Source organism: Tateyamaria omphalii (genome assembly GCF_001969365.1).
Taxonomy (GTDB): Bacteria; Pseudomonadota; Alphaproteobacteria; order Rhodobacterales; family Rhodobacteraceae; genus Tateyamaria; species Tateyamaria omphalii_A.
This window is the reverse complement of the sequence record NZ_CP019312.1, coordinates 336656-565527: the sequence shown is the minus strand read 5'-3', so window position 1 is coordinate 565527 and position 228872 is coordinate 336656. Positions and strand designations below refer to the sequence as shown.

The following is a 228872-nucleotide window of genomic DNA, read 5'->3' as shown; positions in this document are numbered from 1 at the left end:
GACCTCGCACAGCACCATCGCAGCCGTCGAAGATGCTATCACAACCCTGTTCAGCCAAGCGAAACGACCCGATGCCCTGATCGCGCCCAGCATCGGCGGGTGCGTGACCATGGTTTCAGCGCTTGAGCAGATGGGCCTCGTTTTGGAACAGGACTTCGACATCGCGGCCAAGGAAGCGGTCAGCTTCCTGCGCCGCTTTCGCCCCGGCATTCTGGTGCTGGAAGAAAACGTGGACATCGCCGGCGATTTTCTGGCCCGCGCGCTCATGCACCGGATCAGCCACCCCGATGAGCCACCTATGCAAAAGCTGGTCCACCCGGACGCAAACGCCTGGAAGATCGACCGCTAGTGGTCAGTTCCGGATGCGCCCAAAGGTGGACAGGCGATTGATCTCGTCCAGCCGCTCCAGGTTCACGACTGTTGACAGCATCAGACGGTCCTGGCTCCAGTCTCCCGGGCGCTGAATGGCCACTGCCGTCAACATGATAGCTGCAGCCAGCGGCATCAACGTCGCCAGATACAGCAACCGGGGCCGACGAAGGTGCCGCATGTCCAGCAGGGACAGGATACGCCGTTCAAGAAAACTCATGCGCCCATCGCGCAGCGCAGACCGGTCGGCCGTGACAAGCGTAACTTTCGGCACGGCAACAACAAACATACGATCCCGGCGCAGCGTTTGCTGGCACACCGCCAGCAGCGTATCGCAATAGGCGCGCACGTCGATCCGTCCGCGGGTCAGCACCTCGGCGTCACAAGACAACTCGCGCAGGTTTTCAACTTGCCGCTTCCAGGCGTGAAAGGCCGGGTTGAGGAAAAAGAAAGGCTTGAGCGCCTCCAGCACGATCTCCCACTCGATATCGCCCTGCCGCAAATGCTGGAACTCGTGGGCGAGCGACACGCTCAACTCTCGCGGCTGCCCCAACATGTGGGACGGAACGACGACATAATAAAACCACACGCCGCGCGTGGAAAAGGGCACCAGCGTCTTGTCCGACAGACGCAAGCGGACGCGCCCGAATTGTCGCCACGCATAGCTGGCCGATACGATCCGAAACAGGCAGAAGGTCGAAAACACCAAGCGCCCGGCACCGACGGCAAGCCCCACAAGAAACGCCGCGATCACCAGCCAGGCCACCCACCCGGCCGCGTTGACCACGTCATTCAGGAACGTGTCGCGCAGGTTGACCAGCCGTTCAAACTCGGTCGCCTGCATGCTGAAACCGCCATTCAGGTAGTAGGCCACGACCATATCCGACAGGTTCACGTTGACCGCCTGCGCGTACCCGTTCGATTGGAGTGTGGTAAACCCAAGGATCACGAAGGGCGACAACACGATCACAACGAACACACTGTTCAAAAGCTGCAATTGCGTCGAAAAACTGTGGCTCAGTCCAAAACGATGAAACAAAAACCGCGCAGCCGACCAAAGGCCATAAGCTACGACAAGAAGAATATTGGCATTAATGAATGCGTCGAGCAGCGCGTCACCCGGAATCATTTTTCAACCTCCGATCCACAAGTGCCCGGATTTGCCCCAATGCTTCCTCTGTCAGCGCATCGTCATTGACCAGCCGCGCCACCAGGGACGCAGGCGTGTCGTCAAACAGCTTCATCGACAGATCCTTGAGCGAGCGGGTCTGGTACGCATCCTTGCCCAGCGTCGGCTTGAAGACATGGCGCTTGCCATCCTTGCGGCTGGTCACAAACTCCTTTTGCTCCAGAATACGCAGGATGGTCGCAGCCGAGGTGTAGGCAAGGTTCCGGTCGTCCGGCAGCTTGTCCAGAACGTCACGTACGGTGCCTTCGCCCAGGTCCCAAAGTTCTGTCATGAACTCCAGTTCAACCTCGGTCAGCAGCTCACTTTTCTTCTTTTGTCTCATGCCGTCCTATCCAAGACGTATCGCTCACTCATTACGCCCGAGCGAGTAAATACGAAGTCTTTCGTTTTACAAAACGCTTTCTCACACCTTCCAGAAGCAGAAGACACCCCAGGCGATGGCCAGTCCCAGCGGGATCCACAGCGGCTGCCCCATCAACCCCAGCCACGCCAGAAAGATGTAAGCCGAGCCCAAAAGCGAGATGAACAGCCGGTCGCCCAGCGTCGTCGTCAACCCTAGGACACCGCGCCGCTCGACCCCGTCACGATACTTGAAGCCTTCGAGCAGCCCAATGACCGCAATGGCGCCAAAGATACCGCAGAACAGCACAAAGGTCGCGGGTGTCCACGCCATCCAAAAACTGGGCCACAGCGGATCGGTCCAGGAAAACCCCGTCTCCTCTTGCTGGTTGGCGACATTGCCCCAGCCTTGCGCCCACGCAGTTGTCGGAAACGCGGCGGCCAAAAACAAAAGTCGTTTCATCACACCCTCCCCAGGGCAAAGCCCTTGGCGATGTAGTTGCGCACAAAATAGATCACGATGGCCCCCGGGATGATCGTCAGCGTCCCCGCCGCCGCAAGCAGCCCCAATTCATAGCCCGCAGACGACGCCGTCTTGGTCATCTCGGCCGCGATGGGTTTGGCCTGCACCGCCGTCAGTGTCTTCGCCAAAAGCAACTCCACCCAAGAGAACATGAAGCAGAAGAACGCGGCCACCCCGACCCCCGCCTTGATTGTCGGCAGGAAAATCACAATGAAAAACCGGGGGAAGGAATAGCCATCAACATAGGCCGTCTCGTCCAACTCCTTTGGCACGCCGCCCATGAACCCTTCGAGAATCCACACGGCCAGCGGAATGTTGAACAGGCAATGCGCCAGCGCCACGGCGATATGCGTATCGAACAGACCCACGGACGAATACAGCTGGAAGAATGGCAAGGCGAAAACCGCCGCCGGGGCCATCCGGTTCGTCAGCAGCCAGAAGAACAGCTGCTTGTCGCCCAGAAACCGGTAGCGCGAGAACGCATAGGCGGCAGGCAGGGCCACAGCGACTGAAATCACAGTGTTCAGCGACACATAGATGATCGAGTTGATGTATCCCCAATACCAACTTGGATCGGTGAAGATCACCTTGTAGTTGTCCAGCGTAAAGGTCTGGGGGAAAAGGGAAAACCCCGACAGAATCTCGTTCGTCGTCTTGAACGACATCGCCACCAGCCAATAGATCGGCAGCATCAGGAACGCGATGTAAAGGATCGGGATGAGCGAACGTTTTCTCATTTCGCGTCATCCTTCGTCATCAGGGTATAGAACAACCACGACACCAGCAGCGTGATCGCGAAATAGATCAGGCTCATCGCCGCCGCAGGGCCCAGATCAAACTGCCCAAGCGCAATTTTCACAAGGTCGATAGACAGCAGCGTCGTCGAATTTCCCGGCCCGCCACCCGTCAAAACAAACGGCTCCGTATAGATGTTGAAGCTGTCCATGAACCGCAGCAGGATCGCAATGGTCAGCACCGTCTTCATCTTCGGTAGCTGGATGTAGCGGAACACTTTCCAGGGCGAAGCTCCATCAATCTTGGCAGCCTGGTAATACGCATCCGGGATCGACACGAGGCCTGCATAGCTCAGCAGCACAACCAGCGACGTCCAGTGCCACACGTCCATGACAATGATCGTGATCCACGCCGCCAGCGGGTCTTGCGTCATGTCATAGTTGACGCCCAGCACATCATTCAGGAAATACCCCATCAGGCCGATCTTCGGCAGGGTAAAGATGTTCCACATCGCGCCCACCACGTTCCACGGGATCAGCATGGGCAATGCCATCAACACCAGACACACCGGCACCCACATCCCCTTCTTCGGCATGGACAACGCAATAATGATGCCCAGCGGAATCTCGATGATCAGGATCAGGAAGGTGAACAGGAACTGACGCCCCAAGGCCGCCTGAAACCGGTCCGACCGCAGGATCTGTTCAAACCAGTCCAGACCCTGCCAGAAGAACACGTTGTTCCCGAACGTCTCCTGTACCGAATAATTGACCACCGTCATGATCGGCACCAGCGCGTTGAACGCGACCAACAACAAGACCGGCAGGACAAAGAACCACGCCTTTTGATTTTCGGTCTTCATTGCGCCACCTCTGTAGAAAGCCAGCCATCGCGGTACAGCCGCGTATGGGACGGGCGGAATGCCAGATGCACTTCCGCTCCTTGTTCAGGCAACGCGCCCTCCACAATGGCTTTGACGGGCGTGTCACCCACCATCGCCTCGACCACCGCATGACGGCCCACATCCGACACGTTACGCACGCGCGCGGGCAGACCCGCATCGGCAAGCGACACAAATTCGGGCCGGACGCCGATCTGCGTCGTGCCACCCTGCCCCGTCACTGCCCCCTCAAGCGCTACCTGACGCCCTTGAAACCGCACGCCACCATCTGTCACCTCAGCGGGCAAGACATTCATGCCAGGCGACCCGATAAAGTGGCCCACAAACGTATGCTGCGGGCGCTCGAACAGCTCAACCGGCGTGCCGATCTGCACCACCTCGCCGTCCTGCATCACCACGACCTGATCGGCAAAGGTCAACGCCTCGGTCTGGTCGTGGGTGACATAGATCATTGTCGCCCGCACCCGCTGGTGCAGTTCCTTCAGCTTCGACCGCAGCTTCCATTTCAGATGCGGGTCAATCACGGTCAGCGGCTCGTCAAACATCACGACATTCACGTCGTCCCGGACAAGGCCACGGCCCATCGAAATCTTCTGCTTGTTGTCGGGCAACAGGTGTGACGCGCGGATGTCCAGCATCTCCTCGACCTCCAGCATCTGCGCAATCTCGGCGACACGGGCTGCGATCCGCGCCTCGTCCACTCCGCGATTGCGCAATGGAAAGGCAAGGTTATCACGCACCGTCATCGTGTCGTAGATCACCGGAAACTGGAACACCTGCGCGATATTGCGTTGGTCTGGAGGCAGGTCCGTCACGTCGCGATCGTCAAACAGGATGCGCCCCTCGGACGGGACCAGCAGGCCCGAGATGATGTTCAAAAGCGTGGACTTGCCACAGCCTGACGGCCCCAGCAGCGCATAGGCCCCACCGTCCTGCCAGTCGAGGTCGATTTCCTTCAGCGCATAGTCCTGCGGCCCGCTTGGGTTGGGCATATAGGAATGGCGCAGATTCGAAAGGGTGATCTTGGCCATCACATCGCTCCGGTGCGGTGCGCATGAATGCGCACCCTACGTGTGAATGCCCTGCCCCGCGTCTGACCATCCGCAGGACATGTCGGGTGTGCCTTCATGGCGCACCGATGCTGGCGAAACCGCTTCATGCGACCAACCGCCCGTCTTCAGAGAAGTAGAAGGCATGACTGGCGTCCATGTAAAATTCGTGCTGTTCGCCCACCTCATAGGGGTGCACGCCATGGGCCAAAGATACCCAGCCGTCGCCCCCCAATTGGAAATGCGCACTGGATTCAGAGCCGGACAATTCTGTTACCAAAACCTTACCGGATAATTTAACATAATCTATCCCCGCGGGGACAGGTGTCACGTGGTGCGGTCGGATCGCCAATGTGTATGGCCCATCTGCCAGCTGCGCCGCCGCACCTGACAGCGCCCAACTTGCGCCGGTGTCCATGCGCGCGCGGTCCCCTGCCTTCACGACCTGCGCGGCATTGATCGGCGGGTCCGAGAAGACGCGCGCTGCGGTCAGGTTTTCCGGCTTGCGGTAAATCTCGGCCGTGGGTCCGAATTGCGTGACAACACCGTCGTTCATCAGCGCCGTCTTGCCGCCCAGCAGCAGGGCTTCCTCGGGCTCGGACGTGGCGTAGACGACCACCGCCCCTCGTCCCGCGAAAAGCTCAGGCAATTGTTCCCGCAACTCCTCGCGCAGCTTGTAGTCGAGGTTCGCCAGCGGTTCGTCCAGAAAGACCGCCCGGCTTTCCTTTGCAATCGCGCGGGCCAGCGCGCACCGCTGCTGCTGCCCGCCTGACAATTCCTGCGGGCGGCGGTTCAGCATGGGCCGCAGCTGCAGAATGTCAGCAGCCTCTTCCACCCGCCCCTGAATCTCGGACTTCGCCATGCCTGCAACCCGCAAGGGGGAGGCGATGTTGTCGTAGACCGTCATCTGCGGATAATTCACAAAGAACTGGTGGACGAGACTGATGTTCCGCTTCTGTGTCGACAGGCGCGACACGTTCTGCCCGTCCATCCACACCTCGCCCGAGGCGAGCGGATCGAGCCCCGCCATCAGCTTGATCAGGGATGTCTTGCCAGCGCCCGTCTGACCCAAAAGCACATTGAAGTGCCCTGTTTCCAGCACCAGCGAGGTCGGCTTGATATGGGTGATCCCGCGGATCGTTTTGACCGCCGATTTCAGCTCGATTGTCATTTGTCCTGTCCCGTAGGCCGGGCTTTAGCCCGGCGCACCCCGTAGAAAGCCGGGCTGAAGTCCGGCCTACTGGCGTGGCCCCCGCACAAGACGGGGACCACAGTTCGCTTACTGCTGCCAGCGCGCGACCAGCTCGTCATAGTTGACGGTCTCGCCCTGCGGCTTCTCGTTCTCCAGCTTGGGCTTGGCGCCGCCATTGGCGAACCACCACTCGGCATCTCGCTCTTCGTTCAGGCGTGGGCCACAGCCGCCATAGACACCAGCCGCTTCGTCCGCCTGCTGCATCCGGGCCATGGTGATGTCCATCTCTTCGGCCAGACGGTTCATCGCTTCTTGCGGAGTGAACGCGCCCGAGTTCACGTCACCGATCTGCTGCCACCAGATCTGGGCCAGCTTCGGATAGTCAGGCACGTTGATGCCTGTCGGCGACCATGCCACGCGGTCGGGCGAGCGGTAGAACTCAACCAGACCACCCAGTTTGGGCGCGCGTTCGGTGAACGATTCATGGTTGACCGAGCTGTCGCGGATGAAGGTCAGACCCACATGGGACTTCTTCACGTCGACCGTCTTGGACGTCACGAACTGGGCATAAAGCCAGGCGGCCTGTGCACGCTCGGACGGGGTCGATTTCAGGAAGGTCCACGACCCAACGTCCTGGTAGCCAACCTTCTGCCCTTCGGTCCAGTATGGTCCATGCGGGCTGGGCGCCATCCGCCACAGCGGCATGCCATCCTCGTCCACAGTGTTGTTGCCCTCGGACTTCGGCTTGACCATGTCGGCGGTAAAGGCGGTGTACCAGAAGATCTGCTGGGCCACGTTGCCTTGGGCCAATGCGGGCAGCGACTGGTAAAAGTCGTAGGATGCCGCTCCGGGCGGGGCATAGGCGCGCAGCCATTCGTCCCACTTGCGGATCGCATAGACCGCCGCCGGACCGTTCGCCGCTCCACCACGGGTGACGCTTGCACCGTTGGGGTTGCACGAACCGGCTTCCATACGGATGCCCCACTCGTCGATCGGCACGCCGTTGGGCTCACCCACCGACCCTGCGCCGGCCATCGAAAGCCAGGCATCTGTCATGCGCCAGCCCAAGTCGGGCGCGCGCTTGCCGTAGTCCATATGACCGTAGATCGCGACGCCGTCGATCTCCTTGACGTCTTCGCTAAAGAACTCAGCAATGTCCTCGTAGGCAGACCAGTTGACCGGGACGCCAAGCTCGTAGCCATACTTGGCTTGGAACGCGGCCTTGTTATCTTCGTCGTCGAACCAGTCCTTGCGGAACCAGTAGAGGTTCGCGAACTGCTGGTCAGGCAGCTGGTAGAGGTTGCCGTCGGGACCAGTAGTGAACTGGATGCCCATGAAGTCCTCAAGATCGAGCGTCGGCGATGTGGTCGCCGCCCAGTCACCCGCCATCTGTTCGGTCAGGTTGTAGGCCAGTTGCAGGCGTGAATGTGTGCCGATCAGGTCAGAATCGTTGACGTAGCCGTCATAGAGATTCCGCTGCGTCTGCATCTGCGTTTGCACGGCTTGCACCACTTCGCCCTCGCCAAGGATCTGGTGGTTCACCTTGATGCCGGTGATTTCCTCGAACGCCTTGGTCAGCACCTCGGATTCGTAGCCGTGGGTCGGAATGCCCTCGGACAGCACGTTGATTTCCATGCCAGAGAATGGCTCTGCCGCCTGGATGAACCACTCCATTTCCGACATCTGCTCGTCTTTCGAGAGCGTAGATGGCTGGAATTCCTGATCAATCCATTTCTGGGCCGCCGCCGTGTCGGCAAAAGCAGTCCCATGCCCCGCAATGACTGCAACTACAGCCGTCGCGGAGAGAAGATACTTGCGCATCTTTAATCCTCCCAGATTTCTATGTGAGCCGGTTTTTGCCGACTGTGCCAACGATAGGCGCAAAGTAAAATTTCTGTCAAACTAAAAAGTTAGTAGAAATTTTCCTTTTAACTACAGAACCATACACCTCGAAGCCCCATCCAAAGCCCTTTGAAAGATGCCACGACACCGACAATAGAGCGAGGTCTGGCGGCGTTCGAAAATGATCAGGATCACGCGCCATTTCACAACACGATACCAAATTTCCGGGGCCATCGAGATGTACCAACCTGAACGGACACATCGCGATGTGCAGGTTTTTCGGAATTTTGCAGGCAACCTTTAATTGAATATTAAACGCAAATGCCGTCTTGATACGGGCACTTTTCCAGATGGTTGCAGGAACCACATTAAATGAGACCTCTTCACCTATCGCTGGCGCTTTGGACCTGCGTGGCGACAGCTCTGTACGCCGACGACAGCACACCGACCATTCGCGTGGTCGCTGACGAGTGGCCGCCCTTTTCCGGTGCTGAACTGCCCGAAAAAGGGTTGTCGTTGCATGTCATCTCGGCCGTCTTTGAACATGCTGGCTACGCCGTCGACAGCGATGTCCTGCCTTGGGCGCGCATTATGGACGGTGTGCGGCGCAACGAATACGATGTGGTGGGCAGTCTGTTCTTCGATCCGGACCTGACCGAATTTCTTGAGTATTCGCAGCCATTCTATTCAACGGACATACAACTGGTCCAACGCCGTGGAGAGGGCCACAGGTTTACCAATGTTGGAGCTCTGGCGCCGCACACCATCGCCGTTGGCGACGGTTTTCTGTACGAAGACGAGTTCGACGGCGCGGACCACTTGAACAAGGTCACTGTGACGACAACGCTGCAAGCACTGCAGATGGTCGCCTTTGGCCGCATTGAATTGACGCTGGATAGCGTAGATGTGGTAAATTACGCCATGAACACGCTTGACCCGCCTCTGGCTGATCAACTCGAATTCGTGCCGGGGATCATGACATCGCAAGAGGTGCACATGGCCATGCGAAAGGACTTTCCGAACCGTGACCAAATCCTGTCAGATTTCAACGCGTCCTTGCAGGCGATGCAAAGCGACGGAACGCTTGCCGACATCCTGGCGGTGCATGTTGACCGGTGACAGATGACTTTTGTTCGGACAGCGCTGAAAGACAGGCTGGGTCTGCGCCTTGTGGTCGTGACCCTGCTGGTCAGTACTGTCTTTTCGGCCTTTGCCGCCGGGCTGCAGTTGTATCTCAGCTACCAGCGCCAGGTGGGCGCCGCCTTTCAGATTGTCGACCGTGTCAGTGCGACGTCTGTCGATCCCTTGCAGAATGCTCTTTGGCAATTCGATTTCGACCAGGTAGATATTATCCTGCGTGGCATCCACTCTGATCCGGCCGTTGCCCATGTTGAATTGCAATCCACGACCGGGCACATGTTCGAGTATGGCGATCCTGACTATGTAGAACGGCGCAACGAATTCGATCTGGTCCGTGAGTTGAATGGGCTGAACGAGCCCATTGGTACGCTGACGATTTACCTTTCACTGGACAGTATCTGGGCGGATTTGTGGGCGCAGTTCTTTGCCCTTGTGGCAACCAACTTGATCAAGGCGTATCTGGTCGCCTTTGCCCTATTGCTTTTGTACTACTGGATGGTGACCCGGCATCTGAGGGATGTCGTTCGACAGGTCGACGCGTCAAAATCGCTGTCGGCGCCCCTCAATCTCAGGCTTGATCGCGAACCGCGACAACACACCGATGCCATCGACAGGATCGTCCTGGCGCTGAACGACATGAGCAAGCGTTTGACGCAACAGATCGGCACGCTCGAGAACGAGGTCGCTCAGCGCAAAAGGGCCGAACGCGATGCCGTCAAGGCATCTTTTGCACGCAAACGGTTTCTCGCCAATATGAGCCATGAGGTGCGCACGCCGCTCAACGCAATGATGGGTCTGTTTCAATTGATCGAAATGTCGGATGTGCCGGACCGGCAGAAACAACAGGCTGCAACGGGGCTGGAAGCAGCACAGGTGCTGCTGGCGCAATTGACCAATGTGTTGGAGGTGTCCCGCCTGGAGGCGAATGCCGTCACGTTGCACCCGAAGGAGACAAACCTTGCCGCCATTGCCCAACAGTGGTGCGACACCGCAAACGGATCCGTCAAACGCTATGGCAAGGAGATCGAGGTGTCGGTCAAGGTCGCCGATGATCTGCCAGAAACAGTGGACATGGATGACAAACGGGTCAGCCAGATCGTGCACAACCTGTGCGACAACGCGGCCAAGTTCACGACAAGCGGCGCGCTGCTGATCGACCTGCGTTTGACCCACGATGACGAGGGGGCCGCCGGGATGATCGACATTTCAGTGTCTGACACCGGCCCAGGATTGTCGCCCGAAGATGCCGGCAATGTCTTTGAACGCTTCCTGCAGGTCGATGACAGTCTGACACGCCGCTACAGTGGCACGGGGTTGGGGCTGTCCATCAGCACGGACCTTGCGAAACTGATGGGTGGACACCTTGAGGTTGAAAGCCCGTCGCGTTACTTCGGATACACGACCACGTTCACCCTAAGCATCCCGACGCAGGATATCGAGGAAGCAGCGGCATGACTGCCAGATCAAAAAAGATCCTCTTGGCCGAAGATGACAGCTTTACCCAGTACATGATGGGTGAGATTTTCCAGACGCTTGGCTACGATTTCGAAATCGCCAAGGATGGGCAAGAATGCCAGGACAAGGTGCGGGCCGACCCCGATGCCTATGGCGTTATCCTCATGGACATCCATATGCCCAAGGTATCCGGCGTCGATGCCACCCGCGAGATCCGCAACGCGCTCTCCGACCCGCCGAAGAACATCCCGATCATCGCGGTGACTGCTGACAGCGATTATCACGATGATCGGACCATTACATCGTCCGGCATGAATGGCTATCTGCGCAAACCCATTGTTGCCTCAGAAATCAACGCGATCATCGACCGGTATTGCAAAGCGGACTAGGCCCTGTCAGACGGAAACCGCAGCCAAGAGCTTAGCGCGTTCTACGCCCGACTTTGGCCCTTCCAATTTGACAGCTCCGCGTTCCAGCACCGTGAACCTGTCGCCAAGGTCAAAAGCGAAGTCGAAATACTGCTCGACCAGAACAATCGCCATCTCCCCCCTTTCGCGCAGGGTCGAGATGACGTTGCCGATCTGTTTGATGATGTTGGGTTGGATGCCCTCGGTCGGCTCATCTAGCAACAAAAGCTTGGGGTTGGTCACAAGCGCCCGCGCGATGGCAAGCTGCTGTTGCTGCCCGCCCGAGAGGTCGCCACCGCGGCGGTGGAGGAATTCCTTGAGGATGGGAAACAGCTCGAAAATCTCGGCTGGCACGCGCCGCGCGGCGCGCGGCAGGCAGGCAAATCCGGTTTCCAGATTTTCCTGAACGGTCAGAAAGGGGAAAATCTCGCGCCCCTGTGGGACATATGCGACGCCCCGTTGCGCCAGGGCATGCGCGCTGAGCTTGCCAATCTCTTGCCCGCTCAGCCGGTAGTGCCCGCCGCTGCGCAGATGCGTGCCCGACACCGCCTTGAGCAGACTGGTCTTGCCCACGCCATTGGTGCCCATGACACAGGTCACTTCGCCCGTCCGCGCGACCAGATCAACGCCGCGCAGAATTTCACTGCCGCCGTAGTGCAGCGTCAGACCTTCGATTTCCAGCAAGTTACCGGCCAAGATACACCTCGATCACCGCTTCATCCGACGTGACATGGTCGATGGACCCTTCGGCCAGAACCGACCCTTCGTGCAGGACCGTGACCTTGCAATTCAGGCGGCGCACGAACTCCATGTCGTGTTCCACGACAACAACGGCCCGTGTCTTGGCCGCTTCGACCAGAATGTCGGTCGTGTGTTCGCGCTCGGCCGGGGTCATGCCCGCCGCGGGTTCATCCACGAGCAGCAGTTTGGGTTCCTGTGCCAGCAGCATGCCAATCTCAAGCCATTGCTTTTGGCCATGGCTCAACTCGCCCGATTTGCGATCCAAGGCGGCGGACAACCCGATCTCGTCTGCCAATTCGGCCACGCGGGTATGATCGGCGCGTGAGGCACGGAACCCCAGCACAGCGAGCGGCGAGCGCTTTTTCTTGAGCGCAAGCATCAGGTTTTCGGCAACGGTCTGATCCTCAAACACGGTGGGCCGCTGAAACTTGCGCCCCACCCCGGCCTGCGCGATCTGGCTTTCAGACATGGACAAGAGCGATTGCGACTTGTCGCCCCACAACACGCGGCCTTCGTCGGGGCGCGTCTTGCCCGTCACGATGTCCATGAAGGTCGTCTTGCCAGCGCCGTTGGGTCCGATCACGGCGCGCATCTCGGCCTCGCCGATCTGGAACGTCAGATTGTTGATCGCCTTGAACCCGTCAAAAGACACCGACACGCCCGACACTTCTAGAAGCGAACTCATTTCTCGGCCTCCTTCTCGCGCAGCGCACCGACATCGGGGCCGAGGTCCGCACCGTGCCGGTCCGGTGACCGACGTGCGGCAATCAGGTCAAAGAGACCGCCAAGCCCCTTGGGCGCAAACAGGGTCACCACGACAAAGGACAGGCCCAGCAGCACGGTCCACCAGTTGACCCACTGGATCGTGTAGAAGCCCAGGTTGATGTCGGGCGCCTGACCTCCGGTGAAATAGGTGGACAAGAGTGACACGAAAGCAGCGCCGATCACCGCGCCATAAAGCCGACCGCGGCCCCCGATGGCGACCCAGACGGCAAGGTAGATGGAGGCGATGGGTGCAATCTCTGCCGGGTTGATGATGCCCGCTTGGGGATAGTACAGCGCGCCCGCGATGGCGGCGATCACGGCGGTGAGCGTGAAGACAAAAAGCTTGTAGGCCTCGACCGGGTAGCCCAAAAATCGCACCCGGCTTTCGTCATCGCGGATGGCACGAATGACAGAGCCGAACTTGCCCGACACGACCCACGTGCACAGCACGTAGCCAAGGCCCAGCGCCAGAGCCGACGCCCAGAAAAACCAGATCGACACGGTGGATTGGGGCACGTCGCCCAGCCCCGGCAAGTTTTGCAACCCCGACAGACCGTTGTTGCCGCGCAGGCCGCTGTCGTTCTGAAAGAGATATAGCGCGAGGGCCAATGTCATGGCTTGGGTCAGGATCGACAGGTAAACGCCCGTCACGCGGCTGCGAAAGGCCAGCCAGCCAAAGACCAAGGCCAGCAGGCCCGGCACAAGAACGACGGCGGCGAGTTGCAGCGGCAGCGAGTGTGCGACGGCCCAGATGGGCGGGAACTCGGACGCGCCTACGACGCCGAAAATCTGCGCCGCGATCCCGTCCGATATCTCTTGCACGGTTGGGGGCAAGGGCGCGGCGGAAAGGCTTTGGACCACGATGATTTCCGTGCGCGCATACATGAGCCACATGCCGATGGCATAGCCGCCGATGCCAAAGAACGCCATGTGCCCCAAGCTGAGGATGCCGCAATAGCCCCACACCAGGTCCATGGCGAGCGCCACGAGGCACAGGCACAGCGTCTTGCCCAGCGTTTTGACGAAGCTGGTGGAGATCACACCGATCCCGAACCCTTCGGACAGGATGGTGATGCCAAGGGTGAACAGTGCCAGGCAGCCCAGAAAGACCAAAACGACTGGATAGCGCCGAACGATGGGCTGGCGCGCGGGGGCGAGGGTTGCGTCGGACATTTTATGCCTCCGCCGCGCGGCCCTTGAGGGCGATAATGCCCTTGGGCCGGAACTGGATGAACAGGATGATGAACAGGATCATATAGGTTTGCGCGGCCAGCGTATTTGACGGGTTCAACCACTCGATCCCCTTTTGCAGCGAACCGACCATCGTGGCCCCGAGGAGCGTGCCCCAGATGTTGCCGACCCCGCCGACCACCACGGTCATAAAGGATTGCACGATATAGTCGCTGCCCATCTCGGACGTGACCTTGGCATAAAGCCCGATCGCGACACCCGCGATCCCTGCGATGCCGGAGCCGAATCCGAAGGTCAGCATGTTGATGCGATCGGGGTTGATCCCCATCGACGCGGCCATGCGCGGGTTTTGCGTGACCGCGCGCACCTCGAGCCCGAGCCGGGTGCGGTTCATCACGATCAGGAACAGGGCGAGGAACAGCAGCGCCAGGACGAAGATGGCGATACGGATATAGCTGATCGACACGATGTCGTTGATGACCCAGGAACCGTCCAGCCAACCCGGCGCAGTGAGCGGGCGGGCTTGGGTGCCAAAGATGTTCTTGGCCAGTTGTTGCAGAGCGATTGAGATGCCGAAGGTGGCAAGCAGTGTTTCCAGCGGACGGTGGTAGAGCCAGCGGATCACCAGACGCTCCATCGCGACGCCGGCGCCGAAAGTGACCATGAACGCGAGCGGGATCGCCAGAAGGATGCTGAGCGTGTAGTCGGGTACGAACAGCTGCACGACATAGCCCGTGTAGGCGCCCATCATGATAAACTCGCCATGGGCCATGTTGATGACGCCCATGACACCGAAGGTGATGGCAAGTCCGATGGCGGCGAGGAAGTAGATCGACGCGAGCGACAGCGCATCAAGGCCCAGGTCGATGGTCTGGTTGACCGCCACCTTGTTCTCGATCCCAGTCAGAACAGCCTGCGCGGCCAGTGCAATCGCGGGCGACGCAGCGCTGTAGCGTTCAAAGAAGACGTGGGCCGACAGCGCCTCATCCACTTCGGAGTCGGTGGCGGCAGGCTCGACCGTGCCCTGCTGGACCAAAGCGGCGTAGGCGAGGTCGCGTCCCGCTTCGGTGTCGAGGAAGGCGACCTGGATACCACCGACGGTGCCCCCGTCGATATGTGCAATCAGCGCCGCTTTCTGTGCATCGCGAGAGATGCGTTCGACAGCCAGTTCATTGGACACCAGCAAGGCGTAGGCCGCGTCCACACTTAGCGCGTCGCTTCCGGGGTCGACCTGGCGCACGACATCGGCGTCTTCGGGAAGCGTCGTGCCCACATCCAGCTGCGTGACGACCAGCGGATTAAGCGCTGCCCGCACGTCCACGCCCAGATCGCCCTCAAAGCTTTCGATGGCCGCGATCCGCTCTGCCTCGCCTTCAGCAAACCGGATGGTCAGGATACGCTCCAACCGGTCCATGCGTTGGGCGATGTTCGGGTTGGTCTCGGCCTCGACCACCGCGCGCAGGGCGCCAAGGTGGCTTTCGTCGGCATCGCGTTCGATTGCGTTCAGCGCCGCGATCCGCGCAGCAGGGTCCGGGTCGGTCAATTGAAAGCGGACCAGCGCCGCACCGATCAGACCGCGGATGCCACTATTGGGCTTGAGTTGTTTGTAGTCCCTGTCCTCGAATTCGCCCAGCACGGTGCCAGTGGCGAAATCGAACGTGCGGATCGTACGGCGGTCGATTTCCTCGGCATATACAAAGACACCGGTTTCCTCGTTGAGCCACATTTCCTTGTCGCGCCAGCGCTCCAGCACGGTTTGCGCCTCGTCCAGACCGCTCGCGGCGAGCGCGTCGATGGCCGGGCCAATGGTGCGGCGCGAGCTTTTGGCGATCACCTCGCCATGCTCTTGCAACAAGCGTTGGATCGGGGCCGTGACATCCTGGGCAGACAGTGGCAGTGCGGCCCACGTCACCAGAAGGGACAAAGCCGCAACAAAAAAGCGACGGAAAACCGACATTGGCATCCAATCCTAATAGATGATCGGGGGCGGCAATCCGCCCCCGAAGGGTCTCAGGTCAGTAGTTCGACTTGATCTGTACGCAGCTGGACGTCTCGGTGTTGTACATGCCGCAGCCCAGTTCTTTCCAATCTGATACCAGAACGGCCGATTCAGGCAGGAAGTCTGTCCAGGCATCGCCCGGCACTTCCTCGGTCTCGCTGATGATGTCGAACTGACCGTCTTCCTGGATCTCGCCGATCAGGACCGGCTTGGCCAGGTGGTGGTTCGGCAGCATGACGGCGGTGCCGCCCGTCAGGTTCGGGAACTCCTGGCCGTACATGGCGGTGCGGACCGCATCAACATCGGTGGTGCCCGCTTGGGTCGCGGCGTTCACCCACATGTTAAAGCCGATGTAATGCGCCTCCATCGGGTCGTTGGTCACGCGCTCTTCGCCCATGCGGGCCTTCCACGCCTCAACCCATTCCTCGTTGGCTTCGGTGTCGGCGGACTGGAAGTAATTCCACGCGGCCAGGTGGCCGACCAGGTTCGATGTGTCGAGGCCCGAAAGCTCTTCCTCACCGACCGAGAACGCAACGACCGGGATATCATCTGCAGAGATGCCAGCGGCAGCCAGTTCTTTGTAGAAACCAACATTGGCGTCGCCGTTGATGGTCGAGATGACGCCGACCTTCTTGCCGTCAGCACCCAGTGCCACGACGTCCGCCACGATCTTGGACCAGTCCGAATGACCGAAAGGCGTGTAGTTGACGAAGATGTCTTCGGCAGGAATACCCTTCTGCTGCAGGTAGGATTCCAGGATGTTGTTCGTGGTGCGCGGATAGACGTAGTCGGTGCCCAAAAGCGCGAATTTCTCGACTTCCAGTTCTTCGAGGAAGTAGTCGGTCGCCGGGATCGCCTGCTGGTTGGGCGCGGCACCGGTGTAGAACACGTTTTTCGAGCTTTCTTCGCCCTCGTACTGAACGGGGTAGAACAGCAGCCCGTTCAACTCTTCGATCACGGGCAGGACGGATTTGCGGCTGACGGACGTCCAGTTGCCAAAGATCACATCGACTTCGTGCACGGTCAGCAGTTCGCGCGCCTTTTCGGCAAAGAGCGGCCAGTCGGAGGCCGGGTCGACCACCACCGCCTCAAGCTGGCAGCCCAGAACACCACCGGCGGCATTTTGCTGCTCGATCAGCATTTCCATCGTGTCCTTGAGCGTGGTTTCCGAAATCGCCATTGTCCCCGAAAGCGAATGCAGAACACCGACCTTGATTGGGCAGTCTTGAGCTGCGGCAGGCAGAGCGGCCATCATGGCCAAAGCCGCGGTTGTTGTGAGTAGTGTCTTAGACATCGCGTGTCCCCTTGCGTGTCGCGCAGGGCGTTGCATTCGGAATTCCGAACATCCATATGCCCCCCTACGCATCTGATGCGGAGTGCGGTGGTGTTTTTTGGTTTCCTACGCCAACACCATCGCACGAACTTGGGCCGTCTAGCCCGCCGCAAGTGGTATCGTTCTCGTCCGTACTCTCACGCGTTACCGCACAATTAATGAGCCAAATCGGTCCACCTTGCGCTGTTTTTATGCGCAAAACTCGAATTCGCACAAATTTTCAGCGCAAATAACGTCAAGAACTGAATTGTGTTCGCTCGGGTCCCATTCAAGCCGACAGTTGGTGCGGCCCAAATGTCTATGACCATAGGGGTTTTAGGCACAGACCCACGGTATCATGCCGCAGCAGCGGAGCCATCTTGTGTCACGCCCAACCGCAGCGGCGCGCCCAGTTTCAACTGCGCCTCTCTGTCAGACGTCACGATAAGAACCGCCGCACCTATGCTTTCGAAATGGGCCAGCGCGTCGGCAAGCGCTGCACCCTCCAATCCGATCTCATCGGCGTCAATCAACGCAAGGTCGGGGCGGGCAATCAACCCACGTGCCAGAAACAGGCGCCCGCGTTCGGTCGCGGTCAGGTTGCGCCGCCCTTCGGCCACCTTGCCGTCCAAACCGCCAAGCCGCGCGGCAGTGACGCACAGGCCCGCGCGGCGGATCACATCGTGCAGGGCATCATCTTTGGGGTTGCGGCCTGTGCCAAGGGTCAGTTCACGGCGCAACGATCCTTTCAGTGTCGGCGCGTGCGCTCCAAGATACAGGATGCGACCACCACGCAGCGCTTCGGGCGCGCTGCCCAGCACAGTCAGGGTCCCGTCGCTTGGCGGCGCTTCGAACCCGGCCAGGGTCATAAGCAACCGGCTCTTGCCGCTGCTGGCCGGGCCGCACAGGCGCCGTATCGCGCCGCGCGGCAGGTGTAGATCAACGGGCGCTGTACCGGGCCATTGCAGGCCTTCCAAGTCGATGGCCGGCGCCTTCGGGTCCGCCTTTTTCTTTTTGACGGTGGGCATCCGGGGGGCCGACAGGGCCGCATCCAGTTTCGCACGGGCGACGCCAAAAGCCTTTTGCCTGTCGCGCGCATCCGCGAGATGGCGGAGCGGCCAGACAACAAGGGCAAGTGACGTAAGCGCAGCAACAGCGTCGGCGACGCCAAGGCCCAGGTCCAGACAGACCCACAGGCACAGGGCACCTGCGATACCGGCGGCAGCGTCAGGCATGGCGCGCACCGTCTCCGCCAGCCAGGCACGCCACACCGCGGCGCGCGCGATCTTGCCCGACTTGGCGTCAAGCGCGCGCAGCTCGGTCTTGACCCGGCCAGAGCGGCGCAGGGCAATGCCTTGCGGCAGACGTTCGGCCATATCCGCTGCCATTCGGGCCCGTTTGGACCGAAGGGTTGCATGGGCGTCCGCCAAGGGACGGCCCAGCCAGAAGATGGCCACCATGACGATCCCAATGGGAACAGCAGCGACAAGCGCGAGGCGCGGCTCAAGCCAGTAGAGGATGAGAAAGGCCGCGGGAATCGTCGCCCCGGCCGAGATGAAACGCACAAGACCCCGCGCAACCCAGCCTTTGAAGGCCGTCAGGTCGCCAACATAGCGCAGGGCTGTCGCGCCAGCACGGCGGCGCGCCATGGCACTGGCGGGCACCTTGGTCATGTGAAGAAACAGGGTGCGGCGGATCGCAGCCGCATAGCTTTGGCCGGTGCGCTCACCAATCGCCCCTTCGGCCGAGCGCAGCGCGAAAATCGCAAAGCCCGCCAGGACCATCGCCACAAGGGCCTGCATGGGAACAACACCGCTGCCATCCCGCAACGCGCCAATCACGTCGCGGGTCGCAAAGGCGGTCACAACCATGGTGACCGCCTGTCCGATCGCCAGGCAGACCAAGGCGCACAGCCCCATCCACCGGCGATCGGCTGTTATGGCCGGTCTGCGGCTCATGCCACATGCTCCGGGCGGGCATCCGACAGCAAATTGTGCAGCGAACCGGCGGTTGCCGGGTCCGACAGGTCCTCACGCGACAGAACCGGCAGGCCAAGCGTTTCCGCTTCGCGCGCTGCAAGCGGTGCCTGGGTCATCAGGCCGGTCTGTGCAATCGGCGTGATGCCGTGTTCCGCGAGCCAGGCCAGCGCGCCGCGCGATGCCAGCGCGCCAGGTGCGGCCAACACAAAGGCATCGAACAGGGCGCAGTAGTTCGCGCGGCTCAGCAGCTCAGCCGTCTCAACCTGGCTGACCCCGTCGGCAAGCTCGACAACCGCGACGTCGCAATCCGATGCGGCAGACAGAAGGGTGCGGGTCAGCGCTTCGATCTTGTCCACCGGCTGCCGGAAGGTCGAGGCGAAGCCTGCATCCGTGAAGTCGAGCGTGCGCGCGGCACCTGCCGCTTCGTATTGGTGCACATCGCCAAAGGATCCCGTGCCCGTGGCCTTGATCGCTGCCACCTTGTCACCGTGGCGCGTGAATCCGTTGACCAACCCGGCAGCAGCTGCGGTTTTGCCTGCGTTCATGCCGGTGCCGAGCACACCGATCACCCGTGCAGGCGCTGGCCCGTGGTTTGACGCAAGGGCGAATTGATCAAGGTTCAGAACTTTGCCGTCGGCATCCGCAAGACGTCCGATCACGGACAGGCTTGTCGGGCACTTTACTCGGCCATTGCGCGACAGCATCGTACCGATAACGCCGCCACCAGCCAGCAGGTCTGCGCCGTCGGTTGAGATTTCTGCAATGCCTTCGAACTGATCCTCGGCAAAGCGGTCGCCGCAGGCCAGCACGATGCGGTCCTTGGGATAAAGCGCCGAATAGCGCCCGTCGCTCAGCTGCAGTCGCTTGTGGCTGCCAATCTCCTGAACTTCGGCCAGCACAAGATCGCCGGACCGCGCAGCACTCAGGTCTCCATCCAGTTTCTGCACAGCCCCACGGCGCACGCGGCGTGTGACAAAGCTCCATTTGGCACCCGCGATCTGCGGGCCCGCGTCGGTATTCATATCAAGAAGATGCATCATGCCACCTTTTCAAGTTGGTCCTGCCCGCGAAAGGGCAGGGTTTGGGTTTGGGAAGTGAAGTCAGGGACAAAGGCGCGATCCAGCCGCGCATTCGCAACACAGTCGGAAAAGCTGTGAACGCAATTTGGCATCAGCTCGAAGGACACGCGCGGTTGTACGCCGACCCGTCGTGCTGCACGGATGACCGCGGCACTCCAGCGCCGCGCACGGGCCACCCGGTGCGGGCCTTGCGCCGCATTGACCTCAGGGTCCTGGCGCAGGTTGCGGTCCAGTTGAACATCCAGGGCACCGACCGAGACACGGATGTCGCGATCAAGGAAGCGTTTGAGGTTGGCCCGCAAACGAAACTCCCGCCCGTTAAAGCCCCCACCGATCGCCAGCGGAAATGAAGCGCGCGCATCGGGAAAGGTCCACCAGCCCGGCGCCACGAGGCACAGCCCCGCGACATGGTTAGGGTGCAGCCATGCAAAGCGGTGCGCGAATTGTGCCCCGCCGGAAAAGCCCGACAGATCCGGCCGTCCGTGTCCGATGACACCGTCGTCCCGCAGCACGCGCAGCAGAGACAGCAGCGCCCAGTCCGACCGTTGCTTGCAGGCCGCGCGCTGATAACGGCGCCAGGACGTCCGGTCGAAGATCGGCAGGATAATGGTACGACCGGTCACGTCGGCCCGCGGCGCGAGCAGATTGGCCATCACCTCCGTCTCGCGGTTCAGGCCGTGGACGGCAACGACTGGGGGCTGACCGCTGCTGCCCGCGTCGGGGTGAATCACCCAGGCGCTTGGAACAGCGCCCGGAATACCGTGGCGAAAGTGAATACGTGACATCGTTCAGGCCGCCTTTTCAAGCTTGGCACGCGCGCTTTCGGTCGCGGCAGCGGCCTTGGCGCGCATGTCTGCGGGCAGCAGATCAAAGATGATGTGGACGCGATCCTCGTCACCATCGTTGAACGCTTCGTGCATCTGGTCGTTGTCAAACCACCACAGCTCACCCTCTTTCATCCGGATCTCTTCATCACCGGCCTTCAGCCAGGACCCGGAGGACGATTTCAGAACAAAGTGATAGCGACCGCGGAACCGGTAATATTCGCCCCGGTCGATATGCGGATAGACGCGGCGACCCGCAGGCAGGCAAACGATCTTGGCTCGGCTCATGTCCGCGTCGAGTTCGTTGGCCACATCCTCGATAAAGGCGCGAGCGACGGGAAACCTGATGGAGCCCGTGGTCCAGCGGCTTTCGTGCACATCCCGACGATTGCGGCCAAGCAGCATCGACTTGCGCAAACCCCGCAGAGGAATGGCCAGCGCCTCGCGTTGCACGGCGATCTTGTCCTGGCGGCCCGTTGCCTGCGCCCATGCGTCATCAACGCTGGCGATTTCGTTGAGGAACGGCGTGACGTCGACGTCGCTCCGAATCCTTTTGAAATACTTCATGTCTTTCTCCTTGCTGCTGTGCACGAACCCCTGCGGCGCGTGCTGTGAAAATGAGGGGGGCACCGGGTGTGCGCCGGATTGTTCCAAAACGTGGAACAGGCGCTGGCATTTCGAACCGCACAGGGCGGCGTGCGGGCAACGGGGGACGGGATGAAGGGTGTTGCACATCACGCGACCGCCTTCTGCTGATCGTGGCGTGCAATGATGCACCCGGTCAAAAACGCCCGAGGTCCGCAGGCCCAGACCTCGGTGTGCTGCGCGCCAAAGGCCAAAAACAGGTTCGTGAGTGATGGCGTCGCAGCGTGAGCAATGGTGTTCAGGTTCAGTGGCATGAGCGATCAACCTTTCTATTTCACGGCGACGTGATGCGCCGTTGGTTGATCAACAGATTGTGCACCGGTCATACCGGGTCGATAGATTACCGGTTTACGAACTGGTCAAACCGGCGCCTATACCTTTAGTTTACGGCGTTGGGACAAGAGCCATTATTCTTCAAACAACTGCAAACAAAAGGATTTTTACCTAAATCACCTGTACAGGCCGATGGTTGAGAGCAAGAAGAAACCTGCCTGCCTTCGGCAGCCAAATGCCTTTGGAAACCGACCGTACATCAGGGGTTTATGCGGGGTTTACGCAGACACAGTTTTCAGCGGTTCCGGGTACTTGAGAAATGTCAATTCGAGGCCGCGGAAGGGCTGCAAACAGTGGCCGTGACCAGCACATCGGCGCTGTCGAAGCACTAGTCGAACTACGTGAATGATGTCCCAGGGCGGGCGCGTACCGCAGACTTTCTGACGACAGATCGCCCATAGGTAGTTCCGCCCCATTTCGCCGCAGCGCTCTCATCACGCATAAATGTCTGATTTATAAACTTTTCATTGGCGACCTGTGCGCCGACATGCATCACCCATCCCTTGAAACGCTGCAAACCTGTCCGAAGAGGTGGGACCACTTCAGCCGAGCGTACAGAACGAGCAGAAGACACCACCGGGAAGCTGGATGGGGCCAAAGACCGATACGCGTTTTTGAAACGGGAACGAAGTGAGGCCCTGTAGCGCAAGATATAAAGTGGCGCATGACAAATGCGCCGCGATCCTCAGTTAACAGCGATAAGCTTGGCAATAGATGGAGCGGAAATCAGGCTTCCTCTGCAATCACAATCCAAACATTGCAAAGCGTTACAGAGCGGACACAGACATGCCAACTTTGCCGCTACATCCAAATCGGCGGCTCACCCAGTCTTTTCGTTGGGTCATACAAGTGTCGCAACGAGCCTAGGAATTCCTTGAGAACAGGTTTGGAGTCCATCAAAGTTAGGTATCGTCCCGTCTCATGGAGGCAAACATCATTGAAGTGAGCGTGTACTTAGGAGAAACGCAGCGTTCATGGCGCCGATGTCTGCACGTTACAAAGAGCAAGTGCGCATATGTCCTTACGACAAACTTTTGAACCTGCCGTCAAGCCGGATCGGCGCCGCACCGGTTAGGTGGCCCTCAGCGGCAGGTAGATGTCGGCACTTGTGAAGCCCAGGGTTAGTTCAGCAAGAAACATCCGGGTGATCGAGATGGCAACAGAGCAAAGGTCGACGTGGCTTGCTTGTACCCTCCACGCCAGCCATTCGGTGACACATCCCACAACCTGTTGCGACTTCGCGGCCCGCGCCGCGTGAGCGCCGTCTTCGATCTTGGTGGTCAGGGAGATACCGGCGGGCCAGCATGACGATCTTGTTGTAGAGAGAAAGATGCAATCGACGCGGGTGCATTGTGGGTCAATGTCTGCACGCTCCCGGGTCCTGCCGTCGTCCGCACCGAAACGCGCGCCCGATGCCCATTGAGCTTCGGACGCGCGGTGAGCGTTGAGGGTTTGGGACGCCTAGAACAGGAAGTCGTCCGTGGTCAGGGAGATGCCCGCGCCGTCGAGGCGGATGTTGCCATCGGACTGGCCATCGCCATCAAGGTCGATATTCAGCACGGTGCCTGTGTTCCCGATCACCTGCTGGATCTCACCTGCAGTGCCGGAGAAGTTGCCGTTGCCGATAAAGACCAGGTCGTCGGACAAACCGGACAGGTCCAGCACGTCCTCGCCGCTGTCGAAATCCGTCACCCTGGCCACGCGGGCGCCGTCGTCGAAGAGGTTCGCATCGTCAAAGACGAAGGTGTCGGACCCGCTGCCGCCGCGCAAGAAGTCAACACCCTCGGACGCGATCAGCCGGTCGTCGCCGCTGCCGCCGCGCACGACGTCACGGCCAGCGCCACCATTCAGCACATCGTCTCCGGCGCCGCCAAGCAGGTTGTCGTCGCCCGCGCCACCGTCAAGAGTGTCGGCACCGTCACGGCCAGACAGGACATCGTTGCCCTCGCCACCCAGGAACGTGTCGTCGCCGCTGCCACCGGTGATGGTGTCATCACCCTCGCGGCCCTCGACCTCAATGTTGAGCGCGGCTGTCGCGCCATTGATGACGTCGTTGCCGGTGCCGCCGTTGATGTCGAGCTGTTCAACATCCAGGTCCAGGGTGAAGTTGCCCAGGTTGGTACGCTCGAACGCGGTCCGGTCGCCATCTGCAGAGATCGTGACCAGGTTGGCGGCATCTTCGGCCAGGTGGACCATTTGCGTGTCGTAGCCGTCGCCACCATCCACAGTGTCCGATCCATCGCCATTGCGCCAGACCGCGCGGTCATTGCCTGCACCGAGGTCGATGACGTCTTCACCGGTGTTGCCCGCAACGATGTCGTTGCCCTCATCACCGATAATTGTATCGTCGCCCTCGCCGCCGGTAATCGTATCGCGACCTTCTCCGCCTTCCAAGAAGTCGTCGCCGTCACGGCCATTCAGCCGGTCATTGCCGTCGCGGCCGCGCAGGCGGTTGTCCTGCTGATCGCCGGAGATCTCGTCGTTCAAGTTGGAGCCGGACACGTTCTCAATGTTGAGAAGCACGTCGCCTTGAGCGTCGCCACCCGACTGGGTGCCCTCACGCATGTCGATCTCCACCCCTTCGTCGGACCCTATATAGTCGGCCGTGTCGATGCCTGCGCCACCGTCAACCGTGTCAGCACCTGTACCGCTGCGGAAGATCGTATTCTGGCTGTCACCGATGAAGAGATCGTTGAAATCTGACCCTTCGATGACTTCGATGTCGAAGAAGCTGTCACCATCGGCAGCGCCAACGCCCGAGTTCGGTGCCTTCATGTTCAATGTGATGGCGGACGTCTCGTTGCGATAGGAAACGACATCAAACCCGTTGCCCCCGATGTGAATATCCAGACCGGCTCCGCCGAAGAAAAAATCGTTGCCATTGCCGCCGATCTGGATGTCATTGCCCGTGCCGCCAAGGAAGAGGTCGTTGCCGTCGCCACCGTCCAGCACATCGTTGCCAGCATCACCGATCAGGCGGTCATCGCCTTCACCACCACTGATCTCGTCCTGGTCGTTGCCGCCGATTAGGCTGTCGTTGCCGTTGCCGCCGCGGATCGTGTCGTCACCGCTGCCACCGGTGATGGAGTCATTGCCGTCCTCACCAAAGAACTGGTTGGCGCGGCCGTCGCCGTCCAGCGTGTCGCCAAAGGCCGAACCGATGATACCGTCGATCCCGCTGATCTGGTCACCCTCTGCGTGGCCCCCCGAAGCGGTTCTGGCCGCAATGTTCACCGCAACGGCTGCGTCGGATGCGGAGTAGTCGGCGACATCTTCGCCACTACCGCCGTTCAGAATGTCGGCGCCTTCACCGCCGATAAGCAGATCATCATTGTCTCCGCCGAATAGGCTATCATCGCCTTCGCCACCGTTCAGTGTGTCCTTGCCATTGTCGCCTTCAAGGCGGTCATCGCCTTCCAAACCGGACAAGTCGTCATTGCCGCTGCCGCCGTCAAGGCTGTCATTGCCGGTCGAGCCGATCATGACATCACGGTCGCTTTCGCCGATGACACGGATGATGTCATTGTCGGTGAACCCGATAAACTCGATTTGCGAAAGGTCCACATCGGCGCCATCCATGACGATGGCAATGTCGACCGCCGTGTCGCCGCTGCCATTGTTGATGCGGATGCGTTCGATATCATCAAGCTGCGACGAGTTGATGTTGAAGCCCTTGCGGCCGCTGGTGCTGTCGTTGATCAGGATGTCTTCGAAGCCCGAGATCGTGTCGTTGCGGAATTCTTGGAACTCGCGCAATTCGAGCGTGTCGAAACCGTCGCCACCGTCAAGCCCGACGTTGTTACGGTCTTCTTCGAGGCGCAGACGGTCGTTGAAGGCCGACCCGATGAAGCCGTCGATGCCGGAAAAGGTGTCGCCCTCGGCGTCGCCGCCGACACCGATGCCCCGGTTCAGGCTAACGATCACGCGCTCGGCGGAGTCGGCGTAGCTGACGGTGTCACGATTGTCGCCGCCGTTCAGTTCATCCGCGCCCGCGCCGCCAATCAGAATGTCATCGCCGTTGCCGCCAAAGATCGTGTCATCGCCGTCGCCACCATCGACCGTGTCGTTGCCGCTTCGGGCCTCGATCCGGTCGTTCTGTGTCGATCCGACGATAAAATCAGCGTCGTTCTCACCTTGGACCCGAATGGTGTCGTTGCGGTCAAAACCGGTGAAGTTGATGCCAGACAGGTCAGCGTTGACGCCGTTTTCCATGTCGAAAAAGAGGTCAACATCGCCCGAGAAGCTGCGGACATTGATCTCTTCCAGGTCAGCAAGCTGATCGGACTTGATATCGAAGCCGACGCGCCCAGAGGTGGAATCGGCAATAACGATACGCTCGAAGTTCAAAAGCGTGTCGTTGCGGAGATCCTGAAACTCGTTGAGAAACAGGGAGTCGAAACCGTCGCCACCGTCGAAGAACAAGTTGCTGCGGTTGGCGTTCACATCGAGCCGGTCGTTGAAATCGGACCCGATAAAGCCGTCGATGTTATCCAGCCTGTCACCCTCTGCATGCCCGCCGGTGCCGACACCAAAGTTAAGACCGATGCGCACACCCTCGTCAGAATTCGCGTAGCTGACAATGTCGTCTCCGCCGCGGCCATCGATGAAGTCCGCGCCCGCTCCGCCGTCGATTGTGTCTTGGCCGTCACCGCCATTGATGCTGTCGTCGCCGTCGCCACCGAACAGCAGATCATTGCCGCCGTCGCCAAAGATCGTGTCGTTGCCACCAAATCCGTTGACCGTGTCATTGCCTCCGTTTGCATCAATGTTGTCCGCGTCATTCGTCCCGTTCAAAATTTCCGAAGTATTGTCACCGTTAATATTGGCCATCTGTCTTGTCCCTATGTTGGTGCCCAAATGGGCGTTGGATATGGATGGGTCGGTGGACCTCCGCATTCGGTTCAAACTTTTTTGACCTTGGGGAAACTGGCCGCTCCCTGCCGGGTCGCGGCGGCATCGGCAAAAGCCATTGAATCGGGCATACGGCCATGTAAGGTCGCCGGTGATGACCGAACAGAACATCCGTCCCCGAAGCGAATCTAAGGATGCGACCCTTCTGGCTCGTATTGGGCAGGGCGACATGGCAGCCATGAAAATACTGTACGAAGCCCATGCCGACGCGGTGGCCCGCTTTGTTCGTCCACGCGTCAGGGACGCTGCCGAGGCCGACGACATTGTCCATGACACGATGCTGAGCGTATGGCGTGGTGCAGCGGGCTTTCAGGGTCGTTCAAGCGTGCGGTCCTGGATCCTGACCCTGGCGCGCAACAAGACCGTTGATCACATTCGCAAGCAAGCTCGCGTCACTCTGGTCGAGGCTGACGAGACGCGGCCAGATGATGCACCGGACCCGGAGGCTGTGATCGGCGCCTCACAGGATTCGGCGCGGCTGCGGGCTTGTCTCGACAAGTTGCCAGAGCGTCAGCGGGCCGCGATACATCTGGCGTTCTACGAAGAGATGACCTGCGCTGAGGTGGCCGTGGTGGAAAATGTCCCAGAAGGCACGATAAAAAGCCGCATTCATCACGCCAAGCAGAGCTTGATGCGGTGCCTGTCACGCGGCAAGCTGAAATGATTTTGAACCGTTCCGCTTCTCGCTCGTCCAATATGTACGGCATAACCTGGCAAAGAGGTTGACATGGACCGACCAGACGGATTGAGCGAAGACACATTGCTGGCGCACCTGCGCGGTGAAACCGACCCCGAGACGGCAGCCCGGATCGAGGCGCAGGCCGAGGCAGACCCCGCCCTGCGGGCGGAACTGGCGTTGATGGCTGGGCTGCGGGGCGCATTGGCGCAGGGTGAGGGCGCTGCGCAAGGAGGTTGGGACAGGCTCGCCGCCGAAATCGACCGAACCAAGCCTGCCAACTTGCCACACCGGCCCGTGTGGCGCATCGCGGCCCTTTTTCTAGGAGCGGTGGTGTTGGTTCAGGGGGCCTTTCTGGTCGTCGGTGACGGTTCTGGGGATGGCCCGCTGTATCGTACGGTCACCGAAGCGCCGGCGGAGGCGACCCTCGCCGTGGCGTTCGAGGCGGAGACCACCGCGGCTGAGATCGAGGCCTTGCTGCGCGAGACCGGCGCAAGCATCATGGATGGGCCGTCGGCGCTTGGTCTTTACCGGTTGGTCTTCGTCGATGCCGCGGCGCGCGAGGCGGCGCAGACGGCGCTGGAAACCTCACCGCTGGTCGAAATCGTTGCCGAGGAGTGATATGATCCGTTTGACCGTGTTCTTGTGTCTTTTCGTGGCCGCCTGCGGACCTGTAGGGCCACCCCGCGGCGCCGGGCCGGGTGGCTTGCCCTTTGCCGTGACTGACGAACGGCAGTTGGTCGTGCTGACGGCCGAGGCGCCCGAGGTGCTGATCACCGAAGCCGAGGCGCGCGGCTACGTCCTGCTTGCCCAGCACCCGTTGCCCCGTCTTGACGACACGATGGTCGTGTTTCGCATTCCCATCGACACCACCATCCCCGAGGCCATCGACGAGATCGAGGCCGCCGTCCCCGGCGTGACGGCAGGAGCCAACCACCTCTACCGTTTGCAGAGCCAGGGACAGGCGCGCCTTGACTATGCCGCATCCATGATTGGCTGGCCCGATGGGGGCTGCGTTTCCCGCGCTCGTGTGGGCATGATCGACGGCGGGGTGGCTCCGGGCCATCCCGGTCTCACCTCCGGTCAGATCGTTCAGGACGTGTTTGGCGACGGATCCAACGCAGCAGCCATGGATCACGGGAGTCGGATTGCCGCGCTGCTCATAGGGCCGGGACGGTTGCGCGGCGCGCCGCTCTACAGCGCAAACGTCGTCGCTGAGGGCGACGCGGCGGGTGTCGTTCCGATCCTGCGCGCCCTAGACTGGCTGGCGGCGAACGAGGTGCGCGTTGTCAACATCAGCATGGCCGGGCCACGCAACAAGCTGATGAACCGGGCCCTGTCGCGGGCGGTGGCAGACGGTATGGTTCTGGTGGCCGCCGTCGGCAATGATGGCCCGAGCGCGCCACCCCAGTTTCCCGCCGCCTTTCCCTTCGTGTTGGGCGTGACGGCAGTCGGCAGCGACGGCGCGGTGTTCCGCAACGCAGGACGTGGGCCCCATGTGGACGTGGCCGCGCCGGGCGTCGATGTTATCGTGCGCGACGGTGCGCGCCTGCGGATCGCCAGCGGCACCTCAATGGCCGTGCCTTTCGTGACCGCGTCCATCGCGGCGGACGCAAATCTGGTGCGCCGACCGGTCGAGGCGATCCGTAGGCATTTCACTGCCACATCGACAGATTTGGGGCCCGCCGGGCGCGACACAGTTTTCGGAGCAGGGCTTTTGCAGTTTGCGGGATGCTGAGATCTGTCAAGCGGTCCTGATCAACCCCAGCTTAGTGGTCCAATTTGATTGTTAGTGCATGGCCGGCCTGGGGTCCATCTGGACGATGGTTTCCGGGGCCGGAGGGCAATAGCCCAGAGCCCTATGTGGGCGTTTGGTGTTGTAATGTTTCCTCCATTGTTCGATCAGGATTTGAGCCTCACGCAGGCTGTAGAAGATTTCGCCCTTCAAGAACTCGTCCCGGAACCGTGCGTTGAAGCTTTCGCAGTATCCGTTCTCCCAGGGTGATCCGGGTTCGATGTATGCCGTCTTTGCCCCAACAGCCTTAATCCAATCTTCACGGCCTGAGCAACGAACTCTGGGCCGTTATCCGAACGAATGAACGCAGGGATGCCACGCAGGATAAATAGGTCGCTCAGCACGTCGATTACATTGGCTGGGTTTAGCTTGCGATCCACGCGTATTGCCGGGCCAGCTCGATCATATCCGCTACAAGCTCTTCTTCATCAGTACGTCCAAAGGGGACTTTGCGTTGCGTGGATCGATGCTGCCTCAGAACACGGCAAGCGCGGCGCTCCGAGACATTCAGGTCTATCCGCCTGCACTCCAGCGATAATAAGTTTGCTCAGTCACACCGATCTGTCGGATCGCATCCAGACGCGGCATGCCTTGCCCTGTCAGGACCTCAACCTGCCGTAACTTCGTGGCAATCTCTTCGGGCTTCGGTCGCTTGTTGGCCATGGCTTTCCTCCGTTTTTCTAAACATAGCGGAGGACCACTTCAGTAGGAGAAGACCGCGTTTTTAACGCGATATGCAGGATTGGCCTGTTCTTTGCCGTAATCGCGCCACGTGTCTGCCCGCAAATAGTCTGCCTCTGGCAAAGCCATCCGGGAAATATGATCAAGAATATCGCGATCACAGATGCGGCGCTGATTTGCGCCAAGTATGTGCTGTTCGAGTAGCTGGCGAGGAAGGTCGATATCATGTCGGCTCTTGAGGCGGAGAAGAGCAACACCCAAAACGGCTCGTTCCAGTAAGCATGGCGGATAACGCAAACATCGACCTGATTATCAAACTAGCCAGTAGGATCAGAATGAGCATGATCTCCCTTAAAGGGCTTGCCCCATTAATCTCGCGGCTTTTGAAAGCTCTATCGGAATATCCCGCACAAAAAATAAAAAGTGCATCCAGACGACGATCGTTAGACTAATGAGCATCACAATACACACCAGCTCGAAACTCATGTCGAGCAGTCCCGGATTGATGCCGATCAGAAGGATCGGCATTGAAAGTGCGATGGATGGCATCATCGTCTTGGGCGCCATGCCAAGAGCAATTACTCTCGCCCGTCTGAGTGGCATGCAGGCCAAGGATCAAGCGGCTGGGATCGCGACAAGCAAGGTAGCGGTGGTGAACCTACGCGAAGTGAGGGTCGAGTTGAGCAAGTATCGTCCGGTGTCTGTCCCGTCCCAAAGGGTTCGGAAAGCACCCATAGCCCACTCGAAATTCACAAGAACCGGCGGAGACCTCAGCACGTCTGAATGTGATCTGAAGGTTGTCAGTGTAATCCAGAGGACTGGAAAGGAGATGATCCCTCCAACAATCTAGCGGACAACCGCGAACAGCAGCTTGTGCGACTTCGGGACTGCTCTCGCCACAGTTTTAGTCCTCCGCGAGACCGGGGGACACAGAAGGTTTCCAATCTGTGGAAGTAACGCCCCGGACGCGCATGTTCGTCCGCGCATCCGAGGCCCTTTGCTCGTTTTCTACGATATGACGCTATCGTCGGGGCTTGTGTCGATGCCAATGATGAGCGGATCGTGGTCAGAGGAGGCGAAACGACTTGGCTCATAGAAGTTGGGGTTGTTGAAGGCCGCGTTGTAGCTCAACAAGTCCGGCTCATCCGCGTTGATATGCCATTCTTCCGCACCTGTAATCATGTCAGCCATGCCACCCGATGCAATCGCATGATCAAGTGCACCTCGCTGACCGTCGAAGACAAAGCTGTAGGCTTCATCCTGGCCAATGAACTGATCTATCAGATCTACAAGACCGGGGTCATCCGTCAGCGATTGCACCGGGTCTTCCTTCGCATAGGCGTTCAGATCCCCCATGATGATGAAGTTGTCGACGCCTGTGCCCATGTAGTCGTTTTCGATCCAGCTCTGGACTTCACCCGCGGCGTCCGCACGGACCTGGTTCCAGAACGCCTGGCCATCGCCCTGGTCATAGTTCGGGTCATTGACCAATGCGTCGATATCGGCCTGGGTGATGTCTGTACCGCCGTTGTCGAGATAGTCCTGAGCGGCCTCCACCAGATCATCCAGACCGCTTGGACCTTTGGACTTGAAGTGGTTCGAGACGATGGTGAACGTCTCGCCCGTTTCGTTGTCCTCAAAGGTGGCGGCCACCGCTGGGCGGTTCCGCTGGAAGTCGCCGACCTGATCTTCCTCGGGAACCACCGCGTTCAGCACATCGGCCAGCGCAAAGGTGGTCGCCGCGGACGCCTCATCGAAAACGAGGAATTCGGCATGGGTGACCGTCACCGCGTTGGCGTCGTAGATGATGCCGGTGGTGATTGCATCGGTGCCAATAAAGCCCGCATCTGCCGTTGGATCGACAAAAGCGTAGTTCGCGCCAGAGCCGGACATCGCCGCATCCTCATTCAGGGCGTCCACCAGCGCGTCGATGGCCGAACCCTCGGCAAATCCACCGTTCTCGATTTCTTGCAGCGCAAAAATCTCGGCGCCTGTTCCGGTTATCGCGTCGACCAACTTATCGGTTTGCCGCTCCAGATCGGCGTCGGAGGATGCGCCACGCGGGTTAAGCTCACCGGGACCGGAGGTGCCCTCGCCACGTAGCGTCGTGAAATAATTCAAGACGTTGATCGACGCGACCTGAATATTGCCACCTACATCTGGTGCGTCTTCTTCGCGCGCTTCCGAATTCGTCGTCTCATCAATGTTCAACTGACCATCGACCAGCATCCGATATTCGCCGAAGCCAAACGTCATGACGCCACTGGTGGGACCGTCAATCTCTGCCCCCAAACGCAGTGTCGGGCCATCGGCTGTGAACGTGTCGCCCGCGTCCAGATACCCGTTGCCATTGTCGCCTTCCGTGGTGTTCGGGATATAGACGAATTCGTCCGGATTTTGCGCCGACACGCCATCGTCGATGATGAGACGGTTGTTCAGGTTGGCTTCGATCAGTGCTTGCACCTCATCCTGTTCGGTTTGCGCATCGAAGAGCTGTGTGGGCTGGGTCTGAATACCGGCCGAGACGGTGATCTCGCCGAAGCGGTCGAGGTTGAAGTTTTCGATGACCGTGATGTTTTCGCCGTCCACGCCGCTGTCGAGGGTAAAGCGCATCCCCTCAATCGCTTCAAAGTTCTGCTCAGCACCACTGAGCAGCACAGCCGCTGCCATGGGCAGCGGGTTACCCGAGGAGACAACCCGGACAAAATCCTGACTGAGCTGGGTTTGACCGAAGACTTCATCGACCACGCCACGGGTGACGACCAGATCACCGACAGCTGGCTGATCCACGCCGCCGGTAAAGACAAAGATGCCTTCGGAGGTCAGCGCATTGCCGTCACTGTCGCTGTCTTGCTCTTGCAGGAAGTACCCATCCGACGTCACGTAAGTCACGATGGCTTCGACGGTGACGACCTGGTCGACGAGGGCGCTGGCATCGCCCTCGCCCTGCACATCGGAGATCAGTGTGATGTCATCATCGTCCAGAATCTCGACCGAGGCGCTGTCTGTGGTGATTTCTCCACCAACCGGGTTCGACAGGGTGACTGTAAAGGTCTCATCATCTTCGATCACCTCGTCACCGGTGACCGTAAAGGTCACCGTGGCGCAGGTTTGGCCCGCCGCGAACGTGACCGTACCAGCTGGCAATGTACCGCCGAAATCGTCCGCATCCACATCACCACCGATGGTGAAGTCCACGCTGCCTGCCTCCGACACGTCGCCATCGCGGGTAATGAGGAAGCTGTATTCGGTGCCCCCCTCGTCGCCTTCGAGCGCGTCACCGCTGCTCGTTGAGATGGAATAGGTTGGCGGTTCCGGCTCGCTCGTGCCACCAGTCCCTTCGATGACCAGGTTCTGAAAGGCAAATGCCTCTGACCCGCCATCGGTTTCCGCGGTAAAGGTAAGGTTCAGGATTGAACCTTCACCCTCAATCGCGCCGCTCAGCGTCTGCAAGACGTTCGACAGGACTTCACCCGAGCCGGCAACCGTCAGCGGGTCATTGAGCGTGAACACATCTCCATCCGCGAGCGTATAGTCGAGTGAGGCCGCCTCGTCCGCGACGAAGTCGAACAACGTCATCTCGGTGCCGCCGTCGATATTGTAGGTGAAGGTGAAGCTGTCCGAGCCTTCGAAGTCGCCCATCGCACCTGCGTCAAGCGACAGGACCAGATCGCTGAACCCCGAGATGTCAAAGGCCCAGGTCGCCGAAACTGGGCCAGTGGTGTCGCTGTTTACCGAATCTGTTACGCCAAAGAAGGACGTTGTGTTGGTTGCCGCGTCGATGATGCCCAGAGTATCGTTTGCAAAACCCGCATTGCTGTCATCGACAAGGCTGAACGGGATCGACGCGCTGGTGCCAACCTGAAAGATGCCAAAGCCGTCCCCTGGGCTGGAGAAGGCAGGGGCGTTGTTGGTGAAGCTGATAAGGTTCCGATCAGCATCGCCCGTCAACGCCGATGCCACGACCTGCGGCCCCGAGGGTGCGGCCGCTTCGATCACAAGGTTCTGCATGGCAAATGCCTCGGACCCGCCATCGGTGCTGGCGGTGAGAGTCACGTTCAGGACCGAACCGGTGCCTTCAAGGCTGGCGCTCAGCGTTTGCAGGATGTTCGACAGAACCTCGCCGGACCCGGCGACTGTGAGCGGGTCGTCCAGTGTTTCGACGTCGCCATTGGCGAGGGTATAGTCCAGCGAGGCGTCCTCGTCCGCGACAAAGTCAAACAGGACGATCTCTGCGCCGCCATCAATGTTGTAAGTCAGCGTGAAGCTGTCAGAGCTTTCAAAATCTCCCATCGCACCCACGTCGACAGACAGGCTCAGCTCAGTCTGGCCCGCGATGTCGAAGGACCATTGCGCCTCATAGGCTTCGTCGGTGGGATTGTCGCTGTTGATCGTGTCGGTGACACCAAAGAACACATCCGTGTTCGAATTGCTGTCAATGATGCCCAGGCTGTCGCCTGGGAACACGGCCGCGCTGTCATCAATCAGGCTGAATGGAACAGACCCCGCGCCAACTTGAAAAAAGCCAAACCCGTCACCCGCGCTTGAGAAGGCGGGGGCCGTGCTCACAAAGCCCAGAAGGCCAAGCGAGGCGCTGCCGACCATATCAAAGGCAATCGGGCCGGAGCCGCCGTTTCCAGGTGTGCGCTGCACCTGCACCTGGATTTCCTGGCTGGTTGTATTCGTGCCATCAGAAACCAGAAGTTCGAGATCGTAGATACCGTCGCCCCCTTGATCGAGGGGGTTGTCTGCGGTGGGCGTGGTGATGAAGCTGATGGCGCCAGTTTCTGCATCAATTGTGAACAGCTCCGCATCGACCCCGGCCAGAGCGAAGCTGAGCATGTCGCCTTCGACATCAGAGGCCGCAATGACCGCTTGGAATGTGCCGTTGCCCTCGATCAGGCAGATTTGATCCACGGCCAGCAGGGTTGGGGCGTCATTCTCCCCCTCGATCGTCACAGTGACGGTAGCAGTCACTGTGCTGCCTTGGTTGTCAGTGACCGTGTATGTGAAGGTGTCGGTTGCAGTTTCGCCTGAACCCAGCATATCGAACAGATCGCCAGGGGTGTAAACGACCTGCCCGTCTACCAGTTCAACAGTTGCACCTGACGCACTGGTGCCCGACACGCCGGTGATTTCCAGTGTATCGCCGTCAAACTCCTGATCATTCTCCAAAAGCGCGCCGACACCAATCGTCAGGGTCGTATTTTCGCCAGTGGCAAATGCGTCATCGCCCGCCAGGACAGCATTGTTTCTGCCATCCAGAAACAGGGTGTAGTCGTCCTCTTCGAAGTACAGAGCTTCGACGCTATACAGCTTGTCGCGGCCCGCATCGTCGACGGCATTGATGGACTTTACAATCGTGGGCCCGGACTGACCAAAGGTTGAAATGCTGTAATCGTTGATCGAGCCAGAATATGCGGCCGTGTCAAAACCGAAGCCGCCAAAGATGCGATCATTGCCCGCGCCCCCGTGGATCGTGTCATTGCCGAATCCTGCAAAGACCAAGTCATTTCCACCGCCCGCTTTGATCCTATCATCGCCAAAAAAACCAAAGATGAAGTCTCTTTTGTTCGTTCCATTCAAGGTGTCCGACCCAAACGAACCAAAGATGAAATTCGATGAAAAGTAGCCCATTGCATATTCCTTAAACTGCCAAACACGGCGTGCTATCGCACCTCTCTATGACACACGTTTGACGATAGTTTTGATAGCTCGGTGAAAGTGGCGACCCCGAACGTCAGGCAAGCCCGCGACGAGAGACACCAAAAAAGGCATTTCCGCCCATGGTTCTTCTCGCCGCGGGTATCAAGCGGACTGTTCTGCCGCGCAGCCAATGGCCATCCATCTGCGACGAGGCTACGAAATCAGCTCACGCCGATGCGACGCAGCCTTCGAAGTCGGAAAGGCGCTCAGAAGGCCACATGTCCGCAGGATAGCAAATGTCGACATGGCGCTAGAAGATGAAAGCATCTGCCGACAGGGTGTCGATATCCATATCTTCAAGACGGATGCGATCAGCGCCGCTGTCAGAGGTGATAATGGCGTTGTTGTTTGAATGAACGATTGACAGATCATCGAAGCCCGATGCCTGACCGTGGCCGCTCAGGTCGATCAGATCACCTTCGGCCGTATCGAAGTCGGTCACGCTGTCGCGCCCGTCGCCGTCGTTGAACACGAATGTGTCTGCGCCACCTCCGCCATCCAGGATATCGTTGCCCTGGCGCGCTCGGAACAGGTTGTCCTGCTCATCCCCTTCGAGCAGTCGTTGAACGACGACCCGAACAATCCCTCGATCGAGATGAACGTGTCGCCCTGTGCATCGCCGCCGATCCCAGTGCCCGCGACCAGATCAACGTCAACGCCCGCTGCCGAAGCAACGAAGGATGCGGTGTCTGTAGATATGTACGGTCACGAAGATCGGGCCTTGCGATAACGCGATATCATTGTTCAATTTTGGGTCAGGCCAGGCACCGGCGACGGTCGTCGCGCTTGGATCTTTGACCTTTGGCATGTCTCGCCTCGTGACCTAGATCCTGCCGATGCTGCGCCGCCTGCGAGGTTCGCAACGAACCCACACCGGAAATCTCTGAATCTTGCCTAGAGAGCGCGCAGCACAGACATCTCTGCCGATGTGCAGCTTGGCGTGCTGCTGCGCGATCGACAAACCGGCCATTGGTGCGCTGCGGAGCGACGCTTGCTGCGGCAATCAACTAGTCTCGAACACTGCTGACCTCAATCAAAACAACGAAAACAGCCTCTTTTAGTTTTCTTGCCTTTGGTTCAGGCATCAAAAGCAGACATTAGCCCATATAGACTTGCTGTCACTGCAAACCCCAGGCCGATTGCACCCGGCGTACTGCCAAAGCCAAGCCACCCAATTGTTGATCCCGCCAACAGCCCAATGAAACCACCAATGCTCGGCTTCATGACTGTTTCCTATCTCCTCGATATTGCCGCTTTAGTTCAACGGGTGAACTTATTATTGCCGGTTCTGATCGGGTGGACCGATCAGAACCTGTGTCGTTTAGCTGATGCTCTTTATGCACGCTGCACAAAAAACGAGACAACGTGAACGGGTTACTCAAAACCTGCGGCTGTCGTAGCAAGGGTCTGATTTCTGGCATCAACCCGAGCCTGAACTGCAGCGCACGCCTCGATATTCCCTTCCAAACAGGCGGCATCCAGCTGTCGGCTAGCTGAGATTTCCGCAGGAGAGTCGCAGGCGCTCAGTCCAAGCACTGCAAGAAGTGCGTATCTTTTCATTGATGTTCTTTCTTATGTTTTGGTTTCGTGCCGGGTGTCGAATGAGCACGGGTTAGTGGACAAGGCTTTCAGCCCCGCGAGGAATCCGCGAAGCCATGACCTTCTGGTTTCAGGTGTTCGTGAGTGGTGATTGGTTCGTCCTGGTCAGTCTTGATTGATCAGGTTTCGCCTGGCTGTCCTGTAATGTCGTCCACCCCATCACGCTTAGACATACTTTTTCGAAAACTCGTAGGTGTTTGTCCGGCATGCCGTTTGAAAGCATTGTAAAACGAGGAGCGGGCGTTGAAGCCGACGTCGTACGTTATGTTCAAGACAGATTTGTCTGTCGTCGCCAGCAAGCTTTTGGCCTCGGCGATTCTGTAGCTGTTTACAAAATCGAAGAAACTCTCACCTATCACCTCATTCAGTGTCTGAGAGATGTAGTTTGATGACGCGCCTATGTGACTGGCCAGAGCCCACAGCGACAGGTTGGCATCTCGATGCAAGTGGTCCACTTCCATAGCGCTGCGAAGTTTGCGGCACAAACGCTCAGAAGCTTCAGGGCTCAAAGCCGATTTCTCGTACTTTCCCGATGGCTGCGCGTTGGTCGCCGAGGCATCATCTTCAGTGGCGGGTGACAATGGGGGACGCTGGCGTATCCCCCAGAGCGTCAATGCGCTGACAAGTAAGAAACCGACGCAGCTTGCCAAAATGACAACTGACGGTGGGGCTTCTTCGAAGCCTACGGCACCCAACAATAGCAGTGTCATGGCAAGCCAAAATGAAGAGCCCAAGCCGCCGATGACGTATATCCAGCGCAACTCGAATTGTTCGGTGCTGGAGTAGTAGTCACGCAGCTTGAGACGGAATCTGGAAAGGCGGCGCAGAATGAGGACCAGGTAGAATGCGATCTGGGGAAAAACCGCAAGTTGGAGTAACCCCATAAATACCATAAGCGTCACATACCCTGCTGATGTCGGCTGTGAATCGTTCGAAAACAGCGCCTCGCGAATGGCTGGCGGCGATGCCAAGACCATGATCACGACGACGACGCTCGCAGCAGGCAGGGCAAAATGTCGGGCAAGGCGCGTGGGCAGCTCCTGTTCTGATGATGTTAAGATCTGCACATAGAGCCAAAAAAGAGGTGCAAGAAAAAACGAGCTGGGCCATGTGATCAAGTCCGCTGTCGATGCATAGACACTTGGCAAGGATACAAATACCTGGGTGAAGGCATCTGGGAGGTTGTTCACTGCGATGGCTGCGAGGAAAATCGCGAAACTCCGGCTGACGCGTGAGTGTCGTGTTTGCATCAGGCAGAAAGCAGCACCAAAAAAGGCGATTGCGACCGAGCCAAGGCTCGTCATCTCGACCAGAATGTCGTCCATAAACCCAACTTCCTCGCGTATGCCAGACTGCAATTCATAAAGGACGCAGCCCTTGTGCGTAGCGTTCTATAGCACCATTTCGGTTGGTAACTGCCGCGCGGACCCGGCCAGTTGCAAGTTCGGCTGCCATAATGGCATCGAACCCATAATTTCGCCCCTCGTGCCAAATGACGCGTCCCGGTTCAACAAACAGGCCCAATCCGGATTGCTGGCTCACCGGTGTGATCATTCGTGAGACCAACTCGAACGGCAAAATAGCGCGACGTTTGTAGTGCAAGGAATCGAGTATCGTTTGAAGAATTTTTGCGAGGTCCGAAGCCGTAGCCCATAGTCCGGCAGCTGCACTTTCCGGGTGCCTTCTGAACCCACCTTCCACGGGTTCGCCGCTCTCCAAGACGCCATGGGCGAAGGCCGCTTGCGGCGTAATCGCGAAGGTTGCCGAAGACGCGCCAATGGGCTGAAGAACCGCTCTTGATGTATAGGTTGACAAAGCCTCATTGGTGACCTCTTCGATCAGCGCCTGTAACACCATCGTTCCTCCACCGCTATATCGGAACTGACCGAACAGCCGCGGACCGGCCCGCACCGCACCGGAATTTGCAGGCGTGCGCCCGTCGAGGATTTCAAATAGGTCGGGCAGGTCTTCGGATGGGCCGTATCCACCAAATCCATGGGTTGAAGTGCCTGAAGTGTGAGACATAAGTTCCGCAACCGTCGCTGTATCGCCTCGTAGACCAGGCAATTGCCAGCGCCTCAGGTATTGGTTCACTGGTGCGTCGAGCGCCAAGTGACCATCACGGACCAAGGTCAGAACGGCAAGTGATGTCACGGTCTTTGAACATGACGCCACTTGAAAAAGCGTGTCGTCATCGACCGCGAGGCCATCCTGCGCCATACCTCCATGTTGCACGGTCAGAAGGCCGTCGTTTATCGCGGCAATTTGATAGCCAACTTCGGTTTCGTTAGCGTGTTGCTGTCCAAAAGAAAGGCGCGCCAGCGGCATAGAAGCTGCTGCGAGACCCAGCATGTAAAATGTTCGTCGGTTCATCGGTTTGATCTTCCTGCCCCCGGCTCTGGCCAGAATTTCTGGCTGTTCATGGCGGAGATGGGTCAAGCCGGAACCGAAGTCGCCTGTGCCTATAGGTTTGGACGGAAGGACGACGTTTCAAATCCGCCTTTCCCGCCACGGTCAGCGGCGCGGGAAAGATAAGAAATCTGCGGAGTGCACTGATGATCAGCCTGCACAGAACAGTCGCTATAGTTGCTTGTCCCCATGTCGGCCTCCTCGCCGCAAGTTAGGGGGCAAAGCGTCTACAAATCTAGGGGCACCTCAAAGAAAGGCTCAAGACGCGCCATCTGCGCGTCGCTCGACCGAAAAAGATCAGACATGTTCACCGCTCGATTTTCGAACCGTGAACCACGCCGTTAAGTGAAAATCAACGGGTCCTGACCCTAGGCCCAAGTTGTATCCGCTTGGAGAACTTCCCGATTTTCTCGAGACGTGCAACATGTTGAGGTGAGTACAGAACCAGCTCCTTCACCTGCTTCTTCGATAGTATCCGCATCACAAACTCTCCATAATTGAACACCATTGCGATGCCCTAGGGTTACGACAACCTCGGCACCACAAGAGTGTGTAAGGTCGGCAGGTGTGCCTAGGCTGAACATGGCAACACCCTGTTTCGCTGATTTTTTGGCGAACCAGAAGGTGGACCAAACTCTCAAAGTCCTGAGTTTGCCAACAAAAATGAATGTTTATGATGTGAAATGGTGCCCCCACACGGACTCGAACCGCGGACCTACTGATTACAAATCAGTTGCTCTACCAGCTGAGCTATAGGGGCCTTGGGCGCACCGTCTACTCCTTGCGCTTCGTGGTGGCAAGATCGTTTTTCCATCCGGGTCAGAGGTTTTATCTCGGTCCGCTTTCCGTGTATCTACCGCGTGTCGTTCACAGTTCCCGGCAGGTCGATCCGCATGCAAATTGTCCTTCACGCAGGTGCCCACTTCACGGAAGAGGAGCGCCTTGTCCGCTGCCTGCTGCGCAACAAGGAGGATTTCTCGAAGCGCGGGGTCGCCGTTCCGGGACCGGGAAAATACCGCACCCTCCTGAAACAGACCATGGCCGCCCTACAGGATGCACCGCCTGCGCCGGATGCACGGGATGTCCTGCTGGACCTCATTCTGGATGAGGAAACCGCAGAACGCATGATCCTGAGCCATATGTTCCTGTTCGGCGCACCGCGGGCCTGCGTGCGCAACGGCTTCATTTACGAAGCGGCAGCCGAACGCATCGCGCAATTGTCAGCCCTTTTCGTAAATGATCAGGTCGAGGTGTTTCTGGCCTTGCGCAACCCGGCAACCTTTCTGCCCGCGCTCTTTGACCAGGCGCCGCAGGACGACATGGACGCCTTCCTGCGCGGGGCCGATCCATATGCCGTCCGCTGGTCCGACACGATCAACGCCATCCGCTCGGCGGCACCCGACGTCACGATCACCACATGGTGTTTCGAAGACATGCCCATGTTGTGGGCACAGATCGTGCGCGAATTGGCAGGGTTGGAACCCGGCGAAAAGATCATTGGCGGCTTCGATCTTCTGTCCGAGATCATGTCCAAGGAAGGCATGCAGCGCTTCCGCGCATACCTCAAATCCCACCCGACGATGACAGAGGCGCAAAAGCGGCGGGTGATCGTCGCTTTCCTCGACAAGTTCGCAATCGAGGAAGAGATTGAGGAAGAATTGAACGCCCCCGGCTGGACGGATGAGGTCATCGAAACGATGACCAACCTGTATGAAGAGGACATGGCACGCGTGGCCGCCATTCCTGGCGTGACCTTCATCGCGCCCTAGCCCGTCGGCAGATCCTCAAACACCGGGATGCCATCCGGCACATGACGGAACGGTTGTGCCTGCGCATGGCAGATGGCCACGCGCGGTTTGAAATGGCTTGCGTCATCGAAGGTTGTCGATTTCCGATCGGACATCGAGATCCCGAAATTAGTTTCGTCGGAGCGGCTTTCGCAAATCGTGGAAAATGGACTGGCCTGCAAGCGGGCCTTTCGCGACGGGTCATCGCGGACGCGTCACGCCTATGTTCTTACACAAAACGGGCGCGATCTGGCGCCGGTGATCCTGGCGCCCAAGCAGTGGGTCGACAAACACATGAAGGATGGCCCATCCGCGCGCGCACTGACGGACACGCAGTCCGGCGTGCCGATCGAGATCGGGATCGCTCGTGCGCAAGATGCGCTGCCCCTGTCCCGGCTGACCTACAAGGTCAAAGGCCGCTGAATGCGGGGCTGCGCCATGGGCGCTCAGCTCATGCCAAGCGCTTCCTTATACAGCTCCAGCACCGCCTCCTCTTCGGCGATGTCGTCGCTGTCGCGCTTGCGCAGGGCGATCACCTTGCGCATCACCCGAGTGTCATAGCCGCGCGCCTTCGCTTCAGCCATCACTTCCTTTTGTTGCTCCGCGATGTCCTTCTTTTCGGCCTCGAGCCGTTCGAAACGTTCGATGAACTGACGCAATTCATCTGCCGTGACACGGTAGCTTTCTGCGTTGGTGGCGGTGTCGGTCATGGCGCGCTCCTTGGCTTGAGTGAGCCTGCTGGATAGCGATGCAGGCACAGTGTCGCAAGGGGCTTGATCCCTTGTCATCCGAACGGCGCTCGGATAGCCCCGGGGCATGGAGCAGGATAGCAGTTTTACCGTGTTCGACGGCATCATCTGGGGCGGGGCCGCCCTGTCAGTTGTGGGCCTGATCGGCCTTGTTTGGTGCATTCTGAAGGTATGGCGCGCGCGCGCCGCCGGGTTGGAAGACGCGGAAATGCGCGCCGTCGTGGCGCGTGTGCTGCCGTTGAACCTCGGCGCGCTCTTCGTATCGGTTCTGGGCCTTATGCTCGTGATCGTGGGTATCTTTCTGGGATAGAGGACGGACACGTGCCAATCGACTGGATTTGGGGCCTCGCTGGCGGGCTTTTGATCGGCACGGCCGGGGCTGTTCTCCTGCTGGGCACCGGACGGATCATGGGGGCCAGCGGCATGGTGGGCGGCCTCGTCGACGGCTCCGGCACGGACAAGGCAACCACGGCGGCCTTCCTTGTCGGTCTCATCGGCACGCCCGCAGTGATGAGCCTTGCCGGATGGCAGGTCAGCACACAGGCCACCACCTTCCCATGGCTTCTGGTCCTCGGGGGCCTCTGCGTTGGCATCGGGACCCGGTTTGCCAATGGCTGCACGTCGGGGCACGGGGTGTGCGGCATGTCGCGCCTGTCGATGCGCGGCTTTGTGGCGACCGCCGCCTACATGGGTGCCGGTGTGCTGACGGTCACTGCGCTGCGCCTTGGGCTGGGCCTGTGATGCGGGCGGCCATCGCACTGGTCAGTGGGGCGCTCTTCGGTGCTGGTTTGCACATCTCGGGCATGACAGACACGACCAAAGTGCGCGGGTTCCTCGACATCGGCGGCGCGTGGGATCCGACACTCGCCTTTGTAATGGGCGGCGCCATGCTCCCTATGATCATCGCCTGGCGGCTCACCGCTGAGCGGACGCCCGTCGCGGGCAGGGCTTTTCCCGCACCACCACGGTCAGAGATCACGCGCCCGCTTGTGCTGGGCTCTGTGCTCTTCGGCATCGGCTGGGGGCTTGTGGGGCTTTGCCCCGGCCCCGCACTCGCGTCCATCAGCTATGGCGGCTGGCAAGGCGCGCTATTTCTCGCCGCGATGCTGACCGGCATGTGGGCCGTGCCGCCCCTGCGCCGTCTGCTGGACAGTCGCCAGCGCGCGTCCTAAACCAAGCACATGGACATCAGACAGATCACGCCCGCCTATTTCGTGGCCCCGCAACTCGATCCCGCGGACATGCCGGATATCGCAGCCGCCGGGATCAAGACGGTGATCTGCAACCGCCCCGACGCCGAAGTGCACCCGGCCTTTCAGGCCGACGCACTCGAGGCGGCGGCGCTGGCCGCCGGGCTCACCTTTCACCGGCTGCCCCTGACACACCAAACCATGACGCCGGACAACGTGGCCCAACACATGGCCTATGCCGAGGAAACCGAGACACCCGCGCTGGCCTATTGCGCCTCGGGAACCAGGTCGACGGTGGTGTGGTGCTTGGGTCAAGCGGGGCGTATGCCCTGCGACGACATCCTGCGGGCGGCGCGCGCGGGCGGCTACGACCTTGATGCACTGCGCCCCACGATCGAAGCGATGGCCGCACACAAGACCGGCTAGCCGCCGGTCGCAGCCAGATCCGGCAAGTCGGCCAGATCAGGCAAGTCGGCCAGATCAGGCAAATCAGCAAGGTCAGGCAGCGCGTCAAGCTCCGGCAACTCCGTCAGCGCAGGCAGGTTTTCCGCAGGATCAGACGCCAACGCCGCCGCATTGTCCGCCACCGGTTGTGACGGATCACCAGTCTTCACTGCATCGGGCACGGCCAGTGCGTCTTCCACAACCGCCTCTGACATCTCGGCCCGGGCTTCTCCAGTGCGCCGCGCAGGCCCCTCAATCTCTTCAACGCGCGGCATGTCCACCAACGGCTCATCCGATGCGCGTCGCAGGGGTTGCGACGCGTGGCTGGGCTTGCGCTGCGGTTTGACGGCGCGCACACCGTTCACATGCCCCACAACGCCCCGCCCGACAATGCGGCCCGTATTGGTCAGGATCTGCACGTTTGGAAAGGCGCCCGGGGGCAGTGGCAACTCGTCACCGGGCGTTAGGCTTTGCAGCGTGCCAAGCGGTAGATGCAGACTGCACAATACCATCTTCAAATCCGCGTTGAGCGCCATGACGGTGTCGGTCATTGTCGGCTGGTCCAGCGCCTCCGCATCCTCCTCATCGGGATGCGCCTGCTCAAGCGGATCTGGCAAGGGTAGCACGAACAGAATGTCGCCCTGCCGGGCACCGCGTGCCACATCCACCGTCAGGCGGATCACCATGTAGTCCTGCGCATCAAGCGCCATGGCCAGCGTTCGGGTATCGTCCGCCTTAGCCCCAAAGCGGAACCCATCGACCAGGGACATATCCTCCGGGTCGTCCAGAACCGGCAAAAGACGGTCAAACACCATGTCGATCAGCGGCGCGCAGATCGCAGCGTCGGTTCGGGTCATGGCCCGTGCGCTGCCGGTATCGGGCTGCACGCTGCCCATCGTCTGTTGCTGGATCAGCCCGCCCACCAGCGCGGGATCAAAGGCCGCCGCCCCCACGTGACCATCCGGGCCATCCAGCAGCATCAGCAGCGCATCATCCTTGAACTGAGCCTCGATCCCATCGCCCGATGTCTTGTCCACAACGGCACCGATCACCGCCATCGGCAGGTCCATCAGCGCATCCGCAACCTTGGCCAGGGTCAGACGCATGGCTTTGGCCAACGTCATGGCCCGCGCCTGACGCACATCGCGCCCCGCCGCAGCGATACGTCCCAGAACACTTGTTTTTGCGGTCTCGCCCATAGCCTCCGCCGTTTCTACGGCCTGCACATGCCGCTCCGGTCTAAGGACGATAGGTTACCAACCGCTTTATGCGGCCCAAGGTTTTGGCCTATTGCGCGGCCAAGGCAACGCGACCCGGCAAATGCACGATAAATGCATTGCCGTCCGCGCGCGGCTCATATGTGATGTCGCCGCCCAGCCGGGTCATGATCTCGCGGCAGATGGCCAGGCCCAGACCCGCGCCGGACCCATCTTTGTCATTGATTCGCGAAAACTTTTCGAAAATCAACGCCCGCGCTTCGGATGGGATCGGCACACCGTTGTCGTGGAACACGACCTGCAGACCGTCGCCTTGCTGCAGGATTTCGACGGTCAATTCGGGCGCGGCGGCGGCACAATACTTCTGCGCATTGGTGATCAGGTTGATAAACACCTGGCGCAGCCGGTCCAGATCGGTGCTCAGCGGAATGTCCAGACTGGATTGCACGTGATGGATGCGCAGCCGTGTGGTATGGGCGCTGCCCGCCGACAAAACCGCCTGCGCAATCACATCATTCAGGTTCCCGTTCTCCAGGTTCAGGCTCACCTGACCGTTTTCCAGCACGCTCAGGTCCAACAAATCGTCCAGCAGGCGGGTCAGGCGGATCGTCTCGCCATGAATGATCGACGCGTATTTCGTCTTTTCTGCCTGATCCAGCGTGTCTGTGTCACGCAGGATTTCGGAAAAGCTGCGGATCGAGGTCATGGGCGTGCGCAGCTCGTGGCTGATCTGCCCAAGAAACGCATCCTTTTGCACCGACAAGGCCGTCAGCTTCTGATTGGCCTCGCGCAACTGGCGGGCCGTGCGGCTCAATTCGGCCGACTTGGCCTCAAGCCGGTTCGAGTATTCCAGGATCTGCGCGGATTCGTCGGCCACCGCCATCAGGTCCTCGACCGACACCGACGTACCGCCCACAAGCTGGCTGATCATCGCATGGGCCGTGGCCGATCCGACGGAGCCCGACAACTCGCGCTCAAGCGTTTGCAGAAAACCCTGCGTCGGCTCCGGCAAATGCCCGGTCAGACCCTGCCGCTGCGCCTCGGCCCGAAACAGCGACAGCGCGTCCGCCGGGCCCAGGATGCGCTGCGCCATGATCATCAGGTCTTCGGATGTGGCCAGTGCCGCATCCCAGCCGCGCGCCTGTGTCGAATGATCAAAGATGTTGACGAACTGCGCGCCCTGCAGCCGCTCCAGCGGGGTTGGAAAGGTGGCCAGGGATACAGCCACGAAAACCGCCATGTTCAGGGACAGCGACCAAACCATCGCATGCACGGTCGGATCAATCCCCTCGATCCCGAACAGCGCTTGGGGCCGCAACCAGCGCAGTCCGCCGATCCCCTGTTCGAAGACGGCCGCACTCAGAACCGCATCGGGCCCGAAGCTCGGCAAGAGCGAGCAGAACACCCACACCGCAAACCCGACAAGCAAACCCGACAAAGCGCCCCACCGCGTCGCACCGCGCCAAAAAATACCCCCAGCATCGCGGGTAGAAACTGCGCCACCCCGACGAAAGAGATCAGCCCGATGGCGGCAAGCGCCGCGCCGCCACCCGACAGACGGTAATATATGTATCCAAAAAAGATGATCATCAGAATCGACGCCCGGCGCGCCAGGATCACGACATTGCGCACATCCCCCGACACCTGCGCCCCGGTGCCCTGTGTGCTCAACCAGACAGGCATCACCACGTGGTTCGACACCATGGTGGACAGGGCCAGCGTCGCCACGATCACCATCGACGTGGCCGACGAAAAGCCGCCAAGGAAAGACAGCGTCGCCAACCCGCCCTGCCCCTCGGCCAGCGGGACCGTCAGCACAAACAGGTCCGGGTTCGATCCCGCAGGCAGGATGTCGAGGCCGACAACGGCAATCGGCACCACGAACAGGCTCATCAGCATCAGGTACAGCGGAAACGCCCAACTCGCGATCTGCAGGTGCCGCTCATCCTCGTTCTCGACCACCATGACCTGGAACATCCGCGGCAGGGCCAGGAACGCGGCGGCGGACAGCACGGTCAGCGCGGCCCATCGGCTGCGATCCATGCTCCACTCGCCGATGGCCGAATTGTCGATCTGCTCCATCATCGGGCCGATGCCTCCTGCCACGCCCCAGACGACAAAGACGCCAACGGCCAACAGAGCGACCAGCTTCACGACCGCCTCCACCGCGATGGCAATGACGACACCGTCATGGCGCTCATTTGCGTTCAGGTTGCGCGTGCCGAACAGCACGGTGAACAGCACAAGGCCCACGGCCACCCAGAACGCGGCCGCCGCCTGGCTCAGACTGTCGGGCTGCCCCGGCTCGGAAAAGATCGACAGGGACAGGGTGACCGACTGCAATTGCAGCGCGATGTAAGGGGTCACACCGATGACGGCCATCACCGTCACCACAATGGCCAAGAGGTTCGACTTGCCATACCGGGCCGAGATCAGGTCCGCGACCGACGTGGCCCTCTGCGCCCGCCCGATGCGCACCAGCTTGCGCAACACCCACCACCAGCCGATCATCACAAGGCTCGGCCCCAGATAGATGGTCACGAACTCCATCCCCGACCGGGCGGCATAACCCACCGCGCCATAGAACGTCCAGGCCGTGCAGTAGATAGACAGCGACAAGGTATAGACCATGGGCGAGCGCAACCAGCTGCCCTTGCCACGCATCGACGCGCGTTCAGCAAAGAACGCGATGGCGAACAGAAAGGCGACATAGGCCAGGCTGACGCCCAACAGCTGGTTGACCGAAATCATGGGTCGGGCTCCGCGCGGCCCCGCTCCCCGATGACCCACCACAGCGCGGCGGCGGCCAGGATCAACAGGACCCAAACGACAAAGACGTAAGTAATGGCACTCGACATGGCGACAGGCGCCGGATCAGCGGGGTGCCCGCCGCCACTGGGCCAGAACACCGGCAACATCCACAAAAGCACCCCAACGACGGGCAACAGACGCAGCGCATCCTTCAGCCGACGACGGCGATAGCTGCGCTTTTCCAGAAACAGGGTCGCATTGGTGGACTGGTCGCTCATTGCGCCAGTTGAACAAGGTCACGCACAGCCGTCATGACCTCGGTGTTGGAAAACGGCTTGGTCATGAACCGGCTGACCCCGGCTTTTTCGGCCAGTTCCCGGTCGCGGCCCTGACCACGAGCAGTGAGCATCAGAATGGGCAACCGGGCGAACTCGGGATCGGCGCGCAGCTCGGTCAGAATGTCGATGCCGTTCTTGCCGGGCAACATGTAATCCAGCACGACCAGGTCAGGCTTCATGGCACGAACCTTGTCCACGGCAGTGGCCCCGTCGGAATGGGTATCGACATCCCACCCTTCCCGGCTCAGCAAAAACTGCATGGCTTCGATGATATTGATCTCGTCTTCGACGAGCAGCACATGCTTGCCCATGTCTGCGTCTCCTCCCCACATTGCACAGGCCGGTGGATGTATCTCCGCCTGAACCGCGCGCGCCAACTATGTGCGCAAATGGCGAACCTGTCAAAAACCACTGAACCCTTCGCTCAGGATCGACGGCTCGCGGCGGCCAGGGCAGCCAGAGCGCGGGCAGATATGACAGGCCGGGCCGACCTGCTCCGGGGGCAGATCGGGCACGCCCGGCCCCTCGGGCGCGGGCAGGATCAGCATCGTCGCCTCCAACAGCGGCGGCGCATTCAGCAAGACAGGGCCAACCGGCTCGGCGGCAGCATAGCAATCGAACACGGCGGCATCGCGGGTGGGCATCTGCACGCGCGCGCGCATGATCTGCCCCGGCTGGCCCATCACCTGGAACAGCGGCCAAAGGGGGCACGCCGCACCGTGCCGTGGTATGGCAAACCCCTCGGTATCCTTGCGAAACAGCAGGCTACCCGCCCGGTCCGCCACGACCAGCCCGGCATCCAGATCTGGCACAGCCGCCAACCGGCGCATGATATGGGGCACCGACACCGCGAAATGCGCGGCTAGGGCAATCACATCCGGGCCCAGCGATGACAGCGCCGCCTTCAGATCCGCCAGACCAACCTGCGCGCTGTCCTGTACCATGCGGTCCAGGATCGTCCGCGCCAGATGGCGCGACTGCGCCGATGCAAGCTCGGGGGCAGCGCTTACAATACGCTCCCTATCCTCGGCGCCATCCTCGACCGCCTCAAGCGCCTGCGCATGGGCGCCCAGAAACGCCGCAACCTCCTCCTGCGGCGAACCGGACGGGGCCGCCTCTCCGGTTTCGGCATCAAGGAAACCCACAAGCGCCTTGGAACTGTGGGCCAGACGGCGGCTGTCGGCATCAATATTGGCATGAAACCGATCGCGCCATTCTTGCGTGATGGTCTTGTCCTCGGCCAGAATGGAAGCGGTTGATCGGATCGAGGCGGCAGTGGACAACACCTCGTGGACCGATGCGGCCAACTCGGGGTCATGGGCCAACCGGTCGCTCAGGGTCTCTACCGTGCGCTGCAAATCGGCAATCTTGCGATGCGCCGCGGCCAGCGCCTCGGCCCAGCCGGGAAAGCGGCCCGCAAATTCCTCGGCCCGCGCGCTTTCCTCTTCGGGCAGACGGGCGCGTTGGGCGGCCTCCTGCAGGGACGCGATCAGCGCGGCCTCCGCGCCCTCACTCAAAACCGTCGGCTCAACATCAAGAACGGCGGCAATATCCAACAGCAGCTTGCCGCCGATTCTGCGCCGATTATGCTCGATCAGGTTCAGGTAGGACGCCGAAATACCGATCTGCCTGGCCAGGTCGGACTGCTTGAGGCCCCCCATCGCCCGCCGTTCGCGAATTCGCGTGCCTGTCAATGCGTCGCGCGCCATGCACCATTCCCCTGCGTTTGTCAGTCATTTCAACGCGTTTCTGCGCTGCGACATAAGGAAGTTTACAAAGTATACCGTGGTGTTGTGCAATTGTTTACAAAATAATTCTGCAAAACAAAGGGTTTATTGCGCAATTTTCCAACCATACGCGATAGTGGCTTTGCACAATGTGCGCGCGCGGTCCGGTTGAGGAGCAGGTCCGCGCATTTCAACAAATGGGAGGATATTCATGTCCAAAATGAATCTGACGCGTCGTGGCGTGCTCAAGACCGGCGCCGTCGCAGGCGCAGGCTTTGCCGCACCAACGATTTTCACGGCGCAGTCTGCTGCCGCATTCACGAACGAGCCGACAGGCTCATCCGTGACGCTGGGCTTCAACGTGCCGCAAACCGGCCCCTACGCCGACGAAGGCGCGGACGAGCTGCGCGCCTATGAACTCGCGGTCGAGCACCTGAACGGTGGCGGCGACGGCGGCCTGATGAACACCTTCTCGTCCAAGGCCCTGCAAGGCAACGGCATCCTCGGCAAGAAAGTCGAATATGTCACGGGCGACACGCAAACCAAATCTGACGCAGCCCGCGCATCGGCCCGGTCGATGATCGAAAAAGACGGCGCTGTCATGATCACCGGTGGTTCGTCCTCCGGCGTGGCCGTGGCCGTGCAAGCACTCTGCCAAGAGGCTGGCGTGATCTTCATGGCCGGTCTGACCCACTCGAACGACACCACCGGCAAGGACAAGAAAGCAAATGGCTTCCGCCACTTCTTCAACTCCTACATGTCCGGCGCGGCGCTGGCGCCGATCCTGGCCAACAACTACGGCACGGACCGCAAGGCCTATCACCTGACCGCAGACTACAACTGGGGCTACACGACCGAAGAAGCCGTGCGCACCTCGACCGAAGCCATGGGTTGGGAAACCGTCGCCGCCGTGAAAACGCCGCTGACACAGACCGACTTCTCCTCCTACATCGCGCCGGTTCTGCAATCGGGTGCCGACGTGCTGGTTCTGAACCACTACGGCGGAAACATGGTGAACTCGCTGACCAACGCGGTTCAGTTCGGCCTGCGTGACAAGCTGGTGAACGACAAGAACTTCGAAATCGTTGTTCCGCTCTACTCCCGCCTGATGGCGAAGGGTGCGGGTGCCAACGTGAAGGGCATCTTCGGCTCCACCAACTGGCACTGGTCGCTGCAGGACGAAGGCTCCAAGGCGTTCGTAAAATCCTTCGGCACGAAGTACGGCTTCCCGCCGTCCCAGGCCGCGCACACCTGCTACGTCCAGGCCCTGCTCTATGCAGACGCCGTGGAACGGGCCGGTTCGTTCAACCCATGTGCGGTTGGCGAAGCGCTCAAGGACTTCGAATTCGACGGCATGGGCAACGGTCCCACGCTCTATCGTGGCGAAGACCACCAGTGCTTCAAAGACGTGCTCGTGGTGAAAGGGAAAGAGAACCCGACATCCGAGTTCGACCTTCTCGAGATTGTGGAAGTGACACCTGTCAGCCAGGTCACATACGACGCGTCGATCTTTGGCGGCGAGCTGGGCACCTGCAACCCGGGCGCGTAAGCCATTGAAACTATTGGGTGGGCCTGCGCGGCCCACCCCTCCCTGGCACCAGATCCCAGGCATCCGGCACATTTAACATAATACGTCCCATCATGGGACAAATGCCCCCAACCCAGAGGTTCGGCCGATGGAAGCGATCATCCTTCAAATTCTAAACGGGCTCGACAAGGGCTCGGCCTACGCGCTGATTGCGCTGGGTCTCACGCTGATTTTCGGCACCCTGGGCGTGGTCAATTTTGCCCACGGCGCCCTCTTCATGATCGGGGCCTTCTGCGCCGTGACCCTGAGCCGGATCATCTCGGCCAGCCACACCATCATCGACGATACCCAAACCGATTTCCTGGGCAACCCCCTCAAGGTCGAGGTGCCCTATGTGATGGATTGGTTCGGGGAGGCGACCGGTGCCGCCATCATCGACTGGGCCGTGCCCCTCTCGATCCTCTTTGCCATTCCGGTGATGATCGCCATCGGCGTCATCATGGAGCGGGGACTGATCAAGCACTTCTACAAGCGCCCCCACGCCGACCAGATCCTCGTGACCTTTGGCCTCGCCATCGTGCTGCAAGAGATCATCAAATACTATTACGGCGCCAACCCGATCCCGACTCCGGCCCCATCGGCTTTTGTGGGCTCGTTCGATTTCGGCACCATGCTCGGCTTCGAAGCCAACCAGATCATCTACCCCTACTGGCGCATCATCTACTTCGCCTTTGCCGCCGTCATCATCGGCGCCGTCTTTGCCTTCCTCCAGTTCACCACCTTCGGGATGGTCGTGCGGGCGGGCATGGCCGACCGCGAGACGGTGCAGCTTCTGGGCATCAACATCGACCGCCGCTTTACCCTGATGTTCGGGATCGCCGCCGCCGTCGCGGGCCTGGCAGGCGTGATGTACACGCCGATCAACTCGCCAAATTATCACATGGGCATGGACTTTCTGGTCCTGTCGTTCGTAGTGGTCGTGGTCGGCGGTATGGGCTCGCTGCCCGGCGCTGTCGCTGCGGGCTTCCTGCTTGGCATCCTCGAGAGCTTCGCTTCGATGCGCGAGGTCCTGGCCGTGCTGCCGGGCCTCAACCAGATCATCATCTACCTGGTCGCAATCATCATTCTGTTGACCCGTCCTCGGGGCCTTATGGGCCGCAAGGGCGTGATGGAGGAATAAGACATGTTCGGACTGGACAAAAAAGACACCCGCCTCCTGATCCTCGTGGCCGTCCTCGTGGCGCTGGCCCCCTTCCTGCTGAACCCCTTCCCTGAAGGGTCGGCCATGGCGCAGTTCAACGCGGGCTATCCCGACCTGATGCAGCGCTTTGTGATCTTTGGGATCTTCGCCATCGGGTTCAACATCCTGTTTGGCCTCACCGGCTACCTGTCCTTCGGCCACGCCGCTTTCCTTGGCGTCGGTTCTTACGCGGCGATCTGGATGATGAAGCTGCTGACCATGAACGTGATCCCGGCCATTTTCGTATCGGTGATCGTGGCGGGCATCTTCAGCCTTGCCGTGGGTTGGATCAGCCTGCGCCGGTCGGGCATCTACTTTTCGATCCTGACGTTGGCCTTTGCGCAGATGTCATACTCGCTCGCCTATTCCGTGCTGACGCCGATCACCGGCGGCGAAACGGGCCTGCAGCCGAAGATCACGGATGCACGCATCCTCGACGGCGCACTGGCCGAAGGCGCGACACCCAAGGCCAACCTGTTCGGGTTGGAGATGGGATCGAGCCTGGAATGGAGTGTGGGCGGCTGGCTGTTTACCTTCAACGCGGGCTACTACGTGGCCGCCATTGTGATGCTGCTGGCCTTCTACATGTCGATCCGCATCTTCCGGTCGCCCTTTGGCATGATGCTGCGGGCGGTGAAGTCGAACCAGCAGCGGTTGAACTACACGGGCCTGAACGCCAAGCCCTACACGCTGGCCGCGTTCGTTGTCTCGGGCATGTATGCTGGCCTCGCCGGTGGTCTGATGGTTGCCATGGACACGCAGGTTGGGGCGGAACGGATGTTCTGGACTGCGAGCGGAGAGGTCGTGCTGATGTCTATCCTGGGTGGTGTCGGCACGCTGATCGGCCCAGTGCTGGGCGCGGGTGCGATCAAGTACATGGAAAACATCCTGTCCAAGATCAACAAGGAGATCCTGCACCAGTGGTTCGCCTTCATGCCTGACGGAATCGAGGACATCCTCGTCAGCCTTGTCTACCCCTTCATCGGCAAGGGCTGGCACCTGACGCTGGGCATCATCTTCATGCTGGTCGTGATCTTTCTGCCCGGTGGGCTGGTTGAAGGGGGCCAACGCGTGGCCCGGCTGTTCAAGCGCAAGAAGCCGACCACCAACACGCCTGACGGCAAAACCACGCCTGCGGAATAAGGAGAGAATCCAATGGGTATTCTTGAAGTTAAAAACGTAGGCAAGCGGTTTGGCGGTCTGCAGGCGCTCGGGGACGTGAACCTGAGCGTGGCTGAAAACACGGTACATGCCATCATCGGGCCGAACGGCGCGGGCAAGTCCACGCTTCTGAACTGTCTGGTGGGCAAACTGATCCCCGACACCGGGTCGGTCATGTTCGACGGACAATCCGTTTTGGGCCGAAAGCCATTTGAAATCAATCAGATGGGCATTTCACGGGTGTTCCAGACCCCCGAGATCTTTGGCGAGTTGAGCGTCATGGAAAACATGATGATCCCCTGCTTTGCCAAGCGCGACGGGGCGTTCACGCCCAACGCATTCCGCGACATGTTCAAGGATCGCGAGATTGTCGAGCGGGCCGAGCAGATGCTGGAAGAGATGAACATGGCCGATGCGCGCGATGACAACGCGGCGACCATGTCGCGCGGCAACAAGCGGCGGCTGGAGATCGGCATGTGTCTGGCGCAGGAGCCGCGACTGCTGCTGCTGGACGAACCGACGGCGGGCATGGCGCGGGCCGACACGAACAACACCATCGACCTGCTCAAGCAGATCAAGGATGAGCGGGACATCACCATTTCGATCATCGAGCATGATATGCACGTGGTGTTCTCCCTCGCCGAGCGGATCACCGTTCTGGCGCAGGGCACACCACTGGTCGAAGACACGCCAGACAACATCAAGGGCCACCCCAAGGTGCGCGAAGCGTATCTGGGCGAAACCCAAGATGCTGCATAAGGAGCTGAACAGATGAACGTCAAACCTGACTTTTCCAAAGGCGTGAACCACGCCGCAACGGCCCCGGCTTTCCTCAGCGTCTGGGACATGCACGCGTATTACGGCGAAAGCTATATCGTGCAGGGCATCAGTTTTAACGTGCATGAGGGCGAGATCCTGGCGCTGCTGGGCCGGAACGGTGCGGGCAAGACATCGACCCTGCGGTCCATCGCGCGCATCGGCGATCCGCAGGTGACCCATGGCGAGATCTGGCTGGACCACAAGCCGCTGCACAAGATGGCAAGCCATGAAGCCAGCCAGGCGGGTCTGGGTCTGGTGCCTGAAGATCGCCGGATTATCCCCGGTCTGACGGTGGAAGAAAACCTGAAGCTGGCGCAGATCGCGCCGCCGATCGGCTGGTCGATCGAGCGTCTGTACGATCTGTTCCCGCGTCTGGGCGAGCGGCGCACCCAAGAGGGCACGACCCTGTCGGGTGGCGAACAGCAGATGCTGGCCATCGCGCGGGCGCTGGCCCGTGACATCAAAGTGCTGTTGCTGGACGAACCCTATGAGGGCCTGGCGCCCGTGATCGTGGACGAGATCGAGAAGACCCTGACCGTGATCAAGGAGCAGGGAATCACCACCGTAATCGTGGAACAGAATGCTGTTCGGGCGCTACAGCTTGCTGATCGCGCCGTTATTTTGGACACGGGTGGAATTGTTTTTGACGGAACTGCTGCGGAAGTTCTGGAGAATGAAGAATTGCGATCTGAATATCTGGCAATTTAGATCTCAATTACCAATCTGCGGTTGAAAAAAGGGGTCGTGCGCCCCTTTTTTTCATTAATTTACTGCCATTTGCGACATTGTATCAATTTCAGAAACCTACGGTCGCGTCTGTAGAAACTGTGGCGAAAGTGAGGCATAAAACCGGCCGTAACCTGGGGGTTTTGATATGACTACTGACGCACGCGGTCTCTTTGACCGCGCATCTTTTCTGTACAATAACGTGTTGCTGCCAGCGGGCTTTGTGTTTGATTTCGATCCAATTGTCGAAATTGAACAGACCGATACACAGGCGCGCAATTTCCTGTTCCTCGAAGACAATGAGGCCCTGTTTCTGAATGACGGTTTCGTTCGCGATTTCGTTCAGGGCGATGGGTCTTCGGATGTTGTGATCAGCAACACCGGTGTCATTGGCAGCAGCGGGCGTGCCGACACATCCATTTCGCTGACCGGAACGGGACAGCGGGCCATTCTGAACGAGGGGGACATTATCGGGGACGTCCAACTCGGTCTTGGTGACGATTTCGTTTACACGGCTGGGCTGATTGACGGGAATGTCAGCACGAGCGGCGGTGACGACATTGTTCTTGTCCTCAGCTTTGATCTGGGGCCGGACAGCTTTGCTGGTGAGATTACGGGGCGCTTGGATACAGGCTCTGGTGATGATGTCGTGATCAATGCCGGGACGATTGGCGACGTGAACCTGGGCAGCGGAAACGACCTGTATCTTGCTTTGGCCGGTGATGGCGAGTTGGGGCCCGTTGGCCGTGTTCTGGGTGGCGAAGGCAGCGACACGATGCGCGGCGGCGCGGCTGACGAGCGGTTCTATGGCGGTCAGGGACGGGACCTGCTGGAAGGCAATGACGGCGACGATCGGCTGGCCGGGAATGGCAGCAAGGATACGCTGCGCGGCGGCGAGGGCGATGACATGCTGATCGGCGGGCGCGGCAGCGACTTTCTGGCTGGCGGTCAGGACGATGACGAACTGATCGGCAACAGCGGGCGCGACCGGCTTTTGGGGGGGCGCGGTGACGACACCCTGGAAGGCGGATCCGGTGCGGACACGTTCTTTTTCAGTCGCGGTAGCGGCGAGGACGTGATCGTTGATTTTACGGACGATGACTTGATCAGGCTGCCGCAGGAAACACGCGCCGTCGTTGACGCCGGCATGACCGGGCCGGTGGTCGGGTTCGACGACATCGAGATGTTCATCACCTATTCAGGCGGCAATGCGGTGATTGATCTGGACGGCCTCTATGCGTCAGTCGATCTTGCCTATCTGAGCAACGGCCAGATCAACACGATCACGCTGCTGAACATCGTCGAAAACGGCCTGACGGCGGACGATTTCGTTCTTTGATCGACCCCACGCATGTGTTGATGGGCGTGCGCGCTTCGGCGACGCGCCCATCACCCCCTGTCCCTACGTCAGCAACTGCGCTTCCCACCGCGAAAAAGCCCGGCTATAAGCGGCGCTGAGCATGCACCTTGCCCGGTTCGGGGGGTGCCGTCGCCCACCGGTTGAGGACAAAAATGACAAAAAGCAATCATGACGCGGACGTGGCCTTTATCCAGGCCTTGGCCGAACTGCTTCGGGAAAACGATCTGACCGAGCTGCAGGTCAAACGCGAATATGGTGAAGATGACAGCCTGAATGTGCGCGTGTCGCGCCAGATAGCGCAACAGGTTGTGACCCAGGCGACTGCACCGCAGGCCGCTGCCAGCCCGGCCCAGATCGCGGCGCCCGCGGCAGAGCCGGCGGCAGACGCCCCTACCGACCCCGCAAACGACCCTGGCGCCGTCACGTCGCCCATGGTCGGCACCGTCTACATGCAGGCCGAACCAGGCGCACCGTCCTTTATCAAAGTCGGTCAGGACGTCAGCGAAGGCGACACACTGCTGATCGTCGAGGCCATGAAAACCATGAACCACATCCCTGCCCCGCGTGCAGGCACGGTCAAGCGCATCCTGGTCGATGATGGTGCCGCCGTGGAGTTTGGCGCCCCGCTCGTGATCCTCGAATAAGGATCCGGGCCCATGTTCAACAAAATCCTGATTGCCAACCGCGGAGAGATTGCCCTGCGCGTCATCCGCGCGGCCCGCGAGATGGGCATCGCCACAGTTGCCGTGCACTCGACCGCTGATGCGGACGCGATGCACGTGCGTATGGCGGACGAGAGCGTGTGTATCGGCCCGCCCGCGTCGCCCCAATCGTATCTGAGCTTTCCCGCCATTATCTCGGCCTGTGAGATCACGGGGGCCGAGGCGATCCACCCGGGCTATGGGTTCTTGTCCGAGAACGCGCAATTTGTGCAGATCGTTGAAGATCACGGGCTGACGTTCATCGGACCCACGGCAGAGCACATCCGCGTCATGGGCGACAAGATCACAGCCAAAGACACGATGAAGGCGCTTGGTGTGCCTTGTGTGCCCGGCTCGGACGGCGGCGTGGCGACCCTCGAAGAGGCCAAGGCACTCGGGCAAGAAATGGGCTATCCCGTGATCATCAAGGCCACCGCAGGCGGCGGCGGGCGCGGCATGAAAGTGGCGCAGACCGCTGCCGACATGGAAAGCGCGTTCATGACGGCGCGGGCCGAGGGCATGGCCGCATTTGGCAATGACGAGGTCTATATCGAGAAATACCTGACCACGCCGCGCCATATCGAGATCCAGGTGTTTGGCGATGGCAAGGGCCGTGCCGTGCATTTGGGCGAACGCGACTGTTCGCTGCAGCGCCGCCACCAGAAAGTGTTCGAAGAAGCGCCGGGCCCGGCCATCAGCGCCGAAGAGCGGACCGAGATCGGGCGCGTCTGCGCCGACGCGGTCGCCAAGATCAACTATATCGGCGCAGGCACCATTGAGTTCCTCTACGAAAATGGCGAGTTCTACTTCATCGAGATGAACACCCGCCTGCAGGTCGAACACCCGGTGACCGAGGCCATCTTTGGCGTCGATCTGGTGCGCGAGCAGATCCGTGTGGCATCGGGCCTGGATATGTCGTTCAGCCAGGATGATCTGGAGATCAATGGCCACTCGATCGAAGTGCGCCTGAACGCAGAGAAGCTGCCCAATTTCTCACCGTCGCCGGGGCGGATCACGCAGTATCATGCGCCGGGCGGTCTGGGCGTGCGGATGGATTCTGCGCTTTATGACGGTTACCGGATCCCGCCCTATTACGACAGCCTGATCGGCAAACTGATCGTGCATGGCCGCGACCGGGCCGAGGCGCTGGCGCGTTTGAACCGTGCCCTGGGCGAGTTGATCATCGACGGCGTCGACACGACCGTGCCGCTGTTTCACGCCCTTCTGGCCGAAAAAGACATCCACACCGGGGAATACAACATCCACTGGTTGGAAAAGTGGCTTGAAGCGCAGGCAGAGTAAGCAAAGCGTGAACTCAAGATCAGGGATCGCCACGGCGGTCCCTTTTTTGTGGGGCACGGGCGCGGTAGTCTAGGCACATCACCGCGGGATCCGCATATGAAGGACGATATCAGACTGACCCCTGACCTGCTGCTGCAGGGATATGCCGCGGGCATCTTTCCGATGGCCGAGTCGCGCGACGATCCAGAGGTGTTCTGGGTCGATCCACGGATGCGGGGGGTATTGCCGTTGGACGGTTTTCACATCTCGCGCTCGCTTGCGCGGGCCATGCGGCGCACCGATTGGGTTTTGCGCGTGGATGCGGATTTTGCCGCTGTGGTCGACGGCTGTGCGGACCGCGTGGACACGTGGATCAATCCCGAAATTCGTCGGCTTTATCTTGACCTGCATGACCGGGGTCAGGCGCGTTCGATCGAAGTTTGGGATGGGCGCGCGCTGGTCGGCGGCGTTTATGGTGTTGTTTTGAAAGGTGCATTTTTCGGCGAAAGCATGTTCTCGCGCCGGACAAACGCGTCAAAGATGGCGTTGGCAGCGGCGGTGGACCATTTGCGGCGCACCGGCTTTACCCTGTTTGATACGCAGTTTCTGACACCGCACCTGGCCACGTTGGGGGCGCAAGAGATCACGCGCGCGACCTATCACGCGCGTCTGGGCCACGCGCTTGGCGTTCATTCAGCGGATTTTACCGCGCTGGCCATCGGTAGTTTTCAGGACGTCGTGCAGCGCATGACCCACACATCGTAGCGGGCGTGTTCCATCGCATTCAGCGCGGGCGCCGAGGCGATCATCCAACCGGAGAACACAACCCCCTCGCGCCCCACTTCGGAGATTTGCAGCCCGGCATACGCGTTGCCCGATGGGTTGCCCGACGGATAGCGGCATTCGGTCAGCGTGATGTTGAGCCGTTCGAACCGCACGGTCCGGCCCGCCAGCATTTCGATATCGACGACCTGCCCGCTGAACTTGTCGAGACCCCGCAACACTGCGCCAGAGGCGCTTTCGGTGGCGTCCTGGGCTGTGGCACCGGTGGCAACACACACCGCCAGCGCCGCAATGCGCGCGGCGCAGCGGATCATTCGCCGTCTCCTCCGGACACGAATTTCAGCAGAAGCGAGATGAGGCTAACCGATCCCTGGGTGTCGGTGATCTCGTCCCCTTCCTCGAAATAGAACGGCGACCCGCCCGGCACGATTTCGACGAAATTGCCGCCAAGCAGCCCTTCGGAGCTGATGATGATGGCGCTGTCATCGGGGATTTGCGTATCGGAGCGGACCGACACGACGGTGTCGGCGCGGTAGGTTTCGGGGTTCAGGGTCACGTCGGTGACCGTTCCGACCTTGACGCCTGCCAGGCGGACATCGGTGCCCACATTCACCCCTTCGAGGCTGCGGAAGCTGGCCGTGAGCGGGTATGCAGCGCCCCCGCTGCTGCCAAGGCCCGCCACCTGCGCGCCGTAGACGGCAAAGCCGATGGCAGCCGCCAGCACGACGCCGCCCACCAGAACTTCGGTCGTGTGTCCGGCCATGTTATTCCGGTGTCCAGGCTTCGTAGTCGGAGCGTTCGGCGGGTGCCGAGCGCCGGATGGACCCCGCAGGCGCATAGGCCATGGCGGTGCCGGTCAGGTTCGGCTGGTGCGGTTTTTCCCAGTCCTTGCGCTTGAGCGGCTTGTCGGTGGGCGGCTCGTCCCAGGTGCGATGCAGCCAGCCGTGCCATTCGGGATCGACGCGGCTTGCCTCCGCCTCACCGTTGTAGATGACCCAGCGCTTGGCGTCGTCCTGCGTCTTGTAAAAGACGTTGCCTTGGCTGTCTTCGCCCACTTTCACACCCTTGCGGGCGGTGAAGAGTTGCGTGTTCAGGGTTTGGCCGTTCCACCAGGTGACGGCCCGCAGCAGCGTGTTCAGAATGCCCATGTGTCGCCTCCAGCGCTTTGGATCGTCTATGCCGCATCAGGCCCGCGCCGTCCAGAGGACACGGACGCACAGGCCGGGTTCCGGCGTGAAGTGGATCATGCGCCTGTATACGCCGTCACCTCGATTTCTATCCGGTCCTCCGGCGTGATGAGCCCGCATTCGATCATTGTTGCGGCGGGCGGGTTTTCCCCAAACGCCTCGCGCAGCATGGGCCAGCACGGGGGGAATTCATTTCGGTCCGGCAGCATGTAGGTGACGCGCACCACATGGCTGAAATCGGCGCCGCAGTCGGCCAGTGCCTTGCCGATGATGTCGAGGGCGGAGCGGCATTGCTCGACCGCCGTGGTGCCGTGGCCGACGGTTCCGGCGACGTGGATCCAGCCGCCAGCGGTCACGGCGCGGCAATAGCCGACCTTGGGTTCGAATTCTCCGCCGGAATGGATGCGCTTTATGGTCATGTTCTGTCCCCCATATGCGAGATGGTGGCGCACGCATAAGTGCGCCTTACGATTCACATCTGTGATCAAAGAAAAAGGCGGGTGAAACACCCGCCTTGTTGTTCGTTGCCGCCTGGGATCAGCCTGCAGAGGCGGGCTCTTTCTCCGCTTCGGCATGGATCATCAGCGGGGCCGCGTCGGATGTCACGGCCTCTTCGTTTACAACGACCTCTGTCACCGACTCGAGGCCCGGCAGCTCGAACATGGTATCGAGCAGGATATCCTCGAGGATCGAGCGCAAGCCGCGTGCGCCGGTCTTGCGTTCGATGGCGCGTTTGGCGATGGCGCTCAGCGCGTCCTCGGTGAAAGTGAGTGTGGTGTCCTCAAGCTCGAACAGGCGCTGGTACTGTTTGACCAACGCATTCTTGGGCTGGGTCAGGATGGTAACAAGCGCGTCTTCGTCCAGATCCTCGAGCGTGGCGAGTACGGGCAGACGACCGACAAATTCCGGGATCAGGCCGAATTTCAGCAGGTCCTCTGGTTCGAGATCGGTGAAGATTTCGCCCACACCGCGTTCATCGTTGTCGCGCACATCAGCGCCAAAGCCCATGGCCGAGCCCTTGCCCCGCTGCGCGATGATCTTGTCGAGGCCAGCAAAAGCGCCGCCGCAGATGAACAGGATGTTCGTGGTATCCACTTGCAGGAATTCCTGCTGCGGATGCTTGCGCCCACCTTGCGGCGGGACGGAGGCCACGGTGCCTTCCATCAGCTTGAGCAGCGCCTGTTGCACGCCTTCGCCCGACACGTCGCGGGTGATCGAAGGGTTTTCGGACTTGCGCGTGATCTTGTCGACCTCATCGATATAGACGATGCCGCGCTGCGCGCGTTCGACGTTGTATTCAGAGGATTGGAGCAGCTTGAGGATGATGTTTTCAACATCTTCGCCCACATAGCCAGCCTCGGTCAGCGTCGTCGCATCCGCCATCGTAAACGGCACATCGAGAATGCGCGCCAGCGTTTGGGCCAGAAGCGTTTTACCGCAACCGGTTGGGCCGATCAGCAGGATATTGGATTTCGCCAATTCGATATCCCCACCCTTTTGGGCGTGGTTGAGACGCTTGTAGTGGTTGTGCACGGCCACGGAAAGCACGCGCTTGGCCATGGCCTGGCCGATCACGTAGTCGTCAAGCACCTCGCAAATGTCCTTGGGCGTGGGCACACCGTCGGTGGACTTCAGGCCTGACGCCTTGGTCTCTTCGCGGATGATGTCCATGCACAACTCAACGCATTCATCGCAGATGAAAACGGTCGGGCCCGCAATAAGCTTGCGGACCTCGTGCTGGCTCTTGCCGCAGAAACTGCAGTAGAGCGTGTTCTTGCTGTCGCCGCCCGAATTCGTGGCCATGTCGCGTCCTTCCCGGCAGATGCCGCCATTCCAGGTGCCGGAGATATCCGGCGCGCCCCGCGTTGGCGGTTAGCTTAGGCCAGCCCCGCGAGGTCCACAATCGTCTTTTTGCCTGACCTCACGGTCAGATCACACTGCCCGTGAGGTATGCAGCAAATGCCTTATTTTTCGTCGTCGTCCGACTTTGATCGCTGGTCGACGATGTCGTCAAGATGGCCCCATGCCTTGGCCTCTTCCGGTGTCATCCATGTGTCGCGGTCGAGTGCCTGTTGCACCGTGTCGTAGTCCTGGCCCGCGTGCTTGACATAAAGTTGGTAAATACGCTCACGCGTTTGTTCGATGTGACGGGCCGAAATCAGGATATCGGAGGCCATCCCCTGTGAACCGCCCGAAGGCTGGTGCACCATGATCTCGGAGTTCGGCAGCGCAAAGCGCATGCCCGGTTCACCCCCGATCGCGATGACTGACCCCATGGACGCAGCCATGCCGCAGATCAGTGTCGACACCTTGGGCTTGATGTACTGCATCGTATCGTAGATTGAAAAACCTGCCGTCACTTCGCCGCCGGGCGAATTGATGTACATGCTGATTTCCTTGGACGGGTTTTCCGCCTCAAGATGCAGCAGCTGCGCCACGACAAGGTGGCTCATCCCCGAATGGATCGGGCCGTTGATGAATACGATCCGTTCCTTCAACAGGCGCGAAAAGATGTCATAGGCCCGTTCGCCGCGGCTGGTCTGTTCGACCACCATAGGGACCAGGTTGTTGGTGATGTGTGCATATTGATCAATGGGATCGCGCATAAGTCCTGCCTCGTCAGACGTCTGCGAGACCATACCCGCAGATGTGTTACCCGAGTCTTAGTATTGGCCACCGGGGGCTGCAAGGGCATGCGGACGCTTGAAGATGGCGCACGCCCGTCTAGCTGTGCCTGCATGACCGAAGCCTTGGCCCGATTTCCCCCGACCCGCACCGCTGCCCTTGAGCGGTTGAACCGATTTGTTCCCCATGCCGGGCGCGACTATGCCACGCGGCGCAATTATGATCTGGGGCGCGACGGCCACGACGGAGTGTCCACCCTGTCCCCATACATCCGCGCCCGGTTGTTGACTGAGGCGGATGTGTTGGAGGCGACACTGGCGCGGCACAGCGCCAGTGCGGCGGAGAAGTTCATTCAGGAGGTGTACTGGCGGACCTATTGGAAGGGCTGGCTGGAGATGCGACCGGCGGTTTGGGGGCAATACAAGACCGCGCTTAAGGGCGCGTTGGACAACATACAGACGCAATCGGGCCTGCGCGACCGGTGGGAACAGGCCTGCAAGGGCGAGACGGATATCGAATGTTTCAATGCCTGGGCGCGGGAGTTGGTCGATACGGGATACATGCACAACCACGCTCGGATGTGGTTCGCGTCGATCTGGATCTTTACCCTGCGCCTACCTTGGGAGTTGGGGGCTGAATTCTTCCTCCGTCATCTGCTTGATGGCGATCCGGCGTCGAACACGTTGAGTTGGCGTTGGGTGGCGGGCATCCAGACGCCGGGCAAGACGTATTTGGCGCGCACCTCGAACATTTCGAAATACACCGAGGGGCGGTTTGCCCCGAAGTGGCAGTTGGCGGGCGAGGCGCCCGCGCTGTCCGGTCCATCAAAGCCGGCCACCATGCCGCTGCCCGACGCGGATCTGCCCATCCCGAGCGCACGCACGGGTTTGATCCTGCATGATGACGACCTGAGCCCCGGTTTCATTCTGGATGCCGGGATCGCGCCGTTGGCGACTGCCGTCATAACGACACGGTCGGGGGTGTCCCCGCTGAGCGTGGCGCCGCATGTTGCAGCGTTTGCCGACGCAGCCGCGCAGGATACGGTTGATCGCTTTGATGCGCGGTTGGGTGCGGTTTCCGTGGTTGCGCCAACGTCCGACGCACTGGCGGCTTGGGCAAGCGCTGCGGGCGTTGATCAGCTGATCACGCCCTATGCACCTGTGGGGCCTGCGGCCGATGTGCTGGCCCGCTTTGGCAATCTGGATGATACACCGCCGCTGCGGCGGATCCGCCGCCCCTATGACAGTGCGGCGTGGCCCCATGCCACGCATGGTTTTTTTCGTTTCAAGGACAAGATCCCGAAACTGCTGGGCGAATTACGCGGATTGCGCGCAGCAGAGTAGAGCAGGTGATTTCAGACGCCGAGGTAGGTGTTCGCGACCTCTCCGGCGACGCCGGACATCGGGCCCGTCCATACGGATCGCCCACGTTCGAGGATTGTGGCGCAGTCGGCAATGCGGCCCAACTCGGCCAGCGACTTGTCCACCACGATCAGCGCCAGTCCGGTCTCACGGCGTACGGCATCCAGTGCGTCCCAGATTTCCTGTCGCACCACAGGCGCCAGCCCTTCGGTCGCCTCATCCAGAAGCATCAGGCGGGGGTTGGTCATCAGGGCCCGCCCGATGGCCAGCATCTGTTGCTCACCCCCCGACAAGTGACGCGCCACTTGGCCCTCGCGCTCTGCAAGTCGCGGAAACAGCCGGGTGACCTTGGCAAAGTCCCACGGGCCCGGTCGTGCGGCCGCGATCAGGTTCTCGCGTACCGTCAGCGGGGCAAAGACGCGCCGTCCTTCGGGAACCAGACCCAGACCCGCCCGCGCCGCGGCATGGGGCGACAGCTGCGCCAGATCACGCCCGGCGAAGTGCACTGTTCCCCTCGAATGCTTCATCAAGCGGCAGATGACGCGGATGGTCGTCGATTTGCCCATCCCGTTGCGCCCCATCAGGGCCAGCACCTCGCCCTCTTCCACGCTCAGATCGACGCCAAAAAGCGCTTGCGCTGCACCGTAGGAGGCCTCAACCCGTTCAAGGTGCAAGAGCGTCACAGCGGCACCTCGTCCCCGAGATAGGCAGTGCGCACGTCGGGGTTGCTGCGGATCTCGTCCGGCGTTCCGGTTGCGATGACCTTGCCCGCGACAAGGACGGAGATACGGTCGGCCAGGGTGAACACCGCATCCATGTCGTGTTCAACCAGCAGGATCGGTGCCTCGCGGCGCAGGTCGTTCAGGAAGGACGTCATGCGCGCCGTCCCCTCGGCACCAAGCCCCGCCATCGGCTCATCCATCAGGAACAGCTTGGGGTTCAGCGTGAGCGCCACGGCCACTTCGAGCAGGCGGCGCTGGCCATGACTGAGCGTGCCGACGCGCGCGTGCGCGACGTCTTGCAAGCCGACGCGTTCGATCGCTGCCTTCGCTTCGGCGCACAGGTGCGTGTCCTGCATCACCGGTTTTAAAAAGCGCCAGACGCTGCGCGTGGCCCCGACTGCGCCGAGCATTGCGTTCTGCAAAACCGTGTTTTCCATAGCCAGCGCGCTGATCTGGAAGGTGCGCCCAAGCCCGCACTTGGCCCGGTCCGCGGTGCCCAGGTCCGTCACGTCCCGACCGTTCACCATCACGCGCCCGGCATCCGGGGCCAGACCGCCCGCAATCTGTTGGATCAATGTGGACTTGCCAGCCCCGTTTGGACCGATCAGCGCGTGGATTTCGCCCGGCAGCAGGGTGAGGGACACATCGTCGGTCGCGCGCAGTGCGCCGAATGACTTGGACAGCCCGCGGATATCGAGGAGCGGCTCAGTCATGGGCGGCGCCCTCTTTCGACAGCGCACCGATCACGCCGCCGCGTGCAAACAGAACAACCAGCAGCAGGACGGCCCCAAGATAGATCAACCAGAAATCGCTGACCCCGCTCAGCATATGCTCCAAAAGAACAAACAGGCAGGCCCCCACGACGGGGCCATAAAGCCGCCCGATACCGCCCAGCACGATGAAGACGATGAACTCGCCCGACATCTGCCAGCTGAACATGGTGGGAGATATGAAGCGGTTGAGGTCGGCAAAAAGCGCGCCCGCGAGCCCGGTGACGGCACCGGAGATGACAAACGCCACCAACCGCAGGCGAAACGGGCTGAGCCCGACGGTTTCGACCCGGACCGCGTTTTGGCGCGCGGCCCCGATGGCGAGACCGAAAGGGGATGTCTCGATCCGTCCCATCAGCCACAAGACCGCCGCCAGAACCGCAAAGACCAGCCCGAAGAACTGAATGGGGTCGAGCGTGTTGACGCCGGGAAAGCTATTGCGGACATAAATGCTCAGCCCGTCCTCGCCCCCATAGGCGGGCCAGGAAATTGTGAAGTAGTAGAACATCTGCCCAAAGGCGAGCGTGATCATGATGAAGTAGACACCCGCCGTCCGCAGGGCAAGCAGGCCAATCACCAAAGCCGCCAGGGCACTAACCAGAATCGCGACCAGCCAGATGATCGGCATCGACTTGGTTCCGTCGAACATGACAAAGCCCAGATCGAGCGGCGTGAAACTTTGCGCGTGGCTGGCCAGAATGCCCATGGCATAGCCGCCCAGCCCGAAGAACACGGCGTGACCCAGGCTGACCAGCCCGCCCAAGCCAAGGGCGAGGTTCAGCCCAACCGCGGCAAGGGCGAGAATGGCGGCGCGCGTGGCCAGCGTGATGGTGAACGGCTCATCCACGACCACGGCGACCACAGCAACCAGTGGCAGTGCGAGAAACGCGATTATGTTGAGCATGCGTTCGGGCAGCATCATGCGGTTCCGTAAAGGCCGGTGGGCCGAAAGATCAGCACGACGGCCATCAGCACATAGATCAGCATCGACGCAATCGCCGAGCCGATGCTTGTCGCCGAAGATGCGTCCATGATCCCCCCCAGTGCCAGAGGCAGAAGAACGCCCCCGAGCGTATCGGTGAGCCCAACCAACAACGCCCCCACAAGTGCCCCTTTTATCGACCCGATCCCGCCGATCACGATGACGACAAAGGCGAGGATCAGGACCGGTTCCCCCATGCCCACCTGCACCGACTGGATGGCGCCAACGAGCGCACCCGCCAGACCGGCAAGCGCAGCGCCGAGCGCGAAGACCAGCGTGTAGAGCGCCGAGATGTTGACGCCGAGGGCTGCAATCATCTCTCGATCCGCTTCGCCCGCGCGGATCTGGATGCCGATGCGGGTGCGGCCAATCAGCAGGAAAAGGCCCGCCGCAACGGCAAGGCCCACGAGGATGATAACGAGGCGATACGCCGGATAGGCAATGCCGCCGGGCAATGTCACCGGCCCGGCAAGGACCGACGGCACGTCAAGATAAAGAGGAAACGATCCGAAGAGCCACCGCGTCCCCTCGGACAGGATGAGGATCAGCGCAAAGGTGGCAAGCACCTGGTCGAGGTGATCACGGTCATAGAGCCTGCGGATCACGGCCAGTTCAATGACGACACCCGCTGCGGCTGCTGCCACAAGGCTTGCAAACAGGGCCAGCAGGAACGAGCCAGTGGCGGCGGCGACCGCTGCAGCCGCAAACGCGCCGATCATGTAGAGCGAGCCGTGCGCGAGATTGATCAGGCCCATCACGCCGAAGATCAGCGTCAGGCCAGCCGCCATCAGGAACAGCATGATCCCCGATTGCAGACCGTTCAGCACCTGTTCGATCAACAGAAGCGTCGTCATTTGCCCCGCCCTGCACGACGACATCCGCCGCGCAGGCTCCCTTTGATTTGAAAAGGCCCCGGCAGAGCACCGGGGCCAAAGTGCTTAGAGGTTGCAGTCTGCGCCGTAAGGATCGCTGTGATCGGTTGCAGCGGTGCCCACAATCCGGTTGGTGACCAGGTCACCCTCCTTGATCACCTCGCGCAAATAGATGTCCTGCACCGGGTGATGGTTGGCGGCGAACGAAAACTTGCCGCGCACCGACTGGAAGTCCGCCTCTTTCAAAGCTGCGCGGAACGCATCGGCGTCATCGACATCGGCCTTGGCCGCAGCGGAGGCCAGCAAAAGCCCCGTGTCGTAGCCTTGCGCCGCGTAGATCGACGGCAGGCGCCCGAACTCTTCCTGAAAGGCTGCGACGAATTCCGCGTTGCCCGGAACATCCAGGTCCTTGGACCAGTGTGCCGTGTTCTTGGCCCCGACAGCGGCATCGCCAATGGCACCCAGGATACCCTGATCAAAGCTGAAGGCAGGGCCGGATACGGGCTTGTCCACACCCGAGCCCGCATATTGTTTCATAAACGAAATGCCCATGCCGCCCGGCAGGAAGAAATAGATTTGATCGGCATCGCTCGCCCGCATTTGCGCAATTTCAGCGGCATAGTCGGTCTGGCCCAGCTTGGTATAGACCTCTGCCGCAATCTCGCCCTGATAGGTGCGCTTGAAACCCGCCATGATGTCCTGACCCGCCGGGTAGTTCGGCGCCATCAGGAACACCTTGCCCGCCTCGCCGCTGAGTGCTGTGCCCGCCGCTTCGGAAAACGCATCGTTCTGCCAGCTGACGTTGAAGTAGTTCTGGTGGCACCCCTTGCCCGCCAGGGCCGATGGCCCGGCATTGGGCGACAGGTAAAACTTGCCCTGCGCTGTTGCCGCAGGCACGACCGCCATGGCGAGGTTCGACCAGATGATGCCCGTCATCACGTCGACCTTCTCGGACTGGATCATCTTGTCGGCCAATTGCACGGCGATGTCGGGCTTGCGCTGATCATCCTCGATCACGACCTCGATATCGTCGTTGCCCTTCACGGCCAGCAGGAACCCATCACGCACGTCGATGCCAAGGCCCGCACCACCGCCGGACAGCGTTGTGATCATGCCGACCTTTACGCCGTCCGCTTGCGCACCCGCACCGAAAGCCACGACGCAGGTCGCAGCCAGAAGCTGTTTGAATGTCATAGAAGTCTCTCCCTTGTTCACCGGGCTCTTGCGGCCCATCTTTCACGCCTATCAGGCGCCCAAACGCCCCTCATCTGTCAAGCCTTAGGTCACACGCTGGCGGGTCATGAACGCCGGATCGTCCCACAAACGGTCACCCATGACCGTTTCGATATGATCCACGGCGGCCAGGACATCACGTTCGTCCAGATACAGCGGCGTGAAGCCGAACCGCATGATGTCGGGCGCGCGGAAATCGCCGATCACACCGCGGGCGATCAGGGCCTGCATGGCGGCATAGCCATGCGCAAACCGAAAGGACACCTGGCTGCCGCGCTCGGCGCTGTTGCGCGGGCTTGCGAGGGTCAAGTCAGGCACGCGCGCTTCGACTTCGCGAATGAAGGTGTCCTGCAAGGCAACTGAAGCGGCGCGTATGTCTGACATGTCCACAGTCTCCCAGACCTCCAGCGCTGCTTCCAGGGCAGTCAGCTGGATCACAGGGGGCGTGCCAACGCGCATCCGCTCGATGCCCGGCGCCGGGCGGTAATCAAGGTCAAAGGCGAAGGGCGCATCGTGGCCCAGCCACCCCGCCAACGCAGGTTCAACATGGTCCGCAAGATCTTGGCGCACATAGATAAAAGCAGGCGCGCCCGGACCGCCATTGAGGTACTTGTACGTGCACCCGACGGCAAACTCGCAGCCGCACCCCGCCACATCGACCGGCACGGCCCCCGCCGAATGGGCCAGATCCCAGATCATCACGGCCCCGGCACTGTGGGCCAGTTCGGTCAGCGTCTTCATGTCGTGCATCCGCCCGGTACGGTAGTCGACCTGCGTCAGCATGACGGCGGCCACGCTGTCGTCGATGGCGTCGGCAACCGCTTCGGGCGCGACCACCCTCAGGTCGTAGCCGTTGCCAAGCATCTGGATCAGCCCCTGGGCCATGTAAAGGTCGGTCGGAAAGTTACCGGAATCGCTCAGGATCACCTTGCGGTCGGGCCGCATCTTCAGCGCCGCAGCCAGCGCCTGATACACCTTGATCGACAGCGTGTCGCCCATGACGGTCGTGCCGGGCGGCGCCCCGATCAAACGGCCCACCGCATTGCCCACGCGGCTGGGTTGTGCCATCCAGCCCGCACTGTTCCAACCCTTGATCAGCTGCGCGCCCCACTCGTCCTGCATCATATCGGCGACGCGGTCCTTGGCGGTTTTCGGCAATGGACCCAAGGAATTGCCGTCCAGGTAAATGATACCCTCCGGCAGATCGAAAAACTCTTTTCTCAGAACCATCTACAGGGCCCCTCTCACGTTCCAAAGCTCAGGAAACAGAACAACATCCAGCATCTTGCGCAGGTAACTGACCCCTGCCGTCCCGCCCGTGCCGCGCTTGAACCCGATGATCCGTTCAACCGTCGTGACGTGGTTGAAGCGCCAGCGGCGAAAGTAGTCTTCCAGATCTACCAGCTTTTCAGCAAGTTCATAGAGTTCCCAATGTTTTGCCGGGTCTTCATAAACCTTTTGCCACAGCGCCTGTACCTCGTCCCGGTGGATCCACGTGCCGGTATGACGGCCCGGCTCTACCGTTTCAGTGCCAAACGCTGCATCCAGCCGTATCAGCGCGACCTGATACAAACTGGGCCGGTCCAACTCATTCGACAGGGTCTGGAAGGCTTCGGGTTTGTGTTCGTGCACCTTGGACACAGCCAGCTGCCGGTTGCCTAGGATATACTCAATCTGCCGGTACTGATGCGACTGAAAGCCGGATGAATTGCCAAGGCTGGGCCGAAAGGTCGTGTATTCGCTTGGCGTCATGGTGCGCAGCACGTCCCATGCGCCGTTCAACTGTTCAAAGATACGGGCCACGCGGGTCAGCATCTTGAAGGCCGGGGCAAGGTCACCGGCACCAATCGCATCACGTGCAGAATTCAGTTCATGTATGGCCAGCCGCATCCACAGCTCGGACGTCTGGTGCTGGATAATGAACAGCATTTCGTCATGCGCGTCCGACAGGGGATGTTGGGCGGCAAGGAGCGCATCAAGCCCCAGATAGTCGCCGTAAGACATGTCACGGGCAAAATCGAGTTTTGCACCGTGGTGCTCGGCGTCCTTGTCATCGTGGGTGTGCATCATCAGCCTCCGCCCGACGATAATGTCCGGCTGCGGCGCGAAGTCCACATCAAGCGTCAGAATTTTTTACGGAGGGCCTGTTGGTTACGCGCCACTTGGCAGTCCCAAGCGGCTCGTCACTCGGCCGCCAGCATTTTAAGCAGCACGTCGGCGTGGCCATCTCGTAACTCATCCACGGGAAAGTGGTCATCCAGATCGTCAAAGGTCGCGAACATCTCTCGGGACAGCGACAGGGTGACCATGGGTCCAAAGGCGATGTGAAAGAACTGGTTCTTGTCAAAATCCCGAAACGCACCGCTGCTCTGCCCTTCTTCTACGATACGCCACAGGGTCGCGCGCTGCGGCTCGATGTATTCGGCGTGAAAGGACCGCGCGACATTCGGAAAGGCGCGCGACACTTCGGCGATCAGGGGTGACATACGCCCGACGGGCGCTGTGATCATGGTTGTATACAGGGCACCAACCCCTGCACGCAGCTTCTCCTCTGCAGAGAGCGCTGCATCGTCGGCAATTTTGGCCAAGGCGTCCAAAGCCGCTGTGTATCCGTAGGTGACGCAGGCGATAAACAGGTCTTCCTTGCCATCAAAGTGGTGGTACAGGCTCGCCTTCGTCATGTTGCATGATTTGGCGATGGCACTCATCGACGTGCCCGAAAATCCCTGCTGAAGGAACATGTCCGTCGTCGTTGCGATGATACGGGTGCGCGTGTCGATCTGAGTTTTTTCGGTTGTGTTCATTGACGCCGCTGCCCTGCCCCCTAAATGCCTACCGAACGGTCGGTTACTTCCCGCCCCGCCACCGCTTACTTAGGAGTGTAATGTGATGCTGCAAGTCCGAACTAGCCTGAAAATCATGGCAATTGCACTTGCCGCCCCGACGGCGCTGGCAGCAGAGCCGGTCGGTGACGCAGCACCCATCTTCGTACAGACCACGATGGTGCCTGCGGCAACTCAAACCGTGTCGCGGACCTTCTTCGGTCAGGTTGCGGCGCTGGACACGGTCGACATCTCCTTCGAAGTGGGCGGGTATTTGCAGACATTGAACGCACGCGAGGGCGCAACGGTTCCGCGCGGCGCTGTCCTGGCAGAACTCGACAATGCACCCTTTGAACGGGCGGTCGAGCGCGCCGAGTTGAACCTGCAACAGGCCGAGCGCGACCTTGAACGCGCGAAAACGCTTGCAGCACGCAATGTCGCCTCTGCCGTTCGGGCCGAAAATGCCGAGACGGCGCGCGATCTGGCCGACGTTGCCTTGCGCGAAGCGCGCGACGCGCTGTCCGATGCGCGGATCACGGCACCCTTTGACGCGCTGATTGCGGACCGGCTTGGCACCCCCTTCACCACCATTGAACCCGGCAGCCCAATTCTACGACTGCACAACATGGCGGAACTCCGGGTGGAATTTGACATCCCGGAACGCCTGTTCGGCACCATCAAAGACCCCACTCACGTGACCTTCACCGGCCAGATCAATGGTCCAAACGACCCCATTCCGCTCATTTTCCGCGAATTTCGGGCAGAAACCGGACGCATCGGGCAGAGCTACACGGTGTCACTGGCGGCTGATCTGCCGCAAGGAGAAATTCTGCTGCCCGGGCGGGCGATCACGGTCAGGGCTGAGGTTGAGCGCGATCTTGGAGGCATCGTCCTGCCCGCCACCGCCATCGCAACACAACCGGAGGGCGGGCATGTCGTCGTCGCCCTCGACCAAAACGAAACGGGCCTCACGGCACGCCATGTCGACGTGACAGTATCCTCACGCAACGGCACCCAATTCACCGTGGACGGTGTGCAAGCCGGAACCGAAATCGTCGAGGTCGCCGCGCATATGATCGAGGACGGGCAACCGGTGAAACGGTTCCAAGGCCTCACCGTGGAGGGGTCCTAAACCATGCAGATCGCCCGCCTTGCCATACAGAAGCCGCTCTATACCTGGCTGCTGATCCTGTTCTGCCTCTTCGGTGGGGCCGCCGGCTACATCAGCGTGGGCAAGCTTGAGGACCCGGTGTTCACGCTCAAATCCGCGCTGGTCATCACCGCCTACCCCGGCGCCACGGCGGCCGAGGTTGCCATCGAGGTGTCCGAGGTTCTGGAGGCGGAAGTCCAGCAAATGGACGAGGTGGACTTCATCACCTCCAACAACACGCCCGGCCTGTCAGTGATCGAGGTCACGATCATGGACACCTATGACGGAACGGAACTGCCGCAGGTCTGGGACGACATGCGCGACAGGATCGCAGACGCAACGGGCGATCTGCCCGCAGGCGCCTTGCCGCCCGTCGTCAATGACAGCTTCGGCGATGTCTATGGGCTGCTCTACGCCGTCAGCGCGCCCGGCTACGACGATGCAACGGTCTGGGACATCGCAACCTTTCTGCGGCGCGAACTTCTGACGGTGGACGGTGTGGCAAATGCCGAGGTTTTGGGCTTGCCGGAAGAGGCGATCTTTGTCGAACCATCAAGCGACATCTTGACCGCACTGGGCGTGCCGCCCGATGTGGTCATTGGCGCAGTATCATCCGCAGACACCGTCGTCGCAACCGGCACCGCCGACAACGGGCGCAGCGACGTGCGGATCAACGCGCCGCAACCCGATGATAGCGTGAGCGAGATCAGCGCGCTCACCTTCGGCTTTCAAGGCGAAGTGTTGAACCTCACAGACGTGGCAGATGTCTACCGGGGGCGCGTTGACACGCCGCGGCAGATCATCCGGCACAACGGGGTTGAGGCATTTACCATCGGCATCGCCGGGCTGACATCGGAAAACATCGTCAATGTCGGCGCAAGGATCGAACAGCGCGTGGCAGAGATCATGCCGCTTCTGCCTGCGGGCGTGACGCTTGAACCGATCTACGAACAACACCGCGTCGTGGATACGGCAAACCAGGATTTCCTGCTTAACCTCGCCATGTCGGTGGGCACGGTCATCGGCGTTCTGGCGCTGTTCATGGGGTGGCGCGCGGCCATCGTGGTGGGCGGCTCCCTCCTGCTCACCGTCAGCTTCACCTTCTTTTTCATGTACCTCTTCGACATCAAGGTCGAGCGGATCAGCCTGGGCGCACTGATCATCGCCATGGGGATGCTGGTCGACAACGCCATCGTCGTCGCCGAAGGGATGCAGGTGCAGATGCGCCGCGGGCGCAAGGCGGTCGAGGCGGCGGCCGAGGTTGCGCGCCGCACCCAAGTGCCTCTGCTGGGCGCCACGGTCATCGGCATCATGGCCTTTGCCGGGATCGGGCTTAGCCCCGACAGTTCTGGCGAATTCCTTTTTTCGCTCTTTGCAGTAATCGGGATTTCGCTGCTCCTGTCATGGGTGCTCGCCGTTACGGTCACGCCGCTGCTTGGCAGCTATTTCTTTCGCACCGACGCCGGTGGCGGGTCCAAGGATCCCTATGACACGATGTTCTTTCGGGGCTACGGCGCGGTCGTGCGCGGCGCGCTGCGTCTGCGTTGGCTGGTGATCATCGGCCTTGTCGGTGCGACGGTCGCGGGCGTTGCCTCCATGGGGATGGTGAAACAGCAGTTCTTCCCCCCAGCGACAACCCCGCTCGTCTATCTGAACTACAAAGGGGCCGAGGGCACCTCGATTGCCGCAGCAAGCGATGATCTGCGCGTTCTCGAAAATTGGCTGCTCGATCATCCGTCGGTCGAGGCGGTCACAACCACCATCGGCGGCAGCATGACCCGTTTCCTGCTGACCTACACGCCCGAAGATCCCGCGCCCTCCTACGGTCAGTTGGTCATCCGCGTGACGGATCACGCGCAGATCCCCGGATTGCGCAATGAGCTGACGGATTTCGCGTCACAGGCCGTGCCGTGGGCCGAAACGAGGGTGCAGCAAATCATCTACGGCCCGCCCGTGGGCGCCGATGTCGAAGTGCGCTTGTCTGGCCCGGATCCACAAGTCTTGCGCGATCTGGCCGAGGAAGCGCGACAGGTCTTCGCACGCGAAACCGACCTTTTGGTGACGGAACGCACCGATTGGCGCGAGCCGCAGTTAACGACGCAGCCCATCTTTGCCACCGACCGCGCGCAAGCTCTGGGCATCAGTCGTCAGGACGTGTCACAGGCCATTGCGCTCGCGACGGACGGTCTGCGGGTCGGCACATTCCGCGAATTCGACCGGCAGGTGCCGGTTCTGATCCGAACGCCGCGCGCGGAACAAGGCACGCCCGACTATATGCTGGATCAGCCCATCTATGCACCGTCCGCCGGGACGTTCACGCAGCTAGACCAAGTCATTGACGGGTTCGAGGTGGTGACCCGCGACACCCTGATCCAGCGCCGCGACCGCAGCCCCACCGTAAGCGTGCAGGCGTTCACTGTGCCGGATGTCTTGCCGCCACAGGCTTTTGCCGAGGTTCGGTCGGCCATCGAAGCGATGCCGCTGCCCCCGGCTACCGCATGGAATGGGGTGGCGAGTTCGAAAGTGCCAGCACAGCCCAGCAAAGCCTTGGGCGGCAGATGCCGCTGGCCTTCGGGACAATGCTGCTGATCACGATCCTGCTCTTTGGCAAACTGCGTCAAACGGCTGTGATCTGGACCGTGGTGCCCATGGCCGTCACCGGTGTCGGCTTCGGGCTGTTGTTCACGAACCTGCCTTTCAGCTTCACGGCCCTTCTTGGCCTGCTCAGCCTTTCGGGCATGTTGATCAAAAACGCCATTGTTCTGGTTGAAGAGATCGACGCCCAAAAAGAAGAGGAAGGGCTGGACCAGTCCGAGGCCATCGTGACCGCCTCGGTCAGCCGCTTGCGCCCCGTCGTTCTTGCCGCCGCAACGACCATCCTCGGAATGGTGCCGCTCTTGGGCGACGCATTCTTTGCCTCCATGGCCGTGTCGATCATGGCCGGGCTCGGCTTTGCCTCTATCCTGACGCTGATCGGCGTTCCGGCCCTTTATCACACCTATCTGCGCAAAGAGCGGCGACAGGAGCGTCAAAACTCCGACACCAAGCGGAGTACCGATGCAGAAGTCAGGACACTGGATGCCACCTCGGACAACAAACAAAAGCCACCCGAGAAAATCGCCGCTGAATAATCGGACGGTGTCCGCGCCTGTTTGATGCAACACGTGTCCGGCAGCAGTGCGGACCACAGCCCTTAAGAAAACGTGAGGAAGCGTCCCGAGGTGCCGCCCTGGTAGGCGTCCAGCATGCACATGCCGATCCCCTCAGCACTCTGGAACAAGCCGGGCACAAATGGAAAACTGTGCACGCACTCGAAACACCGCAGACGCGGCACCCCGTGCACCACCACCTCCGCCAACAAAGACGTCGCAACATCCCTGCAACCGTCATTTAACGGTTGTGAGGCCCGACGCTAGTAATTCGCTTGAATCCGAACGATCTGGTAAGTGTGGTATCCTGAGGCTCTGTGAGCTTGGGGAGGACAATGTGCACGACAGTGACCACTTGGTGGAAATTGACCGTGTTTTGAACGGTGTGGACACGGGGCGCGACAGTCTTGTGACTGCCAGCTGGCAACGCTGTATCGAATCGTACGGTATGGATCCGTCCCGGCGGGAGCCCGCACATATCCTCTCACAAAACGAATTTCGTGAACATCGCGAACAGGCGGAACGGCTCATCGCCACCGCACGCTCAGGCCTGCAGTCCCTGTTCGATCAGGTGGCTGGCCAGAACTATGTGCTGTTGCTCGCTGACGACAAAGGCGTCTGTGTCGACTTTTTCGGTGACCGAAGTTTCGAAGACGATCTGCGCGCGGCTGGTTTATATACCGGATACAAATGGACCGAAGAACTGGCGGGCACCAACGGGGTTGGATCCTGTCTGGTGACACAACAGCCCGTCACTATACACCAAGGCGACCATTTTTCGCTGGCCCACACGCCGTTATCCTGCACGGCAGCCCCTATTTTCGATACAAAAGGGACACTGGCTGCAGTTCTTGACGTTTCGCTGTTGCGGGGTCCTTCGCCGAAGTCCTCGCAAAATCTGGCCATGACGCTGGTTACCAATTCGACCCGTCGCGTCGAACTGGCCAATCTCATGGCTGCGACACGGCGTGATTGGGTCCTGCGATTCTCGGTCAGCCCGGAATTTCTCGAAGTGGACCCCGAAGCGGCCGTCGCACTGGACGGATCGGGGCGAATTGTCGGCATGACGTCCGGCGCGCAACGATTGCTGAGTCCCGAGGGCGGAGGCAAGCTGATTGGCTCCCGCCTCGAGGACTGGCTGGAGATGTCAGTCGACGACCTGCCTGACTTCATGCGCGGGCGCCCTTCGGAACAACGCATTTTGCGAATGACCGATGGTCGCGCGCTCTATGGTCATGCCATCGCTCCCCAGACACCCGGGATGGTATCCATGCTCAGGCGCCGAAAAGCGGAACTGCCTGGTGCACTGGGCAGTTTTGCCGGTCCTGACGCGTCATTGCACACATTGCTTGCCAAGTCCGCCCAACTGGCCTCAACCAATGTGCCGTTGTTGATTTCCGGCGAGACCGGAACCGGCAAGGAGAAGCTCGCCCGGGCGATCTACCTCGCCGACCCGCGGGCGGGCGGGTTTCAATCTGTCCGCTGTGGTGGCTTGGTTGATTGCGAACCCTTCCTTGATGCGGATGCCAGGACGCTGTTTCTGCGCGGTATAGAGGATCTTACTCCACAGTCCCAAACTGGCCTACTGTCCGTTCTCGAAAAAAGACCCGAACTGCGTGTTATCGCGTCCTGCAGATGCGCGCCGTCAGCCCTCGCAGATGTGTTGCGCACAGATCTTTTGCATCGCTTGGTCGGGGCGACGTTGGCATTGCCGCCAATCCGAAACAGGGCTGATCTTGACTGGCTGATCGACCGGGTCCTGCGGCGCTGTTCCAGTGACGATATCCTGCTGTCGCCCCTCGCCCGCGCGGAGCTTAAGTCGAGACCTTGGGCCGGCAACATAAGAGAGCTTGAGCATGTCCTGGAAAGTGCCGTGGCGCTCTGCGAAGGCACCTGCCTGGATATTGCCGACATACCACCGCCGGCCTTGTTGCTGCCTTCGGAGCAACAAGCCGCCGGTACTGCGGAACTTGAGGCCTTGCTGACAGCCTGTGACTGGAACATGTCCGAAGTGGCGCGGCGACTTGGGCTAAACCGTTCCACGATCCTGCGCAGAATGCGCAAGGCTGGGCTGGCAGCCCCTTATTAAGTCTTGCAACCAACCTGTTGCGTCGCTGTTGCACGCGCAACAGGGCAGGCTTCGATTTGGCCTTTCCTTCTGATGCGCTGCATTTTTGCTTTGCCCGGGAAACGCGACGACTGCCAAGCTCATCTGCGGAGCACGATATTTACAAAAAGGGAGGAGCATATGCTCGATACAACTCATGCGGACCAAACCCAAGCGTTTCTAGACCGTTTCGGTGAGGCTTTGGTCGATGGTGACATTGCCGCGGCATGCGACATGTTCACTGATGATTGCTATTGGCGTGATCTGGTCACGTTTACCTGGAACATCAAAACCGTCGAAGGTCGGGACCAGGTGGAGGACATGCTGAAACATCAGCTTGTCACGACCAAACCGTCCGGCTGGAAAATCGCAGAGGGCGAGATGCCGACCGAGGAAGGTGGCGTCACAACCGCCTGGATCGAGTTTGAGACAAGCGTTGCGCGCGGGTATGGCCTGGTGCGCCTGAAGGAAGGCAAGATTTGGACCCTGCTCACCACAATGGTCGAGCTGAAGGGCCATGAGGAACCTGCTGGCGACAACCGCGCGCTTGGCGCCAAGCATGGCGCCGGCAAGAACCGCGAGACCTGGGCTGAGGAGCGGGCGCGAGAAGAAGCAGAGCTTGGCTACAAGACGCAACCTTATTGCCTGATCATCGGCGGCGGTCAGGGTGGTATCGCGATGGGAGCAAGGCTGCGCCAGCTTGGGGTGCCCACCATCATCGTGGAGAAGAACGACAAGCCCGGCGATAGCTGGCGCAACCGCTACAAGTCGCTGTGCCTGCATGATCCGGTCTGGTACGACCATCTGCCCTATATCAAGTTCCCCGAGAACTGGCCGGTCTTTGCGCCCAAGGACAAGATCGGCGATTGGCTGGAAATGTACACCAAGGTGATTGAGCTGAACTATTGGAGCCGAACCACCGCCAAATCCGCCAGCTTTGACAATGCCAGCGGGACATGGACCGTTGTGGTAGACCGCGATGGGGCAGAAGTCACACTCAAGCCCACACAGCTGATCATGGCGACGGGCATGTCCGGCAAAAAGCGCGTACCCGACTTCCCGGGCATGGACATGTTCAAGGGCGTGCAACAGCACTCGTCGGAACACGATGGCCCGGATCAGTGGACCGGCAAGAAGGTGGTGGTCGTGGGCTCCAACAACTCGGCCCATGACATTTGTGCCGCTCTTTGGGAACATGATGCGACTGTTACTATGGTGCAGCGCTCCTCAACTCATATTGTACGCTCCGAGACGTTGATGGATGTGGGGCTGGGAGCTTTGTATTCCGAAGACGCCGTGCGCAACGGTGTGACCACCGAAAAGGCCGACCTGATCTTCGCCTCACTGCCCTACGCGATCCTGCACGAGTTCCAGATTCCCGCTTATGCGGAGATGAAGGAACGCGACAAGGATTTCTACGACGGGCTCGAGAAAGCCGGGTTCTGGCTCGATTGGGGCGATGATGAAAGCGGCCTGTTCCTGAAGTATCTCCGTCGCGGCTCGGGCTATTACATCGATGTCGGTGCCAGCCAGTTGATCATCGACGGTGAAATCAAGCTCACGCGCGGTCAGGTGGAGCGGCTGGACGAGACCGGTGTGATCCTTGATGACGGTACGCATCTGGCGGCCGATCTTGTGGTGTATGCCACCGGCTACAACTCGATGAACGGCTGGGTTGCCGATCTGATGGGCCAGGAGATGGCCGATCGCCTCGGCAAATGCTGGGGCCTGGGGTCGGACACCACAAAGGATCCGGGCCCCTGGGAAGGCGAGCAACGCAACATGTGGAAGCCGACGCAGGTGCAAAACCTGTGGATGCACGGCGGCAACCTGCATCAGTCGCGGCATTACTCCCAGTTTCTGGCGCTGCAAATCAAGGCCGCGATGGAGGGAATCGACAGACCAGTTTATGGCTTGCAAGAGGTGCACCACTTTAGTTGAGGGACGCGTTGACCCATTGAAAACAGGCCGTGCCCCAAAATGGAGGGCGCGGCACAATTGGCATTTGGGTCAGTTATGTCTGTCGTCAGGGTTTCTGGGACCAATGGCGGCCTGAACTGAGAGAGGGTCTGGCTCATCTTGCTGGTTTGATTATGCGGCGTGGTGGCGGTGATCCAAGCGGCGCTTTGAGTGTTGTCCGTTTGATCCTGTCGCGTTTCTGTAGAATGGCTTTGTCGCGTCCGAAGTAGACTCCAGCGGCTGTGACGTTGCTGAGGCTCTCGCGGAAGCGCTGATGGATGCTGCGATGCTTCCAAGGTCAGCCGGGGCTCAATTGACTCCACGGACGACAAAGTTGTAATTTTAATGCGCAGATCTGAGTGATGTGGCAACTATAGTTCCTTCGCGCTTCAAATAGACGCCTGCTGAAGTCGCATGTTTTCATCCTGCGAGGCGGAACCGATTTCGGCGAGGCTCGCCATGACTGGGACGACGCGAAAAGACGCGCAGCTAATTGAACCTGATGAATTGCCCACTTGGGTGCCGGGAAAAGTTCTATGCGAAAGCAAGGGGCTCGGCTGGAAGGATGTGTCGCAACGGACCTATCGCTACAATGGGCAGGACGTACACATTCCGCCGATGAACACATTCATGATCGTGCAGTACCGCAAGGGCGACACGCCGATGGATCGGCAGTTTGACGGGCGTTGGACGCGTACTCAGTGCGGGCCGGGGCAATTTTCGCTGTTGTCGCATGCAATGGAGTCGCACTGGAATTGGACTGAAGGGCTGGTGGTGTCGCATCTCTATCTGACCGACGCGTTGATGACCCGCGTAGCGCGCGATATTCGGGCAAGAGATGTCAAACGGGTCAGGCTGCATGATGTACTGCAAGGCCGCGATCCAGTGGTCAGTCATATCGCTGACCAACTTACCATAGAGGCCGCCAAAGAAGGTCCCGGAGGGCGGCTGTACGCAGAGGCCCTGTCGGTGCAACTTGCAGTGCACCTCCTGCGCAACTACGCGTCGGTCGACAGCCACCCTCTTGCATCGGGACGGTCGGGGCTGTCGCAAAGACAGCTTGCCATGTTGGAAGAGTATATAGACGCGCATATGCATGAAACGCTCACTCTGAGCGAACTTGCGGGCGTTCTGCACCTGGGCGTGTGGACTTTTAATCGCCAGCTTCGCAAAAGCGTGGGTCTGCCCGGCTACGCCTTCGTACAGCACAAGCGGATAGTGCGCGCCTGCGCCATGCTACGCGATCCGGGACGCGCGATGAAAGACATCGCCGCTGCGTGCGGCTTTTCAGATCAATCGCATATGAGCCGCAGCTTCCGCAAAGCCATGGGCGTAACACCCGGCCAGTTCCGCTTAGGGCACTGACGGGCATCGCACCACCTCTGCCCGTATCGTTCAAAACTTACCTCGCGATCTTACAAGACTGCCCCTGCCGCCTAAAGCCAAACTTGGTGCGCGGTGGATTCGGACTTGGAATTCGAAACCGGAGGAGGTCGCCGGAGAAACCGGCTGCTGCCGCAGTGGAGGACAATATGCTAGACGCACAAAAAGAGACCGTTTCGACGGCTCGCAACCCCGTGCCTGCGCAATTGGATGCGCTGGTGATCGGGGCCGGGGTCGCCGGACTCTATCAATTGCACCAGCTCCGTCAGATGGGTCTCAAGGCGCATGCCTGCGACACCGCCACAGACGTAGGCGGGACCTGGTACTGGAACCGCTATCCCGGTGCCAAATTCGACAGCGAAGCCTACATCTACCAGTACTTGTTCGATGAGAAACTCTACAAGGGTTGGACCTGGAGCGAACGTTTCCCCGGACAGCCAGAGATCGAACGCTGGCTGCATTACGTCACCGATGCGCTCGATCTGCGGGGTGACATGTCGTTCTCGACCACGATCACCAAGGCTAAATTCAACGAAGAGACGGGACGCTGGCGGGTCGAGACGGATCAGGGCGATATCATCGACACCCAGTTCCTCATTGGTTGCACCGGAATGCTCTCGGCCCCGCTGGAGGACCGGTTTCCGGGCCAGTCCAGCTTCAAGGGACAGATCGTCCACACCGGGCGCTACCCCAAAAGCGGGCTTGATATCGAGGGCAAGCGCGTTGGCGTGATCGGTGTGGGTGCCACCGGAATTCAGGTCATACAGACCATCGCATCACAGGTTGGCCAACTGACCGTCTTTGCCCGCACACCCCAATACGTGCTGCCGATGAAAAATCCGAAATACGGGCCGGACGAAGAAGCCTGGTACAAGAGCCGCTTTGACGAGTTCAAATCGAACCTACCGCATTCATTCACCGGCTTTGAGTATGATTTCGAAAACACCTGGGCTGATCTAACACCGGAGAAACGACTTGAGGTGCTAGAGGACACTTACGCGGACGGCTCGCTGAAGCTGTGGCTCGCCTCTTTCGCCGAAATGTTCTTTGAGGAAGAGGTCAGCGCCGAGATATCGGAATTTGTTCGCCAAAAGATGATCGCGCGGCTCAAGGACCCCAAGCTGATCGACACGCTTGTGCCCAAACCGGGCGACTATGGGTTCGGCACCCATCGCGTGCCTTTGGAGACCAACTATCTCGAAACATTCCATCGCGACAATGTCGAGGCCGTCAATGTCCGCGACAATCCAATTGCCGAAATCGTGCCCAAAGGCGTAAAGCTGGAGGGCGGAACGGTTTATGAGCTTGACGTGATCATCATGGCGGTCGGCTTTGATGCGGGCTCGGGCGCGCTGGCGCGTATCGACATCAATGGTCGCGATGGCCTCAACCTGGCGGAAGAATGGCACAAGGACATGCGCACCACGCTGGGGCTGCAGAAATTCGGCTTCCCGAACCTGTTCATGACCGGTGCACCCCTCGCACCGGCGGCGGCCCTGTGCAACATGACCACCTGCCTGCAACAGCAGACCGAGTGGATCACGCGTTGCATCGATGATCTGCGCAAGAGTGGCAACGACGTGATTGAGCCCACTGAGGAGGGTGAAGCAGCCTGGGTCGCGCATCACGACGAAACCGCCGACGCGAACCTCATCTCAAAGACCAGATCGTGGTATACTGGCTCCAATGTCGAGGGCAAACCGCGCAGAGTGCTGTCTTACACCGGCGGTGTCGGAGCCTATCGCGACAAGTGCGATGAAGAGGCCAAAGGCGGCTATCCGCTCTTTGCGATGAGCAAGGCCAAAGCGCCCCAAGACGCCTGATCTCCAAACAAACAACGCCCTGCGCCAGCTTAAAGCGCTGGCAGCAGGGCAAACATCAATCAATGGGAGGACATTGTTATGAGTCATGAATTCAACGCGGACGCCATCCTAAATGGCGTCGTAAACTCCAGCCCGGGCGTCCCCGGTGTCGTCGCAATGATCACGGATCGCGACAAGAACATCTATGAGGGCGCGGCCGGGGTGCGCCGGACGGATGGCGACACGCCTATATCAACCGACGACGCCTTCGCGATATTCTCAACCACCAAGGCGATCACCGGTACAGCAGTTCTGCAATTGGTCGAAGAGGGCAAATTGGACCTGAACGCGCCTGCGAAAAACTATGCGCCAGACATCGGCAAATTGCAGGTGATCGACGGGTTTGACGCCAATGGGGAGCCGCAGCTGCGCGCGCCTAAGCGGGACATCACAACCCGGATGCTGATGCTGCACACGGCGGGTCTTGGCTATGACTTTTTCAGCGAGACCTATAACCGCCTGGCCGAAGAGAAAGGCCAGCCCAGCGTCATCACCGCCTCGAAAGAGTGCCTGATGACCCCACTTCTATTCGATCCTGACGAGAGCTGGGAATATGGGACCAACATCGATTGGTGCGGGCAGGTCGTCGAAGGCATCACCGGGCGGCGCTTGGGCGAAGTCTTCCAATCGCGCATCTTCGAGCCACTTGGCATGATCGACACCACTTTCGAGTTGAACGATACGCTCCGCAAGAAACTGGCCGGGATGCATGCGCGCGGCGAGGATGGCAGTTTGACGCCGATGGATTTCGAGCTGCCCGACACACCAGAGGTCCATATGGGGGGCCATGGCCTTTATGGCACGGTCGGCGACTACATGCGCCTTATCCGTATGTGGCTGAACGATGGTGCGGGGGAAAACGGACGCGTGCTGAAGCCGGAAACGGTCGAGATGGCGGTGCAGAACCATCTGGGCCAGCGTAAGATCACTCCTTTCAAAGGGGTCATCCCGTCGCTTTCAAACGATGCAGAATTCTTCCCCGGCCAGCCCAAATCATGGTCCTACACCTTTATGGTCAATGATGATCAGGCGCCCACCGGCCGACCTGCCGGGGCAATTGGCTGGGCCGGACTTGCCAATCTGTTCTACTGGATTGACCGGCAGAACGGGTTTGGCGGTTTTTGGGCCACTCAGATCCTGCCGTTTGGCGATGCGGCATCCTTCACCGGGTATATGGAGCTCGAAAGCGCCTTCTACGCCTCGATCAACAAGGCTAAAGCCGCCTGATCCGAAAAACCCCATCGACCGCCACCGCTCGGCGGTCGACCCCCAGAAGCCGCTGCGATTGCCCCTATGTCTCATCTTCGGAAACACCGCGTTCCGGTTCCAAATCGCACGACGTGCTACGAAACCCCGCGGTGTTTTTGCTTGGTTGAAGCAGGCAATCATTTGAGTTGCTCGAGGCAACGGCGGTAAAGTCCCGCAAAACTCCGGCTTGGGACATCCAGCAGCGGCGACATGGCCTGTGCCAATACATCATCGACTTCAGTAAGCGGGCGCACGACATCATCAAAGCTGCCATGCTGGAGCGTTTTGGGCAGACGAAGTCCGAAAATCTTCAGCAGCCCGCGCACCTCATGCGCTAAATCAATTATCTTTTTGATTGGAGCTTTGCAGCAGCTTAACAAAGCGCACATTTCGTGCGGCTGTCGGCTCTTCATGTGAACCAGGCTGAACCATCCTGTCCGCAAAATCTGAGCGATACCCCAAGCATCGCTCTTGTCTGTCTTGTTGCGCAGCGCCGATAGAGCAACATTGGCCTAGCGAGCCTCAATGCAGACGACGTCGAAACCCTCACTCGTTAGGCCGAAAAACAGATGCTGACTCATCTGCCCGCCTCGAACCCAATCAAAATGATCGGACGCGGGAAGCGTGCCAAACGCTTGGTGATTTCGCAGACATCGCATGCCAGCGCGCGCTGAAAGGCGACGGCACCTCTGGCATCAACAATGCGCAATGCGCACGACCGCGGCGCCACATCCAGTCCGGCAACGCATTCCATCATCTTTCTCGCTTGCTCACAGTTTTCCCGTGATCCTAACGGGAGCTCGACCTTACTTAGGGGTCAGCCCAATTGCGCATGCTTTGGGCGACGGCGGGTCATCCTGTTACCATATCCAGAGCGGTTCGCAGTTCGAGACCAGATCGGGTCAGGGTCGCCTCGTGGTTTTTGCGTCAATGCGTTCTTTTCAATTCAACCTACTCTTTCGTGAACGAGCGTCATCGAAGCATACTTCAAGCGGCCATAAACGCCAAAATTTCCTTAGTTTTCAGAATGTCATTATTGGCAGATGTCACGCAAGCCGTGACTATTTCCAGAGGTTATACCCCTCATTCAGAGTAAGAATTTCCAAAGACGCATCGCCTCCACACTTGGTGAGACGGCGGAGAGACCAGCCTCCTGGTTCGATCTTCGCCATACAGCAATCACTTGCGGAGCCTTGCTATGCTATCCGAAATTCTTGCCAGCTTGCGCGCCAGACTGCTGACATCTTCGTCACTGGCCCAAGAAACCGTCCGCGACGGACAAACCCTGACCAACGGCTTTTTCCAAAGCGTCGTGGTCGACAACACACCTGCCTTCATCCTGAACAATGACCTGGCCCGGTTCCTGAACTTTGGTCAGGTCGAAACCAATGATGCGGCCTCCGCCGTATCGGTCGACGCGGACGATGTTCAGGTCTTTAACTTCCGCTCGGGCAGCATCGACGCCAATGGCGCTGACGCCACCGGCATTGAAGTCACGGACGGCTCCAGCGGTGACATCCGCAACTTTGGCAGCATCGCTGGTGAGCAGAACGGCGTTGAATTCGGCGGCGCGAACAGCTCGGGCACGCTCGACAACTTCCGCGGCGGCGTGATTTCGTCTGACAGCCGCGCTGTGGAGATCGAAGGCGAAGGCATCAGCGTTCGTAACTTTGGCAACATCATCGGGACCAGCAATCAGCGCAACGGTACCATCTACACCAACGCCACTGCCGAAAACGTCAGCATCGGCAACTTTGCAGGTGGCACAATCGACGCCGGTGAAGGCAACGACGGCGCGGGCATCTCGTTTCAGGTTGGCGACGAGGTGGGCGATGTTGTGTCCAATTCGGTGTTCAACGGCTTTGGGGCGACAATCCAGGGCCGTGGTCAGGCTGCCGCGAACACTCCCGGTGCGGGCGATGGCATTCGGATCAACAATGGCGCTGAAGGCACGGTGTCGGACACTGACATCGTCAACAGTGGCCTGATCTCATCCGAGAGCAATCAAGGTACGGCGGGCGGTATCCGCATCGCAGATGGCGTTGCCGCCGAAGGCCGCATCCTCAACACCTCGACCGGCACCATCGAAGGGGTGCGCAACGGCCTTTACATCGGTCATGGCGAACACGATCTGGACGTTCTGAACTTTGGCACGATCCAATCGGACAGCCGCGCGGTAAACATCGACGGATCAGGTGTCGATCTGATCAACGGTGGCGACATCCTGGGTACGGACAACCAGCGCAACGGCACAATCTATGCCGATGACACCGCGCGGGACTTTTCGATCAACAACCTGGCTTCAGGAACAATCGACGCCGGCCAAGGCAATCAGGGTGCGGGCATCTCGCTGTCTTTGGCCGAAAATGGCAACGGAGACGTTGAAATCACCAACGCCGGTACAATTGCCGGGCGTGGCGAAGGTGCCGCCGGTGCGGGCAATGCGGGTGATGGTATCCGCCTCGAAGGTGTTCGCGTGGACGGCGGATTTGCTCCGGCGCTGTTTGAAGGTGTGATTTCCAACGCGGGTTCCATCACATCCGAAAGCAACCAGGGTACAACCGGCGCATTCCGGGCCGTGAATGGTGCGAACTTCCGCGGCGAGTTCGTCAACGAGGCCACGGGCGTCTTTGCTGGCGTGCAGAATGGTGTCTACTTCGGCACCGGCGATCATACCGGCGGGTCTTTTGTGAACCGTGGTCTGGTGTCGTCTGACAGCCGTGCGCTGAACATCGATGGCATCGGTCTGAACGTCCTGAACGAAGGTACGATCCTTGGGACTGGTGATCAGCGCAATGGCACCGTTTATGCGGACGGCACTGCCGACACCTACACCTTTACCAACAGGGGTCTTGTCGATGCGGGCGAAGGCAACGACGGTTCCGCCGTGTCGCTGCAAACTGGTGATGTGACCGGTGACGTCGTGTCGGCCGCCGTTGTCAACAAAGGTACCTTGCAAGGTCGGGGTGATGCGGTCGAAGGCAACACTATCGGCGACGGTCTGCGCCTTTTCAGCAACGAGGAAGACGCGAGTTTTGCCGGTCTGGTTCAGAACGAAGGCATTATCGCCGGGTCCGAAGACAGCGACGCAGCCGCAGGTATCCGGATCGATGGTGGCCTCAACCTTCTGGGCGCGATCATAAACGAAGGCGAGATCACCGGTACTGTGAACGCCGTCGATGCGCGCGAGGCGGGCGATGTGACTTTCGTCAACGATGACGAAGGTGTGGTAAATGGTAATGTGTTGCTTGGTGATGGCGGCGACATCGTTGTGGATCTCGGTCAAATCAACGGTGTCGTCGACGGCGGTGCGGGCGATGATGTTCTGATTGCAGGTGACGGCGACAATGTGCTTGTCGGTGGCCTCGGCAATGATTTCATCGAAGGCGGCGACGGGTTCGACACAGCTGATTTCTCGGATTTCGACGTGGCCGTGACGGTCACATTGGATGAGAACGGCAACGGTACGGCCACCCGTGAAACCGGGTTCTCCGTTTCGGTGCAGGACGTTATCGTTGATCCCAGCTTTGTGGATCAGGCTCTTGCCGGAAACTTCTACTACAACGTCCACACAGCCGACTTCCCCGGAGGTGAGATCCGTGGCCAACTGTTCGTTGTCAGCGATACGGGCCAAGGCCATAACCGCGTGATCGAACTGGCGGGATCGCTGGACGCGGCTCAGGAACCTGACCCAACCTCCGACAGCAAAGCCACAGGCCAGGCCACATTGACCATCTCGTTCAACGAGCAGGGCGACGTTCTCTATTCGTCCGAGCTGAGCGTGACCGGTCTCAACGAGGCGGACCTGCAAACCCCGGTTCCGGGTGCAGTATCGGCCATCCACCTCCACAACGCTCCGGTCGGCATAAACGGCCCAATTGTTCAGGACACACTTGTGGACGCAGGCGGCGTGATCGACGCGCTGGCGGCATTGGGTATCTCCGGTGCGGACGTGATCGATGAGGTGGTCGAGATTGACATCCTCAGCTCGATCGAACGCGTGGTCGGCTCTGGCGATATCGACACGATTGACCTGAGCGCTTTCAACGGCGTGACCATCGATCTGGACGTGAACACGCCTCGACCTGGGCCCGCGTCCCAAGACGGTGTCATCCGCGTCGATGGCGAGGTTGTGGCCGAAGTCGCGGACTTTGAGAACGTCCTGGGCTCGGGTGGAGATGACCTGATCCTCGGCAACAATGAGATCAACGTTCTCGAAGGGCTGGGCGGCAACGACAGCATCCACTCCTTCGGCGGCGCGGATACCATTGATGGCGGCGACGGCATCGACACGGCCCTGTTCTCTGCCGGTGGCGGTGTGGTCGTGGACCTGGACGAAGACGGCAACGCCATCGCTCAGATCAACGCGCATGAAGGCGCCTTGATCGACACGGTTCTCAACTTTGAGAACATCAACGGGTCGAACAATGCGGGCAGCGGCAATGGTGGCGCCGACATCCTATCAGGCAACTCGGGCGCCAACGTGCTTAACGGTCAGGCGGGCGATGACGTCCTGAACGGTGAAGGTGGCGATGACATCCTGATCGGCGGCCAGGGATCTGACACTTTCACCTTCGAGGGTATGTTCGATGACGACGTCATTAACGACTTCGAAGTGGGCGTTGACCGTTTGGACTTTACCGACTTTGGCAACGACTTTGCCGATCAGATCGAAATCGAAGACGGCGACAACGGCACGCTTCTGACCTTGGGCGACTACGGGTCAGTCCTGCTGGCTGGCGTGAACGACTTCGACTTCGACGACGACTTCGTCGGCTAATCTCCCGCAAGACACAGGATGGCGGCGCGGGTCGCCATCCTCCTATCACCCTGAAAAGAGATCACCCAAATGTTTCAGAAAAAATCCGCCGTCACATCCGCATGGAGCGCGCTGCGCCCCGGATTTCTGTCCATCGGCTTCTTCAGCCTGATTTTAAACGTCCTCATGCTCGCCGGGCCGCTCTACATGCTGCAGGTCTATGACCGGGTTCTGACCAGCCAGAACATGGATACGCTGATTGCGCTTACCATCCTGCTGGTCGGCGTGTTTGTGGTGACGGGTCTGCTCGACCTGATCCGCATGCGCATTTTGGGCCGGCTTGGTGCGCGGTTTGAACTAAACATCGGCGCGCCCATCCTGCAATCTTCCATCCGGCGGCGTGTGCAAGGGAACACCCAGTCAGAAAACCCGGCAGCGGATGTGAACGGGCTGCGTGATTTTATCTCCGGTCCGACGCTGATCGCCTTTTTCGACGCGCCGTGGATCCCGCTGTATCTTGGGGTGCTCTATGTGCTGCATCCCTATCTCGGTGCGCTTGGCCTCGCTGGCGCGCTGATCCTTACGATCATGGCCCTGATCAACAACGCGCGGTCCTCTGACGTGATGCAAGACGCCAGTGCCGCACGCGCCAGGTCCGACAGTTTGTTCACCGCAAGTGAACAGAACGCAGAGCTTGTCCACGCGATGGGTATGACTGGTGATCTCGCCCGTCGCTGGACAGCTCTGCAACATGATGCCCACCGCCTGAAAGCCCGTGTCGCCGACCGCATCGCGAGCTTTTCGGTGCTGTCCAAGACGATCCGCATGGCGCTGCAATCGGGTATGTTGGGCCTCGGGGCCGCTTTGGCCGTCGCAGGCGAGGCAACGGCCGGTGTGATGATCGCGGCGACGATCGTGCTGTCCCGCGCTCTGGCCCCCATTGATCAACTGATCGGGCAATGGCGGACATTCCTGGCCGCCCGCGGATCCTACAAAACCCTGCGCGCCCTGTCTGAAACCTATCCCCAAGCGTCCAAACGCTTGTCGATGCCGCGCCCGCAAATCTCGCTGAACGCCGCGATTGCGCAGGCCGGACCACCATTGGCAAAGAACGCTACCATCGGCGGGATCGAGTTTGCTCTGTCCGCAGGCGATGTCGTCGCCGTGATCGGCCACAGCGGCTCGGGCAAGTCGACGTTGGCGCGTATGCTTGCCGGGATCTGGGTGCCGCAACGCGGTGCCATCCGCCTCGATGGGACCCCGATGGACAAGTGGGAACCCGCACAGCTGGGCCGCCAAGTCGGTTATCTGCCACAAGACGTGCAGCTGTTTGACGGCACGGTCCGCGAAAACATCGCGCGGTTCTCGACCAGTATCGACGACAGCAAGGTGCTGGCGGCGGCCACGGCTGCAGATGTGCATGGGCTGATCAGCGGCCTGCCCGATGGCTACGCCACCGAGATTGGCAACGGTTTTCACCTGTCGGGCGGTCAGCGTCAACGGATCGCGCTTGCGCGCGCTCTTTATGACGATCCGTTCATTCTGGTACTGGACGAACCCAACTCGGACCTCGACGGCAAAGGCGAGGCAGCGCTGCGCGACGCCATTCGCAGGGCCAGTGCCCGGGGTGCCATCACGTTTGTAATGACCCACCGTCCGAGCACGCTGGAGGCCGTCAACAAGGTCCTGACCCTCAGCAAAGGGGCGCAAACCGGCTTCGGCGACAAGGATGACATCCTGCGCCCGCGCCAACAGACGCCTGAAATGCCCCAGTCGGCCGCCGCACAACTGGCAGCACGGCGCGCGAAAGCCCCCGCTCAAAAAGGAGCAGCACAATGACGCACGCACTTACACCCGCCACCCCGACTTCGGTCCTGCGCCTTGAGGATTACAACCGCATTCAACCCAAGACCGACGGGTCCGGCATCAAAGGCTTGGTCTTTTTCGGCCTGTGTGTCGTGTTCTGTTTCGTCGGTGGTGCTGCGTATTGGGCGAGCGCGTCGAAACTCGACGGCGCGGTCGTCGCCCCGGCCTTCTTCGTGGTTGAAGGCAACCGCAAAACGGTCGAGCATCTGGATGGCGGAATTGTCCGTACCATCGCGGTCCGCAATGGTGATCTGGTTAAGGCGGGGCAAACCTTGCTAGAACTCGACAGCACCGATCTGGACGTCGATCTGGACGTGATCAAAAGCCAACTCAGCGACCTGATGGTGCGCCGTGCCCGCCTTCTGGCACAGTTGAACGGCAAGGACCGCTTTGACGAACAAGACGTGGGTGCATCGCTGAGCGTGCCAATGGACCAGTCCGAATGGGCTGCGGCCTACACGACGCAAAAGCTGCTCTTCGATGTGGAACGTCGCTCGCGCATTGCAGAACAGGCGCTGATGGATCAACAGGTTTCGAACCTGCAGGATCAGGTGCAAGGGCTTCAGGCACAGCGCCTTTCCAACACGCGTCAGTTGGACATCACCCGTCAGGAGCTGGGCAATCTGGAAACATTGCTCAACAAGGGGCTCGTAGCGGCGGCCCGTGTCAACGGGCGACGGATCGAGGTTGAGCGTTTGAACGGTGTTGATGCCACGCTCGCCACGCAAGAGACCCAGGCGCGCAACCAGATCAATGAATTGCGGCTTGCCGCGATTGGCACACAGACGCTGCGCGACGAAGCCGTATCCGGAGAATTGGCGCAGGTCGAAGCGTCGCTCACCACACTTGCCCCGCAATACATCGGCGCACGCGAACGGTTGAAGCGTGTCGCCATCACCGCGCCCGTCAGTGGCCGCGTGGTTGAGATGACTGTGTTTACAACTGGTGGCGTGGTACGTCCTGGCATACCCATCCTCGACATCGTTCCAGTCGACCAACCTTTGGTGGTCGAGGCGCGTGTGAACACCGCCGACATCGAAAAGCTGCATGTCGGTCAGTCATCTCGCGTGCGCCTTTCGGCCTTTGATCAGGGTGATGCGCCCGAAGCCGAAGGGCGCATCATCGACATCTCAGCCGATAGCCTGGAGGACGACCGAACGGGCCAGTTCTACTACCTGGCGCGGATCAAACTGAACCAGACGCAGACGAATGATATCGCCGCGCTTGATCTGGTGCCGGGGATGCCCGCAAACATCTTCGTCAACACCGGGGAACGCACGGCCCTCAGCTATCTCGCGCAGCCATTGAGCGAGCGGCTGGCCCGGACGTTTATCGAATGATGGACAGGTCACGCCCCGAAGGTGGGCGTGACCCCTTTGGGCGGATTGCGCTGGATATAGGCCCCGATCTTGGCCAGCAGCGGTTTTCGCGGGCAGTTCAGACGAGACGCGGCGCCAAGGTTCCTCATGTTGCCGGGCGCCTCGAACGGGACGAATGACAAAGGCCAGCCATCAGCCCGAAACTGCTCGGCGGCCAAACCCGAAACAATTGTGCAATCGTCTGTATGACATATATGCCGACAGATCGTCTCGAACCGCAAAGCCGTCAGATCGAACCGTTTTGCTGCCCGGGCGTGGCGATCCGGCCGGGGCAATCGGTTTTCCAATTCATAGCCAAAGGAATGGGGCAACCGGATAAAGTCGTGCATCGGCACCTCCTCGGGACAGATAGAGGACAGGGTTTCCAGCGGGTGCCCACGGCGCATCGCCAAAAACAGCGGTTCGGACCAGATTGATGTAAAATCCAACGTCGGATTGTGATTAAGTTCAGCAACAAGGGCTACGTCAAGTGTGTGATCCTCGACGCGTTTCAGCATATTTTGCGGCAAATCCTCGATCATCGTCACCCGCATTCTAGGGAACAATTCACTGAACAATTGCGAGAAGTACTGGGACAGGTAAGGCGCAAGTGTCGGTGTCAGGCCAATCAGGAATGGCACGGCTTCCGGCTCGCGAAACTCGGTCGCGGCATCCTTTATGCGCTGCGCGCCCACAAGCATCTCATCAGCGATACCGACAACCCTTGCGCCAAATGCGGTGAGCCGCGTTTCACCGCTCGCACGGATAAACAGGTCCACGCCCAGCTCTTTTTCAAGCTTCCGGATTTGGTTGGACAATGCGGGCTGCGACACATGACAGGCCTCAGCGGCTCCGCTGAAACTGCCGAGTCTCGCGATAGCGGCGACATATTCCAGATCTCTTAGATTCATCAAAACTCACAGATGATGTTTGGCTGACACTTATGCCTCTTTTGGATATCGGAAGAAGTCATGTTTGCGACAGGTATGTTACAGGTCACGGCTGTGAACCAACCTTGCGATATCTGGCAGGGTGCTCATCGCAAGCTGAAAACCCAAACGAGAATGAGACATCAAGACCGCCACCGAAGGCAAGTTGGCCGAGGTCAACCCAATCCTGTGTCAGAGCCCTCTGGCGCACAGAAAGGCTGCATGAACCGTGAGTGTCAGGTAGGGGGAAGCAAAGCCTTGCAATATGCGTCCAAATGAGTGCCCTGCGCGGACGTACATGGACCCCGCTACATTGCAACGGTCTGTTCGGTTTTGGAGACGAAGCCGCGATTGCTGACGTACGCCCGGCTTTTTATGGCGGCCCGATAACTCGTTGCCGCGAGCCCCGATGGACTTCCGTTTGCGTCTCCCTCATCGCTCCCAAGGCATTGGTGTCGACCTTGCCGATCCACATATCAGGTTCGAGAAGCAACGGGCGTGACCCTTTCCATCTGCTGGCCGGTCCTGCAATATGCCTGAACATGGTCCTCTGTTTCTCAGTCTTCCTGCCTCAGGACCCATTGATTTCCTCCATGTGGGGTGCTTCACGGGTCGAAAACGGGCGGTGAACATGTTTGCCCTTTTCTGGCTGAATGACGCGCAGATGGCATACGGCAAGCCTGCCAACTTCGATGCCGGGTGTCTTCATTTGGACCGGTGAACGCCTGGCAACAGTGCGGTTTGTCTGCCGCATCGGGATAGACGTTCATGCGATATTTTGCGCGTGGTTCGGGTGATCGACACCGTCTAATCCTTGCAACCGTCAATCACAGTAAATCCCGTGCGACCGCGTGCATATCTGTGGCGACGTGTGTTCAGATGCATTCGTTGCCAATGGGCAGGTATGAGGTCAGTCATACGACCCAACCGGCATCTGACGCGTTGACGTTGCTATAGGATATATTGTTTTTGGCGGAGGCTGTGGGATTCGAACCCACGGGACGCTCTCACGCCCAACGGTTTTCAAGACCGCCGCATTCGACCACTCTGCCAAACCTCCGGTGCGACGTGCTTTAGGGCTGCAAATGCGATTCTGCAAATGCCTACAGCGCCGTGGAAATTTGCCGATCCGCGAATCGCCTGCTTTTCAGAACGTGTCGTTCACGCTATCATCGGGCCAGAACCCTGCATAAGCGGGGCGGCATTCCGTGTCGGACGCGGCACCAAAACAGCCCAAAACAGGGCGCACAGGCAACAGCAGGCAAGGACTTGGTCCATGAGCAGACTTCCATCCCGTTCCACATTTCGCAGCGGCACTGCCGCACTTTTCGCTCTTGGCCTGTTGGCCGGATGCAACGAAAGCGGCCAGTTTGTCGCCATGGACGCGTTCAAACGCTCGAACACATCCGTTGAAGACACGCCAAAACCGGGCGCACCCGTCAAGACGGTCGAGCGTGAAGTCGAAGCGCCCGGCGTGTTTTCGGCCACCGAAGCGGGTCTGTGGGACGGTCGCCCGTCGCTTGGCGGCGTGTGGGTGGCGCACCCGGATGTCACGGACCCCGAGCGTGTGATCATCCGCAACACCGAAAACGACCAGTTCGTTGTGGGCGCGCTGTTCCGCCGCGAGCGGGACATTCCCGGCCCGCGCATTCAGATCAGTTCGGACGCGGCCGAGGCTTTGGGCATGTTGGCGGGCGCACCGGCGCAGCTGAACGTGACGGCGCTGCGCAAGGAAGAAGTGGCGGTTGAGCCCGAAGCAGCGCCTGTGGACGCCGAATCCGTCGCCGCCCCTGCGGAAGTTGCGACCACGACGCTTGATCCCATCGAGAGCGCCGCTGCGGCGCTTGACGCACCAACACCAGCGGCTCAGGGCATTCAGCCCGCCGCGACCATCGAGCCCACCCCTGCCGCCGCAACCGCGGCGCCACCGGCATCCACCCTCGACAGGCCGTTCATCCAGATCGGCATCTTCTCGGTCGAGGCCAACGCCGAGCGCACCGCCAAGCAGATGCGCGGCGCCGGGGTCATTCCAACCGTGAAATCCTTTGAACGCGACGGCAAACCGTTCTGGCGCGTCGTTGTCGGCCCTGCGGGCACCGCATCCGAGCGCAGCCAGCTGCTGGAGACCATCAAGGGCGAAGGGTTCACTGACGCATACGCCGTCACCAACTGATCAGGAGCAACTCACCCGTGATCCGCCCCCTCGCAGCCGCTGCATTGCTGATTGCAAGTACCGCCCTGCCCGTCACCGCGTTCGAGACGCGGGCGACGGCGGCCTATGTCATCGACCACACCACCGGCACCGTCCTGCTGAACAAAAACGCGGACGAGCCGCTGCCGCCCGCGTCCATGTCGAAGCTGATGACGCTGTATATGGCGTTCGAAGCTGTCGAGCGCGGACAGCTCTCCATGACGGACGAGTTGGTCGTATCGGCGCATGCCAACAGCTTCGGCGGCTCGACGCTGTTTCTGAAGCAAGGCGAGCGGGTCACGGTCGAGGACCTGATCCGCGGCATCATCGTCCTGTCAGGCAACGACGCCTGCGTGGTCATCGCCGAAGCGCTCAGCCCCGACGGAACCGAGGCGGGCTTTGCCCGACTGATGACCCGACGGGCGCAGGAAATGGGCATGACCAATTCGACCTTCGCCAATTCCAGCGGCTGGCCTGCCGCCGGGCACCGGATGTCGATGCGCGATCTGGGTCTTTTGTCGCAGCGATTGATCACGGATTACCCCGAATACTATCCGATGTTCTCGGAAACCGAGTTTCTTTTTGACGCGACCGAAAGCTCTAACCGCTTCAACCGCAATCCGCTGCTGACGCTCGGCATCGGTGCGGACGGGCTCAAAACCGGGCACACGCAAGAGGCGGGCTATGGTCTCACCGGATCCGCCAAACAAGGCGACCGGCGCGTGGTTTTCGTAATCTCGGGCATCGACACCGTGGAAGCGCGGGCGCAGGAATCGGAAGCGATCGTGAACTGGGCCTTCCGCCAATTCGCCGAACGCACAGTGGTTGAGGGCGGCACACGTGTGGCCACCGCCCGTGTGTGGGAAGGGGCGGAGCCCGAAGTGGGCCTGGTGCCGCAAGAGGACGTCACCGTGCTTTTGCCCATCCTGTCGGGAAAGACGGTGAACGCCGAAGTGGTCTACACCGGCCCGGTGCAGGCCCCCATCGCGGCAGGAACGACGCTGGGCGAACTTGTGATCCAACCCGAAGGACTGCCCGAAGTACGTGTGCCTCTGTTGGCCGAAGCGGACATTCCCCATGGCGGCTTCCTTGCCAAGATCTCGACAGCCGCGCTGTCCCTGATCGAAAGGTTCAACGAGGAAACCGCTCCTGAAGGTGGCGCGTGACGTCCAAAGGGCACTTTATCACGTTCGAAGGCATCGACGGATCCGGCAAATCCACGCAAGCGCGGCGGCTGGCTGAACACCTGCGCAGCCTGGGACATGACGTGATTCTGACCCGCGAACCGGGTGGCAGCCCCGGCGCCGAGGAAATACGCGCCCTGGTCCTGCAAGGGGACCCGGATCGATGGTCTGCCGAAACAGAACTGCTGCTCTTCACCGCGGCACGGCGCGACCACATGGAGCGCCTGATCCAACCAGCTGTCGATGCGGGCAAAATCGTGATCTGCGACCGCTTTGCCGACAGCACCCGGATGTATCAGGGGCTCAGCCGCGGGGACCTGCGGGGCAAGGTCGATACGCTGCACGATCTGATGATCGGGCGCGAACCTGACCTGACGATCCTGATCGACATGAACCCGGGCCAAGGTCTGGCCCGTGCAAAGGGCCGCCAGGGCACGGAAGAACGGTTCGAAGATTTCGGCACCGATCTGCAGGAAAAGATGCGCGCGGGTTTCCTTGGCCTGGCCAAGGAATTCTCTGACCGCTTCCGCACGATCAACGGCGCGCAGGACATTGACGCCGTCGCTCAGGACGTGCAGGCGGCAACCGCCGCATATTTGTCTTCTTCTGGCTGAAAATACCTCCGGTCGAGGCGCGCATGCGCCCGGGGGGCTGGCCGCCCTCCCACGTCCAATGCTAGGTCACACCCTATGGCCGAAGACACCCCAGACCCGACACGCATTCCCGGTGCGCCACACCCGCGCGAGACGCTTGAACTCATTGGCCAGGACGTCGCACAAAACGCGTTTCTCGATGCGTTCAATTCCAGGCGCTTGCATCACGCATGGCTGCTCACGGGCCCGCGAGGGGTGGGCAAGGCGACGCTCGCATGGCGCATCGCGCGTTTTCTGCTGTCCACCCCCGATCCGGACCCGGATGACATGTTCGGCGCGCCGGTGCCCAACACGCTTGATGTTTCACCAGAGCACCCCGTGGCCCGGCGGATCGCGGCTGGTGCGGATCCGGGCCTCAAATCCGTACACCGCACCGAAAATGAAAAGACCAAACGCCTGCGGGATCAAATCACCATCGACGACATCCGCGCGTTGGGGTCCTTTTTTCAACTGAGCGCCACGGATGGCGGGCGCAGGGTCGTGATCATCGACGCGGCTGACGACATGAACGTGAATGCGGCCAATGCACTTCTGAAAATGCTCGAAGAACCGCCTGCGCGCACCACACTGCTATTAATCTGCCATCAGCCAAGCCGTCTGTTGCCGACGATCCGTTCACGGTGCAGGACCCTGCGGCTTGGTACGCTGGACCCATCGCAGATGGAACAGGCCATGGCACAGGCAGGTGTGGATCCGGGCCCAGACGCGACCGCCCTCGCCGAGCTCAGTGCCGGATCGGTTGGCGATGCATTGCGCCTGTCGCTGCTGGGCGGGCTGCAGATCTACCGCGAGGTGGTCCACCTTCTGGGCACTCTGCCGAACCTTGATCGGGGTCGTGCCCTTGCCTTGGCCGAAGCCGCCGCGGGACGCGGTGCGGAGGAAAAGCTGGACTTGCTGTACACCCTGATCGACGTCGCGCTGTCGCGCCTTGCGCGCACAGGTGCGTTGGGTCACCCGCCAGCCGTCGAGGCCGCACCGGACGAAGCGGCCATCCTGATGCGCCTTGCCCCACATGCGGCGCAGGCCCGCGCCTGGGCACACACGGCGCAAACGGCACTGGCCCGCGCCCGCCACGGCAGGGCGGTCAACCTTGACCCTGCCGCACTCGTCCTAGATACGCTGTTCAAGCTCTCCGAGACGGCCCCCGCCCGATGACCCCAGAAATAACCGACAGCCACTGCCACCTCGACTTTCCGGATTTCGAGGGCCAGCTTCCCGTCATTGTCAAACGCGCGGCCGACGCGGGTGTGACGCGCATGGTCACGATCTGTACAAAGCTGCGGCTGGAACCTCAGGTTCGCGCCATTGCCGAGGCGCACGCACCGGTCTTTTACGCCGCCGGAACACATCCGATGAGCGCGGCGGACGAACCGCTCGCCACCACGGACGAGCTGATCGCCCTCGCCCGGCACCCGAAATTTGTGGGCATTGGGGAAACCGGGTTGGACTATCACTACACGTCCGACAGCGCCGAAATCCAGAAACAGTCGCTGCGCGTCCATATAGCGGCAGCCCGAGAGACCGGCCTGCCACTTATCATCCATGCGCGAGCCGCCGACGATGACATGGCCAGCATCCTGACAGACGAGTACAAACAGGGCGCCTACACCTGCGTGATGCACTGTTTCTCCTCATCGCGGGATCTGGCGCGGGCCGCGCTTGACATTGGGTTCTACCTGTCGATGTCCGGCATCGCGGCGTTCCCCAAAAGCCAGGAGCTGCGCGACATCTTCGCCGCCGCACCTATGGATCGCATCCTGGTGGAAACCGACGCACCCTACCTTGCGCCGCCGCCTCATCGGGGCAAGCGCAACGAACCCGCCTTTACCGCACACACGGCGCGCAAGGGGGCCGAGACGATGGGCGTCGACTACGCCACGTTCGCGGCGCACACGCAAAAGAATTTCGACCGCCTGTTTGCCAAGGCAGCGGCCTACACGGTCGCCGCATGACAGATACGCTGACGTTCACAATCCTGGGCTGCGGCTCGTCCGGTGGCGTGCCGCGGCTGGGCGGCCATTGGGGGGATTGCGATCCGAACAACCCGAAGAACCGGCGCCAGCGCTGTTCCATGCTGGTCGAGCGCACGGGCGATGCCGGCACGACCACGGTGCTGGTCGACACATCGCCCGACCTACGCAACCAGCTTCTCAGCACCGGAACCGGGCGCCTTGACGGCGTCATCTATACCCATGCTCATGCCGATCATGTGCACGGGATAGACGACCTGCGCATGATCGTCTTCAACATGCGCGAACGGCTGCAAGTCTGGGCGGATGGGGACACGCAAGACGACCTGATCAGTCGCTTCGGATATGCCTTTGTTCAACCCAAGGGCTCGCCCTACCCGCCGATCCTGGAACTGAATACAATCGACGGAGATACGGTGATCGACGGCCCCGGCGGCCCCATCACCTTCACCCCATTCGAGGTCAACCACGGCAGCATCGACGCGCTTGGTTTCCGCATCGGCGATGTGGCGTATCTGCCTGACGTGGCCACTATCCCGGATGCGGCGTGGAGCCACCTCGACAACCTCGACATCTGGATCGTCGATGCGCTGCGCCGCGACCCGCACCCGACCCACAGCCACCTGGACAAAACGCTCCAATGGATCGAGCGGGTCAAGCCACAACATGCCATTCTCACAAACATGCACATTGACCTCGACTACGACACCGTGCTGGCCGAAACCCCCAGCCACGTCGAACCTGCGTATGACGGCATGACGGTGACGCGCCCGGTGTCCTGACCGTCTCTGTTTCAGAAAATCCCCGCCGGAGGCTCCTGCCCTCTGACCCCGCCGCAAAGGCCTGATCATGCAAGCGCTCCTCGACGTCATCCTGCCCGTCTTTCTGGTCATCGGGTTCGGGTATGTCGCTGTCTGGCGCGGCTTCTTCACCGAACAGGGCATAGACGGTTTGATGAAGTTTGCCCAAAACTTCGCGATCCCCTGCCTCTTGTTCTCAGCCATCGCAAATCTGGACCTGTCCACGAGCCTGGACCTGCGCTTGCTGACCAGCTTTTACGTCGGCGCGGCTGCGGGTTTTGCCGTTGGAACTGCGGGCGCCTACTACATGTTCAAACGCAACATCGAGGACAGTATCGCGATCGGCTTTTGCTGCCTGTTTTCGAACTCTGTCCTGCTGGGTCTGGCGATCAACGAGCGTGCCTACGGCCCCGAGGCGCTGTCTGGTGCGTTCACTATCATCGCGTTCCATTCACCCTTCTGCTACGGGCTGGGCATCACGGCGATGGAGATTGCGCGCAACCGCGGCCAAAGCCCGCTCACCATGGCCAAGGGCGTTGCAAGCGCCATGTTTCGCAACGTGCTGGTTCTGGCCATCATGGCAGGTTTTGTCGTGAACCTCAGCGGCGTTGTCATCCCGGGTGTCCTGCAGGACGGGCTGGATCTGGTGATCCGTGCCGCACTGCCGACGGCTCTTTTTGCCTTGGGCGGCGTTCTGATCCGGTATCGCCCCGAGGGGGACGCGCGGGTGATCGCGATGGTCTGCGGCATCTCGCTTCTGTTGCATCCGGCGATCACTTTCGTGCTGGGCAACGCGCTTGCCGTACCACCCGACACGCACAAAACCACTGTCCTCACGGCTGCGATGGCACCGGGCGTGAATGGCTATATCTTTGCGAATATGTACGGCCGGGCAAAGCGGGTCGCCGCGACATCAGTGCTGGTTGCGACGGCGTTGACTATCGTGACTGCGTGGATGTGGCTGGTGGTTCTGGGATAGACAGCTTGGCCCGCCGCGCCCGTGCCAACTCGGCGTTCAAAGCGCCACCCAACAACACAAGATAGGCGCTGATGAACAGCCACATCAGCATGACGATGACGGCGCCGATTGAGCCGTAGATTTCGTTGTAATTGCCGAAATTCTGCAAATAGACCGAAAAGCCAGTCGACGCGGCCAACCAGAAGATGACCGCAAACGCCGCACCGGGCGAGATGAGGCGCGGACGTTGGCCAGACAGGTTGGGACCAAGCCGGTAAATCAGCGCGAACCCAATAAGCAAGACACCGATGCCCACGCCCCAACGCAGGAGCTCGACCCCGAAATTGGCCCACGGGCCAAGGGGCAGAAACGCCAGAATGACAGGTACAACAACAATGCAGGCCATCGCGGTCAGGACCACGCCGATCAGGCTGAGGGTCAATAAAAATGCCCTGATGTAATGCGACAGCCCCGATCGGTTTGGCGCGTCGTAGATGGCGTTGAGACCCTGCATGAGGGCGGCCACACCGGCCCGTGCCGACCAAAGGGCAAAGCCGAACGACAATAGTGATGCCCACCCCAGCGTCAGGCCATCGGTCGTCGCAAGCTTGAGCAGTTGCGCAGAGAGCAAAGCGTAGACATCCGCTGGGATCAGCGCCTGAAACTCCTCCATCTGCTGAAGCGCCAACGCAGGATCCCCCACGATCCCCCAAAGGGCAATCGTTGCCGCGATACCGGGAAAGACAGCGAGGATAGCATAGAATGCGACACCTGCCGCGATCAGACCCAAGTGCTTTTCATCATTCAGGCGCACGACATGACGAATGGCGCGCCACCACAATGCAGGATCTTTCGGCGGGACGTTGTTTGTTTCTGACTGGGTCATAAGCGTGGAACGTATGAAACCCGCAATAGTTTCTCAATGTCGTTGCTGGAGTGCCTGTTGGGCCTGTTCGAAAACTGTTCGATCTCAGTCGAGGGCTGGGGCGCGGTATTTGACGAAAAATAAATGGTGCGGGCGCCAAGACCGACCTCGACCAAACCGGTTTCAAGAAGCCGACGGCGTTAGGCCGTTAAGAAATGGTGCGGGCGGGGAGACTCGAACTCCCACACCTTGCGGCGCCAGAACCTAAATCTGGTGCGTCTACCAATTCCGCCACGCCCGCAACACGCGCCCCAATAGCAAAGAGCGCGCGGGGAGGCGAGACGTATTTGACGAAAAATCACGCGACATTAAGGGCCTGTTGAGCTATCCTGCGCTTAACCTAGAGGCAGGTTACAGAGAGAGACGCCATGAAACCGAATACGGTCGGGCGCGAAACGGTCGGGCGGATGCCCCCTTTGCGCATTGATATTGCTCATGTCGGGCTTGTGTCCGGCACCCTTCTATTGACTTCTGACGGTGAAATTCCCGTCGAATACCTTTCAGCCGGGGATCGGATTGTCACACGGAATGCGGGACTTGCCCCACTGACCGCGACACAGTCCTATCGAACCACTGATGAGGCGGTGAAGATTGCTGCCGGGTCGCTGGGCGATAGCAAGCCCAGCCATAACGTTATCATCCCGGCGGCCCAAATGGTACTTGTGCGCGACTGGCGCGCGAAGGCGCTTCGCGGGGCAGCGCAGGCGGTCATGCCCGCGGGTTGCTTGATTGACGGTGAGTACATCACGTCGCTTGGCCCACGCCAGATGACATTGGTGCGGCTTGGGTTCGAGGCACCGCACGTGGTCTATGCCGACGGCTTGGAACTGTCGGTGCCCGCCATGACGTTGACCGGGGTAGAAGCCGCTTAAGCTTGTAATGCACGCAGCACCTGCGGCAGGAGTTCGGGAAGATCCTCGGCGATCAGCCCGGGCCCAAAGGCGCGGCCGCATTCAACATGGACCCAGGCGGCAGCTTCGCACGCAACCATGGGATCAAACCCGCGCGCTAGAAGACCGGTTATGAAGCCAGCCAGCACGTCCCCGGCCCCGGCAGTGGCCAGCCAAGGTGCCTCGCGCTCGTACGCGGCGGAGTGAATAGAGCAACGCCCATCCGGGTGGGCAATCACGGTGTCCGGCCCCTTGAACAGAACAACCGCGCCGCAGCGTTGTGCGGCGTCGCGGGTCGCATCCACTTTGGAGTATGCGGGCCCGTGATCCGGCGCCGCGGTCAGCCTTTCAGCAATGTCCGGAAACAGACGGGCGAACTCTCCGCCATGTGGTGTCAGCACGGCATGTTCGTTCAAAGCCGCCATGCGCCTGCTATCCTGTCCGAGCAGTGTGAGCGCATCGGCGTCAAAGACAACACGCCTCGTAAGGCGGAGGTGTCCTCCGCCCAGCACCGCATCCACCCGTGCAGCGGCCTGATCACCGAGGCCGAGGCCTGGACCAAGGCACAACGCGTTGATCCTTTGATCTGCCAGCAGCGCATCAACGGCGCTGGCATCCTCAATCCGTGCGAGCATGAGCGCGGTGATCTGCGATGCGACCTCCATCTGTGCGGAGGGTGGCACGCCCAAAGTGACCAGGCCCGCCCCGATCCGCAATGCACCTCGCGCAGCAAGCCGCGCCGCGCCAGTACGCCCGGGCCCACCTGTCAGAACCAGGGCATGACCGTGGTCGAACTTGTGCCCCGATCCTTTTGCAAGATCCGGCAACGCGTTTTGATCAATCAAGCTGACAACAGACATCTTGCACCTCCCGACCGTGTTCGAGCGTCGTCTCGCCGCCACATCACAAGCCAATATCCACAACTTTCAATTTGCCGCACAGCTTTGGGCCGCGCGCAAGATAGTGACCCGGTTTTGCGCGATGGAACGTCACCGTCAGTTCCGCCGGGATCACAGTGCCAAGGACGCGGCCGCTGTCGCTGCACAGGCCCGAGGGGATATCGACTGCCACCAAGGGCACGCGCTTCTGACGCCGCAGATCGGTTGTGTTTGCTATCATTGTGAACACGCCCCGGACCGGGCGCGTCAAACCCGTTCCGAAAAGGGCATCGACCATCAGGTCGGGCGACCCGAGCGCAAGGCTGTCATCGACCAGCGGTGACGGGTTGATGGCACGCACAGTAACGTCACCGATGGCACGCCAGCGGTCGTAATTCGTGCGCGCATCCGCGGGAAGCTGGTCAGGCGAGCCATAGAAGAACACCTTGACCGCCCAACCGCGCGCTGCCAGCAGTCGCGCAATGACGAACCCGTCACCCCCGTTGTTGCCGGGGCCGCACAGCACCACAGCGCCATGGGCGCCCTCAACAAAGGTTGGCCACTCATCGAACACGGCCTCGACCACACCGGCACCGGCCCGTTCCATCAGTTCAAGGCCGGTGATATGGCCCGACTCGATTGCGGCCTGTTCAACCGCCCGAATTTGCGCTGCCGTCAGGAGTTCCGTCATGCTGAAATCCCCAGAGTTTCCAGTTCGCATAATTTTTATGCGCAACGCACAATTCCAAGGCGCGCACCTCACAATCCGCCCGCAGCATCCTTATTCTCTACCCCATCCCATGGACGTCCCAAACCCGGAAGTGGTCCATCCCAACCCAAGGCGCGACAAAGGGAGGCCAGCCCCATGAAAAAGATCGAAGCAATCATCAAGCCATTCAAGCTTGATGAGGTGAAAGAGGCCCTGCAAGAGGTCGGCGTTCAGGGGCTTTCGGTCATCGAAGTCAAGGGATTTGGTCGCCAGAAGGGCCACACAGAACTCTATCGCGGCGCGGAGTATGTCGTCGACTTTCTGCCCAAGGTGAAAGTCGAAGTTGTGCTTGATGACGATCAGGTCGATGCTGCCATCTCCGCAATTGTCGACGCCGCCAAGACCGAGAAAATCGGCGACGGAAAGATCTTTGTCACCCCCATCGAACAAACCATTCGCATCCGTACCGGTGAGACCGGTTCGGACGCGCTCTAAACTCTTACCAAAAGACAGGAAGGACCAATAGGAATGGCCAACCCCGTTCTCGACATGATCAAGGAAGAAGACGCCGAGTACGTCGACATCCGTTTCACAGACCCGCGCGGCAAGCTTCAGCACGTGACCGTCATGGCCGACCAGGTCGATGAAGACTTCCTTGAAGAAGGCTTTATGTTCGATGGCTCATCCATCGCGGGCTGGAAGTCCATCGAAGCCTCAGACATGAAACTGATGCCCGACCAGGCCAGTGCTTATGTCGATCCTTTCTATGCGGAAAAGACGATCTGTGTGCATTGCTCCATTGTTGAGCCTGACACCGGCGAAGCCTACGAGCGTGACCCGCGCGGCACCGCCGAGAAGGCCGAAGCATACCTGAAATCCACAGGCATCGGCGACGCGGCTTACATGGGCCCGGAGGCAGAATTCTTCCTGTTCGACGATGTGCGCTTCTCGAACTCGATCAACAAGGTGTCTTATGAAGTCGACGCGACCGACGCGTCCTGGAACACTGATACCGAGTACGAGATGGGCAACATGGGCCACCGTCCCGGCGTCAAGGGCGGCTACTTCCCCGTGAACCCCACGGACGAAAGCCAGGACCTGCGCTCCGAGATGCTCTCCACCATGAAGCGTCTGGGCATGAAGGTCGACAAGCACCACCACGAGGTCGCGTCGTGCCAGCACGAGCTGGGTCTGATCTTTGACAGCCTGACCAAGCAGGCCGACGAGTTGCAGAAATACAAGTATGTGATCCACAACGTCGCCGCCGCCTACGGCAAGTCGGCCACGTTCATGCCCAAGCCCATCGCAGGCGACAACGGCACGGGCATGCATGTGAACATGTCAATCTGGAAAGACGGCAAGCCGCTCTTTGCAGGCGACAAATACGCTGATCTGTCCGACGAGGCTCTGTTCTTCATCGGCGGCGTTCTCAAGCACGCCAAAGCGCTCAACGCCTTCACCAACCCATCGACCAACAGCTACAAGCGCCTGATCCCAGGCTTCGAGGCCCCCGTGCTGCGCGCCTACTCGGCCCGCAACCGCTCGGGGTGCGTCCGCATCCCATGGACCGAGTCGCCCAAAGCCAAACGGGTGGAAGCGCGCTTCCCAGACCCGTCGGCCAACCCCTACCTGTGCTTCGCGGCCCTACTGATGGCGGGCCTTGACGGCATCCAGAACAAGATCCATCCGGGCGAGCCGTCGGACAAGGACCTCTACGACCTGCCTCCAGAAGAGCTGGCCGGTATCCCGACTGTGTGTGGCTCGCTGCGCGAAGCGATGGAAGAGCTGGAAGCAGACATGGACTTCCTGCTGGCTGGTGACGTCTTCACCAAGGACCAGATCGAAGGCTACATCGCGCTCAAGATGGAAGAGATCGAAACATACGAACACACGCCGCACCCGGTTGAGTTCGGCATGTACTACAGCTGCTGATCCTCCCTGGCAGTTGAAACTCAAGGCGTCCCGTACCGGGGCGCCTTTTTTAGTGGGTGCAGGCGCCGGATCTCTGATCTGGCTTGATGCCCGCGCACGCGCCGTTCGCTGGGGCGGTCTGTCGGCCGACCTTCTGTCCAAATACGCCGAAGGCGCGAGTTCTTTCCAGACCGGCAGAGCGCGGCATCATGGGCCACAGCCCCTGCACAAAGCCTGAATGAACTGATACATCCACAGCCTGATTGAGCGACGATGCGGCCGTCCAAGACGCCTCAAAAGAAACGGCCATCGCACGACCTTGGCGTGCGCTCACACCATTCTGCTGCGATTGCGTGCACAGTAAAAACCCTTGTAAACAATACCATGGGCCAGCAACGCCAAAGAAATGAGCGTAATTTCGCCGATCCTGCTGCAATGCAGCGGGGGTCGTGTATTCCTTACTTGCATCTGCACCCCTCCAAGCGGACGATGACGGTATTAAAAGTTAAAGAATGGTGAATTTTATGACCACAACTCAATTCTGTCTTCGCGTTTGTGTCGCTGCCTCGGTCATTATGGGGCTGCACATGATCCTTACGCACATGGCCTGACGGCACATTTGAAAAAGGGCTTGGGGCCGTGTGCACAGACACGATATCTTGGCCCAACAGTGTCAGTGGGAGAAAGATAAATGTGTTTGAAACGTCTGGTCGGCGGCACTTTTACCGCCGCTCTTGTGCTATGCGCACATGCTGCGTCCGCTCAGTGCGGAAACACTTCTGCCGGATTTGACGCATGGAAATCGGATTTTGCTGCTGACGCCCAACGCGCGGGCGTGCAATCGCGCGGATTACAGGCCCTTGCAAACGCACGCTACGCCACCCGGACAATCGCCGCAGATCGGAACCAGAAATCGTTTCGGTACAGCCTGGACAAGTTCATGCAGGTCCGCGGTGCCGACACGATTGTCGCTCAGGGGCGCAAACGGAAAGCACGAAGCCCGGACTTCTACGCCGCCCTCGAACGCCAATATGGTGTACCCGCGGGCGTCCTGATCGCGATCCACGGCATGGAAACTGCCTTTGGTGGGTTCATGGGCGACAGTTCCGTCGTGTCCGCCATTGTCACCCTGACATACGACTGCCGCCGCTCAGAGTTTTTCAAACCGCATGCCATTGGCGCGCTGAAACTGGTGGACCAGGGGTCGATCACCGGCGCGACCAAGGGGGCAAAACACGGTGAGTTGGGGCATACCCAATTCCTGCCCGGAAACGCTTTGACCTATGGCGTGGACGCCAATGGCGATGGCCGCGTGGACCTGTACAACCAGACCGATGCCTTGGCGTCGACCGCGAATTTTTTGCGGCAAAAAGGATGGAAGCCCGGCCAGGGATACCAGCAAGGGCAGCCAAACTTTGCCGTGATCAAGCAATGGAATGCGGCCACTGTCTATCAGCAGTCCATCGCCATCATGGGTGCGCGGATCGACGGTTAACGACCACACCCGAAAAGATCTGCTTGCGCCGCTGCGCTGATCTAAGTATTTGGCCGCTCAGGGTTCAGGCCCCTGCCCTCCGCACCATGGTGAAGCCCTGATTGTCCGACCCTTTGAACGGTCGCAGCCTCGGCAACGCGGAGCCCCGAACGCCAAACCCACGCGACCGGATAACGGAGCTGGATATGGATATTCCCTTACCCTCACGATCTGCGCTCAAGGCGCAGGCGAAACGATTGCGACAGACGGTCAATGCGACCGGCACGCCATTGACCCACGCACAAGCCCTCGAGGCTGTTGCCCGTCAATGGGGCGCGCGCGATTGGAACACGCTCAGCGCACGAGCGCAGGACGCGCCGCAGCACGGTTATTTTCCGGGCCAGCGCGTGAGTGGCCGGTATCTCGGGCATCGCTTCGGCGGGATCGTCAAATCGGCACGCCTCATGCCCGGCGGACGCCACGCTTTGACCCTACGCTTTGATGACACCATTGACGTTGTGCGATCGCATCAATTTTCGGCCTGGCGGAAACAGGTGAACTGCGTTGTGAACGGCGCGGGGCGTTCCATTCGCGCGACATCCGATGGGCAACCCCATGTCGTGATCCACGACGCCTGGTCACGGGAATGACAACTTGCAACGCTGACGTGTCGCCCGCCTAATCCAAGAGCGGCACGTCAGCACGCGCCAACACATAAGTGTGGATGACAAAGACCACGGCCCGGCTTTGCGGCAGCCGCAACAGGGTTTGCCGTTCGGTCCGGTAATATGGCCTATCCTGCAACCCGGCACCCACGCGTCTTGGTTCGTATTGAGAGCGTGGCTGAAAAAGTTCGGGGTCTTCGTACCAAAGCTGGTTGAACCGCCACAGCGGTCGCCCAACCCCTATCCCGTCAAACAAGCGCTGAACACGGCGCGCCAGATCCTCTGTGTAGTCATCAACAGGAACATGGATGTCGGTCAACGGGCGCCCCGCCTTTTCACGCAACCGCCACGAGGCCGGAAAGCACAGCACGGCGCCGGTCAGCACATGTTCGTCTCCGCGCTGTTGCATCAACACGAAATCGTTCTGGCACAAGCGCCCAAGGGTCGCCATCGGCGCGGACGGGTCAATGTGCACAACGCGTTCGTCCGGGCGTCGGACGCAACTCTCACTCAGATCAAAACCAATCCCAGGCAACTCCGCGAGCACAGTGGCCAAAAGCTCATCCGCCGCCGGACGCGCATCAGGGTCAAGGTACAGAACGTCAGCCGGATGCGCCGCCAGCAACTCCTCGCGCCGGGCCATCTGCTCGGCATAGGCTTCATCCACCCGCAACCACGGTCCAGTTTCAGGCCGTATGCCGGGCAGTGCGCGCGACATGCGCATGTCTTCGGGCAAATGTGTGTGCAAAATCGCAGCCATGGCCCGTTGTGACACGCACATTGCGACGTCTCTAGCGGAAAAAAACGCCAAATCCCTGTCGGAAACTGGCAATTCGCCGCGCAGTTTCCACGGCAGGCTGACGTAAGGGAAGGAGCGGCTCATGAACCAACACTATCGCGATACGCGCAAGATCGACCCAAATCGCGGCGCAATCCTGGGCGACGGCACCCCAAACGATGCAGACCGGATCGAGATCGGGCCAACGCAGCTTGCCTTTCAGGAATGGGAGGACGCGGGGCTCACCCTACCCAACCTTGCCGACATGCGCGAATATCGGTGGCGGCGCCTGACCCAACACATCGTCGACCGGGACTATGCCGGCCTGTTGATGTTCGACCCGCTCAACATCCGATACGCCACCGACTCGACCAACTTGCAGCTGTGGAACACGCACAACCCGTTTCGTGCGGTGCTGCTGTGTGCTGATGGCTACATGGTGATCTGGGACTACAAGAATGCGCCCTTCTTGTCCTCGTTCAACCCGCTCGTGCGCGAGGTCCGGCATGGCGCCGACCTGTTCTATTTCGACCGCGGTGACAAGATTGACGTCGCCGCCGATACCTTTGCCAATGCGGTGCGAGAGATCTGCGCCAAACATGCGCCGGGCGTCAAACGCCTCGCCGTCGACAAGCCCATGGTGCACGGTTTACGCGCGCTCGAAGCGCAAGGCTTTGCCGTCATGGATGGCGAAGAGGTCACCGAAAAATCCCGCTCGATCAAGGGCGCGGACGAACTTCTTGCAATGCGCTGCGCCGTGCACGCCTGCGAAGCGGCCGTGCAGGCGATGGAAGACTTTGCGCGGGCAACTGTCGGCGACGGGAAGACGTGCGAGGATGACATCTGGGCCATTCTGCATGCAGAAAACGTCAGACGCGGCGGCGAGTGGATCGAAACGCGTTTGCTGTCGTCCGGCCCACGCACCAATCCGTGGTTTCAGGAATGTGGCCCTCGCATCTGCCAGCAGAACGAAATCATCAGCTTTGACACCGATCTGGTGGGCAGTTACGGAATCTGCGTCGACATCTCGCGCAGCTGGTGGATCGGGGATCAGAAGCCGCGCGCCGACATGATCTATGCCATGCAGCACGCGCATGAGCACATCATGCAGAACATGGAGATGATCAAACCCGGGGTCATGATTCCGGAGCTGACCGCGAACACCCATGTGCTGGACGACAAGTTCCAGGCCCAGAAATACGGCTGCCTGATGCATGGCGTCGGACTGTGCGATGAATGGCCGCTGGTCGCCTACCCGGACAAGGCCGTGCCGGGCGCCTTCGACTACCCGCTTGAACCGGGCATGGTACTATGTGTCGAGGCGGCAGTGGGCGAGGTTGGCGGCGACTTTACCATCAAACTCGAGGATCAGGTGCTGGTGACCGAAACCGGATACGAAAACCTCATCACCTACCCGTTTGACCCGGCGCTGATGGGAAAGACTTGACCGGTCTTACGGAACCACCGGGAAACTTTTGCATGAGCATATCACAAAGCATTTTTGTAAATGCCATTCAGGTGCTGGGCACACAGTGCAATATCCACAAAACTTTCTGAAAACAAATTATAGGCCAAATGCACATTCTCGCATAACGTGAAGTTAAGGATCGATTCTTGAAATCGGTTCACAGAATTATTTTGATAAATTCGTTTTGAAGGGCCTTTGGATGCAGCCAAGCGACATCAAAAGCATATCCATACATCCGGCCATTGGTGTTGCGCGCGTTGGTAATTCCGAAGATGGTTACTTCCTTGCGGCAGATGTCATAGGTGCGACACCGCACGACACGGATGGCTTTCGCGATGCGCAGGGTTCCCTCAAACGGCAAGTCGCGCGGTTCCGTGTGTACGCCACGCTCACCTCAGGCGAAGTACGCGAACTTACCGACGCTGACGCCCAAATCGACTGGCGGGTGGAAATCGCCAACCTCAAGGCCGGATGGTACGAGTTCCAGCATGCGATGGACCTGCCACCGGAGCAGGTGTTCGAACCCAAGAAGCGTAACGCGACCTTCAATGGCGATGATCGCGAACGGCTCAGTATAAGACCCTCTCCCCGCACAGTCTCAGGGCCCAACCAAACATCGGCGCCTTTCGATGATGGCACGTTTTTCGGCAAGCCCGTGTATCTGGGCGAATTGCGCACGGACGAGGCTGGCCGGCTTTTGTTCTTTGGCGGCCATGGCACATCCGAACCTCTGGTGCCGGGCACTGCCCCGACCACCTTTGCAAACAATGACGGCTGGCACGACGACACCAGCGATGGCCCCGTCCGGGCAACCGTAACAATCGGTGACACCGCGTTCGAGGCGACACCGGCTCACGTCATCGTGGCGCCCCCGAATTTCGGTCCGGGCCTCTTTGGCGTCGTGACGATGGACGATGTCGTCCGCGATCTGTTCTTCCGCGAAGGGATCCTGGAACCGCCAGAGGGAACCAGCTTCACCCGCGACATCTGGCCCATCTTCGACCGGATGACCGGGCACCAATGGGTCTGCGACGGCATCCTGCTGCTGGCGGGTCAGGGCACACCGCTGGATGCCCGCGATCCGGACATCATCGCGCAAATGGCCGACCGGACCGATGCCAGCGCCCCCTACCGCCAGGCCGTGTTCAACCTGTTCCGCAACAGCAACACCGAAGCGCTGAACCACGCGGCCCTGCCGCCCTTCTACGGCGACACATATGGGGACAAGTATCTTGACGGGCCGCGCGAGGGTGAACTGGTGAATCCTGCGCGCGAAGATCTGTTTCTGACCAAGACGCAATACCAACATCTGCAAAACTGGGCAGACGGCAATTTCGACAGCGATTGGGCAGGCATACCGACCGTTCCGGTATTTGACGACATTCCGACATGCGACCAACCGCGCGAACTCGACCGCGCCGCATTGCACGAATGCCTGGGTGGCCCATTCCATCCCGGCATCGAAATGACGTGGCCCATGCGGCTGGCCTCCATGTGGAACCCGGATATCCCCTACCGTTTGCGCCCGCTGCCCGAAGGCGAACCCGTGCGTCAGGATTACGGCGACACGCTCAGCCGCGCACAGGCGCTCGCCTGGGACGGACCATGGGGGCCGACAGGCCCAGGCAGTCTGACCCGCTGGATGGGCGTGCCCTGGCAAACGGACGAGGCGTCCTGCAACTCAGGTCTGGTCTACACGCCCAGCCTGTATCTCTCCTCTCCCAGTTTTTGGGGCGCCCGTGTCCCGAACCAGGTGTTACCGACCGAGGCCTACGCTATTGCCACCACTCCGGAGCTGGCCCCGCTTCAGGTACAACGCCATTTCAGCAATCGCCGCTTTTGGCTGCGCGATCTTCAGGGCACGGGCTATGCAGCACGGATCGACAACATGGTCCACAAATGGTGGATGACCGGTCTGGTCGAGGCGCATTCACCGCCCGAAGGGTCCGGGTTGCCCGATCCGTGCTTTGTCGAAACAGGGCGCTCGCCGACATTTACCCAAGGGGATCCAAGCCTGAAACTGGCGCAGGACATCGTCGCGCTGCAATCGACAGAAGAACATATTTCTGTATTGGCCCGGCGCCCGGAACCCGAGGCAGGCGCTGAAGAGGTTCTTGAACATCAGACATTCGAGCGGCTGGGCCGCGGCGAGGTCTAATGCAGCAGGTGCTGATTGCCGGTGGCGGCCCTGCCGGGCTTGCCGCTGCCATTGCACTGGCCGAACGCAAGATTGCCGTGACCGTTGTCGATCCCGCAGATTGCATCGCGGGAACACGGGCGGAAATGCTGGCCCAGGGCGCCGGTGCCATCATGCAGAGGCTTGGCCTTGGTCACGTTCTGCAAGATGCGCTGCGCATCGAAACCGTCAAAAGCATGTGGGGTGCGGCACACCTACAGTCCCACGGCACGGCACCGGGGCTCGGCGTGCACGGCTGGGGTCTTGACCGCCACGCTCTCAGCATCGCCATGCGCAAACGCGCGCGGACGCTCGGTGTCCGTACCATTAAGGGGAGGATTGGACGAACGGTTCAAACCTGTGAGGGCTGGCGCACCAACCTGTCGTATCTGTCGTCAAACAAGGCTGTCACGACGCCATACATGATCGACGCAACGGGCCGCCCGGGCCATATCGCCCGCCGCAACGGCGCCACCACATGCCATGGACCAAACCTGGTCGCCGTCCTTTGGCATGTGGCGGAGAATTCCACTGCGGTTATGGCAGCCGAAGCAACACAGGTGGGATGGTGGTACGCCGCGCCCGCCGATCAAGGCACAACCGTTGGATTTGTCACCAGCCCGACGACAGCCAAAGAGGTCTTCAACGACCCGCAGGGGACGCTTGCGCACGCTGCACGCACCCTTACTGCCATTCCCGTTCCGGCCCATGGCACACCTTGCATCACGGTGGATTGCCGCAGCGCGGTGCTGGACCGGATCTGCGACACAGGATGGGTGGCGACGGGGGATGCGGCAGCGGCTTTTGACCCGATCTCGTCCCAGGGACTGTTCAACGCGCTGTCGGGCGGGTTTTTCGCAGGCAATGCGGTCGCGGATGCAATTGGCGGCGATGCCGAAGCGCCGCTTGTTTACGCTGCCCTCGCGGCCCGCACCGCTGAACGGACGCACGCGCAAACACGCCTCCAATACGCCGCCCTCCCCTTCGACACAGCCTTCTGGCGCGAACATGCGGGCCATCAGATTGCAAAACGCCGGCGGACTGCAGCTGAGCAGAGACAAGACCAAACGGCAATGCCAGTGCCAGCTCCGGGTTGACGGTTGCAGGTCGGCACATTGGCAAGACACGACCCACCCGACCGGACCCGCAAGACTGTGTCACCGTGACACCTCTGCGTGAGATCTATGTCATGCCCCTTCCCAGCTTGGCTCCCGCGTCCCATTCTCCAACTCAAGGAGACAGAACATGCCCACAGAACGCATTACCTTCACCGGCCACGCCGGAACGCTCGACGCCCGGCTCGACCTGCCCGAGGGGCCTCACCTGGCCACGGCAGTCTTTGCCCACTGCTTCACCTGCGGCAAGGATATCCCCGCCGCTCGGCGCATTGCAGCACGGCTGACGACCATGGGCATCGCAGTGCTGCGCTTCGATTTCACCGGCTTGGGCCACAGCGATGGCGAGTTTGCCAACACCTCCTTCACCTCCAACGTGCAGGACCTGGTCAAGGCCGTGGATTACCTGAACGACCGTAACATGCCACCCGCCCTCCTGATCGGCCATTCACTTGGCGGCGCGGCAGTGCTCAAGGCGACCGCGCAACTCGATCAGATCAAGGCGGTGGCCACCGTCGGCGCCCCGTTCGACCCCGAACACGTGACCCACAATTTTGCGGACGCGCTGCCAAAGATCCTCGAACAGGGCGAGGCCGAGGTGAGCCTCGGCGGCCGCCCTTTCCGCATCGGCAAAGGGTTTGTCCAGGATGTCACCGACGAAGCCTTGCAACCCGCGATCGCCCGGCTGAACGCTGCACTTCTGGTCCTGCACGCCCCGCGCGACGCCATCGTCAGCGTCGACAACGCGAGCGAGATCTTTATGGCCGCCAAACACCCCAAAAGCTTTGTCACCCTCGACGATGCCGACCACCTTGTGACCAAGGCCGACCACGCCGAATACGCCGCCGACATCATCGCAACCTGGGCCAAGAAGTACCTGCAACTCAAGCCGCCCGCTCCACCCATCGGCGCACCCGAAGGGGTCGTGCGCAGTTCCGAAGCCGATGCAAACGGCTTTTTGCAGGACATCACACACGGCACACGGCACCATATCCTCGCCGATGAACCGCGCGCCTATGGCGGCACCAATCAGGGGCTGTCGCCCTACGGGCTGCTTGCCGCGGGGCTGGCGGCCTGCACCTCGATGACCATCCGTATGTACGCGCGGCGCAGGGAGTGGCCCCTCGACCACGTACATGTCGATGTCAGCCACAACAAAGTGCATGCACAGGACGCGGGCACAGTCGAAGGCGACAAGATTGACGAATGGAAACGCAGGATCACGCTGACCGGGACGCTCGACGACGTACAACGACAACGGCTGCTCGAGATTGCCGACAAATGCCCCGTGCACAGAACGCTTGAGCGGACATCAAAGGTACTGACGGAACTTGCCCCTGCGGGTGAGATTGTGGAAGCAACCTAGGCAAGACCGAGCTCAGGCCCGCGACCCGACCCCAAAATGAAACGAGGCGCGGTCCCATCCGGGGCCGCGCCTCTCGATTTGGTTCCGGGGTGGATCAGCCGCGCGCGCGGCCAACCAGCGTCCAGGCCAAGGGCAGAACCAGCGCCGCCAGCGCCAGTTTCAGCGCGTCACCGATCAGGAAAGGTGTCAGACCCCACTCCAGGATCGGCTTGTCCCAACCATAAAGCTGACCCAACCAAGCAAGACCCGGAACATAAATCAGCACGTTGCCCAGCAGCATCGCCAGCGCCATCAACAGCACCGACCGGTCCCAGCCACGGCGGGCCAACGCGCCCAGCGCGAGCGTCGCGAGAACGTAGCCGACCAGATAGCCGCCCGTGCCGCCCATCATGTATTCCAGACCGAACTTCTCGGCCGACGAGCCAGCGAAGACATCAAATCCCAAAGCGCCGATGATCATGTAGCCAAGGATCGTCACCAGCCCCAGACGCGCGCCATAGGCTGCGCCAACCGTTAACACGGCGAAGGTCCCCATGGTGATCGGAACAGGCCACATCGGCACTTTGATCTTTGCTGCAATCGCAAGAAAGGCAATGCCCAGCACCACAAGGGCCGCTTGCTTGATCCGCAGCGCTGTGCCCTCATTCGCGCCAAACGCTTCGCTCAGCACCTTGTTATTCCACGTCGTTTCCATGGTTCCCACCTGTTCATGTGACACAAATTTAAACATCTTGTGCCAAGGGCCTGCACTTTCTGCAAGCGCAAAGCCAATGTTTGCGATCACGGTCGCCGCTCACGCGTACGCATCACGCGCGACGGCGGTAACAGTTGGTCATGACGTAAGACTTGCGCGGCCCCTCGACGGTCCATGTGGCGCGAAAGTGGGGCCAACCCGAAAAATCATAAGACACGGCATAAGCATCCGGATCACACCAATGCGACGCCTCGCCTCCGGCCGCTGGCACCGTGTGAAAGAACCGCCCATCATCGAAATAGACATGCAGACAGGGCGTCCACAGATACCGCCGCTCCGCTTGCATCGGCGCGGCCCCGTCCAGATACAACGTTCCCGCCTCGGAATAGGCAAGGTCATCGTCCCGCGCCGTCCACGTCGCGACACCTGAAAATCGCGCAGGTGCGCCAACCTTGGGCGTGATGACGCGCTCAAGCTCCCACGCCCCTTCAAAATCGGCCAGCACCCGGTCAGTCTGCATAACCTGCCTCGGTGATGTCACCGCTCTGTCCGACAAAGCGCAATGCATCGCCGTTGCGGTCCATCCCATAGCAGGCCCACATGTCGTTTGGCGGCCACTGGCTGCAATAGCGGCCATCCTCGACCCGCCAATAACCCCAGCTTTCGCGCCCCTTGTGGATGTAAAGCGTCCGGCCCGAGGCCCGGAAATCCTGCGTGGTGTCAGGATAGGCCAGCACCCGCCCCGTCAGGGCCACCCGGATCTCCTCGCCGCTCATCGGCTTCCAGCCATCGGCCGCAACCGGGCCAGCCAGCACCGCAAGGATCAGGGCAAAGCGTCTCATATCTGGGCCTTCGTCTTGTCGTTCACCGGACCTCAGTCTAAGGACGCGGCAACTGATCCGACAGTCATAAAAAGGTGCCCCATGATCCCACGTTACTCCCGCCCCGACATGGTCGCGATCTGGGACCCGGCCACCAAGTTCCGCATCTGGTACGAGATCGAAGCCCACGCCTGCGACGCCATGGCCGACCTGGGCGTGATCCCGCGAGAGAATGCCGAGGCCGTCTGGAAAGCCAAGGATGTCGAATTCGACGTCGCCCGCATCGACGAGATTGAAGCGGTCACCAAGCACGACGTCATCGCCTTTCTCACCCACCTCGCCGAACATGTCGGCAGCGAAGAGGCGCGTTTCGTCCACCAGGGCATGACATCCTCGGACGTGCTCGACACCTGCTTCAACGTCCAACTGACCCGCGCGGCTGATCTGCTAATTGCCGACCTCGAAGGGCTGCTCGCCGCCCTCAAGCGCCGCGCCTACGAACATAAGGACACGGTCCGCATCGGGCGCAGCCATGGCATCCACGCAGAACCCACGACCATGGGCCTGACCTTTGCCCGCTTCTACGCCGAAATGGACCGCAACCTGTCCCGCATGCGCGATGCGCGAGCCGAGATTGCAACGGGTGCGATCAGCGGCGCGGTGGGTACGTTTGCCAATATCGACCCCGCGGTCGAAGAACATGTCTGCGACAAGCTGGGCCTCGTTCCGGAACCGATCAGCACGCAAGTCATCCCCCGAGACCGGCACGCGGCCTTCTTCGCGACCTTGGGTGTTGTCGCCTCCTCTATCGAAAACATTGCCGTCGAAATCCGCCACATGCAGCGGACCGAGGTGCTGGAAGGGGCCGAGTTCTTCTCGATGGGCCAAAAGGGCTCAAGCGCGATGCCCCACAAGAAGAACCCTGTGCTGACCGAAAACCTGACGGGCCTCGCCCGTATGGTCCGCTCTGCCGTGATCCCCGCGATGGAGAACGTGGCCCTGTGGCACGAACGCGACATCAGCCACTCCTCCGTCGAACGCATGATCGGGCCCGACGCGACCATCACGCTCGATTTCGCGCTGGCGCGCCTCACCAGTGTCGTCGACAGGATGCTGATCTTCCCCGAGAACATGCTCGACAACATGAACAAGTTCCCCGGCCTTGTGATGAGCCAGCGAGTGCTGCTGGCCCTGACCCAAGCGGGCGTGAGCCGCGAGGATGCCTACACTTATGTCCAGCGCAACGCGCTGAAGGTCTGGGAACACCGCACCGACTTCAAAGAAGAGCTGCTGGCGGATGCAGACGTGACCGCAGCGCTCAGCCCAGCCGAGATCGAGGAAAAGTTCGACCTTGGCTACCATACCAAGCATGTCGACACGATTTTCGAACGGGTCTTTGCCGAAGAATGAGCCAGCCAAGGCGGAGGACACCTCCGCCTTACGAGGCCTGCATTCTATGCAGTAAGGCGCATCCTGATGCGCCCAGATTGCTTTTCCTTTGGCAGAACAGCATCGGTGCCCTACCCTTACGTCACCCGAAAACAAAGGAGACGAAAGATGACGACCAAGACCGTTCTGGTGGCACTGGCCCTCACCCTCGCCCCCACCCTCAGCCTTGCCATGGGCTGCAACTACGACAAGCTCGAACAGCAAGCGATGTCCTGTGCTGCGGGCACTGTCTATGACGCCGACACAAACAGCTGCGTAGCGACCACGGGCTAATGCTCACGTTTTCGTGATCGCATAAGATCGAGGTGCGACGGGTTACCTCTACATCGAACCTGACGCACCTCACGACGGAGAACTGACATGCTGCGCGCCCTGATCCTGACAACCGCCATCACCTCGGCCTTGGCCCTGCCCTCGACCGGCTTTGCCGCAGGCAGCGACGACAATGCCAAGCCCAAGAAAACCGAGACGACGCAGAACTGCCTGAACGTGCGTCAATGGGATCCCGACAAGAACGCCTATGTCCGCTTTTCGCAGCCCGTGAACGGTGTCTGGGACGCCAAGATCGGCAAATGCGTGCGCCCGGACAAGACGTCCTATCTGGACGCCGACGAGCTCTACAAAGCCGTGCGCGAACTGGCCTATGCCGGGCGTTACAACGAAGCCAACACCGTGCTCGACCAGATGCCCGACCAGGCCGAGGACCGCGTGCTGACCTATCGCGGCTTCACCGCCCGCAAGACGGGCCAACTGGAACTGGCAAACGTCTTCTACCAGCAGGCCATCGACGCGAACCCCGACAACATCCTCGCCCGCTCCTACATGGGCCAGGGCAAGGTTGTCGAAGGGGACACGGTGGCCGCGATGATCCAGCTGCGCGAGATCCAGGCCCGCGGCGGTGCTGGCACCTGGGCCGAAGCCAGCCTGCGGGACGCTATCGAAACCGGCACCACCTACAATTACTGATGCTTCTGCCCGGTTGAGGGATTCTCAACCTTTGCCTGCCAGAACGGTGCCAAATCGTTTCGAGGCAGGACATGACAGACTTGGTACCCATGTCCGCCGCCCCTGCACCCATGCAGTCGGGCGGCGGCGTTTCTTTGACACCTGTACCGGTGACGCGAGCGCCCGCGAACCTGTCGCGGCGGGCCAAGGCGGCGATCGTCGTGCGGCTGTTGCTGAACGAGGGCGCCGACATCCCGCTTGAGGAATTGCCCGAAGACCTGCAGGCGCACCTGACCAAGGCGATGGGATCCATGCGCGTCGTCGACCGCGACACATTGCAAGCCGTCGCCGCCGAATTCGCCGAAGAGGTAGAACGCATCGGCCTCAGCCTGCCGGGCAGCATGGCGGGCGCGCTCGACGCACTCGATGGCAAGATCAGCGCGCAAACCGCGGCCCGGCTCAGGAAAGAGGCAGGCGTGAAACGCGGCGGCGATCCGTGGCAGCGCATACGCGACATGGGCCCGGACAAGCTGCTTCCGATACTGGAAGAGGAAAGCATCGAGATCGCGGCCGTCATGCTGTCGAAACTCGATGTATCCAAGGCAGCGGAGCTGCTGGGCCTGCTGCCGGGCCCCCGCGCGCGCGCGATCACCTATGCCGTATCACAAACCAGCGCAGTCACGCCCGAAGCTGTCGAACGCATCGGCCTGTCGCTCGCCAGCCAGATGGATTCACAACCTCTGCGTGCTTTCGACAACGGCCCTGTGGAACGTGTCGGCGCGATCCTGAACTCCACAACCTCTTCCACACGCGACGACATGCTTGCCGGGCTCGAGGAAACGGATGAAGGGTTCGCAACCGCCGTGCGTAAGGCCATCTTCACTTTCGCCAACATCCCGAATCGCATCGCGCCACGGGATATCCCGCGCATCCTGCGCAATGTCGAGCAAGAGGATCTGATCACCGCCTTCGCAGGCGCCGCGGACATGGGGCTCGATACCTCAGCCGAGTTTGTGCTGAACAACATGTCTGCCCGCATGGCCGACCAAATGCGGGAAGAGGTGCAGGAGGCAGGCAAACAAAAACCCACCGATGTCGAGGATGCGATGGGCAACATCGTCAAGGCGATCCGCGACATGGAGACCAGCGGCGACCTGATGCTGATCACGGAAGACGACGAAGACTGATGCGCACAAGGCACACCCGCAAAGGGATGAAACAGGTCACATTGGCCCTACGCACAAACTGATGCGCAACCGCACCTTGCCGGATCAACCCCGGACGCTGGACGGAAAGCCAAGCCACGCAAAGACACCACTCAAACATGCAACGCAGAACCGCCCGCTTGTGAACCCTGGGGGCTGGTTTTATGTCTGGCTCCAAGATTTGCCCGCCAACACATGGCGCGCTCAGGACATGGACCCGAATGCGACACGATTCCGAAGACCTGCCATGGCGGACCAAGCTGGCCTACTTGGCCACCAACGCCGTCGCGCGCGGGTGCATCGGCGCCGCACTCGCCCTGCCATACACCTGGCGCGTCCCATTCATGGGCTGGATCCTGTCCCGCATCGTTGGCCCGGCGGCAGGGTTCAAAAAGCGCGCCGCCGAACATATCGCCCTCGTCTTGCCCGAACTGCCAAGCACCGAACATGACCGCATCGCGCGAAAAAGCCTCGACAACGCCGGTCGCACCTTGATCGAAAACTATTCGACCGGCGCGCTTCTCGCCCGCCAGAAAGGCGCAGAGATCAACGGCCCCGGCATCGAGGCGCTTGAACAGGCTGCGCAATCCGGCCAGCCCGTTATCCTCGTCACCGGCCATTTCGGCAATTACGAGGCCCTGCGCGCCACTCTCGTTGGGCGTGGTTACGATGTCGGCGGGCTCTACCGCGATATGTCGAACCCCTATTTCAACGCCCATTACGTGCGCACCATGCAGGCCTTTGGCGGACCTGTCTTTGCCCAGGGGCGCAAGGGCACGGCAGGGTTCGTCCGGCACCTCAAGGCGGGCGGCCAACTGGTCCTGCTCTTTGACCAGCACGTGCAACGGGCGCCGATCCTCGATTTCCTGGGGCATCCCGCACGCACGGCAGTCTCTGCCGCGGAACTGGCCTTGCGCTACAACGCGCGGCTGATCCCCTTCTACGGCATCCGCAAACCCGACGGGCTGGGCTTTGATTGTGTGATGGAGGCGCCCATTGTCCCTTCAGACCCCGAGACAATGACGCAGGCCATGAACGACAGCATCGGCGCACGCATTCGGGCCAACCCCGAACAATGGCTTTGGGTCGCAAGACGCTGGCGTATAGACGAATACTACCCCGAAACCGCTACTTGATTTGAGCAGCGGCAAGAATGGGGCCATCGACGCCCTTCTGCACCATCACGACCAAGGGTTTGTCGCCCGGCGCGTCCGCTTTGATGGCCAGGTCCGTCACGCCGTCCCACTGCTGCAAGATCTTCCACCCTTCGGTGACGTTGGCATAGGTGATCGTGTGGCCTGCATTCTCCCCCCGCGTGATGCGCGACGTGCGTTCGGGGGTGTAGCGCAGCATCTGAACAACCAACGGGCCGCTCGGTTCTGCGCTCTGGGCGGTGATGTTCACTTGGTCGCCCGACCGTGTCACGGCCAGCGTGATCGGTGTCATCTTGTCAGAATGGTCCGAAATCACCTTGGACAGCTCCATCGGGCGCGCACCCACAATGTCCGCCTGCCCGTTGATGATCATCTGCGGCGTGTAAACAGACCTGCGCCCCGCGGCTATGGCATAGCCACGTTGCCGTTCGGCATAGGCAGGATCGGCAAACTCGTCCTTCCACCCGATGTAGTCCCAGTAATCCACATGCAGCGCCAGCGCGATCACATCGTCCCGCTTGGCCAACTCATGCATCAGCTTGTCGGCCGGCGGACAGGACGAACAGCCCTGCGACGTGAACAGCTCTACCACCACCGGCGACTGCGCCGCTGCAGGAGTGACAAGGCTTGCAACAGCAGCAAGAACAAGGGGGATCAGACGTTTCATAGAAGAAGCACACTCATTGCGTCGGGAGTGGTTTTTAACCGTATAGCGTAACTAGGAAAGACTTTGCCAAAGCGCCAATCAATGTTTGTTGAGCGTATGTGACAGCCGGATCACGGCATTGCGCACAAAAACTGTATGCAATAGTATACAAAATCGTCGCAGGGACGCCAAATACGGTTGATTGCACCCGCCCATTTGGGGCATCACGCACCCAATTCGTTGCCCCATCCGTTTCAGGAAAGGAAAAACTCCATGCCCATCACCGTAGGTCATGATACCGCCAAGACGCGCAAGACGCTGACCGTCGGCGGCCAGTCCATCGACTATTACTCCATCCCCGCTGCGACCGACGCGGGCCTGGGCGATTTTGCCAAGCTGCCCGCCGCCCTCAAGGTCGTGCTCGAAAACATGCTGCGCTTCGAAGACGGCAAGACCGTCAGCACCGACGACATCAAGGCCTTTGCGACATGGGGCGCCCAGGGCGGCAAGAACCCGCGCGAGATCGCCTACCGCCCCGCCCGCGTGCTGATGCAGGACTTCACCGGCGTGCCCGCGGTCGTGGACCTCGCTGCCATGCGCGACGGTCTGGTGGCCCTGGGCGGTGATCCGGAAAAGATCAACCCGCTGAACCCCGTCGACCTGGTCATCGACCACTCTGTCATGATCGACGAGTTCGGCAACCCCCGCGCCTTCCAGATGAATGTCGACCGCGAATACGAACGGAACATGGAGCGCTACACGTTCCTCAAATGGGGCCAGTCCGCGTTCAACAACTTCCGCGTGGTCCCGCCCGGCACCGGCATCTGCCACCAGGTGAACCTGGAATACCTGGCCCAGACCGTCTGGACCGATCACGACCAGAACGGCGCCGAAGTGGCCTATCCCGATACGCTCGTCGGCACCGACTCGCACACCACCATGGTCAACGGCGCCGCCGTTCTGGGTTGGGGCGTTGGCGGGATCGAGGCGGAAGCCGCCATGCTCGGCCAGCCCATCTCGATGCTCATCCCCGAAGTCATCGGGTTTGAGCTGACCGGCTCCATGCTCGAAGGCACCACAGGCACCGACCTCGTCCTGAAAGTGGTCGAAATGCTGCGCGCCAAGGGCGTCGTCGGCAAATTCGTCGAATTCTACGGCGAGGGTCTCGACCGCCTGCCGCTCGCCGACCGTGCGACCATTGCAAACATGGCCCCCGAATACGGCGCCACCTGCGGCTTCTTCCCCATCGACGACGAAACCCTGCGCTACCTGCGCAACACCGGCCGGGACGAGGACCGCATCGCACTGGTCGAAGCCTATGCCAAGGAAAACGGATTCTGGCGCGGCGCGGATTACGCACCGATCTACACTGACACGCTGCACCTCGACATGGGCACCATTGTGCCTGCCATCTCGGGCCCCAAACGCCCACAGGACTACGTGGCGCTGACCGAAGGGCAAAACGCCTTCCGCAAGGAAATGGAAGAGACGTTCAAGCGTCCCATGGGCAAAGAGGTTCCGGTCGACGGCGAAGACTACACCATGGAATCGGGCAAGGTCGTGATCGCCTCGATCACCTCGTGCACCAACACATCGAACCCCTACGTGATGATCGGCGCGGGCCTCGTGGCACGCAAGGCGGCGGCCCTGGGTCTCGACCGCAAACCATGGGTCAAAACCTCGCTTGCACCGGGCAGCCAGGTCGTGTCCGCCTACTTGGAGGCGGCGGGCCTGCAAGAAGACCTCGACAAGATCGGCTTCAACCTTGTGGGCTACGGCTGCACCACCTGCATCGGCAACTCCGGCCCGATCCAGGAGGAGATCAGCAAAGCCATCGCCGACGGCGATCTGGTCGCCACCTCGGTCCTGTCCGGCAACCGCAACTTCGAAGGGCGGATTTCGCCTGACGTGCGCGCCAACTACTTGGCCTCACCCCCGCTGGTCGTCGCCTATGCGCTCGCGGGCACGCTTGACATCAACCTTGCCGAAGACGCCATCGGCCAAGACGGGGACGGCAACGACGTCTTCCTGAAAGACATCTGGCCCACCAGCCAGGAGGTTGCCGAACTGGTCGAAGCAACCGTGACGCGCGAAGCCTTTCAGGAGAAATACGCCGAAGTCTTCACCGGCGACGAAAAATGGCAGGGCGTGGAAACCACCGACCAGAAAACCTACGACTGGCCGCCAACCTCCACCTATGTCCAGAACCCGCCCTACTTCCAGGGCATGTCGCCGGAACCGGGCGTGATCACCAACATCGAAGGGGCCAAGGTTCTGGCCCTGCTCGGTGACATGATCACCACCGACCACATCTCGCCCGCTGGCGCGTTCAAGGAATCGACCCCCGCAGGGCAGTACCTGACCGAACGGCAAGTCGCCCCGCGCGAGTTCAACTCCTACGGCTCCCGCCGCGGCAATCACGAGATCATGATGCGCGGCACCTTCGCCAACATCCGTATCAAGAACGAGATGCTGGACGGCGTCGAAGGCGGCTACACAAAAGGGCCCGACGGCGAACAGACGTCGATCTTCGACGCGGCCATGGCACATCAGGAAAACGGCACACCGCTCGTAATCTTCGGCGGCGAACAATACGGCGCAGGGTCATCCCGCGACTGGGCGGCCAAGGGCACCGCGCTCCTGGGCGTCAAGGCGGTCATCGCGGAAAGCTTCGAACGCATCCACCGCTCAAACCTCGTCGGCATGGGCGTCATCCCGTTCGAATTCACGAACGGCGACACCCGCAAATCGCTGGGCCTCAAGGGCGATGAAACCGTCTCCATCTCCGGCCTCGACACGATCCAGCCCCTGCAAGAGGTGCCCTGCACCATCACCATGGGTGACGGCTCGGTCAAAGAGATTACGCTGAAATGCCGGATCGATACCGCGATCGAGATCGAATACATCGAACATGGCGGCGTTCTGCACTACGTGCTGCGCAACCTTGCATCCGCCGCCTAAAGCGGATGTGATACCATCAGAACGGGCGCCCCTCGGGGCGCCCTTTTTTGTTTCGGAGCCGTCCATGAAAACCGCACTCGTTACCGGAGCCGCAAGGGGGCTGGGGCGCGCCATCGCCGCTGATCTGGCCCGGGACCACCGGGTCGTGATCACCTGGCGCAGCACCGAACCAACCGAATTGCTCAAAGACCATCCAGACATTGCCGCTTTCCAGGTTGATCTGGCGGATCCCGGCGCAACAGCGGCCCTGCCGCAGCAAGTCATCGACCACTTCGGTCGTCTCGACATCATCGTGAACAACGCAGGCAGCCTCCTGACCGATGACGCCGAAAACTACGACGCGGATGCCATCGCGACCAATTTCAACGTCAACGTAAACGCGCCCATGGGTCTCGTGGCCGCCGCCTTGGAACATCTCCAACCCGGTGCGGCCATCGTCAACATCTCGTCCCAAAACGCCCGCCTGCCCGCCATGGTCGCGCACAGCTACTCCGCAAGCAAAGCCGCCGTCGACACCTGGACCAAGATCGCCGCCAAAACGCTCGGCCCCAAGGGCATCCGCGTGAACGCCGTGGCCCCCGGCGCCGTCAACACCCCCGAAGCGACCCGCCCGGACGACATCACCGATATGATCATCAACGACAGCGCCCTGCGCCGCATGGCCACCCCAGACGACATCGCCGCCGCCGTCCGCTTCCTCGCCTCCGACGCGGCAGCAGCCATCACCGGCACCATCCTGGACGTCAACGCAGGTTACCGTTTGTAATCAATGCGGACCGCGTCCATCTTCTCTGGTTCAAAAAATCCCCGCCGGAGGCTCCCGACATCGCGGACAGGCGCCTCCGGCATTGGTATTTCAAGTCAGAAAAAGCAGGGCGGATCAAAGTAAAATGCGCCGTCAGGCGCTCAATTTGACAGCGCCTTTTCCAGCGCGGGCAGAAACCGATTTTCATAATCCGACCCGACAAGCGGCCCTTGGAACCGGTACAGAATTGTGCCATCCCCATCCAGAATGAAAGTCTCGGGCGGCGCCGTCACACCCCAGTCGATAGCCGACCGGGCCGCGGGATCAAACGCCACGGCGACAAACGGGTTGCCGTCTTCGTTCAGGTATTTTGACGCCGGCCCCTCGGTGTCTCTGAAGTTCACGCCGATGATCGGCATCCCCTCCGCCGCCATTTCCAAAAGCTTTGGATGCTCGGCACGGCACGGCGGACACCAAGATGCCCAGAAATTCACCAGCGTGACCTCACCGCGCACCAGATCACCGTCCATCACCGGCGCATAGTCGGCAAGCTGCGCGTCTGTCAACGGCGGCGCAAGGGCACCAATACGGGTCGACGGTAACTCGTTGGGGTTCTCACGAAACATGCCCACAGCGGCCAACGCCACAAAGCCCGCAAAAATACCGATGGGGGCCAGCATCAGCGGCGATACCTTAGCCACCCTGCACACTCCGCCGCTCAACCGCCTCCATCTCCGCGCGCACGCGGCGCCCACGCCAAACGGTCAACACGACAATGGCGACCAGCAGCACGATCGACACCGCATAGGCAGACAGCACTGCATCTGCGTATTTCCCAAGATCCGGCATCACGCCTCCTCCGCCCGCAGGTTCGCACCGCGCGTCTCACGCGCCATCAACGCGCGCGTCCGACGCACCCGTATCTCCGTTCCCGTCCGGTAAAGCACCAACGCCAGAAACAGCAAAACAAACCCGCCAATGCACACGAGCAGCGGGAAATAGAACACGTCCGCTACGTTCTCTTCCTTATCCAGGCTCAGCGACGCCCCCTGATGCAGCCCTTGGTTCCAGAACAGCACGGCATAACGGCTCAGCACGGCAAAGACGGTGCCCACCAGACACAGGATAGACGTCAAATCCGCCGCCGTATCGGGATCCTCGATGGCCTCCCACAAGGCCACGTAGCCCAGATAAAACAAAAACAGGATCAGGAACGAGGTCAGGCGCGGGTCCCACGCCCACCATGTGCCCCACATCGGCTGCCCCCAGATCGCCCCGGTAAAGAGTGCAATCAATGTCATCACGATGCCCACGGGCGCCGCCGCCCGCGCAGCCAGCGCAGACACATGATGCCGCCGCACGATCCAGATCAGCGACGCCACCAGCATCATGAACCACGCATTGATCGCCATCAGTGCCGAAGGCACGTGCAAATAGATGATCTTGACGGTCGAGCCCTGCCGGAAGTCATCCGGCGTAAAGAAGAACCCCCAGACCAGCCCCACGACCAGACAGATGGCGGCCCCGGCCCAAAGCCACGGCTGCACCCGTTCGCTCAGGCGCAGAAACTTGACAGGGTTGGCGTATTCCCAAAGTGACATGATCTACATTTAACCCCTCGGGGCCCCCTCCTCAATCGACATCCGCGTTATCGCAGGTTCACGCGCAGCACCGCCCCTGCGGCAAATGGCATCGCGGCCAGCACGGCCAGCGTGATCCCCGCCAAAAGCAGCAAAGGCGTGGCGCTGTCCAACCCCTGTGCCGCCCGCCGCGCTGCCTCCGCCCCAAAGATCAGCGTCGGCACATACAGAGGCAGCACAAGCAACGACAAGAGCAGCCCACCCCGCTTGATCCCCACGGTCAGCGCCGCACCAAACGCACCAATCATCGACAGCGCCGGCGTCCCAAGGGCCAGGCTCACCACCAGCACCCCATACCCAGACGGCGCAAGGTTCAGCAGCACCCCCAACACGGGCGCGGCCAGCACCAAGGGCAACCCGGTCGTCACCCAATGCGCCGCCGCCTTCACTGCCACGATCCCCTCTAGCGGCAGGGGCGACGTCGCCAGCAGATCCAGCGCCCCGTCCTCCCAATCCACTGCCAACAGCCGGTCCAGCGACAACAGACACGCCAACAGCGCTCCCAACCACAAAACTCCCGGCGCAATCTGGGTCAAGAGCGCCGATTGCGGCCCCACGCTGAAGGGCACCAACACAACGACGATCAGGAAAAAGGCCAAACCCAGGCCAAAGCCGCCCCCCGCCCGCAAGGCCAGCGCCAGATCCCGGAAAAACAGAGCCCTCACAAAAACGCCTCGTCCGCGGCATCCATCCGCGCCGCTGCCGCGCGAAAGCGCGACACATCCAGCGCCTCCGCCTCAAGCCCCAGTTCAATATGCGTCGCCATCAACGCCGCCCCGCCCCGCGCCAGATGCTCCCGCACCGCAGCGGCAAAAAGCGCAACAGATGCCGCATCCAGCGACACCGTCGGCTCATCCAGAACCCACACATCGCGCCCCGTCACCATCAACCGCGCCAACCCCAACCGGCGCTTCTGCCCGGCCGACAAACGGCCCGCGGGCCGGTCCACCAAATCCTCCAGATCAAAGGCGGCCAAAGCAGGCGCAATATCCGACTGCCCAAACACCGACGCCCAGAAGCGCAGGTTCTCGGCCACGCTCAGCGCCGCCTTCAACCCGTCCGCGTGGCCAGCATAGGCAATGCGATCCTCGGCCCCCGCCACGACACCCGCCATTGGCACCTGCAACCCGGCCACAGTGCGCAAGAGCGTCGTCTTGCCCGACCCGTTCGGCCCGCGCAGCACAAGCGCCTGCCCGGACCCAACGGCAAAGGACACGCCCGCCAGCACCGGCACGCCGCCACGGCCCACGGCCAGATCAGTGACAGTCATTTCCATGCCACAGCCGTAACCCATTGCGTGCAGGCACAAAACCCTACGCGTCTCTTCTCTGTTTCAAAAAATCCTCGGGGGGATGCGCCAGCATCGGGGGCAGACAGCCCCTCCAACCTCTCAGACGGGCAACACCGCCAGCGCAATGCGGCGGCCTTCGCTCAAAAGCACGTTGTAGGTCCGTGCCGCCGACGGGGACGACATCACCTCAAGGCCCAGACCAGCCTCTTCCAACTGCGCGCGCAATGCGGCGGGGATGTGGGCCGTGTCCGCACCGGTGCCGATGAACAAGACATCGACCTTGCGGGCCAGGGCGACCAAAGGGGCCACATCCTTGTATCCCGCCCAGGCCACCGTGCCGGTGGGGCCCGTCAACATGCCCCCGACGATCACCTCGCCCCCGATGCGGAAAAACCCGGGCCCGTAGCCCTCCACAGGTTTGGCATCGGTGAACGTGATCTCATTAAGGCGCATGACCCATCTCCCAAATCGGCAGGCCCAGAATAGCGGATGCCGCGATGACGATATAGGCCACCGTGCGGAAAAGTCGCTCCGCCCCCGGATCAAACAGCCACGCGCCCGCAACGTTGGCGATCATATACAGCGGCACCAGCACCAACCCGATAATGACCGCCTGCGCATCCAGCAGACCAAACACCAAAAAGATGCCCAGCATCATCACGTCAATGCCCAGCAGATATAGCAGGAAATTCGCCCTTATCACCGCAATCGCCTTGGCCGACGCCATGTACAGCAGAATGACCGGCGGACCGGGAATACCGGCCAGTCCACCCAGAAACCCGCCAAATGTGCCCACACCCACAGTCGTGCGCGGCCCCATCGGCCCGCGATAGCGCCAGCCCGACATCAGCGCAGCCAGCAGGATCAGGATGGCAACCGACACTCCCCAGCCGAACGCATCGGGGTTCACAAATGACAGCGTCCACAGCCCTGCGGGCAGGCCAATCGCCACGCCCAGCAGCAGCCAACCCGCCTCGCGCAGATTGCCGTTGCGCAGCGCCGGGCGCAGGTTCGGCAGCGGCCCCCAGAACTCCACCACCACCAGAAACGCCAACGCGGCAAAGGGTGACAGGACCGAACTGGCCGCCGCCATGATGATCATGCCTGACCCGAACCCCGCAAAGCCGCGCACTAACCCGGCGGCTAGGATCGCAGAGACAAGCCACCAAATCCCCGGCAGCGCCAGCGCCTCCCCCACCGCCGCGATCATCCGCCGAACACCGGCAGGCCCATGATGATGGCAACGGCGATGATGACATAGGCGACGCGGCGGTAAAGCACCTGCCGGCCCGGATCGAACAACGCCTGCCCAACGCGCGAGGCAATGCCATAAGGCACGATCAACAACAGCCCCAGCACCACGGCCTCGACGGTCAACAGCCCCTGCATCGCCATCAATGGCACGGTCAGCAGACCCGTTACGGTCAGAAACACCAGCGTATTTGCCCGCGCCCGCGCCACGCCCTCCTGCCCGCTCAACTGAAACAGCACCATGATCGGCCCCACCAACCCGGTCGCACCGCCGACCACACCAGTGGCCGCAGCCACGGACACACGCGCCGTGCGCGTGGGCACGGCCTTGTACCGCCAGCCCAGCACCAGTGCGACCAGCGTCAGCGTCGTCACCGCCAGCACCGCCCAGCGCATGGTCGTCACATCATTCAACCGAAGGATCGCGATCCCCAGCGGCAAGGCGAGGGTCGCCACGACGATCATCAGCACGACATTGGGCCGATCCGCCTGCCCCCACGCCCGCGGCACCACGGACACCAGCGACGCCAGCGCGGTCACACCAAAGGCCGCAATCGCCATCTCAACGGGAACAAAGGCCGTAGCAATCGGCATGTAAACCAACGCCGCGCCAAACCCGGCAAATCCGTAGACGACGCCCGCCACCATCGTGACGGCCAGCACCCAGACAAAGCCCGGCAACGCCAGCGTATCCGCGATCATTTCTGTCATGATAAGCCCAGCTTGCAGCCCAGAGGCGAACAAGCAAGGACCAGTTCCACCGCGGCTCTAGGCCAGCGCCGCCTCAGGCATCCACATTCGCAAACTGATTGCCCGCATTGGCGTCCGGCTTGGACCAGTCCCGCTTGACACCCAGCCACAGCAGAATGGTCGAGGCGACAAAGACCGAAGAGTACGTCCCCACGATCACACCCCAGATCATGGCAAAGACAAAGCCCCGGATCACGTCCCCGCCCAGCACATAAAGCGAAATCAGCGCCAGCAGCGTCGTGACCGAGGTCATGACCGTCCGGCTCAACGTCTCATTGATCGAGATGTTCAGCACCTCGGCCAGCGGCTTCTTCTTGTATTTGCGCAAGTTCTCTCGCACCCGGTCGAACACGACCACAGTGTCGTTCAGCGAATAGCCCACAATGGTCAAAAGTGCCGCGATGATGGCCAGATCAAACTTGATCTGCAGTTCAGAGAATATGCCGATGGTCAGGATCACATCATGGACAAGCGCCGCCACGGCCCCCAGCGCAAACTGCCACTCAAAGCGCAACCAGATGTAAACAAGCACCGCCCCGATGGCCAAAACAACGGCAATCGCCGCCGTCTGGATCAACTCGCCCGACACTTTCGGGCCCACGGATTCCACCGATACGAACTGAATATCCGGCACCGCCGCACTCAGCGCGGCCTGCACGGTGCGGATGGTCTCGGGCGTGACCGCCTCCTGCCCCTCCTGCGCCTGAATGCGGATCATGGCCACGTTCTGATCGGCGTCAAAGGTCGGGTCGAACACTTCCGTTATCGAAATGTCGCCCAAGGCCAACGGCGTCAGCGCATCCCGGTAAAGACCAATATCAACCGGCTGCGTGCTTTCGGTCCGCACGGTCGTCCCGCCGCGAAAGTCGATGCCATAGTTCAGCCCCTGCAACAGGAACGACCCGATCCCCAACAGGATCAGCAGGCCCGACAGACCCAGCCAGATCTTCCAGCGGCTGAAGAAATCGAAATTGGTGCCCTGTTTGACCAGCTTCAGTCGCATCTTACACCTCGATCGTTTTGGGGCGGCGGCGTTCAAACCACATCACCACCATCAGCCGCGTCACGAAAATGGCCGTAAATACGGATGTGAGGATCCCCAGACCCAGCGTGATCGCGAACCCGCGCACCGGACCCGACCCCATCGCAAACAGGATCACGGCGGTGATAAAGGTCGTGATGTTGGCGTCCAGAATGGCCGACAACGCCTTTTCATAACCAAGCTCAATAGCCCGCGCAGGCCCGCGCGAGGATTTCAACTCCTCGCGGATCCGCTCGAACACCAGCACGTTGGCGTCCACCGCCATCCCCACCGTCAGCACGATCCCCGCAATGCCCGGCAAGGTCAGCGTCGCCCCGATCATACTGAGCAGACCAAAGATCAGCCCGATATTGATTATCAGCGCGATGTTCGCAAACAGCCCGAACAGCCCGTAACTCAGCCCCATGAACACCAGCACGGCGGCAAAGGCGACGATTGTCGCGATCTGACCCGCGTCAATGCTGTCCTGCCCCAGTTCCGGCCCGATGGTCCGCTCTTCAAGGAACGTCAGTTCCGCAGGCAACGCACCCGCGCGCAGCAGGACGGCCAAATTCGTCGATTCCTCAACATTGAAATTCCCGGTGATAATCCCCGACCCGCCCGGAATATGGCTCTGGATCACCGGGGCGGACACCACCTCGTCATCCAGCACGATGGCAAAGGGCGACCCGATGTTCTCAGCCGTGTAATCCCCGAACCGTCGCGCCCCGGTCGTGTTAAAGCGGAAGGACACAGCCGGGTTACCATTCTGGTCAAAGCTCGGCTGCGCATCGACCAGATCCTCGCCCGTCACCACAGGCGCGCTCTCGATCACATAAAACAGCCCCGGCTCGTCCAGCGACGGCACCAGCTTGTTGCCAATCCCCGGCGCGGTGTTCTGATCCGACGTCCGGTTCACCACCGGGTTGAACGTCAGCTGCGCGGTCGTCCCGATGATCTCTTTCAACTCGGCCGCTGACCCAATGCCCGGCACCTGAATCAGAATGCGCTGCGACCCCTGCCGCTGAATGGTCGGCTCGCGCGTGCCCACCTCGTCAATCCGGCGGCGTACGATCTCAAGACTTTGCTGCACCGTCCGCTCGTCGCTCGCCAGCTTCTCCTCATCGCTCAGGGTCACGACAACAACGTCGGCCCCATCCGCACGCACCTCGATGTCATTGGCACCCACACCGGTCAGCGTCTGCACCGGCTGCTCCAACGTGCGCACCAACTGTATCGCACGCTGCAACCCCGCAGGTTCCCCAATCCGAATGCGCAGCACATCAGCCGCCGAAGGCTGCAACCGAATGGTGCCAACAGTCGCCCGCTCGGCGCGCAAAACATCACGCACCTCGGGCCACATCGCCTCGATCCGGCTGGCATAGACCTGCTCGACCTGCACCTCAGCCAGCAAATGCGCACCACCGCGCAGGTCCAGGCCAAGGTTCACCAGCGCCGACGGCATGAACTCGGGCCACTGCGCCAGCAGCGCCTGGTTCTCAGGCGTGTCAGCCCCCAACTGGATGGCCTGGGCCGCATCATTGTGCTGCTCAACGCGATTGTAGAACCCGTTGGGCAAGGCCAGGATCAGGCCAAGCGCACACAAGGACCAAATCAGTACCCGTTTCCACGCATCAATCTGAAGCATTACTTCGCAGGCTCGGTCTTGTTCAGGACCTGCGCGATGGTGGATTTGACGACGCGCACCTTCACACCATCCGCCACTTCTACCTCGACCTCATTGTCTTCCTTGACCTTGCTGACTTTCCCGATCAACCCGCCCTGGGTGACCACCTGATCACCGCGGCGCAGCGCCTCCACCATGGCGGCATGTTCCTTGACCTTCTTCTGCTGAGGCCGGATCAGCAGGAAATACATGATCGCAAAGATCAGGATCAGGGGAATGAACTGGCCGATGGCTTCCATGGGAATTGTCCTTGGTCTTGGGGCGGATTCTGGCCCGCTTCAAAGTTTGGCAGAACCTATGGGCGGGGGCGGGACTGTGCAAGGTGGAAACACCGGCCCGACCGGGTTTTGATCCGCTTTGCATTGGCCATTCCAAATGCCATCCTGCACATATGCGGCGCATTCGACAGTTTGGTGTGGCTTTGCTCGGCTTCGCCGTGTTCGTGACGTCTGCCCAGCTGGCGCGGGCCGAGGGCACAGGCTTGCCGCGCCTGCCGGAACAGGACCACGCCGAATGGACCGCCATCGGGCGGCTCAACATCGCCGGGTTTCGCACGCGGCGCGCCTGCACAGGTACATTGATTGCACCGCTATGGGTACTGACCGCGGCGCATTGCGTGCGCAGGCCCGACGGCACGACCGAGCCGCCGGGCAACGTCCATTTCGTGGCGGGCTGGTTGCGGGGCGATGTTCTATGGCACGGGCGCGCCGCTGCCGTCCACACGCATCCCGACGCGGCGCGCGGCCCTTCCGCCGATGTCGCACTGATCAAACTGCAAAGCCCGGCACCGGCCGAAATCCTCGCACCGATACCGCTTGGCACACTGCCTGTGGGCGACGACCGCGCAAACGCCATCATCGGCTACCAATCGACCCGCAGCGCCATGCTCAGCGCCGCATTCGATTGCCCGGCAACACGCACGTTGGACCAGATGCGCGTGCTCGACTGTCCGGTCACGCCCGGCCTGTCCGGCAGCCCCGTCCTGTCCCGCACGGCGTCCGGGTGGCGCGTGACCGCCGTCGTCTCGGCCCGCATCGAACAGGACGGCCATGCGCAGGCGGTCGTTGTGGCACCGGGTGCATGGGCGTCGGGCCTGGTGGATGGGACTCCATAGCCAAAGGGGCTGCGCAGGTTCAAATCCTAACAAACCCTTACCCCACCATGACGATGGGGGTGCACAGGGGGTGTACGGATGGTGCACGGGGTGTGACACCCTGTTTGCCCCCCTTTTCGCGGGGCCTCGGATGGGGCATACGACCCCCACTGCAACACCAATATCAGAGGCCAGACATGCACGACATCCGCGCCATCCGCGAGAACCCTGCCGCTTTCGACGCCGCCCTTGCGCGCCGTGGGGACGCTGCGATGTCGTCGTCCCTTCTGGCCCTGGACGAGGCGCGGCGTGCCAAGATCCTCGCCGCTGAAACCGCCCAGGCCGAACAGAACAAAGCGTCCAAGGAAGTGGGCGCCGCCAAGGGCCGCGGGGACGAGGATGAATTTCAGCGCCTGCGCGCGCTTGTGTCTGAAAAGAAAGCAGAAATCGCCCGGATGCAGGAGGAGGCTAAGGCGCTCGACGCCCAGCTGACCGACGCCCTTGCACGCATCGCCAACCTGCCCGCCGACGATGTGCCGGACGGCGCGGACGAGGAGGACAACGTCGAAATCCACCGCTGGGGCAACCCGCGAAACTTCGATGTCGCGCCCAAAGAGCATTTCGACATCGCAGGCGTCGCCGCCTCCATGGACTTCGAAACCGCCGCCAAGACCTCTGGCAGCCGCTTTGTCATGCTGAAGGGCGCCGTCGCCCGCATCCACCGCGCCCTGGCCCAGTTCATGGTCGACACTCACGTTGATCAGAACGGTTTACTGGAAGTTAACTCACCTGTGCTGGTCCGCGACGATGCGATGTACGGAACGGACAAGCTGCCGAAATTCGGCGAAGACAGCTACCGGACCGAAGATGGCATGTGGCTCGTCCCCACGTCTGAGGTGCCGCTGACCTACAGCGTCGCGGGCGACGTTCTGGATGAAGCCGCCCTGCCGATCCGCATGACGGCCCACACCCTCTGCTTCCGATCCGAAGCGGGCAGCGCCGGCCGTGACACCGCAGGCATGCTGCGCCAGCACCAGTTCGAAAAGGTCGAGATGGTCTCGATCACCCATCCAGACGGGTCCGAAGACGAGCAGAAACGCATGCTCGACTGCGCACAAGGCATCCTCGAAGCTCTTGAAATTCCTTACAGAACTGTCGTTCTGTGCACGGGCGACATGGGCTTTGGCGCGCGCCGCACCTACGATATCGAGGCGTGGTTGCCCGGCCAGAACACCTACCGGGAGATCAGCTCAGTCTCCACCACCGGCGACTTCCAAGCCCGGCGCATGAACGCGCGGTTCAAGCCAGCAGATGGCGGAAAACCGCAGTTCGTTCATACACTTAACGGCTCCGGCCTCGCCGTGGGGCGCTGTCTGATCGCGGTTCTGGAGAACGGCCAGCAGGCCGATGGCTCGGTCAAACTGCCCACAGCGCTCGCCCCCTATCTCGGCGGCAAGACGGTGCTGACAGCGGACGGCGCGCTGGCCTAGATCCGCAACGATCCGGGGCGGTAATCGCCCCGGCCACCCCGGCGCTCATCGACAGATGGATGGATTTCCCATTTTGAAACAGGGCCTTGCCGCCACCTCTTGAGCATGGACCACCCATAGTCGATATCTGCATCGGCCAGCGGATCGGGATCCGATGGCGGGAATCTCGCGCCGGTGTCAATCGTCAAACGCCCGGCCCCCTGCACCACCCAATCCAGCGCGATCATCGACAAGGGCTGCGACGATCCGGACCCGCCGACGATCCCGTGATCGCCCACGAACCAAAGCTGCTGATAGGCCCGCAGCGGCCCTGTGTCCCCGTGATTCAACCCCTTGTCACCGTCCAGATTGGACCACATCGCAGGCTTGTACATCACCCGCCGTTCGTCCAGCGCCAGCGCATGCCGCGCCGATTGCACAAGGCTGGACAGTTCCATGTCATGGAACTTGTACTGTCGGTTCCACATCGACGCGACAGGGCCCAGAAGCGAAGGCGGAATGCCCCGCGCACCCACCGTGTCCCACACCCCGACATAGGAAATCGCAACCATGCGCGAGGTATCGTCGCGCCAGGCCAAGTCACTGACAGACGTGGCAAATTTCGGCGACATCGCCCGCCGCGCCTCGCGGATATGGGGCGCGTCAGGGTGGTTGCGCTTGCCCCGTTTGCGGTACAGTTCAAAGGCCGCGTTCACGCCCTCGGGGCTCGTGTCAGAGATGATGCCGCATTTGCGGATCATCCCCGCCACGGACCGCGCCGTAAACGCCCCGCGCGAGAACCCGAACAGGTAAATCTCGTCCCCGTCCTGATAGGCCTGCGCCAGAAACTGGTAGGCCTGCTTGACCTTGGCATCCAGCCCCCAGCCAAAAGCGCCGCCGCCCCATCGGTTAAAGAACCGCTTGACCGGCCCGTCAAAGCGGCGGTCGGTGCCAATGCCCGCGAAATAGGCCGCCACCTGTCCCTGGGCGGGATCATTGACCAGCGCCTGTTTGAGCTTGTGTACGCTGGTCGGCTCTTCAATATCGGGTGAGTTCCAGGTTCCGTCGCAGAAAATAGCAATACGTGTCATGGTGGGCCAAGTCCTTGAAATGCAATGCGCCAGACTAGGTTCTGACTGGCTGAAATACGGGCGTCATGGCAAGGATGATCCGGAGCAGAAATTTTGTAAACGGTGGAAAACCATGCCTGTACTCGTGCTGATCCTCGCCCTGACCTTTGCCGCGTCGCCCTTCTGGGTGCCCGATTTTGGCGGGTTCGAGGGCGACCAGTTCCCGGTGCCGCAGATCGACCCGCCGGTGCAGCCCGCAGGATATGCCTTTGCGATCTGGGGCGTGATTTACCTGTGGCTGTTGGTCGGCGCGGGCTTTGGCGCACTCAAACGCTGGTCCGCACCGGACTGGGCGCCGATGCGCGCGCCGCTCGCTGTGTCGCTGGCAGTGGGCAGCGTCTGGTTGCCGGTGGCGGTGCAAAGCGCGATCTGGGCGACCGTGCTGATCTGGGTGATGCTGATCAGCGCGCTGATCGCGTTATGGCGCAGTCCGCGGTTGGATGGCTGGGCGGCAGCCTGGCCGGTAGGGCTCTATGCCGGGTGGTTGAGTGCGGCCAGTTGCGTGGCACTTGGCCTGCTGTTGGCCGGGTATGGCTGGACGTCTGGGCGGACCGCGGCGTGGATCATGGTGACGGTCGCCGTCGTCCTGGCGCTTGTGGTCCAACGCAGCTTGAGCCGTGCGCCGACCTACGGCGTCGCTGTGATCTGGGCGCTGATCGCGGTTGGGGTACAGAACGGGTTTGATCCGCGGTCTGTTGGCGCCTTGGCGGTGTTGGGCGCGGTCATCATGATCCGACCCACCATCGGTGCCTTTCGGGAAGAAAATCTGTCCCCGCGGGGACAACACTGATTTCAAACGCTTTTTTCGTTAAATTCGGTTAATAAAGGTTAACCGCGCCGCCCTTCGGTGTGCTTGCGCAGCTTCGATGGCACCGGCTTTTTGCGGCCCTTGTAGGGGTTGGCGTCGTTCTGGCCGCGCATGAACAGGCGGATGGGCGTGCCCGGCATGTCAAAGTCGAGACGCAGGCCGTTCACCAGATAGCGGTTGTAGCTTTCGGGCACCTTGTCGGGATGCGAACACATGACAACAAAGCCCGGCGGGCGCGTCTTGGCCTGGGTCATGTAGCGCAGCTTGATCCGCTTGCCCTGCGGTGCGGGCGGCGGGTGCTGTTCGAGCATCCCCGTCAGCCAGCGGTTCAGCGCTGCGGTGGGCACGCGGCGGTTCCAGACGTCATAGGCGCGCAGGATCGCGCCGTGCAGACGGTCGAGGCCGCGGCCCGTCTTGGCCGACACGGTCACGAGCGGCGCGCCCTTCAGCTGCGGCAAAAGCCGTTCAAAGCTCTCTTTCAGCTCTTTCAGCTTGGCCTGTTTGTCGTCCTCGATGTCCCACTTGTTGATGGCGATGACGACGGCCCGCCCCTCGCGTTCTGCCAGATCCGCAATGCGCAGGTCCTGCTGTTCGAAGGGGATCGCCGCGTCGAGCAGAACCACCACAACCTCGGCAAATTTCACAGCCCGCAACCCGTCCGAGACCGACAGTTTTTCCAGCTTTTCCTGCACCTTGGCCCGCTTGCGCATACCGGCAGTGTCAAAGATGCGCATGGGCGTGCCGTCCCAGTCGGTGCGCAGGGAGATGGCGTCGCGGGTGATCCCGGCCTCTGGCCCTGTCAGCAGGCGGTCTTCGCCGATGATGTGGTTGATCAGGGTGGATTTGCCCGCGTTGGGACGGCCCACGACAGCCACTTGCAGGGGTTTGGCGGCCGTGGGTTGAGGGGTCTCGTCAGTGTCCTCCTCGTCCACGATCACGTCGGTTTCGGGGGCTTCTTGCGCGTTCTTTTCTTCGAAGAGATCAGCAAGGGGCTGGAGTTGGGCATAGAGGTCGTTGAGCCCCTCGCCATGTTCGGCAGACAGGCGAATGGGCTCGCCCAGACCGAGCGCGAAAGCTTCCAGCACACCGGCATCGGCGGCGGACCCTTCGCCCTTGTTGGCGGCCAGCAGGACGTGGTCCGCGCGTTTGCGCAGGATTTCAGCGAAGACCTCGTCCGTGGGGGTTACGCCCGTGCGCGCGTCAATCATGAATAGGCATACATCGGCCATGTCCACCGCGCGTTCGGTCAGGCGGCGCATGCGGCCCTGCAGGCTGTCGTCGTTGGCTTCCTCAAGCCCCGCCGTGTCGATGACGGTAAAGCGCAGATCGGCCAGCCGGCCCGGACCCTCGCGCAGGTCGCGCGTCACGCCGGGTTGGTCATCGACCAGCGCCAGGCGCTTGCCCACAAGGCGGTTGAACAGCGTCGACTTGCCCACATTGGGCCGTCCGACAATGGCGAGTGTCATGGTCATGGGGTGCGTATCCGACAGATCAAGCTGTGCACATAGACCATGTGGGCGGTCACTTAAAGGGGGGCTTGCATTGCAGCGCCTGCCCGCATTTGCTGGGCCCATGGAGTTCCAGAAAGAGCTAAGAACCGATCGGCTGGTGCTGCGCCCGGTCGCTCTGCGGGACTGCCGGTTTTTCGTCCGGCTGCTCGGCAATGCGGACACGCGCCGGTATCTGGGCGGACCGGTGCCGTGGCGCCACGGGATCCGGCGCTTTCGGGAGTACCTGCCATTGCCGGACGGCAATGCGGCTTGGATTGCCTGCCGCACAACGGCAGAACCGCAGGCGCTGGGGCTTGTCGAACTGGGTCCACACAAGGACGGAACCGATCATGAAGTGTCGTACCAGTTTGATCCTGCCGTCTGGGGCCACGGATTTGCCTGCGAAGCTGTCAGCGCCGTCATTGTCCATGCCTTGCATATGGGCGTGCTGAGGCGGGTGATCGCGGAAACCCAGAGTGCAAACGCCGCATCCTGCAGACTACTGGAGCGCGTGGGTATGACGGAGATGGTGCGTGTTCAGCGGTTTGGAGCGGAACAGATCATCTACTGCACATCTCCAGATGGAGGAACCCGGCCGAGAGTGAGGCAGTTTGATCGCGGTTAAGGCCACGCGCAATCATGCGCGCGTCGGGATCCGTCAGCGATAGGCAAGCAGCTGCCCTTTGCGCGACACAACATACAGCGTTTGTCCCGCAACCACGGGTGCCGTGGAGGCACCGCCGGGAATATCCGTCACACCGGCCAGCCCGCCGGTTGTCGGGTCAAAGCTGCGCAGCACCTCGTCCGAGGACGCGACAAGTAAACGACCACCCGCGAGAACCGGGCCGTGGTGGGCAAAAACCTCGGACTGGCGCTGGGGCCTGTCCCTGACGAAATTGGGCAGGCGGGTGCCCCAGACGCGGCTGCCATCTGCGGCATCGAGCCGGAGCAGTTCGTTGCGGTCGGAGATCAGGAAGACGCTGTCGCCGACAGGCAGGACCGTGTCGATGGCCCCTTCGCCCGTGGTCCAGATCGGGGTGCCGGAGCCTGCGTTCACCGCCACCGTGCGTCCGGATTGATTGCCTGCGTAGATCACGCCGTCCTTGGCGATGGGTCGGCCGGTGACGTCATCGACCTTGGACAAGGCCCGCCCCTGTCGTTCGCCCAGAACAGAGGCGTCCCAGCGCCGCAGCCCGCCCTGACGGAACACCGCCTGCATCTCGCCCGAGCCGAAGGAGAATACTGTCAGACCATCTGTCACGATGGGGGCCGGGCCGCCCAGCACGTTGGTGCGGGTTTCGGAACTGGTGACTTGCCAGGCGATGCGCCCGTCGTCTTTTTCGATGGCCCAGCCGGTGTCGTCACCCGCCATGACATAGACGAGGTTTTCGAACACGGTGGGGCGTCCGACGCCGATGGCCTCAAGCTCTTGTGTCCAGAGTGTGCCGCCGCTGCTGGTGTCCAGCGCGGTGAGCGTGCCGAGGCCGCTGGAGACATAGAGTACGTCGCCATCGACGGCGAGCCCGCCGCCGGTGCCGTCGCCATCCTCGGCCCGGTCGGGCAAGATGTCGCGTTGCCAGAGCAGCTGGCCCGAGGTCGAGACGGCAGAGACGGTGGTTTCCGCATCAAGCGTAAAGACCCGCCCGCCTGCCACGACCGGGTCCGCCACGATCCGGTGTTTGCGGCTGTCGCCGTCCCCGATGTTCACCGCCCAGATCGGCGTGAGTGTCTGGTTGAGTTGCGGGTGATCGGTGCGGAAGGCCGGTGTGCCGAAGCTTTGCGTGGCGTCCGCGTTGGCGACCTGGGGTGGCAGGGTGATGTCGCGCGCAGCGTCCGCCAGTGCTGCGGCTTCGGACACTTCGCCAGATAGCGCGGCCGATATCGGCTCGCGTTTGCCGGGCAGGATGATTTCCCGTTCGGCGCACCCGGCCAGGATGGCCAGCGCCACCAGTCCAAGCACGGCACGGCGATGTGCGTAAAGTCCCATGCCCCGATCCCTCATCGTCCGACCCATCTTATTCTCCGGCGGTCTCTGTGGCCTCTGGCGCGCCGCCCAGGGCCACCATTGCCTGTAGGGCACGGCGATGCAAGCCCGGGGTCGCTTCGGCGTCGTCGAGAATGGACTGAAAGCGGGCGATTGCCGCGGCGGTGTCACCGGTTTCGATGTCGATAAGCGCCAGTTGCTCTTCGGCGTGCAGGCGGAGGCGGACACCCGGCACGGCAAGTGCGGCGAACCCCTGACGGCGGGTTTCGGCGTCCTGCGTCGTCGATTGCAACATAAGCGATTTAAAGGTGGCGATCTGGCGGTAGATCAGCGGCAGGTCGGCCGCTTGCGCGACCGGTGCGAGGGTTTCGATGGCTGCCGTGTCCTGCCCGGCCTGCGCCTGTGCCCCTGCGGTCATGAACGCCAATACGGCGGCGCCTTCCGGCGTTTCGGCAGAGACGCCTGCCAGCGCTTCGGCGCGCACGTCGTCTTCGTTGGCGGCCAGCGCGGCGAGCATGGCGTCCCCCAGCGCTTGTGCCCGCGCCTGTTCCTGTGCGCGGCGATATTCGTTAAAGCCTGCGGCGCCCACAATCAGCAGGATGACCAGCCCGGCGATCCAGCCGTAGCGTTTGACATACCCGAACAGGCGGTCGCGGCGCACCTCTTCGGTGACCTCATCAATAAAGCTGTCGGTGTCGCTCACGCCCGCGCTCCCAATTCCGATGGCGGCTCGTCCGCCGCGTCTTTGATTTCGCGGTTGTCTTACCGTGCTGCTGCGCCCAAGCCAAGAGCAGGTGATCGTGCTTAAACGTGCGGCAATTGGGCAATATTGCGAATGTGTCTCGAAAAAAGTAATCTGAACTGGTTAGTTTAGACGTAAGACCCCTTATATCGCTCGTGACGTTCCGTCAGTTTGCGGAATGCAGGTCTACCAAGGAAGAACACGAAATGCGGATTGTGTCGTTGATCCTGGCCATTGTTGTCGGCGCCGGATTGTATTTTTGGATTATTGAGCGCGAATGGACCCTGGCGTTGATTGCCGGTGAAGCAGAACCCGCCGAAGGCATGCCCCAGGACGCGGGTGCTGCGGCATCGGAGGCGTCTGATGCAGAGGCACAGGCCGTGATCAAGGTGGTCGCCCGCGCCTCTGTCGCGCGCGAGATTGACAATGCCGTGATCCTGCGCGGCCAAACCGAAGCCGCCCGTCAGGTCGAGGTGCGGGCCGAGACGTCGTCAACCGTGATCTCCCCGCCCTTGCGCAAAGGCGCATTTGTCGAGGCGGGGCAGCTGATGTGCGAGCTGGACCCCGGCACGCGCGCCTCTGCCCTGGCCGAAGCGCGCGCGCGTCTGGCTGAAGCCATCGCCAACAAGACCGAAGCCGAAAGTCGGGTGCCCGAAGCCGAAAGCCGGGTGATCGAGGCGCAAGCACGCATTGACGAAGCGCTGGTGAACCAGAACGCCGCACGCCGCCTGAACGAGGGCGGGTTCGCAGCAGAAACCCGCGTCAAGAACGCCGAAGCCGCCGTCGCCGCAGCACAGGCATCGCTTGAGGCAGCGAAGGCCAGCGTCACCGCATCGAAATCCGGTCTGCAGGCCGCAGATGCCACCATCGAGAGCGCCAGCGCATCCATTGCCACAGCCGAAAAGGAACTGGAACGGCTGGAGATTCGAGCACCTTTCGCCGGTCTGCTGGAAAGCGACACCGCAGAACTCGGCACGTTACTGCAACCGGGATCACTGTGCGCGACCGTGATCCAGATTGATCCGATCAAACTGGTCGCCTACGCCCCCGAGACCGAGGTGGCGCGCATCGAGGCAGGGGCCCTCGCCGGTGCGCGACTGGCGGCAGGCGGGCAGGAAGTGACCGGTGAGGTCACATTCCTGAGCCGCGCTGCGGATCAAACCACCCGTACATTCCGCGTCGAAATTGAAGTGCCCAACGCCGACTTGAAAATCAGAGATGGCCAGACCGCCGAGATCGCCATTTCTGCCGCCGGAGCAAAGGCGCATTTGCTGCCCTCGTCCGCGTTGACGCTGAATGAGGATGGCGCATTGGGCCTGCGCACGGTCGATGATGCGGGTGTGGTCGCCTTTAACCCCGCAACGGTGGTGCGCGACACGGCCCAGGGCATCTGGCTGGCCGACTTGCCCGACGAGATCAACGTGATTGTGGTGGGACAGGAATTTGTGACCGCTGGCGTTACCGTCGCGCCCACATTTCAGGAGCAAACCCAATGACCGGTATCGTAGATTGGGCCGCATCCCGCGCGCGGATGGTTGTGGCCTTTGTCTTTCTGTCCATCGCGGCGGGGGCATTGGCCTATATCGTGCTGCCCAAAGAGGGCGAGCCGGACATCGAGATCCCGACGCTGGTCATCTCGCTGCCCTTCCCCGGCATTTCCGCGGCTGATTCCGAGACGCTGCTGATCAAGCCGATGGAGACACAGCTGGCCGATCTGGACGGTTTGGACCGCATGACTGCCACCGCCGCCGAAGGCTATGCCAACGTCGTGCTTGAGTTTCAGTTCGGCTGGGACAAGACGCAGGTGATGGCGGATGTGCGCGACGCCATGGACAAGGCCGAGGCTGAGTTCCCCGAAGGCTACGAGCAATATACAGTGGACGAGTTCAACTTTTCCGAATTTCCCATCGTGATCGTCAACCTGGCCGGCCCGGTGCCCGAACGCACCATCGCCAGGGTTGCCAAGGATTTGCAGGACGAAATCGAGACGCTGGACGCGGTGCTGGAAGCGAGCCTTGTCGGCAACCGCGACGAGATGGTCGAAGTGGTCATCGACCCCTTGCGCCTTGAGTCCTATAACGTGACCGCAGGTGAATTGATCACCGTCGTTCAGAACAACAACCAGTTGATCGCCGCGGGTGAGGTTGAGACCGCCCAAGGCGCCTTTGCCGTCAAGATCCCGTCGTCGTTTGATGACGTGCGCGACATCTACGAATTGCCGGTCAAGACCAACGGCGACCGGGTGGTGACACTGGGCGATCTGGCGCAGATCAATCTGACCTTTGAGGACCGCGTATCGACGGCCCGTTTCAACGGCGAAGGTACCGTTGCGCTGCAGGTCGTCAAACGCAAGGGTTTTAACCTGATCGACACCGCGACCGAGGTGAAGGAGCTGGTCGATGCGCGTGCCGGGCAGTGGCCCGATGGTTTGAAAGCCGTCGTCAATGTTGGCACCTCGAACGACCAGAGCCGCGAAGTGGCGTCAATGGTGCGCCAGCTTGAAGGATCGGTCCTGACCGCCATTGCGCTGGTGATGATCGTGTCGCTCGCCTTTTTGGGACCGCGGGCCTCTGCCCTGGTGGGTTTTGCCATTCCGACCTCGTTCTTGTTGTGCTTTGTCCTGTTGGCGATCATGGGCATTTCGGTGTCGAACATCGTGATGTTCGGCCTGATCCTGTCCGTGGGGATGCTGGTGGACGGCGCGATTGTCGTCGTGGAATATGCGGACAAGCGGCAACAGGCCGGGGTTGGGCCGATGCAGTCCTACGTCGATGCGGCCAAGCGCATGTTCTGGCCCGTCGTGTCATCGACCGCGACGACACTGTGTGCGTTCCTGCCCATGCTGTTCTGGCCCGGTGTGCCGGGTGAATTCATGGGCATGTTGCCCGTCACATTGATCTTTGTTCTGTCCGCATCACTGATCGTGGCGCTGGTGTATCTGCCGGTGATGGGCGGCGTGCTGGGCCGGTTCATTCAGGCCTTGGGCAACGGCAACCGGCGCATCGCCACGATGCCGATCCTGGCCCATATCGGTCTGTTCCTGATGTCCGTCGTGATGATGGCCGGGCTGATGGTCGTGCCCGGTCTGCTGGAGCGCGTCAGCGGCGCCTTCGCCGCGATGGACCAGCAAGAGGTGTGGCGGTCCGTTCTGCCCACATTCATCGAAGTGTTCATGTTCGGCCTTGGCATGTTGGTGCTCGCCGCCCTCGCCTTTGCCGGGGCTGTGATGCTGCTGTTGTCGATGACGGCCCTGCTTCTGCGCCTGGGTTTCGGCGTGACCTGGGGGTGGCGCAAGGTGTTCGGCACCCGCAATCGCCGGGTGAACGCGGGCTATCAACGCTCCACCTTTGGCCGTGTCATTGAGGGCGTTGTCGGAAACCCCGTCATGCCGCTGGTGATGATCGGCTGTGTGTTTGTCTTTGTCGGGACGACGCTGATCTATTTCATCAACAACAACCGCGGCGTCGAGTTTTTTGTCGAGACGGAGCCGGAGCAGGCCCTTGTTTACGTGCTGGCGCGCGGAAACATGTCGCTGGAAGAGAAGGACACGCTGCTGCGTCAGGCCGAAGCGATCGTGCTGGACCATCCCGGCATCAAGAGCGCCTTTGCCTTTGCCGGTGCCGGTGGCCTGAACGCCAATACCGGCGGCGCGCAGAGCCCGCGCGACACCATAGGTCAGATCCAGCTGGAGACCATTGCGTGGGAGGACCGGCCCAACACGTCCGAACCTTGGTTTACGATCCCTGTGATCGACCGCACCGTCATGCGGCAGGTCAAGGCGTCGGATTTTGACGGCAACACGGTTCTGGACGAGTTGACCGCAGATTTGTCGCAGATCCCTGGCATCCGGACCGAGGTGCTGGCCCTGGCCCAAGGGCCCGCGTCGGCCAAGCCCGTGCATCTGCGCATCAAGGGCGACAATTGGGAGGACCTGCTGCAATCTGCGGCTCTGGCCCGTGCCGAATTCGAACGAACGCCGGGCCTGACCCGGATGGAGGACACGCGCCCCCTGCCCGGCATTGACTGGCAGATCGACGTGGATGTGGAAAAAGCGGGCCGGTATGGCGCTGATGTGGCCACAGTGGGGGCCATGGTACAGCTTGTCACGCGCGGTTTGTTGCTTGACACCATGCGCGTCGACACCTCGGACGAGGAGATCGAGATCCGGGTGCGCCTGCCGGAGGATGACAGGGTGCTGTCGACCCTTGATACGCTGAAGGTGCGCACGGCGGACGGGTTGGTGCCGCTGGCCAACTTCATCACCCGCACCCCTGTGGCCGAGTTGGCGCAGATCAGCCGTGTAGATCAGAAGCGCTATTTCGATGTGAAGGCCGACGTGCTCGACGGTCTTCAGAAGCTGGTCCGCACCGAAGAGGTCGATGGCGCCGATGTGGAGCAGATCGTTGCCACCGTGCGTCCGTCCGAAGATGCCGCAGTCACCGTCGACGGCCAGGGCTACGCCATCTTCAACATGGCTCCCGAAGGCCGCGGGCTGGACTTGCAGGCGGAACTGAACCAGGGCGTCTTGCGGATGATCCCGATCAACGCCAACGAGCGTATAGCCGAGATTTCCAAATGGGTCGAAACAAGCCCGTTCCCCGTTGGCATAGACAGCGAGTGGACCGGCGATCAGGAAGATCAGGCCGAATCCGGCGCCTTCCTGATGCAGGCCTTTGCCGGGGCGCTGTTCCTGATGTTCATCATCCTGCTGGCGCAGTTCAATTCGATCTACAACGCGCTCCTGGTGCTGGGCGCTGTCGTGCTGTCCACAGCCGGTGTTCTGATCGGGATGCTGGTGATGGGGCAAGCGTTCTCGATCATCATGACGGGCACGGGTATCGTCGCCCTGGCAGGGATCGTGGTGAACAACAACATCGTCCTGATCGACACCTACCAGGAGTACGAAAAGTACATGCCGCGGATCGAGGCGATCATTCGCACGGCGCAGGACCGTATCCGGCCCGTGCTGCTGACCACGATCACGACCATGGCGGGCCTTGCACCGATGATGTTCGGCCTGTCACTCGACTTCGGCAACGGAGGCTACACGGTCGACAGCCCGACCGCGCTGTGGTGGAAGCAGCTTGCAACGGCAGTGGTGTTCGGTCTGGGGATTGCAACGGTCCTGACGCTGATGGTGACGCCCTCGCTGCTGGCTCTGCGCGTGTGGGTCGTGACCTATGCGGGCTGGCTAAGCCGACTGTTCGCCAAGCTGTCGATGGGCCGGGCGAGCCGCGCGGCGCAAGACTGGGCGCTGTCGCGCGACTGCAAGACCATGGCGAACGAAGAACTGGTCTGGGATTTCGGCGACGAGCCCGCCCATGCAGAGGCGACGTTGCCTAAAACACCACTGACGGCCGCGCCGCTGAAAGCGGCGGAGTAAGCGCCCGAACAGAAATGACTGAGGGAAGCGCCGGTATCGTCACAGGCGCTTTTCATTTTGCGGGTGTCCCGAAACGTCGCTCAGGTGGTCCTGCGCGCCCCGACATGGGGGCCGGACATATTCTCACGCAGCCACCGCAATCACACGCAGCTTGTTCACCGCTTCAGGACAGAGACTGACCGCTGCCTGCAACAGACCGCGCCGTCATCGCGAGGACGGTGTTTTCACGCGGCGGGTGCGGGACGGTGAGCGGGGCGATTTTGACCGAAGGGCAAGAGCGTCGCGCGGCGTCAGACCTCGTCCGCTTGCTGGCGTTGCCAAAGCTGGGCGTAACGTCCATCCTTCGCCAGCAATTCGTCATGGGTGCCTGTTTCCACGATCTCGCCCTGTTCCAGAACGACGATCTGATCGGCTTCGGCAATCGTGCTCAGCCGATGCGCGATGGTCAGGACCGTGCGACCCTGCCCTGCGGCGTTGAGCGCTTCCTTAATGTCCTGCTCTGTCTCGGTGTCGAGCGCGCTTGTCGCTTCGTCCAGCAGCAGGATCGGCGGATTCTTCAGCAAGGTGCGCGCGATGCCCACGCGCTGTTTTTCCCCGCCTGACAGCTTGAGGCCACGCTCGCCCACGGCGGTGTCGTACCCGTCGGGCAGGCCCATGATGAAGTCGTGGATCTGGGCCGCCTTTGCCGCCTTTTCGATATCGGCAAACGTCGCCTCGTCCCGACCATAGGCGATGTTGTAACGGATGGTGTCGTTAAAGAGCACGGTGTCCTGCGGCACGACGCCGATGGCTGCGTGCAGGCTGTCTTGTGTCACCTCGCGCACGTCCTGCCCGTCGATGCGGAGCGCGCCAGACGCCACATCGTAGAAGCGAAAGAGAAGCCGCCCGATTGTGGACTTGCCCGACCCGGTCGAGCCCACGATGGCCACCTGCTGGCCGGGTTCTGCGACCACCGACACCCCCTTGAGGATCGCGCGCGCGGTGTCGTAGCCGAAATGGACGTTGTCCAGCTCGATCCGCCCACCGGTCACATTGAGTGCCTTGGCGTTCGGCGCATCCACCACCTCGGCCGGTTGTTCGAGCAGGTCGAACATCTCGCCCATATCCACCAGCGCCTGCCGGATCTCACGGTAGACTGTGCCGAGGAAGTTGAGCGGCATGGTGATCTGGATCATGTAGGCGTTGACCATGACGAAATCGCCCACTGTCAGCGTGCCGTTCTGCACGCCGATGGCGGCCATGACCATGACACCGACAAGCCCACCAGTGATAATGAGCGACTGCCCGAAGTTGAGAAAGGCCAGGGAATAACTGGTCTTGAGGGCGGCCGCCTCGTACCCCTCCATTGCCTTGTCATAGCGGCCCGCCTCGCGCGCTTCGGCGCCGAAATACTTGACTGTTTCATAATTGAGCAGGCTGTCGATGGCCTTTTGATTGGCGTCCGTGTCCTGATCGTTCATGACCTTGCGCAGCTTCACGCGCCATTCGGTGACGGCGAAGGTGAACCAGACATAGAGCCCGATAGTCCCGGCCACGACGACCAGATACCAGATGTCGAAGAGGATCGTCAGCACGACGCCGATCATCAAAAGCTCCAGCACCAGCGGCCCGATGGAGAAGAGCAGGAAGCGAAGGAGGAATTCGACGCCTTTGACCCCGCGTTCGATGATACGGCTGAGACCGCCGGTCTTGCGCGTGATGTGGTAGCGCATGGACAATTGATGGATGTGCTGGAAGGTTTCAAGCGCCAGCATCCGCAGCGCCCGCTGCGCCACGCGGGCAAAGATGGCATCCCGCAATTGCTGAAAGCCCACGTTCATGAGCCGTGCCAAACCGTAGGCCACTGTCAGGCCGATGGCGCCGAGGGCAAGGTCCGACACCCCTTCGCCGCTCAGGACGTTGACGGCGTCGCGGTAGATGATGGGGGTGTAGACCGAAACGACCTTGGACAAGATGAGCGCCAGCATCGCCAGCACGACCCGTTTCTTGACCCAGGGTTTGTCGGCGGGCCAGAGGTAGGGCGCGACCTTGCGGATCGTGCGCAGACCGGAGGCACGTTCGGCGTCGGCCACCTTGTCCTTGGGATCATTCGATCGGGGCGCTTGGTCAGCGGGTGCTGACGACGCGGAGCTGTCTGCGGGCATGTGGGTAGGTTCCTGACGTTCAGGTGCCACTATCTAAGGCAGCGATGGATGAGTTGCCAGCGCGCCGGGCAATTTACACGTCAGTTGGGAAGGGCAAAGACCTGGCCGGGGAAGATCAGGTCGGGATTGCGGATGCGGTCGCGGTTCGCCTCGAACACCTGAACATAGAGCGTCCCCTCCCCGTAGCGGTCGCGGGCAATGGCCCAGAGCGTGTTACCGGCCTGCACGGTGATCTGCGTGGCTGGAGCGGCAACACTGTCCGCTTGGAGCAACACTTGGGGATCTTCGCGCCGGAACGGGGTTTCCACGCGGCTGGTGACTTGCCCCGCGGCGTCCAGTTCGTCCACGCGCAAGGTGTAGGTGCCTGTGTCAATGTCGGGCAACGCCCCCTTCCAACGGCCATCGGACGCCACGTCGATATCGGCGACGGGCGCATTGTTCACATAGACACGCACCGCATCGGCGTTTGGCTGTGCTCGGCCGGCCAGCTCTACGTCGCCCTCTTCGGTATAGCTGATGCTGTCGAGTGCGATGTTGTCCAACGCCTCGGGCGCGGTGTTGCCCAGCACCTCAACGCCCTCTTCCGTGGATTTGAGGACGGTGACCTGTTGGGCGCTGTCGGCCGGGGCGGTTTGCACCGGGTCTGGTTGCGGTGCGTGAGCTGCGGCCACCGGGGCTTGCGTGACCGAAGCCTCTGCCGGAGCGGAAGCCGTTTCCGTGGCGGCGGTGTCCTCGGCTTGTCGGTTGGGTACGACGGGTCCGGTTGGCGCGGCGACAATCACGTCGCTCTGCACGGTCGGCACGGGGGCTGGGGTGGTGGTCTGAGCGTCCGGTGTGACCGCTCGCGAGGTCGCCGCTTGCGCCGTGTCCGTTGCCGGGGTCGCAGGCGGCCGCGTGTCCTCGATCGGTGCGGTTGGTGTGGCCATGGCCACCGCTTCCGCTTCCGTCTGCTCTGGGTCTGAGATCGGTTCCGAAGGCGCTGTCGCGACGATATTCGGCGCGACCGGCTCTGGCTGGCGTTGCGGCGCGAGGATCACCTCGTCCACCGATGCGATCTCGTCGATGCCGACGCGCTGTACGACCGTCAGCACCTGCGCCTTGAGGCTGGGTGGCAATATGGTGATTGCGGCAAAGCTGCCGCCGTCGTCCGTGGTTGTTTCGGCGTTCCGGGCGCCGTCCAGCAGTACCGAAACCTTGCTGCCGGGTGCTGCACGGCCCGCGATCACGGTCAGGCCGTCAGGCTCCACCCGCACCTCGTCGATTGAGGGCGGATCGAGGGGAGGGGCAGCGTCAGGCGCGGTTTCGGGCTCGAGCGCCACGGCAGCCACTTGGGGGGCGGTCGCATCCTCGACCAGTTGCGCGACGGGTGCGGGGCCTGATTGGTTGGCATTGAAGTAAAGCCCAGCGCCAACGGCGGCTGCAATCACAACCGCAACCGTACCCACCAAGGCACCGTTCGACCCGGCAAATGCCGCCCATTTGGACATGTAGACCCTTTCCACCGCACCGGTTTTCCCGGTTTCGTTGCGCTTGCATAACAGGCGGCGCTATAGCGGTCAAAAGAACGGCGTCACAAAACCATCACTTTCGCGCGCCCGTTACAGGAGCACCACATGTCCCACCTGTCCGTCTGCGTGTATTGCGGGTCGCGCCCCGGTGGATCGCCCGCATTCAGCGTCGAGGCCGAAGCCCTTGGCGCAGGCATTGCGGCGCGCGCCTGGCGGCTGGTCTACGGCGCGGGCGACGTCGGTCTGATGGGGTCGGTTGCGCGCGCGGCCCAGGCCGAGGGCGGAGACACGTTTGGTGTCATTCCGCGCCATCTGGTGGACTGGGAAGTCGGCAAGACCGACCTGACCCGGTACGTCGTGACCGAGACCATGCACGAGCGCAAAAAGGTCATGTTCATGAACTGTGATGCCGTCGTGGTGATGCCCGGCGGCGCCGGATCACTGGATGAACTATTCGAGGTGCTGACATGGCGCCAGCTTGGCCTGCATGAAAAGCCGGTGATCCTGATGAATGTCGAAGGATACTGGGATCCGTTGATCGGCTTGCTGGAGCATGTAGTGGCACAGGGGTTCGCGGACGCATCGCTGCTGGATTACTATACCGTCGTTTCAGGTGCCGCCGCCGCACTGGCCGCATTGGGGTAGGACGGCGGCGCCTTTACCGGTCAGCCGCCCGACACCTCGACCACGGTGATTTCAGGCACCACATTCAACCGCACCGGCACGACCGAGCAGCCGATACCGCCTGACAGAACCAGGTGCTGCCCTTCGGACGTGTAATGCCCCCAGTTGAACTCTTCGTTCGATGCGGCAGCGATGGTCGGGGACCAGTGGCGGATCTGGATCTGCCCGCCATGGGTGTGCCCCGACAACGTAAGGAACACACGTTCGGGGACGTCGGGCCAGATGTCGGGTTCATGCGCCAGCAGGATGCACGGTGCGTCATCGGTCACGTCGAGAAGAGCGGCGTCGAGGTCATCGAAACCCTCGCCTTCGGGCCCTTCGTCGAGGGGACGCTGATCGCCCAGGCCGATGAGCCAGAACGCATCGCCCCCGTCGCGCAGCCGAACCGCGCTGTTGTCAAGGAGCGGGATGCCGTGATCGTGCAGGGCTTGTGCCGCCTGGCGCGTGGTGCGTGCGTTGGCCGCTGCCGAATCCTGCCACCAGTTATGATTTCCAAGCACCGCAAAGCGGCCCAATGGCGACGTAAACGCCGCGAGGCGTTTAATGATGTCAGACTTGGTCATCTGACCAAGTGTGAGCGGATGTGCGGCCTGAAAGTCACCCAGATGCACGGCAAGATCGGGTTTGAGCGCATTGACGCGGGCCAAGATGCGCGAAATCCGCGACAAGGAGATTTGCGGCGCCCCCGCGTGCAGGTCGCTGATGATGACGATGCGCAACGGAGCGCGCCCACCCCAAGCGGGATCGGATATTTGCCAGGTTACAACGCGCAAGCGCTACGCCGGTTCGATCCAGAAGGCGTAAATGACAAGGGCCAGCAGCAAAGCTGCCAGCCCCCATCCGAGAAGTGTGAACATGGGTCGCTTCGCTTACATGCGGCTTGCGACGTTTTCCCAGTTCACGAGATTGTCGAGGAAGTTTGTCAGGTAGGCGGGCCGCTTGTTGCGGAAGTCGATGTAGTAGGAGTGTTCCCACACATCGCAGCCCAGAAGTGCCGTCTGGCCGAAGCAGAGCGGGTTCACGCCATTTTCGGTCTTGGTCACTTTGAGGCCGCCATCCGTGTCCTTGACCAGCCACGCCCAGCCGGAACCGAACTGGCCTGCACCTGCGGCAGAAAACTGTTCCTTGAATGCATCGACCGAACCGAAGCTGTCGGTCAGGGCCTTTTCCAACTCACCTGGCATCGCGCTGTCGCCCGGGCCCATCATTTCCCAGAACTGGTTGTGGTTCCACAGCTGGCTGATGTTGTTGAAAATCCCGTTTTGGGCCACGGCGCTCGCATCATAGGTGCCGACAATGATCTCTTCGAGCGACTTGCCCGCCCATTCAGTGCCTTCAATGGCCTTGTTGCCGTTCGTGACATAGGCGTTGTGGTGCAGATCGTGGTGGTATTCCAACGTCTCTTTCGACATGCCGTTGTCCGCCAAGGCGTCGTGAGCATAGGGAAGGTCGGGAAGTTCAAAAGCCATGAGGGCCCCCTTTTCAAGTCGTTCAAGGTTGTGCCTGACAGATTGTGCGCACAGGGGCAAGTTCAAGGCAGCACGGGAACAATTCCTTGATCGGGTCACCGATTCAGGTTCAGCGCGCCCTCTTTGCAGACGCCATTGCCGTTCAGTGAATTCGTGACGCCACGCATGGACCCCCGGACGATGATCCTGTTGGTCTTGATGTTGATGATCGCCTGGTAACCGATGCGAATGGGTGACGGCCTGGCTGGCACATTGCTGAGAGCCCACGAAATCCTGTACTCATCCGGGTTGAGTGTCCGCTGGCGCAGCGTCGCCTTGATCGGTTTCCCATGCACGGCAGCAATGTACCGATCATAGACAATCGCCGTCGACTGGCCGGGCTCGAATTGCACTGCAATCGCCGGAGAGATGAACCCGTCGCCAGTGCTGCGCACGCTACAGGCAAAGTCCAGCGCGGCGGCGGGTGCCGCAAAGCCTGCTGCCATCGCCAGCGCGAGTATCAATTTTTTCATGTTCGCTTCCCGTTTTCTCATGTCTGACGCGATATTGCGTCAACGCTCGGGAAAAGGGAATATCGCTGCCCTTCGACGATATCAACTGCGTCAGAATGCGCCAACATCCGAGCCTGGCTGCGCCGCGATTTTCAACAGATCAAACACATACTGCGCCTGACTGCGGAAACAGATGATGCGGAAGTGATCGGTGTCGTGCAGCCAGAAGGCTGCGGGCACCTGCGCCATGCGGGTGCGTCGGAACATGCCCGTGGTAAACTGGTCCTGCGCGAGGTCCACCGGCACGAGCTTGGCCAGCACCTCGCGCGCGTGGGTGCCGGACAGATCAAAGACGGCGCGCGCATCGGAGACATCGACACACAGGCTGTGGATGCCCTTGAGGGTTGTTTCCATCTTTTCAATGTTTGCGGTGACCTCATCATACGGGCACAGGACCAGCAACTCGTCCGGCGACATCCAGCAGATACCCCTGTCGTCCATGCACTGCGCCTGTCCCTGATCGGGCAGATCCACCGCGGCCACGCCGGTCGCCGCACCTTTGACGGCCGGGTCGCCCAGATCACCACGCAGGGTGATCATGCCCTGCGGCGCCAATTCCTCGATCATTGCGATCCCGTCGGACCACGCGGCGCCGTTCAAGGCGCTGACAGCCTTAGACATTCTGCTTCTCCCCCTCGGGGTCGTAGAAGACCGGGCTTACGATCCGGGCCTTGTAGGTGGTGCCATCGGTGCCGGGGAAGTCGATCACCTCGCCCATGCGGTCGGGTCCGTGCATGACGAGGCCCATGGCGATCCCCTTGTTCAGGTTGGGCGAATGGTAGGACGACGTCACCCGCCCCTGCATGTTGCGCTGCCCGTTTTCGTTGATTCCGTCAGCCACCGCATAGGACCCATCCGGCAGCACAGAGCCGTCGAGCGTTTCCAGCCCGACAAGCTGCCAGCGCTCGGGATCGGCCATATGGGTCCGCGCGTGTGCGCGCTTGCCGAGGTAATCATCTTTCTTCTTCGACAGCGCCCAGTGCAGGCCAAGGTCCTGGGGGATCACGGTGCCGTCGGTTTCGTCCCCGATCATGATGAACCCTTTTTCGGCGCGCAGGATGTGCAGCGCTTCGGTGCCGTAGGGCATGACACCCAGTGCGTCCCCGACAGTCATCAGCGCATCCCAGAACGCCTGCCCTTCGGAGGCCTTGACGGCGATTTCATAGCTGAGTTCGCCGGAGAAGGAGATGCGGTAGGCGCGGACGTCGAAACCGCCTAGCGTACCATCGGCCCATTCCATGAAACCCAGCGCGTCGGCCGAGACATCCATACCGCCGAGTGCCTCCAACGCCTTGCGCGCGTTTGGGCCAACCACGGCAATCTGAGCGTATTGTTCCGTCACGTTCGCAACATAGACCTGCATGTCCCACCATTCGGTCTGCAGCCACTCCTCCATATGCTGGTGAATGCGCTCGGCCCCGCCGGTGGTCGTGTGGCACAGGAAGGTATCCTCGTCGATCCGCGCCACGACGCCGTCATCTATCAGGAACCCGTTTTCGCCACACATCAGGCCATAGCGGCATTTTCCTGGTTTCAGCGTGCTCATCATGTTGGTGTAAAGGAGGTCGAGGAACTTGCACGCGTCGGGCCCTTTGACAACCAGCTTGCCGAGCGTCGAAGCGTCAAGCAGGCCGAGGTTTTCACGCACGTTTCTGGTCTCGCGCATCACGGCGTCATGCACGGTCTCGCCGCTGCGGACGTAAGTGTAAGGACGGCGCCAATGGCCCACCGGCTCCCAATGCGCGCCGTTTTCATCATGCCAAGCATGGATTGGGGTCTGGCGGACCGGCTGGAACACCTTGCCGCGCGCTTCGCCTGCGATGGCACCCATTGAGATCGGCGTATAGGGCGGTCGGAACGTCGTGGTGCCCGTCTGAGGGATCGGTTGGTTCAGCGCGTCCGACAGGATCGCGAGCCCGTTGATATTGCTGAGCTTGCCCTGATCGGTGGCCATTCCGAGGGTCGTGTAGCGCTTGGCATGTTCGACGCTTTCGAACCCTTCTTGGGCTGCAAGCTGAACATCAGATACCTTGACGTCGTTCTGGTAGTCCAGCCATGCCTTACCGCGCAACGCCGCACCAGCCCCTTGCGGCATGAGCCAGACAGGGGCCATGGGCGCCTCTTCGGCGCTGGTGGCATTGGGTGCAGGTTTGGGTGTGGCCTCGTGTCCGGTCGCCCGGGCCGCTGCGTGACCCATGGCGTGCGCATCTCCGACAATCCCGGTCAGACCGAAATGCCCGTTCGCGGATCCAGCCGGGGTGACAAACGCTGTGCCATCCGCGCCGGTCGGCGCTTTATCCACATCGGGGCGGAACATGGCGAAATCATTGTCCCAGAGCAGTTTGCCGCCGCAATGGGACCACAGGTGAACGACCGGCGACCAGCCGCCCGACATGGCGACGGCGTCGCATGCAATCTCTTCCAACACGGCGCCCTCGCCCGCCTGTGAACACACGGCCACGCCGGTTACGCGCTTGCCGCCCATAACCTTGGCCACGCCGTGGCCCATCACGACGCGGATGCCTGCGGCCTTTGCCTCGGCCATCAGCGGGCTGTCGACCGGCAGGACGCGTGCGTCGAGAATGGCCGGAACGTCGAGCCCGGCGGCTTTCAAAGCGGTTGCGGTGCGGTATGCGTCGTCATTGTTGGTGACGACAACCGTGCGGTCACCGGGGCTGACACCGTAGTTCACCACGTAGTCCCTCACCGCCGAGGCCAGCATGACCCCCGGCACGTCGTTGCCTGCAAAGGACAACGGGCGTTCAATTGCACCCGTTGCCGTGATGATGTGCCCGGCGCGGATACGCCACAGGCGATGGCGCGGCCCATCCGCGTCAGGCGCATGATCCGTCAGCCGTTCGTATCCCAGCACATATCCGTGGTCATAGATCCCCGCACCCATCGTGCGTGCGCGGAGGGTGACATTCTCCATGTCATACAACTCTGACACGAGATCATCCACGATCTTATCCACAGGCTTGCCGTCGACCTCGCCCCCGTCCACGGGTGCGCGACCGCCCCAATGAGCGGTTTGTTCCAGGATCAAAACGCGCGCGCCTGTACGTGCCGCAGACCGCGCCGCCAACAGACCCGCAATCCCGCCACCGACGACCAGTACATCGCAGAAGGCATGGAAATGCTCGTACGTGTCCGCGTCCCGCCCCTTGGGGGCCTGACCCAATCCGGCGGCTTGTCGGATGAAGGGTTCGTAGACGTATTTCCACAAGGGGCGCGGATGGATGAACATTTTGTAGTAGAAGCCTGCGGGCATGAAGCGTGCGAGCCTGGCATTGATTGCACCCACGTCGAACTCAAGGCTCGGCCAGTGGTTTTGGGATGTGGCAAGCAGCCCCTCGAACAGCTCGGTCGTTGTGGCGCGCTGGTTGGGCTCAAAACGGCCCTCGACGCCAAGGTTCACCAGCGCGTTCGGCTCTTCCGCACCGGCCGCCACGATGCCGCGGGGGCGGTGGTACTTGAAGGACCGCCCGACCAGCATCTGATCGTTGGCAAGGAGGGCTGAGGCGAGCGTATCGCCCTCGAACCCGCGCATCTGCTGGCCGTTGAAGGTGAACCGGACGGCCTTGTCCTTGTTCAGAAGACGGCCGCCTGTGGCAAGACGTGTGCTCATGTTCGGGCCTTGTCGCGGGCAGAGGCGTCGGAGCCTCCGGCGGTGGTATTTTTGGTCAGAAGAAACATCAGGCGAAGTTCCTCCACGTCCAGCCGGGACGCTTTTTCGAGATCGTGTCGAGGATCTCTTGCGGCGGTTGGGTCACCTGAGCGGAATAGGTGCCGAAGACTTCGAGCGTGGTGGTGCACCGTGCGGCGTGGAACCACTTGCCGCATCCGTAGACGTGGCGCCAGCGTTCGAAATGCACGCCCTTCGGGTTTTCGCGCATGAAGAGGTAGGTTTCGAAATCATCGTCCGACGATCCGGGTCCGAAGCGGGTCAGATGCGCCTCGCCGCCTGCGTGAAACTCGGTTTCTTCGGCTGTAACGCCGCATACGGGGCAGGTCAGGATCAGCATGCGCGCGCTCCGATGGCTGGTGCGGACACGCAAAAGGCGGACGTCCGAAGACGCCCGCCTTGTGCGGTCCGAATAGTTGGGGAGGAGTTATTCGGTTGGTACCGCCATACCTGCAGCGCCTGTCGAGTCGATTGCCGCCGGTGCGATGGCATCCTGTGTGGGCGCGCCTTCGCGACCGCCGGATCCGACAGAGCCGAGGACGGCCAGCAGGGCGACGACGGCCACGATGACCGCAAAGGAGATAAGCAGCCCGCGGCCCGACACGCCGTCGCCGCGATGGATATTCGGGTTTGGATAGTCTGACATGGGTAAGCCTCCGTTTTCTGGGACTTCATGTCAGCATTGGGACGGTTGTGCGCAATTGAAGCGTCGGATGGGGCCGAAAACGGGCCGAGGGCAGCCGGTTTGGTACAAAATGAGCGGCTGCGTTCCGCCTGTTTGGTGATTTTGCGTGACCTGAGCGGCGATTCTGTGCCACTGTCAACCAAAGTTGACAGGAGATCACCATGGATCATACAACCGGCGCCATCCTGGTCTTTGGCGCGATCGCAGTGGGCGCGGTCATCATGTTTATGCTCGAACGCCGTGCGGCTGCAAAACGGCTTGAGGCGCGCGGAGGGCGCGAGGTCGACGTTGCAAACCTTATCGCCTTTGGCTCTGCCGCGGGCGAAGGGGAAAAGACGCACGACTGAGCCACGCGCCTTTTCCTCTGGACGCAGCATCTTCGCTGCGCCGGATTTTGTATGTGCAGTGAGAAGATCAGTTGCCTTCGCCTGACACGGCGCCTTCAACTTCGGTTGCGGCCCCCTCGACAGCGGCGCCTGCGCCTTCAATCGTGATCGTGAGGTCATCGCTGGGTGCGTTTTCGCCACCGGCAAACATGAAATAGGCCATTCCGGCGACCACGACGACAAGAACCCCAACGACAAAGGCAAGGCCCGAGTTCCCGCCGGAATTCGTGGTTGTGGTCGTGGTTGTGTGGTTCGTGCCAGTGTCTTCCGTGCTCGACATGTCATTGATCCTTTCGAAATGTGTATCGAAAGGGAAACGTCGCGACTGGCGGGGCGGTTCCGACGAACCGCCCTCTGCCAATGCGATGAGGTGTAGTGGAGCGCGCTCAATGCGCGACCCCCGCGGCGACGCTTTCGTCGATGAACCGGCCCTCGCGGAAGCGGTTGAGCCCGAACGCGTCGGTCAGCGGTGACCGGCCTTTGGCCATCAGTTCGGCCATGGCCCAGCCGGAGCCCGGGATCGCCTTGAACCCGCCGGTGCCCCAGCCGCAGTTGATGAACACGCCGTCCACGGGCGTTTTCGACAGGATGGGCGAGCGGTCGCCCGTCACGTCCACAATTCCGCCCCATTGCCGCAACATCTTGAGGCGGCTAATCATCGGGAACGTCTCGACCAGCGCGCGGACGGTCTCTTCGATATGGTGGAACGACCCGCGCTGGGTGTAATTGTTGTAGCCGTCGGTGCCGCCGCCGATGACCATCTCGCCCTTGTCGGACTGGCTCATGTAGCCGTGGACCGTGTTGGCCATTACCACAACATCCATGCAGGGTTTGATCGGTTCGGACACCAGCGCCTGCAGAGCGACGGATTCGATTGGCAGACGGAAGCCAGCCATGTCGGCCAGGTGGCCAGAATGACCCGCTACGACGATGCCCAGCTTGTCGCAGTCGATGGCGCCCCTGGACGTATCGACGCCCACGACCGTGTCGCCCTCGCGGCGAATGGCGGTGACTTCGCATTGCTGGATCACGTCCATGCCCATGTCGGAACATGCGCGCGCGTAGCCCCAGGCCACCGCGTCATGCCGCGCCGTACCGCCGCGCGCTTGCCAGAGGCCCCCCATGACCGGATAGCGCGGGCCATCCAGATGAATGATCGGCACCAGTTCCTTGACCTTTTCGGGACCGATAAACTCGGTCTTTACACCTTGCAGCGCGTTGGCATGGGCCGTGCGCTGGTAGCCACGGACCTCGTGGTGGGTCTGGGCCAGCATGATCACACCGCGGGGGCTGAACATGACATTATAATTCAGGTCCTGGCTCATCGTCTCGTAGAGGCTGCGCGATTTTTCGTAGATCGCCGCCGACGGGTCCTGCAGGTAATTGGAGCGGATGATCGTGGTGTTCCGGCCCGTATTGCCGCCGCCGAGCCATCCCTTTTCCAGGATCGCCACGTTCGTGATGCCAAAATTCTTGCCCAGGTAATAGGCGGTGGCCAGGCCATGCCCACCCGCCCCAACGATGATCACATCGTATTTCTTCTTTGGCTCAGGCGCGCGCCAGGCCCGTTCCCAGCCAATGTGGTAGCGCGCGGCCTCTCGGGCGATGGCAAAGGCAGAGTATCGTTTCATGGGCAGCCGTCTGGAACCTTGGAATCGCGATGCGGATTTCTGACGTTTTAATCGCCTTTGCGCCCGAAAAAAGGGGCCGCGCCCGCGTCGCTTTTTGACGGATTTGCGACACGGCCGCATGTCCTGCGACAACACGGGCCGGACATCGCCCCTTTTGCGTGGCGCATGCAGGGGTTACATGACCTCAGAGCTTGGATGTGAGGCGCATGTATTTCTGGATTGTGACGGCCCTTTTGACCCTTGTGGTTCTGGCAACGCTGGCCCGTGCGATGTTGCGTGGTTCAGTCGGGGACCGCCCGCCGGCGGCGTATGATCTGGACGTGTACCGGGATCAATTGCGCGAGGTGGACCGGGATCTGGCCCGCGGCGTGGTGTCCGAAGCCGATGCCGACCGGGTGCGCACCGAAGTGTCGCGGCGCATCCTGGCCGCCGATGCGGCCCTGCAAAAGCAAGAGCAGAAGCTGGACGGCTCGGGCGGGTATGTCACGCTCGGGCTCACCATCGGTGCGATCGTGGTCGGCTCTTACGTGATCTACAACGAGCTGGGCGCGCCGGGGTACGGCGATCTGGCTCTGGCCGATCGGATCGAAGCGGCGCAGATCCTGCGTGAGGAGCGCCCCAGTCAGCAAGCGGCGGAGGCCAGCCTGGATCAACGCCCTCCACCCACAGATGTCGATCCTGACTATGTCGCGCTGGTCGAGCAATTGCGGCAGGCTGTCACGACGCGCCCGGGCGACATTCAAGGCCACGAATTGCTCAGCCGGGCCGAGGGGCGGCTTGGTAACTTTGCGCGCGCCCATGCCGCCAAGGCGCAGGTGATCAGCCTGAAGGGCGCCGATGCGACCGCATCCGACTTTTCAGAATATGCGGATCTGATGATCCTGGCGGCTGGCGGCTATGTCTCGCCAGAGGCGGAGGGGGTGTTGGAGCGCGCCTTGTCGATGGATCCGACGGACGGACCTTCCCGCTATTATTATGGCCTGATGAATGCACAGACCGGGCGCCCGGATACGGCGCTGCGCATATGGGACCAGCTGTTGCGGGAAGGCCCGGCAGACGCCCCGTGGATTGGCCCCGTTTCGTCCCAGATCGAGGACATCGCCATACGCGCCGGGGTGAACTATGCCCTGCCTGCCATCGGCACGGGCCGTGGACCCAATGCCGACCAGATCGAAGCAGCCGAAAACCTGAGCCCGGCAGAGCGCATGGAGATGATCCAGGGCATGGTGTCTGGCTTGTCCGACAGGCTCGCGACCGAGGGTGGCCCGGTTGAAGACTGGGCGCAGCTGATCTCGGCCCTTGGTGTGTTGGGTCAGATGGAGCAGGCCCGCGCCATTCTGATCAACGCCCGCGACGTGTTCGGTGACGACCCACGTGCCGGGGACATTCTGAGCGAAGTGGCCGACCGCGTAGGCCTCGAATGATCACCGACGATACGGAGGCCTTTGTGACCGCCCTGCCCCCGATGCAGGCCCTCATCGGCCTCGATCTGGGCGACAAGACCATTGGCGTGGCGGTGTCAGATACATTCTGGTCCGTGGCTACGCCGCTTGAGACCGTGCGTCGCAAGAAGTTTGGTGTGGATGCCGCGCGCTTGCAGGAGATCATCGCCGCACGGCGGGTGGGTGGCATTGTGCTTGGCCTGCCCCGCAACATGGACGGGACCGAGGGGCCGCGCTGCCAATCCACCCGCGCCTTTGCCCGGAATTTCGAACGGTTGTGGGATGGCCCGATTACATTCTGGGACGAACGGCTAAGCACGGTTGCCGCGGAAAAAGCGCTTCTTGAGGCGGATACGACCCGTAAACGTCGCGCCGAGGTGATTGATCACGTGGCCGCAGGCTATATCCTGCAAGGACTGCTGGATCGGCTGGCAGCGATAAAGAGGCAGGCATGACCGACGTACCAAGTTCAGTGGTTTGGAAACGCAACGAGATCGAAAGCCCGTGCGTGCAGATCTGCGTGATCCATCCCGAGACGCGGCTGTGCACGGGCTGCGCGCGCTCCATTGACGAGATTGGCGGATGGAGCCGGATGAGCGCCGAGGAACGGCGCGCGATCATGTCGGATCTGCCGAACCGTGACGCGGCGCCCAAGGGGCGACGCGGTGGACGTGCCGCTCGTTTGAAACGGTAACGGAGACTGAAGCAGTCTTCGGCTCTTTTCAGGCGCGCAAACGCGTTGGCAAAAAGGGAAATCGCGGCAATTTCGATGCACTCTCTGCGTCACAGATCGCGCAGCCAGTCCCGAGGTTCTGAGACGTCCGGGCGGAAAAAGGCGATCATACGCCTTGCGCCCGAGGGCCCGTTCCATGGCGCGGTGCCGTGGAGCGCCATGCGGTGGATCAGAAATGACTGACCCGGGCGGGCGCGCATTGGCACGGCGTCGCACCGTTGGAACACCTCGCGTCGCGCGGCATGATAGGCATCTGTCACGTCGACGGTCATAGGATCACGGTCCCCGATTGCGTCGGCAAGAGTAGCCTGCATGATGACGTGGCTTCCCTTCCATACGACTGTTGGCGATGCGGGTACGTCGGTCAGCGGCAGCCCGAGGATGTACGCGTGGAACTCACGCGGAAACCGGCGGCGGTCTGGTCCTTCAGGCAGCAAACCGTCCACATGGGCAGCCAAGCGGGTTATCCGGTAACGATGATTGCCCTCGGTCTGGTCCGGATCACGCGCGGGATAGCCGGGATAGACAATCGAAACCTGGGCCCGGTGGAGCCGGAGGTCGGGCACGTGAGTTTGCCAAGGACCTGCAAGTGGGACACCGTCGATGGCGCCTTCCGGGTCGTTTGGCAGCAGGTCAACGCCCACAAACCACGTGTTGCCGTGGCGCAAGTTGCGTGCTTGGATCTGCGGATTTTCCGCCAGGTTTGCAGCGACCTCCTGCGCAGCCTCGGCCCAGCGCGCCGTTCATGGATCGTGATCGAAGACCACAAACCCGTCGCGGGACATCATCCCAGAACAACCCTGCGCAGCATATTGAGGGCGACCAGTACTAGAAACACGGCAAAGACCCGTTTCAGTGGGCCGGGATCCATCGCATGCGCCAATTTCACACCCCAGGGCGCGGTGATCAGGGTCATCGTGATGATGATACCAAAGGCGATCAGGTTGACCGCGCCGATGGTCAGAGGCGGCACCGGCCCCTCAATCCCAACCAGCAGGAAGCCGATGACAGAGGGTACGGCGATCAGCACGCCAAAGCCCGCGGCGGTGGCGACGGCGCGGTGGATCGGTACGGAAAAGAGGCTCATCATCGGGACACCGAAACTGCCACCGCCGATGCCCATCAGCACCGACAGGAACCCCATCGCGGGTGACAGGCCAGCGCGGCCCGCGCCCGTGGGCATCGACGCCCCCAACCGCCAGCTTGCGCGACCAAACCCCATATAGAGCCCGACGATAAGGGCGAGGATGCCGAAGATAGCCTGCAGCGTCGTTGACCGCAGCTGCGCCACCAAGAACATGCCAAGTACGGCGCCGATCACGATGCCGGGCGCCCATCCTTTCAGGATGTCCCAGTCAACGGCACCTTTCTTGTTGTGGCTGAGGACCGAGCGTACCGATGTCACGATGATCGTGGCCAGCGATGTGGCCAGGCACATCTGCATCAGGTCCGGTCCATTATAGCCAAGCGTCTGGAATGCGTAGAAGAATGCTGGGACCAGCACGATGCCTCCGCCCACCCCCAAGAGGCCGGCCAATACACCCGCGCACCCGCCGATGCCCGCGAGGACCAGCGACATCTGGATAAGGAGAATGGTGTCCGGCATCAGCTGCTCCACGAAACGTCGCGCGGTGCTACACCGCTTTGGCGTCAGGGGCCAGTGCAGTGACGTGGGCAAGGGCGGCGTCCACGAGCTCCGGCCCGGCCCCGTCACGCGTCGCGCCTTCGCTGAGAACGCGACGCCATCCGCGGGCACCGGGACGCCCGGCAAAAAGGCCCAGCATGTGCCGCGTGATCTGGTGCAGGCGCCCGCCCGCAGTCAGATGGGCCTCGATATAGGGCATCATGGCGGTGACGGCCATCTCGGCAGAGCCGTCCACACCAGACCCGAAAATCCTGCGATCCGCCTGTGCGAGGATATCCGTCGGCTGGTGGTAAGCCGACCGCCCGACCATCACACCGTCAAGCCCGCTGTCCAGCAGCTGTTCGGCTTGATCCAACGATGTGACCCCGCCGTTGACGGAAATGTGCAGATTGGGGAAAAGCTCCTTCATCCGCTGCACGAGGTCGTAATCCAGAGGTGGAATGTCCCGATTTTCCTTGGGGCTCAGCCCCTTGAGCCAAGCCTTGCGCGCGTGGATCGTAACCCGCTCGCACCCGGCGGCAACAATGCGGGACAGGAATTCGGGCAGCACCTCTTCGGGATCCTGGTCATCGACACCGATGCGGCACTTGACGGTGACCGGCACGTCAATCGCAGCCCGCATCTCCGCCACACAGGCGGCAACAGTTGCGGGATCGCGCATGAGAACCGCCCCGAAGGTCCCGGACTGGACACGATCGGACGGACAGCCGCAGTTCAGGTTGATCTCATCATAGCCTGCCGCAGCCCCCAAACGGGCAGCCTGCGCCAGTTCGACCGGGTCGGAACCGCCCAGTTGCAAAGCAACGGGATGTTCGGCGTGATCGTGGTCCAATAAATGAAGGGCGCCGCCACGGACCAAGGCCGCTGCCGTGACCATTTCTGTATACAACAGCACATGCCTGCTCAGCTGTCGGTGCAGATAGCGGCAATGCCGATCCGTCCAGTCCATCATCGGCGCGACGGATAGGCGTGCATTGCGCGACAGGTTGGTTGGTGGAACACGCATGGCGTTGTGATCTCACTGGCGGAAAAACAGGGCGCCGGGATAGTGCAAAACAGGATGGTGGACAATAGGCAGGGACAAGGCAGCAGAGAGGTGACCTGGCTGACCGTGAAACGCGGAACATGTCTGGAACAGTCTGATTTATCTGTCCGGATGCGTCCGCAAGGCAACTCGTCGAAGTGGAAGGCACCGGGCCATCGGGTCCGTCATTCCGAATTTCTGCAAGGACACATCAAATGTCATACTTTGATCCAGACGCGCTGAAACGCGCGCCCACCGAAGCGATGGAAGGATTCGCCAATCACAGCCCCGCTCCCGCAGTGGTGATCGAGATTGCCCGCGACGGCCTGTCTGTGCGCAACGCGATAGGCACGGTGGAACGTGATGGAACCCAAGCGGGCACCGCCGACCACCAGCTCGAAATCGGCTCGTAAACCAAGATGATGACATCGGTGATCGTCCAGCAACTTGTTGGCGAAGGTGCAATCGACATTGACGCGCCGCTTGCCGCACAGATGGACCTGACCGGTCTGGAGGACATCCCGAATATCCACGACGTTATGGTTCGGGAATTGCTGTCCAACCGCCCGGGCATCCCGGATTTCGACAGCATCCCTGGTCAGAGCGGGTTGCGAGCCTTCATCGAACGGCTGATGCAGCATCCGGATCGGCCACTTGAAACCGGCAAATTGCTCGCACTGGCCTCCGGTCAGGACGCCTCTTTCGCGCCGGGCGAAGCCTATGAATACTGGAACACGAACTTTCTCTTGCTGCAAAAGCTGGTCGAACAGATCACCGGGGACAGCTTCGGACAGGTGTTTTCGAACCGCGTCTTTTCCGTTGCAGGGATGAAAGACAGCTCCTTGAAGTCTGACGGCACTTTTGAAAACGGTCTGCTCTCTTATGCCGAGCTTGTTCCAGATCAGATCATCGACGTCACCGATGCGCCCCTGGACTTCGGCGCGTCTGGCGGCGTGGTGTCGACGACGTCCGACATGATCCGCTTCCTTGACGCGCTGCTTGTTTCACGCGCATTGCTGTCACCCGGTCAGATGGAGGAGATGCTGGACTTTCGAACCCCGGACAGCACACCCAGCCAGGATGGTTAAAGCCTTGGACTGTCTTCCGGCACGATATTTGGTCGATGCGTTTGCCCAGATTTTCAACGATGACGCATGGGCCAGTTTCGATCCATCCAGTGACAGTTTTACCATTGCGGGAACGGCTGCCCAGATCATGTTGGGCGAAGTGTCGGGCGGTCTTGGAGACATCGAAACCGTACTGGAACTGGATGACGCCCGCCTGACATTCGAAGGTGGATTGACCGACTTCGACCTTGGCCGTTTTACTTTTTTCAATGGCTCAACCCTTTGGATCGGCGAACAGCGCAGTGATGTCTTCGACGTGCTTCGACATGCGCCCGCTTCGACTCATGCCGATAATCAACTGATCGGATTGGACGGCAATGATCACCTGCTTGGCGAATATGGAGACGACAAGATCGACGGCGGCGAGGTCCATGACCATATCTGTGGGCAGGGCGGCGACGACATGATCCAGGGCGGTGCGGGAAACGGTTTTCTCAACGGCGGACAGGGCAACGACGTGCTGCACGGCGATAATGGTCGCGACAATCTGCGCGGGGGAGTGGCGATGACAGCCTGACGGGCGGGTCGGGAAGTGACATGCTGCGTGGCGGCGATGGCAATGACGTGCTGGAGGGGGGTGCCGATTCAGACGACTTGTGGGGCGGGAACGGGGCCGACAGGTTTGTTTTCAAAAACGAGACCGGTCATGACCGCGTATTCGGTTTTGATATGGCGGAAGACGTGCTTGATTGCTCGCAAACCCGACGGAACCTCGACGACCTACACATCGAAAACTGTGGTCGCTCCGCCCGGATCAGTTTGGGTGATGCTGAGATTTCGGTCGTTGGCGCGGGTTGCGAACCATTGACAGAGGACTGTTCTATCTTCTGAAACAGCACGCGTCCGCACCATCTGCGGGCGCGTCCACATCCATTTTCGTGACGTGCAACCTTTCCATGGCCCCAGAACACCTCGACTTCGATCAGGAGACACTGCGCCTGACAGCAGCCGTGGGGTTGCTCGTCCTGACTGCATTTTGCGCCCACCTTCTTTTGCTGCCCGATCGGCACCGCTATGTCAGGCTGCCACTTGCACTTTTTTCATGATCAGTGCCGTGGAAATGCTGGCCATCTCAGCGGCCGTTGCGTTTCCAGTGAGACAAGGCAGCATGATCGCTTTCGCAATCGAATTGGCGGAAGTGCCATTGACCATGTGCAAGCCCCTCTTGCTTTGCCTGTATGTTCAACGCCTGACCCATGATCCAACTCAGGAGATGCCTCATCACCGACGGCCTTGGCATGGGCTGCCCGTCGCTCTCTACATGTACATCTTGCCGTTGCCTGCGCCGCTGAAGGCGGGATTGCACCCTGGTGCGCATGACCGGGTCGGGGTGCGCTTTTTCGACTGCGTGAACCACTGGCGCATAAAAGATGCAGCAGACAAGCTGCGCCACACAGACGCCACGATCCCTGAGATTGCGTATGCCGTGGGCTTTAACCCGCGGTCTTCCTTTTATACCGCGGCCAAGCGTGAGTTGGGGATGACCCCATCACAATATCGAAAAGGTGCTTAGCGCGTTACCGCTTGCGCGCGGCTTTCAGGGCTTGCGACAGAATGGCCCGGTCGCCGATGTGGTTGGCCAGGATCAGCAACAGACGCGCATTGAGCGCATCACTTTCTTTTTTGCTCAGGTCCTTATGTACTGCCAATAATTCGTCATAAAATCCGTCCGGATCGGGAATGTTTGGGTCGAGGTTAAGCGTCATACGTACGACCTCGTCCAATAGCAGTCCGCAGCGCATTGGCGATTATCTGGTCGTCTGCCGTGGGCCACCGCGCCGCAACGTGTTGATCTGGCCGAATGAGGTAGAGGGCACAGCCCGCGTCACCAAGATACCTTTCTCGCAACGCGCCTGTCGGATCATCTTCCTGCGTGGAAAGCGCAAGTGTTTTCACAGGAATACCGTCGATCTGCGGGAGCGCGGGAGGGGTGGTGTTTATTGCGAGGATCGTGAAAGCGCCTGTGAGTTCATCCAGCAAAAATCCGTTTTGCAACGGTGCATCAACACAGGGCGCGCCGACCCGTGTTTTGTCTGGCCCGGCAAGACGATCAGGCCCATTCAACGACAAACCATCGTACACACAGGGCACAGACAACCGGCCCGAGTTGACCATCGGGCGGGCAAAACTGTGATCTTTCGCAAGATCAAGGATCGCGTTGCGGAAGACTTTGCTGATCTCGCTTTTTGGTGTCAGGAAATCCGTGGCTCGGGTCGAATTCAGGATGTTTTCGTCTGCTCCGTGCGCACGTTCCTCGGAATAGGTGTCGAGCAGGGCATCGGGTGCGAGGCCGCGCAGAACCAGGTCCAGCTTCCAGGCCAGATTGTCCGCATCCTGCACACCGGAATTGGCCCCACGCGCGCCGAAGGGAGACACTTGGTGCGCGCTGTCACCGGCAAAGATCACGCGATCATGGCGAAATTCTTGCATCCGACGGCATTGGAACGTGTAGATCGACGTCCATTCCAGTTCGTATTCCGCACCCTCGCCCAGCATCGCATCGACGCGGGCGCGGATGTTTTCCTCTTTCAGCTCTTTGTCGCGGTCGATGTCCCAACCCAGTTGAAAGTCGATGCGCCAAATATCGTCCGGTTGCTTGTGCAGCAGCGCAGATTGGCCCGCGTCCTTGAACGGCGGTTCGAACCAGAACCACCGCTCGGTCGGGAAATCGGCCGTCATCTTGACGTCAGCGATCAGGAAGTTGTCTTCGAACACGCGGCCATCAAAGCCTAGCCCCATCATGTCGCGTATGGGTGAGCGCGCGCCGTCACACGCGATCAGCCATTCGGCTTCAAGTTGATAAGGGCCGTCAGGTGTGTCGACATCGAGCAGCACATGGTCGTCGCGCTGATCCATAGCAGTGACAGCGTTGCGCCCGCGGATCTCGATTGGCGCGCCTTCTGATTGCGCCGCGCGGATCTCGTCCACCAGGAACTTTTCAAAATAGGGCTGCTGCAGGTTGATAAAGGCCGGGCAGCGGTGCCCATCCTCCGGCTGCAGGTTAAACTGGAACACGCGGTCGTCGCCGTGAAAGACCTTGCCCACGTTCCAGACAACGCCTTTGTCCATCATCCGCTGGCCTGCGCCAAGACGATTGGCAATCTCCAGCGTGCGCTTGGCGAAACAGATGGCACGACTGCCCTGCCCCACGCCGTCATGGTCATCAAGAACCACCACTGGGGTTCCCTTGCGCCCAAGGTCCAGCGCCAAGGCCATTCCAATCGGCCCACCGCCCACAACAACCACTGGGTGTCTTTGTGCGGGCAACGTCTGAGCCGCAACGGGGGCGTATGGGTAAAGTTGGAACTCTATGTCGTAACGTACATCGACCATGTCCTAACCCTGCAACGCCTCCCACATCTCTATGTCCCGCTTGGCCGTCCAGACACGCGGATGCGCGATGCCGCGGGCCTCGTCATAAGCGCGGGCGACGTTGAAAGGCAGGCAGTGCTCGTAAATCGCGTAGTCATTGAATTTTGCGTCACATTCAGAGCGCACAGCATCCCATGCCTCTTTCAAAGAACCATTTCGCGCGGCAACCCGGGCGGCCGGGCGGTAGGTGCTATCCACAAAATCCCGCGTGTTTTCGATGGCTTTGTTCACCATCTCTGATCCGACGAGTGCATCCCCGCGCCCCGGTGCGATGGCGTCAACGTCATAGGCTTTGATCTTGTCCAGGGTGCCGCCCCATGCGCCGAAATACCCGTCACCGCAGTAGCAGGCTGAATGATATTCCACGATGTCACCCGTAAACATCACGTTCTGATCAGGTATGTGAATGACAGCATCCCCTGCCGTATGAGCGCGGCCCAGATGTTTGATGTCCACCCTTCGGTTTCCAAGATAAACGGTCATTGCATCCGTGAAGGTCGTTGTCGGCCAGGTCAGGCCCGGAATGCTCTCGTGCCCTTCAAAGAGACGCGGGAAGCGTTGGAATTCACTGTCCCAATCCTCTTGTCCGCGCTCGGCCACCATGCCGCGGGCCATGTCGGACATGATGATCTGATCCGCGCCATAGGCGGATGCGCCCAGCACCCGCACCGCGTGGTAATGGGTCAGCACCAGATGCGTGATCGGCTTGTCTGTCACCGACCGCACCTTTTCGATCACCTTCTCGGCCAGACGCGGGGTCGCCTGTGCCTCGACAATCATCACGCTGTCGTCGCCGATGATAACGCCGGAATTGGGGTCCCCTTCGGCGGTAAACGCCCACAGCCCCTCACCAATCTCGTCAAAGGTGATGGTCTTTTCCGTCATGTCCCCCTGGGATGCGAAAGCCTTGGCCATGGTTTTGTCCTTGTTTATCGCGCGGCCTGCGCCCGCCGTGCCGTGCATGTTTCGAAATCGGGTATCAGTTGCTTTTGTAACTAACAACGCGGAAGCGCCGGGCGCTCACGTTATCTGGACTGTTCCGTCGGCCACCCAGCCGTCAACGATGGCAAGTGCCGCCTCGACAAATGCAGGGGCGTTAATGTGACACCCCAATTCGGAGAATTGGATCGGGTCAGTCATCTGCGTCCGCATCTCATCGCAAAAGGCCGCAAGGGCTTGCGCATTATGTGCTTTGCCGCCGCGGCGGCCCACTCCTCGATCCCCTGGTTTGGCAGCAGCACATAAACGGGCGCGTCCGACTGCTTCAATCGCTGCGCCATCTCGCGCGATGCTCTCAAAGGCCATGCCGCCCATACCGGTGGCGTGGCAGATCGCGACCTCGGACCCGCGCCTGCCGCCTGGGACAAGGACGACTTGCAGACAGAGTTGAGGCCGTAGAGACCGCCCGTCCATAGGATCATTTGGATGTCGGCTGACAAACGTTGCGGTTCTATCAGAGGCGAAAAGGAGACCGTTGAGACAACGTATTTGAGCACACCAAGCGGCAGGACCCGGCAGATATCGAGCGCGGCATCGGTCCCCATTGTGCCTCCCACAATGATGATCCCGTCAAAGCGGCCTTCGGTGAACAGGCGTTGCGCGAAAGCGCTGGCACCCTAGCCATGATCTGCATTGCGGTGTTTTCTGCGTCCCTTTCGATGGTGGCCTGGATAATGTAGTTCAGTCGTCATTCTTGGTGTCGTAGGTACTGACCACCAGGATCGTCTTGTCCGGCATCATCGCCTCCGTCCGCCGTTCACGCGAGTGAGGGCAACCACAGCACGATTGCGGGGAAGGCCACAAGAAGTGCGATCGTGATCGCGTCCGCGATGAAGAACGGCGTCACGCCTTTAAACACATCCTGCACACTCAGGTCATCGCGTACGCCCGCCACGACGAAACAGTTGAGGCCGATGGGCGGCGTGATCAGACAGAACTCCGCCATCTTCACCACGAGGATCCCGAACCAGATCGCGCACATGGGCCCTGACATGCCAAAGGCGCTGTCCTCGGCGCTCACGAACTCGCCCCCGTTCAGGGCCATGACCGCCGGGTAAACGACGGGCAATGTCAGAAGGAGCATGCCTATGGCGTCCATGAACATACCCAGCACGGCGTAAGCGAGCAGGATGCAGATCAGGATCAGCATGGGTGAAACGGTCAGCGAGGTGATCCAGTCGCTGAAGGCGCCCGGCAGGTCGGCAAAGCCCAGGAACCGGACGTAGATCAGCACGCCCCAGATGATGGTAAAGATCATCACGGTCAGCTTGGCGGTTTCGATCAGCGCGTCCTTCAGTTCGGACAAGCGCATTCCGCGGTAGAGCGCCATCAGGAACACGATGAACGCGCCCACAGCACCGCCTTCGGTCGGCGTGCCCCATGCATCACCGAAAGGGTTGTAGACGAAGAAGATAATGATCACGACCACGGCCACGATGGGCAGCGCAGGTGGCAACGCGACCAGGCGTTCGCGCCATGTGAAACCGCCAACCGGCGGTCCGACATTTTTGAAGATGACCGCGATACCAATAATGAGAACGGCATACACAAACGCGGAAAACGCACCCGGAATGAACCCTGCGAGCAGCAGTTTGCCCACGTCCTGTTCCACGATGATGGCGTAGATAACGAGGATGGCGGAGGGCGGGATCAGGGATGCAAGCGTTCCACCTGCGGCCACGACACCCGCGGCGAACTGCTTGTTATATCCGATCTTGAGCATTTCGGGGATGGCGATGCGTGCAAACACGGCTGCAGTCGCGACGGATGCACCTGATACCGCGGCGAAACCGGCAGTCGAAAAAACTGTCGAAACAGCGAGCCCGCCCGGCACCCATGCGATCCATTTCTTGGCCGCATCGAACAGGGCGGTCGTCAACTTTGCGTAGTAGGCGAGGTAGCCGATCAGGATGAACGTTGGGATCAGGCTGAGCGCGTGGGCAGACACCTTGGAATGTGGCACCTGACCTGCGATTTTCACGCTGATCTCGACCGCCTTCCCGAACCGTTCGGGCGCATAGTCGAACCCGTTCCAGCGCAACCACACCAGCCCCACAAATCCCGCCAGGCCGGCGGCGAAAGCGACGCGCATGCCCAGAAAGACGAGGCACAGCATGCCGCCCGTGGTCCACAGACCGATTGTGATCGGATCCATCAATCCGCCCCTTCCAACGCGTCGGCCTCGGCCCTGGCCTGGGCCGCCACGCTCTGTATCAGCGGCACGGCCACGGGGCGATCCAGGTTCAGCCAGAGCGCCCGCGCGTAGCCGACGGCTTGCAAAACCAGGCGCGCGCAGAGCACCACAAAGGCGATTGGCACCAGCAGCTTTGACGGCCAGAGCGGCATCGAGATGTCGATGGAACTGTCGCGACTGCACAAGGGTCGCGCGCAATCAAAGGAGCGGTCGAAATGCGCCCACGCCCCCCAGACGAGCGCGATCATCAGAACAAGGATCAGCAGCACCATCACCAATTCGACAAACCACAACACACGCCCGCGCATGGCGCCGACAATGATGTCCATGCGGATATGGGTGCCACTGCGCTGCACGTAAGACACGCCCATGATTGCGATCAGCGGCATCAGCGCTTCGATGTAGTCGACGTACCCCAGCAGCGGCTTTTCGAAGAATTCGCGCGCCGACACGGAGTAAGCCGCCAGGAACATGAGGGAAAAGGCGGCCAGGCCACTGAGCAAAGCCATCACGCGCTCGATGGGCAGCAAGGCCCGGTCCAAGCGACTTAGTAGGCTGGAATCCTCCAGCACAGTGGATGTACCTGCCATGCCCGCCCCCTTAATGAGGTTGTTCGTTCTGGCTCGGCAGGTAGTAGGACCTGCCGAGCCAGTCTTTTAGCTGCCGCCCTTGGCGTCCGCGAGAGTCTTGACGACCAGATCATAGAGTTCCTGGCCTGGGATCCCTTGGGCTTCCATATCAGCGATCCAAGCATCACGTGCAGGATCGGCCGCCGCAGCACGGAACTCTTCGATCACGTCAGGTGCAATCTCGACCTTCTGCACGCCCTTCTCCTCCAACACGCTGTCCCAGCGCTCCAGCAGTTCCGCGTAGTTGGCCAGGTAGTGATCCAGTGCTTCGGGGATCGAGCTTTCAAGCGCGGCCCTGTGGTCATCCGACAAGCTGTCATAGGCGTCGATGTTCACGACGACAGGGCAGTTCACGGTACCGGGGTTCAGATTGGCCGTCCACCAATCCGCCTGGTTGATGGTGCCAAAGGACAGGTGCGCGTGCTGGGCGAAGGCCACTGTATCCACAACGCCCGACTCCATCGCCTGGTAGGCTTCGGTCGCCGTTACAGACGTCGGCACGCCGCCAACACTTTCAAACGCTTTGCCCAGCCCACCGGTCGCGCGCACGCGCATCCCTTCAAAGTCGGACAATTTCGTCTTGGGCTCGCCCGTTCCCACGATGTTGTATTGCGGCATCGGCGAGGTCATCAGCAGCTTTGCGTTCCACTGCTCCATTTCCTCTATTGCGGCGGGGTGTTGATACACAGCAGAAGCAACAGCCACTTCCTGTTCCAGGTTCTCAACACCCAGGAAGGGCAGTTCCAGGACCGTGATCACGCGGTTCTTGTCGCGGTGATAGCCCGCACAGAACTGCGCCATCTCGAAGGCGCCGATGGAAATGCCATCCAGATTCTCGCGGTTCTTGGACAGCCCCCCGTAGCTGATGTTCATTGTGAATTCGCCGTTCGTCTTTTCACTGACCAACTCTGCCAGTTTCTCGACATGTTCAGTAAAGGCACGGCGCTTGCCCCACACCGACACATTCCACTCGGTCGCGGCCGCTTCGAGCGCGAAAGTGCAGGAAATAGCTGCGGCGATGCCGCCCACTGCGATCGTTTTCATGATATCTCTCCCTTGCTGCGGGACGTGTCGGCCCGCTTGCGGAGAGGCTAACGTGGCGATGCTGCGCTGCCAAGGGCTCGCAAGCGAAGTGCAGCCGTTTGCGCGGGCTCGCTACAGCGGCTGGTCGCGATGATCCCCTACAACCAACGTCTCATTTATTTCCTTCTGCGCTGCGTTGCGTATTATCACAGACAAGAGGGAGGAGACCCGCCGCAGGTGTGGCGGGGTGCGCGGTTTGTGCGCCTCCGATCACACGACTGCACGACCGGGAGGAACCATGTCGGATACCAAGACCCACGCGCCAAACCCAGAATTGGCCGCACATGCCCATGTAGACGCCGCAAAATACAAAGAGATGTATGCTGCATCCATCGCCGATCCGGCTGGCTTCTGGGGTGAACACGGCAAGCGCATCGACTGGATCAAACCCTACAGCCAGGTCAAAGACGTGTCCTATGACTTCGGCAACGTGGCGATCAACTGGTATGGTGACGGAACATTAAACGTCTCGTCCAACTGCATTGATCGTCATCTTGCGGCGCGCGGCGATCAAACAGCGATCATCTGGGAACCGGACAGTCCGGAGGATGAGGCCAAGCACATCACGTATCGCGAACTGCATGCCGAGACATGCAAGATGGCCAACGTGCTCAAGGATCTTGGCGTTGGCAAAGGCGACCGGGTTGTCATCTATCTGCCCATGATACCAGAAGCGGCCTATGCCATGCTCGCTTGCGCGCGGATCGGGGCCATTCATTCCATCGTTTTTGCGGGCTTCTCGCCCGACGCGCTGGCGGCCCGTGTGTCGGGTTGCGACGCCAAGGTCGTTATCACCGCCGATGGCGCGCCGCGCGGGGGCCGGGTGACGAACCTGAAGGACAACGTGAACCAAGCGCTGATCAACGTGATTGATGACACGAAGTGCCTTGTCGTCAAACGCACGGGTCAGCAGATCGCGTGGCGCAACGGACTGGACTATTGGCTTCACGAAGAAGCTGCAAAAGCAGCTGACGATTGCCCGCCAGAGGAGATGGGTGCCGAGGATCCCTTGTTCATCCTTTACACCTCCGGGTCCACAGGACAGCCCAAAGGCGTGGTACACACAACCGGCGGCTATCTTGTTTACGCCGCGTTCACCCACGAGATCACATTCGATTACAAGGACGGCGATGTCTATTGGTGCACCGCAGACGTGGGATGGGTCACGGGGCATAGCTACATTGTCTATGGCCCGCTGGCGAATGGTGCCACGACCCTGATGTTCGAAGGGGTGCCGACCTACCCGGACGCCTCTCGCTTTTGGCACGTATGCGAAAAGCACAAGGTGGCACAGTTTTACACGGCGCCCACCGCGATCCGCGCGCTCATGGCGCACGGGAACGATCCTGTGACGAAATGCGACCTGAGCAGCATCAAGGTGCTCGGCACGGTGGGTGAGCCGATCAATCCCGAGGCGTGGAACTGGTATAACGACGTTGTGGGTGGCGGGCGCTGCCCCATTGTCGACACCTGGTGGCAGACCGAGACGGGTGGACATCTAATGACCCCCCTGCCCGGCGCCCACGCAACCAAGCCGGGCGCGGCGATGAAGCCGTTTTTCGGGATCAAACCGTTGGTGCTGGAGCCCGCTTCCGGCGAGATCATCGAGGGCAACGGGGTCGAGGGCGTGCTCGTCATCGCGGACAGCTGGCCCGGACAGATGCGCACCGTCTGGGGCGATCACGAGCGGTTCGAGAAAACCTATTTCTCGGACTACAAGGGTTACTACTTTACTGGTGACGGCTGCCGCCGGGACGCAGATGGCGACTACTGGATCACCGGCCGCGTCGATGACGTCATCAACGTGTCTGGTCACCGCATGGGCACGGCCGAGGTCGAGAGCGCGCTTGTTGCGCATTCCAAGGTGGCAGAGGCGGCGGTCGTGGGCTACCCGCACGACATCAAGGGTCAGGGCATCTATTGCTACGTGACCCTGATGAACGACGAAGAGCCCAATGAGGAGCTTCGCAAGGAACTGCGGACCTGGGTTCGGACCGAGATTGGACCGATTGCGTCACCCGATCTGATCCAATGGGCACCTGGCCTTCCCAAGACCCGGTCGGGCAAGATCATGCGACGCATCCTGCGCAAGATTGCCGAAGATGATTTCGGCGCACTTGGCGACACGTCCACCCTTGCCGATCCGTCGGTTGTTGATGATCTGATCGAAAACCGGATGAACAAGAGCTGACGCGCAAAGAGCGCCAATACATTTGCAGATCCCGCCACAATACTGGCATTGCTGGCGTGCGCACGGCACAATGCGCGCATGGCAGCAGCGCATGACACATACTACAAGATCGGCAGGACGACGGAACAACTGTGCGGCCTGCTTCACGTTGACCCCACAGCGGTGATGCGGCGGATGCGGTTTCCCACTGATTTTTTGCGGAACGAAGGGCGTGGGGTGAATGCGGCAGATTACTTTTCCGGATGGAACGCCATCATGGCAGAGGCCAACCGCAACGACACGCCGCTTGTCCTTGGGCGTGCTTACGCTCGTGGGCCGTTCAACCCCGCCTTTTTCGCGTTTACTTGCAGCCCACGCGTCGCCGTCGGATTGGAGCGGCTTTCGCTGTTCAAACCGCTTACCGGGCCGTTGTATCTGGGTCTCAAGCGGACGCAGACACAGGCGCTTGAGGTCACGAAAACCTCAAACCAGCCAAACCTGCCGCTGCCATCGACATTTGGGGCAGCCGAACTGGTATTCCTGACCGAAGCGATCCGGGGATGCACCGGACATCACATGGTGCCGCTACGCGCGCAGCTGCCGGAACAGCTGCCTTGCCACCGCGCACTCGAAGAGTTTCTGGGTGTGCAGATCACTTTGGGAGGTCCAACAAAGCTGACATTGTCGCCCGAGGATGCCGACCGCAAGCTCTTGTCTGCCGATCCCGCGCAGTGGGCGCAGTTGGAACCCAGTTTCAAACGCCAGATGCGCCTGCGGACCGAGGAACAGGCTGTATCGGCTCGGTTGCGTGCAACCCTTGCAGAAATGCTGCCGGCCGGGGAAGCAACAATTGAAGCGGCCGCAAGGAGGATGCGCCTGAGCACACGCAGCTTACAACGCCATTTGAGGGATGAGGGCACGCGTTTCCAGGCGGTTCTGGACAGAACGCGCGCCGATCTCGCCCGCGAATACCTGACCTCGACCGACCTGAATGTTGCCGAGATCAGCTACTTGCTCGCGTATCGTGACCCGAACTCTTTCTACCGGGCATTCAACGCGTGGACGGGCCAAACCCCGCAGGCCTTGCGGGACAGACTTGGCGGTTAAGTCTGGCCCGTGACATCATGGCGGTAGACCCAGTCCTGACGGGCGTGAACCAGGCTGGGAAACAGGCGTGCGCCCACAGCCATTGGTCCATAGAAACCAATACGCCCCAAAACAGATGCTTTGTGAAACATCCGCGCATTTGCTGCCGATCCTGCCTGAATGCGAGCGGTGCGGCCGATGCGCCGTTCGTAATACTGCCCCAATGCAGCTTCGATATCGTCAGCTCCGTCCAGTATGGCTGCAAGTGTCCAGGCGTCTTCCAGTGCCTGAACAGCTCCTTGCGCCATGGATGGTAGCATCGGGTGGGCGGCATCGCCCAACAGGGCGACCCGGCCATCATGCCAACGCGGCAATGGCGGGCGGTCAAAAAGTGCCCATCGGTTCAAAACAGGCGCGTGTTCGATCAACCTGACAATTGTCGGGTCCCAGCCCAAAAAGGCCGCCAGCGCATCGTCGCGGCTGCCCTCGACCCTCCAACCTTCCGGTGCAGGTTCGTCTTGTTCGACCATGCCCACGAAATTGGCCATCGTGCCCGCACGCAACCGCGTGGTCACCGCATGGCGCTTGTTCCCCGCCCAAACGCAAGCGGTTGGCGGCGGCGGGTTTTCCAAATCGGCCAGAGGCACGACCGCCCGCCATGCGACATTGCCGGTATAGCGGGGGGACTGACAGCCGAGCATCTGGCGCCGGATGATCGAATGCAGTCCATCGGCACCCACGACAAGATCCGCGTCTTGTGTCTCACCATCGTCGAACTGCACCACACCCGAAGACGTGTAGCCGGAGACGGGACGCGCGGTTCGAACCGCGTCTGGCGCGAGCTCAGCCAAGCGCGCCGCCAAAGCATCGACCAAATCCGACCGATGCACATGAAAGTAGGGCGCGCCCCATCTCTTCAGCGCGTAACCCTTCATCGGCAAGTGAAACACACGGCGGCCGGATGTTCCCAGCCGCATTTCAATAGCCTCGGGTTCGAAAACCACCTTCGCCAAGTGGTCGGCCACGCCCAGCGCTTCAATGACGCGCCAGCCATTGGGCGAGATTTGAAGCCCTGCGCCAACTTCGGTCAATGCCGGCGCCTGTTCGCAAACACAGACGTTCCAGCCACGCAGGTGCAACGCAATTGCGGCAGACAGTCCGCCGATGCCGCCACCCACGATAATTGCCTTCATGTCAGGTGCCTTTCACGACGCAGGTTTTCGATGCGCGCGTCGTCGTAACCAAGTTCGGACAGCAATGCATGTGCATCCGCTCCGGGCGGCGTCGGCGGTGCCGGGGTGCGTGGGGCGGATCTGCTGAAACGCGGCGCTGGCGCCGCCTGTACGATACCGTCTGGTGCAATATAGGTGCCGCGGGCCTTGAGATGTGGATCGCGTTGCGCCTCTGCCATCGACAGAACCGGTGCAACACAGGCATCGGTGCCCGCAAAGGTTTCGACCCACTCGTCTCTTGAACGGCTGGCAAAGAGTTCTTTGAACATCTTCGTCATCGCAGGCCATTGCTCGCGATCATTCTGATCAGACAGTGTCGCCGCATCCAACCCCAAACCGTCGAGCAAGGCGGCATAGAACTGCGGTTCAAGCGCGGCAACGGCGATGTCCCGCCCGTCAGCGCACCGGTAGCATCGGTAGAATGGCGCACCGCCATCCAGCCAATTCGTACCTGGCTCTTCCGACCAAAAACCGCTCGCCATGAACCCGTGCAACAGCCCCATCATGGCGGGTACGCCGTCGATCATCGCAGCATCCACAACCTGCCCTTTGCCGGTGCGTCCTCGTGCGATCACAGCTGATAGAATGCCAAAGATCAGGAACATGCTGCCGCCGCCATAATCGGCGATCAGGTTCAACGGCGGTTTCGGTGGCGCGTCGGCCGTTGCGAGTAAGCTCAAAACACCGGTTTGCGCCAGATAGGTCAGATCATGGCCCGCAGTTTGGGCCAGCGGACCCTCCTGCCCCCAGCCTGTCATTCGGCCATAAATCAGCGTGTCGGGCAGATCGGCGGGTCCCAGCCCCAGCCGTTCCATCACACCGGGCCGGAAGCCTTCGATCAGGATATCGGCTTGGCAGATCAGATCGCGGGCGACTGCAAGACCCACATCGGACTTGAGGTTCAGGGCGATCGACCGTTTGCCTCGTCGATTTATGTCGTGCACGTCCGACGGCGCGGAAGCACGGTCAATAACCACAACCTCCGCACCCATGTCCGACAGCAACTGGCCAGCAAGTGGTGCAGGACCGAGGCCGGCCATTTCGACGACCTTCAACCCGTCAAGCGGCCCTGCCATGATCATCACCCCCGCGCTGCTGACATGCATGTTTCATGCCGCCACATCATCACGCTGAAACCTAAATCACCAGAGGGACGACAGACGTTTGTTCACCGCGTGACGCGCTGATGCACCAAGCGAGATCATGGCTTAAAGCCGCGCAGCGTCGCGACGAGTTCGTCGCGCCGTTCCTGCACGATGGACTGACAGCGTTGCACGCGTTCCGGCGTGAAATGGTGCTCTTGGTCCAGCACATTCACCGTCCCAATCACCTGATCGTTGTCCAAAACCGGCACATTCAGGGCGGATTGACAGCCCAGGCTTTCGATCAATGCGTGATCACCGAAATAGATGGCAAACTCTGCCACCGTGTTTGCCACAAAGGTTTCTGCGCGGTTGATGACCATGTCAGTCCACGCGCCCTGCGACATCGGCTTGGTTCCCGAAACTGGATAAGCCTCAGGGTCCGACGAATACACACGCTGTGCAAGCCCTGCCTTTCGGTCAAGTACGGTGACGGTGAACAAGCGCCCCCCGATATTCTCGTGCAATTTGGCAAAAAAGGCATCCGGGGACGCTGTTTCCATCACTTCTTTTCAACCAGGCGGTAGAAAACGTAGTCGGAGGTGGCACCGTTCACGAACCCCTGGATAGTATCGCGCATCGCGACCTGCTTGATCGCCTGGAACATGATGACAAAGGGTGCTTCGGCTTGCGTCGCTTTCTGCAGTTCCAGATACATCTCCAACCGCGTGTCGGCATCCTGTTCTGAGAGGGCGGCCATGGTCTTCTCATTCATCTCGGCGGGCGGCATCCACGCGTTCCGCCAAGTGGTGGTCGATGCATACTTGTCGTCCGAATTGTCTGCGTTGAAGGCGAACGCCTTGGCGTTGGAATGCGGGTCCATGAAGTCCGGTCCCCAGTACAGCATCATCGCCTCATGCGTGCGGGCACGGTACTTTGTAATGACCTGCGCCCCGGTGCCCGGCACGATCTCAAGGTTGATCCCGCCCTGGGCAAAGGACGCCTGCAAAGCCTGCGCCATCTCGACAAACGTCGGGGCAGAAATGACGTCCATCGTCACGCTGATCGGCGTCTCGACCCCGGCATCTGCCAGGATCTGCTTGGCTTTCTCCGGGTCGTAGGTGAATGGCGTGTCCGTCAGCGCACCCGGAAAACCGTCCGGCCAGAAAGCCTGGTGCACCTTCATCTGTCCCTTGAGCATACCGTCGGCCATCCCCTCGTAATCCACCAGATACCGCGCAGCCTCCCAGACCGCTGGATCGGTCAGGCTTTCGGTTTTCTGGTTGAAGGACACCCAGTGCACCGCTGCCTGCGGATAGGTCTCGACCCTGACACCATCGACGCCCTCAAGCCCGGCAATCTGGCCCGGATCGAGGTTCTTGGCCATATCAATGTCGCCTGCTTCCAGCTGCAGACGCTGTGTGGCTCCTTCCGGATTATGCTGGATCACGACGCGCTCCATGGCGGGGCCGCCCAGATAGTAATCCGGATTGGCATCCAGCGAGAGAATGTCGGCGGGGCGATAAGTGCCAAGGCTGAACGGCCCTGTGCCAGCTGAATTCCGGTTCATCCAGGCGTGGCCCATGTCGCCATCGACCTCATTGGCCATAACGGTTTCCATGTCCACGATCGACGCCGGGCGCGCGGCCAACACGTTAAGGACAAAAGACGGGGCGAAGTCGCCCTCATACCGAACGGTGATCGTGTTGCCGTCGGCGGTCACCATCTCTTCGATGTTTTCGGGGGTCCAGCCGAGTTGGGTCAGGATGAAAGCGGGCGCCTTGTCGAGTGACACCACGCGTTTCCAAGATCCGACCACATCTTCACCCCTGAGCGGGTTGCCTGAGTGAAAGGTGACATCATCGCGCAAGGTGAACGTGACTGCCTTGTTTTCGGCATCGACCTGCCAATCGGTCGCCAACGCCGGCGCAAGAACGGTCGTGTCCGTGGCGTCGTAACGCACCAGCGTGTCATAGGTGTTGGCCACGTATTCGCCCGAGCTGAATTCATACGCCGATGCGGGGTCGATCGTGACGATGTCGTCTATGTTTTGCGCAACCACCAGCATGTTGTCCGGCGTCTGGGCGTCTAGCGGCGCGACCGCCAGAAACCCGGCGGCGACACCGGCGAGTAGACGATTTCTGATATGATACATGAAGTCCCCCTGTTGAATTGCGCCTCAGACCGACGCCTGAAGCAAGTGCTGTGAATATGGATGCGTGGCCTGCATGGCGCGCAGGGCTGCAACCTCCATAATCTCGACAATCTCGCCGTCCTTCATCACCGCAAGCCGGTCGCACATGTGACCCACGACGCTCAGATCGTGCGAGACCATCAAAAAGGTAAGGCCATGTTCCTGCCGCAGATCGGCGAGCAGGTTGAGAATTTCGGCCTGCACTGAAACATCTAGCGCCGAGGTCGGCTCGTCCAGCAGCAAGAGCTGTGGTTCTGGGGCCAGCGCGCGGGCAATGGCCACGCGCTGGCGTTGCCCGCCCGACAACTGGTGTGGATACCGGAACCGAAACTTCTGTCCCAACCCAACATCATCAAGCAATTTCACGACACGTGTGTCGATGTCAGAAAATCCATGCAATTGCAGCGTCTCGCCCAGAACCGCATCGACAGAGTGACGCGGGTGGAGCGACGCGTAGGGATCCTGAAACACCATCTGGACCTGCTTATAGAAGGCGCGCAGGCGGGCCTTTTCGATAGCCCGACCATCCACGGTGATCCTGCCCGACCAGGTCGGCGCAAGGCCGGTGATCGCGCGCAGGATGGTGGACTTTCCCGAACCGCTTTCACCGACAAGGCCGAAGCTCTCTCCGGCCTTCACATCAAATGACGCGCCTTTGACGGCGTCCACACGGTCTCTGTCGCGTCCGAACCACACGTTCAGGCCCTCAATGCTCAGCATTGTCATATGCGCCCACTCACGCTTGGGGTGTCTGACCAGGCGGGGTCACGCGCCAAAACGTCCAACCGGTCGCGCGGCGTGTCGAGCCGCGGCAGCGAGTTCAGCAAGCCGCGTGTATAGGGGTGTTGCGCATCATGCAGCTTGTCGGCATCGCACACCTCGACAATCCGGCCCGCATACATGATCAGAACCCGGTCGCAGAAATCGGCAACCAGATTGAGGTCGTGGCTGATGAAGATCAGTCCCATGCCCCTGTCCTTGACCAGCTTGTCCATGATGTCGAGCACCTGACGCTGCACGGAGACATCGAGGGCCGAGGTCGGCTCGTCTGCGATCAAAATCTCCGGATTCGGGATGAGCATCATCGCGATCATGATCCGCTGTCCCATACCGCCCGACATCTCGTGCGGGTAGGCGCGCATGACGCGTTCGGGGTTGCGGATCGACACGGCCTCCAGCATCTCGAGCGCCTTGGACCGCGCCTCGGATTTCGACGCCCTGTTGTGCAGCCTGTAGGCTTCGATGATCTGGTCTCCGATGGTCATCACCGGGTTCAGCGAGAATTTGGGATCCTGCATGACCATCGAAATGCGCTCGCCCCGGACGGCACGCATCGCCTTTTCCGACTTCTGCAACAGGTCCACGCCGTCCAGCTTGATGTGATCCGCTTCGACAATACCCGGCGGACGGATCAGGCGTAGGATGGCCCGACCGGTCATCGACTTGCCTGACCCACTCTCACCCACGATACCAAGCCGTTCGCGCCCCAGCGTAAAAGAAACACCGCGCACCGCGTCAAAGACACCCTGACGCGTCGGGAACCGCACCCAAAGGTTTTCGATATCCAGAAGGGAATCCATCATTCACCCGCCTTTGGATCAAGCACGTCGCGCAGGCCGTCACCCAGCAGGTTGAACGCCAGGGACACGGTGAAAATCGCAAGCCCGGGCATGGTGGCCACCCACCAATGGTCGAGAATGAACCGGCGTCCTTCGGAAATCATCGCGCCCCATTCCGGGCTGGGCGGTTGCGCGCCTAGCCCCAGAAACCCCAGACCCGCCGCGGCCAGAATGATCCCCGCCATATCCAGCGTGACACGTACGATCAGCGATGAGATACACAGCGGCCAGATGTGTTTCGTAATGATCCGCAGGCCACCTGCCCCCTGAAGCTTGATCGCCGAGATGTAGTCGGACGACCGGATCGTCAGCGTCTCTGCCCGTGCAATCCGGGCATAGGGGGGCCAAGCGGTTAGCGAGATGGCGATGACTGCGTTTTCGATCCCGGCGCCCAAGGCAGCAACAAAAGCCAAGGCCAGCACAAGGCGCGGAAAAGCGAGGAAGATATCGGTGATCCGCATCAGGACGATATCAACCCATCCACCCAGATAGCCGGAGACTGTCCCGACCAAAAGACCGACCACAGGCGCGATGAGCGCCACAAGCGCCACAATGTAAAGCGTGATCCGCGCGCCATAGATCAGACGGGACAGGATGTCGCGCCCCAAACTGTCCGTGCCAAGAAGATGCCCCTCTGACCCGAGCGGGGCCAGCCGGTTGCCAAGGTTCTGAACAAATGGATCATGCGGCGCCAATAGCGGCGCGGCTGCGGCGATCAATACAAGCGCCAGCAAGATCCCAAGGCCAATCATCGCCATCGTGTTCGACCGAAACGCAAGCCAGCCCTGGTACAGCGCGGAGAGTTTGGCGTGGCGGCGCGAGGTCGGTGTATCCGTCAGCAGCCACTGCCGGAGGGTCATGTCCGCCATCTATTTGGCCCTCGGGTCAAAGACTTTGTAGAGCAGGTCGGAAAAGATATTGAGCAGAATGAAGATCAGCCCGACAACGACTGTGCCACCCAGTACAGCGTTCATATCCGCACTCAAAAGCGCCGTGGTAATGTAGCTGCCGATGCCTGGCCAGGAAAAGATGATCTCGGTCAGCACGGAGCCTTCGAGAAGGGTGGCATAGCTCAGTGCAATCACGGTGATCAGTTGCACCCGGATGTTCTTGAACGCGTGTTTCCAGATCACGTCCCACTCGGACATGCCCTTGACCCGCGCGGTGGTGATGTATTCGGCGCTCAGTTGCTCAAGCATGAACGACCGCGTCATGCGGCTGATATAGGCGAGCGAGAAGTAGCCCAGCAGCGATGCGGGAAGGATGATGTGGCTGAAGGCATTTTTGAAGACGTCCCAGTTGCCGTCCAGTGCCGCGTCAACAAGGATCAGGCCCGTCACGCTGGGCACCACATCAACATAGAAGATGCCGACGCGACCCGGTCCACCGACCCAACCGAGAATGCCATAGAAGATCAGAAGGCCCATCAGGCCCAGCCAGAAGATCGGCATCGAATAGCCAACAAGGGCCAGGACGCGCGCAACCTGATCAATCCAGGATCCCTTGCGTGCCGCCGCAACGACGCCCAGTGGCACGCCGATCACGATGCCGATGATGATGCCGAGCGTTGCCAGTTCAAGCGTTGCAGGAAAGACCCGGGCGATGTCTTCAGACACGGGTCTTGCGTTCAACAGCGATGTGCCGAAATCCAGATGCAGCACGTCCCAGATGTAATAGCCGAATTGCACAACCAGCGGCTTATCCAGACCCAGTTCCAGAAACACCGCGTCGTAGGTGGACTGCGACGCACGCTCGCCCACGATCGCCAGCACCGGGTCAATCGGCATCACGCGACCGATGATAAACGTCACAAACAAAAGGCCCAGCATCGTCATCGCGATGGAGCCAATGGTCAGGGCGGTGGTCTTGATCCACGGAGGAAGGGACGCGCGAACGCGCCCCCTCCCGTTGTCCCCGGTCAGGGCCATTTACTTGGTGACCTGCCAATAAGCGGCGGAGGTCACAGCCTGGCCGGTGGACCAGTCGGTTACATTGTCCCGCAAGGCAGATTGTTCGATCTGCTGGAACATGATGACAAAGGGCGACGTTTCGCGGAATTCGGCCTGAATGTCCTGATACATCTGGATGCGGGTGTCTCGGTCATTCTCGACCACCGCAGCATCGACCTTTTCCGTCAGACCGCCAGTATCCCAGCTGTTGCGCCAGGCGAGCAGACCGGTTGCGTTGGCCTCGTCCGAGTTGTCAGGGTTGTAGGCAAACGTGCCCGCATTGGTCTGCGGATCCGGATAATCCGGCCCCCAAGCGCCCAGATAGACATCAAGTTCACGCGCCCGGTACCGCGCAAGGATCTGCTTGGCGGTGCCGACGGTGATGTTCACGGTGATACCGGCCTGCGCAGCTGCGTTCTGGAAACTCTGGCCAATCTCGATCCGCTCCTGCGCCTCGCGCACACCAATCTCGATCTCGAGGTCCTCAACACCTGCCGCAGCCAGCAGTTCTTTTGCCCTTTCTATGTTGTACGAGAACGGATTTTCCTCAGACGCGCCCAGATAGGTCGCCGGTAGGAAGTTCTGATGGATCGTGTATTGGCCCTTTAGAAAGCTGTCCCGCATACCCTCATAGTCAATCAGGTACTTGAAGGCCTGCCGCACTTCAGGCTTCGACAGCTCAGGGTGCTTCTGGTTGAGCGCAATGTACATCAGACGGCCCTTCAGCTCGTCTTCGATCTTCACGCCATCGGCTTGCGACGCACCTGCAATGTCTTCTGGGTTCAGGTTGCGCGCGATATCAATATCGCCGCGTTCCAGAAGCAGCCGCTGCGACGCGCTTTCAAGGACATGGCGCACGATGACACGCTCCATCGCCGGTGCACCGCCGTAGTAATCCGGGTTCGAAGACATCGTGACACTCTCATTGGGCTTCCAGCTGTCCAGCTTGTACGGGCCGGAGCCTGCGGAATTGGTCTGCAACCACGCATTGCCCATGTCGCCGTCAACCTCATTGGCCATGACGGTTTCCTTGTCCACGATGGCGCCGATGGTCGCCGTCAGACAGTTCAGCACAAAGGACGTCGCATAGCGCTTGTCCGTTGTGATCATCAGCGTGTTGCCTTCGGCGCGGATTGTCTCGGTCGCGTTTTCGGCGGTAAAGCCGAACTGCGTCAGGATAAACGCAGGCGTCTTGTTCAGGATGACCGCACGTTGCAACGAAAATGCTGCGTCCTCGGCGGTTACCGGATTGCCAGAATGGAACGTCACACCCTCGCGCATGGTAAAGGTGATGGTCTTCCCGTCTTCGGACACCTCCCAGCTTGTGGCGAGGTCGGGCTTGTACCCGGCGGCCAGGTCGTTGGGATCCAGGCTGACAAGGCGGCCATAGACATTGCGGCTGATGTCGGACCCCGCAAACTCGAAACTCTCGGCGGGATCAATCGTTGTGACGTCGTCAATCCGGTGTGCGATGACCAGCATGTTTGCCGGTGTTTCGGCCACCGCGGCGAACGATGTCACGCTCACGGCAACGCCGATCGCGGCACCGGTAAGCAATCGTGCAAATGTATTCATTTGATCTGTTCCTCTGTTGTCAGAAATCTGTTGTGGTTCTTGCGCCCGGGTTATGCCCCCCAGGTATTCTCGAGCACTCTAAGCCAGTTCCCCTGGCAGAGTTTCGTCATCAATGCGTCGTCGTAACCGTGTTGGCGCATGGTTGCCCGCAATTTCGGCAGCCCGGCGCAGGATGTCAGCGGTTCGGGCACAACCGCGCCATCGTAATCTGATCCGAACCCGACGCAATCCTCACCCATCGTTTCGATCAGATGATCAAGGTGGCGGATCATCTGCTCGATCGGCACGTCAGGAAGCATCTTTCCGTCCGCGCGCAGGAACGCGACCGCAAAGTTCAACCCTACCATACCACCACTTTCGGCAATTGCCGCAAGTTGCTTGTCCGTCAGGTTCCGCGAATGCGGGCAAATGGCGTGCGCGTTGGAATGGGTCGCAACCAGCGGTTTGCTCGAATGCCGGGCAACATCCCAAAACCCCGCTTCGTTGAGGTGTGACAGATCAACCATGATGCCAAGGTCGTTGCACCGTGTGACAAGGCGCAAGCCGTGATCCGTCAACCCTGGGCCCGTGTCCGGCGTGCTTGGATAGCGGAACGGGACACCGTGGCCAAAGATCGTCGGGCGGCTCCATACCGGTCCAAGAGATCGCAGCCCGGCCTGATACAGCACGTCGAGGGTATCCAGGTCCGGATCAATCGCTTCGGCCCCTTCGATATGAAAAACTGCCGCGATCTTACCGGCTGACAGGCACTTTCGAAGTTCGGCGGTTGTGCGGCACACAGTCAAGGCGCCTTGCTCTTCCAGCTCGAACAGGATCGCAGCCTGTGACATGACAACGGGAAACGCGTCTTCCCACGCAATGGGATCCGGCACCGGAAGATCGTATGCGTCCTTGGTCATCTCCTCGAACTTGTCGTCCAAGTCCATGGGAGACGGAATAAACACCGCGAAAAAGCCGCCGCCAAATCCGCCAGCCTTGGCGGACGGCAGCGTTATGGCACTGTCACCCCCGTTCACAAAGCTATCTTCAACAGATGTGCGCCCTGCCCGAAAAAGTTTCAGCAGGACATCATTATGACCGTCGAAAATGGGTGGGTGGGTTGAAGACCCCATGGGTGTCGTCCCGAAAACAATGGTAGCTGAGCCACTGTATGTCATAAATTCTCATGGGATACGGTTATGTATATGATAATACTTCATAGACTGATGATATTATCGCAGAGGATGTCATGGCAGGACGGACTTGGCACAGCTTGCCGGAATACGAGGCGCTGCGCGCACTCATGGAAAGCGGCACCACGTCCAAAGCGGCGCTGCGCCTTGGGCTCTCTCAGTCGGCGATCAGTCGATCCATCTCCTCATTGGAGGCGCGCCTGGGGCGTATCTTGTTCGAACGGGATGGGGGCCGTTTGCGGCCGACATTCGAAGCAACCCAGTTGAACCGCCGCCTTGACCCACTGTTCGAGGCACTGGACCGGATCGACGGCCCGATAGAGCCAACTCAGGAAACACTGCGCCTGACAGCGCCGCCCACATACGCGCATCGGTTTTTGGTTGGTCACATTGCAACGTTTTTGCAGGCAAACCCTCACTTTTTTATCAGCCTCGAAGTGAACTCATCAGAGGATGTGATCAGGCGCGTTCAGGAAGATCGGTCCGATCTGGGCGTGTCCGGCATCGATCTGACAAGACAAGGTGTAAAGCTTACACCCTACAGGCAATCAGCAGCCGCATGCGCGATGCCAAAGGACCACGACTTGGCACAGCTTGACACGATCCACCCAACACATCTCCACAACCAGCCTCTGATCGCGCTCAGTCGTCGACATTCAAGACGTGCCCAGTTGGAGAAGGTCCTGACAAACAGCCGGAGCGTTCCGAGGATCGTGGCGGAAGCCTCAACATCCTTTGCAGCAGTGGACCTGGCACAAACCGGGCTTGGCGTTACAGTGATCAATCCGTTCCCGGTTGTTCACTATCGGTCCGACGACGTCGTGTTTAGGAAGTTTGAATCACCAATCGAATATCGAACCTACTTTGTGACATCAGACAACAAACCAACTCCGGCGATAGCACGCGCATTTATTCGGCATCTACGGTTACATACAGTTCGTATGCAATTGACTGAACCGACGTAGTTTTTACACGGCGGTTTGAATTTCTCCTCATTCCACATGATCGAGATGGTTTTTCGCGCCGAAACTCGAAGATTTTCTGGTCAGCCAAGCGACCTGTCGCCCACAGCAGTATTTCCATGCTCGTTTTCAGCACCGGTGATCCAGCAAATTCTGCGGGCACACCCAAATAAAACAGGTGATCGAAAGACGTGGCAAATTGCACTCAGCATGTGACACGTCCCATGATACATACACCGACTGACTGCAGCAGCCTTTCGATCGCTCCCAACGCCTCGACGGCGGCGGCAAGAGCGGTCAGGCGGCACCTCACGCCGTGGAACTGAACCTGAACGTCAGGGGTTAGTGCAAGCGCGCCGACACAATCGGCGCACGCCCCTGACTTCGGAGCATCAGCATGACCCAGACCACCTTCCACAGCATCGTCATAGGCGGCGGATCCGGGGGCCTTTCGTTCGCCCGAACGGCGGCGGGACTAGGCGCAAAGATCCTGCTGGTGGAAAAGGAAGACCTGGGCGGCACCTGCGTGAACCGGGGCTGCGTTCCGAAAAAGATCCTGTGGTCTGCGGGACAGATGCAGCGCGCACTGGCAGCGGCGCACACGACCGGCATCTTCAGCCCGGCGTCGATGGATTTCCAGACACTGGCCAACCGCCGCGACACGCACATCGCGGGCATCCGGGACGGGTTCGAAGCGTCCCTGGCAGAGGACGGCGTGACCCTTGTGCGCGGCCAGGCGCAGGTTGATGGCACATGCGTGCGCGTCAACGATACGACCTACACCGCGGAACACGTGGTCATCGCCACCGGCGCACGCCCCACACCGCTGGACATCGAAGGGTCCGAACATCTGAGCGACAGTCGCGACGTCCTGTCCTGGACATCCCGGCCCGCGCGCATCCTGATCGTGGGGGCCGGGTATATCGGGTGCGAGTTCGCGGCGATCTTTGCCGCCATGGGCAGCGACATCACCCTTGTGCAGGACGGGACCACGATCCTTGATACCTTCCCCCCGGTGCTGGCCCAGCATGTGCAAGACATGTTCGAACACGACGGTGTCACCCTGCACCTGGGCTCGGGCCTGGCTGCGGTTCATCGCACGGATACGGGCCTGCGCTGCACGCTTGCCAGTGGCGCGCAGGTCGAGGCCGATGCCGTCATCGCGGCCGTGGGCCGCACGCCCAACATCGACACGCTCGGGCCGCTGTCTGATAATCTGGTCTGTGCCGACAGCGGGGCCGCGCAGGTGGATGACTGGCTTGCCACGAACGTGCCCGGGGTCCATGCCCTGGGCGATGCGGCGGACCGGATGCCGCTGACCCCGGTGGCCACGTCGGACGGGCGGCAACTGGCCCATATGCTGCACGGCGATGGCGGCGCCCTGATTGATCTGGACAACGTCACCACAACCGCCTTTGTCTACCCGCCTGCGGCCTTTGTCGGCACGGCGGACGGATCGCTCCGGACCGACACGTTCCGCACCCTGTCGGACAGTGTCCTGGGCCCGGCGGACGGCCCTGAGCCACAGATCTTCCGGCTCGGCTTTGACACGGGCGGCACCCTGACCGGGGCAGAGATCGTGGCCGACCATGCCGAGGATCTGATCGCCCTTCTGGCGTCCCTGCGCCGGTCTGGCGCCAAGGTCGGCGACCTGGATCGCATCGCGCCCATCCATCCGTCATTCGTCGAAGAGTTCACCGGCGGCTGACCCCTGCACGCGTCATCCCGGGGACACGGTCCGCAACAGCGCCAAGGCTGCACGTCACCGCGTTGCCACGGGCATCCGCTGCGACGTTCGGCGCCGTGTCCCGAAGACAGCACACCGCCGCCCGGTGGCATGGCGCGCCCGCTCAGGAACCGATTGGCCCCCCGAACGTTGATCGACCACACGCGCTGCAATCGCCCCGGCGGTGAACAGCGCCCGTCTTGAAAGGATGAAACCCATGAAACTCCAGATACTTGCCCTGTTCTCCGTGCTTGCCCTCGCAGCTTGCGAAACGGCAGAGGGCTTCGGTCAGGACGTCCAGGCCGGTGGTGAAGCCATTTCCGATGCCTCGAACGAGGTTCAGCAAGAGCTTTGACCGCGCGCCCGATATGATGCGATGCCCGTTCGCCGTGATGACACTGGCGGACGGGCCGACCGAACCCGCGTCACCGCGCGGGTTTCGACCTTTTCAGACCCCTCAGAAATTCCGGCAGCCTGACCTGCGCAAGCCGATCCTGCAGCATCAGCATCGCAGGTGACAGCACCAGCGTCAGCACCGTCGCAACCGTCAACCCGCCGACGATGGCGCTGGACAGTTCGGTCCACCACTGCGTCGACGGCGCGCCATAGACGACCTCGCGCGTGAAGAAATCCAGCTTCACCCCGATCACCATGGGCATCAGCCCCAGCGCTGTGGTTACGGATGTCAGCAGAACGGGCCGCAACCGCTGCGCGCCGGTGCGCAACGCCGCCTCCAGCGACTGCACCCCCTGCCGTTTCAGATCGTTGTAGGTGTCGATCAGCACGATGTTGTTGTTCACCACGATCCCCGCCAGCGCGATCACCCCGATGCCGCCCATCACGATGCCGAAGGGGCGGCCCGTGACCAGCAGGCCCAGCAGAACCCCGGCGATGGAGAAGATGATGGCGCTCATCACGATGGCGGCCTGAAAGAAGGAATTGAACTGGATCACGAGGATCAGGACCATCAGCACGAGGGCCGCGACAAAGGCGCTGCTCAGGAACTGCGCCGCGTCCTGCTGGTCCTGCGCCTCACCGGCAAAGGAATAGGTCACGCCGTCCGGCAGGTCGGCACCTTCAAGGGCGCCGCGCAGCGCGCTGATCTGCTCGGCCACAAGGACGCCCGGGGCCACGTCCGCCTCGATCGTGACGACGCGCGCCTCGTCGATGCGTCGGATGGTGCCCACGCGCTCGGACGGCTCGAATGTCACGAAGTTCGAGATCGGTACCAGCCCCGCGGGCGTCGGCACGCGCAACGTGTTCAACTCGGCCAGCGACCGCTCCTCGCGCGGGAAGCGGACGCGGATGTCCAGCTCTCCGTCCGTGTCGTCGGGGCGATAATCCGTGACGGTGATCCCTTGGGTCAGAAGCTGCACCGCCTGCCCCAGCAGGCTGACATCCGCGCCATAGCGCGCGGCCTCGGACCGATTGACCTGGATCGAAACCTCGACCCCCGGCAGGGGCCGCGTGTCGGTCACGTCCGTAAAGCCGCCGATCTCGTCCATCAGGGTCATCACGGTCTCGACCGCGGCGGCCTGCTTGTCGGGGCTGCGGGTCCGCAGTTGCAGGTTGATGGGCTTGCCCTGATTGGGGCCGTTGCTGGCGGTCTGCACCTCGATGTCGATGCCGGGGATGTCGCCCAGATCGGCGCGCAACTCCGCGCCCAGTTCCGCGGCGGTGCGCCGTTCGTCCCAGTCGATCAGGTCCAGTTGAATGACGCCAATCGTATCCTCGTCCTGCCGCCCCTCGGCCAGTTGCGCACGTGCATAGACAGTCTCGACCTCGTCATAGCCCTGCAAGCGCGCCTCGACCGCGCGCACCAGCGCATCGCGTTCCCAGATCGACAGGTTGTCGCGCGCGCGCAATTCCACACGCATGAACTCGGGCTCGATCTCAGGGAAAAACGACACGCCGCGCCCGAACTCGGCATACGCCGCAAAGGTCGCGACCAGCAGGCCAACGGCACACAGCAGAGTGGTGCCGGGGCGCAGGATCGCCCATTCCAGCACCCGCACATAGGCCCCCGTGGCCCCGCCGATGTCGCGCGGATCGCCCAGTTCGGCGGCGTGCAGCACCGCCTTGCCGCGCGCGCTTTGCGGTTGGCGCTTGCCGATCACACCGCCCACCACGGGGATAAAGATCAGCGCCATGAACAGCGACGCAAACAGCGTCAGGATCACGGTGATGGGCAGGAATTTCATGAATTCACCCGTCGTGCCCGTCCAGAACAGCAGCGGAAAGAACACCGACAGCGTGGTCGCGGTGGACGCGATGATGGGCCACGCCATGCGCTTTGCGCCAAAGGCATAGGCCGCGCGCCGGTCCATCCCCTCCTGCAACTTGCGGTCGGCCAGTTCGACCGTGACGATGGCCCCGTCCACCAGCATCCCCACGACAAGGATCAGGGCAAAGAGCACAATCACATTCATCGTGTAATCGAACGCCCACAGCGCGATGACGCCCGACAGGAACGCGCCGGGAATGGCCAGCCCCACAAGGATCGCCGGCCGCAGGCCAAGGGCAAAGACCACGACGACCATGACCAAAATGATGGCCGCGATGACATTCGCCTCAAGGTCCGACAACAGGGTTTCCACCTGTTCGCTCTGGTCCTGCAGATAGGTCACCTGCACCGCATCGGGCCAGTCCTGCGACAACGCGTCGATCCGCGCCTTCACCTGCGCGATGGTGTCGATGATGTTGGCGCCCGACCGCTTGGTCACTTCCAGCGACAGCGCAGGCTGGCCGTCGATCCGGGCAAAGCTGTCGGGGTCCTCGAACGTGCGGCGCACGGTGGCCACATCGCCAAAGGTCACGACCGCATCGCCGCGCACCTTGACAGGCATGTCCATCACATCCTCGACGTTCTGGATCAGGCCCGGCACCTTCAGCACGATGCGCCCGCCCCCCGTCTGGATCGCACCGGCCGCGATCAGGCGGTTGTTGCGCTGGATCTGGCCCACGATCTCGTCAAAGCTGAGGTTGTAGGTCTGGAACACCGTCGGGTCGATCAGCACCTCAAGGAACTCGTCCCGCTGCCCGCCAATGTCGATCTCCAGCACGCCGGGCAGCGCTTCCAGGTCTTCCTGCACGGTGTCGGCGATGTCGTTCAACGCCCGTTCCGGCAGCGGACCGGACAGCACGATGGTGATGATGGGAAAGAGGCTCGTGTTGATCTCGACAATCGTCAGGTCGCGCGCATCCTCGGGCAGTTCGCTTTCCACGCGGTCGGCGGCCTCGCGCACCTTGTCGAGCGCGTCGTCGATGTCGCCGCCTGCGGTAAACTCAAGCTGCACGTTGGCAAAGCCCTGCCCCGCCTGCGCCGTCATCTTTTCAAGGTTTTCGAGCGCGCCGAATTCGGTTTCCATCGGCTTGACCAGCAAGTCCTCGGCATCTGCGGGGCTGATGCCGTCAAGGCCGGTGGTGACAAAGACCAGCGGCAGCGGCACCTCGGGGTTCGCCTCTTTCGGGATCGCGACATAGGCATAGGCACCGACGGCCAAAATGGCGACAAGCGCCATGATCACCACGCGGGTGCGGGAAAAGGCGGCGTCGATCACCGCGTTCATCCGCTTGTGCCCTGCGCACCCGGTTCGGCCCGCGTGCGCACCGGCTCGCCATCCTGGACAAAGCCCTGCCCGATGGTGATCAGCTCCACCTCGTCGGGCAGGCCGGTGACCCACAGGCCGTCCACCTCAGCGCGCGCGATCTCGACCTTGTGGAACACGACCGCGCCGTCCGCGACCGTCTTGACCCCGATCTCTCCGGCGGCGTTCAGCGACACGATGGACGGTGCCACGAAATGCGCGCGTTCCTTGCCGGTGGGGATGCGGATCTCGGCAGAGATGCCAGCGGGAATGTCGCCACCTTCGTTGGGCACGACGACTTCGGCCAGAAAGGTGCGCGTCTCGGACGCGGCGGACGATCCGACAAAGGCCACCCGCCCGTCGCGTTCCTGTCCGGTAATGAACGTCACGCGCGCGGTCTGCGCGTCGCGCAGCCCGGCCAGCATCTGCTGCGGCACCTGAAGCGAGACGGTCAGCGGGCGGTTGTCGACGATGCGGCCCACCTCGGACCCGGCGGTGACATATTCGCCGGGATCGACGTTGAACTGTTCCAGCCGTCCGTCAAATGGGGCCTCGATCCGGGCGGCGTCCAGCGCCTCTTCGGCATTGGTGCGGGCGGCGCGGGCGGCGGCAAGCGTGGCGCGCGCCTGCGAGACGCGATCCACCGTGGCCACACCGCGGTCCAGCAATTCGACGGCATTGTTGAATTCGCGTTCGGCGCGGTCGAATTCCTCTTCCGCGCGGCTCAGATCGGCCTGCAACCGCGTCGTGGTCAGACGGGCAAGAACCTCGCCAGTGCTGACATCACTTCCCTTTTCAACCAGCACTTCGGCCACATCGCCAGAGATTTCGGCGCGGATCATCGTCTCGCGGTCGGGTTCGGCCTGCCCTTCGCCGCGAAAATACAGGGTGATATCCTCGGCCCGAGAGGTGCGTGTGGCGACGGACACCGCCTCGGCCTCGGTGTCTGAACTGGCGGTGTCGGACGTGTCGTCCGCGGGCCAGATGAAACCGCTGCCCATCCACGCGACCGCAACAAGCGTCATGCCCGCCGCGATCCAGCTTGAACGGCCGGACCCTCGGTCATCCTCGAATTCCAGCGATGTGCGATCTTCGCTCATGGATGGACGGGGGCGCGGGGACGGGCATGGGGAAATGACATGGCGGCGGCAATCCTTCTTGTGAAAGCGCAACGCGCATGCGGGGTGCAAGTTCCATGCACCGGAAAAAGCGAGGCACCCGCCGATGATGTCGGCGGGTGCCCGAACCGGTCTATTGCGCGGCGACGTTGCGCTGGTGTTCGCCCTCTTTCACCTCTTCCAGGATCTTGGCGACGAAGGCGTCGATGTCATCCGGATTGCGCGAGGTGATGATGCCGTTCGAGATGGCGACCTGCTTGTCGACCACGTTGGCCCCGGCATTGCGCAAATCGGTGCGGATGGACGGATAGGCGGTCATCTCGCGCCCTTCAACCACGCCCGCCTCGATCAGCAGCCATGGCGCGTGGCAGATGGCGGCCACGATCTTGTTGCCGGCAACGAAGTCGCGCACCACCTGCACGGCGGTGTCGTCGGTGCGCAGGATATCGGGGTTGATCTGGCCGCCCGGCAGGACCAGCGCGATGTAGTCATCGACGGTCACGTCGGAGATTTTCAAATCGGCCTCGATCGTGTCGCCCCAATCGCCACCGTCCCAGCCGGTGATCGCCTCGCCGTCGGGCGTTGCGACATGGACCGTGGCCCCGGCATCGCCAAGTTGCTGTTTCGGCCCCATCAGTTCGGACTGTTCGAACCCGTTGGTGGCCATGATCAGGATCTTCGCGTTCTCTACGGCAGGCATCATATGCTCCTTTTTCGGTGTCTACCGGGTCAACGGACGCGTGGCGCATGGGGTTCCACCGGCGGCGCGCATAACATGGTCGGATCGGCGGCAATATGCTGCGCCGCACGCCAACGCCTGTCGCAACACCTGCGCCCGGATCAGGAACCGCGTCCTACAAGCTGTGCAAGCGGACGCGCATCTGTGCGCGCAGGCCAGTGACGGGTGCGGCGTGCAGGCGTGCCGCGATGGCCCTGCGCAGGCGTTGCCCGTTGGCAACGCAATGCAACGCGTTGTAATCAATGCTGTTCATGTCGCGCCGGGTTACGCAATCCGGGGCTTTTCGGCCCAATAGGCCGGTATGCCGCCGCAATAGCTGGGCACGTTCACGCTGTCCTCGATGGCGGCATACATCAGCGCGTCGGCATAGGCGAAACGTTCCATGTCGCCGTCGCGCGGCATGTGCCGCCCGGTATAAAGCGCCTTGAGCACCGTCTTGGTCACCTCATCAGCGGCAGCGCCTTGCCCATCCGCAAAGGCGGTGGCCTGCATGTCGTCCAACACGCTGCGCGCGCCCGTCAGAAGGCTGCGCGGCACCGGGTCAAAGCCGGACATGGCGCGGGCGCGGGCGGCGAAATCCTCGAATGTCGGCGCGCCTTGCGCCCATGCCTGGCCGGGGATCAAGGCGGCGGCGGACACGCCCGCCAGAAAGCTGCGGCGCGATGTGGCGTATGGGTCAACCATCGGTGTCGTCCTCCTGCGTCTGGTCAGTCTCCGGCCCCCAGGCGGCGTAGTAATCGGCCAGTTGGGACATCTCGTCCTCGGTCAGTTCGGCGGCATAGGCGCGCATCCGGCCCATCGGGTCAGAGCGGCGCGTGCCGTCGGCATAAGCGCGCAACTGACGGGCGATATAGGGCGCGGGGTGGCCGTGCAGACGCGGCGACAGGCGCGCGCGGTCATCGGGGTCCAGCGCGTGGCAACTGGCGCAGGATGGCAGTCCGCGCGACCAGTCGCCTTCCATGACCAGCGTTTCCGCATCGGCAAACGCACCGGGCGATGCGGTGAACGTCAGCTCCGGCGCAGGCGCATCGGCATACATGCGCGCCATGGCCCCTGCCCCGTCCCCCAGTGCGGTGGCCGTGGCCTGCATCTGCGGGTGCTGGCGCAGCCCTTCGCGATAGGCCCAAAGCTGGCGGTCGAGATAGCGCACCGATTGGCCGTTGAGGTTGGGATAGGGCGACGGCGCCCGCGCCACGTCGCCCGCGTTCCGGTCTGGCCCGACCGCGTGGCAGGCCGCGCAGTTCAGCAGCACGTCAGCCCCCTGCCCGCCCGCCTGGGGCGCGAGGGTCAGGGACAGGAGGGCGGCGGCGATCAGCGATACACGTCTCATGGCCGCGCCTCCGCCGCGATGCTTTCGCCGATGCGCAGGGCAAGGGCGGCGATGGTCAGGGTCACGTTCACGCTGGACACCGACGGAAAGGTCGACGAGGACGCGATCCACAGGTTCGGGTGATCATGGGTGCGGCAGTCAGCATCAACCACGCTGTCGGACGGGTCGTCGCCCATGATCGTGGCCCCGGTAATGTGGTTGTTGGGGGCGTAGCCGTCATTATGCGACACGCTGCCCGGTGCGGCCCCCATCGCCTCGGCAATCTTTTCGACGCGGGCACGCGTGTCGGCTGCGGCGCGGTGCACGTAGTCGTCGATGTTGTAGCGGATTTCAGGGCGCGGCAGGCCAAGCGCGTCGGTCAACCCTTCGGTCGAGGGGACGATGCGGTTGGCGGGGTCCGGCAGCTGTTCGTTGAAGCTGGTGATCACCTGCGCGCGGGCCGTGCGGTGGCGGATCGCGTCGCGCAATGCGGTCCCGGTCAGCCCTTCGTCGATGGCCTCTTCTGTCACACCGGCCACGGGGTTCATGTTCAGGATCATCAGCTTGCGTGCGGCCATGTCCGACCGCCACGGACCGTCGCGCAGGTTCGTGATGGCCGACAGCACGTTTGGCCCGCGCCCGGGCCAAAGCGGCTCGGCGCTTTGGAACGCGCTGGCTGTGCCTGGGTGGTCCATCAGGTTGCGGCCCACCATGTCGGACGTATTGGCGACCCCGTCGGGGGCATTTTCCTGTGTCGACATCAGCAGGATCTTCGGCCCCTCGATGCCGTTGGCGGCCAGAACGAAGCGTGACGCCTCGATACGGAATTCTGACCGGTCGGGTTTGAGGTAACGGGCGGCGGTGATGCGTCCTTCGGCGTCGACCTCAAGGTGGTGCACGACGGCATCGGTGATCAGGTCCGCCCCGGCGGCCTGCGCCTTTTCCACGGACATATTGCCGGAATACTGTGCCCCGATGGGACAGATCGGCATGCAATTGGCGTTGCCGCAGCAGGGTGGGCGGTCGTCATAGACCTGCTGGTTGTTGCGGGCTTGCGGGGCCTGAATGTGATCATAGCCCAGCGCCGACAGTTTTTCGTTGAACGCCCGGTCCATATAGGAAAACGGGGCCGGTCCCATCGGATACGGTTTGGACCTGGGGGCATCGTAGGGCGCGTTTTCCGGCCCGGCGACGCCCATTTCCTCTTCGGCCATCTGGTACCACTGTTCGATGTCGTCGTAGCTGATCGGCCAGTCGCGCCCGACGCCATAAAGGGTCTTCAGCTTCATGTCGTTGGGCAGATACCGCCATGTGGCGGCGGCCCAGTGCCAGGTCGTGCCACCCACGACGCGGATGTATTGCTGGTCGTAGGGGTATGGCCCCTTCTGGATCAGGTAGTCATCCGTGCGCACGGTCTGCGGTTGCGGCGCATGGGGCAAGACGGGATAGGGCGACATCATCGTCTGGTCCGGCGCGTTTCGAAACCGGTTGACCAGGTCGCCGCGCGCCACGACGGGACCGTCGCAGATGATGGTAACACGCAGACCAGCCTCGGCCGCGCGCTTGGCCACCAGACCGCCGGCCACGCCCGCACCAATGACCACGAGATCGGGGGTTTGGGGAAGTGTGGTGGTCATGGCGTCTCCGATGCTGGACGTGACATCAACGCAGGCGGCCGGTCGGTGGTTCCGCACGAATGTCCGGAACCGACCGCGCGCTTTGGCTGTTGATTTGTTGATCCCGCAAGGACGACAGCACAAAGGAACTCGTGCAATGGCAAAGGACCCGGCCCGCAAACCCCGCCCCAAGGCCGATCCGGTCGATCCGACGGATCATGCGCACAACCCCGACACCGAACATGGCACGCACCCCGCTGCCGCCCCGCTTGGCACGGATGAAGAGGCCGGGCGCCGCGCGCCGCGCCCAGGGGCGGGCATGCAGGGCGACACTGTCCAGGCCATCGACAGTCAGGGCGAAGTGCGTGCGGGCCCCGGCGATGCCGGCAGGCAAGATGCGCCCCGCGGGTTGGACGACCCGCATGACACGTCGCCGCGCAGTGGCATGGGCCTGTTCATCGCTGCATTGGTTGCGGGCCCGCTCTTTCTGTTCGTGTCGTGGATCCTTCTGTCGTAGCGGATTGCCTGACAGCATCCGCGCGTACCCCCGGTTCCGCGATGAGCGCCTTAAGCGTGAAATCCTCCACCGCCTCCGGGACGCCGGGATGGTGATGGACATTTGGTGTGTCCGTTACACCGCTGTCACGCCGCACATCTTTCTGCGATACCGCATTTCTGCCCCCGAAAGGGGCGTTAAGGTCGACCTAAAGGGCCGCGATTGACTGAAATTGAAACCTGACCGCCAAGACGGCAGGCCACGGCCATTGCGGAATCGCGCCTTCGCGATCAGATGTCGAATTTAACACCGTCGGTTTTGCGTGCCATCAAGGTCATGTGCTGGCCGCCCATTGCTAAGAATGTGCAGTTTTCGCTAGCAGCTGCCGGTTGTATGTTGCATGATAATCGTTAACCGTCTGTTATGCTGCCACAATGACATCTGTTGCCGATAAACAAAGCCTGACCTGGCAGGTGTCGCCTGACCTGCTGGGGATCGTCAATCAGTCGGGGGTTTTCGTGGAAACCAACCCGGCTTGGCAAGCTGTTCTCGGCTGGTCCGAAGTCGAAATTCGAAGCATGGTCTTTACCGATTTTCTTCATCCCGACGATATGGATCGGACGCTGGCGTTGTTTTCCACGATGAAAGAGGGCAAGCCTGCCCTGCATTTTGAGAACCGATACAGATGCAAGGATGGCGACTACCGATGGCTGTCATGGGTGGCCGTCCCCGAAGGCGACATCTTCGTGTGCAGTGCGCGCGATGTCACACGGGACAAGGCGAACGCCCGCGCCCTGCAATCCTCAGAGGACGAAGCCCTTTTGCGCGAGCAGTTCATTGTCATTCTGGGACATGATCTGCGCAACCCCCTGGCTGCCATCGGGTCGGCCGTCCGCATCGCTTCACGCCAACCCCATGACGAAAAAATCGCCGCGATGTTTGCAGCCATAGATGGAAGCGCAGATCGGATGGCGAAGCTGATCGACAGCATCATGGACTTTGCCAGGGCTCGTCTGGGGGGTGGCATCCCCGTTGATCTGAAGCGGATCGACGCTCTTCAAATGGGTTTCGAACGCGTGGTCGATGAGGTCCGGATGGCGCATCCCGAGCGACAGATCCAGACGTCGTTCAAGTTCGATGGCGCATTGCTGTGCGACGCGGCGCGACTGGATCAGCTGTTGTCGAACCTGGTGGCCAATGCCGTCACGCACGGGTCCCGGGATGAACCGATTTCTGTGGTGACGGAGGAGGTGGATGGCTTGTTCGTGCTATCGGTTGCCAACTCCGGACAGGCGATCCCGCAGGATGTTCTCGTGAATCTGTTCAAGCCGTTCGAGCGTGCCGACAAAAGCGCGTCTCTTCAGGGATTGGGGCTGGGGCTGTACATCGCGGATCAGATCGCAAAGGCGCATTCCGGTGCGATTGGCGTCACATCGAATGATGATCGCACTGTGTTTCGTCTGGCCATCCCTTTGGGCTGAGACAAAGATGCCCGAGGGCAGCGATGCCGGGCGCGATATACATCTACGTTGGCAAACACATCCCCGGGGTTGCGCCAGATTGCGAAGGATCAGATGTCGGTGCGACCGGTGTCCGCGATATGCTTGACGCTTACGGCGACATCCATCGACATCTGTGCATCGGTCGCACCGTGAAAACTTCCGGTCACCGGGGCCACCTGTTCGATCCTGCGCGCCACGGCGACGGGGATCAGGTTGGCGGCGCCAACCGACTGATTGGTCGGGTCGAACGGGATCCATCCGGCGCCAGGCACAAAGACCTCGACCCAGGCGTGGGTGGAGCCATCGCCCGCGGAACCGGTCAAGTCGGCGTTCGGATTTGAGAGATAGCCGGACACGATCCGCGCCCCGAAGCCCAGTGTCCTCGCTGCTTCGGCAAACAGAACCGCAAAATCGCGGCACGTGCCCCAGCCCCTGTCCAGTGTTTCGAGCGGTCCTTGCGTCCCTTCCGTCTCGCGGCTTTGATAGGCGACCTGCGCCGTCACGCCATTGGCGGCGTCCTTGAGCAGGGACAGCGTATCGGTCGGCCGCTGCATCACGAACCCTTCGACCCAGTCGGACAGCCGACCCGCGTCATCCTGATATTGCGGCGCGGCAAGTGGCCCGAGATCGGTCATTGCGTCATTCAAGTAGACAAACGGATAAGAGGCCGCGTCGGCCGAGATCGGGAAGACGGGCCAAACCGGCGCGGTCAGATCGACGAACATATGCGCCTTGATAGCAAGGGTATCGCTTGCCTCTTCGAAGGTTGCCTTTGCCACGGTGTTCCCGGCCACGTCGGTCGACCAGTCGATACGGGCGTCGGGCGACACATCCAGATCGAAACGCACCAGGCGCAAATCGCGTGTCTCGCGCGGGCGCAGCATCATCCGGTGCGGGCCCAAAGACACGGAACCTGCGTACCGGTACGTCGTTTCATGTTGGATTTCGATCCGGGACATAACCTACGCCCAGACCGCGCGGCCCAAGGACCGTTGATGGCACATGAAGGCGCGGCGCACATCATCGGCGCCCAAGGGTGTGAAGTGTCGGACAATCAGCCCCTTTTGCGGGCGCGCGCGGCGTTGATTCAGCAACGGCACCTTAGGCCACTTCCACAACGATCTTGCCCACCGCGTGCCCGTCTTTCAAAGCGCCGTAAGCCGCTGCCGTTTCCGCCATGCCGTAAGTGCTGTCGATGACGGTCCTGATCGTGCCGTTCCCGATCAGTGTGGCCAGCTGGCCCAGCATCTCGCCATCCGGTTCCATGAAAAACCACTCGAACCGGACGTCATGTTTTTCGGCCAGATTGTCGGTGTCTTGCCCCTTGATCGACACCAGCCTGCCGCCCTTTTTCAGCACCTTGAACGACCGGTTGAGCGTCTCGCCGCCCAGCATGTCGAAGACCATGTCGTAGTCGGAAAGCTCATCCTCGAACGCCTGGGTGTTGTAGTCGATCACGACGTCCGCGCCCAGACTGCGCACCAGGTCCGCATTGCGCGGGCTACAGGTGGTCGCCACGTGCGCGCCGATGTGTTTTGCAATCTGGATCGCCAATGTGCCGACGCCGCCCGAGCCTGCGTGGATCAGCACCTTTTCGCCCCGCTTCAGGTTCCCCTTGGTGATCAGTGCCTGCCAAGCCGTCAGCCCGGCCAGCGGAACGGAGGCGGCTTCGACATGGCTGATGTTTTCGGGTTTCAGCGCCATTTCGTCTGCTTTCAGCCGCGCGATTTCCGCGATGGCGCCCGCATCGTCCTGATTTGCGCGGGCAAAGACGGCATCGCCGACCTTGAACCCGCTCACCTTGCTGCCGACGCTGGTGATCACGCCGGATACGTCAAAGCCCATGACGTGGGGGAATTGCAGCGGGATGTTGTCCTTCATCACGCCGGACTGAAGGATGTAGTCAATCGGGTTCAGGCTGGCGGCGTGGACCGAAATCAGAACCGAGTCGTCCTGCAAGTCAGGCTCGCCAACCTCGTCGATTTCGATGTCTGTTTCGTAGTCACGGATGATGGCTGCTTTCATGGTGCAGGCTCCTTTTGTCGGTGAAAGTGGGCGAGGCGCGCTCAGGCGTAAGCGCCCGCCGAATAGGTCAACTCATAGCTGTGGCTGTAAATTTCAAAGACGATGCCGAACGGATCTTCGACATAGACCATCCGATATGGCTTTTTGTCGGGAAAATATTCGCGCACGGGCATCCGTTGCTTACCGCCGGCGGCCAGAATTCTGGCCAGCAACCCTTCAAGGTCGGGGTCCTGAATGGCAAAGTGGAACGTGCCATGCTTGCGGAACGCCAGATTGTCCTGTGGGGCCGAATTGCCGTCGAATTCGAACAGCTCCAGTCCGATCCGATCAGCCGTGGCCAAATGTGCAATCCGTAAATGCCCCCAGCCCGCGCCAAAGACATCGGTGCACATCACACCGATATCGCTGTCGTCCTCTGTGACGTCCGTCGGCGGCATGATCGTGTAGAACCCAAGGACCTCAGCATAGAATTTGACGGCGGCGTCAAGATCCGGAACGGAAAGACCGATATGTGAAAAACTGCGTGGCGTGGGCAACATGCGTCATCCTTTCAAAAGTCGGTGCAATCACACCCGTTGGTCTGCGCAATCGGCAGACAATGCTCAGGCCGACTGCATCAAAAGGGTCTTGCCGACCCACGCGTCGCTTGTGACGGCATCGGCCAGAACGCGCGCGACATCGCCGCGGGCGGCTTTGGCCTTTGGGTCAACATCGTCGCCGAACTTCATGTCGCCGCTGCCATCCTCGTCGGTCAGCGCGACGGGGCGCACGATGGCATAGGTCAGGCCAGATCCCTTGAGGTATTCGTCGGCGTCATGTTTCGCCTTCAGGTAATGGCCCATGTCGGTGCTGGGATCAGGATCATCCGCGCCGACGCTGCTGAGCATGACAAAGCGGGACACGCCCGACTTGGAGGCGTGGTCAATCAAGCTGATCGCGCCGTCGCGATCAATCTTGTCGGTCATGTCCGCGCTGGTGTCGCCACCTGATCCGGCGGCAAAGATCACCGCCTCACACCCGTCGCACACGCCGTCCTGAAGGTCCGCAAGGTCGGCCATGCGCGTCTCAGCCTGATCCGGCAGTTTGCTGGTGTCAGAGCTTTCGCGCACCAGGGCGATGGGGGCGTGCCCCTCTGATACGAGTGTGTTCATAAGGCGTGTACCGGTGGCGCCGGTGGCGCCTGCGACAAGAATTTTCATGACAAGGTCCTTTGTTGAATTTGAAGATGGGCCGCGCGCGTTTTGGGGCGGCTCAGAGATCGGGGGCCATCGGTCCGGCCACTTTTGTTGCGGCGATGTAGCCGTCCTGTTTTTGCAGGTCGTTCCAATAGGTTTCGATGCGGGGCGCGTCGGCCAGAAAGCCAGTCGCGGCGAGGTTTGCCAGAAGGTAGGACATCTGGATGTCTGCGAGGGACGCTTTTTCACCAAAGAGCAGGCCGTGATCAGGCAGGGTTTGCGCGATATAGCTCAGGTGCATCTGCAGGGTATCCCGCGCGTTTTCGGCGATGTCCTCGCCTTTCATGGCTGGCAGCAGCACGTTCATACAGGCTGCGGCGAACGAACTTTCGACGTAGTCCAGCATTTCTTCGTGCTGTGCATACGCAGCCGTCCCCGGGTCCGGCGCGTGGGTGTCATCGTCGAATTTTCCCGTGAGATACCGCAGGCAACTTGCTGACTCGGCCAGACGCAGATCGCCATCCTCGATGACCGGCGATTTTCCCAGCGGATGGACGTCGCGCAACGCTTGCGGTGCGCGAAAGGCATCGGTCCGTTCGTATCGGACCAGATCGTAGGGCTGGCCCAGATCCTCCATCAGCCAGATCAGCCGAATGGCGCGGGAGTAGGCGAGGCAATGGATGGTGATCACGGGGTCGGGTGTCCTTTTCGAGGGCGTTGGGCAACGGGCGACAACGGGGTCGTCCCGGCATCGGCAGGCAATGCCTCAGGGCATGTAGATCGCCTTGACGTTGACGAATTCCTTCATGCCAAAGCCGCCATGCTCGCGCCCGAAACCGGAGTCCTTCACCCCCCCGAAGGGCATGTTTGGGTCCGCCGCACCAAACGAGTTGATCCGCACCATGCCGGTGTCGAAATGATCGCGGGCCAGCTTGCGCGCCTTTTCTTCGTCGCGGGTAAAGATACCGCCGCCCAGCCCATAGCGGCTGTCGTTGGCGATGCGCATTGCGTCTTCATCGTCCTTGGCCTTGATGACCGCGGCGACGGGGCCAAAAATCTCGTCATCATGGGCCGGTGTTCCGGGCAGGCAATTCACCAGCACGGTCGCGGGATAGTACTGACCCGTCCGGTCAGGCGCTTCGCCGCCACACAGGATTTCCGCGCCACCTTTGACGCTTTCGGCGACCTGCTCACAGATCGTGTCGAACTGTTCCTCGCTCGAAAGCGGGCCCAGTTGCGTATCCTCGTCCTTTGGATCGCCAAGTTCGATCGCGCGCATCTGTTCGACAAAGGCACCGATGAAATCATCATACACCGCTTCGGTCACGACAAAGCGTTTGGCGGACACACAGGTTTCGCCATTGTTGAACAGACGGCCCTGGACGCAGGTTTTCACGGCCAATTCGATGTCGGCGTCTTCCAGGACGAGATAGGCGTCGTTGGATCCAAGCTCCAACACCGTCTTCTTGAGGTTCTTCGCGGCAACCTGACCGATATGGCGGCCGCCGCCGTCGCTGCCCGTCATGGTCACACCGCGGATCAGCTTGTGTTCGATGACCGCATCCGACGTGTCGTGATCAATGATCAGCACATCAAACAACCCTTCGGGCAGGCCAGCTTCGAGACAGATGTCGCGCAGCATGAGGCCACTGCCCGTGCAGATCGAGGCATGTTTCAGGATGACGCCGTTGCCCGCCATCAAGTTGGACGCAAGCACGCGGGTGGGCTGGTAGACCGGGAAATTCCACGGTTGTATGCTGTAGATCACCCCGATCGGGCAATAGGCCACGAACCCCTGCTTGCCGTCCGCGCCATGCTGACGTTCTTCATCGGCCAACATGTCGGGGCCATGCTCGGCCGTGTATTCGAAAATCTGCGCGCAGAGTTCCACCTCGGTCTTGCCGTCGCGCAACAGCTTGCCGGTTTCTTCGGTCATCAGGTTGGCGTATTCATCCGCCTTGCTGCGCAATACCTTTGCGATGTCGCGCAGATAGGGTGCGCGTTCGGTATGGCTTTTCTGTCGCCAGTCCAGAAACGCCGCGTGGCACTTTTGGATTTTGTCAAAGGCCGCATCGGGCGACATCAGGTCATAACCCGCCAGTTTGGTTTCAGTCGCAGGATTGATCGTCGAAAACGCCGTCATGTCGGGGGCTCACCTTTTTGGGATTCATGGGTCAACGCAGGATCGTGGGTTTCGTTCCGTTCCGTCGGCAGATGAAGACCCGCGCGTGCGGACGGTCCCGGGCCATCACCGGGCGCGCCACGGGCCAATGATCTCACGCTATGGCCTGTGGCGGAGTGCACACGCGCAGCCGCCGTCTGCCCTGCTGACCGGCTAGCGGTGACCGGCGCTTGTCTCACGCAGAAAGCGCCATGTCAGATGCGCGATCATCGCCATGAACAGGCCACCGCCCGCCACCCACATCAGCGCGCCCGCCAGTTGCTGATCGGCCAGCGCCGACAGGCCATAGGGCACCGTCGTCAGCGCGTGCCAACCGTGCCACGGGCTGGGCGACAGCGTCAGAAGGGCCGCGAACACCGTCAGTTGCGCCCCCGTCAGCGCAGCGGCCAGCACCGCCTTTTCCGGGGCGGCGCGCATCGTGGCGAACATCAGCGTTGCTGCGGCGAACAGGCTGATATGCATGGACCAGTAGACCAGGTCGCTTTCCAGCGTCGCCTGATATGGGCCGGGCGCGTGCCACATCCAGAAGAGCCCGGCAAAGGCCGCCGCCGCCCCGACGGGTGAAACCCGTGTCTTCGGCAGGGCCGCCGCCAGCAGCGGGGCCGCCACAAGCGTCAGCAGGATGTGTTGCGCCACGCGGGCGGAAAACAGCGCCATGGACGCGGCACATAGCGGCGAGACGAACAGGAACGCCACCAGCGCCCACGCCGTGGCAAACCGCCGTCTGTCGGGTGCCCATGCCAACCCCGCCCCCAACGCGACCAGCAGGCCCGCGATCAGCACCGGATCGAAGGTCCACCGCGTCAGCAGCTCGGTCGGGATCGGCGGTGTGCCGCAGAACGGGGTGTAGGGATCCATGTCGCTCTCCTTATCCGGTCAGCCCGCGCAGGTGGCCAGCACCGCCACGGGCCAGAGGTTTGCAAAGATGGCCAGCAGGGAAATCAGCGCCGACCAGATCACCGCCACGTTCAGCGGACGCTCCGGTGCATCCGCGTCCAGCATGCGCGCCGTGCGCAGGCCCAGCACCAGCCAGACCAGCAGCAGGATGGCGCAGCCTGCGGTGACGATGGCCGCAACACCGCGCATCATGTCCGGCTCGATCAGCCCGCGCGGCGCGCAGGCGGCCGAGATCAGCGCGTAGATCGCGATGAAGTGCAGCGACCACAGCGTGACGGGGCGCGCGATGCGGATCACCTGCCCGGTCATTGCGGCGACCCCGCGACCAGATAGGCCAGCGCCGTCATCGCCGCCATGGTCGCCGTTGCCTTGCCGAAGGATCCCAGCAGCAGATCGGGCAGTCCCTGACCGGGGCGCACCGCCCCCACCAGTTTGCGCAGCGCATTGAACAGCGACCAATAAAGCGTCACGGCCAGCAGCGCGCCCACGAATGCTCCAATCGCCCAACCGACGGCAGCAAAGGCCGTGCTGTAAGGATCGACCGGCAGCAGCGCGAGGAACAGGCACAGGCCCAAGCCCAGCACCGTCAGCGCCAGCAGCACATTCGCCACCAGCCCCAGCGCGCGCGGCCCCTGCAACAGTGCCGTGCGCCCGGCCATCCAGCTGAGCGCAAACATCACCACGGCAAGTCCGAAGGACAGCAGGGCGAAGGTTTGCGCAGGGCGCTGCGTGGCCTCGGCAAAGTTGGGTTTGACGTTCCACAGGTAGAGGCCCGCGAACAGGAGTGACGCGTAGAGTGCGAACAGGATCAGGATCGTGCCCACCGTCCCCACATGCAGGTGGCTGGACCGGCTGACGGCATTCACCGGCAGGCGCAGGCCGTCGCGGATACCGATATCACGGGTGACGCCGCTGTCCGACGGCTCCCACACCCAGCCGGTCAGACCCGCCAGGGCCACCAGCGCACCGATGGCCGACAGCCAATACAGCGAGGCCAGCGTGGCAGCGAAGAGGACGGCAAGACCAAAGGCGGACACCAGCGGCATCCATGTCGGATGCGGCAGGCGCAGGATTTGAATGGGCGCGCCACTGACGGGATCAGAGCCGATCGTCTCGCGCCGGTGATCGGGATAGGCGCGCAATGCGCCGTCGATCTGCGCCGGGTCGCCTTGCGTCAGTTCGGGTTGGTCCCAGAGCGGTTCGCGCGACCGGATCTCGGGGATGGCGCGGAAGTTGTAGCCGGGCGCATTTGTCGGGTAAAGCCATTCGAGCGTGGCCGCCCCCCACGGGTCGCGCCCCGCCGCGCGCCCCTTGCGCTGGTGGCGGAAGAAGTCCCAGATGAACACCGCAACCCCGGCGGCCAGGATGAAGGCGCCGATGGTGGACAGCATGTTCAGCCGGTCCCACCCAATCCCTTCGGGATAGGTCGCGATGCGCCGTGGCATCCCGCGCAGCCCCGTCAGGTGCATCATGAAGAAGGCAAGGTTGAAGCCCCCGAACATCAGCCAGAACGCCCATTTGCCTAACGTGTCGGACATCATGCGGCCCGTGAAATGCGGCACCCAATAGTAAAGCGCTGCGAACATCGGAAAGACAAAGCCGCCGATCAGCACGTAGTGCAGATGCGCCACGACAAAGTAACTGTCATGCGCCTGCAAGTTGAACGGCACCGCCGCCAGCATCACGCCCGTCAGGCCGCCCAGAACAAAGATGAACAGAAAGCCCAGGATGAACAGCATCGGCACCGTCAGCCGGGGCCGCGCCAATGACAGCGTCGCGATGAAGCAGAAGATCTGCACCCCCGTGGGCACCGCAACCATGGTGGATGCGGCAGAAAACAGCGACAGCGACATCACAGGCAGCCCGGTCGCGAACATGTGGTGCGCCCAGAGCCCGAAGCTGAGAAAACCCATCGTGACGACCGCCGCCACCGCAAAACCGTAGCCAAAAAGCGGCTTGCCCACGAACACCGGCAGCATCGTGGCGACCATCCCGGCGGCGGGCAGGAAGATGATGTAGACCTCGGGGTGGCCGAAGAGCCAAAAGAGGTGCTGCCACAGCAGCGGATCGCCCCCGACCGAGATGTCGAAGAACGGCAGGCCAAGCAGCCGCTCGGCCTCCAGCAGGATCGAGCCGATGATGAGGGGCGGAAAGCCGATGGCGATCATGAAGGCGGTGACCAGCAGATACCACATCAGGATCGGCATCTTCGTCAGGCTCATCCCCGGGGCGCGGGAACACAGGATGGCGGCGATGATTTCCACGGCGGCGGTGACGGACGCAATCTCGGCCAGGGTGATGCCGATCAGCCAGAAATCGGCGCTCAGCCCTTCGGTGTACTGGCTGGTGGACAGGGGCACATACATGAACCACCCGCCCGCCGGGGCCGCATCGAAGATGAAGGACGACAGCACGATGATGCCGCCGAAGAGGTAGCAGTAATATCCGAACGCACCAAGGCGGGGGAACACGAGGTCGCGCGCGCCGATCATCAGCGGGATCAGATAGACCGCGAACCCTTCGAGCATGGGGATCGCGAAGAGGAACATCATGATCGTGCCGTGCATGGTGAAGACCTGGTTGTAGGTCTCGCTGTCGAGAAAGGTGTTTTCAGGCACGATCAGCTGCAGGCGGACCAGCAGGGCCAACACGCCCGCGATCAGGAAAAAGATGAAGCCGGTGATCAGGAACCGCTTGCCCACGACGCGGTGGCTGACCGATGACAGCACGCGCGCGCCCGGTGGCGTGGCCCAGATCTCCTCGAAATCCTTGTCCGGCTCGCCCTTGGGGGCCACGTCATAGGCGTCGTTGCGCGGGGGCGGCACGGGGGTCGGATCAAACGGGGTGTCGGTCATTTCAGGCTCGCCAGATAGGCGGAGACGGCGCGCAGTTCCGGCCCGCTGAGGTGGTTGTAGCTGGGCATTTGCGCGCCCGGTTTCATGTCGCCCACATCGGCGATCCAGCCCGCGAGGTTGCCCTGGTTCATGCGCCACATGCCCGCGCCAAGCGCTGCGCGCCCGCCCACGCGCGTCAGGTCGGGGCCGAGACGCCCGCCCTCCGCCACGCCGCGAATTTCATGGCAGGCCGCACAGCCGTAGTCGATGAACACCTGTTTGCCGTCCAGCAGTTCCGGCTTGGCCGCGTCGCGCGCCTCGCCCTGCGTCTCGACCAGCCAGCGGTCGAAGTCGTCCGGTGCCAGTACGACTACCTCGAACGCCATGCGGGGGTGGCTGAGCCCGCAGAACTCGGCGCATTGGCCGCGGTAGCGTCCGGGCGTGTCCGGGCGGATCGTGAGCGTGTTCACGCGGCCCGGGATCATGTCCATTTTCCCTGAGATGCTGGGCACCCAGAACGAGTGGATCACATCGTTGGACCGCAGGCGCAGCGTCACGGCACGGCCCGCGGGCAGCACCAGTTCGTTGGCGTCGCGCAGGGCGATGCCGCCGGGGTCATAGACAATGTCCCACCAGAATTGATGGCCGGTGACGTCGATCACCAGCGCCCGGTCGTCGGCGCGGGTGCTGGCCACCAGGATCGCGGTCGAGGCGGTCATCAGGACAAGGATGGCTGCGATGGGCAGCACGATGCCGCCTGACCAGACCCACCAGCGGCCGGCAGGCCGGTCACGTCGCCAGGCCAGCCAGACGATGCCCATGACCCCGACAAAGACGATGCCGAAACCGATGGTCATCGCCACGGTCAAATCCAGTGTCAGGTCCGCGCCAAGGCCCACGGGGTTCAGCGCGGATTGCGAGCCGTACATATCGAGGGTCGACGGCGTGTGATCCTGCGGCTCCATTATCCGCCCCTAAGCGTGTAGAGATAGGCCGCCATGTCGCGCGCCTGGCGTTCGGTCACGCCAAGGTCGGGCATCGCGGTTTGCGGCGCGTGCACGGTGGGGTTCATCAGCCAGCGCACCAGTGATCCGGGGTCATTGGGCAGCACGCCCGCGACATAGGACCGGTGCCGCAGACCGGCGAGCGACGGACCGACCGTGCCGCGCGCACCGGACACGCCGGGGATGACGTGACACGACCCGCAGCCATGGGCGATCATCAGGTCAGGCCCGCGCGACGCATCGGCGCCCTGCAGGGCAAGGCTTGCCGCGTCCCAGTCCGGTTGGCGGTCTGCGGGACCGCTGCGATACCAGTCGCCGACATGGCGCAAGGCATCGCCCGCCGCCACCCATGTGCGGTGGCCGATGCCGTCACCGGGACGGACCGCAGCCCACCCCATCGCGGCACAGGACAAGGCCACCAGAACGGTCGCCACGACATATGTGCGCCTGCGCGACATGGGCGGTCAGTCGGCAATCGCAGGCGTGTCGACAGACCGTGGCGCGGTGTCGGCCATATGGTCGGTTGGACGCACGCGGGCGTAGTATTCGGACACGGCGCGCATGTCCTCGTCCGTCATCTTGGACGCGATGGAGGACATGACGTTCATGGAATCATTGTCGCGTACGCCGTCGCGCCACAGCTGAAGCTGGTAGGTCATGTAGCTGGCGTCTTGCCCGGCAAGATACGGCACCGAAGGTGGATTGCCGGTGCCCGACGGGCCGTGGCAGTTCACGCAGGCCGGAATGCCCTTTTCCGCCGACCCGGCAGCGCCCAGCTGGCCGCCCCATTGCAGCAGGGCCACGTCCACATTGCCCGCGGGTTCGTGATAGGGCGCGTCGATGGCCGCGTAATAGGCGCTGACGGCTTCCATCTCGCGTTCGGTCAGCCGTTGGGAGATGCCGGACATCACCTGATTGGGGCGCGCGCCCGAGGCGTAGTCGATCAGCTGCTTGTAAGTGTACCAGCCCGCCTGCCCCGCCAGCCGGGGAAAGGCGCCCGACCCGTCGCCCATACCGTTGGCCCCGTGGCAGGTGATGCAGGCCATGCCCGAACCGCCGCGTTCCGCGCCGCCCATGGCGACAAGGCGGCCCAGTTCCAGCAGATCGTCATCGACCGGTTCATTCACCGTCGCATTGAACAGAACGCGCTCGTCCTGGAGGTTCGCCTCAAGCGCGCCGATGCCCGGCTGCTCTGCCCGGTTCTGGGCGATGGCGACCAGCGGGGCGACAATCACGATCGAAAGCGCAGTGGCGACGCCGCCAGCGATATAGTGTCTTCGGGTCATCGGTGTCTCTCCTTCAGGCGTCCATCAGCGGGCGGGGGTTGGACAGGTAGTCGGTCTTCATGTGATCCAGCGTCCAATAGGCCAGCCCCATAAGCGGCCCCGTGGGGTTGTAGCCGGGGTTTTGCGGAAACAGGCACGCGCCAAAGACGAAAACATTGTGGTGATCCCACATCTGGCCAAAGCGGTTCACAACGCTGGTGGTCGGATCGGTGCCCATAACCGCCCCGCCCGCATTGTGCGTCGTCTGGTAGGGCACGATGGAATAATCCTTGCCCTTCGCCGCCATGTTGACGCTGGACACAGAGGTAACGTTATCCATTTCCTGCGCGATCTCGACCGCGCGGTTCATCACGTAATCGCCCATCTTCCGGTCGTTGTCGGGGAAGTTGAACGTCATCCGCAGCAGCGGCCTTCCATACGCATCCGTCCATGTCGGATCAAGGTCGAGGTAGTTTTCGTGCGTGGACACGGACGAGCCGTGAATGACCAGATCACCGTGATGGTTGTAATTCTCGCGCACCGCGCGTTTCCAGTCGCCCCCCCATGCGGGCGTCCCTTCGGGTGTGGGCTGGTAGCTGATGGGGCGACCGTTGTATTGCTTGCACGCGATATAGCCGCCCCCCAGAAATCCCAACTCGGCGTGGTCGAAATTGTCACCATTGAAATCGTCGACCACAACGCCCAGCGCACCGGCCCCCATGAATGGGTTGGTGATCACATCGGAGTCGAAAAACGCATCGACCGCCGCGACGGTTTGATAAGCGTAATTGCGCCCGACGACCCCTGTGCGCGTGGCGGGGTCGTATGGCTTGCCCAGGTCGGAGACGAGCATCAGATGCACGTTCCACAAGCCGTAGGCATTCAAGCAGACGGTGTCTGCGGGCTGGAATACCTCTACCCCGTCTTCGCCCAGATAGGTCACGCCGGTTGCGGTCTGTCCGTCTTCCGACTTCTCCACCCGCAGGACCTGTGCCTCGAACCGGATCTCGAAATTGTCGTGGTCCTTGATCCGGTCATAGACGCAAATGATCGGGTCGGCCTTGGCGAAATACCCGCAGCCAAAGCGTTCGCAGAACCCGCAATAGGTGCAGGGATGCAGCTGCGCGCCATAGGGGTTTTCATAGGCTTGCGTGACGTTGGCCGAAGGCATCGGAAACGGGTTGTACCCCAGCTTTTCCGCGGCCTTGCCGAACAGCGTGTTGGAAATGGGCTGTTTCATGGCCGGGTTCGGATAGTCGGCGCTGCGCTGGCCTTCGAACACGTTGCCGCCCGCTCGTGTCTCGCCGTTCAGGTTGCCCGCGTATCCGGCGGCGCCGCAGATCCGTTCGAAGAAATCCAGATGCGGTTCAAGTTCGTCATAGGTCACGCCCCAGTCCTGAATGGTCAGGTCGTCCGGGATGAACTGGCTGCCATACCGGTCTTCGTAATGGCTGCGCATTTCCAGGTCCGATGGCAGGGGCCGCCAGATCTGCCCGTTCCAGTGGATGCCCGCGCCGCCCAGGCCCGTGCCTGGCAGGAACGATCCCAACCGCCGCATCGGCAACGCCTGCTGATCGCGGTTGTTGCGGAAGGTCAGCGTTTCCTTCTTGAGGTCCTGCATATGGCCGTGACGCAGCGCATATTTCAATTCGTCATGTTCCTCGGGCCCGGCAAAGGACGTCGCCGTATGGCGGTTTTGCCCGCGTTCCAGCACGACGCAGCGTTGACCGGCATGGGCCAGTTCATAGGCCGCCGTCAGGCCGGTCCAGCCGCCGCCGACAATGACAACATCCGTTTTGGGAAGCGTGCGGGTGGCCATCGCTCAACCCTCCTGACTGATGGGACGGGGCGCGCGGTGGCCCAACTGGCCGTGCGCGATGCCCATGGGTGGTTGTTTGGTGGGGGCATTGTCGCCCACACGTTCGGTGAAATAGGCGTGCGCGCCGGGAAAACCGACCATGCGCCAGCCCGCGTAATCGTGATTGCCAAGGTAGATGGGATCGGCGAAGTACCCTTCTTTCGTCAGGCTGAGCAGTTCGCCAAAGAAGGTCTGCGCCGGTGCGTCTCCGATGGGATCCTCGCGTTTCGAAAACGCTTCGACCCATGTCAGCCGGTCGGTATCGGGCAGCGTGGCAAGGTCGGTCTCCTCACGCGCTGCGGCAATCCCGTTGCGGATCAGTTCGGCGGGGGTCACGGGCAGTTGCCAGCCTTGCTCGGGCGTGCCTTCGGGAAACGGCCCCTGAAGGTACAGTCCCTGCCCCTGCCCATAGCCGGTGGCCAGTTGCATGTCGATGTAGTCCACGACGCCGGCCTGGCTGGCGCTGGGATGGTCGTCTTCGGGAATGAAGATGTCCGCAATGGCCGCCAGCCACCGCGCTTCGTCATCGGTCAGAAACGCCCACGGTTCGGCGTCCATCTGTGCAAAGGCGTGCCGGACGGGCATGGATGCGGAAAGCGCCGCACCGCCCATGGACAGCAAGACGGCGCGTCGAGAAAAGCGGTGGTGCATGGATATCTCTCCGTTGATCGAATGGTAGACCAACGTCACGCAACCATGGCGGGTTCCATTGAAAATGGACGGTGACGTTCGGAGGTCATGTCAGGTCGGCACAGAAATTTGAACAAAGTGGCGTCCGCGCGCGTTCTCGGGCCATGCTGTCTTCGTTTTCCCTTTGGGCCTTGCTTGGCATCGGGGCGGTCGCCGCGACCGTGATCCTGTTTGCAGGCATGCGCATGACGGACCTTGCGGATCGGATCGCGGACCGGACCGGATTGGGCGAGGCGGTCGTGGGTGGCGTCCTTCTGGGGGCGGCCACGTCATTTTCCGGGACAATCGTATCGCTGACGGCGGCGCTGGACGGGCGCGCGTCGCTTGCCTTTTCCAACGGGATCGGCGGCATCGCGGCGCAGACGGCGTTCCTGGCCGTGGCGGATATACTCTACCGGCGCGCCAACCTTGAACATGCGGCTGCGGAATTGGCCAATGTCTTTCAATGCGGCGTGCTGCTGTTGTTGCTGAGCGTGCCGCTGGCCGCCTATGCCACGCCTGAGGTGGCCATATGGGGCGTGCACCCCGCGTCCCTGCTGCTGGTTTTGCTTTACGGTCTTGGCGTCGTCGCCACGTCGCGGCTGCGCGCGGAACCGATGTGGCGCCCGGTCGAAACCGAAGACACCCGCGCCGATACGCCGGACGACGGCGATGAACCGGGCCAGCGCGCGACCGGGCTGATTGTACAATTCGCGGTCTTGATGCTGTTTCTGGGTGCTGCCGGGTGGGCGATCGGCCAGGTCGGGGGTGAAATGACCGACCGCCTGAACCTGTCGGCATCGCTGGTCGGGGCCTTGATGACGGCCGTGGCGACGTCGCTGCCCGAACTGGTCACGACCATCGCCGCCGTCCGGCGGGGCGCATTGCAACTGGCCGTGGGCGGGATCATCGGCGGCAACACCTTTGACACCCTGTTCCTGACGATATCGGACGTGGGATATCGGGACGGCTCCATCTACCACGCGATCCAGACAAGCGACCTGTTCTGGCTGACCGTGGGGATGATCATGACGGCGATCCTGCTGCTTGGCCTGCTCTATCGCGAACGGCAGGGCCCGGGCGGGATCGGGCGCGAGAGCCTGGCCATTCTGGGCCTCTATGCCGGGGCCATCGCCGTGCAGGCCATCGCGCTGTAAAGGCGCGCACGTGCAAAAAATCACAATACGATCAAGGCCATCGCGGGGCATCTGGCATCAAAATGCATATCCCCCGAAACCGAAGCACGACGGACGGCGTTGACAGGTAGGACAGGTGGCAATGGCCGCTGCGTCCGACCCATTCAAAGAGGTTCGCCATGCTGCATTACCTGATCCAGTCCTTCCGCCGATTTTTCTTTCCAAGTTTTGAACGACGCGCACCTGTGCCGGTCCGCGCCATTTCCAGGCCGCACCGACCGATGCCGCCCATGCGCTGATTGCCCAAACGAAAACGTCCCGAGGCCGCGTTTCCGTTCCACCGCACATTCCCAGGCGGCCATCGGACGGCGCAAGATCCCGCCACCGGCCGACCACCGCGTACAGATGACAGAAGGCTATCATGGGTGACGCAAAGTTCGATCTTCATTGGATAGATTACGCGATTGTCGTCGTGTACTTCATCGGCGTTATCGCGCACGGCATCTATGTGTCGCGCAAATCCGGCGGCGGATCGGATGACTATTTCCTCGCCGGTCGGTCCCTGCCCTGGTACTTGATCGGCTTCTCGCTCTTTGCCTCGAACATGTCGGGGTCCAGCTTTGTCGGGCTGATGGGCGGTGCCTATTCCAACGGCGTTGTCATCTTCAACTATGAATGGACGGCGGCGCTTGTCCTGATCCTGTTCGCGATCTTCATCCTGCCCTCGTTCCTCAGGGCCAAGATCTCGACCGTTCCCGAATTCCTCGAAGCACGCTACGACGTCCGATCACGCCGGGCGTTTTCGCTGTTCACGATCCTGGCCATCCTGTTCATCGACACGGCTGGTGCGCTCTATGCCGGGGGCCTCGTGATCTCGAACGTCACCGGCTATCTGAACCTGTGGACCGCCGTCGCCGTGCTGGCGCTGGTGGCGGGCATCTACACCGTTCTGGGCGGGTTGTCGGCGGTGGTCGTGACCGACACGGTACAGGCCATCCTGCTGATCATCGGGGCCGCGGCCCTGTTCTGGATCGGGCTGGACGAGATCGGCGGCTGGAAAGAGCTGTTCGTCGACATCCCCGAGGAAAAGACCAAGCTGATCCTGCCGCCAAGCGACGATTTCCTGCCGTGGACGGGACTGTGGGGGGTGGTTCTGCTGGGGTTCTATTACTGGACCATCAACCAGTTTGTCGTGCAGCGCACGCTGGGCGCCAAGAACCTGAAGGAAGGGCAGATCGGTGCCCTGTTCGCCGGGTTCCTGAAACTGCCCAACCTGTTTCTGATGATCCTGCCGGGGCTGATCGCGCTGAAACTGTACCCAGACCTTGAAACGCCCGACCTGGCCTTTCCCACCCTCGCGTTCGAACTGATGCCCATCGGCCTGCGCGGGCTGATCATGGCGGCGCTGATCGCGGCGATCATGTCGTCGCTGGATTCTGCGATGAACTCGGCCTCGACCCTCGTGGTGAAGGATTTCGTCGAACCCATCTGGGACGTGAGCGAGGAGCGGCAGGTCTGGCTGGGCCGGGTCGTGACCGGTGTGGTCATGGTGTTCGGCGCACTCTATGCCCCGACCATCGCCGGGTTCGAAAGTCTGTTCAGCTATTTCCAGTCGTCGCTGTCCTACATCATCCCGACCATCGTGGTGGTCTATATCTTCGGCCTGTTCATCCCGTGGCTGAACGGGAACGGGGCCTTCTGGACGATTCTGCTGGGCCTTGTCGTGGGCATTCCGCTGTTCATCATGAAGGAGGTGACGGGCATCTGGGCCGATCTGGGCCTGCCCGAGATCCACTATACCATCATGTCCACCATCATGATGTGCCTTGGGATCGTCACGCATATGGGCATTTCCGCCCTGACCTCGCCCGACGACAAGGAAAACGTGGGCGATCTGGTCTGGTCAGGCAAGGAAGCGCGAGAGGTGTTCACAACCATCGAAACCCCCTTCTGGCAGGACCGCACCCTGTGGGCCGGGTTGCTGGTGATCTGTACCGCCGGCTTTGTGATCTGGTTCTGGTGACCGGAGATGGAACTGGACGATCTGCAACGCGCGGCACAGGATGCCATCACATGGGTCGAAGGGTTACCCGGCTTCCTGCTGCCCCTTGCAGCGGTCGGGCTTGCCATTCTGGGCGGGCTTCTGCTGCACTGGCTGACGTTTCGCGTGCTGACGCGGGTGTTCGGGGCCGATGTCGGGCTGGCCGGGTCCGCCGTGCGCCGGGCCCGCAGGCCCATGCGGCTTGCCTTTGTCCTGCTTGGTCTGATCGTCGTCCTGCCTGCGGTGCGCCTGCCGACATTCTGGAACGACGGGTTGCAGCACGCGGTGCTTATCCTTCTGATCGTCCTTGTGGGCTGGACCGCGATCCTGTTGGTCAATCACTTTGCCGAACGGTCGATGCGCAAGTACCGGTTCGACACGGACGACAACCTGGCCGCCCGCAAATACGTCACGCAGGTGCGCGTCTTGCGACGCACCGCCGTGATCGTGCTGGGCATCTTCACCGCCGCCGCCGTCCTGCTGACATTCGAGAGCGTGCAGCGCTACGGCGTCAGCTTGTTCGCCTCCGCCGGTGCGGCGGGGCTGATCCTGGGCCTGGCCGCGCGGCCCGTGCTGGCCAACCTGATCGCGGGCATCCAGATCGCCATCACGCAGCCCATCCGGCTGGACGACGTTGTCATCGTCGAAGGCGAATGGGGCTGGATCGAGGAGATCTTTGCCACCTATGTCGTCGTGCGCATCTGGGATTGGCGGCGCATGGTCGTGCCACTGTCCTATTTCATCGAACAGCCGTTCCAGAACTGGACCCGCGAAAGCGCGTCGATCATCGGCGCTGTGCACTGGTATCTGGACTATACCGTCCCCGTCAGTGCTGCGCGCGAAAAGCTGATGGAGTTGCTGAAAAACTCGCCCCATTGGGACGGACAGGTCGCGAACCTGCAAGTGACCGACACCGACAAGGATACCGTCACCTTGCGCGGTTTGATGAGTGCGCGCACCTCGCCGCAGGCATGGGACCTGCGCTGCGAAATTCGGGAAAAGATGATCGAATGGTTCCAGTCCGAGTACCCTCAGGCACTGCCGCGCCTGCGCGGAGAATTGGACACGCCCGCGCGCGACGACCGCGACACATCCAACGGCCGGGCGGCTTGATCTGATGGACCACGAACGCAACCACGATGCCCTGAACGAATTGCGACCCGAACTGCTGGTGTTTTGCGGGGCGGTCGGGGCGCTTGGCAACATCGCGCCCCTTGCCGCCATGCTGATGGCCATGGCGTTCGCCGAACATGATTTCATGGCCGACACGATCAGCGACCTGGGGCGCGGGCCGCACAAGTGGATCATGGACACCGGGTTCTATCTGGGCGCGACCGGGATGCTGGCGCTGTCCATCGGGACGGCACATTACCACATCGGGCGGTTCTGGTGGTCCTTGGGGGTGTTCGTACTGGCGCTGCTGGCCCTCGTGATCACGCTGCTGGGCCTTTGGGACGATTTGACGGCACAGGGTGACAACTGGACCGTACATGTCTGGCTGACCTTCTTGCTGGGCCCGCTCTACCTTGCCGGGCCGCTGGTCATGGCCGGAGCGATTGCGCGGATCAGCGCGGCGCTGCGCGGGGCCTTCATCGCATCCGCAATTCTGTGGATCGTCTTTGCCACGGGTTTCAAGCTGGCGCCCGACAGCTATGATGGGGCGCTGGAAAAGATCGCGGTCGCCGCGACCTTGATCTGGACCCTGCCGCTGGCGTGGATCCTGTGGCGACAAGGACGCAACAGCCTGTCCTGAGCCGGGAACCGAAGACCCGTTCGGGCGTTAAGCTGATGATCTTGAACGCATTGCACCGCCCGGGTGGCCCGTGGCACAGCCTGCCACACGGGAACCAGACACCATGGAAAACCAGATCGACGCCGACCTTGCCGTTCTCGATTACATCGTCATCGCGGGGTATCTGGGCATCGTGGTGGCCATCGGCGTCTGGGTCGCGCGCCAGACCAAGACGGGCGAGGACCTGTTTCTGGCGGGCCGGTCACTGGGCTGGGCCGCCATCGGCTTCTCGCTCTTTGCCTCGAACATCTCGACCTCGACGCTCGTGGGCCTCACCGGCAGCGCCTATTCCGGCGGGCTGGCGGTGTCGGCCTATGAATGGATGGCGGGCATCCCGCTTTTGCTGATGGCGTTCGTCTTTGCGCCCGTGTTCCTGAAATCCCGCATCTCGACCACGCCGGAATACCTGGAAAAACGGTACTCGCGCCGGGTGCGCCTGTATTTTTCCGGCCTGACCATCGTCTTTACCGTGATCGTGGACACCGCCGGGGGGCTTTATGCGGGGGCGGTGGTGATGCGCGTGTTCTTTCCGGGTGTCGACATCTGGATGTTCTGTGTCGGCATCGGCATCTTTGCGGGGATATATACCGCGCTTGGCGGTCTCAAGGCCGTGGTCTACACCGATATCCTGCAAGCCGTCGTGCTGCTTCTGGGCACCGCGTTGACGGCATTCCTGATGTTCCAGTCCGTCGACTTTTCATGGGCCACCGTGCAGGATCAGGTGCCCGACGGCAATCTGAGCATCGTGCAGCCCATCGACGACGACACGCTGCCGTGGCCCGGCCTCTTTACCGGCGTCTGGCTTCTGGGCTTCTGGTACTGGGTCACGAACCAGTACATCGTGCAGCGCGTGCTGGGCGCCAAGGATCTGAGCCGCGCGCAATGGGGCGCCATCCTTGGCGGTGTTCTCAAGATCCTGCCCACGTTCTTCATCATCCTGCCGGGTGTGATGGCCGTCGTCACCCTGCCGGACATCTCGGCACCCGATCAGGTGTTCCCCATCATCATCACCGAGGTGCTGCCCGCGGGCCTGACGGGCCTTGTCCTGGCCGGGCTGATCGCGGCCATCATGTCGTCGGTGGACAGCACGCTCAATTCGTCCTCGACCCTGCTGGTCAACGATTTCCTGACCAGGAAAGGGCGCGAACCCGAGCCGGAACAACAGAAGAAATGGGGCACGTGGGCGACGCTGGGCTTTATGGTCATTGCCATCATCTGGGCCCCGTTCATCCAGTATTTCGGCGGGCTTTGGGATTATATCCAACAGGCGTTTTCCGTGCTGGTGCCGCCCCTCGTCGTCTGCTTCACGCTGGGCGCGCTGTGGTCGCGTGGCACGGCCAGTGCAGCATTCTGGACGCTGATCGGCGGGCACCTGTTGGGCCTGTGCGTCTTTGTCGCCAACCAGTTCGGGATCTGGCCGCTGCATTTCACCATCAACGTGACGATCATGACGCTTGTGTCTGCGGCCATCTTTGTCGGTCTCAGCCTCATGGGCGACCGGGACGATGTGGACGAAGACGCGCTGTGGACCCGCGAGGCCGCCTTTGACACCGATGCGGCGAATGCTCCGTTCCTGAAGAATGTCAAAACCCATGCCTGGATCCTTGGCGCGCTGATGATCGGCACGCTGATCCTGTTCTGGTGACGGAACGGGACCGTCGCGCAGATCGGGCATTCGCCCGGCAAGCCATTCCCGCAACACGCGAAAGGTCACGTCATGGACTATGGATTGAACGGCAAGACGGCCCTGATCACCGGCGGCGCATCCGGCATCGGGCGCGCGACCGCACAGGCCCTGATCGAAGAAGGCGCGCATGTCATCCTCGTCGACCTGAAGGGCGACGCGGTGTCGGATGCCGCAACGAAACTGGGCGATGCCGCATCAGCCTTGCAGGCGGACCTGACCGATGCACGCCAGGTCGAGGGGCTGGCCGCCTCGGTCGAGGAACGCTTTACCATGCCCGATATTCTTGTCTGCGCCGCCGGCGTGACGGGGGCCAAGGGGCACCCGCTGGAAATGAAGGACAGCGACTGGCATCACGCCTGGGACACCGATTTCATGTCTGTCGTGCGCACGATGCGCGCCTTTGTCCCCCCGATGGAACGCAAGGGCTGGGGCCGCGCCGTCATCGTCTCAAGCGAGAACGCGGTACAACCCTATGCTGACGAGGCGGTGTATAACGTCGCCAAGGCGGGCCTTTTGAACTTTGCCAAGGGGCTCAGCCGGGTGACGGCCAGGAATGGCGTGCTGGTCAACACGGTGTCGCCCGCGTTCATCGAAACACCGATGACCGATGGCATGATGGACAAACGCGCCGAACAAGACGGCGTCAGCCGCGACGAGGCGGTGCGCAGCTTTCTGGACGAAGAGCGCCCGTATCTGGAACTGAAGCGACGCGGCAAGCCCGAGGAAGTGGCCGCAGCCATCGCATTCCTGTGCTCGGACAAGGCCAGCTTTGTCGTGGGGGCCAATTACCGCGTCGACGGTGGATCGGTCGCGACGATGGCGATCTGATGCGGTTCCGCGTTCCGTCTGGTCACGGGCGCGCGCGTCAGGTCTTGGTCAGGGAAGCGGTGAGCGGGGATGACCCGTCGATCCGGTCGGCAAGAATGACCACAAGCCGGTTCAGTTCGGCCGCCGCCTCGATCAGGCGCGGCAGGGCGGCACAATCCTCGTGTTCCGGGATCTGGTAGGCGGCGTGCTCGGCAAGATGCGCCGCGACCTCGACCCTGACGAGCGCCTTGATCTCACTGTCGAAGGGATCGAGCGTGGTGTCGAGAAGGTCCAGGATGTCGGCGGATATCTTGAGCATGCGGATGGACCCCTTGCACATCGTCTAACCGGGGACGCGATATGTGAACCAACAGGGATGCGTAAGTCACTCAGGTAAGTGACACCTGCGCGACGGTGCCTGTCGACAGGCTGGGGATCGCGCCCAGACGCAGCGCGATGATGACGGCGGACACCCGGTCGCTCACGCCCAACTTCTCAAAGCTGCGGCGGCACAGCGTGTTGACCGTATGGCGGGACACGCCAAGGATATCCGCGATGACGCTGTTGGACTTGCCATGGGCGATCCAGTGCAGCACCTCAATCTCGCGCTGGCTGAGGGCGACCCGGGCCACGCTGTTTCCATCGGGGCTGAGGTAACACAGCATGTTGTGCGCAGCCTGGCAGATCAATTGCACATGCGCCATCTCGCGCGCGGTTGCGTCGACGCCGTAACGCCCGTAGCCAAGTGCGAAATAGCCGTCGCGCCCGCTGGGGCCGGCCACATGCACACTGATGCCGTCGCCGATCCCCCGGGCGCGCAGCGTGTCGACAAATGCGACGTGCCGGTAGGACAGATCGGCCGACCTGGTGAATGCCGACCAACGCACCGGAAATGCGCATTGCCGTGATGCGACCGGAAAGGGGTCATTGATGTGACTTTCGGGGTCGTTGCGCGACCCCGCATACGACACCACGAAGTCGCGTGGAAAGCCGACCTGATCTATGAAGTGATAGTCGTTTCGGCCCAGCGCCGCGTGGATGTATGCGATCCGGCGGAACTGCAGTCCGCGAAACAGCCTGAACACGATGCGCCGCAGCATCGGGATGCTGCGCGCGGCAAAGATGCAGTCAGTGGCTGCGTTCAGGTCAATCATGTCTCACCCCATCGACTGGCCCCCTGCCGGTCCAGGCGTGCGACACTGGGAGGCGCGCAAAAACAGTCAGGGTCAAGGCCAAAACGCGTCGCAATGCCCGAAGTTCCACGATGCAGGGACCACGGCGGCTTATCCCGCAGGTGCCAAGCGACACGGACAGAACCGCGACGTACCGCGCGGCTGGCCCATGTTCCCGCAGGCGCGGCGCACGGTCGCACGCTGCACGCGCAATCGCCCGCGTCCCCGGCCCGTCTGCGTGGAACAGCCATTGTCCGGCAAGCGTTCCCCTGTTGAAGCGTCGCCGTTCACGGCAACGCACCAGAACTGGAGGCAAGCCAATGACAGATCGCGTCGCCGTCGTCGCAGGAGGCACAGCAGGAGTGGGCCGCGCCACAGTCGCGGCCCTGATCGACAAGGGGTATCGTGTGGGCATCCTGGCCCGTGGCCAGTCACGCCTGGACCAGTTGGAGACCGAATATGGCGACAAGGTCGTCTGCCGGACATGCGATGTGTCGGATGCCGACGCGGTCAGCCGCGCAGGCGCCGAGATCGAAGAGCGGCTCGGCCCGATTTCGGTCTGGGTCAACGCGGCGATGCAAACCAGCTTTTCGCCCTTCCCGGGCATGAAGCCGGACGAATTCCAGCGCATCGTCGACACCACGCTGATCGGCGTGGTGAACGGGACGCGCACCGCGCTGGCGCTGATGGAACAGCGCAACAGCGGGCGGATCGTCAATGTGGGCTCGGGCCTGTCCTACCGGTCGGTGCCCTATCAATCCGCCTATTGCGCGTCCAAGCATGGCATCAACGGGTTCACGGCCGCCATCCGGTCCGAGCTGATCCGCGAAGGGTCACACATCACCGTGTCGCTGGTGCAGCTGCCCGCGCTCAACACCCCGCAATTCGACTGGGCCCTGAACCGCCTGCCCAAGAAACCGCAACCCGCGCCGCCCATCTTCCAGCCAGAGGTGGCAGCCCGCGCCATCCTGCGCGCGGTGCGCGAGGGGCGACGCGAGTATTTCGTCGGCAGTTCGGTGCTGCAACTGGTGTTCGGCAACATGGTGCTGCCCGACTGGCTGGATCACAAACTGGCCGACAGCGGTGCGGAAATGCAGAAGTCCGACAGCGACGAACCCGGTGGCCGCCCCAACAACATCGAGGGGCCGGTGTCCGGCGTCGAGGCCACGGCCCGTGGCCGCTTTTCGCACCGCGCAAGCAACAGCGCCCTGATCATCGACGCGGATCGCGCGCGGCTGATCGCGCTAGGCGTGCCGCTGCTGCTGGTCCTGTGCCTGGGCCTTCTGATCGGTTAAATCACCACCCAGATCGTGCTGCGCGGCGCGATCTGGCCTTTATCCGTCTGTTCGGCACTGCTCAGCATCCTGTGCCCGTCGGGGGGCAGGTCCACCGCACGCGGCTGCTCGCCTGTATTTGCGTACAGGCTGACAGTCGCGTCTGCGGTCGTGATCCGCGCCACAAACAGCGTGTCGTCGGCCACCTGCACCGCGATCTGACCATCGGCAAGTCCCAGCGCGCGGCGCTGCGCAATCACGGTTTCATAAAAGCGCAGGACCGATCCGGGGTCTGCCCATTGGCGCGTGGCACCGCCGCCGGGCGGATGGATCACGGGCAGCCACGTATCGGATGCGGTGCTAAAGCCCCCTTGATCCGTCGTATCATCCCACACCATGGGGGTACGGGCCCCGTCGCGTCCCGGCGGATCGGGCCAATAGGCCAGGTCGAACGGATCGGTCAGCGCATCGCGCGGCAGATCGGGTTGGATCATGCCCAGCTCCTCGCCCTGATAAAGCAGCACAGGACCCGGCAGCGCGCAGAGAATGGCAATCATCATCCGCGCATCGCGCGCGCTGCCGTCCCCGGCGCGCGTCACCTGTCGCGGCTGGTCATGGGATGACAGCCACCACGCCATCGGGCCGGGCGCATCCAGCCGGTCCAGCACATCCTTGATAATGGTGCCCGACAGGCCCCGCTCCGGCAGGTCAATGGTGTATCCGGCATCCAGCCGGTCCGGGCCGGTGAACTTCGTCAGCACCTCGATCGATCCGGGGCCCTGATTGATCTCTCCCAATAAATACGTGTCGGACCCGCACCATTCGCGGATGTCGCGGGTAAAGGCCGCGCACTCCTTGGGCAGCATGTCATGGTCGTGTCGCTGCATGGTAAACGGGTTGTTGCGCGGGCCGGGAATAAGCGCGCGCGCCGCGTCATCCGCGGGCGGGTTGTCTGGAAAGTCGGGATCGAAGAAAACGCTGGTGATCGCGTCAAAGCGGAAGCCGTCCACGCCCCGCGCACGCCAGAACGACGTCGTTTCCTGCAACGCCGCGCGCACGGCATCGTCGCGATGGTTCAGACCCGGCTGGCACGGCAGGAACTGGTGCAGGCAATACTGCCCGCGCTGCGCGTGCCATTGCCATGCCGGATGCCCGAAATAGGCAATCCAGTTCGACGGCGGGCTGCCATCCGCGCGCGCATCGGCCCAGACATAGAAATCCTCGAACTCAGGGTCGCGGTCCAGTGACGCCTTGAACCACGGATGCTGGTCAGAGGTGTGGTTGAACACCTGATCAATCATCACCGACAGGCCCAGATCATGCGCCCGGCTGACCAGCGCATCAAAATCCGCCATCGTGCCAAAGCGGGGGTCGACTTCGACATGGTTGGCCACGTCATAGCCACCGTCGCACAAGGGCGAGGTGAAGAAGGGCGACAGCCAAATGCCATCCACGCCCAGCCGTGCCACATGGTCCAGACGCCGGGTGATACCCGGCAAGTCCCCCTCGCCCGTTCCAGCGCTGTCCTGAAAAGAGCGGGGGTAGATCTGGTAAATGACGGGATTGGCGGGCCAGTTGCCGCGCGGCGGACGTGCCTTAGCTGCCAACGATCATGCCACCGTTGGGATGCAGGGTCTGGCCCGAGAAATAGCTGCCGTCGTCACTGGCAAGAAACAGGTAGGATGTCGCCACCTCCCACGGCTGGCCCGGTCGGCCCATGGGCACCTGGGACCCGAAATCCTCGACCATGTCGGCGGGCATCGTGCCGGGAATGAAGGGCGTCCAGATCGGGCCGGGGGCCACGCAATTGACGCGAATGCCCTTGCCCACCAGTTGCTGCGCCATAGACCGCGAAAAGGCCGTGATTGCCCCGCGCGTCGAGGAGTAATCCACCAGCGACGCCATCCCGGCAAAGGCGTTGACGCTGGCCGTGTTCACGATCGCGCCGCCTTCGGGGATGTGGTCAAGTGCGGCCTGCGTGCAAAAGAAGTAGCCCATGACATTGCTGTCGAAGGTGCGGCGCAGATGCTCTTCGGTGATGTCACGCAGGTCGGTTTCCATGAATTGCTGTGCGGCATTGTTGATCAGGATGTCGATCCCGCCCAGCTTTTCACGCAGCGCGTCCATGGCGGCAAAGGCATCGTCGCGGTCGCCGATATCGGCCCTGTGGGCAAAGGCGGTCCCGCCCTCGTCCTCTTCGATGATGCGGCAGGTTTCCTTGGCGTCTTCGTCCTCGTTCAGATAGATGATGCCGACACGTGCGCCTTCGCGGGCAAACAGGATGGCCACGGCGCGGCCAATGCCGCTGTCACCGCCGGTGATGATGGCGCATTTGCCCCACAGCTTGCCCACACCGTTATGGCGTGGCTTCCAGTCGGGGGCGGGGTCCATCTTGTGTTCGTGCGCGGGCATTGACTCCTGCGCTTGGGCGGGGATCTTTTTCTGTTCGGCCATTGGGAAAACTCCAGGCTGGGTGTGCTCCGGAATCAACCCGAGCCGGACGCGCCGGTTCCATGCGCGACCTCGT

Annotated in this window: 213 protein-coding genes, 3 tRNA genes and 3 pseudogenes (2 of these 219 running past the window's edge); 88 read left to right on the top strand and 131 right to left on the bottom strand. The window is 61.3% G+C overall.

Going from position 1 to position 228872, the window contains the following annotated elements:
- On the top strand, positions 1 to 349 hold the 3' end of the coding sequence (locus BWR18_RS02750) for a LacI family transcriptional regulator (protein ID WP_076626599.1). The gene continues 707 nt to the left of window position 1, outside the view; 349 of the gene's 1056 nt are visible here — the last part of the coding sequence; the start codon falls outside the window, past its left edge; its stop codon occupies positions 347 to 349.
- Positions 350 to 352: 3 nt separating this feature from the next.
- Here the strand turns inward: BWR18_RS02750 and BWR18_RS02745 are convergent, their stop codons facing one another.
- From BWR18_RS02745 to BWR18_RS02710, 8 genes are all read right to left on the bottom strand, one after another.
- Positions 353 to 1498, bottom strand: a complete 1146-nt coding sequence (locus tag BWR18_RS02745) for a M56 family metallopeptidase (protein WP_076626598.1) — start codon at positions 1496 to 1498, stop codon at positions 353 to 355.
- Positions 1485 to 1880: a BlaI/MecI/CopY family transcriptional regulator gene (locus BWR18_RS02740; RefSeq protein ID WP_076626597.1), complete on the bottom strand. Its 396-nt coding sequence runs from the start codon at positions 1878 to 1880 to the stop codon at positions 1485 to 1487. The genes BWR18_RS02745 and BWR18_RS02740 overlap by 14 nt, the downstream gene beginning before the upstream one ends.
- Positions 1881 to 1961: 81 nt before the next feature.
- Complete coding sequence (locus BWR18_RS02735) at positions 1962 to 2360, bottom strand: DUF2160 domain-containing protein (RefSeq protein WP_076626596.1); 399 nt, start codon at positions 2358 to 2360, stop codon at positions 1962 to 1964.
- A complete protein-coding gene (locus BWR18_RS02730; RefSeq protein WP_076626595.1) occupies positions 2360 to 3157 on the bottom strand; it encodes a carbohydrate ABC transporter permease in 798 nt (265 codons plus the stop codon). Before BWR18_RS02730 ends, BWR18_RS02735 begins: the two co-directional genes overlap by 1 nt.
- Positions 3154 to 4017 (bottom strand): carbohydrate ABC transporter permease, encoded by an 864-nt coding sequence (locus BWR18_RS02725; protein WP_076626594.1) that lies wholly within the window; start codon positions 4015 to 4017, stop codon positions 3154 to 3156. The genes BWR18_RS02730 and BWR18_RS02725 overlap by 4 nt, the downstream gene beginning before the upstream one ends.
- On the bottom strand, positions 4014 to 5087 hold the full coding sequence (locus tag BWR18_RS02720) for an ABC transporter ATP-binding protein (protein WP_076626593.1): 1074 nt from the start codon (positions 5085 to 5087) through the stop codon (positions 4014 to 4016). The genes BWR18_RS02725 and BWR18_RS02720 overlap by 4 nt, the downstream gene beginning before the upstream one ends.
- Before the next feature lie 124 nt (positions 5088 to 5211).
- Positions 5212 to 6276: an ABC transporter ATP-binding protein gene (locus BWR18_RS02715; RefSeq protein ID WP_076626592.1), complete on the bottom strand. Its 1065-nt coding sequence runs from the start codon at positions 6274 to 6276 to the stop codon at positions 5212 to 5214.
- A gap of 108 nt (positions 6277 to 6384) precedes the next feature.
- Positions 6385 to 8118 (bottom strand): ABC transporter substrate-binding protein, encoded by a 1734-nt coding sequence (locus tag BWR18_RS02710; RefSeq protein ID WP_076626591.1) that lies wholly within the window; start codon positions 8116 to 8118, stop codon positions 6385 to 6387.
- Positions 8119 to 8511: 393 nt separating this feature from the next.
- Here BWR18_RS02710 and BWR18_RS02705 point away from each other — a divergent pair, with 393 nt between their 5' ends.
- The 3 genes from BWR18_RS02705 to BWR18_RS02695 are packed head-to-tail and all read left to right on the top strand — an operon-like array spanning position 8512 to position 11123.
- Positions 8512 to 9258 carry a substrate-binding periplasmic protein gene (locus BWR18_RS02705; protein WP_076626590.1) on the top strand — a complete coding sequence of 249 codons (747 nt, stop codon included), beginning with the start codon at positions 8512 to 8514 and terminating at the stop codon, positions 9256 to 9258.
- 3 nt (positions 9259 to 9261) lie between these two features.
- Positions 9262 to 10734 (top strand): sensor histidine kinase, encoded by a 1473-nt coding sequence (locus BWR18_RS02700; protein ID WP_076626589.1) that lies wholly within the window; start codon positions 9262 to 9264, stop codon positions 10732 to 10734.
- Positions 10731 to 11123 carry a response regulator gene (locus BWR18_RS02695; RefSeq protein WP_076626588.1) on the top strand — a complete coding sequence of 131 codons (393 nt, stop codon included), beginning with the start codon at positions 10731 to 10733 and terminating at the stop codon, positions 11121 to 11123. Before BWR18_RS02700 ends, BWR18_RS02695 begins: the two co-directional genes overlap by 4 nt.
- 6 nt (positions 11124 to 11129) lie before the next feature.
- Here the strand turns inward: BWR18_RS02695 and urtE are convergent, their stop codons facing one another.
- The 11 genes from urtE to BWR18_RS02645 all read right to left on the bottom strand — a co-directional run bounded on the left by urtE (position 11130) and on the right by BWR18_RS02645 (position 26839).
- Positions 11130 to 11837, bottom strand: a complete 708-nt coding sequence (urtE, locus tag BWR18_RS02690; RefSeq protein WP_076626587.1) for an urea ABC transporter ATP-binding subunit UrtE — start codon at positions 11835 to 11837, stop codon at positions 11130 to 11132.
- The gene (gene urtD / locus BWR18_RS02685; protein WP_076626586.1) at positions 11827 to 12567 is read right to left on the bottom strand and encodes an urea ABC transporter ATP-binding protein UrtD; all 741 of its coding nucleotides are present in this window, start codon (positions 12565 to 12567) and stop codon (positions 11827 to 11829) included. Before urtD ends, urtE begins: the two co-directional genes overlap by 11 nt.
- A complete protein-coding gene (urtC, locus tag BWR18_RS02680) occupies positions 12564 to 13820 on the bottom strand; it encodes an urea ABC transporter permease subunit UrtC (RefSeq protein WP_076626585.1) in 1257 nt (418 codons plus the stop codon). The genes urtD and urtC overlap by 4 nt, the downstream gene beginning before the upstream one ends.
- 1 nt (position 13821) lies before the next feature.
- Entirely contained in the window at positions 13822 to 15795 is a 1974-nt protein-coding gene (urtB, locus tag BWR18_RS02675; RefSeq protein WP_076626584.1) for an urea ABC transporter permease subunit UrtB, read from the bottom strand.
- Between the two features lie 58 nt (positions 15796 to 15853).
- Positions 15854 to 17131: an urea ABC transporter substrate-binding protein gene (gene urtA, locus BWR18_RS02670; RefSeq protein WP_157598633.1), complete on the bottom strand. Its 1278-nt coding sequence runs from the start codon at positions 17129 to 17131 to the stop codon at positions 15854 to 15856.
- A 374-nt stretch (positions 17132 to 17505) separates the two neighbouring features.
- Entirely contained in the window at positions 17506 to 19107 is a 1602-nt protein-coding gene (locus BWR18_RS02665; RefSeq protein WP_076626582.1) for an ABC transporter transmembrane domain-containing protein, read from the bottom strand.
- Complete coding sequence (locus BWR18_RS02660) at positions 19104 to 20168, bottom strand: hypothetical protein (protein WP_076626581.1); 1065 nt, start codon at positions 20166 to 20168, stop codon at positions 19104 to 19106. The genes BWR18_RS02665 and BWR18_RS02660 overlap by 4 nt, the downstream gene beginning before the upstream one ends.
- A complete protein-coding gene (locus BWR18_RS02655) occupies positions 20165 to 20992 on the bottom strand; it encodes an alpha/beta fold hydrolase (protein WP_157598632.1) in 828 nt (275 codons plus the stop codon). Before BWR18_RS02655 ends, BWR18_RS02660 begins: the two co-directional genes overlap by 4 nt.
- 3 nt (positions 20993 to 20995) lie before the next feature.
- On the bottom strand, positions 20996 to 21598 hold the full coding sequence (locus tag BWR18_RS02650) for an aspartyl/asparaginyl beta-hydroxylase domain-containing protein (RefSeq protein ID WP_172839347.1): 603 nt from the start codon (positions 21596 to 21598) through the stop codon (positions 20996 to 20998).
- Between the two features lie 167 nt (positions 21599 to 21765).
- Complete coding sequence (locus tag BWR18_RS21560; RefSeq protein WP_157598631.1) at positions 21766 to 21930, bottom strand: hypothetical protein; 165 nt, start codon at positions 21928 to 21930, stop codon at positions 21766 to 21768.
- A 1540-nt stretch (positions 21931 to 23470) separates the two neighbouring features.
- On the bottom strand, positions 23471 to 26839 hold the full coding sequence (locus tag BWR18_RS02645) for a calcium-binding protein (RefSeq protein ID WP_076626578.1): 3369 nt from the start codon (positions 26837 to 26839) through the stop codon (positions 23471 to 23473).
- A 175-nt stretch (positions 26840 to 27014) separates the two neighbouring features.
- Here BWR18_RS02645 and BWR18_RS02640 point away from each other — a divergent pair, with 175 nt between their 5' ends.
- From BWR18_RS02640 to BWR18_RS02630, 3 genes are all read left to right on the top strand, one after another.
- Positions 27015 to 27584 carry an RNA polymerase sigma factor gene (locus BWR18_RS02640; protein ID WP_076626577.1) on the top strand — a complete coding sequence of 190 codons (570 nt, stop codon included), beginning with the start codon at positions 27015 to 27017 and terminating at the stop codon, positions 27582 to 27584.
- A 63-nt stretch (positions 27585 to 27647) separates the two neighbouring features.
- On the top strand, positions 27648 to 28217 hold the full coding sequence (locus BWR18_RS02635) for an anti-sigma factor family protein (protein ID WP_076626576.1): 570 nt from the start codon (positions 27648 to 27650) through the stop codon (positions 28215 to 28217).
- A gap of 1 nt (position 28218) precedes the next feature.
- Positions 28219 to 29334 (top strand): S8 family serine peptidase, encoded by a 1116-nt coding sequence (locus BWR18_RS02630; RefSeq protein WP_254684921.1) that lies wholly within the window; start codon positions 28219 to 28221, stop codon positions 29332 to 29334.
- A 51-nt stretch (positions 29335 to 29385) separates the two neighbouring features.
- Here the strand turns inward: BWR18_RS02630 and BWR18_RS02625 are convergent.
- The 8 genes and pseudogenes from BWR18_RS02625 to BWR18_RS02585 all read right to left on the bottom strand — a co-directional run bounded on the left by BWR18_RS02625 (position 29386) and on the right by BWR18_RS02585 (position 40546).
- Positions 29386 to 30054: pseudogene (locus BWR18_RS02625) on the bottom strand (integrase core domain-containing protein).
- A gap of 39 nt (positions 30055 to 30093) precedes the next feature.
- Complete coding sequence (locus tag BWR18_RS02615; RefSeq protein WP_157598629.1) at positions 30094 to 30333, bottom strand: hypothetical protein; 240 nt, start codon at positions 30331 to 30333, stop codon at positions 30094 to 30096.
- Between the two features lie 90 nt (positions 30334 to 30423).
- Positions 30424 to 30639: a hypothetical protein gene (locus tag BWR18_RS21555; protein WP_172839346.1), complete on the bottom strand. Its 216-nt coding sequence runs from the start codon at positions 30637 to 30639 to the stop codon at positions 30424 to 30426.
- A 441-nt stretch (positions 30640 to 31080) separates the two neighbouring features.
- Entirely contained in the window at positions 31081 to 35709 is a 4629-nt protein-coding gene (locus BWR18_RS02605) for an ExeM/NucH family extracellular endonuclease (RefSeq protein ID WP_076626572.1), read from the bottom strand.
- 319 nt (positions 35710 to 36028) lie between these two features.
- A complete protein-coding gene (locus BWR18_RS02600) occupies positions 36029 to 36250 on the bottom strand; it encodes a hypothetical protein (RefSeq protein WP_076626571.1) in 222 nt (73 codons plus the stop codon).
- 1246 nt (positions 36251 to 37496) lie between these two features.
- Positions 37497 to 38702 carry a helix-turn-helix domain-containing protein gene (locus BWR18_RS02595; RefSeq protein WP_076626570.1) on the bottom strand — a complete coding sequence of 402 codons (1206 nt, stop codon included), beginning with the start codon at positions 38700 to 38702 and terminating at the stop codon, positions 37497 to 37499.
- 34 nt (positions 38703 to 38736) lie between these two features.
- Positions 38737 to 39816 (bottom strand): serine hydrolase domain-containing protein, encoded by a 1080-nt coding sequence (locus BWR18_RS02590; RefSeq protein WP_157598627.1) that lies wholly within the window; start codon positions 39814 to 39816, stop codon positions 38737 to 38739.
- 654 nt (positions 39817 to 40470) lie between these two features.
- Positions 40471 to 40546, bottom strand: a tRNA-Thr gene (locus BWR18_RS02585).
- A gap of 133 nt (positions 40547 to 40679) precedes the next feature.
- On the opposite strand from BWR18_RS02585, the gene BWR18_RS02580 reads away from it, so the two are divergent.
- Entirely contained in the window at positions 40680 to 41555 is an 876-nt protein-coding gene (locus BWR18_RS02580) for a hypothetical protein (protein ID WP_076626568.1), read from the top strand.
- Here BWR18_RS02580 and BWR18_RS21855 read toward each other — a convergent pair.
- A complete protein-coding gene (locus BWR18_RS21855) occupies positions 41552 to 41689 on the bottom strand; it encodes a hypothetical protein (protein ID WP_172839329.1) in 138 nt (45 codons plus the stop codon). The genes BWR18_RS02580 and BWR18_RS21855 overlap by 4 nt on opposite strands.
- A gap of 43 nt (positions 41690 to 41732) precedes the next feature.
- Between BWR18_RS21855 and BWR18_RS02575 the strand changes: the two genes are divergently transcribed.
- On the top strand, positions 41733 to 41996 hold the full coding sequence (locus tag BWR18_RS02575; RefSeq protein WP_076626567.1) for a hypothetical protein: 264 nt from the start codon (positions 41733 to 41735) through the stop codon (positions 41994 to 41996).
- Positions 41997 to 42019: 23 nt separating this feature from the next.
- Here the strand turns inward: BWR18_RS02575 and BWR18_RS02570 are convergent, their stop codons facing one another.
- A complete protein-coding gene (locus BWR18_RS02570) occupies positions 42020 to 42283 on the bottom strand; it encodes a DUF2312 domain-containing protein (RefSeq protein WP_076626566.1) in 264 nt (87 codons plus the stop codon).
- Between the two features lie 106 nt (positions 42284 to 42389).
- Here BWR18_RS02570 and BWR18_RS02565 point away from each other — a divergent pair, with 106 nt between their 5' ends.
- From BWR18_RS02565 to BWR18_RS02550, 4 genes are read left to right on the top strand one after another with little or no spacing between them, the layout of a single operon-like run.
- Complete coding sequence (locus BWR18_RS02565) at positions 42390 to 42632, top strand: hypothetical protein (protein WP_254684920.1); 243 nt, start codon at positions 42390 to 42392, stop codon at positions 42630 to 42632.
- Positions 42633 to 42643: 11 nt separating this feature from the next.
- Positions 42644 to 43063, top strand: coding sequence for a YeeE/YedE family protein (locus BWR18_RS02560; protein WP_076626565.1), 420 nt, complete (start codon positions 42644 to 42646; stop codon positions 43061 to 43063).
- Positions 43063 to 43494 (top strand): DUF6691 family protein, encoded by a 432-nt coding sequence (locus BWR18_RS02555; protein WP_076626564.1) that lies wholly within the window; start codon positions 43063 to 43065, stop codon positions 43492 to 43494. The genes BWR18_RS02560 and BWR18_RS02555 overlap by 1 nt, the downstream gene beginning before the upstream one ends.
- Before the next feature lie 9 nt (positions 43495 to 43503).
- The gene (locus BWR18_RS02550; protein ID WP_076626563.1) at positions 43504 to 43938 is read left to right on the top strand and encodes a TIGR01244 family sulfur transferase; all 435 of its coding nucleotides are present in this window, start codon (positions 43504 to 43506) and stop codon (positions 43936 to 43938) included.
- On the opposite strand, the gene BWR18_RS02545 is transcribed toward BWR18_RS02550, so the two are convergent.
- From BWR18_RS02545 to BWR18_RS02525, 5 genes and pseudogenes are all read right to left on the bottom strand, one after another.
- A complete protein-coding gene (locus BWR18_RS02545) occupies positions 43935 to 45155 on the bottom strand; it encodes a FliM/FliN family flagellar motor switch protein (RefSeq protein ID WP_076626562.1) in 1221 nt (406 codons plus the stop codon). The genes BWR18_RS02550 and BWR18_RS02545 overlap by 4 nt on opposite strands.
- An 88-nt stretch (positions 45156 to 45243) precedes the next feature.
- Positions 45244 to 47924: pseudogene (locus tag BWR18_RS02540) on the bottom strand (ATP-binding protein).
- Entirely contained in the window at positions 47921 to 48202 is a 282-nt protein-coding gene (locus BWR18_RS02535; protein ID WP_076626561.1) for a hypothetical protein, read from the bottom strand. The pseudogene BWR18_RS02540 and the gene BWR18_RS02535 overlap by 4 nt, the downstream one beginning before the upstream one ends.
- Positions 48199 to 48573, bottom strand: a complete 375-nt coding sequence (locus BWR18_RS02530; RefSeq protein WP_076626560.1) for a response regulator transcription factor — start codon at positions 48571 to 48573, stop codon at positions 48199 to 48201. The genes BWR18_RS02535 and BWR18_RS02530 overlap by 4 nt, the downstream gene beginning before the upstream one ends.
- A gap of 90 nt (positions 48574 to 48663) precedes the next feature.
- A complete protein-coding gene (locus BWR18_RS02525; RefSeq protein WP_076626559.1) occupies positions 48664 to 49971 on the bottom strand; it encodes a helix-turn-helix transcriptional regulator in 1308 nt (435 codons plus the stop codon).
- A 229-nt stretch (positions 49972 to 50200) separates the two neighbouring features.
- On the opposite strand from BWR18_RS02525, the gene BWR18_RS02520 reads away from it, so the two are divergent.
- The 9 genes from BWR18_RS02520 to aat all read left to right on the top strand — a co-directional run bounded on the left by BWR18_RS02520 (position 50201) and on the right by aat (position 59570).
- Positions 50201 to 51538: a substrate-binding protein gene (locus tag BWR18_RS02520; protein ID WP_076626558.1), complete on the top strand. Its 1338-nt coding sequence runs from the start codon at positions 50201 to 50203 to the stop codon at positions 51536 to 51538.
- 127 nt (positions 51539 to 51665) lie between these two features.
- A complete protein-coding gene (locus tag BWR18_RS02515) occupies positions 51666 to 52697 on the top strand; it encodes a branched-chain amino acid ABC transporter permease (RefSeq protein ID WP_076626557.1) in 1032 nt (343 codons plus the stop codon).
- 3 nt (positions 52698 to 52700) lie between these two features.
- On the top strand, positions 52701 to 53900 hold the full coding sequence (locus BWR18_RS02510; protein WP_076626556.1) for a branched-chain amino acid ABC transporter permease: 1200 nt from the start codon (positions 52701 to 52703) through the stop codon (positions 53898 to 53900).
- A gap of 12 nt (positions 53901 to 53912) precedes the next feature.
- Positions 53913 to 54677, top strand: coding sequence for an ABC transporter ATP-binding protein (locus BWR18_RS02505; RefSeq protein WP_076626555.1), 765 nt, complete (start codon positions 53913 to 53915; stop codon positions 54675 to 54677).
- Between the two features lie 12 nt (positions 54678 to 54689).
- On the top strand, positions 54690 to 55445 hold the full coding sequence (locus BWR18_RS02500; RefSeq protein WP_076626554.1) for an ABC transporter ATP-binding protein: 756 nt from the start codon (positions 54690 to 54692) through the stop codon (positions 55443 to 55445).
- A gap of 166 nt (positions 55446 to 55611) precedes the next feature.
- A complete protein-coding gene (locus BWR18_RS02495) occupies positions 55612 to 56802 on the top strand; it encodes a calcium-binding protein (RefSeq protein WP_076626553.1) in 1191 nt (396 codons plus the stop codon).
- Positions 56803 to 56975: 173 nt separating this feature from the next.
- Positions 56976 to 57467 carry an acetyl-CoA carboxylase biotin carboxyl carrier protein gene (gene accB, locus BWR18_RS02490; RefSeq protein WP_076626552.1) on the top strand — a complete coding sequence of 164 codons (492 nt, stop codon included), beginning with the start codon at positions 56976 to 56978 and terminating at the stop codon, positions 57465 to 57467.
- 12 nt (positions 57468 to 57479) lie between these two features.
- Entirely contained in the window at positions 57480 to 58826 is a 1347-nt protein-coding gene (gene accC, locus BWR18_RS02485; RefSeq protein ID WP_076626551.1) for an acetyl-CoA carboxylase biotin carboxylase subunit, read from the top strand.
- 108 nt (positions 58827 to 58934) lie between these two features.
- Positions 58935 to 59570 carry a leucyl/phenylalanyl-tRNA--protein transferase gene (gene aat / locus BWR18_RS02480; RefSeq protein WP_076630075.1) on the top strand — a complete coding sequence of 212 codons (636 nt, stop codon included), beginning with the start codon at positions 58935 to 58937 and terminating at the stop codon, positions 59568 to 59570.
- Here aat and BWR18_RS02475 read toward each other — a convergent pair.
- The 6 genes from BWR18_RS02475 to BWR18_RS02450 all read right to left on the bottom strand — a co-directional run bounded on the left by BWR18_RS02475 (position 59534) and on the right by BWR18_RS02450 (position 63381).
- Positions 59534 to 59902, bottom strand: a complete 369-nt coding sequence (locus BWR18_RS02475; protein WP_076626550.1) for a DUF2155 domain-containing protein — start codon at positions 59900 to 59902, stop codon at positions 59534 to 59536. The genes aat and BWR18_RS02475 overlap by 37 nt on opposite strands.
- Positions 59899 to 60351 (bottom strand): outer membrane lipid asymmetry maintenance protein MlaD, encoded by a 453-nt coding sequence (gene mlaD, locus BWR18_RS02470; protein WP_076626549.1) that lies wholly within the window; start codon positions 60349 to 60351, stop codon positions 59899 to 59901. Before mlaD ends, BWR18_RS02475 begins: the two co-directional genes overlap by 4 nt.
- A 1-nt stretch (position 60352) precedes the next feature.
- On the bottom strand, positions 60353 to 60736 hold the full coding sequence (locus BWR18_RS02465; protein ID WP_076626548.1) for an NADH:ubiquinone oxidoreductase subunit NDUFA12: 384 nt from the start codon (positions 60734 to 60736) through the stop codon (positions 60353 to 60355).
- Positions 60737 to 60831: 95 nt separating this feature from the next.
- Positions 60832 to 61194, bottom strand: coding sequence for a RidA family protein (locus BWR18_RS02460; RefSeq protein ID WP_076626547.1), 363 nt, complete (start codon positions 61192 to 61194; stop codon positions 60832 to 60834).
- A 118-nt stretch (positions 61195 to 61312) separates the two neighbouring features.
- The gene (gene clpX / locus BWR18_RS02455) at positions 61313 to 62578 is read right to left on the bottom strand and encodes an ATP-dependent Clp protease ATP-binding subunit ClpX (protein ID WP_076626546.1); all 1266 of its coding nucleotides are present in this window, start codon (positions 62576 to 62578) and stop codon (positions 61313 to 61315) included.
- 161 nt (positions 62579 to 62739) lie between these two features.
- Positions 62740 to 63381, bottom strand: a complete 642-nt coding sequence (locus BWR18_RS02450; protein WP_076630074.1) for an ATP-dependent Clp protease proteolytic subunit — start codon at positions 63379 to 63381, stop codon at positions 62740 to 62742.
- 132 nt (positions 63382 to 63513) lie between these two features.
- Between BWR18_RS02450 and BWR18_RS02445 the strand changes: the two genes are divergently transcribed.
- Positions 63514 to 64743: an FAD-binding domain-containing protein gene (locus BWR18_RS02445; RefSeq protein ID WP_076626545.1), complete on the top strand. Its 1230-nt coding sequence runs from the start codon at positions 63514 to 63516 to the stop codon at positions 64741 to 64743.
- An 11-nt stretch (positions 64744 to 64754) separates the two neighbouring features.
- Here BWR18_RS02445 and BWR18_RS02440 read toward each other — a convergent pair whose 3' ends face one another.
- The 8 genes from BWR18_RS02440 to BWR18_RS02405 all read right to left on the bottom strand — a co-directional run bounded on the left by BWR18_RS02440 (position 64755) and on the right by BWR18_RS02405 (position 72144).
- Positions 64755 to 65444: an ABC transporter ATP-binding protein gene (locus BWR18_RS02440; protein ID WP_076626544.1), complete on the bottom strand. Its 690-nt coding sequence runs from the start codon at positions 65442 to 65444 to the stop codon at positions 64755 to 64757.
- A complete protein-coding gene (locus BWR18_RS02435) occupies positions 65441 to 66196 on the bottom strand; it encodes an ABC transporter ATP-binding protein (protein ID WP_076626543.1) in 756 nt (251 codons plus the stop codon). The genes BWR18_RS02440 and BWR18_RS02435 overlap by 4 nt, the downstream gene beginning before the upstream one ends.
- Entirely contained in the window at positions 66189 to 67172 is a 984-nt protein-coding gene (locus BWR18_RS02430) for a branched-chain amino acid ABC transporter permease (protein WP_076630073.1), read from the bottom strand. Before BWR18_RS02430 ends, BWR18_RS02435 begins: the two co-directional genes overlap by 8 nt.
- A complete protein-coding gene (locus tag BWR18_RS02425) occupies positions 67172 to 68089 on the bottom strand; it encodes a branched-chain amino acid ABC transporter permease (RefSeq protein WP_076630072.1) in 918 nt (305 codons plus the stop codon). The genes BWR18_RS02430 and BWR18_RS02425 overlap by 1 nt, the downstream gene beginning before the upstream one ends.
- Positions 68090 to 68173: 84 nt before the next feature.
- Positions 68174 to 69301: an ABC transporter substrate-binding protein gene (locus BWR18_RS02420; RefSeq protein ID WP_076630071.1), complete on the bottom strand. Its 1128-nt coding sequence runs from the start codon at positions 69299 to 69301 to the stop codon at positions 68174 to 68176.
- An 84-nt stretch (positions 69302 to 69385) separates the two neighbouring features.
- Positions 69386 to 70570: a kynureninase gene (gene kynU / locus BWR18_RS02415; RefSeq protein ID WP_076626542.1), complete on the bottom strand. Its 1185-nt coding sequence runs from the start codon at positions 70568 to 70570 to the stop codon at positions 69386 to 69388.
- A complete protein-coding gene (locus BWR18_RS02410; RefSeq protein ID WP_254684919.1) occupies positions 70571 to 71410 on the bottom strand; it encodes a tryptophan 2,3-dioxygenase in 840 nt (279 codons plus the stop codon).
- A gap of 113 nt (positions 71411 to 71523) precedes the next feature.
- On the bottom strand, positions 71524 to 72144 hold the full coding sequence (locus tag BWR18_RS02405) for a TetR/AcrR family transcriptional regulator (RefSeq protein ID WP_076626541.1): 621 nt from the start codon (positions 72142 to 72144) through the stop codon (positions 71524 to 71526).
- A gap of 115 nt (positions 72145 to 72259) precedes the next feature.
- Here BWR18_RS02405 and BWR18_RS02400 point away from each other — a divergent pair, with 115 nt between their 5' ends.
- The 8 genes from BWR18_RS02400 (at position 72260) to BWR18_RS02360 (ending at position 84999) form a co-directional block, all read left to right on the top strand.
- The gene (locus BWR18_RS02400) at positions 72260 to 73294 is read left to right on the top strand and encodes an efflux RND transporter periplasmic adaptor subunit (protein WP_172839345.1); all 1035 of its coding nucleotides are present in this window, start codon (positions 72260 to 72262) and stop codon (positions 73292 to 73294) included.
- 3 nt (positions 73295 to 73297) lie between these two features.
- Positions 73298 to 75901, top strand: coding sequence for an efflux RND transporter permease subunit (locus BWR18_RS02395; protein WP_076626539.1), 2604 nt, complete (start codon positions 73298 to 73300; stop codon positions 75899 to 75901).
- Positions 75871 to 76443 (top strand): efflux RND transporter permease subunit, encoded by a 573-nt coding sequence (locus tag BWR18_RS22335; RefSeq protein WP_368073638.1) that lies wholly within the window; start codon positions 75871 to 75873, stop codon positions 76441 to 76443. The genes BWR18_RS02395 and BWR18_RS22335 overlap by 31 nt, the downstream gene beginning before the upstream one ends.
- A gap of 355 nt (positions 76444 to 76798) precedes the next feature.
- Positions 76799 to 78550: a sigma-54-dependent Fis family transcriptional regulator gene (locus tag BWR18_RS02385; protein ID WP_076626537.1), complete on the top strand. Its 1752-nt coding sequence runs from the start codon at positions 76799 to 76801 to the stop codon at positions 78548 to 78550.
- Positions 78551 to 78709: 159 nt separating this feature from the next.
- Positions 78710 to 80509, top strand: a complete 1800-nt coding sequence (locus tag BWR18_RS02380; protein WP_076626536.1) for an NAD(P)/FAD-dependent oxidoreductase — start codon at positions 78710 to 78712, stop codon at positions 80507 to 80509.
- 477 nt (positions 80510 to 80986) lie between these two features.
- Positions 80987 to 81892, top strand: a complete 906-nt coding sequence (locus BWR18_RS02370) for a helix-turn-helix domain-containing protein (protein WP_076626535.1) — start codon at positions 80987 to 80989, stop codon at positions 81890 to 81892.
- A 167-nt stretch (positions 81893 to 82059) separates the two neighbouring features.
- Positions 82060 to 83733: a flavin-containing monooxygenase gene (locus BWR18_RS02365; protein ID WP_076626534.1), complete on the top strand. Its 1674-nt coding sequence runs from the start codon at positions 82060 to 82062 to the stop codon at positions 83731 to 83733.
- 78 nt (positions 83734 to 83811) lie between these two features.
- Positions 83812 to 84999: a serine hydrolase domain-containing protein gene (locus tag BWR18_RS02360; RefSeq protein ID WP_076626533.1), complete on the top strand. Its 1188-nt coding sequence runs from the start codon at positions 83812 to 83814 to the stop codon at positions 84997 to 84999.
- Positions 85000 to 85157: 158 nt separating this feature from the next.
- Here the strand turns inward: BWR18_RS02360 and BWR18_RS21550 are convergent, their stop codons facing one another.
- Entirely contained in the window at positions 85158 to 85433 is a 276-nt protein-coding gene (locus tag BWR18_RS21550) for a hypothetical protein (RefSeq protein ID WP_157598625.1), read from the bottom strand.
- 785 nt (positions 85434 to 86218) lie between these two features.
- On the opposite strand from BWR18_RS21550, the gene BWR18_RS02345 reads away from it, so the two are divergent.
- From BWR18_RS02345 to BWR18_RS02335, 3 genes are all read left to right on the top strand, one after another.
- Positions 86219 to 89800 carry a beta strand repeat-containing protein gene (locus tag BWR18_RS02345; protein WP_076626530.1) on the top strand — a complete coding sequence of 1194 codons (3582 nt, stop codon included), beginning with the start codon at positions 86219 to 86221 and terminating at the stop codon, positions 89798 to 89800.
- Positions 89801 to 89869: 69 nt separating this feature from the next.
- Complete coding sequence (locus tag BWR18_RS02340) at positions 89870 to 91618, top strand: type I secretion system permease/ATPase (RefSeq protein WP_076626529.1); 1749 nt, start codon at positions 89870 to 89872, stop codon at positions 91616 to 91618.
- Positions 91615 to 92985, top strand: a complete 1371-nt coding sequence (locus BWR18_RS02335; RefSeq protein WP_076626528.1) for an HlyD family type I secretion periplasmic adaptor subunit — start codon at positions 91615 to 91617, stop codon at positions 92983 to 92985. Before BWR18_RS02340 ends, BWR18_RS02335 begins: the two co-directional genes overlap by 4 nt.
- An 8-nt stretch (positions 92986 to 92993) precedes the next feature.
- Here BWR18_RS02335 and BWR18_RS02330 read toward each other — a convergent pair whose 3' ends face one another.
- Both BWR18_RS02330 and BWR18_RS02325 read right to left on the bottom strand, forming a co-directional pair.
- Positions 92994 to 93914, bottom strand: coding sequence for a LysR family transcriptional regulator (locus BWR18_RS02330; RefSeq protein ID WP_076626527.1), 921 nt, complete (start codon positions 93912 to 93914; stop codon positions 92994 to 92996).
- 988 nt (positions 93915 to 94902) lie between these two features.
- Positions 94903 to 94992, bottom strand: a tRNA-Ser gene (locus BWR18_RS02325).
- A gap of 216 nt (positions 94993 to 95208) precedes the next feature.
- On the opposite strand from BWR18_RS02325, the gene BWR18_RS02320 reads away from it, so the two are divergent.
- From BWR18_RS02320 to BWR18_RS02290, 7 genes are all read left to right on the top strand, one after another.
- Positions 95209 to 96105, top strand: coding sequence for an SPOR domain-containing protein (locus BWR18_RS02320; RefSeq protein WP_076626526.1), 897 nt, complete (start codon positions 95209 to 95211; stop codon positions 96103 to 96105).
- A 17-nt stretch (positions 96106 to 96122) separates the two neighbouring features.
- Entirely contained in the window at positions 96123 to 97289 is a 1167-nt protein-coding gene (locus tag BWR18_RS02315; protein ID WP_076626525.1) for a D-alanyl-D-alanine carboxypeptidase family protein, read from the top strand.
- Positions 97286 to 97921 (top strand): dTMP kinase, encoded by a 636-nt coding sequence (gene tmk / locus BWR18_RS02310; RefSeq protein ID WP_076626524.1) that lies wholly within the window; start codon positions 97286 to 97288, stop codon positions 97919 to 97921. Before BWR18_RS02315 ends, tmk begins: the two co-directional genes overlap by 4 nt.
- 75 nt (positions 97922 to 97996) lie before the next feature.
- Complete coding sequence (locus BWR18_RS02305) at positions 97997 to 99115, top strand: DNA polymerase III subunit delta' (RefSeq protein ID WP_076626523.1); 1119 nt, start codon at positions 97997 to 97999, stop codon at positions 99113 to 99115.
- Entirely contained in the window at positions 99112 to 99912 is an 801-nt protein-coding gene (locus BWR18_RS02300; protein WP_076626522.1) for a TatD family hydrolase, read from the top strand. Before BWR18_RS02305 ends, BWR18_RS02300 begins: the two co-directional genes overlap by 4 nt.
- Positions 99909 to 100712, top strand: a complete 804-nt coding sequence (locus tag BWR18_RS02295) for an MBL fold metallo-hydrolase (RefSeq protein ID WP_076626521.1) — start codon at positions 99909 to 99911, stop codon at positions 100710 to 100712. Before BWR18_RS02300 ends, BWR18_RS02295 begins: the two co-directional genes overlap by 4 nt.
- Before the next feature lie 67 nt (positions 100713 to 100779).
- Positions 100780 to 101709, top strand: a complete 930-nt coding sequence (locus tag BWR18_RS02290) for an AEC family transporter (protein WP_076626520.1) — start codon at positions 100780 to 100782, stop codon at positions 101707 to 101709.
- Here the strand turns inward: BWR18_RS02290 and BWR18_RS02285 are convergent.
- Both BWR18_RS02285 and BWR18_RS02280 read right to left on the bottom strand, forming a co-directional pair.
- Positions 101669 to 102574, bottom strand: a complete 906-nt coding sequence (locus BWR18_RS02285) for a YihY/virulence factor BrkB family protein (protein WP_076626519.1) — start codon at positions 102572 to 102574, stop codon at positions 101669 to 101671. The two genes, BWR18_RS02290 and BWR18_RS02285, sit on opposite strands and share 41 nt — an antisense overlap.
- 195 nt (positions 102575 to 102769) lie before the next feature.
- A tRNA-Leu gene (locus BWR18_RS02280) sits at positions 102770 to 102854 on the bottom strand.
- A gap of 127 nt (positions 102855 to 102981) precedes the next feature.
- On the opposite strand from BWR18_RS02280, the gene BWR18_RS02275 reads away from it, so the two are divergent.
- A complete protein-coding gene (locus BWR18_RS02275) occupies positions 102982 to 103485 on the top strand; it encodes a Hint domain-containing protein (protein ID WP_076626518.1) in 504 nt (167 codons plus the stop codon).
- Here BWR18_RS02275 and BWR18_RS22485 read toward each other — a convergent pair.
- Positions 103482 to 105072, bottom strand: a pseudogene (locus BWR18_RS22485) (NAD(P)H-hydrate dehydratase). The gene BWR18_RS02275 and the pseudogene BWR18_RS22485 sit on opposite strands and share 4 nt — an antisense overlap.
- Positions 105073 to 105246: 174 nt before the next feature.
- On the opposite strand from BWR18_RS22485, the gene BWR18_RS02265 reads away from it, so the two are divergent.
- From BWR18_RS02265 to BWR18_RS02250, 4 genes are all read left to right on the top strand, one after another.
- Positions 105247 to 105585 carry a P-II family nitrogen regulator gene (locus tag BWR18_RS02265; protein ID WP_076626517.1) on the top strand — a complete coding sequence of 113 codons (339 nt, stop codon included), beginning with the start codon at positions 105247 to 105249 and terminating at the stop codon, positions 105583 to 105585.
- Between the two features lie 33 nt (positions 105586 to 105618).
- Positions 105619 to 107022 (top strand): type I glutamate--ammonia ligase, encoded by a 1404-nt coding sequence (gene glnA, locus BWR18_RS02260; RefSeq protein ID WP_076626516.1) that lies wholly within the window; start codon positions 105619 to 105621, stop codon positions 107020 to 107022.
- A 670-nt stretch (positions 107023 to 107692) separates the two neighbouring features.
- Positions 107693 to 108496, top strand: a complete 804-nt coding sequence (locus BWR18_RS02255) for a lytic murein transglycosylase (protein WP_083957614.1) — start codon at positions 107693 to 107695, stop codon at positions 108494 to 108496.
- Between the two features lie 185 nt (positions 108497 to 108681).
- Positions 108682 to 109125 carry a glyoxalase superfamily protein gene (locus tag BWR18_RS02250; RefSeq protein ID WP_076626515.1) on the top strand — a complete coding sequence of 148 codons (444 nt, stop codon included), beginning with the start codon at positions 108682 to 108684 and terminating at the stop codon, positions 109123 to 109125.
- 28 nt (positions 109126 to 109153) lie between these two features.
- On the opposite strand, the gene BWR18_RS02245 is transcribed toward BWR18_RS02250, so the two are convergent.
- Positions 109154 to 110023: a DUF3445 domain-containing protein gene (locus tag BWR18_RS02245; RefSeq protein WP_368073634.1), complete on the bottom strand. Its 870-nt coding sequence runs from the start codon at positions 110021 to 110023 to the stop codon at positions 109154 to 109156.
- Here BWR18_RS02245 and dddP point away from each other — a divergent pair.
- The 4 genes from dddP to BWR18_RS02225 all read left to right on the top strand — a co-directional run bounded on the left by dddP (position 110022) and on the right by BWR18_RS02225 (position 116043).
- The gene (gene dddP / locus BWR18_RS02240; RefSeq protein ID WP_076626514.1) at positions 110022 to 111365 is read left to right on the top strand and encodes a dimethylsulfonioproprionate lyase DddP; all 1344 of its coding nucleotides are present in this window, start codon (positions 110022 to 110024) and stop codon (positions 111363 to 111365) included. The two genes, BWR18_RS02245 and dddP, sit on opposite strands and share 2 nt — an antisense overlap.
- Positions 111366 to 111585: 220 nt before the next feature.
- A complete protein-coding gene (locus BWR18_RS02235; protein ID WP_076626513.1) occupies positions 111586 to 113544 on the top strand; it encodes a LodA/GoxA family CTQ-dependent oxidase in 1959 nt (652 codons plus the stop codon).
- On the top strand, positions 113544 to 114659 hold the full coding sequence (locus tag BWR18_RS02230) for an NAD(P)/FAD-dependent oxidoreductase (RefSeq protein WP_076626512.1): 1116 nt from the start codon (positions 113544 to 113546) through the stop codon (positions 114657 to 114659). Before BWR18_RS02235 ends, BWR18_RS02230 begins: the two co-directional genes overlap by 1 nt.
- Before the next feature lie 148 nt (positions 114660 to 114807).
- A complete protein-coding gene (locus BWR18_RS02225) occupies positions 114808 to 116043 on the top strand; it encodes a bifunctional alpha/beta hydrolase/OsmC family protein (protein WP_076626511.1) in 1236 nt (411 codons plus the stop codon).
- A 94-nt stretch (positions 116044 to 116137) separates the two neighbouring features.
- On the opposite strand, the gene BWR18_RS02220 is transcribed toward BWR18_RS02225, so the two are convergent.
- From BWR18_RS02220 to BWR18_RS02210, 3 genes are all read right to left on the bottom strand, one after another.
- Complete coding sequence (locus tag BWR18_RS02220; protein WP_076630067.1) at positions 116138 to 116737, bottom strand: biotin transporter BioY; 600 nt, start codon at positions 116735 to 116737, stop codon at positions 116138 to 116140.
- A gap of 112 nt (positions 116738 to 116849) precedes the next feature.
- Positions 116850 to 117257, bottom strand: a complete 408-nt coding sequence (locus BWR18_RS02215) for a DUF6314 family protein (RefSeq protein ID WP_076626510.1) — start codon at positions 117255 to 117257, stop codon at positions 116850 to 116852.
- Entirely contained in the window at positions 117247 to 117579 is a 333-nt protein-coding gene (locus BWR18_RS02210) for a hypothetical protein (protein WP_076626509.1), read from the bottom strand. The genes BWR18_RS02215 and BWR18_RS02210 overlap by 11 nt, the downstream gene beginning before the upstream one ends.
- Before the next feature lie 81 nt (positions 117580 to 117660).
- Between BWR18_RS02210 and purB the strand changes: the two genes are divergently transcribed.
- The 5 genes from purB (at position 117661) to BWR18_RS02190 (ending at position 122293) form a co-directional block, all read left to right on the top strand.
- Complete coding sequence (gene purB / locus BWR18_RS02205; RefSeq protein WP_076626508.1) at positions 117661 to 118968, top strand: adenylosuccinate lyase; 1308 nt, start codon at positions 117661 to 117663, stop codon at positions 118966 to 118968.
- Between the two features lie 147 nt (positions 118969 to 119115).
- Complete coding sequence (locus BWR18_RS21545) at positions 119116 to 119280, top strand: adenylosuccinate lyase (protein WP_157598624.1); 165 nt, start codon at positions 119116 to 119118, stop codon at positions 119278 to 119280.
- A gap of 87 nt (positions 119281 to 119367) precedes the next feature.
- A complete protein-coding gene (locus BWR18_RS02200) occupies positions 119368 to 119973 on the top strand; it encodes a tetratricopeptide repeat protein (RefSeq protein ID WP_076626507.1) in 606 nt (201 codons plus the stop codon).
- A gap of 71 nt (positions 119974 to 120044) precedes the next feature.
- Positions 120045 to 121139 (top strand): flagellar motor switch protein FliG, encoded by a 1095-nt coding sequence (locus tag BWR18_RS02195; protein WP_083957613.1) that lies wholly within the window; start codon positions 120045 to 120047, stop codon positions 121137 to 121139.
- 239 nt (positions 121140 to 121378) lie between these two features.
- Positions 121379 to 122293, top strand: a complete 915-nt coding sequence (locus BWR18_RS02190; protein ID WP_076626506.1) for a lysophospholipid acyltransferase family protein — start codon at positions 121379 to 121381, stop codon at positions 122291 to 122293.
- Here BWR18_RS02190 and BWR18_RS02185 read toward each other — a convergent pair.
- Entirely contained in the window at positions 122286 to 122978 is a 693-nt protein-coding gene (locus BWR18_RS02185; RefSeq protein WP_076626505.1) for a DUF1223 domain-containing protein, read from the bottom strand. The genes BWR18_RS02190 and BWR18_RS02185 overlap by 8 nt on opposite strands.
- A gap of 252 nt (positions 122979 to 123230) precedes the next feature.
- Here BWR18_RS02185 and acnA point away from each other — a divergent pair, with 252 nt between their 5' ends.
- Entirely contained in the window at positions 123231 to 125918 is a 2688-nt protein-coding gene (gene acnA, locus BWR18_RS02180) for an aconitate hydratase AcnA (RefSeq protein WP_076626504.1), read from the top strand.
- A gap of 64 nt (positions 125919 to 125982) precedes the next feature.
- A complete protein-coding gene (locus BWR18_RS02175) occupies positions 125983 to 126684 on the top strand; it encodes an SDR family NAD(P)-dependent oxidoreductase (RefSeq protein WP_076626503.1) in 702 nt (233 codons plus the stop codon).
- A 140-nt stretch (positions 126685 to 126824) separates the two neighbouring features.
- Here the strand turns inward: BWR18_RS02175 and BWR18_RS02170 are convergent, their stop codons facing one another.
- The 11 genes from BWR18_RS02170 to yajC all read right to left on the bottom strand — a co-directional run bounded on the left by BWR18_RS02170 (position 126825) and on the right by yajC (position 134542).
- Positions 126825 to 127364, bottom strand: a complete 540-nt coding sequence (locus tag BWR18_RS02170; protein ID WP_083957612.1) for a DsbE family thiol:disulfide interchange protein — start codon at positions 127362 to 127364, stop codon at positions 126825 to 126827.
- Positions 127357 to 127512, bottom strand: a complete 156-nt coding sequence (gene ccmD, locus BWR18_RS02165) for a heme exporter protein CcmD (protein ID WP_076626501.1) — start codon at positions 127510 to 127512, stop codon at positions 127357 to 127359. The genes BWR18_RS02170 and ccmD overlap by 8 nt, the downstream gene beginning before the upstream one ends.
- Positions 127512 to 128264, bottom strand: a complete 753-nt coding sequence (locus BWR18_RS02160) for a heme ABC transporter permease (protein WP_076626500.1) — start codon at positions 128262 to 128264, stop codon at positions 127512 to 127514. Before BWR18_RS02160 ends, ccmD begins: the two co-directional genes overlap by 1 nt.
- Before the next feature lie 47 nt (positions 128265 to 128311).
- On the bottom strand, positions 128312 to 128968 hold the full coding sequence (gene ccmB / locus BWR18_RS02155) for a heme exporter protein CcmB (protein WP_076626499.1): 657 nt from the start codon (positions 128966 to 128968) through the stop codon (positions 128312 to 128314).
- Complete coding sequence (ccmA, locus tag BWR18_RS02150; RefSeq protein ID WP_076626498.1) at positions 128965 to 129579, bottom strand: heme ABC exporter ATP-binding protein CcmA; 615 nt, start codon at positions 129577 to 129579, stop codon at positions 128965 to 128967. The genes ccmB and ccmA overlap by 4 nt, the downstream gene beginning before the upstream one ends.
- Before the next feature lie 114 nt (positions 129580 to 129693).
- Positions 129694 to 130047 carry an Mth938-like domain-containing protein gene (locus tag BWR18_RS02145; RefSeq protein ID WP_076626497.1) on the bottom strand — a complete coding sequence of 118 codons (354 nt, stop codon included), beginning with the start codon at positions 130045 to 130047 and terminating at the stop codon, positions 129694 to 129696.
- Positions 130037 to 130804, bottom strand: coding sequence for a sulfite exporter TauE/SafE family protein (locus tag BWR18_RS02140; protein ID WP_076626496.1), 768 nt, complete (start codon positions 130802 to 130804; stop codon positions 130037 to 130039). Before BWR18_RS02140 ends, BWR18_RS02145 begins: the two co-directional genes overlap by 11 nt.
- On the bottom strand, positions 130801 to 131556 hold the full coding sequence (locus BWR18_RS02135) for a sulfite exporter TauE/SafE family protein (RefSeq protein ID WP_076626495.1): 756 nt from the start codon (positions 131554 to 131556) through the stop codon (positions 130801 to 130803). Before BWR18_RS02135 ends, BWR18_RS02140 begins: the two co-directional genes overlap by 4 nt.
- Positions 131557 to 131629: 73 nt before the next feature.
- Entirely contained in the window at positions 131630 to 132598 is a 969-nt protein-coding gene (gene secF / locus BWR18_RS02130; RefSeq protein ID WP_076626494.1) for a protein translocase subunit SecF, read from the bottom strand.
- A gap of 1 nt (position 132599) precedes the next feature.
- Positions 132600 to 134264 (bottom strand): protein translocase subunit SecD, encoded by a 1665-nt coding sequence (gene secD, locus BWR18_RS02125; protein WP_076626493.1) that lies wholly within the window; start codon positions 134262 to 134264, stop codon positions 132600 to 132602.
- Positions 134264 to 134542 (bottom strand): preprotein translocase subunit YajC, encoded by a 279-nt coding sequence (gene yajC / locus BWR18_RS02120; RefSeq protein WP_076626492.1) that lies wholly within the window; start codon positions 134540 to 134542, stop codon positions 134264 to 134266. The genes secD and yajC overlap by 1 nt, the downstream gene beginning before the upstream one ends.
- Before the next feature lie 152 nt (positions 134543 to 134694).
- Between yajC and BWR18_RS02115 the strand changes: the two genes are divergently transcribed.
- Positions 134695 to 135417: a trypsin-like serine peptidase gene (locus BWR18_RS02115; RefSeq protein ID WP_076626491.1), complete on the top strand. Its 723-nt coding sequence runs from the start codon at positions 134695 to 134697 to the stop codon at positions 135415 to 135417.
- 176 nt (positions 135418 to 135593) lie between these two features.
- A complete protein-coding gene (gene serS, locus BWR18_RS02110) occupies positions 135594 to 136886 on the top strand; it encodes a serine--tRNA ligase (RefSeq protein ID WP_076626490.1) in 1293 nt (430 codons plus the stop codon).
- Here serS and BWR18_RS02105 read toward each other — a convergent pair.
- Positions 136883 to 137956, bottom strand: coding sequence for a DUF2235 domain-containing protein (locus tag BWR18_RS02105; RefSeq protein WP_076626489.1), 1074 nt, complete (start codon positions 137954 to 137956; stop codon positions 136883 to 136885). The two genes, serS and BWR18_RS02105, sit on opposite strands and share 4 nt — an antisense overlap.
- A gap of 112 nt (positions 137957 to 138068) precedes the next feature.
- On the opposite strand from BWR18_RS02105, the gene BWR18_RS02100 reads away from it, so the two are divergent.
- Positions 138069 to 138785, top strand: coding sequence for a tryptophan-rich sensory protein (locus BWR18_RS02100; protein ID WP_076626488.1), 717 nt, complete (start codon positions 138069 to 138071; stop codon positions 138783 to 138785).
- Positions 138786 to 138823: 38 nt separating this feature from the next.
- Here the strand turns inward: BWR18_RS02100 and der are convergent, their stop codons facing one another.
- Positions 138824 to 140275 carry a ribosome biogenesis GTPase Der gene (gene der, locus BWR18_RS02095; RefSeq protein WP_076626487.1) on the bottom strand — a complete coding sequence of 484 codons (1452 nt, stop codon included), beginning with the start codon at positions 140273 to 140275 and terminating at the stop codon, positions 138824 to 138826.
- 100 nt (positions 140276 to 140375) lie between these two features.
- Between der and BWR18_RS02090 the strand changes: the two genes are divergently transcribed.
- Positions 140376 to 140918, top strand: coding sequence for a GNAT family N-acetyltransferase (locus tag BWR18_RS02090; protein ID WP_172839344.1), 543 nt, complete (start codon positions 140376 to 140378; stop codon positions 140916 to 140918).
- Positions 140919 to 140951: 33 nt separating this feature from the next.
- Here the strand turns inward: BWR18_RS02090 and BWR18_RS02085 are convergent, their stop codons facing one another.
- Positions 140952 to 142280 carry a PQQ-like beta-propeller repeat protein gene (locus BWR18_RS02085; RefSeq protein WP_157598623.1) on the bottom strand — a complete coding sequence of 443 codons (1329 nt, stop codon included), beginning with the start codon at positions 142278 to 142280 and terminating at the stop codon, positions 140952 to 140954.
- A gap of 28 nt (positions 142281 to 142308) precedes the next feature.
- On the bottom strand, positions 142309 to 142980 hold the full coding sequence (locus BWR18_RS02080; RefSeq protein ID WP_076626485.1) for a hypothetical protein: 672 nt from the start codon (positions 142978 to 142980) through the stop codon (positions 142309 to 142311).
- 245 nt (positions 142981 to 143225) lie between these two features.
- Here BWR18_RS02080 and BWR18_RS02075 point away from each other — a divergent pair, with 245 nt between their 5' ends.
- Together BWR18_RS02075 and BWR18_RS02070 are read left to right on the top strand one after the other, a co-directional pair.
- On the top strand, positions 143226 to 144515 hold the full coding sequence (locus BWR18_RS02075) for an efflux RND transporter periplasmic adaptor subunit (protein ID WP_076626484.1): 1290 nt from the start codon (positions 143226 to 143228) through the stop codon (positions 144513 to 144515).
- Positions 144512 to 148402: an efflux RND transporter permease subunit gene (locus tag BWR18_RS02070; RefSeq protein WP_076626483.1), complete on the top strand. Its 3891-nt coding sequence runs from the start codon at positions 144512 to 144514 to the stop codon at positions 148400 to 148402. The genes BWR18_RS02075 and BWR18_RS02070 overlap by 4 nt, the downstream gene beginning before the upstream one ends.
- Positions 148403 to 148692: 290 nt before the next feature.
- On the opposite strand, the gene BWR18_RS02065 is transcribed toward BWR18_RS02070, so the two are convergent.
- Both BWR18_RS02065 and BWR18_RS21995 read right to left on the bottom strand, forming a co-directional pair.
- Positions 148693 to 150546, bottom strand: coding sequence for an ABCB family ABC transporter ATP-binding protein/permease (locus tag BWR18_RS02065; RefSeq protein WP_083957611.1), 1854 nt, complete (start codon positions 150544 to 150546; stop codon positions 148693 to 148695).
- A gap of 80 nt (positions 150547 to 150626) precedes the next feature.
- Complete coding sequence (locus BWR18_RS21995) at positions 150627 to 152033, bottom strand: LysM peptidoglycan-binding domain-containing protein (protein ID WP_254684917.1); 1407 nt, start codon at positions 152031 to 152033, stop codon at positions 150627 to 150629.
- Between the two features lie 126 nt (positions 152034 to 152159).
- Here BWR18_RS21995 and BWR18_RS02055 point away from each other — a divergent pair, with 126 nt between their 5' ends.
- The gene (locus tag BWR18_RS02055) at positions 152160 to 152699 is read left to right on the top strand and encodes a TIGR00730 family Rossman fold protein (RefSeq protein ID WP_076626481.1); all 540 of its coding nucleotides are present in this window, start codon (positions 152160 to 152162) and stop codon (positions 152697 to 152699) included.
- A gap of 20 nt (positions 152700 to 152719) precedes the next feature.
- Here BWR18_RS02055 and BWR18_RS02050 read toward each other — a convergent pair whose 3' ends face one another.
- From BWR18_RS02050 to BWR18_RS02020, 7 genes are all read right to left on the bottom strand, one after another.
- The gene (locus tag BWR18_RS02050; protein WP_172839343.1) at positions 152720 to 153457 is read right to left on the bottom strand and encodes a metallophosphoesterase; all 738 of its coding nucleotides are present in this window, start codon (positions 153455 to 153457) and stop codon (positions 152720 to 152722) included.
- Positions 153458 to 153607: 150 nt separating this feature from the next.
- Entirely contained in the window at positions 153608 to 154207 is a 600-nt protein-coding gene (locus BWR18_RS02045; RefSeq protein WP_076626480.1) for a superoxide dismutase, read from the bottom strand.
- A 95-nt stretch (positions 154208 to 154302) separates the two neighbouring features.
- Positions 154303 to 154719 carry a hypothetical protein gene (locus BWR18_RS02040; protein ID WP_157598622.1) on the bottom strand — a complete coding sequence of 139 codons (417 nt, stop codon included), beginning with the start codon at positions 154717 to 154719 and terminating at the stop codon, positions 154303 to 154305.
- A 90-nt stretch (positions 154720 to 154809) separates the two neighbouring features.
- The gene (locus BWR18_RS02035; protein WP_076626478.1) at positions 154810 to 155379 is read right to left on the bottom strand and encodes a sarcosine oxidase subunit gamma; all 570 of its coding nucleotides are present in this window, start codon (positions 155377 to 155379) and stop codon (positions 154810 to 154812) included.
- Complete coding sequence (locus BWR18_RS02030) at positions 155372 to 158386, bottom strand: sarcosine oxidase subunit alpha family protein (protein WP_076626477.1); 3015 nt, start codon at positions 158384 to 158386, stop codon at positions 155372 to 155374. Before BWR18_RS02030 ends, BWR18_RS02035 begins: the two co-directional genes overlap by 8 nt.
- A 67-nt stretch (positions 158387 to 158453) precedes the next feature.
- The gene (locus tag BWR18_RS02025; protein ID WP_076626476.1) at positions 158454 to 158783 is read right to left on the bottom strand and encodes a sarcosine oxidase subunit delta; all 330 of its coding nucleotides are present in this window, start codon (positions 158781 to 158783) and stop codon (positions 158454 to 158456) included.
- Positions 158784 to 158870: 87 nt separating this feature from the next.
- Positions 158871 to 159089 (bottom strand): hypothetical protein, encoded by a 219-nt coding sequence (locus BWR18_RS02020; protein ID WP_076626475.1) that lies wholly within the window; start codon positions 159087 to 159089, stop codon positions 158871 to 158873.
- 200 nt (positions 159090 to 159289) lie between these two features.
- On the opposite strand from BWR18_RS02020, the gene BWR18_RS02015 reads away from it, so the two are divergent.
- Entirely contained in the window at positions 159290 to 159475 is a 186-nt protein-coding gene (locus tag BWR18_RS02015; RefSeq protein WP_076626474.1) for a hypothetical protein, read from the top strand.
- A gap of 67 nt (positions 159476 to 159542) precedes the next feature.
- Here the strand turns inward: BWR18_RS02015 and BWR18_RS02010 are convergent, their stop codons facing one another.
- Together BWR18_RS02010 and BWR18_RS02005 are read right to left on the bottom strand one after the other, a co-directional pair.
- Positions 159543 to 159794: a hypothetical protein gene (locus BWR18_RS02010; RefSeq protein WP_076630063.1), complete on the bottom strand. Its 252-nt coding sequence runs from the start codon at positions 159792 to 159794 to the stop codon at positions 159543 to 159545.
- 106 nt (positions 159795 to 159900) lie between these two features.
- Complete coding sequence (locus BWR18_RS02005) at positions 159901 to 161145, bottom strand: sarcosine oxidase subunit beta family protein (protein WP_076626473.1); 1245 nt, start codon at positions 161143 to 161145, stop codon at positions 159901 to 159903.
- Positions 161146 to 161351: 206 nt separating this feature from the next.
- Between BWR18_RS02005 and ccmI the strand changes: the two genes are divergently transcribed.
- Genes ccmI through BWR18_RS01990 form a run of 3 tightly spaced genes read left to right on the top strand, consistent with a single transcriptional unit; the run spans position 161352 to position 163281 of the window.
- On the top strand, positions 161352 to 162569 hold the full coding sequence (gene ccmI / locus BWR18_RS02000; RefSeq protein ID WP_076626472.1) for a c-type cytochrome biogenesis protein CcmI: 1218 nt from the start codon (positions 161352 to 161354) through the stop codon (positions 162567 to 162569).
- Positions 162566 to 163042: a Holliday junction resolvase RuvX gene (gene ruvX / locus BWR18_RS01995; RefSeq protein ID WP_076626471.1), complete on the top strand. Its 477-nt coding sequence runs from the start codon at positions 162566 to 162568 to the stop codon at positions 163040 to 163042. The genes ccmI and ruvX overlap by 4 nt, the downstream gene beginning before the upstream one ends.
- Entirely contained in the window at positions 163039 to 163281 is a 243-nt protein-coding gene (locus BWR18_RS01990; RefSeq protein ID WP_076626470.1) for a DUF1289 domain-containing protein, read from the top strand. Before ruvX ends, BWR18_RS01990 begins: the two co-directional genes overlap by 4 nt.
- An 89-nt stretch (positions 163282 to 163370) precedes the next feature.
- Here BWR18_RS01990 and BWR18_RS01985 read toward each other — a convergent pair whose 3' ends face one another.
- The 3 genes from BWR18_RS01985 to dusA form a co-directional block, all read right to left on the bottom strand.
- Complete coding sequence (locus BWR18_RS01985) at positions 163371 to 163886, bottom strand: hypothetical protein (RefSeq protein WP_368073633.1); 516 nt, start codon at positions 163884 to 163886, stop codon at positions 163371 to 163373.
- Positions 163887 to 164104: 218 nt separating this feature from the next.
- Complete coding sequence (locus tag BWR18_RS01980; RefSeq protein ID WP_076626469.1) at positions 164105 to 164926, bottom strand: sulfite exporter TauE/SafE family protein; 822 nt, start codon at positions 164924 to 164926, stop codon at positions 164105 to 164107.
- Positions 164927 to 164954: 28 nt separating this feature from the next.
- Positions 164955 to 165971, bottom strand: coding sequence for a tRNA dihydrouridine(20/20a) synthase DusA (gene dusA, locus BWR18_RS01975; RefSeq protein WP_076626468.1), 1017 nt, complete (start codon positions 165969 to 165971; stop codon positions 164955 to 164957).
- 233 nt (positions 165972 to 166204) lie between these two features.
- On the opposite strand from dusA, the gene BWR18_RS01970 reads away from it, so the two are divergent.
- From BWR18_RS01970 to BWR18_RS01950, 5 genes are all read left to right on the top strand, one after another.
- Positions 166205 to 166402: a hypothetical protein gene (locus BWR18_RS01970; protein ID WP_076626467.1), complete on the top strand. Its 198-nt coding sequence runs from the start codon at positions 166205 to 166207 to the stop codon at positions 166400 to 166402.
- Positions 166403 to 166408: 6 nt separating this feature from the next.
- Positions 166409 to 167077, top strand: a complete 669-nt coding sequence (locus BWR18_RS01965; RefSeq protein WP_076626466.1) for a serine hydrolase domain-containing protein — start codon at positions 166409 to 166411, stop codon at positions 167075 to 167077.
- Complete coding sequence (locus BWR18_RS01960; RefSeq protein ID WP_157598621.1) at positions 167070 to 167633, top strand: calcium-binding protein; 564 nt, start codon at positions 167070 to 167072, stop codon at positions 167631 to 167633. Before BWR18_RS01965 ends, BWR18_RS01960 begins: the two co-directional genes overlap by 8 nt.
- The gene (locus BWR18_RS01955) at positions 167630 to 167947 is read left to right on the top strand and encodes a hypothetical protein (RefSeq protein WP_302622832.1); all 318 of its coding nucleotides are present in this window, start codon (positions 167630 to 167632) and stop codon (positions 167945 to 167947) included. Before BWR18_RS01960 ends, BWR18_RS01955 begins: the two co-directional genes overlap by 4 nt.
- 211 nt (positions 167948 to 168158) lie before the next feature.
- A complete protein-coding gene (locus tag BWR18_RS01950; protein ID WP_076626463.1) occupies positions 168159 to 168629 on the top strand; it encodes a helix-turn-helix transcriptional regulator in 471 nt (156 codons plus the stop codon).
- A 4-nt stretch (positions 168630 to 168633) separates the two neighbouring features.
- Here the strand turns inward: BWR18_RS01950 and BWR18_RS01945 are convergent, their stop codons facing one another.
- The 7 genes from BWR18_RS01945 to dctP form a co-directional block, all read right to left on the bottom strand.
- The gene (locus tag BWR18_RS01945; RefSeq protein WP_076626462.1) at positions 168634 to 168822 is read right to left on the bottom strand and encodes a DUF2783 domain-containing protein; all 189 of its coding nucleotides are present in this window, start codon (positions 168820 to 168822) and stop codon (positions 168634 to 168636) included.
- The gene (locus BWR18_RS01940) at positions 168812 to 170449 is read right to left on the bottom strand and encodes an FAD-dependent oxidoreductase (RefSeq protein WP_076626461.1); all 1638 of its coding nucleotides are present in this window, start codon (positions 170447 to 170449) and stop codon (positions 168812 to 168814) included. The genes BWR18_RS01945 and BWR18_RS01940 overlap by 11 nt, the downstream gene beginning before the upstream one ends.
- 3 nt (positions 170450 to 170452) lie before the next feature.
- Positions 170453 to 171403 (bottom strand): MBL fold metallo-hydrolase, encoded by a 951-nt coding sequence (locus tag BWR18_RS01935; RefSeq protein ID WP_076630062.1) that lies wholly within the window; start codon positions 171401 to 171403, stop codon positions 170453 to 170455.
- Positions 171404 to 171624: 221 nt separating this feature from the next.
- Positions 171625 to 172044, bottom strand: coding sequence for a Tm-1-like ATP-binding domain-containing protein (locus BWR18_RS22320; RefSeq protein WP_076626460.1), 420 nt, complete (start codon positions 172042 to 172044; stop codon positions 171625 to 171627).
- Positions 172045 to 172244: 200 nt separating this feature from the next.
- Complete coding sequence (locus BWR18_RS01925; RefSeq protein WP_076626459.1) at positions 172245 to 173642, bottom strand: TRAP transporter large permease; 1398 nt, start codon at positions 173640 to 173642, stop codon at positions 172245 to 172247.
- Positions 173642 to 174271 carry a TRAP transporter small permease subunit gene (locus BWR18_RS01920; RefSeq protein WP_076626458.1) on the bottom strand — a complete coding sequence of 210 codons (630 nt, stop codon included), beginning with the start codon at positions 174269 to 174271 and terminating at the stop codon, positions 173642 to 173644. The genes BWR18_RS01925 and BWR18_RS01920 overlap by 1 nt, the downstream gene beginning before the upstream one ends.
- A 66-nt stretch (positions 174272 to 174337) precedes the next feature.
- Positions 174338 to 175354 carry a TRAP transporter substrate-binding protein DctP gene (gene dctP / locus BWR18_RS01915; protein ID WP_076626457.1) on the bottom strand — a complete coding sequence of 339 codons (1017 nt, stop codon included), beginning with the start codon at positions 175352 to 175354 and terminating at the stop codon, positions 174338 to 174340.
- 277 nt (positions 175355 to 175631) lie between these two features.
- Between dctP and acs the strand changes: the two genes are divergently transcribed.
- A complete protein-coding gene (acs, locus tag BWR18_RS01910) occupies positions 175632 to 177584 on the top strand; it encodes an acetate--CoA ligase (RefSeq protein ID WP_076626456.1) in 1953 nt (650 codons plus the stop codon).
- A gap of 78 nt (positions 177585 to 177662) precedes the next feature.
- Entirely contained in the window at positions 177663 to 178670 is a 1008-nt protein-coding gene (locus BWR18_RS01905; protein ID WP_076626455.1) for an AraC family transcriptional regulator, read from the top strand.
- Here BWR18_RS01905 and BWR18_RS01900 read toward each other — a convergent pair.
- The 10 genes from BWR18_RS01900 to BWR18_RS01855 form a co-directional block, all read right to left on the bottom strand.
- Entirely contained in the window at positions 178667 to 179842 is a 1176-nt protein-coding gene (locus BWR18_RS01900; protein ID WP_076626454.1) for an FAD-dependent monooxygenase, read from the bottom strand. The two genes, BWR18_RS01905 and BWR18_RS01900, sit on opposite strands and share 4 nt — an antisense overlap.
- On the bottom strand, positions 179839 to 180957 hold the full coding sequence (locus BWR18_RS01895) for a CaiB/BaiF CoA transferase family protein (RefSeq protein ID WP_076630061.1): 1119 nt from the start codon (positions 180955 to 180957) through the stop codon (positions 179839 to 179841). Before BWR18_RS01895 ends, BWR18_RS01900 begins: the two co-directional genes overlap by 4 nt.
- A 125-nt stretch (positions 180958 to 181082) precedes the next feature.
- On the bottom strand, positions 181083 to 181526 hold the full coding sequence (locus BWR18_RS01890; protein ID WP_076626453.1) for a GAF domain-containing protein: 444 nt from the start codon (positions 181524 to 181526) through the stop codon (positions 181083 to 181085).
- Complete coding sequence (locus tag BWR18_RS01885) at positions 181526 to 183118, bottom strand: ABC transporter substrate-binding protein (RefSeq protein ID WP_076626452.1); 1593 nt, start codon at positions 183116 to 183118, stop codon at positions 181526 to 181528. The genes BWR18_RS01890 and BWR18_RS01885 overlap by 1 nt, the downstream gene beginning before the upstream one ends.
- A 24-nt stretch (positions 183119 to 183142) precedes the next feature.
- Positions 183143 to 183883, bottom strand: a complete 741-nt coding sequence (locus BWR18_RS01880) for an ABC transporter ATP-binding protein (RefSeq protein WP_076626451.1) — start codon at positions 183881 to 183883, stop codon at positions 183143 to 183145.
- Positions 183880 to 184737, bottom strand: coding sequence for an ABC transporter ATP-binding protein (locus tag BWR18_RS01875; protein ID WP_076630060.1), 858 nt, complete (start codon positions 184735 to 184737; stop codon positions 183880 to 183882). The genes BWR18_RS01880 and BWR18_RS01875 overlap by 4 nt, the downstream gene beginning before the upstream one ends.
- Complete coding sequence (gene nikC, locus BWR18_RS01870; protein WP_076626450.1) at positions 184737 to 185645, bottom strand: nickel transporter permease; 909 nt, start codon at positions 185643 to 185645, stop codon at positions 184737 to 184739. The genes BWR18_RS01875 and nikC overlap by 1 nt, the downstream gene beginning before the upstream one ends.
- On the bottom strand, positions 185646 to 186704 hold the full coding sequence (locus tag BWR18_RS01865; RefSeq protein ID WP_076626449.1) for an ABC transporter permease: 1059 nt from the start codon (positions 186702 to 186704) through the stop codon (positions 185646 to 185648). It lies immediately after the preceding gene.
- Complete coding sequence (locus tag BWR18_RS01860; protein ID WP_076626448.1) at positions 186705 to 188300, bottom strand: ABC transporter substrate-binding protein; 1596 nt, start codon at positions 188298 to 188300, stop codon at positions 186705 to 186707.
- Positions 188301 to 188350: 50 nt separating this feature from the next.
- The gene (locus BWR18_RS01855; RefSeq protein ID WP_076626447.1) at positions 188351 to 189412 is read right to left on the bottom strand and encodes a dipeptidase; all 1062 of its coding nucleotides are present in this window, start codon (positions 189410 to 189412) and stop codon (positions 188351 to 188353) included.
- A gap of 116 nt (positions 189413 to 189528) precedes the next feature.
- Between BWR18_RS01855 and BWR18_RS01850 the strand changes: the two genes are divergently transcribed.
- The 4 genes from BWR18_RS01850 (at position 189529) to BWR18_RS01840 (ending at position 192515) form a co-directional block, all read left to right on the top strand.
- Positions 189529 to 190437: a LysR substrate-binding domain-containing protein gene (locus BWR18_RS01850; protein WP_076626446.1), complete on the top strand. Its 909-nt coding sequence runs from the start codon at positions 189529 to 189531 to the stop codon at positions 190435 to 190437.
- 36 nt (positions 190438 to 190473) lie between these two features.
- Complete coding sequence (locus BWR18_RS21535) at positions 190474 to 190650, top strand: hypothetical protein (RefSeq protein WP_157598620.1); 177 nt, start codon at positions 190474 to 190476, stop codon at positions 190648 to 190650.
- Positions 190651 to 190831: 181 nt separating this feature from the next.
- Positions 190832 to 192142, top strand: a complete 1311-nt coding sequence (locus tag BWR18_RS01845) for a dihydrolipoyl dehydrogenase family protein (RefSeq protein WP_076626445.1) — start codon at positions 190832 to 190834, stop codon at positions 192140 to 192142.
- A 235-nt stretch (positions 192143 to 192377) separates the two neighbouring features.
- On the top strand, positions 192378 to 192515 hold the full coding sequence (locus BWR18_RS01840) for an entericidin A/B family lipoprotein (RefSeq protein WP_157598619.1): 138 nt from the start codon (positions 192378 to 192380) through the stop codon (positions 192513 to 192515).
- 70 nt (positions 192516 to 192585) lie between these two features.
- Here the strand turns inward: BWR18_RS01840 and BWR18_RS01835 are convergent, their stop codons facing one another.
- From BWR18_RS01835 to BWR18_RS01810, 7 genes are all read right to left on the bottom strand, one after another.
- The gene (locus BWR18_RS01835) at positions 192586 to 195729 is read right to left on the bottom strand and encodes an efflux RND transporter permease subunit (RefSeq protein WP_076626443.1); all 3144 of its coding nucleotides are present in this window, start codon (positions 195727 to 195729) and stop codon (positions 192586 to 192588) included.
- On the bottom strand, positions 195726 to 196847 hold the full coding sequence (locus BWR18_RS01830; RefSeq protein WP_076626442.1) for an efflux RND transporter periplasmic adaptor subunit: 1122 nt from the start codon (positions 196845 to 196847) through the stop codon (positions 195726 to 195728). Before BWR18_RS01830 ends, BWR18_RS01835 begins: the two co-directional genes overlap by 4 nt.
- 151 nt (positions 196848 to 196998) lie before the next feature.
- Positions 196999 to 197565: a type 1 glutamine amidotransferase domain-containing protein gene (locus BWR18_RS01825; protein WP_076630059.1), complete on the bottom strand. Its 567-nt coding sequence runs from the start codon at positions 197563 to 197565 to the stop codon at positions 196999 to 197001.
- A gap of 154 nt (positions 197566 to 197719) precedes the next feature.
- On the bottom strand, positions 197720 to 197857 hold the full coding sequence (locus tag BWR18_RS21530; protein ID WP_157598618.1) for a hypothetical protein: 138 nt from the start codon (positions 197855 to 197857) through the stop codon (positions 197720 to 197722).
- A gap of 11 nt (positions 197858 to 197868) precedes the next feature.
- Complete coding sequence (locus BWR18_RS01820) at positions 197869 to 198288, bottom strand: sugar dehydrogenase complex small subunit (RefSeq protein WP_076626441.1); 420 nt, start codon at positions 198286 to 198288, stop codon at positions 197869 to 197871.
- Positions 198281 to 198934 (bottom strand): c-type cytochrome, encoded by a 654-nt coding sequence (locus BWR18_RS01815; RefSeq protein WP_076626440.1) that lies wholly within the window; start codon positions 198932 to 198934, stop codon positions 198281 to 198283. The genes BWR18_RS01820 and BWR18_RS01815 overlap by 8 nt, the downstream gene beginning before the upstream one ends.
- Entirely contained in the window at positions 198931 to 200550 is a 1620-nt protein-coding gene (locus BWR18_RS01810) for a GMC family oxidoreductase (protein WP_076626439.1), read from the bottom strand. The genes BWR18_RS01815 and BWR18_RS01810 overlap by 4 nt, the downstream gene beginning before the upstream one ends.
- A gap of 136 nt (positions 200551 to 200686) precedes the next feature.
- On the opposite strand from BWR18_RS01810, the gene BWR18_RS01805 reads away from it, so the two are divergent.
- Positions 200687 to 201046, top strand: coding sequence for a hypothetical protein (locus BWR18_RS01805; RefSeq protein ID WP_076626438.1), 360 nt, complete (start codon positions 200687 to 200689; stop codon positions 201044 to 201046).
- Between the two features lie 413 nt (positions 201047 to 201459).
- Positions 201460 to 202506 carry a PAS domain-containing sensor histidine kinase gene (locus BWR18_RS01795; protein WP_076626436.1) on the top strand — a complete coding sequence of 349 codons (1047 nt, stop codon included), beginning with the start codon at positions 201460 to 201462 and terminating at the stop codon, positions 202504 to 202506.
- Positions 202507 to 202595: 89 nt separating this feature from the next.
- On the opposite strand, the gene BWR18_RS01790 is transcribed toward BWR18_RS01795, so the two are convergent.
- From BWR18_RS01790 to BWR18_RS01725, 14 genes are all read right to left on the bottom strand, one after another.
- Complete coding sequence (locus tag BWR18_RS01790) at positions 202596 to 203486, bottom strand: transglutaminase family protein (RefSeq protein WP_076626435.1); 891 nt, start codon at positions 203484 to 203486, stop codon at positions 202596 to 202598.
- A 142-nt stretch (positions 203487 to 203628) separates the two neighbouring features.
- Complete coding sequence (locus tag BWR18_RS01785; RefSeq protein ID WP_076626434.1) at positions 203629 to 204552, bottom strand: NADP-dependent oxidoreductase; 924 nt, start codon at positions 204550 to 204552, stop codon at positions 203629 to 203631.
- 41 nt (positions 204553 to 204593) lie between these two features.
- A complete protein-coding gene (locus BWR18_RS01780) occupies positions 204594 to 205091 on the bottom strand; it encodes a lactoylglutathione lyase family protein (protein WP_076626433.1) in 498 nt (165 codons plus the stop codon).
- 63 nt (positions 205092 to 205154) lie between these two features.
- Positions 205155 to 205751 carry an SDR family oxidoreductase gene (locus BWR18_RS01775; RefSeq protein WP_076626432.1) on the bottom strand — a complete coding sequence of 199 codons (597 nt, stop codon included), beginning with the start codon at positions 205749 to 205751 and terminating at the stop codon, positions 205155 to 205157.
- A 52-nt stretch (positions 205752 to 205803) separates the two neighbouring features.
- Entirely contained in the window at positions 205804 to 206418 is a 615-nt protein-coding gene (locus tag BWR18_RS01770; protein WP_076626431.1) for a glutathione S-transferase family protein, read from the bottom strand.
- A gap of 75 nt (positions 206419 to 206493) precedes the next feature.
- A complete protein-coding gene (locus BWR18_RS01765) occupies positions 206494 to 207870 on the bottom strand; it encodes an NAD-dependent succinate-semialdehyde dehydrogenase (RefSeq protein WP_076626430.1) in 1377 nt (458 codons plus the stop codon).
- Between the two features lie 192 nt (positions 207871 to 208062).
- Positions 208063 to 208767, bottom strand: a complete 705-nt coding sequence (locus tag BWR18_RS01760) for a cytochrome c oxidase assembly protein (protein ID WP_076626429.1) — start codon at positions 208765 to 208767, stop codon at positions 208063 to 208065.
- Positions 208768 to 208785: 18 nt separating this feature from the next.
- Entirely contained in the window at positions 208786 to 209115 is a 330-nt protein-coding gene (locus tag BWR18_RS01755) for a hypothetical protein (RefSeq protein ID WP_076626428.1), read from the bottom strand.
- On the bottom strand, positions 209112 to 211661 hold the full coding sequence (gene ctaD, locus BWR18_RS01750; protein ID WP_076626427.1) for a cytochrome c oxidase subunit I: 2550 nt from the start codon (positions 211659 to 211661) through the stop codon (positions 209112 to 209114). Before ctaD ends, BWR18_RS01755 begins: the two co-directional genes overlap by 4 nt.
- Positions 211658 to 212605 carry a cytochrome c oxidase subunit II gene (coxB, locus tag BWR18_RS01745; RefSeq protein WP_083957608.1) on the bottom strand — a complete coding sequence of 316 codons (948 nt, stop codon included), beginning with the start codon at positions 212603 to 212605 and terminating at the stop codon, positions 211658 to 211660. The genes ctaD and coxB overlap by 4 nt, the downstream gene beginning before the upstream one ends.
- Entirely contained in the window at positions 212605 to 213102 is a 498-nt protein-coding gene (locus tag BWR18_RS01740; protein ID WP_076626426.1) for a c-type cytochrome, read from the bottom strand. Before BWR18_RS01740 ends, coxB begins: the two co-directional genes overlap by 1 nt.
- Before the next feature lie 6 nt (positions 213103 to 213108).
- Positions 213109 to 213930 (bottom strand): c-type cytochrome, encoded by an 822-nt coding sequence (locus tag BWR18_RS01735; protein WP_076626425.1) that lies wholly within the window; start codon positions 213928 to 213930, stop codon positions 213109 to 213111.
- A gap of 13 nt (positions 213931 to 213943) precedes the next feature.
- Complete coding sequence (locus tag BWR18_RS01730) at positions 213944 to 215728, bottom strand: GMC family oxidoreductase (protein ID WP_076626424.1); 1785 nt, start codon at positions 215726 to 215728, stop codon at positions 213944 to 213946.
- A 3-nt stretch (positions 215729 to 215731) separates the two neighbouring features.
- Positions 215732 to 216457 (bottom strand): gluconate 2-dehydrogenase subunit 3 family protein, encoded by a 726-nt coding sequence (locus BWR18_RS01725; protein ID WP_254684916.1) that lies wholly within the window; start codon positions 216455 to 216457, stop codon positions 215732 to 215734.
- Positions 216458 to 216561: 104 nt separating this feature from the next.
- Here BWR18_RS01725 and BWR18_RS01720 point away from each other — a divergent pair, with 104 nt between their 5' ends.
- The 6 genes from BWR18_RS01720 (at position 216562) to BWR18_RS01695 (ending at position 223920) form a co-directional block, all read left to right on the top strand.
- Positions 216562 to 217593, top strand: coding sequence for a sodium:calcium antiporter (locus tag BWR18_RS01720; RefSeq protein ID WP_076626423.1), 1032 nt, complete (start codon positions 216562 to 216564; stop codon positions 217591 to 217593).
- Positions 217594 to 217993: 400 nt separating this feature from the next.
- The gene (locus BWR18_RS01715; protein WP_076626422.1) at positions 217994 to 219595 is read left to right on the top strand and encodes a sodium:solute symporter; all 1602 of its coding nucleotides are present in this window, start codon (positions 217994 to 217996) and stop codon (positions 219593 to 219595) included.
- Between the two features lie 6 nt (positions 219596 to 219601).
- On the top strand, positions 219602 to 220726 hold the full coding sequence (locus BWR18_RS01710) for a mechanosensitive ion channel family protein (protein WP_076626421.1): 1125 nt from the start codon (positions 219602 to 219604) through the stop codon (positions 220724 to 220726).
- A gap of 4 nt (positions 220727 to 220730) precedes the next feature.
- Positions 220731 to 221366, top strand: coding sequence for a DUF998 domain-containing protein (locus BWR18_RS01705; RefSeq protein WP_076626420.1), 636 nt, complete (start codon positions 220731 to 220733; stop codon positions 221364 to 221366).
- Between the two features lie 70 nt (positions 221367 to 221436).
- Positions 221437 to 223050, top strand: coding sequence for a sodium:solute symporter (locus tag BWR18_RS01700; protein WP_254684915.1), 1614 nt, complete (start codon positions 221437 to 221439; stop codon positions 223048 to 223050).
- A gap of 72 nt (positions 223051 to 223122) precedes the next feature.
- Entirely contained in the window at positions 223123 to 223920 is a 798-nt protein-coding gene (locus tag BWR18_RS01695) for an SDR family NAD(P)-dependent oxidoreductase (protein WP_076626419.1), read from the top strand.
- A 37-nt stretch (positions 223921 to 223957) separates the two neighbouring features.
- Here BWR18_RS01695 and BWR18_RS01690 read toward each other — a convergent pair whose 3' ends face one another.
- Both BWR18_RS01690 and BWR18_RS01685 read right to left on the bottom strand, forming a co-directional pair.
- Positions 223958 to 224218 carry a hypothetical protein gene (locus BWR18_RS01690; protein ID WP_157598617.1) on the bottom strand — a complete coding sequence of 87 codons (261 nt, stop codon included), beginning with the start codon at positions 224216 to 224218 and terminating at the stop codon, positions 223958 to 223960.
- Between the two features lie 70 nt (positions 224219 to 224288).
- Positions 224289 to 225053, bottom strand: coding sequence for a helix-turn-helix transcriptional regulator (locus tag BWR18_RS01685; protein ID WP_076626417.1), 765 nt, complete (start codon positions 225051 to 225053; stop codon positions 224289 to 224291).
- 338 nt (positions 225054 to 225391) lie between these two features.
- Between BWR18_RS01685 and BWR18_RS01680 the strand changes: the two genes are divergently transcribed.
- Entirely contained in the window at positions 225392 to 226366 is a 975-nt protein-coding gene (locus tag BWR18_RS01680) for an SDR family oxidoreductase (protein WP_076626416.1), read from the top strand.
- Here the strand turns inward: BWR18_RS01680 and BWR18_RS01675 are convergent.
- The 3 genes in view from BWR18_RS01675 to BWR18_RS01665 are tightly spaced (at most 32 nt apart) and all read right to left on the bottom strand, a layout consistent with a single transcriptional unit that may run on beyond the window.
- Positions 226363 to 227952 carry an alpha-amylase family glycosyl hydrolase gene (locus tag BWR18_RS01675; protein ID WP_076626415.1) on the bottom strand — a complete coding sequence of 530 codons (1590 nt, stop codon included), beginning with the start codon at positions 227950 to 227952 and terminating at the stop codon, positions 226363 to 226365. The genes BWR18_RS01680 and BWR18_RS01675 overlap by 4 nt on opposite strands.
- On the bottom strand, positions 227942 to 228799 hold the full coding sequence (locus tag BWR18_RS01670; RefSeq protein ID WP_076626414.1) for an SDR family oxidoreductase: 858 nt from the start codon (positions 228797 to 228799) through the stop codon (positions 227942 to 227944). Before BWR18_RS01670 ends, BWR18_RS01675 begins: the two co-directional genes overlap by 11 nt.
- A gap of 32 nt (positions 228800 to 228831) precedes the next feature.
- Positions 228832 to 228872: the end of a formate/nitrite transporter family protein gene (locus BWR18_RS01665; protein WP_076626413.1), read on the bottom strand. Its footprint extends 832 nt past the window's final position; only the last 41 of its 873 coding nucleotides appear in the window; the start codon falls outside the window, past its right edge; it ends in the stop codon at positions 228832 to 228834.

Excerpts from the sequence above, each read along its gene's own strand:
- BWR18_RS02745 (WP_076626598.1), bottom strand. The coding sequence starts at position 1,498 with ATGATTCCGGGTGACGCGCTGCTCGACGCATTCATTAATGCCAATATT.
- BWR18_RS02740 (WP_076626597.1), bottom strand. The coding sequence starts at position 1,880 with ATGAGACAAAAGAAGAAAAGTGAGCTGCTGACCGAGGTTGAACTGGAG.
- BWR18_RS02735 (WP_076626596.1), bottom strand. The coding sequence starts at position 2,360 with ATGAAACGACTTTTGTTTTTGGCCGCCGCGTTTCCGACAACTGCGTGG.
- BWR18_RS02730 (WP_076626595.1), bottom strand. The coding sequence starts at position 3,157 with ATGAGAAAACGTTCGCTCATCCCGATCCTTTACATCGCGTTCCTGATG.
- BWR18_RS02725 (WP_076626594.1), bottom strand. The coding sequence starts at position 4,017 with ATGAAGACCGAAAATCAAAAGGCGTGGTTCTTTGTCCTGCCGGTCTTG.
- BWR18_RS02720 (WP_076626593.1), bottom strand. The coding sequence starts at position 5,087 with ATGGCCAAGATCACCCTTTCGAATCTGCGCCATTCCTATATGCCCAAC.
- BWR18_RS02715 (WP_076626592.1), bottom strand. The coding sequence starts at position 6,276 with ATGACAATCGAGCTGAAATCGGCGGTCAAAACGATCCGCGGGATCACC.
- BWR18_RS02710 (WP_076626591.1), bottom strand. The coding sequence starts at position 8,118 with ATGCGCAAGTATCTTCTCTCCGCGACGGCTGTAGTTGCAGTCATTGCG.
- BWR18_RS02705 (WP_076626590.1), top strand. The coding sequence starts at position 8,512 with ATGAGACCTCTTCACCTATCGCTGGCGCTTTGGACCTGCGTGGCGACA.
- BWR18_RS02700 (WP_076626589.1), top strand. The coding sequence starts at position 9,262 with ATGACTTTTGTTCGGACAGCGCTGAAAGACAGGCTGGGTCTGCGCCTT.
- BWR18_RS02695 (WP_076626588.1), top strand. The coding sequence starts at position 10,731 with ATGACTGCCAGATCAAAAAAGATCCTCTTGGCCGAAGATGACAGCTTT.
- urtD (WP_076626586.1), bottom strand. The coding sequence starts at position 12,567 with ATGAGTTCGCTTCTAGAAGTGTCGGGCGTGTCGGTGTCTTTTGACGGG.
- urtC (WP_076626585.1), bottom strand. The coding sequence starts at position 13,820 with ATGTCCGACGCAACCCTCGCCCCCGCGCGCCAGCCCATCGTTCGGCGC.
- urtB (WP_076626584.1), bottom strand. The coding sequence starts at position 15,795 with ATGTCGGTTTTCCGTCGCTTTTTTGTTGCGGCTTTGTCCCTTCTGGTG.
- urtA (WP_157598633.1), bottom strand. The coding sequence starts at position 17,131 with ATGTCTAAGACACTACTCACAACAACCGCGGCTTTGGCCATGATGGCC.
- BWR18_RS02665 (WP_076626582.1), bottom strand. The coding sequence starts at position 19,107 with ATGAGCCGCAGACCGGCCATAACAGCCGATCGCCGGTGGATGGGGCTG.
- BWR18_RS02660 (WP_076626581.1), bottom strand. The coding sequence starts at position 20,168 with ATGATGCATCTTCTTGATATGAATACCGACGCGGGCCCGCAGATCGCG.
- BWR18_RS02655 (WP_157598632.1), bottom strand. The coding sequence starts at position 20,992 with ATGTCACGTATTCACTTTCGCCACGGTATTCCGGGCGCTGTTCCAAGC.
- BWR18_RS02650 (WP_172839347.1), bottom strand. The coding sequence starts at position 21,598 with ATGAAGTATTTCAAAAGGATTCGGAGCGACGTCGACGTCACGCCGTTC.
- BWR18_RS21560 (WP_157598631.1), bottom strand. The coding sequence starts at position 21,930 with ATGCCACTGAACCTGAACACCATTGCTCACGCTGCGACGCCATCACTC.
- BWR18_RS02645 (WP_076626578.1), bottom strand. The coding sequence starts at position 26,839 with ATGGCCAATATTAACGGTGACAATACTTCGGAAATTTTGAACGGGACG.
- BWR18_RS02640 (WP_076626577.1), top strand. The coding sequence starts at position 27,015 with ATGACCGAACAGAACATCCGTCCCCGAAGCGAATCTAAGGATGCGACC.
- BWR18_RS02635 (WP_076626576.1), top strand. The coding sequence starts at position 27,648 with ATGGACCGACCAGACGGATTGAGCGAAGACACATTGCTGGCGCACCTG.
- BWR18_RS02630 (WP_254684921.1), top strand. The coding sequence starts at position 28,219 with ATGATCCGTTTGACCGTGTTCTTGTGTCTTTTCGTGGCCGCCTGCGGA.
- BWR18_RS21555 (WP_172839346.1), bottom strand. The coding sequence starts at position 30,639 with ATGGCGCCCAAGACGATGATGCCATCCATCGCACTTTCAATGCCGATC.
- BWR18_RS02605 (WP_076626572.1), bottom strand. The coding sequence starts at position 35,709 with ATGGGCTACTTTTCATCGAATTTCATCTTTGGTTCGTTTGGGTCGGAC.
- BWR18_RS02595 (WP_076626570.1), bottom strand. The coding sequence starts at position 38,702 with ATGGACGACATTCTGGTCGAGATGACGAGCCTTGGCTCGGTCGCAATC.
- BWR18_RS02580 (WP_076626568.1), top strand. The coding sequence starts at position 40,680 with ATGCAAATTGTCCTTCACGCAGGTGCCCACTTCACGGAAGAGGAGCGC.
- BWR18_RS21855 (WP_172839329.1), bottom strand. The coding sequence starts at position 41,689 with ATGTCCGATCGGAAATCGACAACCTTCGATGACGCAAGCCATTTCAAA.
- BWR18_RS02570 (WP_076626566.1), bottom strand. The coding sequence starts at position 42,283 with ATGACCGACACCGCCACCAACGCAGAAAGCTACCGTGTCACGGCAGAT.
- BWR18_RS02565 (WP_254684920.1), top strand. The coding sequence starts at position 42,390 with ATGGAGCAGGATAGCAGTTTTACCGTGTTCGACGGCATCATCTGGGGC.
- BWR18_RS02555 (WP_076626564.1), top strand. The coding sequence starts at position 43,063 with ATGCGGGCGGCCATCGCACTGGTCAGTGGGGCGCTCTTCGGTGCTGGT.
- BWR18_RS02550 (WP_076626563.1), top strand. The coding sequence starts at position 43,504 with ATGGACATCAGACAGATCACGCCCGCCTATTTCGTGGCCCCGCAACTC.
- BWR18_RS02545 (WP_076626562.1), bottom strand. The coding sequence starts at position 45,155 with ATGGGCGAGACCGCAAAAACAAGTGTTCTGGGACGTATCGCTGCGGCG.
- BWR18_RS02535 (WP_076626561.1), bottom strand. The coding sequence starts at position 48,202 with ATGAGCGACCAGTCCACCAATGCGACCCTGTTTCTGGAAAAGCGCAGC.
- BWR18_RS02530 (WP_076626560.1), bottom strand. The coding sequence starts at position 48,573 with ATGGGCAAGCATGTGCTGCTCGTCGAAGACGAGATCAATATCATCGAA.
- BWR18_RS02525 (WP_076626559.1), bottom strand. The coding sequence starts at position 49,971 with ATGGCGCGCGACGCATTGACAGGCACGCGAATTCGCGAACGGCGGGCG.
- BWR18_RS02520 (WP_076626558.1), top strand. The coding sequence starts at position 50,201 with ATGTCCAAAATGAATCTGACGCGTCGTGGCGTGCTCAAGACCGGCGCC.
- BWR18_RS02515 (WP_076626557.1), top strand. The coding sequence starts at position 51,666 with ATGGAAGCGATCATCCTTCAAATTCTAAACGGGCTCGACAAGGGCTCG.
- BWR18_RS02510 (WP_076626556.1), top strand. The coding sequence starts at position 52,701 with ATGTTCGGACTGGACAAAAAAGACACCCGCCTCCTGATCCTCGTGGCC.
- BWR18_RS02505 (WP_076626555.1), top strand. The coding sequence starts at position 53,913 with ATGGGTATTCTTGAAGTTAAAAACGTAGGCAAGCGGTTTGGCGGTCTG.
- BWR18_RS02500 (WP_076626554.1), top strand. The coding sequence starts at position 54,690 with ATGAACGTCAAACCTGACTTTTCCAAAGGCGTGAACCACGCCGCAACG.
- BWR18_RS02495 (WP_076626553.1), top strand. The coding sequence starts at position 55,612 with ATGACTACTGACGCACGCGGTCTCTTTGACCGCGCATCTTTTCTGTAC.
- accB (WP_076626552.1), top strand. The coding sequence starts at position 56,976 with ATGACAAAAAGCAATCATGACGCGGACGTGGCCTTTATCCAGGCCTTG.
- accC (WP_076626551.1), top strand. The coding sequence starts at position 57,480 with ATGTTCAACAAAATCCTGATTGCCAACCGCGGAGAGATTGCCCTGCGC.
- BWR18_RS02475 (WP_076626550.1), bottom strand. The coding sequence starts at position 59,902 with ATGATCCGCTGCGCCGCGCGCATTGCGGCGCTGGCGGTGTGTGTTGCC.
- mlaD (WP_076626549.1), bottom strand. The coding sequence starts at position 60,351 with ATGGCCGGACACACGACCGAAGTTCTGGTGGGCGGCGTCGTGCTGGCG.
- BWR18_RS02465 (WP_076626548.1), bottom strand. The coding sequence starts at position 60,736 with ATGGGCATTCTGAACACGCTGCTGCGGGCCGTCACCTGGTGGAACGGC.
- BWR18_RS02460 (WP_076626547.1), bottom strand. The coding sequence starts at position 61,194 with ATGACCATAAAGCGCATCCATTCCGGCGGAGAATTCGAACCCAAGGTC.
- clpX (WP_076626546.1), bottom strand. The coding sequence starts at position 62,578 with ATGGCCACGAATTCGGGCGGCGACAGCAAGAACACGCTCTACTGCAGT.
- BWR18_RS02450 (WP_076630074.1), bottom strand. The coding sequence starts at position 63,381 with ATGCGCGATCCCATTGATCAATATGCACACATCACCAACAACCTGGTC.
- BWR18_RS02445 (WP_076626545.1), top strand. The coding sequence starts at position 63,514 with ATGACCGAAGCCTTGGCCCGATTTCCCCCGACCCGCACCGCTGCCCTT.
- BWR18_RS02435 (WP_076626543.1), bottom strand. The coding sequence starts at position 66,196 with ATGACTGAGCCGCTCCTCGATATCCGCGGGCTGTCCAAGTCATTCGGC.
- BWR18_RS02430 (WP_076630073.1), bottom strand. The coding sequence starts at position 67,172 with ATGCTGCCCGAACGCATGCTCAACATAATCGCGTTTCTCGCACTGCCA.
- BWR18_RS02425 (WP_076630072.1), bottom strand. The coding sequence starts at position 68,089 with ATGACGACGCTTCTGTTGATCGAACAGGTGCTGAACGGTCTGCAATCG.
- BWR18_RS02420 (WP_076630071.1), bottom strand. The coding sequence starts at position 69,301 with ATGACATTCAAACAGCTTCTGGCTGCGACCTGCGTCGTGGCTTTCGGT.
- kynU (WP_076626542.1), bottom strand. The coding sequence starts at position 70,570 with ATGGTTCTGAGAAAAGAGTTTTTCGATCTGCCGGAGGGTATCATTTAC.
- BWR18_RS02410 (WP_254684919.1), bottom strand. The coding sequence starts at position 71,410 with ATGATGCACACCCACGATGACAAGGACGCCGAGCACCACGGTGCAAAA.
- BWR18_RS02405 (WP_076626541.1), bottom strand. The coding sequence starts at position 72,144 with ATGAACACAACCGAAAAAACTCAGATCGACACGCGCACCCGTATCATC.
- BWR18_RS02400 (WP_172839345.1), top strand. The coding sequence starts at position 72,260 with ATGGCAATTGCACTTGCCGCCCCGACGGCGCTGGCAGCAGAGCCGGTC.
- BWR18_RS02395 (WP_076626539.1), top strand. The coding sequence starts at position 73,298 with ATGCAGATCGCCCGCCTTGCCATACAGAAGCCGCTCTATACCTGGCTG.
- BWR18_RS22335 (WP_368073638.1), top strand. The coding sequence starts at position 75,871 with ATGCCGCTGGCCTTCGGGACAATGCTGCTGATCACGATCCTGCTCTTT.
- BWR18_RS02380 (WP_076626536.1), top strand. The coding sequence starts at position 78,710 with ATGCTCGATACAACTCATGCGGACCAAACCCAAGCGTTTCTAGACCGT.
- BWR18_RS02370 (WP_076626535.1), top strand. The coding sequence starts at position 80,987 with ATGACTGGGACGACGCGAAAAGACGCGCAGCTAATTGAACCTGATGAA.
- BWR18_RS02365 (WP_076626534.1), top strand. The coding sequence starts at position 82,060 with ATGCTAGACGCACAAAAAGAGACCGTTTCGACGGCTCGCAACCCCGTG.
- BWR18_RS02360 (WP_076626533.1), top strand. The coding sequence starts at position 83,812 with ATGAGTCATGAATTCAACGCGGACGCCATCCTAAATGGCGTCGTAAAC.
- BWR18_RS21550 (WP_157598625.1), bottom strand. The coding sequence starts at position 85,433 with ATGAAGAGCCGACAGCCGCACGAAATGTGCGCTTTGTTAAGCTGCTGC.
- BWR18_RS02345 (WP_076626530.1), top strand. The coding sequence starts at position 86,219 with ATGCTATCCGAAATTCTTGCCAGCTTGCGCGCCAGACTGCTGACATCT.
- BWR18_RS02340 (WP_076626529.1), top strand. The coding sequence starts at position 89,870 with ATGTTTCAGAAAAAATCCGCCGTCACATCCGCATGGAGCGCGCTGCGC.
- BWR18_RS02335 (WP_076626528.1), top strand. The coding sequence starts at position 91,615 with ATGACGCACGCACTTACACCCGCCACCCCGACTTCGGTCCTGCGCCTT.
- BWR18_RS02330 (WP_076626527.1), bottom strand. The coding sequence starts at position 93,914 with ATGAATCTAAGAGATCTGGAATATGTCGCCGCTATCGCGAGACTCGGC.
- BWR18_RS02320 (WP_076626526.1), top strand. The coding sequence starts at position 95,209 with ATGAGCAGACTTCCATCCCGTTCCACATTTCGCAGCGGCACTGCCGCA.
- BWR18_RS02305 (WP_076626523.1), top strand. The coding sequence starts at position 97,997 with ATGGCCGAAGACACCCCAGACCCGACACGCATTCCCGGTGCGCCACAC.
- BWR18_RS02300 (WP_076626522.1), top strand. The coding sequence starts at position 99,112 with ATGACCCCAGAAATAACCGACAGCCACTGCCACCTCGACTTTCCGGAT.
- BWR18_RS02295 (WP_076626521.1), top strand. The coding sequence starts at position 99,909 with ATGACAGATACGCTGACGTTCACAATCCTGGGCTGCGGCTCGTCCGGT.
- BWR18_RS02290 (WP_076626520.1), top strand. The coding sequence starts at position 100,780 with ATGCAAGCGCTCCTCGACGTCATCCTGCCCGTCTTTCTGGTCATCGGG.
- BWR18_RS02285 (WP_076626519.1), bottom strand. The coding sequence starts at position 102,574 with ATGACCCAGTCAGAAACAAACAACGTCCCGCCGAAAGATCCTGCATTG.
- BWR18_RS02275 (WP_076626518.1), top strand. The coding sequence starts at position 102,982 with ATGAAACCGAATACGGTCGGGCGCGAAACGGTCGGGCGGATGCCCCCT.
- BWR18_RS02265 (WP_076626517.1), top strand. The coding sequence starts at position 105,247 with ATGAAAAAGATCGAAGCAATCATCAAGCCATTCAAGCTTGATGAGGTG.
- glnA (WP_076626516.1), top strand. The coding sequence starts at position 105,619 with ATGGCCAACCCCGTTCTCGACATGATCAAGGAAGAAGACGCCGAGTAC.
- BWR18_RS02255 (WP_083957614.1), top strand. The coding sequence starts at position 107,693 with ATGTGTTTGAAACGTCTGGTCGGCGGCACTTTTACCGCCGCTCTTGTG.
- BWR18_RS02250 (WP_076626515.1), top strand. The coding sequence starts at position 108,682 with ATGGATATTCCCTTACCCTCACGATCTGCGCTCAAGGCGCAGGCGAAA.
- dddP (WP_076626514.1), top strand. The coding sequence starts at position 110,022 with ATGAACCAACACTATCGCGATACGCGCAAGATCGACCCAAATCGCGGC.
- BWR18_RS02245 (WP_368073634.1), bottom strand. The coding sequence starts at position 110,023 with ATGAGCCGCTCCTTCCCTTACGTCAGCCTGCCGTGGAAACTGCGCGGC.
- BWR18_RS02235 (WP_076626513.1), top strand. The coding sequence starts at position 111,586 with ATGCAGCCAAGCGACATCAAAAGCATATCCATACATCCGGCCATTGGT.
- BWR18_RS02230 (WP_076626512.1), top strand. The coding sequence starts at position 113,544 with ATGCAGCAGGTGCTGATTGCCGGTGGCGGCCCTGCCGGGCTTGCCGCT.
- BWR18_RS02225 (WP_076626511.1), top strand. The coding sequence starts at position 114,808 with ATGCCCACAGAACGCATTACCTTCACCGGCCACGCCGGAACGCTCGAC.
- BWR18_RS02220 (WP_076630067.1), bottom strand. The coding sequence starts at position 116,737 with ATGGAAACGACGTGGAATAACAAGGTGCTGAGCGAAGCGTTTGGCGCG.
- BWR18_RS02215 (WP_076626510.1), bottom strand. The coding sequence starts at position 117,257 with ATGCAGACTGACCGGGTGCTGGCCGATTTTGAAGGGGCGTGGGAGCTT.
- BWR18_RS02210 (WP_076626509.1), bottom strand. The coding sequence starts at position 117,579 with ATGAGACGCTTTGCCCTGATCCTTGCGGTGCTGGCTGGCCCGGTTGCG.
- purB (WP_076626508.1), top strand. The coding sequence starts at position 117,661 with ATGATCCCACGTTACTCCCGCCCCGACATGGTCGCGATCTGGGACCCG.
- BWR18_RS21545 (WP_157598624.1), top strand. The coding sequence starts at position 119,116 with ATGACGACCAAGACCGTTCTGGTGGCACTGGCCCTCACCCTCGCCCCC.
- BWR18_RS02200 (WP_076626507.1), top strand. The coding sequence starts at position 119,368 with ATGCTGCGCGCCCTGATCCTGACAACCGCCATCACCTCGGCCTTGGCC.
- BWR18_RS02195 (WP_083957613.1), top strand. The coding sequence starts at position 120,045 with ATGACAGACTTGGTACCCATGTCCGCCGCCCCTGCACCCATGCAGTCG.
- BWR18_RS02190 (WP_076626506.1), top strand. The coding sequence starts at position 121,379 with ATGCGACACGATTCCGAAGACCTGCCATGGCGGACCAAGCTGGCCTAC.
- BWR18_RS02185 (WP_076626505.1), bottom strand. The coding sequence starts at position 122,978 with ATGAAACGTCTGATCCCCCTTGTTCTTGCTGCTGTTGCAAGCCTTGTC.
- acnA (WP_076626504.1), top strand. The coding sequence starts at position 123,231 with ATGCCCATCACCGTAGGTCATGATACCGCCAAGACGCGCAAGACGCTG.
- BWR18_RS02175 (WP_076626503.1), top strand. The coding sequence starts at position 125,983 with ATGAAAACCGCACTCGTTACCGGAGCCGCAAGGGGGCTGGGGCGCGCC.
- ccmD (WP_076626501.1), bottom strand. The coding sequence starts at position 127,512 with ATGCCGGATCTTGGGAAATACGCAGATGCAGTGCTGTCTGCCTATGCG.
- BWR18_RS02160 (WP_076626500.1), bottom strand. The coding sequence starts at position 128,264 with ATGTCACTTTGGGAATACGCCAACCCTGTCAAGTTTCTGCGCCTGAGC.
- ccmA (WP_076626498.1), bottom strand. The coding sequence starts at position 129,579 with ATGGAAATGACTGTCACTGATCTGGCCGTGGGCCGTGGCGGCGTGCCG.
- BWR18_RS02145 (WP_076626497.1), bottom strand. The coding sequence starts at position 130,047 with ATGCGCCTTAATGAGATCACGTTCACCGATGCCAAACCTGTGGAGGGC.
- BWR18_RS02140 (WP_076626496.1), bottom strand. The coding sequence starts at position 130,804 with ATGATCGCGGCGGTGGGGGAGGCGCTGGCGCTGCCGGGGATTTGGTGG.
- BWR18_RS02135 (WP_076626495.1), bottom strand. The coding sequence starts at position 131,556 with ATGACAGAAATGATCGCGGATACGCTGGCGTTGCCGGGCTTTGTCTGG.
- secF (WP_076626494.1), bottom strand. The coding sequence starts at position 132,598 with ATGCGACTGAAGCTGGTCAAACAGGGCACCAATTTCGATTTCTTCAGC.
- secD (WP_076626493.1), bottom strand. The coding sequence starts at position 134,264 with ATGCTTCAGATTGATGCGTGGAAACGGGTACTGATTTGGTCCTTGTGT.
- yajC (WP_076626492.1), bottom strand. The coding sequence starts at position 134,542 with ATGGAAGCCATCGGCCAGTTCATTCCCCTGATCCTGATCTTTGCGATC.
- BWR18_RS02115 (WP_076626491.1), top strand. The coding sequence starts at position 134,695 with ATGCGGCGCATTCGACAGTTTGGTGTGGCTTTGCTCGGCTTCGCCGTG.
- serS (WP_076626490.1), top strand. The coding sequence starts at position 135,594 with ATGCACGACATCCGCGCCATCCGCGAGAACCCTGCCGCTTTCGACGCC.
- BWR18_RS02105 (WP_076626489.1), bottom strand. The coding sequence starts at position 137,956 with ATGACACGTATTGCTATTTTCTGCGACGGAACCTGGAACTCACCCGAT.
- BWR18_RS02100 (WP_076626488.1), top strand. The coding sequence starts at position 138,069 with ATGCCTGTACTCGTGCTGATCCTCGCCCTGACCTTTGCCGCGTCGCCC.
- der (WP_076626487.1), bottom strand. The coding sequence starts at position 140,275 with ATGACCATGACACTCGCCATTGTCGGACGGCCCAATGTGGGCAAGTCG.
- BWR18_RS02090 (WP_172839344.1), top strand. The coding sequence starts at position 140,376 with ATGGAGTTCCAGAAAGAGCTAAGAACCGATCGGCTGGTGCTGCGCCCG.
- BWR18_RS02085 (WP_157598623.1), bottom strand. The coding sequence starts at position 142,280 with ATGGGACTTTACGCACATCGCCGTGCCGTGCTTGGACTGGTGGCGCTG.
- BWR18_RS02075 (WP_076626484.1), top strand. The coding sequence starts at position 143,226 with ATGCGGATTGTGTCGTTGATCCTGGCCATTGTTGTCGGCGCCGGATTG.
- BWR18_RS02070 (WP_076626483.1), top strand. The coding sequence starts at position 144,512 with ATGACCGGTATCGTAGATTGGGCCGCATCCCGCGCGCGGATGGTTGTG.
- BWR18_RS02065 (WP_083957611.1), bottom strand. The coding sequence starts at position 150,546 with ATGCCCGCAGACAGCTCCGCGTCGTCAGCACCCGCTGACCAAGCGCCC.
- BWR18_RS21995 (WP_254684917.1), bottom strand. The coding sequence starts at position 152,033 with ATGTCCAAATGGGCGGCATTTGCCGGGTCGAACGGTGCCTTGGTGGGT.
- BWR18_RS02055 (WP_076626481.1), top strand. The coding sequence starts at position 152,160 with ATGTCCCACCTGTCCGTCTGCGTGTATTGCGGGTCGCGCCCCGGTGGA.
- BWR18_RS02045 (WP_076626480.1), bottom strand. The coding sequence starts at position 154,207 with ATGGCTTTTGAACTTCCCGACCTTCCCTATGCTCACGACGCCTTGGCG.
- BWR18_RS02040 (WP_157598622.1), bottom strand. The coding sequence starts at position 154,719 with ATGAAAAAATTGATACTCGCGCTGGCGATGGCAGCAGGCTTTGCGGCA.
- BWR18_RS02035 (WP_076626478.1), bottom strand. The coding sequence starts at position 155,379 with ATGTCTAAGGCTGTCAGCGCCTTGAACGGCGCCGCGTGGTCCGACGGG.
- BWR18_RS02030 (WP_076626477.1), bottom strand. The coding sequence starts at position 158,386 with ATGAGCACACGTCTTGCCACAGGCGGCCGTCTTCTGAACAAGGACAAG.
- BWR18_RS02025 (WP_076626476.1), bottom strand. The coding sequence starts at position 158,783 with ATGCTGATCCTGACCTGCCCCGTATGCGGCGTTACAGCCGAAGAAACC.
- BWR18_RS02020 (WP_076626475.1), bottom strand. The coding sequence starts at position 159,089 with ATGTCAGACTATCCAAACCCGAATATCCATCGCGGCGACGGCGTGTCG.
- BWR18_RS02015 (WP_076626474.1), top strand. The coding sequence starts at position 159,290 with ATGGATCATACAACCGGCGCCATCCTGGTCTTTGGCGCGATCGCAGTG.
- BWR18_RS02010 (WP_076630063.1), bottom strand. The coding sequence starts at position 159,794 with ATGTCGAGCACGGAAGACACTGGCACGAACCACACAACCACGACCACA.
- BWR18_RS02005 (WP_076626473.1), bottom strand. The coding sequence starts at position 161,145 with ATGAAACGATACTCTGCCTTTGCCATCGCCCGAGAGGCCGCGCGCTAC.
- ccmI (WP_076626472.1), top strand. The coding sequence starts at position 161,352 with ATGTATTTCTGGATTGTGACGGCCCTTTTGACCCTTGTGGTTCTGGCA.
- ruvX (WP_076626471.1), top strand. The coding sequence starts at position 162,566 with ATGATCACCGACGATACGGAGGCCTTTGTGACCGCCCTGCCCCCGATG.
- BWR18_RS01990 (WP_076626470.1), top strand. The coding sequence starts at position 163,039 with ATGACCGACGTACCAAGTTCAGTGGTTTGGAAACGCAACGAGATCGAA.
- BWR18_RS01980 (WP_076626469.1), bottom strand. The coding sequence starts at position 164,926 with ATGCCGGACACCATTCTCCTTATCCAGATGTCGCTGGTCCTCGCGGGC.
- dusA (WP_076626468.1), bottom strand. The coding sequence starts at position 165,971 with ATGCGTGTTCCACCAACCAACCTGTCGCGCAATGCACGCCTATCCGTC.
- BWR18_RS01970 (WP_076626467.1), top strand. The coding sequence starts at position 166,205 with ATGTCATACTTTGATCCAGACGCGCTGAAACGCGCGCCCACCGAAGCG.
- BWR18_RS01965 (WP_076626466.1), top strand. The coding sequence starts at position 166,409 with ATGATGACATCGGTGATCGTCCAGCAACTTGTTGGCGAAGGTGCAATC.
- BWR18_RS01960 (WP_157598621.1), top strand. The coding sequence starts at position 167,070 with ATGGTTAAAGCCTTGGACTGTCTTCCGGCACGATATTTGGTCGATGCG.
- BWR18_RS01950 (WP_076626463.1), top strand. The coding sequence starts at position 168,159 with ATGATCAGTGCCGTGGAAATGCTGGCCATCTCAGCGGCCGTTGCGTTT.
- BWR18_RS01945 (WP_076626462.1), bottom strand. The coding sequence starts at position 168,822 with ATGACGCTTAACCTCGACCCAAACATTCCCGATCCGGACGGATTTTAT.
- BWR18_RS01940 (WP_076626461.1), bottom strand. The coding sequence starts at position 170,449 with ATGGTCGATGTACGTTACGACATAGAGTTCCAACTTTACCCATACGCC.
- BWR18_RS01935 (WP_076630062.1), bottom strand. The coding sequence starts at position 171,403 with ATGGCCAAGGCTTTCGCATCCCAGGGGGACATGACGGAAAAGACCATC.
- BWR18_RS01925 (WP_076626459.1), bottom strand. The coding sequence starts at position 173,642 with ATGGATCCGATCACAATCGGTCTGTGGACCACGGGCGGCATGCTGTGC.
- BWR18_RS01920 (WP_076626458.1), bottom strand. The coding sequence starts at position 174,271 with ATGGCAGGTACATCCACTGTGCTGGAGGATTCCAGCCTACTAAGTCGC.
- dctP (WP_076626457.1), bottom strand. The coding sequence starts at position 175,354 with ATGAAAACGATCGCAGTGGGCGGCATCGCCGCAGCTATTTCCTGCACT.
- acs (WP_076626456.1), top strand. The coding sequence starts at position 175,632 with ATGTCGGATACCAAGACCCACGCGCCAAACCCAGAATTGGCCGCACAT.
- BWR18_RS01905 (WP_076626455.1), top strand. The coding sequence starts at position 177,663 with ATGGCAGCAGCGCATGACACATACTACAAGATCGGCAGGACGACGGAA.
- BWR18_RS01900 (WP_076626454.1), bottom strand. The coding sequence starts at position 179,842 with ATGAAGGCAATTATCGTGGGTGGCGGCATCGGCGGACTGTCTGCCGCA.
- BWR18_RS01895 (WP_076630061.1), bottom strand. The coding sequence starts at position 180,957 with ATGGCAGGGCCGCTTGACGGGTTGAAGGTCGTCGAAATGGCCGGCCTC.
- BWR18_RS01890 (WP_076626453.1), bottom strand. The coding sequence starts at position 181,526 with ATGGAAACAGCGTCCCCGGATGCCTTTTTTGCCAAATTGCACGAGAAT.
- BWR18_RS01885 (WP_076626452.1), bottom strand. The coding sequence starts at position 183,118 with ATGTATCATATCAGAAATCGTCTACTCGCCGGTGTCGCCGCCGGGTTT.
- BWR18_RS01880 (WP_076626451.1), bottom strand. The coding sequence starts at position 183,883 with ATGACAATGCTGAGCATTGAGGGCCTGAACGTGTGGTTCGGACGCGAC.
- BWR18_RS01875 (WP_076630060.1), bottom strand. The coding sequence starts at position 184,737 with ATGGATTCCCTTCTGGATATCGAAAACCTTTGGGTGCGGTTCCCGACG.
- nikC (WP_076626450.1), bottom strand. The coding sequence starts at position 185,645 with ATGGCGGACATGACCCTCCGGCAGTGGCTGCTGACGGATACACCGACC.
- BWR18_RS01865 (WP_076626449.1), bottom strand. The coding sequence starts at position 186,704 with ATGGCCCTGACCGGGGACAACGGGAGGGGGCGCGTTCGCGCGTCCCTT.
- BWR18_RS01860 (WP_076626448.1), bottom strand. The coding sequence starts at position 188,300 with ATGAATACATTTGCACGATTGCTTACCGGTGCCGCGATCGGCGTTGCC.
- BWR18_RS01855 (WP_076626447.1), bottom strand. The coding sequence starts at position 189,412 with ATGGGGTCTTCAACCCACCCACCCATTTTCGACGGTCATAATGATGTC.
- BWR18_RS01850 (WP_076626446.1), top strand. The coding sequence starts at position 189,529 with ATGGCAGGACGGACTTGGCACAGCTTGCCGGAATACGAGGCGCTGCGC.
- BWR18_RS21535 (WP_157598620.1), top strand. The coding sequence starts at position 190,474 with ATGATCGAGATGGTTTTTCGCGCCGAAACTCGAAGATTTTCTGGTCAG.
- BWR18_RS01845 (WP_076626445.1), top strand. The coding sequence starts at position 190,832 with ATGACCCAGACCACCTTCCACAGCATCGTCATAGGCGGCGGATCCGGG.
- BWR18_RS01840 (WP_157598619.1), top strand. The coding sequence starts at position 192,378 with ATGAAACTCCAGATACTTGCCCTGTTCTCCGTGCTTGCCCTCGCAGCT.
- BWR18_RS01835 (WP_076626443.1), bottom strand. The coding sequence starts at position 195,729 with ATGAACGCGGTGATCGACGCCGCCTTTTCCCGCACCCGCGTGGTGATC.
- BWR18_RS01830 (WP_076626442.1), bottom strand. The coding sequence starts at position 196,847 with ATGAGCGAAGATCGCACATCGCTGGAATTCGAGGATGACCGAGGGTCC.
- BWR18_RS01825 (WP_076630059.1), bottom strand. The coding sequence starts at position 197,565 with ATGCCTGCCGTAGAGAACGCGAAGATCCTGATCATGGCCACCAACGGG.
- BWR18_RS21530 (WP_157598618.1), bottom strand. The coding sequence starts at position 197,857 with ATGAACAGCATTGATTACAACGCGTTGCATTGCGTTGCCAACGGGCAA.
- BWR18_RS01820 (WP_076626441.1), bottom strand. The coding sequence starts at position 198,288 with ATGGTTGACCCATACGCCACATCGCGCCGCAGCTTTCTGGCGGGCGTG.
- BWR18_RS01815 (WP_076626440.1), bottom strand. The coding sequence starts at position 198,934 with ATGAGACGTGTATCGCTGATCGCCGCCGCCCTCCTGTCCCTGACCCTC.
- BWR18_RS01810 (WP_076626439.1), bottom strand. The coding sequence starts at position 200,550 with ATGACCACCACACTTCCCCAAACCCCCGATCTCGTGGTCATTGGTGCG.
- BWR18_RS01805 (WP_076626438.1), top strand. The coding sequence starts at position 200,687 with ATGGCAAAGGACCCGGCCCGCAAACCCCGCCCCAAGGCCGATCCGGTC.
- BWR18_RS01795 (WP_076626436.1), top strand. The coding sequence starts at position 201,460 with ATGACATCTGTTGCCGATAAACAAAGCCTGACCTGGCAGGTGTCGCCT.
- BWR18_RS01790 (WP_076626435.1), bottom strand. The coding sequence starts at position 203,486 with ATGTCCCGGATCGAAATCCAACATGAAACGACGTACCGGTACGCAGGT.
- BWR18_RS01785 (WP_076626434.1), bottom strand. The coding sequence starts at position 204,552 with ATGAAAGCAGCCATCATCCGTGACTACGAAACAGACATCGAAATCGAC.
- BWR18_RS01780 (WP_076626433.1), bottom strand. The coding sequence starts at position 205,091 with ATGTTGCCCACGCCACGCAGTTTTTCACATATCGGTCTTTCCGTTCCG.
- BWR18_RS01775 (WP_076626432.1), bottom strand. The coding sequence starts at position 205,751 with ATGAAAATTCTTGTCGCAGGCGCCACCGGCGCCACCGGTACACGCCTT.
- BWR18_RS01765 (WP_076626430.1), bottom strand. The coding sequence starts at position 207,870 with ATGACGGCGTTTTCGACGATCAATCCTGCGACTGAAACCAAACTGGCG.
- BWR18_RS01760 (WP_076626429.1), bottom strand. The coding sequence starts at position 208,767 with ATGGATCCCTACACCCCGTTCTGCGGCACACCGCCGATCCCGACCGAG.
- BWR18_RS01755 (WP_076626428.1), bottom strand. The coding sequence starts at position 209,115 with ATGACCGGGCAGGTGATCCGCATCGCGCGCCCCGTCACGCTGTGGTCG.
- ctaD (WP_076626427.1), bottom strand. The coding sequence starts at position 211,661 with ATGACCGACACCCCGTTTGATCCGACCCCCGTGCCGCCCCCGCGCAAC.
- coxB (WP_083957608.1), bottom strand. The coding sequence starts at position 212,605 with ATGGAGCCGCAGGATCACACGCCGTCGACCCTCGATATGTACGGCTCG.
- BWR18_RS01740 (WP_076626426.1), bottom strand. The coding sequence starts at position 213,102 with ATGTCGCGCAGGCGCACATATGTCGTGGCGACCGTTCTGGTGGCCTTG.
- BWR18_RS01735 (WP_076626425.1), bottom strand. The coding sequence starts at position 213,930 with ATGACCCGAAGACACTATATCGCTGGCGGCGTCGCCACTGCGCTTTCG.
- BWR18_RS01730 (WP_076626424.1), bottom strand. The coding sequence starts at position 215,728 with ATGGCCACCCGCACGCTTCCCAAAACGGATGTTGTCATTGTCGGCGGC.
- BWR18_RS01720 (WP_076626423.1), top strand. The coding sequence starts at position 216,562 with ATGCTGTCTTCGTTTTCCCTTTGGGCCTTGCTTGGCATCGGGGCGGTC.
- BWR18_RS01715 (WP_076626422.1), top strand. The coding sequence starts at position 217,994 with ATGGGTGACGCAAAGTTCGATCTTCATTGGATAGATTACGCGATTGTC.
- BWR18_RS01710 (WP_076626421.1), top strand. The coding sequence starts at position 219,602 with ATGGAACTGGACGATCTGCAACGCGCGGCACAGGATGCCATCACATGG.
- BWR18_RS01705 (WP_076626420.1), top strand. The coding sequence starts at position 220,731 with ATGGACCACGAACGCAACCACGATGCCCTGAACGAATTGCGACCCGAA.
- BWR18_RS01695 (WP_076626419.1), top strand. The coding sequence starts at position 223,123 with ATGGACTATGGATTGAACGGCAAGACGGCCCTGATCACCGGCGGCGCA.
- BWR18_RS01690 (WP_157598617.1), bottom strand. The coding sequence starts at position 224,218 with ATGCTCAAGATATCCGCCGACATCCTGGACCTTCTCGACACCACGCTC.
- BWR18_RS01685 (WP_076626417.1), bottom strand. The coding sequence starts at position 225,053 with ATGATTGACCTGAACGCAGCCACTGACTGCATCTTTGCCGCGCGCAGC.
- BWR18_RS01680 (WP_076626416.1), top strand. The coding sequence starts at position 225,392 with ATGACAGATCGCGTCGCCGTCGTCGCAGGAGGCACAGCAGGAGTGGGC.
- BWR18_RS01670 (WP_076626414.1), bottom strand. The coding sequence starts at position 228,799 with ATGGCCGAACAGAAAAAGATCCCCGCCCAAGCGCAGGAGTCAATGCCC.